The 230686-nt window shown below is 51.5% G+C and carries 239 protein-coding genes and 2 pseudogenes (2 of these 241 only partly in view); 33 read left to right on the forward strand and 208 right to left on the reverse strand.

The genetic code is table 11. From position 1 onward, the window contains the following. The 3 genes from KNP92_RS07095 to KNP92_RS07105 all read right to left on the reverse strand — a co-directional run. Positions 1-6, reverse strand: partial view of an alpha/beta hydrolase gene (locus KNP92_RS07095; protein ID WP_214838956.1) — the 5' end (the start) only. Its footprint begins 909 nt before the window's first position; 6 of the gene's 915 nt are visible here — the first part of the coding sequence; the start codon lies at positions 4-6; its stop codon lies beyond the left edge, outside the window. A 604-nt stretch (positions 7-610) separates the two neighbouring features. After that, positions 611-748, reverse strand: coding sequence for a hypothetical protein (locus KNP92_RS07100; protein ID WP_214838958.1), 138 nt, complete (start codon positions 746-748; stop codon positions 611-613). Positions 749-924: 176 nt separating this feature from the next. Next, a complete protein-coding gene (locus KNP92_RS07105; protein WP_214838960.1) occupies positions 925-2115 on the reverse strand; it encodes a zinc-binding metallopeptidase family protein in 1191 nt (396 codons plus the stop codon). Positions 2116-2373: 258 nt separating this feature from the next. On the opposite strand from KNP92_RS07105, the gene nikA reads away from it, so the two are divergent. From nikA to KNP92_RS07140, 7 genes are all read left to right on the forward strand, one after another. Further along, complete coding sequence (gene nikA, locus KNP92_RS07110) at positions 2374-3873, forward strand: nickel ABC transporter substrate-binding protein (RefSeq protein ID WP_214838962.1); 1500 nt, start codon at positions 2374-2376, stop codon at positions 3871-3873. 1 nt (position 3874) lies between these two features. After that, positions 3875-4816 carry an ABC transporter permease gene (locus tag KNP92_RS07115; protein ID WP_214838964.1) on the forward strand — a complete coding sequence of 314 codons (942 nt, stop codon included), beginning with the start codon at positions 3875-3877 and terminating at the stop codon, positions 4814-4816. Next, complete coding sequence (locus KNP92_RS07120) at positions 4813-5592, forward strand: ABC transporter permease (protein ID WP_214838966.1); 780 nt, start codon at positions 4813-4815, stop codon at positions 5590-5592. Before KNP92_RS07115 ends, KNP92_RS07120 begins: the two co-directional genes overlap by 4 nt. A gap of 18 nt (positions 5593-5610) precedes the next feature. Then, positions 5611-6381, forward strand: a complete 771-nt coding sequence (locus KNP92_RS07125) for an ATP-binding cassette domain-containing protein (protein ID WP_214838968.1) — start codon at positions 5611-5613, stop codon at positions 6379-6381. A gap of 34 nt (positions 6382-6415) precedes the next feature. Continuing rightward, positions 6416-7135 carry an ABC transporter ATP-binding protein gene (locus tag KNP92_RS07130; protein WP_214838970.1) on the forward strand — a complete coding sequence of 240 codons (720 nt, stop codon included), beginning with the start codon at positions 6416-6418 and terminating at the stop codon, positions 7133-7135. Next, positions 7122-8435: an MATE family efflux transporter gene (locus tag KNP92_RS07135; protein WP_214838971.1), complete on the forward strand. Its 1314-nt coding sequence runs from the start codon at positions 7122-7124 to the stop codon at positions 8433-8435. The genes KNP92_RS07130 and KNP92_RS07135 overlap by 14 nt, the downstream gene beginning before the upstream one ends. Positions 8436-8588: 153 nt before the next feature. Beyond that, positions 8589-8789 (forward strand): hypothetical protein, encoded by a 201-nt coding sequence (locus KNP92_RS07140; protein ID WP_214838972.1) that lies wholly within the window; start codon positions 8589-8591, stop codon positions 8787-8789. Between the two features lie 40 nt (positions 8790-8829). On the opposite strand, the gene adhE is transcribed toward KNP92_RS07140, so the two are convergent. Next, the gene (gene adhE, locus KNP92_RS07145; protein WP_214838973.1) at positions 8830-11421 is read right to left on the reverse strand and encodes a bifunctional acetaldehyde-CoA/alcohol dehydrogenase; all 2592 of its coding nucleotides are present in this window, start codon (positions 11419-11421) and stop codon (positions 8830-8832) included. Positions 11422-11809: 388 nt separating this feature from the next. Here adhE and KNP92_RS07150 point away from each other — a divergent pair, with 388 nt between their 5' ends. From KNP92_RS07150 to KNP92_RS07160, 3 genes are all read left to right on the forward strand, one after another. Then, the gene (locus KNP92_RS07150) at positions 11810-12256 is read left to right on the forward strand and encodes a MarR family winged helix-turn-helix transcriptional regulator (protein ID WP_214838974.1); all 447 of its coding nucleotides are present in this window, start codon (positions 11810-11812) and stop codon (positions 12254-12256) included. A 79-nt stretch (positions 12257-12335) separates the two neighbouring features. After that, complete coding sequence (locus tag KNP92_RS07155; protein ID WP_214838975.1) at positions 12336-13046, forward strand: YebC/PmpR family DNA-binding transcriptional regulator; 711 nt, start codon at positions 12336-12338, stop codon at positions 13044-13046. 147 nt (positions 13047-13193) lie between these two features. After that, entirely contained in the window at positions 13194-14513 is a 1320-nt protein-coding gene (locus tag KNP92_RS07160; RefSeq protein ID WP_214838976.1) for a Na+/H+ antiporter family protein, read from the forward strand. A 145-nt stretch (positions 14514-14658) separates the two neighbouring features. On the opposite strand, the gene KNP92_RS07165 is transcribed toward KNP92_RS07160, so the two are convergent. The 6 genes from KNP92_RS07165 to KNP92_RS07190 all read right to left on the reverse strand — a co-directional run bounded on the left by KNP92_RS07165 (position 14659) and on the right by KNP92_RS07190 (position 24212). Further along, the gene (locus tag KNP92_RS07165) at positions 14659-16110 is read right to left on the reverse strand and encodes a glutamate synthase subunit beta (RefSeq protein ID WP_214838977.1); all 1452 of its coding nucleotides are present in this window, start codon (positions 16108-16110) and stop codon (positions 14659-14661) included. Further along, on the reverse strand, positions 16107-20543 hold the full coding sequence (gene gltB / locus KNP92_RS07170; protein ID WP_214838978.1) for a glutamate synthase large subunit: 4437 nt from the start codon (positions 20541-20543) through the stop codon (positions 16107-16109). Before gltB ends, KNP92_RS07165 begins: the two co-directional genes overlap by 4 nt. 253 nt (positions 20544-20796) lie before the next feature. Beyond that, positions 20797-21543, reverse strand: coding sequence for a tryptophan-rich sensory protein (locus KNP92_RS07175; RefSeq protein WP_214838985.1), 747 nt, complete (start codon positions 21541-21543; stop codon positions 20797-20799). A gap of 122 nt (positions 21544-21665) precedes the next feature. Continuing rightward, positions 21666-22478, reverse strand: a complete 813-nt coding sequence (locus tag KNP92_RS07180; RefSeq protein ID WP_214838987.1) for an aldo/keto reductase — start codon at positions 22476-22478, stop codon at positions 21666-21668. A 64-nt stretch (positions 22479-22542) separates the two neighbouring features. Then, positions 22543-23340, reverse strand: coding sequence for an ABC transporter permease subunit (locus KNP92_RS07185; RefSeq protein ID WP_214838989.1), 798 nt, complete (start codon positions 23338-23340; stop codon positions 22543-22545). Further along, positions 23337-24212 (reverse strand): ABC transporter ATP-binding protein, encoded by an 876-nt coding sequence (locus tag KNP92_RS07190; RefSeq protein ID WP_214838990.1) that lies wholly within the window; start codon positions 24210-24212, stop codon positions 23337-23339. The genes KNP92_RS07185 and KNP92_RS07190 overlap by 4 nt, the downstream gene beginning before the upstream one ends. Before the next feature lie 118 nt (positions 24213-24330). Here KNP92_RS07190 and KNP92_RS07195 point away from each other — a divergent pair, with 118 nt between their 5' ends. Further along, the gene (locus tag KNP92_RS07195) at positions 24331-24900 is read left to right on the forward strand and encodes a TetR/AcrR family transcriptional regulator (protein WP_214838991.1); all 570 of its coding nucleotides are present in this window, start codon (positions 24331-24333) and stop codon (positions 24898-24900) included. Between the two features lie 67 nt (positions 24901-24967). Here the strand turns inward: KNP92_RS07195 and KNP92_RS07200 are convergent, their stop codons facing one another. From KNP92_RS07200 to KNP92_RS07220, 5 genes are all read right to left on the reverse strand, one after another. Next, positions 24968-25324, reverse strand: a complete 357-nt coding sequence (locus KNP92_RS07200) for a hypothetical protein (protein WP_214838992.1) — start codon at positions 25322-25324, stop codon at positions 24968-24970. A gap of 18 nt (positions 25325-25342) precedes the next feature. Continuing rightward, positions 25343-26461: an NAD(P)/FAD-dependent oxidoreductase gene (locus KNP92_RS07205; protein WP_214838993.1), complete on the reverse strand. Its 1119-nt coding sequence runs from the start codon at positions 26459-26461 to the stop codon at positions 25343-25345. Between the two features lie 54 nt (positions 26462-26515). Continuing rightward, complete coding sequence (locus KNP92_RS07210; protein ID WP_260564024.1) at positions 26516-27247, reverse strand: Bax inhibitor-1/YccA family protein; 732 nt, start codon at positions 27245-27247, stop codon at positions 26516-26518. 22 nt (positions 27248-27269) lie between these two features. Then, entirely contained in the window at positions 27270-27794 is a 525-nt protein-coding gene (locus tag KNP92_RS07215; protein WP_214838997.1) for a type 1 glutamine amidotransferase domain-containing protein, read from the reverse strand. A gap of 89 nt (positions 27795-27883) precedes the next feature. Then, entirely contained in the window at positions 27884-28822 is a 939-nt protein-coding gene (locus tag KNP92_RS07220) for an NAD(P)-dependent alcohol dehydrogenase (RefSeq protein WP_214839000.1), read from the reverse strand. Between the two features lie 201 nt (positions 28823-29023). On the opposite strand from KNP92_RS07220, the gene KNP92_RS07225 reads away from it, so the two are divergent. Together KNP92_RS07225 and KNP92_RS07230 are read left to right on the forward strand one after the other, a co-directional pair. Further along, positions 29024-29818, forward strand: coding sequence for a thymidylate synthase (locus KNP92_RS07225; protein ID WP_246514186.1), 795 nt, complete (start codon positions 29024-29026; stop codon positions 29816-29818). Continuing rightward, positions 29815-30297: a dihydrofolate reductase gene (locus KNP92_RS07230; RefSeq protein ID WP_214839002.1), complete on the forward strand. Its 483-nt coding sequence runs from the start codon at positions 29815-29817 to the stop codon at positions 30295-30297. Before KNP92_RS07225 ends, KNP92_RS07230 begins: the two co-directional genes overlap by 4 nt. Positions 30298-30311: 14 nt before the next feature. Here the strand turns inward: KNP92_RS07230 and KNP92_RS07235 are convergent, their stop codons facing one another. The 6 genes from KNP92_RS07235 to KNP92_RS07260 form a co-directional block, all read right to left on the reverse strand. Then, complete coding sequence (locus KNP92_RS07235; protein ID WP_214839004.1) at positions 30312-31793, reverse strand: GGDEF domain-containing protein; 1482 nt, start codon at positions 31791-31793, stop codon at positions 30312-30314. 169 nt (positions 31794-31962) lie between these two features. Further along, positions 31963-33363, reverse strand: a complete 1401-nt coding sequence (gene fumC, locus KNP92_RS07240) for a class II fumarate hydratase (RefSeq protein WP_214839006.1) — start codon at positions 33361-33363, stop codon at positions 31963-31965. Positions 33364-33483: 120 nt separating this feature from the next. Next, positions 33484-33870: a reverse transcriptase-like protein gene (locus KNP92_RS07245; protein ID WP_214839008.1), complete on the reverse strand. Its 387-nt coding sequence runs from the start codon at positions 33868-33870 to the stop codon at positions 33484-33486. Beyond that, the gene (locus tag KNP92_RS07250) at positions 33851-34624 is read right to left on the reverse strand and encodes a 5'-3' exonuclease (RefSeq protein ID WP_251136524.1); all 774 of its coding nucleotides are present in this window, start codon (positions 34622-34624) and stop codon (positions 33851-33853) included. The genes KNP92_RS07245 and KNP92_RS07250 overlap by 20 nt, the downstream gene beginning before the upstream one ends. A gap of 5 nt (positions 34625-34629) precedes the next feature. Then, complete coding sequence (locus tag KNP92_RS07255) at positions 34630-35565, reverse strand: CobW family GTP-binding protein (RefSeq protein WP_214839014.1); 936 nt, start codon at positions 35563-35565, stop codon at positions 34630-34632. Between the two features lie 15 nt (positions 35566-35580). Further along, on the reverse strand, positions 35581-36759 hold the full coding sequence (locus KNP92_RS07260) for a DNA-binding protein (protein WP_214839016.1): 1179 nt from the start codon (positions 36757-36759) through the stop codon (positions 35581-35583). 154 nt (positions 36760-36913) lie between these two features. On the opposite strand from KNP92_RS07260, the gene KNP92_RS07265 reads away from it, so the two are divergent. Beyond that, positions 36914-37426, forward strand: coding sequence for a hypothetical protein (locus KNP92_RS07265; RefSeq protein WP_214839018.1), 513 nt, complete (start codon positions 36914-36916; stop codon positions 37424-37426). Between the two features lie 37 nt (positions 37427-37463). On the opposite strand, the gene hfq is transcribed toward KNP92_RS07265, so the two are convergent. From hfq to KNP92_RS07300, 7 genes are all read right to left on the reverse strand, one after another. Continuing rightward, entirely contained in the window at positions 37464-37712 is a 249-nt protein-coding gene (gene hfq, locus KNP92_RS07270; protein ID WP_012726185.1) for an RNA chaperone Hfq, read from the reverse strand. Between the two features lie 12 nt (positions 37713-37724). Then, complete coding sequence (miaA, locus tag KNP92_RS07275; RefSeq protein ID WP_214839020.1) at positions 37725-38675, reverse strand: tRNA (adenosine(37)-N6)-dimethylallyltransferase MiaA; 951 nt, start codon at positions 38673-38675, stop codon at positions 37725-37727. A 233-nt stretch (positions 38676-38908) separates the two neighbouring features. After that, positions 38909-39505: an AmiS/UreI family transporter gene (locus KNP92_RS07280; protein WP_376778108.1), complete on the reverse strand. Its 597-nt coding sequence runs from the start codon at positions 39503-39505 to the stop codon at positions 38909-38911. Positions 39506-39608: 103 nt separating this feature from the next. After that, positions 39609-40472 carry a PPK2 family polyphosphate kinase gene (locus KNP92_RS07285; protein WP_214839024.1) on the reverse strand — a complete coding sequence of 288 codons (864 nt, stop codon included), beginning with the start codon at positions 40470-40472 and terminating at the stop codon, positions 39609-39611. A gap of 268 nt (positions 40473-40740) precedes the next feature. After that, entirely contained in the window at positions 40741-42270 is a 1530-nt protein-coding gene (locus KNP92_RS07290) for a M4 family metallopeptidase (RefSeq protein WP_214839026.1), read from the reverse strand. Between the two features lie 177 nt (positions 42271-42447). Beyond that, positions 42448-43446: an ABC transporter permease gene (locus KNP92_RS07295; RefSeq protein WP_214839028.1), complete on the reverse strand. Its 999-nt coding sequence runs from the start codon at positions 43444-43446 to the stop codon at positions 42448-42450. Beyond that, positions 43439-44359: an ABC transporter ATP-binding protein gene (locus KNP92_RS07300; RefSeq protein ID WP_214839029.1), complete on the reverse strand. Its 921-nt coding sequence runs from the start codon at positions 44357-44359 to the stop codon at positions 43439-43441. Before KNP92_RS07300 ends, KNP92_RS07295 begins: the two co-directional genes overlap by 8 nt. Before the next feature lie 118 nt (positions 44360-44477). On the opposite strand from KNP92_RS07300, the gene KNP92_RS07305 reads away from it, so the two are divergent. Beyond that, positions 44478-45227, forward strand: coding sequence for a GDSL-type esterase/lipase family protein (locus KNP92_RS07305; protein WP_214839030.1), 750 nt, complete (start codon positions 44478-44480; stop codon positions 45225-45227). A gap of 20 nt (positions 45228-45247) precedes the next feature. Here the strand turns inward: KNP92_RS07305 and KNP92_RS07310 are convergent, their stop codons facing one another. Together KNP92_RS07310 and KNP92_RS07315 are read right to left on the reverse strand one after the other, a co-directional pair. Continuing rightward, positions 45248-45925, reverse strand: a complete 678-nt coding sequence (locus tag KNP92_RS07310) for a GNAT family N-acetyltransferase (RefSeq protein ID WP_214839031.1) — start codon at positions 45923-45925, stop codon at positions 45248-45250. Then, entirely contained in the window at positions 45925-47037 is a 1113-nt protein-coding gene (locus KNP92_RS07315) for a mandelate racemase/muconate lactonizing enzyme family protein (protein ID WP_214839032.1), read from the reverse strand. Before KNP92_RS07315 ends, KNP92_RS07310 begins: the two co-directional genes overlap by 1 nt. A gap of 78 nt (positions 47038-47115) precedes the next feature. Between KNP92_RS07315 and KNP92_RS07320 the strand changes: the two genes are divergently transcribed. Next, positions 47116-48300, forward strand: coding sequence for a hypothetical protein (locus KNP92_RS07320; RefSeq protein ID WP_214839033.1), 1185 nt, complete (start codon positions 47116-47118; stop codon positions 48298-48300). Between the two features lie 27 nt (positions 48301-48327). Here KNP92_RS07320 and nhaC read toward each other — a convergent pair whose 3' ends face one another. The 14 genes from nhaC to KNP92_RS07390 all read right to left on the reverse strand — a co-directional run bounded on the left by nhaC (position 48328) and on the right by KNP92_RS07390 (position 64804). Then, a complete protein-coding gene (nhaC, locus tag KNP92_RS07325; protein ID WP_214839035.1) occupies positions 48328-49752 on the reverse strand; it encodes a Na+/H+ antiporter NhaC in 1425 nt (474 codons plus the stop codon). A 121-nt stretch (positions 49753-49873) separates the two neighbouring features. Beyond that, the gene (locus KNP92_RS07330; protein WP_214839036.1) at positions 49874-50971 is read right to left on the reverse strand and encodes an amidohydrolase; all 1098 of its coding nucleotides are present in this window, start codon (positions 50969-50971) and stop codon (positions 49874-49876) included. 17 nt (positions 50972-50988) lie between these two features. Continuing rightward, positions 50989-51333: a DoxX family protein gene (locus KNP92_RS07335; RefSeq protein ID WP_214839038.1), complete on the reverse strand. Its 345-nt coding sequence runs from the start codon at positions 51331-51333 to the stop codon at positions 50989-50991. A gap of 54 nt (positions 51334-51387) precedes the next feature. Continuing rightward, positions 51388-52641: a S1C family serine protease gene (locus KNP92_RS07340; protein WP_214839040.1), complete on the reverse strand. Its 1254-nt coding sequence runs from the start codon at positions 52639-52641 to the stop codon at positions 51388-51390. A 120-nt stretch (positions 52642-52761) separates the two neighbouring features. Then, complete coding sequence (locus tag KNP92_RS07345; protein WP_214839041.1) at positions 52762-53580, reverse strand: fumarylacetoacetate hydrolase family protein; 819 nt, start codon at positions 53578-53580, stop codon at positions 52762-52764. Positions 53581-53633: 53 nt separating this feature from the next. After that, positions 53634-54089: an anaerobic ribonucleoside-triphosphate reductase activating protein gene (nrdG, locus tag KNP92_RS07350; RefSeq protein ID WP_211780952.1), complete on the reverse strand. Its 456-nt coding sequence runs from the start codon at positions 54087-54089 to the stop codon at positions 53634-53636. Continuing rightward, entirely contained in the window at positions 54067-55917 is a 1851-nt protein-coding gene (locus KNP92_RS07355; RefSeq protein WP_214839043.1) for an anaerobic ribonucleoside triphosphate reductase, read from the reverse strand. The genes nrdG and KNP92_RS07355 overlap by 23 nt, the downstream gene beginning before the upstream one ends. A 185-nt stretch (positions 55918-56102) precedes the next feature. Then, complete coding sequence (locus KNP92_RS07360) at positions 56103-56936, reverse strand: formate/nitrite transporter family protein (RefSeq protein ID WP_214840264.1); 834 nt, start codon at positions 56934-56936, stop codon at positions 56103-56105. Between the two features lie 208 nt (positions 56937-57144). Further along, positions 57145-57813 (reverse strand): 50S ribosomal protein L25/general stress protein Ctc, encoded by a 669-nt coding sequence (locus tag KNP92_RS07365; protein WP_214839045.1) that lies wholly within the window; start codon positions 57811-57813, stop codon positions 57145-57147. Positions 57814-57976: 163 nt separating this feature from the next. After that, the gene (gene mutL / locus KNP92_RS07370; RefSeq protein ID WP_214839047.1) at positions 57977-59788 is read right to left on the reverse strand and encodes a DNA mismatch repair endonuclease MutL; all 1812 of its coding nucleotides are present in this window, start codon (positions 59786-59788) and stop codon (positions 57977-57979) included. 4 nt (positions 59789-59792) lie between these two features. After that, positions 59793-62318 carry a DNA mismatch repair protein MutS gene (gene mutS / locus KNP92_RS07375; RefSeq protein ID WP_214839050.1) on the reverse strand — a complete coding sequence of 842 codons (2526 nt, stop codon included), beginning with the start codon at positions 62316-62318 and terminating at the stop codon, positions 59793-59795. 49 nt (positions 62319-62367) lie between these two features. Next, on the reverse strand, positions 62368-62796 hold the full coding sequence (locus tag KNP92_RS07380; RefSeq protein ID WP_034815278.1) for a YlbF/YmcA family competence regulator: 429 nt from the start codon (positions 62794-62796) through the stop codon (positions 62368-62370). A 107-nt stretch (positions 62797-62903) separates the two neighbouring features. Further along, entirely contained in the window at positions 62904-63326 is a 423-nt protein-coding gene (locus KNP92_RS07385; RefSeq protein ID WP_214839052.1) for a GNAT family N-acetyltransferase, read from the reverse strand. A gap of 14 nt (positions 63327-63340) precedes the next feature. After that, a complete protein-coding gene (locus tag KNP92_RS07390; RefSeq protein ID WP_214839054.1) occupies positions 63341-64804 on the reverse strand; it encodes a phytoene desaturase family protein in 1464 nt (487 codons plus the stop codon). A 140-nt stretch (positions 64805-64944) separates the two neighbouring features. Here KNP92_RS07390 and KNP92_RS07395 point away from each other — a divergent pair, with 140 nt between their 5' ends. From KNP92_RS07395 to KNP92_RS07405, 3 genes and pseudogenes are all read left to right on the forward strand, one after another. Next, the gene (locus tag KNP92_RS07395; protein ID WP_214839057.1) at positions 64945-65445 is read left to right on the forward strand and encodes a hypothetical protein; all 501 of its coding nucleotides are present in this window, start codon (positions 64945-64947) and stop codon (positions 65443-65445) included. Positions 65446-65471: 26 nt separating this feature from the next. Then, positions 65472-65598: pseudogene (locus KNP92_RS07400) on the forward strand (topology modulation protein); the annotation flags it as partial. 130 nt (positions 65599-65728) lie between these two features. Further along, a complete protein-coding gene (locus KNP92_RS07405) occupies positions 65729-66079 on the forward strand; it encodes a VOC family protein (RefSeq protein WP_214839062.1) in 351 nt (116 codons plus the stop codon). Between the two features lie 42 nt (positions 66080-66121). Here KNP92_RS07405 and KNP92_RS07410 read toward each other — a convergent pair whose 3' ends face one another. Continuing rightward, positions 66122-66310 (reverse strand): hypothetical protein, encoded by a 189-nt coding sequence (locus KNP92_RS07410; protein ID WP_214839064.1) that lies wholly within the window; start codon positions 66308-66310, stop codon positions 66122-66124. A gap of 47 nt (positions 66311-66357) precedes the next feature. On the opposite strand from KNP92_RS07410, the gene KNP92_RS07415 reads away from it, so the two are divergent. The 5 genes from KNP92_RS07415 to KNP92_RS07435 all read left to right on the forward strand — a co-directional run bounded on the left by KNP92_RS07415 (position 66358) and on the right by KNP92_RS07435 (position 71084). Further along, on the forward strand, positions 66358-67080 hold the full coding sequence (locus tag KNP92_RS07415) for a nucleotidyltransferase domain-containing protein (protein WP_353047938.1): 723 nt from the start codon (positions 66358-66360) through the stop codon (positions 67078-67080). Positions 67081-67089: 9 nt separating this feature from the next. Beyond that, positions 67090-67635 (forward strand): P-loop nucleotide/nucleoside kinase family protein, encoded by a 546-nt coding sequence (locus tag KNP92_RS07420; RefSeq protein WP_214839068.1) that lies wholly within the window; start codon positions 67090-67092, stop codon positions 67633-67635. 108 nt (positions 67636-67743) lie between these two features. Further along, the gene (locus KNP92_RS07425) at positions 67744-68505 is read left to right on the forward strand and encodes a transporter substrate-binding domain-containing protein (RefSeq protein WP_214839074.1); all 762 of its coding nucleotides are present in this window, start codon (positions 67744-67746) and stop codon (positions 68503-68505) included. Next, positions 68502-69506, forward strand: coding sequence for a pyridoxal phosphate-dependent aminotransferase (locus KNP92_RS07430; protein ID WP_214839076.1), 1005 nt, complete (start codon positions 68502-68504; stop codon positions 69504-69506). The genes KNP92_RS07425 and KNP92_RS07430 overlap by 4 nt, the downstream gene beginning before the upstream one ends. Before the next feature lie 219 nt (positions 69507-69725). Next, positions 69726-71084, forward strand: coding sequence for a glycosyltransferase family 2 protein (locus KNP92_RS07435; RefSeq protein ID WP_214839078.1), 1359 nt, complete (start codon positions 69726-69728; stop codon positions 71082-71084). 35 nt (positions 71085-71119) lie between these two features. Here the strand turns inward: KNP92_RS07435 and KNP92_RS07440 are convergent, their stop codons facing one another. Beyond that, the gene (locus KNP92_RS07440; RefSeq protein ID WP_214839080.1) at positions 71120-71689 is read right to left on the reverse strand and encodes a maltose acetyltransferase domain-containing protein; all 570 of its coding nucleotides are present in this window, start codon (positions 71687-71689) and stop codon (positions 71120-71122) included. Between the two features lie 72 nt (positions 71690-71761). Between KNP92_RS07440 and KNP92_RS07445 the strand changes: the two genes are divergently transcribed. Further along, positions 71762-72685, forward strand: a complete 924-nt coding sequence (locus tag KNP92_RS07445; protein WP_214839082.1) for a DUF7916 family protein — start codon at positions 71762-71764, stop codon at positions 72683-72685. 41 nt (positions 72686-72726) lie between these two features. Here KNP92_RS07445 and hisE read toward each other — a convergent pair whose 3' ends face one another. Genes hisE through KNP92_RS07495 form a run of 10 tightly spaced genes read right to left on the reverse strand, consistent with a single transcriptional unit; the run spans position 72727 to position 79674 of the window. Beyond that, positions 72727-73035, reverse strand: a complete 309-nt coding sequence (hisE, locus tag KNP92_RS15935) for a phosphoribosyl-ATP diphosphatase (protein WP_214839084.1) — start codon at positions 73033-73035, stop codon at positions 72727-72729. Next, positions 73032-73364, reverse strand: a complete 333-nt coding sequence (gene hisI / locus KNP92_RS15940; protein ID WP_214839086.1) for a phosphoribosyl-AMP cyclohydrolase — start codon at positions 73362-73364, stop codon at positions 73032-73034. Before hisI ends, hisE begins: the two co-directional genes overlap by 4 nt. Beyond that, a complete protein-coding gene (gene hisF, locus KNP92_RS07460; protein WP_214839100.1) occupies positions 73313-74080 on the reverse strand; it encodes an imidazole glycerol phosphate synthase subunit HisF in 768 nt (255 codons plus the stop codon). The genes hisI and hisF overlap by 52 nt, the downstream gene beginning before the upstream one ends. Continuing rightward, positions 74073-74786, reverse strand: coding sequence for a 1-(5-phosphoribosyl)-5-[(5-phosphoribosylamino)methylideneamino]imidazole-4-carboxamide isomerase (locus KNP92_RS07465; RefSeq protein ID WP_214839101.1), 714 nt, complete (start codon positions 74784-74786; stop codon positions 74073-74075). The genes hisF and KNP92_RS07465 overlap by 8 nt, the downstream gene beginning before the upstream one ends. Continuing rightward, on the reverse strand, positions 74764-75351 hold the full coding sequence (hisH, locus tag KNP92_RS07470) for an imidazole glycerol phosphate synthase subunit HisH (protein WP_214839107.1): 588 nt from the start codon (positions 75349-75351) through the stop codon (positions 74764-74766). Before hisH ends, KNP92_RS07465 begins: the two co-directional genes overlap by 23 nt. Next, the gene (hisB, locus tag KNP92_RS07475) at positions 75348-75935 is read right to left on the reverse strand and encodes an imidazoleglycerol-phosphate dehydratase HisB (RefSeq protein ID WP_214839109.1); all 588 of its coding nucleotides are present in this window, start codon (positions 75933-75935) and stop codon (positions 75348-75350) included. The genes hisH and hisB overlap by 4 nt, the downstream gene beginning before the upstream one ends. Further along, positions 75922-76938, reverse strand: coding sequence for a pyridoxal phosphate-dependent aminotransferase (locus KNP92_RS07480; RefSeq protein ID WP_214839111.1), 1017 nt, complete (start codon positions 76936-76938; stop codon positions 75922-75924). The genes hisB and KNP92_RS07480 overlap by 14 nt, the downstream gene beginning before the upstream one ends. Further along, positions 76935-78149, reverse strand: a complete 1215-nt coding sequence (hisD, locus tag KNP92_RS07485; protein ID WP_214839112.1) for a histidinol dehydrogenase — start codon at positions 78147-78149, stop codon at positions 76935-76937. The genes KNP92_RS07480 and hisD overlap by 4 nt, the downstream gene beginning before the upstream one ends. Then, positions 78146-78754 carry an ATP phosphoribosyltransferase gene (gene hisG / locus KNP92_RS07490; protein ID WP_214839117.1) on the reverse strand — a complete coding sequence of 203 codons (609 nt, stop codon included), beginning with the start codon at positions 78752-78754 and terminating at the stop codon, positions 78146-78148. The genes hisD and hisG overlap by 4 nt, the downstream gene beginning before the upstream one ends. Further along, complete coding sequence (locus tag KNP92_RS07495; protein WP_214839118.1) at positions 78751-79674, reverse strand: ATP phosphoribosyltransferase regulatory subunit; 924 nt, start codon at positions 79672-79674, stop codon at positions 78751-78753. Before KNP92_RS07495 ends, hisG begins: the two co-directional genes overlap by 4 nt. Positions 79675-79784: 110 nt before the next feature. Here KNP92_RS07495 and hisJ point away from each other — a divergent pair, with 110 nt between their 5' ends. Beyond that, positions 79785-80600 carry a histidinol-phosphatase HisJ gene (hisJ, locus tag KNP92_RS07500; protein WP_214839120.1) on the forward strand — a complete coding sequence of 272 codons (816 nt, stop codon included), beginning with the start codon at positions 79785-79787 and terminating at the stop codon, positions 80598-80600. Positions 80601-81313: 713 nt separating this feature from the next. On the opposite strand, the gene KNP92_RS07505 is transcribed toward hisJ, so the two are convergent. From KNP92_RS07505 to KNP92_RS07565, 13 genes and pseudogenes are all read right to left on the reverse strand, one after another. Next, complete coding sequence (locus KNP92_RS07505; RefSeq protein ID WP_214839122.1) at positions 81314-81670, reverse strand: hypothetical protein; 357 nt, start codon at positions 81668-81670, stop codon at positions 81314-81316. 212 nt (positions 81671-81882) lie between these two features. Then, entirely contained in the window at positions 81883-82458 is a 576-nt protein-coding gene (locus tag KNP92_RS07510; protein ID WP_214839124.1) for a deoxycytidylate deaminase, read from the reverse strand. A 51-nt stretch (positions 82459-82509) separates the two neighbouring features. Further along, positions 82510-83739 carry a toxic anion resistance protein gene (locus KNP92_RS07515; protein ID WP_214839126.1) on the reverse strand — a complete coding sequence of 410 codons (1230 nt, stop codon included), beginning with the start codon at positions 83737-83739 and terminating at the stop codon, positions 82510-82512. Continuing rightward, positions 83723-84439 carry a 5-bromo-4-chloroindolyl phosphate hydrolysis family protein gene (locus KNP92_RS07520; RefSeq protein ID WP_214839128.1) on the reverse strand — a complete coding sequence of 239 codons (717 nt, stop codon included), beginning with the start codon at positions 84437-84439 and terminating at the stop codon, positions 83723-83725. Before KNP92_RS07520 ends, KNP92_RS07515 begins: the two co-directional genes overlap by 17 nt. A gap of 144 nt (positions 84440-84583) precedes the next feature. Then, a complete protein-coding gene (locus KNP92_RS07525; protein WP_211779591.1) occupies positions 84584-85936 on the reverse strand; it encodes a sodium-dependent transporter in 1353 nt (450 codons plus the stop codon). A 118-nt stretch (positions 85937-86054) separates the two neighbouring features. After that, on the reverse strand, positions 86055-86936 hold the full coding sequence (locus KNP92_RS07530; protein ID WP_214839130.1) for a diacylglycerol/lipid kinase family protein: 882 nt from the start codon (positions 86934-86936) through the stop codon (positions 86055-86057). Next, entirely contained in the window at positions 86933-88438 is a 1506-nt protein-coding gene (locus tag KNP92_RS07535) for an ABC transporter permease/substrate-binding protein (RefSeq protein WP_214839132.1), read from the reverse strand. The genes KNP92_RS07530 and KNP92_RS07535 overlap by 4 nt, the downstream gene beginning before the upstream one ends. Before the next feature lie 13 nt (positions 88439-88451). Further along, positions 88452-89165, reverse strand: a pseudogene (locus KNP92_RS07540) (ABC transporter ATP-binding protein); the annotation flags it as partial. A gap of 117 nt (positions 89166-89282) precedes the next feature. After that, the gene (locus KNP92_RS07545; protein ID WP_214839135.1) at positions 89283-89990 is read right to left on the reverse strand and encodes a 3D domain-containing protein; all 708 of its coding nucleotides are present in this window, start codon (positions 89988-89990) and stop codon (positions 89283-89285) included. A 226-nt stretch (positions 89991-90216) separates the two neighbouring features. After that, on the reverse strand, positions 90217-90675 hold the full coding sequence (locus KNP92_RS07550) for a GDYXXLXY domain-containing protein (protein ID WP_214839136.1): 459 nt from the start codon (positions 90673-90675) through the stop codon (positions 90217-90219). Then, positions 90672-91847: a DUF2157 domain-containing protein gene (locus tag KNP92_RS07555; protein ID WP_251136425.1), complete on the reverse strand. Its 1176-nt coding sequence runs from the start codon at positions 91845-91847 to the stop codon at positions 90672-90674. Before KNP92_RS07555 ends, KNP92_RS07550 begins: the two co-directional genes overlap by 4 nt. 27 nt (positions 91848-91874) lie before the next feature. Continuing rightward, positions 91875-92039 carry a YkvS family protein gene (locus KNP92_RS07560; protein WP_260563991.1) on the reverse strand — a complete coding sequence of 55 codons (165 nt, stop codon included), beginning with the start codon at positions 92037-92039 and terminating at the stop codon, positions 91875-91877. Between the two features lie 77 nt (positions 92040-92116). Then, a complete protein-coding gene (locus KNP92_RS07565) occupies positions 92117-92743 on the reverse strand; it encodes an NUDIX hydrolase (RefSeq protein WP_214839139.1) in 627 nt (208 codons plus the stop codon). A 96-nt stretch (positions 92744-92839) separates the two neighbouring features. Between KNP92_RS07565 and KNP92_RS07570 the strand changes: the two genes are divergently transcribed. Further along, positions 92840-94381, forward strand: coding sequence for an FAD-dependent monooxygenase (locus KNP92_RS07570; RefSeq protein ID WP_214839140.1), 1542 nt, complete (start codon positions 92840-92842; stop codon positions 94379-94381). Positions 94382-94401: 20 nt separating this feature from the next. Here KNP92_RS07570 and KNP92_RS07575 read toward each other — a convergent pair whose 3' ends face one another. After that, a complete protein-coding gene (locus KNP92_RS07575; RefSeq protein WP_214839142.1) occupies positions 94402-94665 on the reverse strand; it encodes a hypothetical protein in 264 nt (87 codons plus the stop codon). 115 nt (positions 94666-94780) lie between these two features. Between KNP92_RS07575 and KNP92_RS07580 the strand changes: the two genes are divergently transcribed. Beyond that, entirely contained in the window at positions 94781-95068 is a 288-nt protein-coding gene (locus KNP92_RS07580) for a hypothetical protein (protein ID WP_214839144.1), read from the forward strand. Between the two features lie 53 nt (positions 95069-95121). On the opposite strand, the gene KNP92_RS07585 is transcribed toward KNP92_RS07580, so the two are convergent. From KNP92_RS07585 to recU, 8 genes are all read right to left on the reverse strand, one after another. Beyond that, positions 95122-95697, reverse strand: a complete 576-nt coding sequence (locus tag KNP92_RS07585) for an NERD domain-containing protein (protein WP_214839146.1) — start codon at positions 95695-95697, stop codon at positions 95122-95124. A gap of 18 nt (positions 95698-95715) precedes the next feature. Beyond that, the gene (gpsB, locus tag KNP92_RS07590; RefSeq protein WP_251136426.1) at positions 95716-96012 is read right to left on the reverse strand and encodes a cell division regulator GpsB; all 297 of its coding nucleotides are present in this window, start codon (positions 96010-96012) and stop codon (positions 95716-95718) included. 5 nt (positions 96013-96017) lie between these two features. Further along, positions 96018-96563 carry an SLOG family protein gene (locus KNP92_RS07595; protein WP_214839148.1) on the reverse strand — a complete coding sequence of 182 codons (546 nt, stop codon included), beginning with the start codon at positions 96561-96563 and terminating at the stop codon, positions 96018-96020. Beyond that, a complete protein-coding gene (locus KNP92_RS07600; RefSeq protein ID WP_214839150.1) occupies positions 96560-97717 on the reverse strand; it encodes a ribonuclease H-like domain-containing protein in 1158 nt (385 codons plus the stop codon). The genes KNP92_RS07595 and KNP92_RS07600 overlap by 4 nt, the downstream gene beginning before the upstream one ends. Further along, positions 97714-99963, reverse strand: coding sequence for a DEAD/DEAH box helicase (locus tag KNP92_RS07605; RefSeq protein ID WP_214839152.1), 2250 nt, complete (start codon positions 99961-99963; stop codon positions 97714-97716). Before KNP92_RS07605 ends, KNP92_RS07600 begins: the two co-directional genes overlap by 4 nt. Before the next feature lie 17 nt (positions 99964-99980). After that, complete coding sequence (locus tag KNP92_RS07610; protein ID WP_251136427.1) at positions 99981-100541, reverse strand: hypothetical protein; 561 nt, start codon at positions 100539-100541, stop codon at positions 99981-99983. 80 nt (positions 100542-100621) lie between these two features. Continuing rightward, positions 100622-103258 carry a transglycosylase domain-containing protein gene (locus KNP92_RS07615; protein WP_214839154.1) on the reverse strand — a complete coding sequence of 879 codons (2637 nt, stop codon included), beginning with the start codon at positions 103256-103258 and terminating at the stop codon, positions 100622-100624. Between the two features lie 21 nt (positions 103259-103279). Then, entirely contained in the window at positions 103280-103870 is a 591-nt protein-coding gene (gene recU, locus KNP92_RS07620; protein WP_214839156.1) for a Holliday junction resolvase RecU, read from the reverse strand. 320 nt (positions 103871-104190) lie between these two features. On the opposite strand from recU, the gene KNP92_RS07625 reads away from it, so the two are divergent. Then, positions 104191-105042, forward strand: coding sequence for a DUF3800 domain-containing protein (locus KNP92_RS07625; RefSeq protein ID WP_251136428.1), 852 nt, complete (start codon positions 104191-104193; stop codon positions 105040-105042). 32 nt (positions 105043-105074) lie between these two features. Here KNP92_RS07625 and nth read toward each other — a convergent pair whose 3' ends face one another. From nth to bshB1, 14 genes are all read right to left on the reverse strand, one after another. After that, positions 105075-105731: an endonuclease III gene (nth, locus tag KNP92_RS07630; RefSeq protein WP_214839159.1), complete on the reverse strand. Its 657-nt coding sequence runs from the start codon at positions 105729-105731 to the stop codon at positions 105075-105077. Beyond that, the gene (locus KNP92_RS07635) at positions 105731-106318 is read right to left on the reverse strand and encodes a DnaD domain-containing protein (protein WP_214839161.1); all 588 of its coding nucleotides are present in this window, start codon (positions 106316-106318) and stop codon (positions 105731-105733) included. Before KNP92_RS07635 ends, nth begins: the two co-directional genes overlap by 1 nt. A gap of 67 nt (positions 106319-106385) precedes the next feature. After that, the gene (gene asnS, locus KNP92_RS07640) at positions 106386-107687 is read right to left on the reverse strand and encodes an asparagine--tRNA ligase (RefSeq protein WP_376778106.1); all 1302 of its coding nucleotides are present in this window, start codon (positions 107685-107687) and stop codon (positions 106386-106388) included. Between the two features lie 20 nt (positions 107688-107707). After that, a complete protein-coding gene (locus KNP92_RS07645; protein WP_214839165.1) occupies positions 107708-108895 on the reverse strand; it encodes a pyridoxal phosphate-dependent aminotransferase in 1188 nt (395 codons plus the stop codon). A 16-nt stretch (positions 108896-108911) separates the two neighbouring features. Beyond that, positions 108912-109394 carry a hypothetical protein gene (locus tag KNP92_RS07650; RefSeq protein ID WP_214839167.1) on the reverse strand — a complete coding sequence of 161 codons (483 nt, stop codon included), beginning with the start codon at positions 109392-109394 and terminating at the stop codon, positions 108912-108914. Next, positions 109391-109576: a YpmA family protein gene (locus KNP92_RS07655; protein WP_016509977.1), complete on the reverse strand. Its 186-nt coding sequence runs from the start codon at positions 109574-109576 to the stop codon at positions 109391-109393. The genes KNP92_RS07650 and KNP92_RS07655 overlap by 4 nt, the downstream gene beginning before the upstream one ends. A gap of 63 nt (positions 109577-109639) precedes the next feature. Continuing rightward, positions 109640-112450 (reverse strand): ATP-dependent DNA helicase DinG, encoded by a 2811-nt coding sequence (dinG, locus tag KNP92_RS07660; protein WP_214839170.1) that lies wholly within the window; start codon positions 112448-112450, stop codon positions 109640-109642. Between the two features lie 107 nt (positions 112451-112557). After that, positions 112558-112941 carry an aspartate 1-decarboxylase gene (gene panD, locus KNP92_RS07665; RefSeq protein ID WP_214839172.1) on the reverse strand — a complete coding sequence of 128 codons (384 nt, stop codon included), beginning with the start codon at positions 112939-112941 and terminating at the stop codon, positions 112558-112560. Between the two features lie 5 nt (positions 112942-112946). Further along, entirely contained in the window at positions 112947-113777 is an 831-nt protein-coding gene (gene panC, locus KNP92_RS07670) for a pantoate--beta-alanine ligase (protein ID WP_214839174.1), read from the reverse strand. Beyond that, complete coding sequence (gene panB / locus KNP92_RS07675; protein WP_214839176.1) at positions 113774-114610, reverse strand: 3-methyl-2-oxobutanoate hydroxymethyltransferase; 837 nt, start codon at positions 114608-114610, stop codon at positions 113774-113776. Before panB ends, panC begins: the two co-directional genes overlap by 4 nt. Before the next feature lie 211 nt (positions 114611-114821). Beyond that, positions 114822-115784: a biotin--[acetyl-CoA-carboxylase] ligase gene (locus KNP92_RS07680; protein WP_214839178.1), complete on the reverse strand. Its 963-nt coding sequence runs from the start codon at positions 115782-115784 to the stop codon at positions 114822-114824. Beyond that, a complete protein-coding gene (locus KNP92_RS07685) occupies positions 115757-116896 on the reverse strand; it encodes a CCA tRNA nucleotidyltransferase (protein ID WP_214839180.1) in 1140 nt (379 codons plus the stop codon). The genes KNP92_RS07680 and KNP92_RS07685 overlap by 28 nt, the downstream gene beginning before the upstream one ends. Beyond that, the gene (gene bshA / locus KNP92_RS07690) at positions 116893-118014 is read right to left on the reverse strand and encodes an N-acetyl-alpha-D-glucosaminyl L-malate synthase BshA (RefSeq protein WP_214839183.1); all 1122 of its coding nucleotides are present in this window, start codon (positions 118012-118014) and stop codon (positions 116893-116895) included. Before bshA ends, KNP92_RS07685 begins: the two co-directional genes overlap by 4 nt. Beyond that, positions 118011-118694 carry a bacillithiol biosynthesis deacetylase BshB1 gene (gene bshB1 / locus KNP92_RS07695; protein WP_214839185.1) on the reverse strand — a complete coding sequence of 228 codons (684 nt, stop codon included), beginning with the start codon at positions 118692-118694 and terminating at the stop codon, positions 118011-118013. The genes bshA and bshB1 overlap by 4 nt, the downstream gene beginning before the upstream one ends. A gap of 113 nt (positions 118695-118807) precedes the next feature. Here bshB1 and KNP92_RS07700 point away from each other — a divergent pair, with 113 nt between their 5' ends. Further along, positions 118808-119683 carry a YitT family protein gene (locus KNP92_RS07700; protein WP_214839187.1) on the forward strand — a complete coding sequence of 292 codons (876 nt, stop codon included), beginning with the start codon at positions 118808-118810 and terminating at the stop codon, positions 119681-119683. Positions 119684-119804: 121 nt separating this feature from the next. On the opposite strand, the gene KNP92_RS07705 is transcribed toward KNP92_RS07700, so the two are convergent. The 26 genes from KNP92_RS07705 to prsW all read right to left on the reverse strand — a co-directional run bounded on the left by KNP92_RS07705 (position 119805) and on the right by prsW (position 140948). Beyond that, a complete protein-coding gene (locus KNP92_RS07705; protein ID WP_214839189.1) occupies positions 119805-120488 on the reverse strand; it encodes a zinc metallopeptidase in 684 nt (227 codons plus the stop codon). A gap of 38 nt (positions 120489-120526) precedes the next feature. After that, entirely contained in the window at positions 120527-121144 is a 618-nt protein-coding gene (locus KNP92_RS07710; RefSeq protein ID WP_214839192.1) for a DUF1405 domain-containing protein, read from the reverse strand. An 87-nt stretch (positions 121145-121231) separates the two neighbouring features. Beyond that, a complete protein-coding gene (locus KNP92_RS07715; RefSeq protein ID WP_214839194.1) occupies positions 121232-122026 on the reverse strand; it encodes a menaquinol-cytochrome c reductase cytochrome b/c subunit in 795 nt (264 codons plus the stop codon). Positions 122027-122059: 33 nt separating this feature from the next. Next, a complete protein-coding gene (gene qcrB, locus KNP92_RS07720) occupies positions 122060-122731 on the reverse strand; it encodes a menaquinol-cytochrome c reductase cytochrome b subunit (RefSeq protein WP_021067209.1) in 672 nt (223 codons plus the stop codon). A gap of 15 nt (positions 122732-122746) precedes the next feature. Further along, positions 122747-123250, reverse strand: a complete 504-nt coding sequence (locus KNP92_RS07725; protein ID WP_214839196.1) for a QcrA and Rieske domain-containing protein — start codon at positions 123248-123250, stop codon at positions 122747-122749. A gap of 110 nt (positions 123251-123360) precedes the next feature. Further along, on the reverse strand, positions 123361-123801 hold the full coding sequence (locus KNP92_RS07730; protein WP_214839198.1) for a DUF2487 family protein: 441 nt from the start codon (positions 123799-123801) through the stop codon (positions 123361-123363). A gap of 161 nt (positions 123802-123962) precedes the next feature. After that, positions 123963-124496 (reverse strand): ReoY family proteolytic degradation factor, encoded by a 534-nt coding sequence (locus KNP92_RS07735; protein ID WP_034808558.1) that lies wholly within the window; start codon positions 124494-124496, stop codon positions 123963-123965. Positions 124497-124521: 25 nt separating this feature from the next. Next, complete coding sequence (locus tag KNP92_RS07740) at positions 124522-125793, reverse strand: tetratricopeptide repeat protein (RefSeq protein ID WP_214839200.1); 1272 nt, start codon at positions 125791-125793, stop codon at positions 124522-124524. 33 nt (positions 125794-125826) lie between these two features. Further along, positions 125827-127077 (reverse strand): 3-phosphoshikimate 1-carboxyvinyltransferase, encoded by a 1251-nt coding sequence (aroA, locus tag KNP92_RS07745; RefSeq protein ID WP_214839202.1) that lies wholly within the window; start codon positions 127075-127077, stop codon positions 125827-125829. A gap of 1 nt (position 127078) precedes the next feature. Then, positions 127079-128119, reverse strand: coding sequence for a 3-dehydroquinate synthase (gene aroB / locus KNP92_RS07750; RefSeq protein WP_214839204.1), 1041 nt, complete (start codon positions 128117-128119; stop codon positions 127079-127081). Then, complete coding sequence (gene aroC / locus KNP92_RS07755) at positions 128113-129273, reverse strand: chorismate synthase (RefSeq protein ID WP_214839206.1); 1161 nt, start codon at positions 129271-129273, stop codon at positions 128113-128115. The genes aroB and aroC overlap by 7 nt, the downstream gene beginning before the upstream one ends. A gap of 10 nt (positions 129274-129283) precedes the next feature. Next, a complete protein-coding gene (locus KNP92_RS07760) occupies positions 129284-130063 on the reverse strand; it encodes a CheR family methyltransferase (RefSeq protein WP_214840270.1) in 780 nt (259 codons plus the stop codon). Between the two features lie 105 nt (positions 130064-130168). After that, the gene (gene ndk, locus KNP92_RS07765) at positions 130169-130588 is read right to left on the reverse strand and encodes a nucleoside-diphosphate kinase (RefSeq protein WP_214839208.1); all 420 of its coding nucleotides are present in this window, start codon (positions 130586-130588) and stop codon (positions 130169-130171) included. 91 nt (positions 130589-130679) lie between these two features. Continuing rightward, positions 130680-131642: a polyprenyl synthetase family protein gene (locus tag KNP92_RS07770; RefSeq protein ID WP_214839211.1), complete on the reverse strand. Its 963-nt coding sequence runs from the start codon at positions 131640-131642 to the stop codon at positions 130680-130682. Positions 131643-131645: 3 nt separating this feature from the next. After that, positions 131646-132347 (reverse strand): demethylmenaquinone methyltransferase, encoded by a 702-nt coding sequence (locus KNP92_RS07775; protein WP_214839213.1) that lies wholly within the window; start codon positions 132345-132347, stop codon positions 131646-131648. Positions 132348-132367: 20 nt separating this feature from the next. Further along, entirely contained in the window at positions 132368-132940 is a 573-nt protein-coding gene (locus tag KNP92_RS07780; protein WP_214839215.1) for a heptaprenyl diphosphate synthase component 1, read from the reverse strand. Positions 132941-133067: 127 nt separating this feature from the next. Beyond that, positions 133068-133340, reverse strand: coding sequence for an HU family DNA-binding protein (locus tag KNP92_RS07785; protein WP_214839217.1), 273 nt, complete (start codon positions 133338-133340; stop codon positions 133068-133070). A 109-nt stretch (positions 133341-133449) separates the two neighbouring features. After that, complete coding sequence (locus tag KNP92_RS07790; RefSeq protein WP_214840272.1) at positions 133450-134151, reverse strand: hypothetical protein; 702 nt, start codon at positions 134149-134151, stop codon at positions 133450-133452. Positions 134152-134164: 13 nt separating this feature from the next. Beyond that, positions 134165-134344, reverse strand: coding sequence for a DUF2768 family protein (locus KNP92_RS07795; RefSeq protein WP_251136429.1), 180 nt, complete (start codon positions 134342-134344; stop codon positions 134165-134167). Positions 134345-134445: 101 nt separating this feature from the next. After that, positions 134446-135489, reverse strand: coding sequence for an NAD(P)H-dependent glycerol-3-phosphate dehydrogenase (locus KNP92_RS07800; protein ID WP_214839219.1), 1044 nt, complete (start codon positions 135487-135489; stop codon positions 134446-134448). A 17-nt stretch (positions 135490-135506) separates the two neighbouring features. Then, entirely contained in the window at positions 135507-136817 is a 1311-nt protein-coding gene (der, locus tag KNP92_RS07805) for a ribosome biogenesis GTPase Der (RefSeq protein WP_214839220.1), read from the reverse strand. Between the two features lie 130 nt (positions 136818-136947). Beyond that, on the reverse strand, positions 136948-138093 hold the full coding sequence (gene rpsA / locus KNP92_RS07810) for a 30S ribosomal protein S1 (protein WP_214839223.1): 1146 nt from the start codon (positions 138091-138093) through the stop codon (positions 136948-136950). A gap of 141 nt (positions 138094-138234) precedes the next feature. Continuing rightward, complete coding sequence (locus KNP92_RS07815; RefSeq protein ID WP_214839224.1) at positions 138235-138858, reverse strand: lysophospholipid acyltransferase family protein; 624 nt, start codon at positions 138856-138858, stop codon at positions 138235-138237. Further along, a complete protein-coding gene (gene cmk, locus KNP92_RS07820) occupies positions 138855-139532 on the reverse strand; it encodes a (d)CMP kinase (RefSeq protein WP_214839225.1) in 678 nt (225 codons plus the stop codon). Before cmk ends, KNP92_RS07815 begins: the two co-directional genes overlap by 4 nt. Positions 139533-139606: 74 nt before the next feature. Beyond that, on the reverse strand, positions 139607-140272 hold the full coding sequence (locus KNP92_RS07825; RefSeq protein ID WP_214839226.1) for a flagellar brake protein: 666 nt from the start codon (positions 140270-140272) through the stop codon (positions 139607-139609). Positions 140273-140291: 19 nt separating this feature from the next. Next, on the reverse strand, positions 140292-140948 hold the full coding sequence (gene prsW / locus KNP92_RS07830) for a glutamic-type intramembrane protease PrsW (protein ID WP_214839227.1): 657 nt from the start codon (positions 140946-140948) through the stop codon (positions 140292-140294). Positions 140949-141056: 108 nt separating this feature from the next. On the opposite strand from prsW, the gene KNP92_RS07835 reads away from it, so the two are divergent. Together KNP92_RS07835 and KNP92_RS07840 are read left to right on the forward strand one after the other, a co-directional pair. Beyond that, on the forward strand, positions 141057-142028 hold the full coding sequence (locus KNP92_RS07835; RefSeq protein WP_214839228.1) for an asparaginase: 972 nt from the start codon (positions 141057-141059) through the stop codon (positions 142026-142028). Between the two features lie 29 nt (positions 142029-142057). Then, complete coding sequence (locus KNP92_RS07840) at positions 142058-143065, forward strand: YpdA family putative bacillithiol disulfide reductase (protein ID WP_214839230.1); 1008 nt, start codon at positions 142058-142060, stop codon at positions 143063-143065. Between the two features lie 56 nt (positions 143066-143121). Here the strand turns inward: KNP92_RS07840 and KNP92_RS07845 are convergent, their stop codons facing one another. The 7 genes from KNP92_RS07845 to KNP92_RS07875 all read right to left on the reverse strand — a co-directional run bounded on the left by KNP92_RS07845 (position 143122) and on the right by KNP92_RS07875 (position 149908). After that, the gene (locus KNP92_RS07845) at positions 143122-144390 is read right to left on the reverse strand and encodes a Glu/Leu/Phe/Val family dehydrogenase (protein ID WP_214839231.1); all 1269 of its coding nucleotides are present in this window, start codon (positions 144388-144390) and stop codon (positions 143122-143124) included. 148 nt (positions 144391-144538) lie between these two features. Further along, positions 144539-145456, reverse strand: a complete 918-nt coding sequence (locus tag KNP92_RS07850; RefSeq protein WP_214839233.1) for a D-alanine--D-alanine ligase — start codon at positions 145454-145456, stop codon at positions 144539-144541. Between the two features lie 96 nt (positions 145457-145552). Then, positions 145553-146134: an adaptor protein MecA gene (locus KNP92_RS07855; protein ID WP_214839235.1), complete on the reverse strand. Its 582-nt coding sequence runs from the start codon at positions 146132-146134 to the stop codon at positions 145553-145555. Between the two features lie 64 nt (positions 146135-146198). After that, complete coding sequence (locus KNP92_RS07860) at positions 146199-147056, reverse strand: MerR family transcriptional regulator (RefSeq protein WP_214839237.1); 858 nt, start codon at positions 147054-147056, stop codon at positions 146199-146201. 173 nt (positions 147057-147229) lie between these two features. After that, positions 147230-147433, reverse strand: a complete 204-nt coding sequence (locus tag KNP92_RS07865; RefSeq protein WP_214840340.1) for a hypothetical protein — start codon at positions 147431-147433, stop codon at positions 147230-147232. 41 nt (positions 147434-147474) lie between these two features. After that, complete coding sequence (locus tag KNP92_RS07870) at positions 147475-148902, reverse strand: RecQ family ATP-dependent DNA helicase (protein WP_260563995.1); 1428 nt, start codon at positions 148900-148902, stop codon at positions 147475-147477. Next, entirely contained in the window at positions 148886-149908 is a 1023-nt protein-coding gene (locus KNP92_RS07875) for a YpbB family protein (protein WP_251136430.1), read from the reverse strand. The genes KNP92_RS07870 and KNP92_RS07875 overlap by 17 nt, the downstream gene beginning before the upstream one ends. Positions 149909-150052: 144 nt before the next feature. On the opposite strand from KNP92_RS07875, the gene KNP92_RS07880 reads away from it, so the two are divergent. After that, positions 150053-150301: a ferredoxin gene (locus KNP92_RS07880; protein ID WP_021067177.1), complete on the forward strand. Its 249-nt coding sequence runs from the start codon at positions 150053-150055 to the stop codon at positions 150299-150301. A 44-nt stretch (positions 150302-150345) separates the two neighbouring features. Here the strand turns inward: KNP92_RS07880 and KNP92_RS07885 are convergent, their stop codons facing one another. The 83 genes from KNP92_RS07885 to KNP92_RS08295 all read right to left on the reverse strand — a co-directional run. Further along, entirely contained in the window at positions 150346-151152 is an 807-nt protein-coding gene (locus KNP92_RS07885) for a thermonuclease family protein (protein ID WP_214839246.1), read from the reverse strand. An 83-nt stretch (positions 151153-151235) separates the two neighbouring features. Further along, a complete protein-coding gene (locus KNP92_RS07890) occupies positions 151236-152195 on the reverse strand; it encodes an ABC transporter permease (RefSeq protein ID WP_211779620.1) in 960 nt (319 codons plus the stop codon). After that, on the reverse strand, positions 152192-153256 hold the full coding sequence (locus tag KNP92_RS07895; protein WP_214839248.1) for an ABC transporter permease: 1065 nt from the start codon (positions 153254-153256) through the stop codon (positions 152192-152194). The genes KNP92_RS07890 and KNP92_RS07895 overlap by 4 nt, the downstream gene beginning before the upstream one ends. Then, positions 153253-154779, reverse strand: a complete 1527-nt coding sequence (locus KNP92_RS07900; RefSeq protein WP_214839256.1) for an ABC transporter ATP-binding protein — start codon at positions 154777-154779, stop codon at positions 153253-153255. The genes KNP92_RS07895 and KNP92_RS07900 overlap by 4 nt, the downstream gene beginning before the upstream one ends. A 61-nt stretch (positions 154780-154840) precedes the next feature. After that, positions 154841-155932: a BMP family lipoprotein gene (locus KNP92_RS07905; RefSeq protein WP_214839257.1), complete on the reverse strand. Its 1092-nt coding sequence runs from the start codon at positions 155930-155932 to the stop codon at positions 154841-154843. 131 nt (positions 155933-156063) lie between these two features. Continuing rightward, the gene (locus KNP92_RS07910) at positions 156064-156783 is read right to left on the reverse strand and encodes a GntR family transcriptional regulator (protein WP_214839259.1); all 720 of its coding nucleotides are present in this window, start codon (positions 156781-156783) and stop codon (positions 156064-156066) included. A gap of 403 nt (positions 156784-157186) precedes the next feature. Continuing rightward, a complete protein-coding gene (locus tag KNP92_RS07915; RefSeq protein ID WP_260563996.1) occupies positions 157187-159397 on the reverse strand; it encodes a DNA translocase FtsK in 2211 nt (736 codons plus the stop codon). A gap of 56 nt (positions 159398-159453) precedes the next feature. Next, a complete protein-coding gene (locus KNP92_RS07920) occupies positions 159454-161121 on the reverse strand; it encodes a ribonuclease J (protein ID WP_214839261.1) in 1668 nt (555 codons plus the stop codon). A gap of 95 nt (positions 161122-161216) precedes the next feature. Beyond that, entirely contained in the window at positions 161217-161852 is a 636-nt protein-coding gene (locus KNP92_RS07925) for a M15 family metallopeptidase (protein ID WP_260563997.1), read from the reverse strand. Between the two features lie 14 nt (positions 161853-161866). Continuing rightward, on the reverse strand, positions 161867-163120 hold the full coding sequence (locus KNP92_RS07930) for a lipid II:glycine glycyltransferase FemX (RefSeq protein ID WP_214839265.1): 1254 nt from the start codon (positions 163118-163120) through the stop codon (positions 161867-161869). Positions 163121-163126: 6 nt separating this feature from the next. Further along, positions 163127-164617, reverse strand: coding sequence for a UDP-N-acetylmuramoyl-L-alanyl-D-glutamate--2,6-diaminopimelate ligase (locus KNP92_RS07935; RefSeq protein ID WP_251136431.1), 1491 nt, complete (start codon positions 164615-164617; stop codon positions 163127-163129). A gap of 51 nt (positions 164618-164668) precedes the next feature. After that, on the reverse strand, positions 164669-165886 hold the full coding sequence (locus KNP92_RS07940) for a M16 family metallopeptidase (RefSeq protein WP_214839267.1): 1218 nt from the start codon (positions 165884-165886) through the stop codon (positions 164669-164671). 51 nt (positions 165887-165937) lie between these two features. After that, a complete protein-coding gene (pnp, locus tag KNP92_RS07945) occupies positions 165938-168154 on the reverse strand; it encodes a polyribonucleotide nucleotidyltransferase (RefSeq protein ID WP_214839269.1) in 2217 nt (738 codons plus the stop codon). Positions 168155-168285: 131 nt separating this feature from the next. Further along, on the reverse strand, positions 168286-168555 hold the full coding sequence (gene rpsO, locus KNP92_RS07950) for a 30S ribosomal protein S15 (protein ID WP_015881433.1): 270 nt from the start codon (positions 168553-168555) through the stop codon (positions 168286-168288). Positions 168556-168679: 124 nt separating this feature from the next. Next, positions 168680-169606 carry a bifunctional riboflavin kinase/FAD synthetase gene (locus KNP92_RS07955; protein WP_214839271.1) on the reverse strand — a complete coding sequence of 309 codons (927 nt, stop codon included), beginning with the start codon at positions 169604-169606 and terminating at the stop codon, positions 168680-168682. Between the two features lie 15 nt (positions 169607-169621). After that, the gene (gene truB / locus KNP92_RS07960; protein WP_214839273.1) at positions 169622-170530 is read right to left on the reverse strand and encodes a tRNA pseudouridine(55) synthase TruB; all 909 of its coding nucleotides are present in this window, start codon (positions 170528-170530) and stop codon (positions 169622-169624) included. A gap of 46 nt (positions 170531-170576) precedes the next feature. After that, positions 170577-170924 carry a 30S ribosome-binding factor RbfA gene (gene rbfA, locus KNP92_RS07965; RefSeq protein WP_214839275.1) on the reverse strand — a complete coding sequence of 116 codons (348 nt, stop codon included), beginning with the start codon at positions 170922-170924 and terminating at the stop codon, positions 170577-170579. Positions 170925-170942: 18 nt separating this feature from the next. After that, complete coding sequence (gene infB / locus KNP92_RS07970; RefSeq protein WP_214839277.1) at positions 170943-173159, reverse strand: translation initiation factor IF-2; 2217 nt, start codon at positions 173157-173159, stop codon at positions 170943-170945. A gap of 21 nt (positions 173160-173180) precedes the next feature. Continuing rightward, positions 173181-173477 (reverse strand): YlxQ family RNA-binding protein, encoded by a 297-nt coding sequence (locus KNP92_RS07975; protein WP_214839279.1) that lies wholly within the window; start codon positions 173475-173477, stop codon positions 173181-173183. Next, on the reverse strand, positions 173474-173752 hold the full coding sequence (gene rnpM, locus KNP92_RS07980; RefSeq protein ID WP_214839281.1) for an RNase P modulator RnpM: 279 nt from the start codon (positions 173750-173752) through the stop codon (positions 173474-173476). The genes KNP92_RS07975 and rnpM overlap by 4 nt, the downstream gene beginning before the upstream one ends. Next, positions 173749-174915 (reverse strand): transcription termination factor NusA, encoded by a 1167-nt coding sequence (gene nusA / locus KNP92_RS07985; protein WP_214839283.1) that lies wholly within the window; start codon positions 174913-174915, stop codon positions 173749-173751. The genes rnpM and nusA overlap by 4 nt, the downstream gene beginning before the upstream one ends. A 12-nt stretch (positions 174916-174927) precedes the next feature. After that, a complete protein-coding gene (gene rimP, locus KNP92_RS07990) occupies positions 174928-175398 on the reverse strand; it encodes a ribosome maturation factor RimP (protein ID WP_034808833.1) in 471 nt (156 codons plus the stop codon). Positions 175399-175518: 120 nt separating this feature from the next. Next, positions 175519-179793 (reverse strand): PolC-type DNA polymerase III, encoded by a 4275-nt coding sequence (locus tag KNP92_RS07995; RefSeq protein WP_251136432.1) that lies wholly within the window; start codon positions 179791-179793, stop codon positions 175519-175521. A gap of 91 nt (positions 179794-179884) precedes the next feature. Further along, positions 179885-181585, reverse strand: coding sequence for a proline--tRNA ligase (locus KNP92_RS08000; protein ID WP_214839287.1), 1701 nt, complete (start codon positions 181583-181585; stop codon positions 179885-179887). Positions 181586-181616: 31 nt separating this feature from the next. Continuing rightward, positions 181617-182867, reverse strand: coding sequence for an RIP metalloprotease RseP (rseP, locus tag KNP92_RS08005; protein WP_214839289.1), 1251 nt, complete (start codon positions 182865-182867; stop codon positions 181617-181619). A gap of 16 nt (positions 182868-182883) precedes the next feature. Then, complete coding sequence (gene dxr, locus KNP92_RS08010; RefSeq protein ID WP_214839291.1) at positions 182884-184029, reverse strand: 1-deoxy-D-xylulose-5-phosphate reductoisomerase; 1146 nt, start codon at positions 184027-184029, stop codon at positions 182884-182886. Between the two features lie 12 nt (positions 184030-184041). After that, on the reverse strand, positions 184042-184839 hold the full coding sequence (locus KNP92_RS08015) for a phosphatidate cytidylyltransferase (protein WP_214839293.1): 798 nt from the start codon (positions 184837-184839) through the stop codon (positions 184042-184044). A 1-nt stretch (position 184840) separates the two neighbouring features. Beyond that, positions 184841-185578, reverse strand: coding sequence for an undecaprenyl pyrophosphate synthase (locus tag KNP92_RS08020; RefSeq protein ID WP_214839295.1), 738 nt, complete (start codon positions 185576-185578; stop codon positions 184841-184843). An 83-nt stretch (positions 185579-185661) separates the two neighbouring features. Further along, positions 185662-186222 carry a ribosome recycling factor gene (gene frr / locus KNP92_RS08025; protein WP_034808847.1) on the reverse strand — a complete coding sequence of 187 codons (561 nt, stop codon included), beginning with the start codon at positions 186220-186222 and terminating at the stop codon, positions 185662-185664. Next, a complete protein-coding gene (gene pyrH / locus KNP92_RS08030) occupies positions 186219-186944 on the reverse strand; it encodes a UMP kinase (protein WP_214839298.1) in 726 nt (241 codons plus the stop codon). Before pyrH ends, frr begins: the two co-directional genes overlap by 4 nt. Before the next feature lie 106 nt (positions 186945-187050). Beyond that, complete coding sequence (gene tsf / locus KNP92_RS08035; RefSeq protein ID WP_214839300.1) at positions 187051-187932, reverse strand: translation elongation factor Ts; 882 nt, start codon at positions 187930-187932, stop codon at positions 187051-187053. Positions 187933-188049: 117 nt separating this feature from the next. Continuing rightward, a complete protein-coding gene (rpsB, locus tag KNP92_RS08040) occupies positions 188050-188790 on the reverse strand; it encodes a 30S ribosomal protein S2 (protein ID WP_214839301.1) in 741 nt (246 codons plus the stop codon). A 152-nt stretch (positions 188791-188942) separates the two neighbouring features. Further along, positions 188943-189320 carry a hypothetical protein gene (locus tag KNP92_RS08045; RefSeq protein WP_214839303.1) on the reverse strand — a complete coding sequence of 126 codons (378 nt, stop codon included), beginning with the start codon at positions 189318-189320 and terminating at the stop codon, positions 188943-188945. Between the two features lie 11 nt (positions 189321-189331). Beyond that, entirely contained in the window at positions 189332-190102 is a 771-nt protein-coding gene (locus tag KNP92_RS08050; protein WP_214839305.1) for a FliA/WhiG family RNA polymerase sigma factor, read from the reverse strand. A 12-nt stretch (positions 190103-190114) separates the two neighbouring features. Then, positions 190115-190600, reverse strand: a complete 486-nt coding sequence (locus KNP92_RS08055) for a chemotaxis protein CheD (protein ID WP_214839308.1) — start codon at positions 190598-190600, stop codon at positions 190115-190117. Continuing rightward, a complete protein-coding gene (locus KNP92_RS08060) occupies positions 190593-191192 on the reverse strand; it encodes a chemotaxis protein CheC (RefSeq protein ID WP_214839309.1) in 600 nt (199 codons plus the stop codon). Before KNP92_RS08060 ends, KNP92_RS08055 begins: the two co-directional genes overlap by 8 nt. After that, positions 191182-191613 (reverse strand): chemotaxis protein CheW, encoded by a 432-nt coding sequence (locus KNP92_RS08065; RefSeq protein ID WP_214839311.1) that lies wholly within the window; start codon positions 191611-191613, stop codon positions 191182-191184. Before KNP92_RS08065 ends, KNP92_RS08060 begins: the two co-directional genes overlap by 11 nt. Positions 191614-191625: 12 nt before the next feature. Next, the gene (locus tag KNP92_RS08070) at positions 191626-193605 is read right to left on the reverse strand and encodes a chemotaxis protein CheA (RefSeq protein ID WP_214839313.1); all 1980 of its coding nucleotides are present in this window, start codon (positions 193603-193605) and stop codon (positions 191626-191628) included. Positions 193606-193624: 19 nt separating this feature from the next. After that, positions 193625-194464, reverse strand: a complete 840-nt coding sequence (locus KNP92_RS08075) for a MinD/ParA family protein (protein WP_214839315.1) — start codon at positions 194462-194464, stop codon at positions 193625-193627. Further along, entirely contained in the window at positions 194443-195501 is a 1059-nt protein-coding gene (locus tag KNP92_RS08080) for a flagellar biosynthesis protein FlhF (RefSeq protein ID WP_214839317.1), read from the reverse strand. The genes KNP92_RS08075 and KNP92_RS08080 overlap by 22 nt, the downstream gene beginning before the upstream one ends. A 1-nt stretch (position 195502) precedes the next feature. Further along, a complete protein-coding gene (gene flhA, locus KNP92_RS08085; protein ID WP_260564087.1) occupies positions 195503-197521 on the reverse strand; it encodes a flagellar biosynthesis protein FlhA in 2019 nt (672 codons plus the stop codon). Positions 197522-197534: 13 nt separating this feature from the next. Next, entirely contained in the window at positions 197535-198626 is a 1092-nt protein-coding gene (gene flhB / locus KNP92_RS08090; RefSeq protein WP_214839319.1) for a flagellar biosynthesis protein FlhB, read from the reverse strand. Further along, positions 198623-199393, reverse strand: a complete 771-nt coding sequence (gene fliR / locus KNP92_RS08095; protein WP_214839324.1) for a flagellar biosynthetic protein FliR — start codon at positions 199391-199393, stop codon at positions 198623-198625. Before fliR ends, flhB begins: the two co-directional genes overlap by 4 nt. Beyond that, positions 199390-199662 (reverse strand): flagellar biosynthesis protein FliQ, encoded by a 273-nt coding sequence (gene fliQ / locus KNP92_RS08100; protein ID WP_214839325.1) that lies wholly within the window; start codon positions 199660-199662, stop codon positions 199390-199392. The genes fliR and fliQ overlap by 4 nt, the downstream gene beginning before the upstream one ends. A gap of 11 nt (positions 199663-199673) precedes the next feature. Next, on the reverse strand, positions 199674-200339 hold the full coding sequence (gene fliP / locus KNP92_RS08105) for a flagellar type III secretion system pore protein FliP (RefSeq protein ID WP_214839332.1): 666 nt from the start codon (positions 200337-200339) through the stop codon (positions 199674-199676). Next, complete coding sequence (locus KNP92_RS08110; protein ID WP_214839334.1) at positions 200336-200833, reverse strand: flagellar biosynthetic protein FliO; 498 nt, start codon at positions 200831-200833, stop codon at positions 200336-200338. Before KNP92_RS08110 ends, fliP begins: the two co-directional genes overlap by 4 nt. Further along, positions 200830-201195, reverse strand: a complete 366-nt coding sequence (locus tag KNP92_RS08115) for a response regulator (protein ID WP_024370114.1) — start codon at positions 201193-201195, stop codon at positions 200830-200832. Before KNP92_RS08115 ends, KNP92_RS08110 begins: the two co-directional genes overlap by 4 nt. 12 nt (positions 201196-201207) lie before the next feature. Continuing rightward, positions 201208-202323, reverse strand: a complete 1116-nt coding sequence (gene fliY, locus KNP92_RS08120) for a flagellar motor switch phosphatase FliY (protein ID WP_214839335.1) — start codon at positions 202321-202323, stop codon at positions 201208-201210. Continuing rightward, a complete protein-coding gene (fliM, locus tag KNP92_RS08125; RefSeq protein WP_214839337.1) occupies positions 202320-203309 on the reverse strand; it encodes a flagellar motor switch protein FliM in 990 nt (329 codons plus the stop codon). The genes fliY and fliM overlap by 4 nt, the downstream gene beginning before the upstream one ends. Before the next feature lie 9 nt (positions 203310-203318). Then, positions 203319-203768 carry a flagellar basal body-associated FliL family protein gene (locus tag KNP92_RS08130; RefSeq protein WP_214839339.1) on the reverse strand — a complete coding sequence of 150 codons (450 nt, stop codon included), beginning with the start codon at positions 203766-203768 and terminating at the stop codon, positions 203319-203321. Next, a complete protein-coding gene (locus KNP92_RS08135; RefSeq protein ID WP_214839340.1) occupies positions 203761-203979 on the reverse strand; it encodes a flagellar FlbD family protein in 219 nt (72 codons plus the stop codon). The genes KNP92_RS08130 and KNP92_RS08135 overlap by 8 nt, the downstream gene beginning before the upstream one ends. Beyond that, positions 203979-204770 (reverse strand): flagellar basal body rod protein FlgG, encoded by a 792-nt coding sequence (flgG, locus tag KNP92_RS08140; protein WP_214839341.1) that lies wholly within the window; start codon positions 204768-204770, stop codon positions 203979-203981. The genes KNP92_RS08135 and flgG overlap by 1 nt, the downstream gene beginning before the upstream one ends. 11 nt (positions 204771-204781) lie before the next feature. Beyond that, on the reverse strand, positions 204782-205216 hold the full coding sequence (locus KNP92_RS08145) for a flagellar hook capping FlgD N-terminal domain-containing protein (protein ID WP_214839342.1): 435 nt from the start codon (positions 205214-205216) through the stop codon (positions 204782-204784). Continuing rightward, on the reverse strand, positions 205188-206252 hold the full coding sequence (locus tag KNP92_RS08150; protein ID WP_214839343.1) for a flagellar hook-length control protein FliK: 1065 nt from the start codon (positions 206250-206252) through the stop codon (positions 205188-205190). Before KNP92_RS08150 ends, KNP92_RS08145 begins: the two co-directional genes overlap by 29 nt. A gap of 14 nt (positions 206253-206266) precedes the next feature. Then, positions 206267-206815, reverse strand: a complete 549-nt coding sequence (locus KNP92_RS08155; RefSeq protein WP_214839344.1) for a MotE family protein — start codon at positions 206813-206815, stop codon at positions 206267-206269. Between the two features lie 4 nt (positions 206816-206819). Further along, positions 206820-207254, reverse strand: coding sequence for a flagellar FliJ family protein (locus tag KNP92_RS08160; RefSeq protein WP_214839347.1), 435 nt, complete (start codon positions 207252-207254; stop codon positions 206820-206822). Beyond that, the gene (gene fliI / locus KNP92_RS08165; protein WP_214839348.1) at positions 207251-208570 is read right to left on the reverse strand and encodes a flagellar protein export ATPase FliI; all 1320 of its coding nucleotides are present in this window, start codon (positions 208568-208570) and stop codon (positions 207251-207253) included. Before fliI ends, KNP92_RS08160 begins: the two co-directional genes overlap by 4 nt. Next, positions 208557-209279: a FliH/SctL family protein gene (locus KNP92_RS08170; RefSeq protein WP_214839349.1), complete on the reverse strand. Its 723-nt coding sequence runs from the start codon at positions 209277-209279 to the stop codon at positions 208557-208559. The genes fliI and KNP92_RS08170 overlap by 14 nt, the downstream gene beginning before the upstream one ends. Beyond that, the gene (gene fliG, locus KNP92_RS08175; RefSeq protein ID WP_214839350.1) at positions 209263-210270 is read right to left on the reverse strand and encodes a flagellar motor switch protein FliG; all 1008 of its coding nucleotides are present in this window, start codon (positions 210268-210270) and stop codon (positions 209263-209265) included. Before fliG ends, KNP92_RS08170 begins: the two co-directional genes overlap by 17 nt. 5 nt (positions 210271-210275) lie before the next feature. Beyond that, on the reverse strand, positions 210276-211844 hold the full coding sequence (fliF, locus tag KNP92_RS08180) for a flagellar basal-body MS-ring/collar protein FliF (protein ID WP_214839352.1): 1569 nt from the start codon (positions 211842-211844) through the stop codon (positions 210276-210278). 21 nt (positions 211845-211865) lie between these two features. Then, entirely contained in the window at positions 211866-212150 is a 285-nt protein-coding gene (gene fliE, locus KNP92_RS08185) for a flagellar hook-basal body complex protein FliE (RefSeq protein ID WP_214839354.1), read from the reverse strand. 13 nt (positions 212151-212163) lie between these two features. Further along, complete coding sequence (flgC, locus tag KNP92_RS08190; RefSeq protein ID WP_214839355.1) at positions 212164-212595, reverse strand: flagellar basal body rod protein FlgC; 432 nt, start codon at positions 212593-212595, stop codon at positions 212164-212166. 2 nt (positions 212596-212597) lie between these two features. Continuing rightward, positions 212598-212966 carry a flagellar basal body rod protein FlgB gene (gene flgB / locus KNP92_RS08195; protein WP_214839357.1) on the reverse strand — a complete coding sequence of 123 codons (369 nt, stop codon included), beginning with the start codon at positions 212964-212966 and terminating at the stop codon, positions 212598-212600. A 274-nt stretch (positions 212967-213240) separates the two neighbouring features. Beyond that, entirely contained in the window at positions 213241-214020 is a 780-nt protein-coding gene (codY, locus tag KNP92_RS08200) for a GTP-sensing pleiotropic transcriptional regulator CodY (protein WP_214839364.1), read from the reverse strand. Positions 214021-214057: 37 nt separating this feature from the next. Further along, entirely contained in the window at positions 214058-215431 is a 1374-nt protein-coding gene (hslU, locus tag KNP92_RS08205) for an ATP-dependent protease ATPase subunit HslU (protein WP_214839365.1), read from the reverse strand. After that, positions 215428-215976, reverse strand: a complete 549-nt coding sequence (hslV, locus tag KNP92_RS08210; RefSeq protein ID WP_214839366.1) for an ATP-dependent protease subunit HslV — start codon at positions 215974-215976, stop codon at positions 215428-215430. The genes hslU and hslV overlap by 4 nt, the downstream gene beginning before the upstream one ends. An 11-nt stretch (positions 215977-215987) precedes the next feature. Beyond that, on the reverse strand, positions 215988-216869 hold the full coding sequence (locus tag KNP92_RS08215; RefSeq protein ID WP_214839367.1) for a tyrosine recombinase XerC: 882 nt from the start codon (positions 216867-216869) through the stop codon (positions 215988-215990). Between the two features lie 187 nt (positions 216870-217056). Continuing rightward, a complete protein-coding gene (gene trmFO / locus KNP92_RS08220; protein WP_034815086.1) occupies positions 217057-218364 on the reverse strand; it encodes an FADH(2)-oxidizing methylenetetrahydrofolate--tRNA-(uracil(54)-C(5))-methyltransferase TrmFO in 1308 nt (435 codons plus the stop codon). Between the two features lie 2 nt (positions 218365-218366). After that, on the reverse strand, positions 218367-220463 hold the full coding sequence (topA, locus tag KNP92_RS08225; RefSeq protein ID WP_214839368.1) for a type I DNA topoisomerase: 2097 nt from the start codon (positions 220461-220463) through the stop codon (positions 218367-218369). Between the two features lie 65 nt (positions 220464-220528). Then, positions 220529-221317: a DNA-processing protein DprA gene (dprA, locus tag KNP92_RS08230; RefSeq protein ID WP_214839369.1), complete on the reverse strand. Its 789-nt coding sequence runs from the start codon at positions 221315-221317 to the stop codon at positions 220529-220531. 57 nt (positions 221318-221374) lie between these two features. Then, positions 221375-222292, reverse strand: coding sequence for a succinate--CoA ligase subunit alpha (sucD, locus tag KNP92_RS08235; RefSeq protein ID WP_214839370.1), 918 nt, complete (start codon positions 222290-222292; stop codon positions 221375-221377). 12 nt (positions 222293-222304) lie between these two features. Further along, positions 222305-223465: an ADP-forming succinate--CoA ligase subunit beta gene (gene sucC, locus KNP92_RS08240; protein ID WP_214839371.1), complete on the reverse strand. Its 1161-nt coding sequence runs from the start codon at positions 223463-223465 to the stop codon at positions 222305-222307. A gap of 111 nt (positions 223466-223576) precedes the next feature. After that, positions 223577-223846: an EscU/YscU/HrcU family type III secretion system export apparatus switch protein gene (locus KNP92_RS08245; RefSeq protein ID WP_214839373.1), complete on the reverse strand. Its 270-nt coding sequence runs from the start codon at positions 223844-223846 to the stop codon at positions 223577-223579. After that, on the reverse strand, positions 223843-224682 hold the full coding sequence (locus KNP92_RS08250) for a hypothetical protein (protein ID WP_214839374.1): 840 nt from the start codon (positions 224680-224682) through the stop codon (positions 223843-223845). The genes KNP92_RS08245 and KNP92_RS08250 overlap by 4 nt, the downstream gene beginning before the upstream one ends. Positions 224683-224693: 11 nt before the next feature. Then, positions 224694-225446: a ribonuclease HII gene (locus tag KNP92_RS08255; RefSeq protein WP_214839376.1), complete on the reverse strand. Its 753-nt coding sequence runs from the start codon at positions 225444-225446 to the stop codon at positions 224694-224696. 41 nt (positions 225447-225487) lie between these two features. Further along, positions 225488-226348 carry a ribosome biogenesis GTPase YlqF gene (gene ylqF / locus KNP92_RS08260; protein ID WP_214839378.1) on the reverse strand — a complete coding sequence of 287 codons (861 nt, stop codon included), beginning with the start codon at positions 226346-226348 and terminating at the stop codon, positions 225488-225490. 12 nt (positions 226349-226360) lie between these two features. After that, the gene (gene lepB / locus KNP92_RS08265) at positions 226361-226903 is read right to left on the reverse strand and encodes a signal peptidase I (protein WP_214839379.1); all 543 of its coding nucleotides are present in this window, start codon (positions 226901-226903) and stop codon (positions 226361-226363) included. An 82-nt stretch (positions 226904-226985) separates the two neighbouring features. Further along, the gene (rplS, locus tag KNP92_RS08270) at positions 226986-227339 is read right to left on the reverse strand and encodes a 50S ribosomal protein L19 (RefSeq protein WP_024370083.1); all 354 of its coding nucleotides are present in this window, start codon (positions 227337-227339) and stop codon (positions 226986-226988) included. 113 nt (positions 227340-227452) lie between these two features. Further along, positions 227453-228169: a tRNA (guanosine(37)-N1)-methyltransferase TrmD gene (trmD, locus tag KNP92_RS08275; RefSeq protein WP_214839380.1), complete on the reverse strand. Its 717-nt coding sequence runs from the start codon at positions 228167-228169 to the stop codon at positions 227453-227455. Beyond that, on the reverse strand, positions 228159-228674 hold the full coding sequence (gene rimM / locus KNP92_RS08280) for a ribosome maturation factor RimM (RefSeq protein ID WP_034808938.1): 516 nt from the start codon (positions 228672-228674) through the stop codon (positions 228159-228161). The genes trmD and rimM overlap by 11 nt, the downstream gene beginning before the upstream one ends. 52 nt (positions 228675-228726) lie before the next feature. Further along, complete coding sequence (gene rpsP / locus KNP92_RS08285; protein WP_214839381.1) at positions 228727-229002, reverse strand: 30S ribosomal protein S16; 276 nt, start codon at positions 229000-229002, stop codon at positions 228727-228729. 82 nt (positions 229003-229084) lie between these two features. Then, the gene (gene ffh / locus KNP92_RS08290) at positions 229085-230425 is read right to left on the reverse strand and encodes a signal recognition particle protein (protein WP_214839382.1); all 1341 of its coding nucleotides are present in this window, start codon (positions 230423-230425) and stop codon (positions 229085-229087) included. 11 nt (positions 230426-230436) lie between these two features. Beyond that, positions 230437-230686 carry the 3' portion of a putative DNA-binding protein gene (locus KNP92_RS08295; protein ID WP_214839383.1) on the reverse strand. It continues 74 nt past the right edge of the window, so the window shows 250 of its 324 coding nt (coding positions 75-324); its start codon lies off the right edge, out of view; its stop codon occupies positions 230437-230439.

Below are 230686 nucleotides of genomic sequence, written 5' to 3' on the forward strand. Positions count from 1 at the left end.
TTCCATTGTATCGCCTCCTTTTTTATCATACCGAACATCGCGAGGCGTATCGAGCAAAACTCATGCGTGAGCACGTTAGTCTTCTCTACATTGTCGCGATGAATCGCCCGTAAAAAAGGATAATCCTTCCAGAAGCCGAAGTAACTGTGTATCCCCTATGTAAAATCACCGTATAAAGAGCTCAGTATATGTGGTGACCATATTTAAATGAAGAGAGGACTCAGAAAATGCTAAAAAAAATTGTAAGATCCAGTTGGAACGTTCTTTCAGGATTGTTCGTCTTATTTTTTTCGGTTATGTTAACGATTGGTCGATCCGCTTTTGCAGAGACGGATGTGCCAGACTATAGATGGTACTTTCTGTTATGGTTCCTGCTATGGACGATTGGGTTCCTCATGCAGTTCAAGCAACGAACGAAATGGATTGGTTTATTATTCACATTGATTCCGACGCTCTTTTATCTGGTTCTTGTATTAAGAGCGATAGAATTTTTCTAGTGTCCGGTTCGTCAATTTAGGTGACCTGAAATGAAGACTGGCTAACACAAAAGGACTTCCGAATATTCAGAAGTCCTTTCAATCTTGAAATCAGTTTAATTAATAGGATTGAGTTAGGTCAACGCTTGAAGTGCAGAGGAAATCAGAAGTAATGCATTGATCAGATCATCGATATGCCAAGCAATATAGCCGGTGCTGATTGCGATAATCGTGAGCATCGATAATTTGAACATTTGAATTTTATCCACCATTCCTATCATCCTCTTATCAATTAGATATTAAACTACAATCACTACAAACGAGCGTACCATGTTTCCATTATGATGTAGTTAATGTACAGATAAAGCTCTGTTCAGATGTTTATTCATCTTTTTATTTCATATAGAAAAGACTGCCGACCATGTATCGTCTGCAGTCTTTGATCCGTTCATTGTGTCTTCAACCACTCGACTAACCAATCCACATGCTCGAGCATCGCGTCATCCGATAGCCGATCAATCGTGTCATCTTCTGTAAAAACGTCTTGGCTCGCTGTGAGAGAATCGTTCATCGAGATGACATCGATGCCGGCTTGGCGATATTCGTCTAAAATCGACACCCCTAAACTTCTCACTTCGACACCGTCAAACGATGCGCTGTCCAAGAACAGATACGACTTCATGCCGTGTGTTTTGACGAAACGGTCCGTATCTCCTGTCCCGATCAAGTCGAGCAACATGACGGTTCTCAATGTCACGTCGCGCTCCTCTAACATGTCAAGGTAATCTGTACTCGCCTCATACCCTTCCCCGTACCCGTTCAAAAAGACGTAGCGAATCGTAGCTTTCGTCTTGACGTCATCCATCGCTTGAATGACGTGATACAAAATCGAGGCACCACCGAGGCCAGTCAACGCATGGTCCCCGTAGCCGCTGCTATCTAGGCGTGCCATCACGACAACTTCCTCATCGCTCGTCCCCGTCTGAACGAATTCCGTATAAGGCATTACCGACTCGTATGGCTCGATCGTCACGGTTTGGCCATCAGTTAACACTTCAGCCGTATCCATCCCAACGCCGGTTCCGCCAATACCGAGCCAGGCCGATGCATGGACGAATCCAAACTCGTCCGATGCTTCTTTATGCGGGGTAATGATGTAGCCAGCCGCTCCTGCTTCCTTCAATTTCGTCAAGTAACGATTCGCTTTCTCATCGTTAAGTACCTCGCCATAATGGTCAAGATGATACGCGTCATCCCGCGCCTCAAATGACGCATCGGTCATCGGTAAAACGACGATTTTGTCGGTCACGTCAACAATCGGTGCGTCCCATTCGATATGAAGGATGTCGCCTTGAATCGATTTTTCCACCATCATCGACGAGTACCCGTCGTAGATCACGTCTTCGACGATAATGTCCGTATAAAACGTTTGGAACGGCGCCTCATGCATGATACGGTCCATGTTCAAATCAAGATCGATCCCGAGTGATTCAAACAACTCCGCATTTTCCCAACTATCGACATGACGGTCGTACGATGCGAAATATTCGGCCGTACTATATGGAGTGTCGAGCGAGAGAGGGTTCACATATAAAAATGTGACATAAAGCGCATAAATGAAACTAAGTAAAGTGTTCATATTACATATCTCCAATACATATAAATCATTTCGACCAAGAAATTGTAAAGAATGGATAACTTGGCATTTATTATTATAAGTACATTTCTGAAAGAATTAAATTTAATTTTTTGGATTTTTAAATATATTTTCTTCATTTTGAAATTAATTCATTTTTTGATTGATTTGATAATGAATAATAAATGATTGATACATCGTAATGGTTACGTTATGATTTAATTCGTAATCATTACAATTTGAAAGAAGGATGTCACTTATATGAAATATGTACGCTCTCTAATCTGTATACTTTCACTCGTTGTGTTGGCGGCATGTAGCGAACCCGACCAAGACAATCGTCACTTACACTTTGTTTATAATTTCTCGACTCAATCACTAGACCCGCATCGTGACTCAAGTTACGTGCCGCTCCGCGCGGGTGTGACCGAAACGCTCTTCAAATTGAACGATGAGACATTATCTGTCGATCCATGGCTCGCACGCTCGTTCGAGCAAGTGAATGAAACGACATGGCGCATTTACATACGAGAAGACGTCACGTTCCATAATGGAAAACCGCTCGACGCACAAGCAGTCAAACGGTCACTCGATCGCTCTCTTGATGAGAATATAGGGCTCCAAAGCGCATTGCGTATCAAGTCGATTACTGCGGAAGCATCGAATCTGTTAATTGAGACGACCATCCCTTATCCAGAACTCGTCAATGAACTTGTCCATCCGAACACATCTATCATCGATGTCACCGCGGATGCGGCAATCGATCAGCAACCTATCGGGACCGGTCCTTTTCAAGTTGTGTCATTCCAACCCGGATCGAACATTCAACTTGAGCGGCATAACGCCTATTGGGATGGAACACCGAAACTCGATACCGTCATGTTCACATTTAATGAGGACCCAGGATCTCGTACAATGGCGCTTCAATCTGGTGAAGCAGACATCGTTTATCGTCCGGAAATCGAAATGATCGATACGTTGGAGCAGAACGGGCATATCGTCGATAAAGCAGAGACGTTCCGCGTCCATCAATTGACGATGAACCTTGAACGCGGACATATGCAGTCGCTCGCCATGCGTCGAATGATCGACTCGCTCATCAACCGGGAGCAAATCGTGGATGGCATTCTAAACGGCTATGCCACGACTGCAGCCGGTCCATTCTTACCGTCGTTCCCGTTCGCCCCGACATACGAAAATCATGAGGAACAAGACGTCTTATATTTACTTAAACAAGATGGTTATGAGAACGTTCACGGGGTGTTGACAAAAGATGGTGAACCGGTCCGGTTAAAACTACTGACGTACAGCTCCCGACCTGACTTACCGCTTATCGCACAGCTGATTCAATCCGACGCAAAACAAGCCGGGATTACGATTGATATTCAAATGATTGACACACCCGAAGAATACATGGCATCCGAACGAAATTGGGATCTTGCGACGTATAGCAATTTGACCGCGCCCCGTGGTGATGGCGGCTATTATTTGAACGCCACGTTCCATCCGGACGGCGCGTTGAATTTTAGCGGGGTAGAAGATTCGACGTTGACGCAGAAAATCGACCGCTTAAACGAGACGGTCGACCGTACCGAACGTGACCGTATGACTGAAGAGATTGCGCAATATGTCGATGAGCGTGTCATCAACTCCTTTTTAGTCCATCCGTCGACAAATGTCGCGTTGAAAGACAGTGTCCGTGGGTGGGTCACTGAAAAGAGCGAGTATTATATGATCACAAAAGATTTGGATGTGTTGTGAGATGAAGCGGTTTGTGTTGCGAAAGTCGCTTGAGTGGGGACTAGCTTTTCTAGTCTTCACTTTTTTCAGTTTTTTACTGCTTCGACTCGTTCCGGGAGACCCTGTCCTCTATCTACTGAAAGTTGATGAACTGCAAATCGACGTGGCTGAAATTGACCGCCTTCGTGAAGAGCTCGGGTTCACGGAGTCCGTCTGGATTCAATACGCGAACTGGCTCTCTGAAGTCGTTCGCCTGAATTTAGGCGACTCCCTCATTACCGGTCAACCTGTGACCCAACTGTTTAAGGATAACTATGTCGCCACATTCGAGCTTGCGGCAGGTGGTGTCCTTGTAGCGGTTGTGCTCGCCGTCCCGCTCGGTGCGATCAGTGCGTTCCGGCCGAATTCTGCCTTCGCCAAACTCGCTTCAGGGTTATCAATTCTCGGCTCATCGGTTCCAAGTTTTTTGATTGGCTTGACTCTCATGTATGTGTTCGCCGTATCCCTTCAATGGTTACCTGTGATGGGGAGAAACGGATTAACGAGTCTCATCTTGCCATCTTTGACGTTAGGCATCGCCGTAGGCGGCGTCTACATCCGCCTCATCCGTTCAACATTGCTTGAGGTGATGTCGACGGATTATGTCATGATGGCGAAAATACGTGGGATTCGTTCAAGAACGTTATTGACGCGTTATATCGTGCGAGCTGCCTTACCGCCTGTCGTCTCGATGTTCGGAGTGAGTGTGGCAAGTCTTATGGGAGGCGTAGTCGTACTCGAAGTGTTGTTTGCCTATCCGGGGGTGGGAAAACTCATGGTCGATTCGGTATTACGTCGTGACTTCCCGGTCTTACAGGGCTATCTCGTCTTCACTACTTGTTTAGTCGTCAGTATTAATCTGATGACCGGTGTGACGTTACGGGTACTTCAACCTCATCTTTATCGAAAGGATGTGTCAAGATGAATAAATGGCCGATTCGATTCAGCTTGGTCTTCATGTTTGTTGCTGTTTGCTGGATGGTAGTAATGGGAGACCCGTTCACTGCAAACGTGACGAATCGACTTGCCGCCCCGTCTCTAAACCATCTGCTCGGAACCGACCACCTCGGGCGAGATGTGTTATCGCGGCTTCTTCTTGCAGGAGGTATCACGGTCGGGTTAAGTCTCGCCATCGTGATTGTCACAGCGACAATCGGCGTTATACTTGGTCTGATGAGCGGTTTCGTCTATCGAAAATTGGAACCCATCGTGACAAAAGTGACAGATGCGACCATCATCTTTCCCGATACCGTGCTCGCCATCGTACTCGCCGGAGTCATGGGTCCGAGTATTCAAAGTCTCGTTCTCGCCATCAGCTTGATTAAATGGACGTCTTATACTCGACTCGTCCATACGCTCGTCATGCAGGAGAGCACCAAAGGACATATTCTCGCTGCCCGTGTGAACGGACTCTCAAGGCCGAAGATTGCACGTCGGCACATTCTTCCGGCAATCTGTCCGCATATTTTGGTCGTCATGAGTCTCGATCTCGGAAAAGTGATCTTGCTTATCTCCGCATTCTCTTTCATCGGATTAGGTGTTCAGTTGCCTTTACCGGAATGGGGCGGCATGATCAGTGAAGGACGAAACTACCTCTCGACCAATCCGGCACTCGTGTTCTGGCCGGCCGTCTGTATCGTATTGACCATAATCGGGTCGACGAGATTATCGACGAAACTAACACGTCATTTCCAAGTTTAACTATCAGGAGGCCACGACATGCTACGCATTGAGCACCTTTATGTCAAGCAAGGTGAGCGTTCACTTTTACAGGATGTCTCCCTTTTCATCGAACAAAACAAATGGGTCTGTCTTGTCGGTGCGAGCGGGAGCGGGAAATCGCTTCTCGTCAAATCGATTCTGCAGATGCTGCCGAACACCCTTCAACCGAGCGGTACGATTTCGTGGAACGGCGAAGACATTCAAAGAGCCAGTACCACCTGTTCGATCTATGGGTGTGAAATCGGCTATATTCCTCAACAATATACGACGTCGTTCGCTCCATTTTTAACGATGGATGCGCATATTCGCGATTTGTTCGTAAGTCATAAGCAATCATACGACGCAGACCGCATCCGCTCCATTATGGACAAAGTCCATTTATCGGAAGAACTGTTGCATCGCTATCCAGGGGAACTGAGTGGCGGACAATTACAGCGTTTTTCGCTCGTGCTTGCAAGTATCCTTCAACCGACACTTCTTATCGCGGATGAAATTACGAATGCGCTCGACGTGTTGACGGCTCGGCAAGTGACCGAGTGGTTGAAGACGATGGTTGGACGAACATCGAGCCTGTTATGGGTCACCCACGATTTAGCCGAGGCGATGATGTATGCCGACTATATTCTCGTCATGAAAGAAGGACGGATTGTTGACGCGGGAGACCGGGCGCAATTGCTTGACTCACTAAACCCGTACACAAAGTCCTTGCTCAAGGCGGCACCGATTTTAACACGAGAGGATCGACTCGAATATGTTCCTACACGTTAAAGACGTCTCAAAATACTATAATGGAAAGCCAATCTTGCGTGACGTCACATTCACCGTTCAGGCTGGCGAATCGGTCGGGCTGATTGGGACGAGCGGAAGTGGGAAAAGCACGTTGTCACGCTGTATCCTCGGACTTGAGTCGATTGACGATGGAGAGATTCGTTTCAGAGATTTGTCTTGGCATAGCGCTTCACACGAAGAACGAAGGTCGATGAGAAAAAACATCCAAGCGGTGTTTCAAGATAGCTCCGAATCGTTTAACCCGAGATGGACGCTAGCAGATTCGATTTTAGAGCCGCTCCGTCACTTTCAAATGATTGAACCGAGTGAGGAATCGACTAAGTTGGCTCATTTGCTCGATGTCGTTCAACTGCCACACGCATGCATGGCCTCCTATCCACGAGAGTTAAGCGGAGGACAAAAGCAGCGGGCCGCCATCGCCAGGTCGCTAAGCCTCAATCCTCAACTCGTTGTGTTTGACGAAGCGACCACAGCTCTCGACACGCTCACGCAACATCATATCGTCGAGATGCTACAGTCTTATCGTCACGATCAATCGAAGGCGTTCCTATTCATCTCTCATGATTTATCGGTCGTATCAAAATTGTGCGATCGTATCCTTGTCTTATCTGAAGGAACGATTGTTGACGCATTCCGTACCGATGAATTGTTTGGAGATGCGCGACATCCGTACACGACTGCATTGCGTGATGCGTTTGTCGAGAAGGGCCGATTGTTACATGGTCTCGACTAAATCATTTTGGCTCATCGCTTATCCGCTCGTACTCGCTGGTTTTTCGACGCCACTCCTCGGTGTGGTCGATACGATTGTCATTGCGAACACGGGCGATTTGACTGCGATTGGGGCAGTTGCAATCGGGGCGGTCGTATTCAATACCCTCTATTGGCTATTCGGGTTTTTAAAGATCAGCACGAGCGGGTTCACTGCGCAAGCACTCGGACAAAACGATCCAACCCTCGTTCAAATGAGTTTGTTTCGTCCGCTCGTCCTATCTTTTCTTATCGGAATCGGTTTCGTCTTCCTCCTCATACCGATTCGCGAGTCCGCCATCTTTATCCTTGTGACCGATGCCTCTATGGCCGACGCCGTCCGAACGTATATTACGACGCGCCTCTTTGCAGCTCCATTCGCCCTTGGCACATATGTCATACTCGGTTGGTTGATCGGTCACGGCCGAGTTCGGACCGCTTTAGTCATTCAAGTCGGGGGAAACTTGTTGAACATCATCTTAGACGTATGGTTCATACGTCTGTTTGATGATTCAGTTGCCGGCATTGCGCTCGCGACAAGTTTGTCAGAAGCGATGACGTTCGGGTTTGGGTGGCTGTTCATCTATAGTCGTACCTCGTTTTCTACACAAATCAGTCGAGAATTATTGAACGTCGGCGCTTATGTCACCTATTTGACGGTCAATCGTGATCTGTTCATTCGTACCGTTTTTTTGCTACTTATGACCCTTTCGTTCACCTCACTCGGTGCGAGACAAGGCGTCGAGGCGTTGAGTGCGAACGCCATCTTGTTTCAATTGCAATACTTAATCGCCTACTGGTTCGGTGGGATCGGACAAGCTTCAACAGTCTTAATCGGTCGCGCAATCGGGCAGAAATCGCAAGAAGCGTATCGCGTTACCGTTCACATCGGCGCTCGCTTTATTTTTTGGTCGATGATTGGAATCACCGTCTTCCTGTTAGCTGCACAAGATGGCGTCATCCGGATGTTCACTGACGATTTGGCGCTCCGGACGACGATTGAAACGTATTATATTTGGATTTTACTTTATCCGCTCGCAGGCGGTTTCGCCATGTTGTATGAAGGCATTTTTGCTGGCATGGGATTCGCGCGACCCGTTCGTAATTCACTCATTTATGCGTTTCTCGTTTTTACGTTCGTGGTCATCTTGCTTACCCCATTGATTGCGAACCACGGGATTTGGGTGGCTTTCCTTTGCTTCAGCCTCACTCGCTCAGTCTCATTGGTCATAAGTGAACGGAGAAAACGTCTTCACCTTTTTTCTCCGTCTCATTTTTCCTGAAGATGTTATGCTTATCTCCTATATGTCAGTTGAAAATTCGAAATAGTTTATCAGAAGGCGGTCGGTGCTCCTATGAACCTGATTCAGACGAATCCACAAAGAAAAAAAAGACGCTACATGTACGCCTTTATCCTCCTCACCTTACTCAATACAATGCAACATGCATATGACATCGATTCAGATGCGTCTTCTCCATACCGACTCGTCGGAGGTCTCATTTTTTATGCGACCCTGCTCTATTTTGGGTTAAAAGAAAAAATGTGGGCTGAGATTGCGATCAAGTTTGGCGTCTGGTTCAACGTCATCGCTTTATTCGTCATCCTCTTGTTCATGGGACTCTCCCTGCTTGCATGAAAAAAGGCGGCCACTCGTATGAGTGGCCGCCTTTCATTCATTATACGCCTTCGTACGCTGCGTACATGATTTCTTTCAATTCTTCGACGAGCGGCATTTTCGGGTTTGCCGTCGTACATTGGTCTTCGAACGCGTCGACTGCCATCTTGTCGACTTTCGCGTCGAGGTCCGCTTTCTTGATGCCTTGTGCTTTGAACGAGAGCTTGATGTTTAAGCGCTGACCGAGCTCGATGACGGCTTGGATGAGTGACTCGACACCTTCTTCCGTCGTACTTGCTGGAAGTCCGAGGTAGCGTGCGATTTCTGCGTAACGCTCGTCGGCGATGAACGACTCATATTTCGGGAACGCCGCGAGTTTCGATGGGCGTGTCGCGTTGTAGCGGATGACGTGCGGCATGAGAATCGCGTTCGTCCGTCCGTGTGGGACGTGGAACTCGCCACCGATTTTGTGTGCGATCGAGTGGTTAATACCGAGGAACGCGTTCGCGAACGCCATACCTGCCATTGTCGATGCGTTGTGGACTTTCTGACGGGCTTCGGCGTCACTACCGTTCTCATACGCTTTCGGGAGGTAGTCGAAGATCATCTTCATCGAACGGAGTGCAAGTCCATCCGTATAGTCGTTCGCCATGACCGAGACGTACGCTTCGATGGCGTGCGTTAACACGTCCATTCCTGTATCGGCCGTGATCGATGCTGGGACTGTCATGACGAACTCAGGGTCGACGATGGCGACGTCCGGTGTGATTGCGTAGTCGGCAATCGGATACTTCACGTTTTTCTTCTTATCTGTAATGACTGTGAACGGTGTGACTTCAGAACCTGTACCCGATGTTGTCGGAATGGCGACGAACATCGACTTGTTGCCGAGTGTCGGGAACTTGTACGTCCGCTTGCGAATATCCATGAATTTTTGGCGAAGGTTCGAGAACTTCTCTTCTGGGCGTTCGTAGAAGAGCCACATGCCCTTCGCGGCATCCATCGGTGAACCGCCACCGAGTGCGATAATCATGTCCGGTTGGAAGTGGCGCATCGCTTCGGCACCACGCATGACCGTTTCAACGGATGGATCTGGCTCGACTTGGTCGAAGATGCGGTACTCGACGCCAGCCGGCAAGTTTTTGATGACTTTATCGGCAAAACCGAGTTTGACCATCATTTCATCCGTGACGATCATCGCCCGTTTCTTCGATGTGAGCGATTGAAGATACTGGACCGAGTTTTTCTCGAAGTAAATCTTTTCAGGGACTTTAAACCATTGCATGTTCACGCGACGTCTCGCCACCTTTTTCACGTTGAGTAGATGTTTCGCCGTCACGTTCTCTGAGACGGAGTTTTTACCGTATGACCCACAACCGAGCGTGAGCGACGGTGTCATTTCGTTATAGAGGTCACCGATTCCACCGTGTGCCGTTGGCGAGTTGACGATGATGCGGCAAGCTTTCATCCGGAGACCGAACGCGAGGATCGCGTCGTCATCTGTCGAGTGGATCGCTGCCGTATGACCGAGACCGCCGATTTCAAGCATCTTCTCGGCGATGGCAAACCCTTCTTCACGCGATTGGACTTTATACGCACCGAGCACCGGGCTTAATTTTTCGTGTGAGAGAAGTTCAGTCGCACCGACCGTCTCGAGTTCGGCAATCAAGATTTTCGTGTCGGCTGGAACGCTTAGTCCAGCTTTCTCAGCGATCCAAGCTGCTGGCTTCCCGACGATTTCCGGGTTGACCGCACATGAGTCCGTTTTGATGACGAGTGTCTCGAGTTTTGCCTTCTCTTCTGGTGAGCAGAAGTAGCACCCGAGGGCCGTCATTTCTGCTTTCACTTCTTCGTATACTTCTTGGTCGACGATAATCGCTTGTTCAGACGCACAGATCATACCGTTATCAAACGTTTTCGATAAGATGACGTCCGAGATGGCACGTTTCACTTTCGCTGTCTTGTCGATGTAGGCCGGTACGTTACCTGGTCCGACACCGAGGGCCGGTTTACCTGTCGAATACGCCGATTTCACCATTGCCGCTCCGCCTGTAGCAAGGACCATGGCGACGCCCGGGTGGTTCATGAGCGCTTTCGTCGCGTCGAGTGACGGCTTTTCAACCCATTGAATCAAGTGTTCTGGCGCGCCCGCTGCGATGGCTGCGTCGCGAAGGATCCGGGCCGCTTCGCTTGAACAACGTTGCGCCGACGGATGGAATCCAAAGATGATCGGGTTACGCGTCTTGATAGCGATGATTGCTTTGAACATCGTCGTCGATGTCGGGTTTGTCACCGGTGTGACCCCAGCGACGACACCGACCGGCTCGGCGATGTAGGTGATGCCATTTTGTTCGTCGTCTTCAATGACGCCGACCGTTTTCTCGCCACGGAGCGAGTTATAAATATATTCTGTCGCGAAGATGTTTTTGATCATCTTGTCTTCAAATACACCACGACCTGTTTCTTCATATGCATGTTTTGCGAGCGCGACGTGCTGTTCGAGTCCGGCGAGCGCCATCGCTTGAACGATTGTGTCGATTTTCTCTTGATCGAACGTCATCAACGTGTCGAGCGCTTTATGGGCTTGCGTGACGAGCGTGTCGACCATCTGTTCTGCTGACGTTTCTACTGCTGCTTTCTCTTTAACTGCCATGTTAGGTTCCTCCTCATGAATGAGAGCTGATAAGTTAGACTAGATGGAGAGCACGAGACAATCAAGTAGTTCGAGAAGAGTTTGTGCTTTCCTTCACATTCATAGAATACACCCTTTTCTCGTTTTTGTGCGTGACAACAATGTGAACTATTTCACAAGATTTTTTATAAGAATGAGGATAGCCCTTGCATTTTATGTGCTAGATTCGTAAAATCGAATGCGTTTTCATGAAAGATATAACTGAACTTCATGTAAACGCTTTCATGAATTAAGGCGTCTAGATGACGAAGTCGGTGTGTAATTCCTCACATGTCGCGGATTGGTCGTCCAAGCCGTCCCCACTCGTGTATAATGGAATGTAGAACCTGATTAGGAAGTGAATAGACCTATGCCTAGACAAGATGCAGCCGATCAGTTCGTTAAACTGATCCCATTGATTCGTAGAAAATTGCTTCGCCGCTCCGATTTGCCCCAAATCCCGAACTTGAACTTCTCTCACTTCCATCTTCTTATGTTGATTGAAGATGAGGGTGCCGTGACGAACGGCCACATTAGCGAGACGTTGTCGATCGCTCCGCCGAACGTGACGCCGCTCATCACGAAACTTGTCGATGAAGGCTATATCACGCGCGTGCCAGACGAGCGCGACCGCCGCGTCATCTGGAATCAATTGACCGACAAGGGCGAACAGGTCCTCCGTGAACGACGGGATTCGTTCCGCCGCCTGTTCGAAGATCGTCTCGCCTTTTTAAACGATGACGAGACGGAACGATTGATTGATAGTTTGAAGACACTGACGGAAATCGTCGAGAAGATGGACAAGAGCGAGGGATGATTTTTGCTCGTCAACGTCCCAATCTTCTTATATAATCGACAGTGAATCTATCGAACTATGGAAAGAGAGATGACATGTAATGGGTCGTAAATGGAACAACATTAAAGAAAAGAAGGCGTCAAAAGACGCCAACACGAGCCGGATTTATGCGAAGTTCGGTCGGGAGATTTATATCGTCGCCCGCCAAGGTGAGCCAGACCCTGAACTGAACCAAGCGCTCAAGTTCGTCGTCGAGCGTGCGAAGACGTACAACGTCCCGAAAGCGATCATCGATCGTGCCATCGACAAGGCAAAAGGCGGCGACGAAGAGAACTTTGACGAGTTGCGCTATGAAGGATTCGGTCCGAACGGGTCGATGGTGATCGTCGACACGCTCACGAACAACGTCAACCGGACGGCGTCTGAAGTCCGTGCCGCGTTCGGGAAGAACGGCGGCAACATGGGCGTGAGCGGTTCGGTCGCCTACATGTTCGACGCCACGGCCGTCATCGGCGTCTCCGGTATGAGTTCGGATGAAGTGCTCGAACTGATGATGGAGCATGACCTTGACGTACGCGATATTCTTGAAGAAGATGACACGGTGATCGTCTATGCCGAGCCGGAGGCGTTCCATGCTGTACAAACCGCATTCAAATCGTCCGGCATCGAATCGTTCGAAATCGCCGAGTTGACAATGCTTCCTCAAAACGAGATCAGCCTCGATGATGCTTCAAAAGAACAGTTCGAGAAGCTAATCGATGTACTCGAAGACCTTGAAGATGTGCGTCAGGTATACCATAACGTCGAATGATGACGAGCAAGCGATAACTTTTCGGAGTTATCGCTTTTTTTCAACACTTGAATTGACAAGCCCTATTTCATATGTTAAATTTCAAAAGTCTTTATCATATTAAAGTGATAATAAGAGAAAGAGTTTTTGAGAAAGGTGTTGTCTGTTATGAACGCAGTCTTATTAGCTGTCATCGTCTTATTCGCACTCGCCATCAGTCGCGTGCACATTGTCTTATCCCTTATTCTAGCCGCCATCATCGGTGGTCTCGTCGGAGGACTCGGCTTCAACGACACGCTCACCGCATTTAGCGACGGGCTCGGAGGCGGTGCATCGATCGCGCTTAGCTACGCGCTCCTCGGAGCGTTCGCCGTCGGTCTATCAAAGACCGGCCTACCGGACGTCTTGGCCGAACGATTGATCGCGATGTCTGGTCGTGACGTCACTGGAAAGAACGTCTTATTCGTCAAGGCGCTTTTGCTGTCGCTCCTGCTTTTACTTGCGATCAGCTCACAAAACGTCTTGCCGATTCACATCGCATTCATTCCAATCGTCGTACCGCCGTTACTCGTCTTGTTCAACGAGTTGAAACTCGACCGTCGACTCGTGGCGACGATTCTCACATTCGGTCTCGTCACGCCGTATATGCTCTTGCCTGTCGGTTTCGGTGGCATCTACTTGAATGAAATCTTGTTACCGAACGTCGAGACGAACGGTATGACCGTCGGAGACGTCAACATCGTTGGCATCATGGCCATTCCAGCACTCGGGATGGTATTCGGTCTGATTGCGGCCTTTATCCACTATCGGAAGCCGCGCGACTATGAGACGATTTCACTCGGACCGAAAGATTATGAGTTACGTCAATTGAGCCCGGTGAAGATCGGATTGACACTCGCTGTCGTCCTCGTCGTCCTCGTCGTCCAGCTGCAGACCGACTCGATGATCGCCTCGGCCGTTACCGGTCTCGTGCTCTTGAGTGTGCTCCGCTTGATCCCATGGTCTGAAGCCGATGACATCTTCACGAGCGGGATGCGCATGATGGCGTTCATCGGTTTCGTTATGATCGCAGCGAGCGGCTTCGCGGCCGTCATTCGTGAGACGGGCGCCATCGAGCCGCTCGTGAACGGCGCATCTGGACTCATGGGCGATTCGCAGTTTCTCGCCGCACTCGTCATGTTGCTCGTCGGTCTCGTGATCACACTCGGAATCGGCTCGAGTTTCTCCACGATTCCAATCATCGCCGCTATCTTCGTTCCACTGTGCATCCAATACGGCTTCTCGGTCGAAGCGACAATCGCCATCATCGGGACAGCCGGTGCACTCGGTGACGCTGGTAGTCCTGCGAGCGACTCGACACTCGGCCCGACGAGCGGATTGAACGCCGACGGTCAGCACGATCACCTTCGTGAGACGGTATGGCCGACGTTCTTACACTACAACATCCCGCTCATCGTCTTCGGACTCATCGCGGCGATGGTGTTGTAATCACTTCCGATTGCGCCGTGCGTAAATCGTCCCGAGTAAGACGAGCACGAGCAAAAACCAAAATCCTGTATACATGAGGATCTCTGTAATCATCGTTTTCCTCCTGTGCAAAAAGATAAGGAGCGACGCTTAGCGTCGCTCCTTATTATGATGAAGTTTTTAACTCCGTTTGACAAGTTTCCAAGTAGGCGTCGACTTTTTCTGCCACTTCACGCCCTTCACGGATCGCCCACACAATCAAACTTTGACCACGTCGGGCGTCACCGGCGACGAATACGCCGTCTTCGTCCGTCACGTAATCACGTTTTGACTCGACCCCAAGTTTTCTCAATTCCGGCTCTGGTCGTTCGAAGCCGATGGCGACGAGGACGAGATCGGCCGGATACGTCTTTTCAGACCCTTCGACGACGAAGAACGTGGCGTGACCGTCGGGTTTGATGATTTTCTCCATGCGTTCCGTCTCGATCCCGACGACCCGGTCACCTTCGGTCACGATTTGATTCGAACGAATCAAATACGTACGCGGGTCCGTCTCGTATTGTCCGATTGCCTCGGCGTACGCATAATCAGTCGAAAGGGTATCCGGCTGGAGCGGCCATGGCCGTTCTGGCGCCCGGTAGAGCCCTTTCTCCGGGTGTTTCCCGAACTGCGTGACCGAGGCAGCCCCTTGACGAATGGCCGTCGCGACGCAGTCCGCTCCCGTGTCACCGCCTCCGATGACGATGACATGCTTCCCGTTCGCGTCATGGCGGGGGTCCAAGTCTTTTCCGTTCAACTGTTTCGTCGAAGCGGTCAAATAGTCCATCGCCATTTCGATTCCTGAAGCATCATCCCCGTCGATGCCGAGCGTTCGTTGCTTTTGGGCACCGGTTGCTAAGATGACGGCGTCATACTCGCCTCGGAGAGCCTCGACCGTCACGTCCTTCCCGACAGTCACGCCTGTCTTAAATCGAATCCCTTCCGCCTCAAGCAAGTCGACGCGGCGCCGGACGACACCTTTGTCGAGCTTCATGTTTGGGATGCCATAGTACAAGAGACCCCCAATTTGATCGGACTTCTCGAGTACAGTGACCGTGTGGCCGAGCTGATTCAACTGGTCGGCCGCAGCGAGACCGGCCGGACCGCTCCCGATGATAGCGACGTGATACCCGGTACGCACATGCACGTGACGAGGTTTGACCCATCCTTGTTCGAACGCCCGGTCGATAATCGTCCGTTCGATTGACTTGATTGCCACCGGGTCTTCACTGATGCCTAGCGTACACGACCCTTCACAAGGCGCTGGACAAACCCGACCCGTAAATTCCGGGAAGTTGTTCGTTTCCATCAAACGCTCGTAAGCACGGAAGAAATCCTGATTGCTCACGAGTCGGTTCCATTCCGGAATCAAGTTGTGAATCGGGCAACCGATCGTCTCTTGCCCAATCATATCGCCGACATGACAAAACGGTGTGCCGCAGTCCATACACCGCTCGGCTTGTTTGACGATGGGACCATCCTCCATCCGTGACGCATATTCTCCATAATCGTGAATCCGCTCCGTTACACCCCGTTCTGGGAGTGACTCACGCGGAATGCTTAAAAAGTTGTGTCTCATACTCCCCCTCCTTCTGTGACGACTCGAAACAGTTCAAGCGCCCGGTCGGCCTCGCTCAATTCAGGTCGCGTTGCTTCGAGCTGACGCATCACGTCAAGGACGTTCGCATAATCTCTCGGCACGACTTTGACGAAACGACTCAGCTCGTTTTCAAACGAATCAAGAATCAAGCGCGCCTTGACGCTGTCGGTGTGGAACTGATGCAACTCGAGCAGTGAATAGATTTCTTCCGCATCTTTATCCGTCAACGCGTCGACCGCCACGAGTTCAGGATTGACAAGTTTGTCGTAATCTTGATCGCCATATAAATAGGCGACCCCACCCGACATGCCGGCCCCGAAGTTCCGTCCGACCTGACCGAGGACGACGACCGTCCCACCAGTCATGTATTCACAACCGTGGTCGCCGACTCCTTCCGTGACCGCGACGGCACCAGAGTTTCGAACGGCGAAGCGTTCACCGGCATGACCGTTAAAGAACGCCATCCCACTCGTGGCCCCGTACAGGCAAACGTTTCCAGCGATGATTTGTTCACTCTCGTCAAACGGGGCATGCTTCTCGGCGATGAGGGCGAGTTTCCCACCGCTCAACCCTTTGCCGACGTAGTCGTTCGCATCACCGATGACCGAAATGGTAATACCTTTTGGTAAGAATGCACCGAGACTTTGGCCGGCCGATCCGCTCAAGCGAATCGAAATCGTGTCTTCGGCCAGTCCGACGTTTCCGTGCACCCGGGTCAACTCTGAACCGAGCATCGTTCCGACGGCTCGGTCCGTGTTTCGAATCCGACCGACGAAGAACGTCGGTTGTGCCGATTTGATGGAACGCGACACGGCTGGCATCAGTTTCCGGTGGTCATACGACTTGAACGCAGGATGTGGCAGCTCTTCTTTCTCAGGGAGCGGTGTCGGCATGGCGATCATCGGGTGTAAGTCGAGCGAGGACGCTTTCGGATGCGTTTGTTTCCAATCGCTTTCTTCGAGTAAATCCGTCCGCCCGATGATTTCGTCGAGCGTGCGCGCACCGAGTGACGCCAATATCTCGCGAACGTCCTCGGCGAGGAACGTCATCAAATTGACGACATGTTCCGGTTTCCCCATAAACTTCGCACGGAGCGCCGGGTCTTGCGTCGCGACACCGACCGGACACGTGTCCAAGTGACAAGCACGCATCATGATGCAACCGAGGACGACGAGCGGTGCCGTCGCGAACGCATACTCCTCTGCGCCAAAGATGGCAGCGAGGACGATATCGCGACCGGTCATGAGCTTTCCGTCCGTCTCAAGGGTGACGCGACCTCGTAGCCCGTTCAAGGCGAGGGTCTGGTGCGTCTCAAGGAGACCGAGCTCCCACGGGAGACCGGTATGTTTAATCGACGTCCGTGGCGAGGCACCCGTACCACCGTCGTAACCTGAAATGACGATCGTATCGGCGTTCGCCTTGGCGACACCGGCCGCAATTGTGCCGACCCCCGATTTTGAGACGAGCTTGACGCTAATCTTCGCGTTCGGGTTGACGTGCTTCAAGTCGAAGATGAGTTGCGCCAAATCTTCAATCGAGTAGATGTCATGGTGCGGAGGCGGTGAGATGAGGCCGACGCCAGGAACGGAGCCGCGGACCTCGGCCACCCATGGATACACTTTGTTGCCCGGAAGTTGACCGCCTTCGCCGGGCTTGGCACCTTGAGCCATCTTGATTTGAATCTCGTCAGCGTGATAGAGGTATTCGGCGGTCACGCCGAAGCGCCCGCTCGCCACTTGCTTGATGCGGCTGACTCGTTCCGATCCATCCTCGTCAGGGACGAACCGGTTTCGGTCCTCGCCACCTTCACCCGAGTTACTCTTCGCTCCGATTTGGTTCATCGCGATGGCGAGCGTTTCATGTGCCTCTTTCGACAAAGAACCGAACGACATCGCCCCGGTCTTGAACCGGCTGACAATCGAGGCGACCGATTCGACTTCCTCGAGCGGGACGGGTTGTCGCTCCGTGAAGCTGAACAACTGTCTCAAAAATTGCCCGGAAGACTCGTGAAGGCGAACGTATGCATCATAATAACGTCGTTCGTTTTCCCGGCAGGCTCGCTGCAACAAATGGATGGTTTTCGGGTTGAAGGCATGTTCTTCTCCGTCGGCGCGCCACTGGAAGTCAGCTCCTGCCTCGAGTGGGCGGTCGCGGTCATAGGCCAGCTCGTGTTGCGCCCGACCTTCAGCTTCGATTGCTTCAAACCCAATCCCTGATAGTTGTGACGTCGTCCCTCGGAAATGTGTCGCGACGAGATCTCGGTCTAACCCGACTGCTTCAAAGATTTGAGCACCGCGATAACTTTGGACGGTCGAGATTCCCATTTTCGACATGACTTTCACGATCCCGTCAACGGTCGCCGCTTGATAGCGTCGTACTGCCTCATCGAATGAAAAGCTCAGTTGGTTCAAATGAATCGCCTCTTCAATCGTTGCATAGGCGAGATACGGATACACCGCATCCGCACCGTAACCGATCAGTGCAGCCGCTTGATGGACTTCTCGCAGCTCACCGCTCTCGCTGACGAGACTACATGACGCCCGCAAGTTCGAGCGGATGAGGCGCTGGTGGACCGCACTAATGACGAGGAGCGCCGGCATCGGGATTCGTTCCGCGTTCGTTCCCCGGTCCGATAAGATGATGACTTCCGCCCCATCCCGAACTTCGGCCTCGACGCGCTCGAATAACGCTTCCAAAGACGCCTCTAACCCCGTCGTGTACGTCGCATCGACGCGACTCACTTGGAGTTCGTTCTCGATGCCGACGAGGCGGGACCAATCCAAAATCGGATGCTCGAGCCAAACGCGACGCGCATGGCCGCGACCCGTATGGACCGGATTCGACTGTGGTCCGAGCCACGTGAACGTCGCCGTCACGACTTTTTCCCGTAAGGCGTCAATCGGTGGGTTCGTCACTTGGGCGAAGTGTTGTTTGAAATAGTGGAACAAGGAGCGCGGCCGTTCCGATAACACGGCGACAGGCTGATCGTGGCCCATCGACCCGATCGGATCTTTCTTTTCGTTGATGAGTGGCACCATATATTGCTCGATGTCTTCTTTCGTATAACCGAAGGCACGTTGCTTTTGCTGTACGTCCTCGATAATCGGTTCGATGACAGACTCGTCCTCGATCGTCTTCATTTGTTTCAACCATTTTCCGTACGGTTCAGCCCGTGCAATCGTCTGTTTGATTTCCGAGTCTGGGATGAGTCGTTTCGATTCCAAGTCAATCAAGAGTAGTTGACCGGGGCGGAGCCGTTCTTTCTTGACCACGTTCTCGGCTTGAACTGGGATGACGCCGCTCTCGGACGACAAAATCAACTCGCCGTCTGCCGTCTCGATGTAACGCATTGGCCGCAACCCGTTTCGGTCGAGGATGGCGCCGATTTGACGGCCGTCTGTAAAGACGACACCGGTCGGGCCGTCCCATGGTTCCATAATTGAAGAGTGATATTGATAAAAATCTCGTTTATAGCGATCAATCGTCCCTTCGATAAACGGTTCAGGGATGAGCATCATCGCTGTATGTGCAATCGATCGACCTGTCCGTGTAAAGAATTCGAACGCGTTGTCGAGCATCGACGAATCGCTTCCCTCTTCTTGTAAAACCGGGAATAGTCGCTCGACGTTTTCGTACAGGTCAGTCTCCGTCACGCCTTCTCTTGCCCGCATCGCGTCGATGTTACCGCGTAGCGTGTTGATTTCACCGTTATGGACGATCATCCGATTCGGGTGAGCACGTTCCCAAGACGGGAACGTGTTCGTCGAGAAGCGTGAGTGGACGATGCCGAACGTGCTCGTATAAAAAGGCGACTGCAAATCAAGATAAAACCGCTCGATTTGTTCCGGTGTGAGCATCCCTTTATAGACGATCGTCTTCGTCGAAAAGCTCGGCATATATAGGTTCAACGATTCCGTTTTTTCGATACTTCGGCGAAGTTCATAGAGCGTCCGCTCATTCGCCTCATAATCTAGAAACGGACAAGCGACGAACCATTGGTAAATCATCGGCTGGGTCGTTCGCGCATGCTCCCCGATTGCGAGCGGGTCAACGGGCACTTCACGCCAGGTGATCGTCGCGACATCCAGGTCTTCGGCGAGACGTTCCATCTGTCGTTGCTTTTCAATGAGCGCTGACTCTCCCGGTTGGAAGAACACCATCCCAACTGCGTAAAGCCCCGGAGCCGGCAGATTCATCGTCTGCAAAAACAGCTCGTGTGGAATCTCCGTCATGATTCCCGCCCCGTCGCCGGCATCGATGACGCCTTGTCCTCCGCGGTGTTCAAGTCGACAAAGCATAGAAAGCGACCGACTCACAATCTCGTGTTTTTTCTCTCCGTTTAGGTTGACGTATAGGCCGATGCCGCAAGCGTCTTTCTCGAATCGTGAATCGTATAAACTCGTCCGTTTCATCGAATCAACCCCTCTCTCTCGTACTGTTTCGTAAGTTTCATTTTGTTCTAAATATTCTGAAAAATCAAGTGATGTGTATATATTTTTGCATAATACTAATCCTTTGTATAAGTTATGTAAGCGTAATCATCTGTGATATCAAGCTTTTTCCCAAAACAACTTATGATAAATAAAGAATAAATATCCATTATATTTATTAATTGATAGGGTCTTGAGACCATAAAAAAAGAGACGTCATTCGACGTCTCTTACGTTAGACTGTTTTTCGTGTATGATGCAAGAACCCACGTGGTCGCTTCCAAATAATCAACCCGACATAGCCGAGCGCGAGCAAGATGAGTGCGCTGACGAGGACGACGTAGAGCGTCGCATTGTCGACTCGCGCAAAGATGGCGATGTAGGCCCATACGAACACAAGTGGATAAATGAAGTCGCGGTGCCACCACATGAAAACGAGGGCGAGGACGACGCCGATCATGAGCATGAGTGACGTCCAGGCGAGTTCATCAAGACCAAGCACGGTCGTGATGCGTTCCGTCTTCATGACGACAAACACGTTGACGATTGTCGCGACCGAGACCCACCCGATATAGAGCGAGAACGGAAGGCGATCAAACCAGCTCGTCGATGTCCGGAAAGCAACACGGTACAGCCACGCCAGCGTCCCTAAGAACAAGACCATAACGACGAGCGAGGCGATAAACCATTCATTCGTAAATGCGAAGAGCCACAGCCCGTTCAAAATACAAGAGACGAGAAATCCTGCCTTCATCCGATTCGCCTGACGGTTCGCGACCGACCCTTTCTTCAACTGTAAGACGAGCCAGACGGCGAGTGCGAGATAGATGAGCCCCCAAATCGAGAACGCGTACCCGGCCGGTTTAAAGAAGATATCAATCCGGTCCGAGACGGCCGCATTGTCCCCGCTCGCGAAATAATTGATGACGATGGTCGCCAAAAAGGCTAACCAGTTGACCAACGGCCATTTTGATAAGTCCATATGCGCGATCTTCCACAGAAGATCTGCCACCCCCTTTTTCAATATAGTAAGGTATACCCATGTGACTCCGCTCATACACAATCGAACATAAAAAAGAAACCCAGCGAAGGGTCTCAATGTGTTTAAAAGTCAATGTGGTCTGGGTCAGGACCGAGGCGTTCGTGCGTCGCCACCGCATCCAGTTTTGCCAAATCATCTGCATCCAGTTCGAAATCAAAAACGTCAAAATTCTCTCGGATGCGATGCGGGGTAACGGACTTCGGTAGCGCAACGTTACCTGTGTCGAGATGCCAGCGCAACACGACTTGGGCCGGTGTTTTGCCATGCTTCTCAGCAATCTCGGCGAATGCCGGGATGTCGAGGAACTTCCCTTGCATGAGCGGGCTCCACGCCTCGATTTGAATCCCTTCGTCTTGACAGTATTCAACGAGGTCCGGTTGTGGCAGTTGAGGATGCAATTCGACCTGGTTGATGAGCGGCGTCATCAATCCTGCCTCTTTCAACGCCTCGAGATGATGTTCTTTAAAGTTCGAGACACCAATCGCTTTGATTTTCCCGGCTTCTTGTAATTCGACCAAGGCTTCCCATGCCTCGACGAACCCGTCGACCGGCCAGTGGAGCAAACATAAATCCAAATAATCCGTATCGAGACGTTGGAGCGATTCTTCAAATGCCTCTTTTGTCCGATGCATCCGAATATCTTCATTCCAAATTTTAGACGTCAAGAAAATCTCTTTGCGAGCGACGCCTGAAGCCTGAATCCCTTTGGCGACCCCTTCTTCATTCTTATATACAGCAGCCGTATCGATATGACGATATCCGACCTTGAGTGCCTCGGCGACCGCATCCGGTGCCTCTGTCTCATTATCGACTTTCCAGACACCGAATCCGATCATCGGGATTTGAATCCCATTCCGTAACGTTACTAATTGCATACATTCATTCCCCTTTCAACTGTTCGAGCTGATTGTATCATACCCGCGAACTTATTCCGAAAAACTAAATCGACAAATCTTTTCGAGTGAATCGCGCATAACAGGCGACTACCGATAAGGCGAGTAAGCCAATCAAGACGAGGAACGACACCGTCGGGACGTCCCCTTGGAGTTGCGCGTTCGCATCGAACAAAGAAAAGACCGACAGCCGTTCGAGCCAGGAGAACGTTTCGCTGAAGCCAGAGAAAATGTTTGCAATCAAAAACAAGGCGAACAACCCTCCGGTCACCATGTACGAGCGACTGCTATCATCAAAGAGGGAAGCGATGACGAACGCAATCGCACCGAGGACGAGTAACAATAGCCCCGCATTTAGTTGTAACGTCCACATAAGACCATAATCGATCCCAAGGTCAAACATTACATCGGCGAGGGTGAGACTGAGGCCGTTTAACACGACGAACAATACAGTCGCAAGGAGCAACACGATCAGACTCGCGGAGACGTATGCGCCTCGTGAGATAGGAGCCGCCATATATAACATGACCTCGCCTGAATCGACCGGTTTCGCCATAAGCCGCGAGGCAAACGTCAAGGCGAACAAGATAGCGAGCACATAGAAGATGAGGCCATAGTAGTTGCCGGCGAGTAAATTCACGACATTATCCATCGCAAGACTCGGATCGATTTTAAATACGTCGAGTAGTTCTGGCGGCAACGATTCAAGTTTTCCTTCGATGAGCCCCGTCTCTTTGATTGACGGAAAGATAGCAGCTAAAAAGAACAAGTAAAGGCTCGTTCCGAACGCATATCCGAAAATCCAGCTCCGATTCTGTTTGAATAACGAATGGACTAACGTCATGACGTTGCCTCCCCGTAATATTGCATGAACATATGCTCGAGCTCGTCCGCACCACTTGTGAGCGACTCCACCTCAAACCGCGTCAAGGTCGCAATTAACGCGTTCAATTCATCTGATGTTGAAACGGGAACGGTGACAATGCACCCGTCTCTCGTCCCGACTTTCTCTGCCAACGCTTGTGCCTCAGCCTCACTCGTCAGCTTAATTTGGTACACTTTCACGCTTCGCCGTTTCAATTCATCCATATCGGCCTCGATGATGATCCGACCGTCGCGGATGAGTGCTGCCCGGTCACACGTCTTCTCCATTTCTGGAAAGTGGTGTGAACTCATCAAAATCGCCTTCCCAGCTGCCTTCTCAGCAAGCACCCACTCAATCAGCCGTTCTTGCATCAGTGGGTCAAGCCCGCTCGTCGGCTCATCGAGTACGTAAACAGGAGCGTCTTTCATGAAACAAGTGACGATTCCGAGCTTTTGTTTCATCCCTTTCGACATTTTCCGGACTTTTAGTGATGTATCAAATGGGAAAATCGTTCGGAGACGATGTTCTCGTTCTTGACTCGTACGGTGTAACCGACTCGTCAATCGGATGATTTCCTCGCCCGTCATGTCTTGCGGATAGTTGATTTCGCCCGGTAGATAGCCGACCGACGCCTTGACACGTTCACTCTCGCGCCAACAGTCATGCCCCATGACCCTCGCTTGACCCACATCCGCATGCAGTAGCCCCATCAAATGGCGAATCGTCGTCGACTTGCCGGCCCCGTTCGGTCCGATGAAGCCAAAGACCGTGCCCGGTTCCACACGTAGCGTCACATCAAAGATGCCATGGACGGCATCAAACCGTTTCGTCAATCGATCGATTTGAATCATCTCGTCATCTCCTTTTTTGAAATATATCCATCATATGATTACAAAACTAGTGTAACACGTTATTTTTTGAAATGGAAATGGTATATTGATTACAAAACGAATGGACAGGAGGTAGACCATGGATGGTTTCATAAAACGGACGGAGGAGAAGCGAGAAGCCATTCTTTTAGCCGCCCATACGTTGATGCGGCAAAAGCAGTCTCGCTTCACTATAAGTGAACTCGCCCGTGCCGCATCGGTGTCTCCCGTCTCCATCTACAATTATTTCGGATCGAAAGAACAGGTGATCTTACTTGTGCTCACTCGCTTGACCGAGAGCGAGATGGGCTGGATTGAACGACAAATCGAACGCCACGTCCCTTTCGACGTATTACTAATCGATATATTGAAGCGTAAGATTGACACGGCTATCCTATTTGACGACACCGTGTTGGCGACCGTCACGTCGGACCCATCCTGGCATGAACTTGCCGCGCGTGGCTATGCCGCGTTTCGTCAGCTTATCGAATATGGGAAGACGAGTGGTGCCATTGAAGCGACCGTCTCGACCGATGCTTACCTTCGTTATGTACAACTGATGCAGCAGGCAATCTTGTCCGACCCGGCGCTCTCGACAGCACACATGACCGAGACGATGAACGAGTATTATCATTTTTTCCTACACGGTATTATGAAAAAGAACGATTAAAAAAGTCGTCTTGCCTACTTATGCGCATAAGAAAGGCAAGGCGACTTCATCTATTCGTTACGGCTTTTTAAGAACCATCATCTTGAAGTTCAGGTGCGATGTATGAATCAACATCTTTTTCGTCTCCACACATAATAATGAGTTCAGAACTTTCAGGCGTCAAAAACACTCCCATACTTTGACACACCAAACCTTCCTCCATAGGTTCAATATGCATGTGACGTCCGATTTCAAAACGATGGGCCATGCGAATCAACTCTGTGCCGAGTCCAATCATGGCATTTCGACTTAATGAAATCATCACTCTTGGATGTTTATGTGGACTTTCTTCCTCTTGATCTAGTACTTCCACTGTCCCGACGTTATCCGCCAGCTCATAGTAGTCATCATCTTCATCATTTTTTAAGTCGATTTCGTATCGCATTCCTTTCACTTCCTTCGATTAGCTATTTTCCTTCATAAAGATTGACTCAGAAATTGAGTAAAGCGACATGTCGAGCTCGCAGTCCCCTGTCAGGACAAGGTCAGCGAGCACTTTGCCGATGAACGGACCGACCGTCAGTCCCGAAGAGCCGAGTCCGTTCGCGACGACCAACTGTTCCGCTCCTGGGATGCGACCGAGCACCGGAATCGAATTCGGTGTGACGGGGCGCAACCCGACGCGTGTCTCGACGAGTTCTGCTTCAGCGAGTCCTGGGGCCGATTCGAGTCCTTTTGTGAGCACTTCGTGGACTCCGACTGCTGTCGGTCGGACATCAAAACCTTTCTCTTTCTCGTGCGTCGAGCCGATGACGACTTTACCGTCTTCGAATCCGAGCAAGTAACGTCGGCGTGGTGGCATCGCGACCGGCCATTCTGATGTGTCCGTATCCGACAGCCTCACATGGACGATTTGCGCTTTCTCCGGCTTGACGGTTGTCGTATATCCGATCGGTTCGAGCAATTCCTTCAGCCATGCCCCACAGGCGAGAATGATTTCATCCGCTTCGTAACGAACCCCCTCGCATAAGACATGATAGCCGTCGTCTTCGACGAGTTGCGCCGAACCGTGGACGACGTTTACGCCACGCTTGATGGCGACGCGTTCAAGCGCAGATCGGATTCGCTCCCCGTCCACACGCGCCCCACCTTCGACGAGAAGCGCTTCGTAGTCTTCAGATAGTGGGGGAAAGAGGGAACGTGCCTCTTCAACCGACAATCGTGTCATTTCACCGATTTCCGGTGCGTCTTCACGACGGACTTTCGTCCGTTCAAGCATTTCGTTCAGCTTTTTATCTTCATGCAAGGCGAGCGTCCCGACTCGTTTATAGCCGGTGTCCGTCTCACCTGCCTTTATCAACGCATCGACCACTTCCGCGTAGTAGCGTGCCCCGCCTTTTGCTAGGGCGTACCATGCTTTGTTCCGCCGTTGCGCAATCCACGGACAGACGATTCCCGCTGCCGCATCGGTCGCCCGACCGGCGTCTTGTCGATCGATGACCGTCACGTCCGCCTTCCCGGCCAAATGATACGCCGCCGAGATGCCGACGATCCCAGAACCGATAATGAGTATTTTCTTCATCATGAACCTTTCCTTTCTTCCTGAAAAAAATCACCGGCCGGATGGCCGATGATTTTAGTCCCGATTTGCGAGTCGATACAACAAGTCGAGCAATTCGATATAGAGCCAGATGAGCGTCACAATCAACCCAAACGCCGCGACCCACTCGAGCGTCTTCGGTGCCCGCGCTTCTACTTGACGCGCGATAAAATCGAAGTCAAGGACGAGGGCGAGCGAGGCGATGATGACAATCACGAACTGGACGCCAATCGCGAGTGGCGAAGAGCCGGTCATAAATGGAAGTCCTGTCCCGAAGAAGCTCATCCCGATTTGAACGAGATAGAGGAGCATGACTGTAAAGATGGCAGCCATGATGCCGGCACGGAACTTTTGTGTCACTTTGACGAGCCCCGTCGAATAGACGAACCACATCGCGAATGCGACGACGAACGTCGTCATGACGGCGCGACCGACGATTCCTGGCACCATTGCTTCGAAGAAGTACGAGACCGTCCCAACGAACACCCCTTGAATGATACCGTAGAGCGGTGCGACGACCGGCGCCGTGTTTGGTTTAAACGTGATGACGAGCGCCAGAACCAAACCGAGTACGGCCGATCCGATCATGAGTGGGAAGAGCAATCCTTCCCCGACTGACGGGACGACCGTCCAGGTGACGCCTGCCGAAGCGGTGACAAGCAGTAGTAGTGTGAATACTTTTGACCAAGTACCGGCTTTTGTCATCGGTGCGGTCGAGTAAGCAGTGGATTCCATTGATTTGCGAAGAATTGGATTAGATTTAAGCAACGTTCATAAGCTCCTTTGTTTGTTAGCGCTGTGCCATGACATCGACGAAAGCGCGCATGTAATCTGGAAGATCGGGTGGCCGACGACTTGAGACGATATGACCGTCCACGACGACTGGCTCATCATGCCAAATCGCACCGGCGTTCTCCATGTCGTCTTTAATACCTGGTGTGCTTGTCACATTGACGCCTTCTAAAATATTCGCTGAGATCAAGACCCATCCTGCGTGACAAATTTGACCGATTGGACGTTTTTCCTCATGCATGTAGCGGACGAACTCCTTCACCGAGTCAAACCGGCGCAATAAGTCTGGCGACCAGCCTCCTGGCACGAGAATCGCATCAAATGATGTGATATCGACGTCTTCGAACGCCACGTCCGATTTGGCCGGGACACCATATTTACCTGTATACACATGTGCCCCTTTCTCACCAGCGAGGATGACGTTTGCGCCTTCTTCACGTAAGCGATGGACCGGATACCACAACTCCAAGTCTTCGAAGTCGTCACTGAGAATCTGCAAGACGTTCTTACCTTGTAATTTCATCGAATCCCTCCCTTTCATTTCCTTCACAAGTATACCCTAAAAGCTACGCCGGGAAAACAAAACGATTGATTAGATTGACACCAAACCGGTCATTGGGATACGTTCAATTCGGCTGGCTGTACCACGCTCACGATGACATTTCCTGCCTTCCCGCCCGCATCGACGTAACGATGGGCCGCGACAATCTCCTCAATCGGATAGATCGAGTCGATGACCGCTTTTATGTGTCCTTCGTCGAACAGCTCGTTCAAGAAACTCAGGTCCTCTTTTCGTTCGCTCGAGACACCTTGACCGGCGACGGAACGAAACTTCCCACCCTCTTTGACATGCTTCCGGGCCATTCGCTTATCGATTTTTCCGGCCGCATCGAACACGGCATCATACGTGATCAACTCGTTGTCGTATCCTTCCGTTTTATAATCGACCAAAACGTCTGCGCCTAATTGTTTCACGAGTTCGAAGTTTCGCGTTTGACAAACTGCCGTCACGTGAGTCCCGAAGTGTTTGGCGATTTGGACGGCCATCGAACCGACTGCCCCGGAAGCCCCATAAATCAATACGGACTTCGTCTGTTCGATGTTCACTTTCCGTAAAAAGTGGAGGGCGGTCGTTCCACCGAACGGCAGGCTCGCCGCTTCCTCATAGCTTGCATGTCGTGGCATGTGTTCCACACATTTATGCACTTTGATACACGCATATTCCGCATAGCCGCCAAATCGCATCCTGGTCAACGCATAGACGCGGTCCCCTACGTTGAACGCGTCAACACGTGCTCCTGTCTCGACGACCTCTCCTGCCAAGACGACACCTAAAATCGGTTGACGCGGTGCTTTGAGTCCGACGACAAGCCGCATCGGAAGTTTGCCGGTTGCCGGGACGTCGAGCGCCCGGAGCCGACGGTCACCTGAATGAACGGCTGTCGCATGGACTCGAATCAATAGTTCATCGGCTTTCGGAACAGGCTCGTCCACTTCGTGAAGCTCTAGCACATCTGGGGGGCCGTACGCGGTACAGATGACTGCTTTCATCCTATCCCTCCTCATGAATCTGAGTCAGCGAAATCGTCTTTTCCTTTAGTCTTCTTTTTCCGATATTCGCTACATGAAACATTCGGAGAGAAACCGATATTTAGAACGATTTGCCCGTAAACATCCATCGTTTTCCCAATATATTGTGTTATAATGAGTGCGACTTTTTGAATATCTAGAATGAGAAAGGGGATTTCCCACATGAAGCAATACCATGATTTATGCGCCCATATCCTCGAACACGGGGTCGTCAAAGAGGACCGGACCGGTACCGGGACGACGAGCGTCTTCGGTTATCAAATGCGATTCAACCTTCAGGACGGGTTCCCCCTGATCACGACGAAAAAATTACATACCCGTTCCATCATCCACGAACTCCTTTGGTTCATCTCAGGGGAGACGAACGTCAAATATTTGCAAGACAACGGAGTCCGCATCTGGAACGAATGGGCAGATGAGGACGGCAACCTTGGTCCTGTCTACGGTGCCCAGTGGCGCTCCTTCCCGAAACCGGACGGCACGAGTGTCGACCAGCTCGCTCAGGTGATTGAACAGATTAAGACGAATCCAGACTCCCGCCGTCTCATCGTCTCGGCTTGGAACCCCGGTCAACTTGAAGACATGGCGCTACCGCCATGCCACCTGTTGTTCCAATTTTATGTTGCGGACGGCAAGCTATCGTGCCAGCTCTATCAGCGGAGCGCCGACACGTTCCTCGGTGTCCCGTTCAATATCGCGTCCTACGCCCTACTCACACATATGGTCGCGCATGTGACTGGCCTTGAAGTCGGGGACTTCGTCCATACGCTCGGCGACGCCCATATTTATCATAACCATCTCGAGCAAGTGAACTTGCAATTGACTCGTGAGCCACGACCGCTTCCACAACTAAAAATTGTCCGGGACGTCACTTCCATCGAGGACTTTCGGTTCGAGGACTTCGAAATCGTCGATTACGATCCGCACCCGCACATTAAAGGAGCCGTCAGCGTATGATCATACATGTCGTCGCCTATGGCTTAAATCGTGAAATCGGAAAAGATAACGACTTGCTCTGGAAGCTTCCGGATGACTTGAAGCAGTTCAAAGTGATCACGACGGGCGAGACGATCGTGATGGGCCGCAAGACTTACGAGTCAATCGGGCAGGCCCTCCCAAACCGGCGAAACATCGTCGTCACGTCCGACACATCGTTTAAGGCCGACAATATCGAAGTTTGGCATAATCTCGAGCGGCTAAAAGACGAAGCGAAAGAGCATAATTTTTTTGTCATCGGTGGCGCCACGTTGTATGAGCAGACGATGCCGTGGACCGATCGCTTTTTCGTCACGGTGGTCGATGAAACGTTTGAGGCCGATACGTTCTATCCGACGCTACCGGACGTCGTCGTCACATCGGAACAGTTTCATCCGAGCGATGACCGTCACGACTACAGTTTCACCTTTTATCAATACGACAGAAAAGACATCGATTGAATTCGATGTCTTTTTTAGTCTGGCAATTTTTCAAGCCATTGTTCAATTTTCTCAGTGATGGCAGCCTCACTATCAGCCTCAGATACGTCGTCATATAGACCAAGCTTGGCTGCCGTCCGTGAAGTCACAGCTAAGATGTGACTATACTTGCCGCGTTGTTCTTTCACGGCCGAAAATGTTCGTACGTCACTCGATTCGGGTTCATCGAGTACAAACATCTCGACGTGTTCGTTGCATACATAAGCTTCATACGGTCGGTAGATGACTTCATATCGACGATGCTGCTTCGGTAGCTGATCCGCCAAGCGGGCGTATTTTCTCGGACTCATCGTGACGTAGGCAAGCCGCTTCTCTTCCCGAACGGCTGTCGAATAACGAATGATGCGATTGCGTCCGTCCCGCTTCGCCTTATAGAGTGCCTCGTCGGCGTAAGCGCACCACTCGCCAAGTGTCAGACCGGTCTCACAGACACGCGTGTATCCAATCGAGACGGTGACATGATGTTCATAGGCGAACGTCATCTGCTCAATGCGTGTCCGTACACGCTCGAGCACGGTGTCGACGACTTGTCGGTCCGAGACGTTCAAGATGACGAGAAACTCCTCACCCCCGTAACGAATCAATTCATCACTTGAACGGATGGCGAGCCGAATCTCTTCAGCGACCCGATGGAGCACCTCGTCGCCATAGGCATGACCGAACGTATCGTTCAATTGTTTAAAATGATCGATATCTAGTAGTGCAATCGTAAAACTCTCGCCTGAACGCTCGAGCCGAGACATGAATCGACTGAACGTCGGCTTTAAATATTTTCGATTGAACGCCCCGGTCAACTCATCGACGAGTAGCGCTTTTGAGACGAGACGCGCTTTTTCGATATGATGCCCGAGTCGGACGAGACGCTCTTCCATCGGAATCCATGACTCCCAATAGTCATCGAAGCCATACGAATAGGCGGCGAGCCGATAATGCTCGTTCGTTCCGATGACGATGAGCGGGACGTATAATTTTTTCATCTTGCTAACGAACGACTGGATGTCACGCTCACGAAAGTTCGACCATAGCTCGACATCCATCATAATCGCTTTCGGGACATCCTCGTAGTCATACTCGACTGCCTCAGCTAACGTTTGTAAAAACACGGGCCGCGCTCCAAGTTTCTCGACACGCGGTTTATATCGGCTAAACGTCGAAAAACTGGTAGACAAGATGAGGACGAGGTCTTCCTCTTCTTGTTCGATTCCAAGAATCGTGTGTATGTATCGTTTCACCGGAGCGATTAGCGCTGTCGCCTCCGATTGTGTGAGGACAGCGGGCAAATCACGTGCATCCGCCTCAACCCGGCTGAAAATTTCAAGTAAATGCATGAACCGACGCGTCTTCACTTCGGTTTTCATCCAATCCAGTAAATAATCAATCTCTTGTTTTGGCAGTTGTCGCGCTTCTGTCAATTTGAACAAGATCTCGTGTATACGATCTGTAGGTTGATGCAACATTCCCGACCCCCCAGTTTCGTTCTCCCGAATTTCGCTTCTTCTTTCGATTATGAGACTTCATCCACGAAAATACAACTATTTCCTCATTTTATTCCTATTGTTTGACAAAAGGATAGTACTTACGTACTAAATATCGCAATAAAAAAGCGACCTTGCGGCCGCCTCTGTGTTATTTTTCAACCTTTAAGTTTGGAGACGTCATCTCTTCCGGACGAATCCATTTGTCAAATTGTTCCTCGTCAAGGAGACCCGTCTTTAACGCCGCTTCTTTGAGCGATACGCCTTCTTTGTGAGCAAGTTTCGCGATTTTCGCCGCATTTTCGTATCCGATGTGCGGGTTAAGCGCTGTGACGAGCATGAGTGAGCGCTCGACGTTATGGGCAATCACGTCAAAGTCCGGCTCGATGCCGACCGCGCAATGCGTGTCGAACGAATGGAGACTATCCGTCAATAAGCGACACGTCTGTAAGAAGTTGTACATAATGACGGGCTTAAAGACGTTTAACTCGAAGTTCCCTTGGCTTGCCCCGAATCCGATTGTCGCATCGTTTCCGAGCACTTGTGCAGCGACCATCGTGAGCGCTTCACTCTGTGTCGGGTTGACTTTTCCAGGCATGATCGAGCTACCCGGCTCGTTCTCAGGGATTGTGATTTCCCCGATGCCGGCACGTGGTCCTGAGGCGAGCCAACGAACGTCGTTTGCGATTTTCATTGCGTCCATAGCGAGTGCCTTCAACGCGCCGTGGGTGAAGACGAGTTGGTCATGGCTAGTAAGCGCATGGAACTTGTTCACCGCGGTAACGAACTGTTTGCCCGTCTCTTGTGAGATTTTCGCTGCGACGACTTCCCCGAAGCGTGGATGGGCGTTGATGCCTGTACCGACAGCCGTCCCGCCTAGGGCAAGTTCCGTCAACGGTTCGATCGTCCGCTCAATCATCTGTTTCGACAATTCGAGCATTCGGACCCAACCACTGATTTCTTGTCCGAGTGTGACCGGTGTCGCATCTTGAAGATGGGTCCGTCCAATCTTGACGATGTCCATGAACTCGTCAGCCTTACGGGCAAGCGTATCGTGCAGCGCCTCAATCGCTGGGAGGACGTGATCTTCGACCGCTAATATGGCCGCGATATGCATCGCCGTCGGATACGTGTCGTTTGAACTTTGCGATTTGTTGACATCATCGTTTGGGTGAATCTTAAGTGATTGACCGCGCGCCTTTAACAAGTCATTCGCCAAATGAGCAATGACTTCGTTGACGTTCATGTTTGACTGCGTCCCTGAACCGGTCTGCCAGACGACAAGCGGGAACTCGGCATCATGTTTCCCCGCGATGATGTCATCGGCGACTTCACTAATGACGTCAGCTTTAGCTTGTTCGAGTACGCCAAGTTCTGCGTTCGCAAGAGCCGCTCCCTTTTTCAAAATGGCGAAGGCGTAAACGACCTCAAGTGGCATCTTTTCCGTTCCAATCTTAAAGTTCTCTAGACTGCGTTGCGTCTGCGCGCCCCATTTTGCCGAAGCTGGAACATTGATTTCCCCCATCGTGTCCCGTTCAATCCGATAATCCATGAAAATTCCCCCTCTTTTTTTGACTACGCTTCCATTCTAGCGAAACTTATATGAAAAAGAAACGGGCGTCTCGGTAAATGGAAAAAAAGTCGGGCAACGTGGCCCGACTTCATGTTGGAATCACTCGGTCAACGCTTGTTTGGCGACCGAATCTGCTCGATTTTCACTGCGTGGCACCCATTTCAGGAAAGTGACCGGTAAATCATCATAGGCGATGAGCGCCTCGAGAAAGAGCGGCCGGGCCGATGTGTCTTTTAAGAACCGTTGTTCGAGGGCCCGCACAATCGTTTCGGCATCCGAATAAATCATGAACGACGTCTCTCCTTCAAGAAGATGAGCCAGCTCGAGCGCAAAGACGAGCGCGGCAAGCTCAGCGTGCACGCTCGTCAATCCTGACACGCGCTTTCGATGCGTCGACACTGTACCGTCGGAACGACGAATCCAAACCCCGAGCCCGTTCAAACCGGTTTGTTGGTTCGTTGCGGCGTCAAAATAGATGTGAACCAAAGCGATAAGCCTCCCAGCTCGTCTCGATTGGGGCATGGACGTCAATTAGTGACAGTTGTTTTGACAGTTTCGCCACGTCTTCTTGCCCATCGAGCTTCTTCGAGAACTTCCGGTGCGCCTCGAGCAATTGATCATGCTTCAACCGGTCAAACAGCACTTCGACCGTATCGTACGATTGAACGAGAATCGTCGCCGTCTTCGGTCCAATGCCACGGACGCCCGGAATATTGTCCGATGCGTCTCCTTGGAGCGCCTTTACATCGACAAACTGAAGCGGTTTGATGCCGTAAAGCGACTCAAACACTTCACCGTTCATGAGCACTTCTTCCCCTTTTTTCGGGACGATTTGAAAGACCGAGTCCGATAACAGTTGGTGCAGGTCGCGGTCCGACGAATAGAGGTACGACTCGCCTGGGAAGTGTGTCGCCACCGCGCCCATCAAGTCGTCGGCCTCATAACCAGCGAGCTCTGATTGGAAGATGCCGCGTTCCGTCAATGCCGCCCGCAATTTGACGTAGTCGTCGAATAACGGTTCCGGCAGCCCGGTCCGTGTTGCCTTATATTCAGGGAAAATGGCGAATCGATGTGTCGATTCACGCGGCCCGTCCCAAAAGAAAGCGATATGAGAGAAGTCATTCGTCCACCCATCGACTTTTCGGAGCAAGCCTTTCACGGTCACATCAGGGTCGAGTGCCCGACGACGCTCTGTCGCGAAATAGTAGCGCGACAACAAGTTGAACCCATCCACTAACATCAGTTTCACGTCTCATCCACCTCACATGCCTGTAATCCGCGAGCGAGTGCGTCACGGTCAAGTTCTTTTCCAATCCAAACAAACACCGAACGGGCGTCATCGCTCGGCTCGTTCGCGAACGTCGCACCCATCAACTGGTTCGTCGCCTGGACGACGAATTTAGACCGTTCCCCGTCAAGTCGGACGATCGCCTTTAAACGATACAGCTGGTCCTCATAATGCATGAGTACCTCTCGAACGTAGCGCGTTACACGTTCCCTTGAGAGCGGTACGTCTGTCGTCAACGTGACGGCACGAAGCGTGGCGACCGACCCGTGACCTTCTGTCAACGTCGACAGCTGTCTCTCGTCGACACGCGATAACTGAAACGTGTTTTCGAGCAAATCGTAGTCCCCTTCCGTCTGTACCGTCTCGACGACGCGAACGGTTGGGTTGATTGTTCGAATCCGCTCATGCGCCTCCCTGAGCGCGGTCTCGTCCACGAGATCCGTCTTATTCAAAAGAATCACGTCGGCATAAGCGATTTGATGAATTCCTTCTATAAACAGGTCACGATTCATTTGGCTCGCATCGACGACCGTTAATATCGCGGTCAACTTGAAATGAGTTCGTAAGTAGTCATCATAATAAATTGTCTGGATGATGGGGGCTGGATCGGCAACACCTGTCGTCTCGATGACGATCCGGTCGAACGTCTTGTCTTTAGCCGCAAGTTGATAAAACGTCTTACTTAAATCGTTTTGAATCGAGCAACAAATACAGCCGTTTGACAATTCAATTTGTTCTTGGTCCATCTGGACGATCAATTGCTCATCCAAATTGACGGAACCGAGCTCGTTGACGATGAGCAAGATGCGCTCGTTCGTCGCCGCGAGCAGCCGGTTCATATAAGTCGTCTTGCCGGCACCTAAAAAACCGGTCACAAGTTGCACGGGAATCATTACAAAAACCTCACTTTATAGATTATCATGGATGCGCGCCCACTTTTCATAGCGAGCGTCGAGCAAATCGATGAAATGGAGCAACCATCCTTCCGCCGTTACCGGAAGAACGCTCGATCCCCATTCCCGTTTTCCATGATGAGATAAAATCATATGCCAAATGCGATGATGGACGTCTAGCGGCAACGTGACGCCGGATTGACGTTGGCTCTTCTCGAACAAGAGCCCTCCATACGGCATATGACCGATCAGACTGCCCATCGGATTGATGGAGATCCCTGTCGTCTCGCTCGTGCCCGTGACGGCAAACAAATTCTCGAAGCGACGCGGCGAAGACAGGAGATGGCTATATTCGTACAATTTACCGATATCGTGGAACAAAATCCCGAGGGCAAGCTCATCCCACCGGAGCGGTTCTTTCAACTCGGCCATCGCCTCGCATGCCGCATAAAGCGACTCAAACGTCCCTTTGAACGCCTGCTCGACTTTCACACCGTTCATCGTATTCCATACATCTACTTTGTGCAACTGCTCGGCCTCTTTGATGACACGAAACGCCATCGCCAAATAGTCGTCTTGCTCGTAGATTCGATAGCCAAGCCGAAGCATGCACGTCGTGTGCTTCAATAAGCCACCTGCATAGTTATGGTGATGATACAAGGCGGCCGGTGCCAATACGAAATCATCCCATACGTCCTCAAGCAGGGCGTACGCGATCGTTTGGGCATCTGGTGAGAGCGTCGCGAGAATCGCGAACAGTTCCGTTGCGAATGCTTCTAGCTTCTCGTCGTTCGGCAATCCAGGCAAAAGCGAGACGGCCTCGTCACGAGAGATGGCTTGCACTTTGTCGATTGTGATCGACTTCGCCCCGTCCGGTTTCGGATAGACGTCGATTTTTCCTGATACGGCGACGACTCCTGACTCATAGATCGGCAAGAGCTGATCTTCATTCCCACGTAGCCAATGCTTCGCACGAATCAAGCCGCTCGCTGTCGTCAAATTTAACTGAAGCCACTTCGCGCCTGACTTACTCTCTTTCACCTCGACCGTACTGACAAGTGCTTTCGTGTCCACCGGGGTCCCGTCTGTCAAATCGGACAGGCGTACGTCCGAGGGCTCGATGACCGGGATTCGATACACCTTACGGTCAAACTCGTTCCCCGTCACCGGTTCGATTTGTTGATAATAGTTCATAACAGCCCCTCCTTCACATCTGTGCCCATTGTACCGTTTTTCATCCGGCTAGGCGAACATACTTTCGTTATAGGTCGAAAAATATAGTGGAATTCATTGAAAGCGCTTACGAGTATTGATACGATAGAGATAGTTCTAAAAAGGGGGAATCGAGATGATTTCATTAGTAGAAACGTATGAACGGCTCATCGCGACGGGGGAAGCGACACGTTATGCGAGCGAACATCCAACGATTGAACAAATTGTGGCGGCAGCTAACTGTCCGGTGCCTGAAGCCGAGCTCGAGCAAATCGTCTCTGGCCATGCCGGAAATCCATATACGCACGATTCGGTGTTCGAATCGATCATCACACACGAATTGAAAGGGGCGATGGCGACACTGCTCGTCCTTGGTTACCCGATACAGACACCGCTCGCAAAAGCGCTCGTCTTGTCCGCATTCGCCCGGACGAACCGGATGAACATCGATAAACTAAAAGAATTGAGCCATGCTGACCTGCTCGTTCGAATCCAGTCGGCTGAGCGGTCATGGAAGCGCACATTTGCCCACTTGTATCGGTCGAAGCCGTCACAACTATGCGACCAACTCGACTCGATCCTTGGCGGTTGCGCCATCCACCGCGTCCTCGAAGCCATCGGTGACGACAAAAACGTAAAAAGTGCATAAAGAAAGAGCGGTCCCCGGGCCGCTCTTTCTTTATAGCTTATCCTTCTGTCACTTCCACCGCATCCGGTTCGTAAAGTGTGACGTTACGTGCCGGTGAAAATGTAGAAATCGCATGCTTATAAATCAACTGTTGGCGTCCTTCCGACTCAACGATCACCGTGAAGTTGTCAAACGACTTGATGACTCCCCGAATTTGAAACCCGCTTACTAAAAACACGGTCGTCGGTACCATCTCTTTGCGCAACTGATTCAAAAAATGGTCTTGGATGTTATAGCTTGCCTTCATGTTGCATTCCCCCTAGTCTATGTCTCTTTCAAATAATCGGAATTTTCGAAAAAACCCCTCAACTTCATCATAAATATTTTTATACGATAGTTCAAATGATTTTCTTCCCATATCTACCCAAATTCCATCAAATTGATGTCGGAACCACGTCAATTGCCGCTTTGCGAATTGTCTTGTATGTTGTTTTAGCGTCTCTCGCATCCGTTCTTCCGTGACGCGGCCTTCGATGTATGGGACAACTTCCTTATAACCAATGGCACGCATCGCCTGGGTGTCCCCATAACCAGATTCGAGTAGCCGCTCCACTTCCTCGACAAGTCCTGAGGCGAGCATGACGTCCACCCGTTTGTTGATCCGCTCGTACAGCACGTCACGATCGGCGTGCAAGACGAATAGCTTATACGCGTAATGTTCAGACGGAGTGCTGTTCATCGCTTGAGCATCGCCTTGCATCGCGACTTCGAGCGCGCGAATGACACGACGGACGTTGTTCGGATGGATTTGTTCGGCGCGTCTCGGGTCGAGTTCCCGTAAGCGGTCGTGAAGCGTATCGGGGCCAAGACGGCTCGCCTCGTCTTCGAGCGACGCTCGCAGCGTCTCATTCACGGGCCGTTCGACAAACTCGTAATCATATAAAATCGATCGGATGTATAGCCCGGTACCACCGACTATAATCGGCAGTTTACCACGGGCATAGATGTCATCGATCGCGTGACGTGCCAGTTGTTGAAACTTGGCGACACTCATCGGTTCATCAGGGTCACAAAGATCGATCAAGTGGTGTGGAATGCCTTCCGCCTCCTCGACCGTCACTTTTGCCGACCCAATATCCATGCCGCGATACACTTGTACCGAGTCGCCAGATACGATTTCTCCGTTGAACGCTTTCGCCAATTCGATTCCAGTCTTCGTTTTACCGACCGCCGTTGGACCGACAATCACGATGACAGGTGTTTTTTCCATCTCGTTCACTCCTCAAACGAAAGACCGCTCCTAGAAGGAAACGGTCAGTCAAATTCTTCGTTTAATTGTATCATCAAATACGACGGCAAACAGCATCCAACCACATAATAGCAAACCGACTAACAAAATTAAGCCATCACTCATTCGTGTCCGCCTCCTTTGTTTCCCCATTCCCGATTTTCACATTTTAGACACAATTGAATACGCAAAAAAAAGGCCCCCATAGGAGCCCCTTACGATGTCACTTCGACGAGCCGATGTCGCCAAATCGTAAACCCGAAATACATAATCGCCGTCCCGCTTGCAGCCCACCAGATGATCGTGTAAAGCGGTGTCACTAGTCCGGACATTCCGACCATTGCCGGTACGATTAAAGTCAGCCAACTTAAAACGAGCGCGACGCGAGACGTTACCGCATCGACTGGTCGCCCGAGCCCCATACCGAGGAAGAACAGCGCCCAAAGGAACGCCCAAAACGTCCACATCGCGCCGTCCACAAAGTCGGCCCGCCCGAAGCCGATGCCTGCATAAAACAGTGCTGCGACCGCGACGAAGAGTGAGAACCAGCCGACACCGCGACCGTCCAAGTCAAACAAGAACGTAACGCCGACGTATAGATACGTAAACGCGAACAAGTAAATTCCGGCATATCCGAACACTTCAGCCGGTGACGCTTGAACGACGAGCCATGTCGCGATGAACGCTTGCAAGAAGCCCGTGAACAAGCTGAACACACCGGCACTCTTCACGTCGACTTTCCCAAATAAGACGAGGCTATTTAAAAACAACGCCACGCCACCAAATAACAAACTAATATTCCCCACGTGCATTACTCCTTTGTACAGATGTCAGACGTCTTTCGTTATCTCCACTGTACTGTGAATTCGCTTTCAATGCAAGATGGGAAATCCGTGTTCACGAGAACGCCTTGTTTTACTCGTTCTCGAGTGTCTGTATCGCCTCATCGATTTTGTCTTGTTCGGCTTCTGTGAACGTCGGAAAGGCTGGGTCGATTCGTTCTAACACGTCAATCATGACGGATGAGACGATATAACGCGCATACCATTCGTCATCGGCCGGAAGGACGTACCACGGAGCTTGTTCGGTCGCCGTCTTTGATAGCATGTCGGCAAAGATGGCCTGATAGTCGTCCCAATGTTGTCGCTCCTCGACATCACTAAACGAAAACTCCCAATTCTTTTTTGGATCTTTCAATCGCTCAAGCAAGCGGTCGCGTTGAACTTCTTTTGAGACGTTGAAGAAAAACTTGATGATTTCAAACCCGTTCTCATGCAAGTAGCGCTCAAAATCATTGATTTGACGATAACGCATCGACCAAACCGCCTCTTTATCCGTCTCTTCCGGAATCACTTCTTCCCCGAGCAAATCGTGTACTCGGGGGGCAATGACTTCCTCGTAATGGGAGCGATTGAGGATACCGACCTGCCCGCGTTCTGGCATCAAGTCGTGCATGCGCCACAAATAGTCATGTTTCTTTTCTTTTTCGGACGGCTTCTGGAAGGCGTTCGTCTTCAACCCTTGGGCGTTCAAGTTCGAAAAGATGTAGCTGATTGCTTCGTCTTTCCCTCCCGCATCGAGCGCCTGTAAGACGACAATGACCCCTGTCTTTGCCTCGGCATATAGTTTCCAATGCAATTCCTTCAAGCGTTCAATGCTTTCAGGGATGAGCGTCTGTTGTAATTCCTCGTCAGTTGGTCGGTCATCGATTGATGTGTCAAAATCGTTTAATTTCCGCTTTTGTTTCTCATCGATTTTGAATCGGTCGAAATCTGGCATGTTGATCCACCTCACTTTTTTCTCGTAGCAACTTCCTTTACCCAGAAACAGGTGACGTGTGATCATTTATTCGTTGATGAACGCGCAATCGTTTATCAATTTTTGGCTCGTTTCATCTGAAACGAGCCATCGATACGATCTAAAAAATCAAAACATGCACTGGCAATGATGTATTCACCCTGTTCTTCCTATTCCAAGCATTTCACAATTAAGGGTAATCACACAAAAAAGCTGTAGACAAATTGAGATTTGTCTACAGCTTCCTTCATTAGTTGATGCCGACCGCGTCGAAAGATTTTGCCGCCGCGATTGCTTCCGGGCTCGTCGCACCGTACAAGTCTTTCGCTGACTGCACGACCGCCTGACGGAGGCTCGAGAAGTTCGAGGACGGTGTCAAGTAAACCGTGAGCGCACGGTAGTAAATATCACCCATCTTCATGACGCCCACGCCTTGGACCGAGACGCCATAGTGCGTGCCACCGTTACCAAGCAAGTAGGCTGCCTTGTTGACGATTCCTGAGTTGATATGGACACCGCCGTTGTCTTGCGTCCCTGTGTAACGTTTCGAATAGTGATCTGGGTCCCCGTAAGCGGCAGGGTTCGCCATTGAGCGGAGTCCGTCACCGGCAACGCCTGGCGTATAGATGTCTTCCCCAATCAACCAGTCAAAGTTCGAGCCGACACTGTACTCGGCGACCGTCCCGAAAATATCTGAAATGGCTTCGTTGATGGCCCCAGACTCGTTTTGATAGATCAGTCCTGCCGTGTACTCCGTGACGGCGTGAGACAATTCGTGCGCGACGACATCAAGCGCCCCTGAAAGGTACGTGAACGTTTGCCCGTCCCCGTCCCCGTATACCATCTTGCTACCATCCCAGAACGCGTTGTTGTAACTACGGCTGTAATGGACCGTTGAGTTGAGCGCGGCGCCGTTGTTGTCGTAACTGTTCCGTCCGTATGTGTTCTTGAAGAAGTCATACGTCTTCGTCGCGTTGACGTGCGCGCTGACAGCGGCCCGGTCGTACGTCGTGTTCAAGACGTTATCGACGTCGGCCCAAAGAGAACCTGGAAGCGTAGTGCGGTTTTTCGCGTCGTACGTGTAAATGCCTTTGCCACGAGTCGAATCCTGAAGATAGTAATACGACCCACTCTTCGTCGTCTTAAACGTTTGACTCTGTCCGAGAACATCGATGCCTGTTCCCGTATATGTCGTGCCCGTCACGCCGTTTACCGGCTTTGCATGCGCCAATTGGTTGAACTTGTTGACGACTTCTCCACTCGCTGCGTCGATGAAGTACGTCCAACGTGACGGCTCGTCTGCCTCAAGGATCGTTCCCGTTACTTCATACACGTAGACGGCTGAGTCGCCTTGTGGATACACGACAAGTTCCGCTTTCGGTTCAAGCTCATAGGCGCCTTGATGACCGACGAGCTCTTTATAGCGGTTGACTGCTTTTTGTTCGTTCAATTTGATTGACTTATGTAACCCTTTGACTGCTTTCGTATCATCGACGACCGTCTTCAACTGCCCCGCTTCATCGACGACACCGACGACGATGCCACCGAATACCGGTACTCCGTCAACGGTCTGTTGCAACTTGACGACTTGACCGACCTTGTCTTGTTTTGATTCGAGCGTTTTGAATTGTCCTTTCGCCTTCGCATATTCTTTAACGATAGTTGTCGGAGTTTCGTTTGACGGTTTCGTCAACGTCCCTGACTTAAGTTCGCTCGCACCGACGAGTTGTGGTACGAGTAAAACGCCTGCGATGATGGATGTCGATAATACTTTTTTCATTTGTGTGTCCCTCCTTATGTGGTGATTCAAACTTTACATAGTTTCACACAATTATGATATCCAACTATTTAATTATTTTGATAATTTAAAATATTAAGTAAATATGACTATTTATAAATGTCCACAGCGCCTTTCTCACTGTATAAAAAAACGTCACCCGTAACGGGCGACGTCGAATCAATACACATCTTTTTGCGTGAAATGGTAAAACGCGTAAGCGAGTGCCGCCAATGACCAGAGCGTGATCACGACGAGCGAGAACGGTAACGTCATCCCATCGATCGGGGGTGCTTGCCCTTCGAGATAGGTATGAAGACCGAAGTTGACGTTGACGAGATACTTCGAACTGTCCCAGTTCGACCCGAGTGACGTCAAAAGCGGACCTGAAATGAGCACGGCCATCATGATGCCGATCCCGGTCGCCGTATTTTTGACGATGACCGATACCATGAGTGCAATCGTCCCGACCGCCGCGACAACGAACCAGGAGAGCCCGACAGACATGAGCAAATATTGCCACATCGGCAGCGTATGCACGAAATCGGTCGAGAACGTACCGGTCGGGGAGGCTTGGAACCCGGTTAAGATCGGCGCGGTCCACCCGTCCCAGCCGAGTACAATACCGGATATCGCATAACTGACGAGTGCCGTGATAAAGATGAGGAGCGACGTATAAAGAAGCGTCGTCATCCATTTCGCGAGAAGGATCTTAAAACGCCGGACCGGTCGAGATAAGAGCGTCTTGATCGTCCCATCATTATGCTCACCGCTGACGATATCTGCCATCAAGACGATAATGAAGAGCGGCAAGACGAGCGTCGTCCCTTGGGAGAAGAAGACGCGCATGAACGTTGGTGCCCCTGGATAACTCGGATTGATGTCGTTATCTAAGTAATATTGGTTCTGTTGCACCCGAAACTCAAGGATTTGCCGGAACTCGTCTTGCACATTCGCCGAGGCGAGCCTGTTTTGCGTATCGATAATCTCTTGCTGCAAATCGACGCGCCAGTCAATCGTCCCCTGCTCTTCCCGCTGCTTCTCGATTTGACGATAATTCGCATACGTGAACATCGACACGAGCACGACGAGAATCGTCGAGACGACAAGCAAGCGTCGTTTGCGATGAATTTTCAGGACTTCGTTCCGGATCAATCCGATGATTGAAGGATTAGACAATGTGGTCACCCCCGGTTAACGAGATAAACAACTCTTCGAGCGTTTGGACGCGTCGTTCTAACCCAGCGACCGCGACGTTCCGCTCGAGTAAATATCGGTTCAATTGGGCGGTGTCCTCCAAGTTCATCGAGACACGGATTGTTCGCTCGTCGATTACGTCCGCCTGGGTCACTGACTTAAAGCCGCGCACAATCGGAAGCGCCTCAAAGCTGTCCGGCACGTGAACGTCAACGGTCGAGGCGAGCTCGTTAATCAAGTCCCCGACCGTTCCGACCTTCACGATTTTCCCGCGAGACATGATGGCGACACGGTCAGCGAGCAGTTCAATTTCCGCTAAAATATGACTTGAGACGAGCACGCTTAAGCCCGTTTCTTCGACGAGTCGGCGGATGAAGAGACGCAAGTCTCGAATCCCCATTGGATCGAGTCCATTCGTCGGCTCGTCCAAAATCAGGACGCGCGGATTATTGAGGAGCGCCTGGGCAATCCCAAGACGCTGTCGCATCCCCAGTGAGTATGTCTTCACTTTATCATCGATCCGTGCCGTCAAATCAACGAGATCAATCACTTCCTGGATTCTCGCCTCGGTCACGTCCGGCAACATACGAGCGAACACTTCTAAGTTCTCACGGCCGCTTAAAAACTTGTACAATTCCGGATTTTCGACAATTGCTCCGATTTGGTTCATCGCTTGGACGAATTCTCGCTCAACGTTGTAGCCGCAAATCGAGACGGTCCCTTGCGTCGGTTTGATTAAACCAACTATCATTCGAATCGTCGTCGTCTTGCCTGCCCCGTTCGGACCTAAGAAGCCGAACACTTCGCCAGGAAACACGTCGAACGACATATTGTCGATAATCGTCTTTTTCCCAATCACTTTAGTCAGTTGATCAATCTTCAATGTTGGTTGCATCGTCTCACCTCTTTATCATTCTAGCGGAGACGACACCCGTCTGTCCTATTCGAACATTCACATAGGGCAGGTTGAACTTTTTTTGTTATGATGAGGACAACGAAAGCGAGGTCATCAGATGAAAAATCGAAAGTGGTATGCGTTTTTAATCGGCACGATCTTCCTGACGGGAACGGCGCTTTACGGGCTGTGGATCGGCTATCAAGATATCGTCCATCCGCCGGAACGGACGCTTTCTATTGACGAGGATGCCCGTCCTGCACCGGAAGGCGAAGTGTTCGTCGCCCTCGGCGACTCGCTCACACGCGGTGTCGGCTCGACATCGGGCGCCGGATACGTGCAACCGGTCAGCCGGGCATTACAAGAAGACGGAATCCGGTCACAGAACCTAGCCGTCTCGGGAGCTCGTACCGAGGACCTCCTCGCTCAACTCGAGCAGCCCGAAGTTCGACGGACAATCGAAAATGCCCGATACATCACGTTGACGATCGGAGGAAACGATCTGTTCAACCGTGGCGAGAACGTCGATAACTTCAACTCGGTCGACATCAACCAAGTCGTGACAGATGCGAAGACGAACTTAGATACGATTTTTACCGAAATCCGCAGCTTGAACGATTCCGCTCAAATTATTTACATTGCGCTCTATAACCCGTTCCAAGACAACGAGAACGGGGAGGCGTTCAATCAACTCATCCTCGATTGGAACGCCTCGGCCGCACAATTCGCCAATGCGCAACGAATCGACGTCATCGATCCGTTCGCCTACGTCTCTGACGTATCAAGGGATCTTGCGACCGATCAATTCCATCCGAGCGACCGGACGTATGAGAAGTTCGCCGATGATGTGCTCTTCCTACTCGACTAAAACAAGCCTGATCATAACGATCAGGCTTGTTTTTCATAGTCGACGTACCATGTTTCATCTTGTTGACGGATACCTGTCCCGAACCACCCATCTAATAAGAGACGTACTTGTCGCGCTGTATCAGCCATCTCGACGGACGTGACGAATCCGTCACCTTGCCAATCGGTGTGTAGCTCTTTCATAAAGATGTAACGCCATTTGCCCCCGTATTTCGGCTTCAATGCGCCGATGCGTAGTCCGAGGGCGAACTTATCTTTTAAACTCGGGATATTGAACGGAGCGACCGTCGCACAGACGAGGTCGAATCGGACGTCTTGACTGAACGCCTCCATCAAGAGGCGGCCGAGATGCTGTTGCAGGCGATATCCCCGAAACGACGGATGGACGTTCGTCACTTCCTGATAGATGATGCGCTCGAGTGACTGTTCCGGATATCCGATGTCCCTCCCGAGATGTTCTTCATCGATTGGTGGGATGAGGAGCGCACGAAATGCGATCAATTCCTCATCCCGGAATGCACCGATGATGGTTCGGTCTTCCAATAGTGTTTGAAATTCGTCAGTCGTGAGCGCTTGATAGTGAGTCGCCTCGGCCAACTCAGCTATGACCGCTCGTTGGACAGATTCGATGGCCGGCAAGTCTTGCTCCGTTAAATGGCGAACGTGTAACGTAAGACCGCTCCACACCCCTGTCCACATCAGCCCGTCACCTCGTATCGCGCTGTCGTCAACTGTTCGAGGATCGCTTCATCGACTTCGATCCCGAGACCCGGTTGGTCGTTTAATCGGATGAACGGTAAATCGTAATGCAAGTTCCCGACATCTTGTGCGAAGCGGAGCGGGCCGGTCAATTCGACGGAACGTACGATTTTACTTGAAAAGGCGACATGGAAGCCGGCACTCGAGGCGATGGATGATTCGACCATCGACCCGATTTGACATTCGATTCCAGACATTTCTGCAATGTGGGCAAGTTTTTTCGCCGGATAGATGCCACCGCACTTCATCAGTTTAATGTTCACTTTATGTGCCGCCTGCATGAGCGTCAACCGCCGCATCTCCGGCATGCCGCGCACGCCTTCATCGATCATGATCGGGACGACGCTTTTCGCTTTCACTTCGACCATCCCCTCGAAGTCATCGGCTCGAACCGGCTGTTCAATCCAGTCAAGTGCATATGGGACGAGCTGTTGCATTGCCTGTAACGTCTTCCCGGCATTTTCCCAGCCTTGGTTCACGTCGACGCGAATCGGGACATTCGGTCCGACCGCTTGACGAACAGCGGCGACACGCGCGACGTCAGAAGCGACGTCGACTCCGACTTTCATCTTGATGGAGGTGTAACCGGCGGCAAGCTGTTGTGTTGCCTCCTCGGCCATCGCGACAGGGTCTCCGATACTGAGGACATGCGTCACCGGGAAGGCGTCATGATAGCGCCCCCCAATCAGTTCGTATACCGGCAATCCAAACTTCTTGCCGACAAGGTCGTAACACGCGATATCGAGCGCTGCCTTGGCGGCCGGGACGTCCCGGATGGATCGGTCCATTACATCATGAATTCGTTCCATATGCATCGGATTCTCCCCGATTAACTGTGGCCCGAGCAACCGATGAATGATCGTGATCGTGCTCTCGAGCGACTCGCCCGTGACGTGCTCATCGGCCACCGCCTCCCCGTATCCGACGTGACCACAGGCACTCGTCATTTTGACAATGACGGACGGCATATCATCGTAGCGATGATAGCTAACGACGAACGGGACTTTCAATGGAAATCGGACAGCATATACTTCAATCTTTTCAATTCTCATAGTCAAGCTCCTTTACTTCTATCGTCTCGTTAGTTATATTGTCGTTAAATAGTCGCTAAATTGCAAGGAGGAATTTTCATGGCCATCCATCTCGCGCTCGTCGGATCTGACACGTTCGTCTCGACCGTTATGAACGCCGTCTCGTTTGATGACGTCCGGTTCAGTCCATTCCCTTATCAACATCCGAAAGAAGCGGCCAACATTGCGCAACAGCTCGGTTCGTTCGACGCTGTCTTCTTCTCCGGTTCGTTCCCGTACGCCTATGCCCTTCCCCATTTGAAAGGAATACTCGCGCATCACGTCGTTCAAGACGAGACCGTGCTGTTGACGACGCTACTATATGCGAGCCTTACGCAGCACGTCCCGCTCGATCGTTTGACGATGGATGTGAACGATCCAGAACGGTTGACGTCGATTTTAGCGACTTTACCAGGGGTGGTCCAACCCGACGTCATGAAAATTGATCCCGACGTCTCGTTCCCGGACGTCTTCACGTTTCATGCGTCGAAGCAACCCGAAGCTGCCACGCTTGCCGTGACGAGTATTGAGCGTGTACATGACGAACTGATTGAGGCCGGATTCAACAGCCTGCTCATGATCGAACCGACGCGTACCATCGTGCATCATATTGAAAAACTGATTGAACAAGTTCGGCATGCTCAGGCCGAGGCGGCGCAGTTCGCTGTCGTGCACTATAACTCGACGACACGTACGTTACAAAACCATTTGACTTCGTTCCCACACTACGGTCACATCGAAATCCATTCGGACAAGACCACCTTGCTGACAACGAAAGGTGTGATTGAACGGGCGTTAGAAGAAAACGCACTCGGTCCGGTCGATGAGGAGACAATCATCGGAATCGGCTATGGACCCGACTATCAGACGGCCAACGCGCACGCGGTAATCGCGCAATCTGCCTCGACACTTCACCCGATTCGAATCATCGATGCCACGAAACAGCTATCGTTCCCAGGACGAGATGAGACGATTTCGTACCGTGTGACGGGAGACCGTACGTTCGACTTGATGAAACAGCTCGGAATCAGTCCGGCAAACGTGAGCAAAATCATCGGATTCGCCAAACAGACACATGAGTTTACCGCCAAAGAGATGACGGATTTTCTTCACGTGTCACGCCGGACGACAGAGCGGCTAATCAAGAAACTGGTTGATGCCGACTACGTCGAGGTGATCGGGGAAGAGATGAGTTATGCGCAAGGAAGGCCACGGTCCGTCTATAAATTTAAGCTACCAACGTAAAGGACGCGTCAAACGACGCGTCCCTGTTTATTGCGCTTGTTGCTGATCGTCCGGTGGGACGGTCTGTAACACATGGAGCTTCGCAATCGTGAAGCCGGTGAACGCATACACGATTGAGATGACCGGAACGATGAAGTTCAAAACAGCGTAAGGCGCGTACTCGAACGCCCCGACGCCGAGCGTCCCGAGGATGAACACGCCACACGTGTTCCATGGGATAAAGACGGATGTGAGCGTCCCCCCGTCTTCGAGCGCCCGAGACAAGTTCTTCGATTGAAGCCCCATCTTCTCATACGCACCGGCGAACATGCGGGCCGGTACGACAATCGATATGTATTGCTCCGAACAGGTCGCATTCGTCGCGAACCCTGCTAAAATCGTTGACGCAATCATCGAACCCGCCGTCTTCGCAAGCTTCACGATTTGATTCATGATTGACTGAAGCATGCCCGAAGATTCCAATATGCCGCCGAACGTCATTGCGACAATCGTCATTGACACGGTATACATCATCGCATCTAATCCACCGCGACTGAACAAGTTATCGACAAGCTCGTTCCCCGTATCGATGACGTAGCCGCTCTGCAGCGCCCCGACGCTGTCAGCGAGCGTCCCACCTTGAATGACAAATTGAGCAAGAAAACCGAGCGTGATTCCGACGACGAGCGCCGGAATGGCCGGCACTTTTTTCGCAACGAGTACGATGACCGCGAGTGGAATCAATAAAAGCCATGGTGAAACGATGAAGCTGTCTTGCAGGATCGCGAGTGTCTGAGTAATGTCTGATGAATCGGTGCCCGACGCACTAAACCGTCTGCCAAGCCAAAAGTAGACACCAAGTGCGATCAACAATCCCGGAATTGTCGTATAGAGCATGTGCCGGATGTGCTCAAACAAGTTCGTGTGCGTCAAACCGGCAGCCAAGTTCGTCGTATCCGAGAGCGGTGACATTTTATCCCCAAAATAGGCACCAGAAATGACCGCCCCCGCGACCATTGCTGCCGGAATTCCCATGCTGAGTCCAATTCCCATGCCAGCGACACCGATCGTTCCCATCGTCGACCACGAGCTTCCGATTGATAATGCGACAACGGCACAAATCAAACAGATCGTGACGAGGAAATAGGCTGGCGAGATAATCGTCAAACCGTAATAAATCATCGTGGCGACGATGCCTCCCCCAATCCATGCCCCAATCGTTAAACCGACGAGAATGATGATGACGACCGCTGGCAAGGCGAGTCGAATCCCTTTGTACATCATCTCTTCAATCTCTTTCCATTTGAAGCCGTGTTTGTAGGCGACCATCGATGCCACTGCCGTGCCGATGATGAGCGGGATGTGCGGCCCTTGCTCGAGCAATACAATCGCTACGAGCATGACCCCGATCATGACGAGTAGCGGCAAGAGCGCCCATCCGAGTTTCATTTCTTGCTTGTTCCCCTGATTCATCTAATTTCCTCCCCGTTAGCGAATAATCAGAATTGTCGTTATATTGTCGCTAATAGGAATATGATAACGCTTACATTTAACGTTGGCAATATAAAAAAGACGAAAGCGGTTCGCTTCCGTCTCATTTTGTCGTGGCAGCCCGGCGTAACGTATCCGCCAATAAGAGCGCTCCTTCTTCTAAAACAGCGCGTTCAAATGTCATGTGCGGATGATGGAGACCCGGCGTCAAGTTGGCTCCGATGCCAATCATCGTAGCATCGAGTTCCGGTTGTTTCACTGTATAAAAATGAAAGTCGTCGCTCCCCGATGTCACAATCCGTTCAACGAGCGCCTCTTTTCCATACCGAGTCGTGATCGCATCCGTTGCATGACGGCTCGAGCGCTTTCCGACGACGGCCCCGGGTGTGAAGTCTTGCCACTCCCACTCGAGCGTCACCTCGTGAAGCGATTCAATCTGCTCTAACATCGCCTCGACGCGGTCACGTAAGGCGAGCAATTCATCGTTTGATTGGGCCCGCACGTCAATCGAGAACGAGGCGTTTCCAGGAATGATATTCACGTTATCACTACCGGCCTGTACCCCGGTCAACTTCACAGAATGCGGTTCAAACGGTGACAAATAAATATTTTTTAGTTGTTGATGAATCGTGAACATGACGTCAAGCGCATTTTGTCCTTGATGTGGACGCGCCCCGTGCGCATCATCGCCGATGACGTTGCCTCTTAAAAAGATGGCGGCACCATGTTGAATCGTCGCCGCGAACTGTCCGAGTGCGAGCTCCTCGATCGGACGCAGATGGATCCCGTATAGTTCTGTTACATTGACTAAGGCACCTTTCTCAATCATCGCAAGCGACCCGTTGCCTTGCTCTTCTGCCGGTTGGAAGATAAAGCGAATCCGTTTTTGTAACGGCTCGTCTTTCAAGATGTCGAGGGCGCCGAGTACCATGCTCATATTGGCGTCGTGACCACACGAATGATTCGCCTGAAACGTCCCATCGACTTGTTGCCAGAGCGCATCGATATCCGCCCGGACCGCGATGACGTCTTCGCCTTCCCCGATTTCTGCCAAAACACCTGTGACGTCATCGAACGTGTCGTGCGATACGCCGAGCGAGGTCAAGATCGTTGCAATCGTCTTCGTCGTCTCGACTTCTTTCCAACTCACTTCTGGATGTGCGTGAAAGTGGTCGAACCACGTCAATACGTTCGTAGCCATTGTTTTCCCCCTATGTATTAAATCTTCTTCAGTCCTTTAATAAGCACCCATTGCAGTGGCAAACGGATCCACGTCACCCAACGTGGAATCGACTTGCCGGCGATACGTGATGGTTTTAACGCCATATTGATGTTGGCCGGAAAGACGGCAATCAAAAAGGCTGTTCCCGTCCGTTTGACAAAGCGCGTGCCCCGATTCAGCAGCAACAACGTCCCGTACACAATCTCAATCACACCGCTCACCTGAACCATGAGCCGCTTGAACGGCCAAGCCTTCGGAATGATAGACATGAAGGCGCGCTCGTTGACGAAATGCATGACGCCCGCACCTAAAAACAAGATGCCATACAACATACGAATCAAATGAATCCCTCCTTTCCCTAAGCATATCAAAAAAGGCGGGCAAGATGCCCACCTTTACAGTGCTGAACCGTTCGCATTTTGAATCTCGACATCCACCGTCTCGGTTTGACCGTCACGAATGTACTCAATTGACACCGTACCGTCCGTATCGCGAACGAGTTCGCTTCGAAGGTCGATGAACGACGAGACGTCCTGTTCATTGATTTTGACGATGACGTCTCGGGCTTGAAGTCCGGCACGCGCCGCTGAACTGTTCGCCTGCACGTCGATGATAATCGTTCCGCTCGTCACCGACTCAGGTAGATTGATTTGTTCAGTCAAGTATCCCGGCGGAAATTCCGATACGTCGCGGAGTGAGACACCGAGCGACGGATGGTTCACTTCGCCCGTCTGCTCGATTTGGTTGATGAGCGGCAAGGCGATATCGATCGGAATCGAGAAGCCGACCCCTTCTACGGAGTTCGTCGCGATCTTCATCGAATTGATGCCAATCAATTGTCCCGCTTCGTTGATGAGCGCCCCCCCTGAATTACCAGGGTTGATGGCCGCGTCAGTCTGAATGACCTCGGCATTGAAATCCGCTTGTCCGTTCTCGTCGGTGTCGACCGGAACAAGTCGGGACGTCGACGAGACGACACCGCGCGTCACCGAGTTCTCGAACTGGCCGAGCGGGTTTCCGATAGCGATGACCGTCTGCCCTGGCTTCAACTCGCCTGACTTGCCAATATTGATGACGGACGGCACGTCGGCCGCATCGACTTTCAAGACGGCCAAGTCATACGTCGCATCACTGCCCATGAGTGTCGCATCCGCTGTTTTCCCATCATTGAACGTGACCGTCAAACGGTCTGCCCCGTTGACGACGTGATGGTTTGTGACGATATAGGCGGCGTCGCCTTCTTTTTTATAGATGACCCCAGAGCCGACACCAGCTTCGACCGACTGGTTCGAGAAGCCTTGTGTCGCAAAATTGTTCACCGTCACGACTGCGGGTTGCGCGGCAGCCACGGCATCCGTCACCGACGTGTCACCGACGTTTGAGGACGTTTGAAGCGGTGTCCCTTCCGAAGTGACGGCCGTATCGTTCACGTTCGATATAGGTTGGTCGAGAAACGGTAGCGCGACGGCACCCGTCACGAGCGCTCCGATGACACCACCAACAAAGCCTGGGAACAACCGTCCAAGGAACGATGGTCTGGCTGATTGCTCCGTTCGAGGGGGTTCAGGTGGTCGTGTAGACGACCCGATTTCCGTCTCGAGCCAATCATCACGGCGTTTATCTTCAGGTGTATGATCATTTCGTTCCATATTGATTCATCTCCTCAATGATGTTTGTGCTAATCTCTACCCTGATTATAATCGGAACAAATCCGTGCATCGAGAATTGACGGAGCGTTTACAAGATTCTTCACAATTTGCGTCAATGTTTTAGACGATGATATTTCGAAGCGAGCCAATTCCTGAAATGGACACTTCTACCGTGTCGCCCGTCTGTAAATAAACAGGTGGTTTCATCCCGTGACCAACCCCTGCAGGCGTCCCGGTCGCAATGATGTCACCGGCTTCGAGCGTCATTCCGTTCGACAACGTCCGAATCAATTCTTCAATCGGCCGAATCATGTCGGCGGTCGTACCGGCCTGTCGAAGCTCCCCGTTCACCGTCGTTTCAATCGTGAGCGGGAACGAGAGCTCGTCCGGTGTGACGACGTAAGGACCGAGCGGACAGAACGTATCGAACGATTTACCACGGAAAAATTGGACGTGTTGTTTTTGCACGTCCCGTGCGGTGATGTCGTTTAGGATGGTGTAGCCGAAGATGTGCTCCTCCACGTTCTCAATGTCTCGACCCGACTTCCCGATAATGACAGCAAGTTCCCCTTCATAGTCAAGTTGGTCCGTCAGTTCCGGGTGACGTTCGACAATCGCATCTGGTCCGACCACTGCTGTTGGCGCCTTCGTGAAAATGACGAGCTTCCCGGCACCAGCCGTGTCCATCTCTTTTACGTGTTCCTCGTAATTCTTCCCGATACAAATAACATTTTTCAGTGGACGATACGGTGCGAGCAGCTTGATCGAATCGAGCGGATAACGCGGCGCGACGTCTAAGTCGACGTCTGGTTCAAACTCGCGGGCAATCACTTCTAACAACGAGCTCGTATGTAATTGTTTGCTGACGTCATACACATTCTTCCCGTCGACGACACCGATTGAAGCTTCCCCATCCCGTTCATATGTACACCATTTCATGTAAATTCCCCCTTTTGTATCAGTATACAAAAAATCGGGACGAATCGCCCCGATCATACTTTGTTCAAAAAGATGATGCGCTGATTGCTCGAACCTCGAAACCGGAGCGATCTGTCCTTTAGGGACTCGATGAATTTCCCGTCGACGAGCACGTCGGCTTGATTGAGTACGTCCGTCACGTGTTCGTCATTCATCTGTTCAAGTAACTCAAGCGTATACCCGGTATAAACCCAAACGTTTTTTGCCAATCGCTTGCAGCCCCGAACGAGAGCCGCCAACTCTTTCGGTTGCATAAACGGTTCACCGCCTGAAACGGTAACGCCGTCCCACCCAGACACTTGGATCTGTTCTAGAAGTGTCTCAACTGACACCTCTTCCCCGCCGGCTGGATTCCATGACTCCGGGTTGTGACAGCCTCGGCAGTGATGCGGGCAGCCCGCTGTAAAGACGACGGTACGGATTCCCGGCCCATCGACGACCGAATCTTCAATGACGGATAGGACGCGCATCATGTTTCACCCTCGCTCGTTCTTCTTCCCGTTTTGCCGAGTTCCATCGATCCATTGTGCCGACCAAATATCCTGTGATACGGCGAATACGCTCAATTTGCTCGGACTCCCCGCAAGTCGGGCATGCTTCATCAATGATGCCTTCAAGTCCGCAATTCCCACAACGATCGACCGGGTGATTGATCGACCCATAGCCAATGTCATGTTTACGCATCAGTCTAACGATTGCCTCGACGGCTTCCGGATTATGGGCAAGGGAACCATCGACTTCGACATACGTGATATGGCCAGCGTCACAAAGGGCATGGTAAGGCGCCTCAATTCTAATTTTTTCACGAATCGAGACATCTTTGTAGACTGGCACGTGGAACGAGTTCGTGTAGAACGCGCGGTCGGTCACGCCTTCAATCATCCCGAACGCTTCCTGATCTTTCACGACGAACTTGCCGGACAACCCTTCCGCCGGGGTCGCAAGGAGCGAGAAGTTTAGATCATATCGGTCGGCCGCTTCTTTCACCCGCTCGGCTAGATGCGTCACGATCTCTAGGCCAAGTCGTTCAGCTTCTCGCGACTCGGCATGGGTCGACCCCAATAGAACCTGTAACGTCTCGGCCAGCCCGATAAAACCGACCGAGAGTGTACCTTGCTTCAATACGTCGCGGACCTCGTCATCCGGAGCGAGCGTCTCGCCGCCACGCCAAACATGTTGCGCGTAAAGAAAACGGAATTCATCGGCTCGGCGTTTGCACTGGTATTCGAACCGGTCGCGTAATTGCTCGATTGCGATGTCGAAATAGTCGTTGAGCATACGATAGAACGCTTTGATGTCAGAAGAAACGAGGGCCATCTTCACCAAGTTCAGTGTCGAAAATGACAAGTTTCCCCGTCCAATCGACGTCTCAGCGCCGTGCCGATTGCCCATCACGCGTGTCCGGCAACCCATATAGGCGACCTCGGACTCCGGCGTACCGTCATTGTATTGCGCGTTGAACGGGGCGTCGATGAAGGAAAAGTTCGGGAACAGCCGCTTCCCTGTCACTCGACAAGCGAGTTTGAACAAGTCGATGTTTGGGTCTCCCTCATGGAAGTTGACGCCTTCTTTCACTTTAAAAATTTGAATCGGGAAGATCGGTGTCTCGCCATTCCCGAGACCGCGTTCGGTCGCGCGTAACAGTTCCCGAATAAAAATTCGGCCCCATCGTGACGTATCCGTCCCATAGTTGATGGAAACGAACGGAACTTGCCCACCGCCACGGGAATGCATCGAGTTGGCGTTGTGGATGAACGCCTCGCACGCTTGATACGTCGCCGTAATCGTCTCCTCTTCCGCAATCGTACGCATCTCGGTGTCCGTCAACTCGACCGGGAGATGACGGAGTCGTTCGAGGTGACGTTCATACGTCTTCTCCACATAGGGAGCTAAATCAACGTCAAACATTGGGAACGCCTGTCCTCCGTGCTGCATGTTCTGGTTCGCCTGAAGGATAATCGAGGCGAGTGCCATCGCCGACCGGATGTCTTTCGGGGGCCGAATCGTCCCATGTCCGGTGTGAAAGCCGTTCATTAGCAAGTCTCCGAGCGGAATTTGGCAACACGTCGTTGAGCCCGTCACGTAATAGTCTGCATCGTGAATATACAAGAAATTGTCGATGATTGCTCGCCGCGAGCGTTCTGACAACAAGTATGTCGTCGCGAGCTCTTTTGACACTTCCGAGGACAAGCGAGCCAACTTCCCGAGTGGCGACTTGCCATCCACGTTCGCATTTTCCTGGACCAAATCCTGGTCAGGGAGGACACAGACATCTTCATACAATCGAATTAAATTCATCCCGCAACACCTCACTATATATTGAATCGATTAGCTAAAACGACAAACAAATCGTCTATATATAGATTATGTCATGGTTTTGTTTTTAGAGGCTCGACGACTTTGTGACATCTTTTCATGTATATTCATCAAAAAAACAGCTGAATCCTAGGCGTGGACTCGACTGTTATGATTCGTGATATAAGTCATACTTCTTTAGCAGGTTTGACGATCGTTAACTCGACTTCCTCTGACTCTTGAGCTTCGCGTAATCCTTTTGCGTTCAACCACGTATAGATGGCCCCCATGAACAAAGCGCCCCCAATGATGTTCCCGAACGTGGCCGGAATCAAATTGTGGATGGCTCCGGCAAAACTGATTGTCTCTGGATGTGGGACGACGAGGGTGAGTGCGAACAAAACGAAGTTCGCGATGACATGATCGAATCCGGAAGCAAAGAAGACCGCGACGAGAAAAATCATCGAAAAGACTTGTGCAAATTCATTCTTCATTTGTTTCGGCAAGAAAATCGCGAGGCACACCATCCAGTTACAGAAGATGGCACGGAAGAAAATCTCGACCGACGTATGGTGCATCTTGCTCTCGACGACGGCGAACAACCAGTTGTTCATCCCAAGTTCTTGAATGATTCCGGTCGGGGCAAGCAATATGGCGAACAAAATTCCGCCGACTGCATTCCCAACAAAGCACAATAACCAGACGAGCATCGTATCACTGAGCGTCGTATATCCGCGCAACGTCGACGTCGTGAAGTACATCGTATTCCCCGTGAACAGCTCAGCTCCCCCATAAATGATCATGACGAGTGCAATCCCGAACGAAAAGCCGCCAATGAGCGTCGTGAACGGCGAATCAAGCAGATACATGCCGTTGACGACTTTTAGTGTGAAGATGGCGGCGAACCCGATAAAGATCCCGGCGAGCATCGCCCGTAAAAAGTATTCCATTGGCCGATAATGAATCATGTGCGATGACGCCTGAGCTTTTTTCCGCAATGATTCGAGTGCATGGATTTCCATTGATGCCATGTCACAAACCCTTCTTTCTGTAAGAACCTATTTAAATAAGAACAATGTATGTGAAATCATTAACAATATAAGCCCGAATCCAATAAATTGCAATCGACCTCTTCCCCTGTTGACATACTTTTCACATCGTAATCGTTTACATTTGTCAGATTTGTGACGAAAAAAAAACGACCCTCTGCAAAGGGTCGTTTGATCATGCTTATTCTTTGTCTTCAGATTGCTCTTCAGATGCATCAGAGGCTTCGTCAGCTGATTCTTCTTCAGTCGCTTCCGTTTCACCTTCTGGCGTAGTGTCTGTGTCGGCTTCGAGTTCTTCAAGTGAGACCGGCTCATTGACCGATGCGATTTGAAGTTCGCCATCTGACACGACTTCGTAGTCTTTGTTTTCTGGAATGTCCGCTACCGTCACCGAATCACCAATGCCAAGATCTGAGACATCGAGTTCGATGCGTTCTGGAATGTTCGCTGGTGTAGCCGATACCGTGACTTTATAGAGTGTTTGTGCCAAGAAGCCACCTTCTTTAACACCTTTCGCGTCACCGACGAGCGTAACGTCCGCTTCGACTTCAGTCGCCTCGTCCATCTTCACAGCCATGAACTCGACGTGTTTGTACTCGTTCGTGAACGGGTCAACTTCTGTCCCGTGAACGAGCGTGTTTACTTTCTTACCGTCGATGTTGAGTTCGATCAAGGCGTTATCGCCATGCTCACGAAGGATTTTACGAAGTGCCATCTCTTCAAACGCAACAGGTGTACTTTCGACTTTATAGCCGTAAACAACACCGAGCACTTTCCCTTCCTTGCGCAAATTCGCACGGACCGAACGTGGTCGTAATTCTCGTTTCGTTACATTAAGCTTGTCTGCCATAATCTTTTCCCCCTACTGGTTAATGGATCATGTCTACATCTTGAGGGTGAGGCAGTGAAAGAGCCACCTCTCAACCTCGATGCGTTGAGTGACATGTGTATAATGTTCCCACCCGTTGCTGGAGATAAACGTTACAGTCCGTTAAAAAAAGATTACAGCCATGTCACATGACACGTTTGAACAGCTTCTCAAGTTCGTACGTGCTCCATTTGACGAGAATCGGACGACCATGCGGACACGTGTAAGGCGACGCCGTCTCTGACAAGTCCTGAATGAGTTGGCGCATCATCTCGAGGTTCAGCGGATGGTTCGCTTTAATCGAACGTTTGCACGCCATCAAGATGGACGCTTCTTCCCGGTATTTGGCAAGATCGATGGATCGCTCACGAATCGCCATCTCGACCAAATCGCGAACTGTCCCTTCAAGGTCGTGTTGCGGATACCACGTCGGAATCTCGCGGACGAGAAACGTGTTCCCCCCGAATGGCTCAAGTTGAATCCCGGCCTCGTCTAAAAGCGGCAGCACTTCTTCGATGGCGAGCGCCTCTTGTTGAGTGAATTCGAGTGTGAGCGGTAATAACAGGAGTTGATATTCTTTTTCTGGGTTCCCGAGTTGCTCATAAAACAGTTCATATTTGATTCGTTCTTGAGCGGCGTGTTGGTCGATGACGTACATGCCGTCCTCGCCGCCACAGACGATATAGCTCGCATGGAGTTGCCCGATGACATCGAGCTGTGGGAGCCGCTCCGACTTTTGTTTCACTGGGTCGGCCTCCGGCTCAAGTTCAGGTTCAAGCTTCGGCCGGACTTCCTTGTTTAAAGGCGTCGGCGCCCACTGACTCGGTGAGGTAATCGGTTCGCGTGGAATCGGATAGTTCCATGCCGGCTCTTCTTTCACTTCAGGCGAGCGCTCGACGGTAAAGTCGAGCCGTGCTTGCTCCGTCTGGACGCGTTCGACTTTCGGTTTCGGTTGAACCGACGGGATGAGGCGTTGCTCGCGAAGCGTCAGTTGGACCGTGTCTCGAATCAATTGGCATAACTCTTTTTCTTTCGAGAGTCGCACTTCACGCTTCGTCGGATGGACGTTGACATCAATCAACATCGGATCCATGTTCACTTCAAGCACAGCGATTGGGTATCGACCGATTGGGAGCAACGTGTGATACCCCTCAAGGACGCTCTGGGTGAGGGCAAAGTTTTTGATGCTGCGGCCGTTCAGGATGAGCGTCACGTATTGTTTATTCGAGCGGGTCACTTCCGGACGGACGAGATACGCGCTCAAGCTATAGTCGTGCGTCTTACTCGACGCCGTCACGATTTGAGTAGCGACTTGACGCCCATAAATGGCAAGCATTACTTGTTTAATATCACCGTTTCCGTTCGTGCGCAATAATTCCTTGTCTTCATGATAGGCCGTTAGGCGAACTTCTGGATGAGACAAGGCGATGCGGTTCAACGTATCGGTGATGCTCGCAAGCTCGGTCGCCGATGTCTTTAAATACTTCAACCGTGCCGGCGTATTGTAAAACAGCTGGCTGACCGTGATTTCTGTACCGACGTTCGTCGCAGCGGGCTTCGTCTCGGTCAAGGTCCCTCCAACGAGTGACATTTCAAAGCCGACCTCTTCGGCGCGGCGTGACTTGAGCGTGACGTGGCTGACCGAGGCAATGGACGCGAGCGCCTCGCCTCGGAATCCGAGCGTGCGGATGCGGAATAAGTCGTGCTCGTCACGAATCTTACTCGTCGCATGACGAAGAAAGGCGCGCGGGGCATCATCTTCATAAAACCCATGCCCGTTATCTCGGACTTTGATCAGCTGAATCCCTGCCTCGACGAGTTCGACCTCAATTTTCGTCGCACCGGCGTCAATCGCGTTCTCTACGAGTTCTTTGACGACCGAGGCAGGTCGTTCGACGACCTCACCTGCCGCAATCCGGTTCGCTAACTGTTCAGGAAGTTCTTGAATGATTCCCATCGTCTCACCCTTTCTTCGCAGCTTGTTGGAGCGCATACAGCGCCTGCATCGCCTCGATCGGGTTCATCGCGAGCAAGTCGAGGGCGAGCAGTTCGTCTTTTAACGAGTCTGTCGACTCGAACAAAGAGAGTTGGGCTACGTCCGTTTCATTTGACGGTCGCGCTTCAATGGATTCACGCGGCGCTACGTCGGCTTCGAGATGTTCTAAAATCGTTCGAGCCCGGTCGATCAGTTCAGCAGGCAATTCCGCTAACTCGGCGACGTGAATCCCATATGACTTATCCGCCTTCCCTGGGTGGACCTCGTGTAAGAAGACGACACGACCGTCGCGCTCGACTGCTCGGACGTGGACGTTCTCGAGCGTCGCTATCGTTTCATCTAAGACGGTCAATTCATGATAGTGGGTCGAGAAGAGTGTTTTGGCGCCGATCGTGGACGCGATATATTCCACGATCGCCTGGGCGAGTGCCATCCCGTCATACGTCGACGTCCCGCGCCCAATCTCATCGAGCAAGATGAGGCTATGTTCCGTTGCTTCCGTGACGGCTTGCCGCGTCTCGGTCATCTCGACCATGAACGTCGACTGCCCACTGACTAAATCATCGGCGGCTCCGATTCGTGTGAAGATGCGATCAAAGAGTGGAAGTTCGGCCGCTTCGGCTGGGACGAACGAGCCGAGTTGATGCATGATGGCAATGAGTGCGAATTGACGCATATACGTCGACTTACCGGACATGTTCGGTCCTGTGATGAGGAGCATGCGCCGCGTGTCGTCAAGCGTCAAGTCGTTCGCGACATACTCGCCGCGTCCGAGCACCGTCTCGATGACCGGATGACGGCCCCTGTCGATTTGGACATGTTTCGACGTCGTCGGACGAACGTAATCGCGTTTTTCGGCGACGATGGCGAGACTGAGCAAGACGTCGAGTTCACTAAGCGAACGAGCCAACCGCTGTAACGGCTTCGTTTCCCGTTTGACCTCGTCTCGAAGTGTTACGAACAAGTCATACTCGAGCGTGCAACTCTTCTCTTCGGCCCCGAGAATGAGCGCCTCTTTTTCTTTTAATTCCGGTGTGACGTAACGCTCGGCGTTCGTCAGCGTCTGCTTTCGTTCATATCGTCCTTCTTCAAGCAGCTTCGCGTTCGCTTTCGTCACTTCCAGATAATAGCCGAACACACGGTTATAACCGATTTTGAGCGACTTGATTCCGGTCGCGAGACGCTCTTGTTGTTCAAGATTGGCAATCCACGTTTTTCCGTTCGCCTTCGCTTCGAGCAGATCGTCGAGCTCGCTCGAATACCCTTCCCGAATCATACCGCCCTCTTTTGTCGAGATCGGCGGTGCGTCGACGAGCGCCCGGTGAAGCAATTCCGCTAATTCCTCAAACGAATCGAGTTCCGCATCGATTTGACGTAGCCTTGCTGCCGTAACTGATTGTAACAGCGTACGCACGTCCGGGATGCGTGATAGTGTATCGCGCAATTGGACGAGGTCGCGGGCGTTCGCCGTCCCGTAGCCGACTTTCGCGACGAGACGCTCGATATCATACACATGCTTCAATTGGTCTCGCAATTGGTCACGTAACATAAAATCGTCGAGCAGGTTCTCGACAGCATCGAGGCGGGCTTCAATCGCCCCTTCCTTATAGAGCGGTTGTTCGAGCCAGCGCTTTAACAAGCGCCCGCCCATCGCGGTCGTCGTCTCATCTAATAGGGCCAAGAGCGACCCTTTTCGTTCCCCTGAACGTGCCGAGCGGAACAACTCTAAGTTTCGAGCCGTGTTGGCGTCGAGCTGCATATGTTGCTCAATTTCGTAGGCAACGGCAGGTTGCAGGTGGTCGAGGGACCGTTTTTGTGTCCGCGTTAAATACGCGTACAGCAAAGAGAACGCATCTCGTTGCGCCTCGTCTTTTGCGCCCAGCGCCAAGTCACTTTCAATCCGATCGGTTTGAACCGAGAGTGGGATGCCGAGCGGGGCCAACATCTCTTTCAAGCGCTCGTCCGAGACGAGCACTTCGTTTGGGAGTAGCCCTTCCATCTCACGACGTACGGCTTCACGTGTCGGGAGAGTCGTGAGCCAGGATTCCCCTGTCGTCACATCGCCGCGCGCCACACCGTAGCCGAGCGGATGGTTCGTGACCGCGACGAGATAACGGTTCTCCTTGTCCCCGAGGGCGGCCATATACGTCCCAGGTGTAATGACTTGGATGACTTCTCGTTTGACGAGTCCTTTCGTCGCTTTTGGATCTTCCATCTGTTCGCAGATTGCGACGTTAAACCCTTTCTCAATCAATTGCTCAATGTAGATAGCGGCCGAGTGATGAGGAACCCCACACATTGGAATAGGATGTTCCGCGTTCTTCCCGTTCTTCGACGTGAGCGTCAATTCGAGCTCTTTCGCTACGATTTGTGCGTCTTCAAAGAACAGCTCATAAAAATCGCCAAGCCGATAGAACAAAAAGGCGTCTGGATGGTCCGCCTTGATTGAGAAGTATTGTTTCATCATCGGGGTTTGATGTATCGTTTCCATTCGTTTCACCTCTAGAAATTAGAACAGCTGACCAGAGGCCAGCTGTTTGTTAGTATCCGCAACCGCCGCGTGATTTCTCGGCCGCCATGCCACTACCTGTTTTACCAGCGAGCACGTCGCCGTCTGTCGATTCGATGATACGATCGGTCACTGAGTTCGCGAGCGTCACCGTCACGTATTGAAGCAAATCGTTCACCTCAACTTGCGTCTCTTGAAACGCTTGAACGACCGGGATCGCGTCGAGCTCGTCCATCGCCTTGTCAATCTTTTGTTCGACTTTCGCGAGGGCTTCTGTCTTTCCGTAATGCTGACAGTTGACTGCTTCTTTTTGCAAGAACTTGATGCGTTTAATGAGCGTTTGCACGCGTTCGCTTTCGTTCACTTTCGTCTCTGCTTCTTTGAAACGCGCCACTTCTGGCGTCTTCGCTAAAAGCTCAGCCAATTCTTTTGCTTTTTCAATCACTTGTTGGTCAGTCACGTTCGTAAACCCCTTTGCTGTCTATAATGTGATCGCACGAATCGTGCGCGAGTGTTCTCCATCATTCTACCATGAACGAATTCGGAAAGGTACATCATGGATTCGGATCACGCTTGGCTTTTTCGTACCATATCGACATGAGGAATCCCGTCCTCACCGTATTCATCACTCGTCCGTTCAAACCCAAAGCGCGCGTAAAACGATTCGACGTATGTCTGCGCTTGTAAGTAAAGGTCTTCATTCCCGTAATCTTCGACCGCAGCCTGCATCAATTGACGCGAATGCCCGTTGCCACGATACCTCGGGCTCGTCACGACCCGACCGATCGCCACAGGTGTAGCGTGAATCAAAACTCGTAAGGCGGCGACAACTTCGCCTTCCTCCTCCACCCAGTAATGGATAGCATCGAGGTCTTTCCCGTCGACTTCTTGATACGCACATCCCTGCTCGACGACGAACACTTCCGTCCGTAGAGCCAGTAGCGCATACAGTTCACGCGTCGTCAGTTCATCAAATCGTTTTTTCATCATTGTTCATCGACTCCTTATAACGTCACGCCGAGCGCCCGGGCCACATGTAGCCCGCTCGTCATTGCGCCGATCGTCCCTGCACCCGGAAACACCGTATCCCCGCAGACAAACAAATGCGGAAGGTCTGTCCGATAGCTTGCGGCATGAAACAACGCTTGGCCCGGCGTCTGCGCATAACCGCCGACGGCACCGTTCGGTCGTTTCGTATATTTCACCCAAGCACCAGGTCCTCCCGGGAGCACGATATTCGCTTGGCCCGTCCAATCCGGGAATCCTATGCGCACAGCCTCAATCAAACGCTCGGTCCATTCATGCTCCAGTTTCTCATAGACGACGCGCTGTTTCCAATCAATCCATTCCGAAAGGTCGACGTGGGTCGACACCGTCACCGTCCGCTCGGGCTTTTCGGTACGCAACATGTCGTCGCCTGCTGACATCGAAAGAAACGCATGGCCGCTCGGTAGATGTTTTGTATACACTTGTTGGAACAATGGACGGTCTAAACAAACGTGTTCTGGGAGCGTAACATATAGACTAAACGTCCCCCACTGTGAACGACGCAAATGACGCCGATATTGGCGTGTGAACGTTTCGGCATCGTGACCGTCCAGTAATTGACTTGTCGCCTCGAGCGGGATCGCTGATACGACTGTATCGACGATATCGAGGCGGCCGCGTCGATCCGTCAACATCCACCCGTCACTTACTCGTTTGACAGATGTGATGTGACGACCGAGTAACGCCTTTCCCCCATCGCGACGAAGAGCGCGTTCGAGCGCGTGGGCGAGTTGATACAGGCCGCCCTCGACGTAAAATGCGCCTTCGTGGTAAATCGACAAGGCGACCGAAGCGAGCAGATGGCTCGCGTCTTTTGCCCCTGTTTGCAGACTGTCGAGCAAGATTCCATCAATAAACTGTTCGAACACTGTACCGTTCAGATGATGACGAGCAAGCGTCTTTTGCAACGGACGATAGAGCTTCGGCGCGATCGCGACCATATTTGGTCGAAATCCTTCCACCGCGACGAGGACATCTTGTAAAGTGCGAAACGGCAAGGCCAGCAATCGTTCAAATAATGGCCGGAGCGTCTCAAAGTCACGCCACATCTCTTTCATGAACGCGCGGATTTGATTTGCTTCGATTGGGAACTTCGTTTCGAGTTCACGTAGAAATCGGTCGCGGTCCTGATCATAGACGACGGTCCGGTCGAACAAGTGAACCGCCATGACTTCTTGTAACGGTCGAACAGGGACCGTCTCCTCTAAATGGCGCAGCACCCGGTCATGAAGCCCTCCCTGCTCAAACCCCATGCCGAGTGTCGCCCCGGCTGGAAACAAATACTCGCCACGCTCAAACTTTCCGGCGCAGCCCCCCCATTCTCGTGACGCTTCATATACTATCACCTCATGACCGCTCCGTTGTGCGAGCGCGGCAGCAGTCAAACCGGCAATCCCGCCTCCAATGACTCCGATACGCATGTCCATCCCCTCCTATGTCCATCATACATGGCAGACGTTCAATCGTGATGATTCGACGTGTCGTTCGATGTTTTTCAGACAAGAGGCAGGGTTCTTTCGATCGATGGCGAAAAAAATCGATAAAGGACAGGTGAAGGCATATGCGAAGTCGGGTCATCATTTACTTATTGATTCCAATCTTGATCTTTATCGGCATACTGATCACACCCGCATCAGAAGAATCACAAAAAGTCGCCACGATGACCGCAGTCAACGTTCAGGAGATGATTCCGTATGAACGTGAGTACACATCACAAAAAGTGTTACTAGAAAAGACAAACGATGGGCGTGAAGCGATGATTGAAGAATGGCGACTCGAACGAGGGGCCCGTACGACGTATAGCTACGTTCTTAGACTGCAAGGGTTCGAGACGGTCATTCAAGTCGATGCGGGGGCAGCCAATACACGTTCGGACGGTTATTATGCCATGCAGGCGCACAGCCCCGTTTTCGAGGCGGACGAGCCGCTGTCGACCGGTTATCCCATCATCCTATTCGCAACGGAGCAACGGCTCGTATTGAATCAAATGGAAGTGCGGGTCTTATACGAAGAGGACGGTGTCATTGAGAAATGGCGGATCCTAGAATCAGAAGAATCATGATATTCACATGTGAGAGGTAATTTCTAATGCAAAGAATCATTCTCATCGGCTCGGGTGGCTCGGGCAAATCGACGCTCGCCCGCGAGTTAGGCGCCCGTCTTGGCATCGACGTCCACCATCTGGATGCCTTGTTCTGGAAACCGAATTGGACACCCGCCACACGGCAAGAACAACTGGGCATACAGTCAGCATGGATTGAACGCGAGTCGTGGATTAAAGTTATAATCTTTCGTTCACGGGCGGAGGTCCGCCTTTTCGTAGCGAATCAACTGGAGGCGAATACATGAATCCAATTCTTGCAGAAATCGGGACCGTCTTTATTCCCGTCCGAGACGTTGCGACGTCCCGGGATTGGTACTGTCAGCTGTTTGATTTAGCGGCAGATGGAGACATCCTGTTCGGTCACCTCTATGTTATTCCGTTAAACGGACCAAATCTCGTACTCGATAGTAAGATTTGGTCCGAAGCGAACATCATTCAGACGCCACTTTTCCATTTAAATACGCCGGATATCCACCAAGCATACGCGCATATGGTGCAACGACAAATTGACGTTTTAACGCCGATTGAACACGACCATTGGTTTCATTTCAAAGACCCGGATGGAAACGTCCTGATGATGTGCCAATGCTGACGGGAGATATGGAAAGGACAAGGATCAAATTCAGCGCATCAATCAGACGGACGGCTCCGTCACTCCATTGAGTGACTTGTTAATACGAGTCGTCGTGAACAAGACGTTTGGCTTCATACCAAGGAGCATATGGTTCTTCAGATTGAAGAAACCGTCCTCGGTCTCTTCTCCGGCTTCTCCGACGAGGAGGTGAACGTTTATTGGAACCGCGTTTTGTCCCCCGATGTCCATTTGTTGGTTCCTCGTATTCAAGTACAGTTACATGAAAGGAATGCATGATGCCTTTAAAAATTAAACCACTCGAAGCAGCGATTCACTTTATCTCCACACATTTCCCCCATTGTCGGGCCGCACTGCTCGCCGGGAGCGTCGTCCGTGGTGAAGCGACCGCGACGTCGGATTTAGACATCATCATCTTCGACGACACCCTCGTCTCGTCTTATCGGGAATCGTTCATTGAGTCCGGATGGGCTATCGAGCTGTTCGCCCATAACTTGACATCGTATCGCCCGTTCTTTGAACAAGATTGCCGACGTGCCATTCCATCGTTACCGAGGATGGTCACCGAAGGCATCGTCTTGAAGGATACGAACATTGTCGAAGACATCAAACGTGAAGCGAGAACTTTGCTCGACAACGGACCGGAAGCTTGGTCGGACGAGACGATTGAGATGAAGCGATATTTTCTGACCGATACGCTTGATGACTTGATTGGTTACAAAACTCGGGCAGAAGGCTTATTCATCGCGGGTACGCTCGCCACGTTAGTCTGCGAGTTCATCTTACGTACGAATCGACAATGGACGGGATCCTCCAAATGGTCATACCGTGCTCTCGAGCGCTACGATCCACTAGCAGCCCAAGAACTCGTCGCTGTCCTTGAAGAGTATTATCAAATGAATGAAACCGACGCGCTCATCCGTTACGTCGATAAGACGCTCTCTCCATTCGGCGGGCGGTTGTTCGCCGGATTCAGCCTCGGAAAATTAAACGAAACGTGAGGATACCCTATGTTTTTTCTTCAAATGTCCGGCTTTCCCGGGTCAGGCAAATCGACGCTGTCTCGCGAAATCGCCAGACGACTGGATGTGGTCATCGTCGATCACGATGTCACGAAGACGGCACTGCTCGAATCGACTTCGCAACATTCACTAGATGGTGTACTGGCCGGAAAACTTGCTTATGATATCGATTGGGCGCTCGTCGAGTTCCATTTGTCTTTAGGCCGAAACGTTATTTTGGATAGCCCATGTCTATATGACGTGATGATTGAGCGCGGTTTAACGATTGCGTCAAATAGCGGAGCCACGTATCGATACGTCGAGTGTGTCGTCGATGACATCGATGAAATCAATCGCCGGCTACGGGAGCGAGACCGGAAACTTAGTCAAATCAAAAGCGTGTCACCAGAAGATTTTCATCGGACTGTCGCAGGCAGTAAAAAACCAGTGCATATGCATACGCTTACAATCGACACGAACCGCCCGCTTGTGACGTATATTTCTGACGTCACCGCCTATCTTCAAGCGATTGATGGACCACCTGATGCATCTTGAGCCTTCAGACCGGATGCATTTTTTTTAATCTTTTTTGTATTTTTATACTTTACAATTAATAATTATACATATACACTTAGTCTCATATCTTGAAGGAGGAATTATTATATGAAGAAATGGTTTTTAACAGGAGCACTCGTTATGAGTGTCATCGTACTAGGAGCTTGTAGTCAAGAGACGACCGGAGAAGAGAAAAAGACACTCGTCATGGGGACGAGCGCCGATTACTTCCCATATGAATTCGTTGACACGGCCAACGGGGACGCCATCGTCGGATTTGATATCGAGATTGCTGAAACAATCTCGGAACGTCTCGGGTATGAATTGAAAATCGAGGACATGGACTTCGGGAGTCTACTCGGTGCACTTAACGCCGGTCGTGTCGACTTTGTCATGGCAGGCATGACGCCGACCGAAGAGCGGAAACAAAACGCCGCCTTCTCAGACATTTATCTTTCTGCGACAAACTTGATTATGTCAAAAGACGAATCGTTACAATCGATCGAAGCGCTCGCCGGCAAAAAGATTGGCGTCCAAACGGCTTCGATTCAAGAAAATATCGCCAAAGAACAAGCACCTGACGCAGAACTCGTCTCATTGAACAAGATTCCAGAAATCGTACAAGAACTGAACACAGGTCGAATCGATGCGATGGTCATCGAAGACACGGTCGCTCAAAAATACTTGGACCAGGATCAAGGATTTTACACGTTCGCATTGAAAGAAGATGGCGAGAAAGGTTCAGCGGCCGCCTTCAAGTTAGAGGATGACTTGCGTGACCAGTTTAATGACGAATTGAAGAAGATGATGGAGTCAGGTGAAATCGATGAATTGACGAAGAAATGGTTCTCAATGGAGCCAACGGAATGAGACCTGTCTCACTGCCAATCTATCCAATTACCTATCCAACCGGTTTTCGCTTGAATCAAAACGAAAGCCAATTCCCGGTCCCGGACCGCATCAAGCAGCAACTGTCAGCCATTTCGTTTGATGACTTGCACGAGTATCCGGTACAGCCAATCGATGAGCTGTTCACGCGTTACGCCGCCTACGCTGGGGTCGAACCGAATCAGCTCCTCGTCGGATGCGGCAGTGACGAAATGATTCATGTCGTCACGCAGGCGCTCTTGTCACCTGAAGACGTCGTCTTGTCTCCAAATCCGGATTTCGCCCTCTATCCGATTTTTACAACGATTGCGCACGGACGTCACCTTCAAACGAATGATTTGTCGTTCGACGGTCTCGTCGCATCGGTGACGGAACATGAACCAAAGCTACTAATGCTGTCAAACCCGAACAATCCGACCGGAAAACAATGGTCAGTCGCTGAGTTGAGCGACCTCGCTGGACGAGTGCCCTACCTTGTCGTCGATGAGGCCTATATCGATTTCACGCCGGACGCGAGTATGGTTTCACATCTCGATGCTTTTCCGAACGTGATCGTGCTCCGGACGTTATCAAAGGCGTTCGGTCTCGCCAACATCCGTCTCGGTTTCATGGTGACAAACAGCGACTCGGCGAGTTACTTCCGCCAGTTCGTGCCGCCATTTAACGTAAGTGGCTTTAGCGCTAAAATTGCGAATCTGTTTTTAGCGGATGCGTCATACGTGCAAGAGGCCATCACGTGGCATCACCGCCTGCGCGAGCAGTGGCTTGAATTGCTGTCAGAAGTGGGTGACGTCTATCCGTCTGAGGCGAACTTCCTCTATGTGACGGTTAACGAGCCTGAAGCGTTGTGGCAACATCTCGCTTCACATGGGATTCACGTCTCGCGTCAAGCGACTGGGATTCGATTCACACTCGGTAACGTGGATGCACTCGAGGCGACTCGCGAAGCATTGACGACATGGAACGTCACCGCCCATTCTTAAAACATGCCCGAAACCGTCGGAATCCAATCGACGCGTTCGGGTGTTTTTGTTTTAGGTCAATGTTTTGAGAGCATTACATTTCTCTAGTTGACTTTCATCACAAAGGTCGTCAAAATTCTTTTTGTTATGCTGCACTTCGTTGCATTCTGTGCAAATTTACACAATTTTTAAAGCGCAATATGTTCACATTTACAATTCAATAATATGGAGGAATTTTTTATGGTGTCACGAAATGAACCAGTCGAGACAAAATGGGGAAGAAATCGAATCGGCAATCGATGGTACTGGACCATTATGACTCGATTTTGGTTGTCCCACAGCTTCTCACTCGTCTGGCTACTCTTCTCAGTCTACATCTCACTACCTTGGCTCATGGATTTAGCCAAACTGACCAATCTCCCACTCGCACTCTTTATTATCGGAGGTATCGCCTACATACCTGGATATTTGATGGCGTTTCTTCTCGCAAGTCTCGTCCTCGATCGTCAACCTCCGTTCAAGGAAGAACATCCAAATGAAGCTGTAACAGTTATGATTGCAGCATATAATGAGGAGTCTTCTATCTACGAGACAATCCGTTACGTTGCAACGCAAGATTATACAGGTCCCCTTCACTTGCTTGTCATCGATAACAACTCAAATGACAACACGTCATCCGAAGTGTTACGAGCAAAAGAAGACTTTTCACTTCCGATCACATTACTGCATGAACAAAAACCTGGAAAGTTTCAAGCACTCAACTTTGGATTGACCCATGTCACAACACCATATGTCATCACACTTGATGCGGATACGTTGATTCACCCTTCTGCCGTTCGTTTTTTAGTAGCTCGCCTCGTGAGCAGTCCTAAAGATGTCTGTGCCGTAGCAGGAAGTATGCTCGTTCGGAACAGTCGCCGCTCGTTTTGGACACGGCTTCAAGAATGGGATTATTTCTTAGGAATCGCTTCTATAAAACGACTTCAAGGACTTTATCAAGGAACGCTCGTCGCACAAGGCGCGTTTAGTTTATATGAAACAGCGGCCGTTCAAGAAGTCGGTGGCTGGCCTGATGCAATCGGAGAAGACATCGTGTTGACGTGGCGGTTACTTGAAACAAAACGACGCGTATATTTCGAGCCGCTCGCGGTCGCGTTCACGGATGCGCCTGAGTCATTTCAACATTTTGCCCGTCAACGTTCTCGTTGGGCGCGTGGCATGGTTGAAGGGTTGCAGGAAGTGAAACCCTGGCGTCAACCTCAGCTCTATACGAAGTATTTAACAGGTGTCAACTTGATTATGCCGTATTTAGACATCGCCTATACGTTCTTCTGGATCCCAGGTCTAATTTTAGCTTTGTTCGGTCATTACTGGATTGTAGGTCCGATGACATTGCTCGTGTTACCGTTGACTGTTTTGAGTTACGGGTTACTTTACTTCTATCAACGTGATTATGTATTTAAGAACTTGAACTTGCGTGTACGTAAAAACTTATTTGGTTTTATCTTTTTCGTATTGAGCTATCAATTGTTTATGTCACCGATTTCTGTATGGGGCTATGCGCAAGAAACGTTCAAATTGAAGCGAGTTTGGGAATAAACAGTGCCCCGCAATTCTCATTGCGGGGCACTTTCTTATGGAATGAGTTTGAGCACACGTGCCGGGTTACCGCCGACGACCGCTTTAGCCGGAACGTCCTTCGTGACGACCGCGCCAGATGCAATCACGGCATCGTCCCCAATCGTCACTCCCGGATTGAGGATGGCGCCTCCACCAATCCAGACCCGATGCCCAACTGTCACTGGTTTCCCGAATTCGACGCCGGAAATGCGCTCGGTCGGGTCGAGTGGATGGGTCGCCGTATACACATGCACACCCGGTCCGAGCATACAATCATCACCGAAACGTATCGGACAAATATCTAACAAGACGCAATCGAAATTCGCAAAAAAGCGCTCACCGAGATGAATGTTGTAGCCATAGTCACATTTAAACGTCGGTTCGACATAATACGATTCCCCGGTGGATCCGAGCAATTCTTTCAATGCGGCTTTGCGCGTCTCCAATTCGTCAATCCCAGCCGAATTGAAGCGTTCTGTCAGGCGTCTCGCGTGTTTCCGGTCCGCTACGAGTTCTTTGTCGCCTGCAATGTATCGTTCGCCACGAATCATCTTCTCTTTTTCCGTCAATCTGATCTCCCCCATTTCCATTTTAGTATAGAGGATTTTATGGAAAAACGGGGAATAGAGTGATGACGACATAGAGGAGGAAGCGATATGAAACGGATTCTTGATTGCAAAGCCAGTGATTTTTTAACGTTCAACCGTCACGACTTAATTGCCTCGATTCAAAAAGCTGAAGGACGGACCGTCCTCGCAGAGGTCATCCCGACGGTCCAACCGCTCTATCCGGAAGTGACGAACGCGGAACTCGCTCGCGCATTCGGCGCCGACATGATTCTATTAAACATGCTCGACGTGTTCCACCCGTACATTAAAGGACTAGAAAGTCACGCCTTATTCGGGAACGTTCCCGGTGAGTCGATGTCCGACAATCCGATTCTCGAATTGAAACGGCTTGTCGGCCTACCAATCGGTGTCAATTTGGAGCCCGTTGACTTCTCTGAGAAGTCAACGGATATGTATGATGTGAAACAAGGACGGCTCGCGACACGAGAGGCGTTCCAGAAAGCTTCAGAACTCGGGATCGACTTTATCTGTCTGACCGGCAATCCGAACACCGGTGTGACGAACGAAGCGATTGAGCAAGCCATCATCAGTGCCCGGCAAGAGTTCGCTGGCGTTATCATCGCAGGTAAAATGCATCAAGCCGGGGTCGGTCGAGTGCTCGACCGCGAGGCGTACACGCGCTTCGCTGAAGCCGGCGCGGACATCATCCTTATTCCAGCCCCAGGTACCGTCCCTGGTGTTCGCGAGGACGAGTTTTTCGAAGTCACCCGCGACATTCAAGCGCTCCATAAGCTCGTCGTCGCCGCTATCGGGACTTCGCAAGAAGGAGCCGACGAGGCGACGATTCGGGAAATCGCCTTGTCCTCGAAACGTGGCGGGACGGACGTGTTTCATATCGGGGACGCCGGACTTTCTGGCATCGCCACACCGGAAAATATTCAAGCGTTATCGATTGCCATCCGCGGTCGACGTCATACGTACATCCGCATGGCCGCCTCGGTCAATCGCTGAAAAAAGGAACGCAGCCTCACGGCTTCGTTCCTTTTTGTTTTTCACCAGTCTTCAACGTCACGCCGTGGTTTCGCCGGCGTCGTCGTACCGTGCCGCTCCCTGAGGAGCGTCTCGACGTCTTCAAGCGAGACGCCTTTTGCCGCGAGCAAGACGAGCATGTGATAAATCACGTCGGCCGCTTCTTCGACGACGTTCTCATCCTGCAAGGCCGCAATCACGACTTCAAACGATTCTTCGCCGAATTTCTTCGCGATTTTATCGACGCCGGACTCGAACAAATACGTCGTATACGATCCGTCTTTCGGTGTCGTCTTCCGTTCTTGAATCAACTTCTCGAGTTCGTGAATCATCCTTCCACCTCCGTAAAAAAGCAACTGCGATTGCCCGTATGACACGTTGGCCCATTGGCACGGACGCGGATGAGAAGCGCGTCTTGATCGCAGTCGACATGAATGCTCTCGAGTTCGAGCGTATTCCCGCTCGATTCGCCTTTCATCCAAAGTCGGCCTTTCGAGCGCGACCAGAATGTGACCGTGTTCGTCTCAAGCGTCTGTTGAATCGCCTTATCGTTCATATAGCCGAGCATGAGCACGGCGTTATCTTCCGTCGATACGATGATGGCTGGAATCAGTCCGCTATCGTCGTAACGAACCGCATCGGCAAGTTGTGTTCGCTGCATACGTGCTTCACCTCTTCCACTGTCGTTTTTCGGTCATGAAGAATCGAAGCGAGTAGCGCCGCGTCGACACGTTCGAGCGCATCGACGACGTGATTCGCGTTACCTGCCCCACCCGACGCGATAATTGGAATATCGACCGCATCGCGCAGAAGTTCGAGAATCGCTAAATCATAGCCGCTCTGTTTCCCATCTTGGTTCATTGACGTGACGAGCAGCTCTCCCGCCCCGAGTTCGGTGACTCGTCTCGCCCAGTCAATCGCACGGAGTTCTGTCTTTTGTTTCCCACCATACGTGTACACGAAGTACTCGCCATCTTCGAAACGGACGTCAATGGCGACGACGATACATTGTGACCCGAAACGTTCGGCCGCCTGTTTAATCAAATCCGGTGATTCGACGGCGAGGGTATTGAGCGATACTTTGTCCGCCCCTGCTTTTAAAAGTGAAGAGATGTCTTCAAGCGAACGGATGCCGCCACCGACCGTGAGCGGAATAAACACTTTTCGGGCGACGGCGCTGACGACATCGAGCATCGTCTGACGGCGTTCGGTGCTCGCCGTGATATCTAAAAAGACGAGCTCGTCGGCACCAGACGCATCATAATATTTCGCGATTTCGACAGGATCTCCGATGTCGCGTAGCGCGACAAACTCGACGCCTTTGACGACACGGCCTTCTTTTACATCGAGGCATGGAATGATGCGTCGTTTAAGCATAGCGCGCCTCCCACTCAATCAATTGATCGAGGCTGACTTTCCCTGAAAGCAACGCCTTCCCGACGACGGCCTCGTCAATCTGGGCGTCGCTGAGTGCCTCGACGTCCGCCTCTGTCGTCACCCCGCCTGAAGCGATGAGTGTGACGGAGACGGCCTCACGAAGTGCGCGCATCCGTTCGAGGTTCGGCCCGTTCAACTTCCCGTCTGACCCGATATCGGTGTAGAGAATCGTCTTCACACCACGGGCGACCAAATCGTTCGCGGCATCGATATCGCGTAACGTCGTCGCCTCTTGCCAGCCGTTGACGGCAACAATCCCATCATAGGCGTCGAGCGCGACGGCGATGCGGTCGCCGTATTTGGCGAGCGCCGCATCCAAGAAATCGGGATCCGTAAACGCCTTCGTCCCGAGTAGGACCCGGTCGGCCCCAGTCTCCATGACGGCATCGAGTGCTTCGACTGAACGGATGCCCCCGCCCGTCTGGACGAAAAAGCCGCATGCTTTCGCAAAACGAACGACGTCGAGATGTCTCGGTTCCCCCGCTTTTGCCCCTTCGAGATCAATCAAGTGGAGCATCGGGACGCGCCCTTGCCACTCTTTCAACTTTACATACGGATCCCCGTACTGTTCTTCTGTATTAAAATCCCCTTCTGTCAGACGGACGATTTGACCATCGATTAAATCAATTGCCGGTAGTAATCTCACGTTCGACCGACTCCTTCCATTCTTTTAATAAACGTAATCCGAACGTCCCGCTCTTCTCCGGGTGGAACTGCATCCCCGTGACGAGACCGTCATGGACGATGGCAGGGACGCGCTCGCCCATATAATCGGCTGATGCAACGATATGCGCCTCATCCGTCACGACGTGATACGAATGGACGAAATACACGTCCTCATCGCGTAAAATCGAGTTCCATCCGACGTGTGGCAACCGCTTCGCCCGCATCCGTTCGACCCGTCCTTCGATGAGCCCGAGTCCTTCAGTCAACACGCCTTCCGTACTCGAGTTGAACAATAACTGCATCCCGAGGCAAATGCCGAGGAACGGTTTCTCCGTCGCCATCTGTTTCAGCAGTGGCACGAGCCCCGTCGCATGGAGCGATGCCATCGCTTGTGGGAAAGCACCGACACCAGGCAACAAGATGGCATCCGCCGCCTCAATCTCAATTGGATCGTTCGTGATGACGACGTGACAACCGATCGCCTTTAATGCCCGCTCGACGTTGAAGACGTTCCCCATCCCATAATCAATGACCGCGACGTTCATCCTTCAATCCGTCCTTTCGTTGAAGGCAGACGGTTCGATCCATCCTGTCCAATTGCCTCGGCGAGTGAGCGACCGAACGCCTTGAATAATCCTTCGACCATATGGTGCGAATTCGAACCGTAGAGCACCTCAAGATGGAGCGTCAAGCGGGCGTTCATCGCGACAGCGCGGAAGAACTCTTCGGCGAGCTCTGTATCAAAATCGCCAAGCTTTGGATTTTTGATGTCGGCGTTAAATACGAGGAACGGCCGGCCCGAGACGTCGACGACACTGCGTGCGAGCGTCTCGTCCATCGGCAGGTAGCTCGTCCCGTAACGACGAATCCCGACCTTGTCACCGAGCGCCTCCAAAATCATCTGGCCGAGGGCGATCCCAACGTCTTCGACCGTATGGTGGGCATCGACCCACGTATCTCCTTCGACTTGGACCGCTAAATCGATTTGGCTATGGAAGGCGAACAACGTCAGCATGTGATCGAAGAACCCAACACCCGTTTGGATGTCACTTTGTCCCGTCCCGTTCAAATCTAGCTTCAGTTCAATCTTTGTCTCTTTTGTCTCGCGTTTCGTCTCAGCTGTTCTCAAGTGAACTCACCTCTTCTATCGTTTGTTGAATCAATCGATACGCCTCATCCGTCCCCGCACTGACTCGGATGCCGTCGGAAAAGGCCCGGACGTGGACACCGTGTCGGAGGAATCGTTCGGCCCACATCTCACTGTCCGGTGTTTGGACGTATAAGAAGTTGGACCGGCTCGGAAGGATTGTCCCGACCGGTCGTAACAGCTCAGCCAATTTTTCACGTTGCGCGTTATGGAACACGACCGCGTCACGGATGTATGTCGAATCCTCTAACACGACGGCAGCGACGGCGGCACTTAAGCCGCTCACGTTGAACGGGGAACGGAAGCGATCGACGTTCGCGATTAACGTCTCGTCTGCGATCATGAATCCGATCCGTAAGTTCGCCAAGCCGAACGCTTTCGAGAGTGTCCGTAGGATGATGACGTTCGGGTACGCCTCGAGTTTTGACGTGAAGGCATCCGTCATCGTGAAGTCGATATACGCCTCATCGACGACGAGATACGGCACGCGCGAAGCGAGCGTCTCGAGCTCGTCATGCGTCCACATTTTTCCGGTCGGGTTATTCGGGTTCGAGACGAGGACAAGCTTCGGCTCGTTCGCCTCAATCGTCCGAATAAGCGAGTCGAACGACAACCCGTCTTGATCCGGTTGAATGAACTGTCCCCGGGCGATTTGTGTATATATCCCATACATTGAAAAGTCCGGGAGCGGTGCGACGACACGGTCTTCGACGTCGAGCAGTGCTTGGCAAAGGATGGCGAGCAACTCATCACTACCGCTCCCGACCATGAGTTGGTTCGCGTCCACACCCGCATATTTGGCATAATTCTGTTTCAAGCGCGTCAACTCTTCAACCGGATATCGGCTTAAGCCCGTCAAATCGATTGAACGAATCTTGTCTTGAATTCGCTCGGGAAGCTCGTATTGGCTCTCGTTTTGATTTAACGCATGTCCCTTGACCGCATGCGGGACGTAACGCGGAATCGTTTCGTATCGTTGTCTCATACGTCCTCCAATCGGGCCGCCATCGCTCGAGCATGCCCTTCTAACTGTTCTTGTTTGGCGATCCGGATAGCAGCACGCGTCACCGTCTCGTCGAGTTCCGTCATTTGTAGAAATGTCTGGCGCCGATAGAAGTCGTCGACTGAAAGGCCGCTCGAGAATCGGGCCGTCCCGCTCGTCGGCAAGACGTGGTTCGGTCCAGCGATATAGTCACCGAACGCTTCGGCCGCCTCGTGACCAAGGAAGAATGAACCGCCGTGACGAATTTGTTTCATATAATCGTCTGGGTTTTCGACGGCGAGTTGGACGTGTTCAGCCGCCATCTCGTTCGCCTGACGAATCGCCTCATCTTTCGACTTCACGACTACGCCACCGCGTTTAAGCGCCTCAATGGCGATGTCTCGTCGCGGCAGGTCGTCGAGTTGACGCGCGAGTTCTTCGTTGATGGCGCGAGCCATCCGATCCGACGTGACGAGCGCGAGCGCTGTCGCCTCGACGTCATGCTCGGCTTGGGCGAGAAGATCGGCGGCGACCCATTTCGGATTGGCCGTCTCGTCGGCGATGATGAGTACTTCGGAAGGTCCGGCCACCGAATCGATGCCAACGATATGGGAGACGAGCGCCTTCGCTGTGGCGACGTAAGCGTTCCCCGGTCCGACGATTTTATCGACCGGTCGAATCGTTTCCGTGCCGAACGCGAGCGCCGCGACCGCTTGGGCGCCACCGACGAGGTAGCATTCATCGGCCCCGGCAATTTTTGCGGCAATCAATAGAGAGACGTCAATCCCGTCTGATTTAGGTGGCGTCACCATGACGACACGTTTGACACCGGCTACTTTTGCCGGAATGACGTTCATGAGGACGCTAGACGGATAGACGGCCGTCCCTCCAGGAACGTACACACCGACCGAGTCGAGCGGCATGTAACGCCGGCCGAGTCGGAACATCTCGTCTTCGAAGACGTCGTCGTCTCGGCGTTGGCGTTCGTGAAACGCTCGAATCCTTCCTACGGCGAGCGTCAATGCGTCCGTCAACTCCTCGTAAGCTGCCGGTGGAGTGAAAGAAGCCAAATCGACAACTTCGATTCGGTTGACGCCATCAAACTTCACCGTGTATTCGAGGAGCGCTTCGTCTCCTCTCGTCTCGATGGCCTCAAGGATCGGTTTGACCGCTTCGGCCCACGTTTCCCGTCGTGTCCGATTTTCTGAGCTCATGCGCCCTCCTCCTTGCTGAGACGACGAATCCATGCCTTCAATTCGTCCGGATCGTTCGCGAGCGCCGTCTCACTCGTGATGAACTTGGCGTTAATATCAAAAATTGTCTCATATTCTTCGAGGTCGTTTGCCCGAAGCGTCGCGCCCGTCTCGACGATGTCGACGATGCAGTCGGCAAGGCCGGTTAAGGGTGCCAGTTCGACCGACCCGTTCAAGGCGATCACTTCGACGTTTTGCCGTTTCGATGCGAAATGCGAGATGGCGATATTCGGATATTTGCTCGCGACTTTCAACTTCTTCGTCCCGTTCTTTCTCTCTTTCGGGCCACACACCGCCATCCGACAGCGGCCGAATGGCAAGTCGACGACTTCAAGGACACCAGGTGTCTTCTCACGTAAAATATCGCCCCCGACGACACCGACGTCTGCCGCGCCGTGCATGACATATTTATAGACATCATCGCCTTTGACGAAGATGAACTCGTGCCCGTCGACTGCGACCGTCAACTCACGGCCTCGTTTCTCCGGCCAGACGGTCAGTCCGACTTGTTCGAAATAGTCTCGTGCCGCTTTTTCGATGCGACCTTTCGCGATTGCTACTTTCATATAACCACCTCACCTAACTGTTCTAAATCGAGTGATAATCCGAACGCTCGACGCGATTGGCCAAAGTGACCGTAAAGCGAATCATAGCGTCCGCCAGAAAAGACACGGCGACCGTCCATCGTTCCGGTGACGGTCAGTCCCGAATAGTAATCGAAGTCGCCTGTCTGTCCGAAATCGTAGGAAGCGTTCAAGCCGATGGCCCGTAAATGCTCGACAGCACGCTCGACACCTGCAATGTTATCCATCAGACTCGTGTCGGCTGCTTGCTTCAATTCTTCGACGGCCGAATCGCCAATTAAGAATGGCAACTTGGCGATAAGTGGATAGTCGTATGTCACGGCAAGCTCGCGGAGCGACTCGAGGTTGCGGAGCGCCAAATATTGTCTGAGCGTCCGTTCCGGTATACCGGCCGTCTCGGCGATCGTCGCGACGAGTGCCGCCGAACCGACTTGGATACGTAATCCTTGGCGAGGCATGATGTCTTTTGTCATCGACAAGAACGATTCAATCAATTCCGTGTCAGCTGCCTCACCGTCAATCCATTCGAGCCCGAGCTGTTGCCGTTCGTGTGGCTGGCCCGAGTGCTTCGGGGTCCGGCGATATACGGCACCGGCATAGGCGACGCGCATCGGCTCGTTCCCGTCTGCAAGTTTCCGTGCGATTTGAAGCGTATAGTCCGGTCGCATGACGAGCAACTCCCCATCGTTGCCGAACAACCGATAATACGCCGATTCATCGAACAAAGCGAGATCTTGGTAATGTGAATAGTATTCGACAAGCGGCGGCTCGATGACACGATATCCGTTCGTCGTCGCCTGTTCGAGAAAAGAGAGCATCCATCGTTTCGGACGTACGACGTCCGCGTCTTCTAATTCATGCCATCCTTCTGGGATGGAACCTTTCGTATTGAACCAAATCATCTGTATCACCCTTTATCTTATTATCACTTTACCAAACTAAAGTAGTGTGTTAAATTTATCAAACGAAGCCGGTGTTGTCAACCGGTGAAACGGAAAGGAGATGTCACTTGATGATTGACTTTACCCATGATGGCCACATCCATACTCCCTTTTGTCCGCACGGTTCGACGGACGCGTTCGAGGCGTACGTCGCGGCTGCCCGTGCCCGCGGTTTGAAGACGATCACGTTCACAGAGCACGCACCGTTTCCGGCCAGATTCATCGATCCGACGCCAGAGCAAGACTCGGCGATGTCGCTTGAGCTGCTCCCCGATTATCTGGCTCAAGTCGAACGGCTGAAAGATGCTTACGCCAACGTCCTTAACATTCGAGTCGGTCTCGAAATCGACTACCTCCCTGGTTTTGCAGAAGAGACGATCGCCTTGCTCGCACCGTTCGCAAACCGGCTGGACGAGACGATTCTGTCTCAACACTTCCTATTCGATGACGGGAAGTATTTACCGGTCGATTTCTCACTTGAGAAGTTTGACGTGCTCGTGAAACGGTTCGGCTCGTTCGAGGCGGTCGTGCACGCCTATTACGAATCACTCGAGACCGGGCTTAAATTTGAATGGGAACGATTGAACGTGCGGCGAATCGGACATTTGGATTTACCGATCAAGTACGAAAAACAATATGAATGGGAACGTGAACGTGTCAAAGACATGGAGACGCGTCTGTTAAAAACGATTCAAGCCCGCAGTTTCGGTCTTGACTTGAATACGGCTGGCCTTCGAAAAATAGACTGCGGTCGCGTGTACGCGGAAGCCGTCGCCTTAGAAGCAATTGCGCTCGGCATCCCGCTCGTCCTCGGTTCAGACGCCCACGTCGCAATCGATGTCGGTCGTGATTTTGAAGATATACAAAAAAAAGCCACGTTCCGTTGAACGTGGCTTCTTTAACAGCGATCTAGCTATCTAGATCCCCATGTTTGGTTGTCGATAACGATATGGCGTTCCATTTCTTCATCTATTGATAATAGTAACACACTGAATGCGTGTTGCAAGTAAAAAATGAAAAATAATCATTCCTATCGAAAAATGGGGAAATACACTCGTTCTACCTTTGTGCTCGACCTTTTCGATAACGAGAAGTAAACCCTGACTTAGCCTTTATTCATTAAACCAGAAATGAACGAATTTCAGACTGGCCAAACAAGAGATGAAAGCATAGAGGAGAAATATGCCCCAATATACGGATGATCTACGAATACGGGTTATAGCTCACCGTAAAAAAGGTTATGATTATGGATACAAGAGGCGCCCAATAAAATGCGGACAATACAAGATGGGCAACGTCCTCTGTCGGAATCAATAATATTAGCCAAAAGGACAATACGCACCATGTAATCAATGAAAAGAAGATCAACATCAACTCTTTCAAATGGCTCCCCACTTTCAGTTTTTCATTTTAAACGTTGCCTGTTGAAACTTCGTACTCATGCTACTCATTATATCAAGTCGATTTCATGTGAGTCACTTTTTCCATAGGGGGTTTCTGATTCCCGCCCTACCTTCCCTTCATACGGTTAGACATAAAAAACGAATCGAGTCGTCTCATGCGAATCGATTCGTTAATATTCTAAGATAAACCGTGTCTTTTATACACCCATCAAAGCATACAAGTCTTTTAACTCTTCCGTGGCCGCCTCGTCCATTTGTAATGCCACGAGTTCGACGAATTGTAAGGCCGGGTCTGTATCGCCTGACATGCGGACGATTTCGGCTGCCGCATCATCGAGTGCGAGCAAGATGCCCGATACACCGAGTGTCGGGTAGTAACGGAGTAGCGCGCGAACGTGTTTCATTTCTGAAATGTCGTTCCCGTTAATGTTGAGCGCTTTGACTGCCAATTCTTTATGTGTTCCAATCGCGAATTTATCTTCCCACACTTCTTCGAGTGTGATCACCGCTTCGACTTCATAGGCACCGTCTGTGAAACGAACTTGTTTTTCCATGTTCCTTATCCCCTCTCGTTAATCTACTTTCATTATAAAAGAGGAAGAAGCGAATAGTTTGTGAAATATTGAACATTATGTGTAAAGTTTGTCTCACTCGATGGACACAATTGAAGCGAAGACAAAAAAAGGCCCCTCCAAAGAGGGGCGAATAATGGAAGAGTAAAACACCATTGGCAGTACATTAATAATATAACACCGAATGTAAACGTTTACAATGTGTTTTTGAAACTTTTTTCAAGCGGCAGGTGGAGGACTTCGATGCCGCTCTCTCGCATCAAATCAAGCCCATCGCCGTGCTCATACCCAACGGCATAGACGACACGAGCGACACGCGCCGCAATCAGTGCGAGCGAACAGGCGTGGCAAGGCGAGTGTGTGACGTACGCCGTCGCCCCGAACGCATTCGTCGAATCGGCAGCGAGTTTCCCGATCGCATTGATTTCGGCATGAATCTCATGTTGTTTCGACCAGTTATGATGCTCATATGGGTCGTGGCATTTAACAAATGTCACACCGTCATGAACGAGTTGTACCGAGGGATTCATTAAATCGACGGCCTCGTCGCGCACATACTCCGCCCGTTTGTAAAAGCCGTCCTCTCGCTTCAAAAAGATCTCGTTACAGTTCGTATGTCCTGGTGGGGTCCCGTTCAAGCCAATCGAAATCGGCTTCTCCTCTTTCACGATGACACAAGCGACACTTTTAGAAGCGCATTTCGAATGTCTTTCCGCCATCATGTCTGCAAACTGTAACCACGTCTCGTCCCACAATCGTTGCTTCTCCATATGTATCCTCCTTAAGGAAAAGGAAAGTCCGATTGCTCAGACTTTCCCCGGTCAATATCCTGTGTCTTTCGGTAACTCTTTGTTTTTTGCGGCGATTTCGATGACTTTCTCTTTCAATTCATGCTCCATCCGATCGAGTTCACGTTCAGCGTCACGACGCTTCTGCTTCCCTTCTTGCTGAATCCGGAGCGTCTCGTCAAGTGTCGATAAGAGGTTCTCATGAGCCACTTTAAGCGACTCAACGGAGACGATCCCCTTCTCGTTCTCTTGAGCGATTTCAATCGAAGAATCTTTTAGCATCTTCGAGTTCTGCTCGAGCAGTTGGTTCGTCGTTTTCGTCACATCCTGTTGCATTCGGAGTGCCGTCTTCTGACGCGTCAAGCTGAGCGCGAGGACGACTTGGTTCTTCCAGAGCGGGATCGTGTTGACGACGGCCGACTCAATTTTCTCCGCTAAAATCTGGTTGTTTTGTTGAATGACGCGGATTTGCGGCGCCATCTGTAAACTGATCGTACGACTCAGTTTCAAGTCATGCAACTTTTTCTCAAAACGGTCAGATAATTGAATCATATCGTTCAACTGTTGCAACTTCACTTGATCTTTCGATACTTCGACTTCTTGACGGAGCGGCGCAATCTCATACTCACGGACGTGATCGAGCTTTGTCTCCCCGGCTGCGATATAGACGTTCAATTCCTCGAAGTAACGTTTGTTCTTATCATACATTTGATCGAGCATCGTGATATCTTTCATCAAACCGAATTTGGCCCGGTCCAAGTTATGGATGACTTCCTCCAGATAAACATTCATCTTCTCAAATTGCAGTTTATAGTTCTCAGCTTTCTTTTTAGCACGACCGATGAGTGGCAAGTTATCGACAAAGCTCTTTTTCTCAGGTTGAAGCATATCCGGGTCCATCTTGCGTACGTTTTGCATCAAGTCAGACAATAACTTTCCAGCATCGCCACCGTCTTTCATACGAACCTCTGTCAAAATTTGATCTGAAAATTGCGAGAGTTCACGTTGGACGTTCGAACCGAACAACATGACGGAATCCGTCTTCTTTATATCAATCGATTCAGCGAGGCGGGTAATCCGCTCACGGTGCTGATCCGGCACGTCCGGTTTCGCTTGGATGGCAGGTACCTCGTGTTTTGCCGTCATCGCAGACCAATCCATCGATGGGTCAGAAAATGATTCTGTCTCGGTCTTTGTTTTTGTCTCTGACGTGAGTTCTTCTTCTGGCCAAGACTGCCAGTTCGTTTCATTCGATGAAGTCATGCTTTTTTCTCCCTTCAGGTTGATCGGCCAATACGCGTTCCATCATAATCAACTCGCGTTCAAAATCAACGGCGTCATCTTCTAACAGACGGCCTCGTTGTTCTTGGAACTTGTCGACAATCAGACGCATATTCGTGATCAGTTGCTCTCGTGTCTCTTCTTGAATGACGACACGTTTTCCTTCTAGCTCTTTAAACTTTAAGACGACAGACACCAGTGAGTCCAAATAGAACGTGAACAAGTCACGCACATGTTTGGCGTCTTGTGGGTTTTCGAATAGCTCGGCAAACAACTCGTGCGCTTCTTTCGAGACCGCCTTCATTTCACGACGCACCTCAAGGTCTTTTATGTCTGGGAGCACGCGGTCGATTTGTTGCAACTTCTCGTAGCCTTGTTCGATGGTGCGCTGTAAGAACTGTAACTCTAAGTCGTCCGTCGCTTCGAATTGACGGACTGGTGCTGGCTCTTCGATCGGCTTTAAAATACGTGATCCGACGAATGTCTCTTCTTCGTCAAGTAGTAGTTTCTTTTTCGCTCGTTTGGCTATCGGCGCTGGATTTCGGTTCCGTCGCTTATTCGTCGACCATACTTCGTTCAAAACGAGCGCTCCGACAATGATGAATAGCCAAGAAAAATCGAATACACTGATGGCAAAATATAAAACTGCCCCGGTCAGGGCCCATTTCATCCATGTCTTCATTCGTTTCACCTCATCTCGTGATACTTCTATTGTACCTTACGTCACCATTCAAAAAAAGTTTCGTCATCTTTATAAGCTTACCATAATACACTTTTCACCTTCCTCGGTCGCAAGGACGAAAAAAAGCAAGGGAAATCCCCTTGCTTACATGTTAAACCACGTCGACACCATGACGATGGCGACCGTGACTGGAATGACATAACGAATCAAGAAACGCCATACCGGATAGAGTTTTTTGCCTGTGTCTGACGTTTGAATCTCTTCTTGTAAAATGCGTTGGTCGACGATATAACCAACGAAAATGGATGTGAGTAACGCACCTGTTGGCATTAAAATGTAGCTGACAACGTAATCCATCACATCGAAGAACGTCATTCCATCAAAGAATTGCAACTCGCTCATCACACCGAACGAGAGTGCAGACGGAATACCGACGGCGAAGACGCTCGCTGCAGCTAAAAGCGTCACGTTTCGTTTCGAAATAATCTCTTTCTTCTCATTCAGGCGGTCCGTCACCCCTGCGACGACGACTTCGAGCATCGCAATCGACGACGTGATTGAAGCAAACGTGAACAAGAGGAAGAACAAGACCATGAAGAATCCGCCGAGCGGCACTTGATTGAAGACGGCCGGCAAGACGACGAACAACAACGCTGGGCCTTCAGCCGGATCGAGTCCTGATGCGAACACCGCTGGGAAGATTGCAAGACCAGCAAGCAACGAGACCATAATATTCAACAGGACGATCATATTAGCCGAGCGATTAAGTGTGCCTTTCGTCTGGATGTAAGAGGCATACGTCAACATCGCCGCCACACCGAGCGAGAGCGAGAAGAACGCTTGACCGAGGGCAAACAATACCGAATCTCCTGTCAGGGCCGAGAAGTCCGGCTGCAAGAAGAAACGGACCCCTTCCATCGCCCCGTCAAGCGTCAACGAACGGATGACGAGCACGATGAAGCTGACGAAGAGAAGCGGCATCAAAATCTTGCTCATACGCTCGATTCCAGCTTCGACACCTTTTAAGACGATTAACAGCGTGATGAATAAGAATAAAAATTGTCCGAAGACCGCAATGCCTGGTGATGAGACGACGTCCCCGAAGACGGCACCAAACTCGTCAGGCGAACGACCGTTGAGCGTTCCACTTAAGCCGAGACCGACATAAATGAGTACCCAGCCGCCGATGACACTGTAGAATGAGAGCAGTAAGAAACATGCGATGACACCTAAGTACCCAATCAAGGACCAACGGCCGTGACCAAGTTTTTTGAAGGCGAGCAACGCCGTACGTTGTGTCGAGCGTCCGACGATGAATTCGCCGATTAATAGTGGTAGTCCGAGCAAGAGCGTAAATGCCAAAAACATGAGCAAAAAGGCGCCGCCTCCACTTGTGCCGGTTACGTATGGAAATTTCCAAATCGCTCCGAGACCGATTGCCGACCCTGCGGCCGCTAAGATGAATCCAATTTTTGAGGCGAACGAGTTTTGCGCCATTCCTATCCCTACTTCCTGTTTTCATTTCATTTTCATAATAATATTGAAATACTAACATGGTTCCCATATGAGAACAACAAAAAAAAAGAGAAAAGTCTGAATTCTTTTCTCTTTCCGTCTATGCTTCGCCTGCGACAAGAAACGTCAATTCTCTCGGGAGGACAGCGATCTGCAGTTCATTCGCCTCAAAATGTTCCCCATCCACATCGATGATTTGTGTATCCCGTAATCGCACGATCAAGTTATTCATTTGAAGGTGTACCCATTCATCCGATGCCTGTTCGAGACCGAACTGTTGCGCCAATAACTGCCGAATCATCGGAAAACCGATGGCAGAACTATGGACGACCTCGACGAAGCCGTCATTGAACGACTGCGTCTGCAGTTTTGTCGGAACGGTACCGAGATAGGCGCCATTGCCGATGTAGAGAAAACTGACCGGACCCTCATGAACGATCTTCCCATCCTGTTCGATTTGAAGGTCGAACGGGTCGGCTTCTCGAAACTGGCGAATCGTCGCTAAAAAATAACCGATGGACCCGAGCGATTCTTTTTGTAACGGATCGATTTGGCGTGATGCATCTGCAATTAAACCGACGCCGATAAAATTAAGTCCGTACCGGTCATTCACACGCATGACGTCGACAGGTTCGGCGTGACTCATCTTCAAGATACGCGCGGCTTCGACGGGTTCGACCGGTAAATCCAGGGCACGGGCAAAGTCATTGCACGTGCCTCCTGGAATCAATCCGATTTTCGGTCGATCTTCGTAATCGACCTGCATCAAGCCATTGACGACCTCATGGAGCGTCCCGTCGCCACCGATGACGAGCAAGTGGTCGTAACCACCGCTCGCTTTGGCGAAGCGATACGCATCCCCTTCCGAAGCTGTTTTTAAAATCTGAATCTCTGAATAGAGCGACTCCACCGTGGCAATGACTTCGCCGAGCATCGTCTCATGCGTACCGGATGTCGGGTTTGAGATGACGAGCGCATTCATAAGAGCCCCGCTTGTTCTAAGAAATCTTTGGCGACATCATAGGCGCGCTCGTTTCCATAGGCGACGCGTCGGTTAAGTTCAGACATCTCCTCATCCGAAATGAGCCCGGCAAGCTGATTAAGCGCATCCTCGATTTCTGGATGTTCTTCGAGCGTCTCCGCCTTCATAAGAGGTGCCCCTTGATACGGCGGGAAGAACTGTTGATCGTCTTCTAAAACGACGAGGTCGTTCTCCGCGATATCCGGGTCGGTCGCATACGCATCGACTAAATTGACGTCCCCTCGCGAAATCGCCCGGTAACGCAGTTTTTGTTCCATTGATGTGACCGATGGGAAGTCAAGGCCGTACGCTTGTTGTAAACCCGGATAGCCGTCTTCTCGATCCGTGAATTCGAGGGTGAAACCGGCACGGATGTCATTTTGGACGTTACGCAAATCTGAAATCGTATTGATGCTTTCCGACTCTGCATAGTCACGAGGAATCGCGATGGCATACGTATTGTTGAACTGCATCGGTTCGAGTAACACGTACCCGTCATCGGCGAGGGCGTCGCGTGCCTGCTCATACACTTCTTGTGCATCGTTCGAGTTCGGCGTCTCATCGACGAGGCTTGCCAATACCGTACCTGTAAATTCAGGATAAATATCGACATCACCACTCCGAAGCGCGCCCCATACGAACGTCGTCTCGCCAAAGTTTGGACGGACCGAGACGCTGAGGTCCGTCTCTTCTTCGATAAGCAACTTATACATATTCATGAGAATCTCTGGTTCAGGACCTAGTTTACCTGCTACGACGAGGTCGGTTTGTTGCGTGCGTCCGAACGCGAGCGGTGCCGCGATGATGAGGACGAGGACTGTTGAGACGGCAATTAGTTTCGTCCGATTGCGTGTCGCCGTCGCGCCTTCCATTTGTCGTAGCAAGAAATCAAATAAGAGTGCCAAGATGGCGGCCGGAATCGCACCAAGTAAAATCAAATAATTATCATTTCGGTTAATCCCAAGTAAAATGAGCGTTCCAAGACCACCTGCCCCGACCAATGCTGCGAGCGTGGCCGTCCCGACGATCAGGACCATCGCCGTTCGAATACCGGCCATAATGACAGGTAGCGCGAGTGGCAGTTCGACCTTCATTAAACTCTGGTTCGGTTTCATCCCGCAAGCACGTGCTGCCTCGAGGAGCGATTTATCGACTTCATTCAATCCTGTGAAGGTATTGCGAAGAATCGGTAGTAAAGCGTACAACACGAGCGCAATCGTGGCCGGTAACGCCCCGATGCCGACGAGTGGGATCATGAGACCAAGTAATGCCAAGGAAGGAATCGTCTGAATGACGGCTGTGACACCGATCGCCGTCTCGGCGACTTTTTTGCGTCGCGTCAACCAGATGCCGAGCGGCACGGCAATTAAGACCGCAATTAAAAGCGAGACGACTGATAGCTGTAAGTGCTCGACGAGCGCTTCAAGCAACTCTCCGCGTCGATTTTGAAACGTTTCAAGCATCGACCTCACCTCTTCTTCGTTGAGTAAATTCAAGCACGAACGGATCATCACTCGCACGCATCTCAGCAGGCGTACCGACGACGACCAGTTGTCCCTCTCGCATGAGCGCAATCCGGTCACCGAGTTTCATGGCTTCGTCAATGTCATGTGTGACAAATAAAATCGTCTTCCCAAGTTCGTCATTCAATCGTTTGACGTCATTTTGGAGTTGTCCTCGGCTAATCGGATCGAGCGCGGAAAACGGTTCGTCCATTAAAATGACTTCTGGGTCAGCCGCTAGCGCCCGGAGGACACCGACGCGTTGTTGTTGACCTCCGGACAGTTCCGTTGGCTTTTTCTCACGAAGGACAGGATCGAGTCCAGCAATGTTCATCAATTCCGTGACGCGATCTTTCGTTTTTTGTTTCGGCCACTTCAATAAATCTGGAACGACTGAGATGTTTTCTTCAACTGTTAAATGAGGGAATAAAGCAATCTGTTGAAGCACATAGCCAATGTTTCGTCGCAACTCAAAAATATCAAACTGATAAATCTCTTTTCCGTCGATTAAGATTTTACCATCCGTATGATCGATGAGACGATTCACCATCTTCATCGTCGTTGTTTTTCCACACCCTGACGGACCGATCAATACAAATATTTCTCCTTTTTCGACCGTTAAGTCTAAGTCTTTCACGGCCAATGTCCCATCGTCGTAACGCTTGGAAACATTTTGAAATTCTATCAACACAACCCCTCCTCAGCTCATTCCTGTTATGGAAAGTCAAATATTAGTTTGCCCGAATATTGTCTACTTTAAACAACAAAAGGTTCTCCCGTGAAGGAAGAACCTGTTTTTTTAAATTTAGTTGACGGTCACTTGGATATGACGGCGTCCCCACTGAATCGCTTCTTCTTTTGTATCGACGAGCAAGTCCACGATGTTACCTTTGATCCGTCCTCCGGTATCGAGTGCAATCGCATCACCAATCCCTTCAAGGTGCACGATGGTACCGAGCGGGATGACAGAAGGGTCAACTGCGATAATTCGCATACCGTTATAGAGAATCGAGTCCGTCACGTCATGTCCTGTCGCTGTCAAGACACGGCCGCTGTAAGTACCGTTGTCAGCGGCATCGTTCGTATAGGCCGTCGACTCGACTTGGATGACGTGACGACTTGCTTTTGTTGAAACGGGTTGCGCGACAGGCGTCGTCTGTTCCTCTGCCGCTTTTTTTGCTTCAGCTACTCGCGCAGCTTCCGCTTGCTTTGCCGCTTCTTCGAGTCGTTTTGTCTCGAGCTCCGCCTTCTCTTTGGCGACTCGTTTCGCTTCTTCCGCTTCGCGTTTTGCTCGTTCTGCCGCACGACGCTTCTCTTCTGCAAGCCGTGCCTCGCGCTCTTCTTTTTGCTTCGCTTCACGTTCAATCGCTTGTCGTTCAAGTTCTAGCGGATTTTGGACGATTTTTTGTTCCGTACCGATTCCGATTTGAGCAGCCTCTGTAGCCGAAGAAACGGCAAACACGCCAGTCATCGAAATGAACAAGACGAACATATATTTAATCAATGGTTTCATAGTAGTTAACACCTTTCGCGTTATGTAACGAACAGGTGTTAATTTACCATGAGTGAGCGCATGCGTGTGCGGATTGACAGGAAGTGAAATATTTCTGCAATGTATCGATGGAATTCGTTACAGATTGTAACATTTAATAGGAACGGCTCTATAAAGCCATTGCATTAAAAAATTACAGAACCGTTACAAAGAAAGGTGTAACGAATCTGTAATCTGTTTGCAAAACTTATTCGGTTTCAATCGGACGTAAATCATGGGCCCGAACCATGCCCCACGGTGCGATATCCACTTCGACTTCAAACGTTTTCGCACCCCGAATGACTTCGGCCTCTTCATCGGTTACCCGATAAGAACTTAAATCGTCGACATAAACTTGGCGATCAAAATAGTTCGCCCGAATGCCGCCAAAGAAAGGTCTCGAATTGACCCGGTCAACCGTCGCATATCCATCTTCTCCGTCTTTAAACGTCACATAAACGGTACCCGACTCCACGTCCTGCCGCCCTCGAAACGTATCGTACTCGAGGTAAATCGAGTCGCCAAAGAACGGGTCATACGGTTCATACGTGGTCGCCTTGAACGTATACGTCTGCCCGAACCAGGAGACCGCATAGACGAGCAACACGAAGCCGACGGCAATGAGCACTTGAATGATTGGCAACAGCCAAGGTGTCATGCGTTTCATGTCCGTACATCCCCTCTCGTCCGGCTACGCCACCACAAAGCGAGCGACAATCCGAATACGATGAGCGCCCCGATCAAGAAGAAGAGCGAGATGTCGAGACGATCCCATACATAGATGAAGTAAATGGTCATCTGGACGACTAAGAAATAAATGAAAGCGAGTACGATCGGTTTGCGTTGATGATCTTGCCAAACGAGATAACCGAGTGCGACGACTTCGAGGAATATGGCGAGTAAGATGCCTGAGTCGTCATACAACGAGAACGGGATGACAGCGAGTAGGCTCACCCACATCAGCTCCGCGCGTCGATGCAGTAAATACATCGCGACGAGTGCGGCTGATAAGACCGTCGCTTCGATGACGGACGGCGGTCGTTGAGACAACCAACCTTCTGTCGCATTGATAAGGTACCCGATCGAGAGGACAGCCGCTACGAATAAATACAAATAGTTCCATTGTGCTCGTTCGCGGTATATGACAAATAAGACATGCATGATGACGAGTGCCCAAAGTGGCCAGAACCGTCCTTCATAGTTCGCGTATTGCCCGATGATGACGATCAGGCCGTAAAAGCTGAACCAAGCAAAAATACGGTCGAGCTCATTGTCCACAAAATGAAACCAAGCCCACGTGATGATGAGCCCGAGTAAGATAAGTGTCAAACCGATGCCTTGAAAGCTGTTCGTGATTGCCAAAAAGCCTCCGAGTGCGGCAATGAACGTGAAAATCGGATGTTGATAAATTAACTTATGCAAGACGGCGACGCCGAACATGAGCCAAAACAGGAGTGGCACTTGGGAAGTAAGATTATATGTGGTAAAGATGACGATCATCGTAGCGACGAAGAAGACGATACCGAAGACACGAAACAGCGTCACGAAGCGCGGTGCACGCGTTTTTACTTGCTCGGCCGCTACATACATTCCGACCATGAACACGAGAAAAATCGCCACTTTCAGAAGGTCCGGGATGGCCTGCCAATTCGCAGCGACAAAACTGAACAGACTGAGGGCGAGCAAGATGGACCCGATGATCACGAGGATTGGCGGTTTGTGTTCCGATTTCTCACGTAGCGCCAATCGCTCATGCTCATATGCGACAAGTCGTTGCCCTGTCGCGTCATCTAACAACCCAGCCTCTTTCCATTCACGTACTTTGTTATCAATGGACATCGGAATCATCCCTTTCGATTCAAAAGGTCAGCTAGCGCGTTCGATCAATTCCAATTCTGATTTAAGTAAAACTTGTTTTTCAAATTCAAGTCCTAGTTGCTGAAATTCTTCCATGATGGAAACGTCTCCGATGACGGTATTCGTCAATACGGCAGTCACTTCTGCGACCCATCCTTCACGCGTTGATTTCACGATATCACCTACAACGAATTCTATAGACACAACCATTCACTTCCAATCTTAAATTTGTTTCTATCATTATAACGAAATTATATCCGTTTGAATACGTTTTCTTTTATGTGTTTAATGAATTGTGACAATATTTTTCCAGTAAGTCCCCAAATAATGTAGTCGCCGTGTTCATAAAAAGGCTCTTTCATTTTAATTACCCGTTTTTCATACGCTTTAGCATTCGCCATCCGGTCAAACGGAATATTTTGATCCGGATTCATCGTCCATTCCATTTCGCCATGGAACGGGTCGATATACAGCAACGTGTCGACTGGGACAGTGAAAAGATGATCGACTTCATCTGTCAATTTGACGTTCGGCACGATGGGAATGATGCCGACGAACGGATAGATTAATTGTCGGTGCGGCGTCGCTAGTGGCTGCAATCGGCCGATGACTTCGATGTCTGAAAGTGGGAGCGTCAACTCTTCACTCGTTTCTCGGATGGCTGCCTCGAGCGGTGTCTCACCTTGATCTAAACGTCCGCCCGGGAACGCGATTTCACCTGGTTGCCGACGCATCTTATGGGAACGGACTTCGAAGACGACGTGCCACTCGCCATCGATTTCGGTCAATGGAATCAAGACCGCTGCCGTCTGTTCATAATTTTCTTCCATTGAAAAGCTTTCACGCAACTGGTTTTCATTAATTGATGATTCCTTCATGCGGGTCACCTCACTCCTTATGTTTTCTACACTTCCACCCTTCTCTCCTCGTTTAAACGTGTCCAATGTCGGAAATATCATTATTAACGATAGGAGATGGTAGATGTGGATCAACAAGTAGACGTATTGATTGTCGGTGCGGGCCCGACCGGCCTCACTCTCGCCTTGACCCTTGCTCGCTATGGCATCTCGTTTGAGATTATCGACCGGAAGACGACTCCGTCAAATAATTCACGGGCAATCGGCATACAACCGCGCACGATTGAGGTGTTCTCGCGCCTAGACGTCGCCAAAGAAGTCCTTCGTCGCGCGCGAACGATTGAGAAAGGGAACTTATATTTTTCTGGACAGTGGACGGCCAAGCTCGAGTTCTCACGGCTCGTCACGCCTTACCCGTTCGTGACGCTACTTCGTCAAAATGAAACAGAGGCGATTCTCGAGCAGGCGCTCAATCGTCATGGCCATCACGTTCGACGTGGGGAATCACTCATCTCCCTCACACATTATCCGTCCCGCGTGCTCGCTCATCTCGAAGGGGACACGTCACGCACGATTGAAGCCAAATACGTCGTCGCGGCCGATGGTGCGAACAGCTCGATTCGACGGATGCTCGCCTTGCCGTTCAGTGGAAAATCGTTCAAAGAATCTTGGGTGCTCGCAGACATGAAAGCGAAATGGAACATCTCACGTGAAGAAGTGCATATTTTCTTTTCAAATCGCGGAGTACTTGAAGTGTTTCCGTTGACGGATGATACGATTCGGATTACAGGAAATCTAGCCAATGATGCGGCGTTCGATGAATCGAAATTGCGCGAATTGGTTGAACAACGTAGCCATATGCCCGTTGAGATCGAGGAGGTCGAATGGTTCTCATTATTCCGGGTGCATAATCGGATGGTGGACGCGTTCATTCATAACCGGGTTATTTTGATGGGAGATGCGGCGCATATCAACTCACCTGTCGGGGGACAAGGGATGAACACAGGAATCGCCGACTCGTTCAACCTCGGTTGGAAACTATGGCTTCATATAAAAGCGGGCGCTTCTTTCGGTGTCGTTTCGACGTATCGAGACGAACGGGAGCACGTCGCCCGAAATGTCCTTCAAACGACAAACGTCGCGACGGAGGTGCTACAGACGACGTTGCCGATGCTGTTACCGTTTCAGGCGCTCGGCGCGGATGTGTTTACCCGCGTCAACTTGATTAATCAAAAAATCACGGAACGGATTGCCCAACTCCACCTCTCCTATCCGTCCCATTCCCGCGTCCCGTTCCAACGTGTGGCGGAAGGCAAGATTTTTCCTGAGATTGAAATGATTCGGACGGACGATGGGATGCGTCAAAAAATCTCTGAAGTCGCGGACGGCCGGTTTCAAGTGCTTGTCCTCGACGACGAATCACGCGACGCGACAGAACTGTACGACTATTTAAATCAGCATCAAGCCTTTTTCCAAATCATCACGCTGTCGAAAACGAGCCGTCCCTTCTTTGACCAAGGTAACGAGCTCGCCAAGTCGTTCTTCATGCGACGTGGTGTCCTCGTCATACGTCCAGATGGTTACCTTCTCCATAAACAACGTCATTTACGGCTCGCTCCGCTCCAAGAGAAAATGGGCGACTGGCTTCCATTCGAATAACGTAAAAAAACGCTCGACTCTCATTTAGAGTCGAGCGATTCCTTGTTGTAATACAAGACGCCTGGCGCCGACAACGTCAAATCGTAAAACGCTTCAAACGCCTCGATGTCTTCGAGCTTTCGGAAATCGACTTTATTCGTCTCGCTGTTCGGGATGGCGACGATAATCCCTTCGGCGGTCGATTTGATCATGCCGGTCTGACCGTTATGAATTCGGATATAAAGCACTTGCTCTTTCTCGAGCAATTGAACCGCTTCGCGGCGTGATTGAATGGACGTTTTCACAAAATCCCCCTCTTCTTCTTTGAGTATAACGGGGAAAGTCGGTTGCTTTCAAGCGTCGTCCCCGATAAAATATTGTAAAGAAGGAGTGGACGCTTTGGATATGGTTTGGAATGATATGAGGACGTTATTGATTGTTATACTCGGTGCACTGTTTCTAATTCTCGTGACCGTTCGAACGATTCGGAATCTACGTTGGATTCGATTCGGAGAGGCATTCGGGAAGCAAGGCGAGGCACTGCTCGAGGATTACGCATACTTGTCCGAAAAAGGGATCGAGTGCCGAGTTGAACAAGGTTTACCGACGGGACGGTTGTTCCGACCACTCGCAAAAAACCTCGATGATCGAGTCGCCCTGTTTGTCCATCGAAAAGATGCAGCAGCGGCGCGAAAATTACTTCAATAACAACAACACCCTATAACAGCGGGCCCAGGACGTCCGACTGCTATAGGGTGTTGTCATTTATGTACCTGTCGCTCTGAACAGTAATACGCAATTTGTTTGATTGTCGGTTCTGTCAGAAGCTCAAGCTTTGTTCGAGAAATGACATCATCGATGATCTCAAATGAAGACGAACAGTTCGCGCGAAGTCGTTCGACCTTCAAGCGGCTCGTCTCTGGGAAGATTAAAAAGGATGTGACCGGAACGGGTTGCCCACACTGTCTCTTTAATCGTCCACGAATCTGTTTCGTGATTTCATCGAGCTCGTGAATCGGATGTGGGTGGATGGTCTTCCAACCGAGCGATGTTTCGTGACGGCATTCGCGATTCGACATGTGAACAGCTGACGTCGTCCGATTGATTTTAACTAAAAACACGCCTTTTGGCCCAGCGAGAACATAATCAAACAACGTCGCGTCGATTTTGACATGCTCGATCATCATCCAGTCAAAACGGCACGTCTGTCGTAAAACTTCAACGAGCTCCTCGGTATACGATTTAGCCGGTTCAATCACTTCCACTTTCGTGCGAAACAAACCCTTCGTCTGGCGTTTTTCTGGTTCTTTCGGTGCGGCCGTCAACACGTGTAACATCGCATCCACCTCCTCTCCTTATTCGCTCGGTCCGACTTGTTTGCCGAAGACAGCTTTCTCCAAGTTTGAAATACGTCGTAACATATCATAATTGGAGGCGACCGGTTGTGACTGTTTCACCGGTTCAGCCTGCTCGCTCGACCCGCGACGTAATGACTCATTTTCTTGACGCAGGCGCTCGATTTCTTTCGCCATCTTTTCGTAGTCGCGGATGACAACGTCAAGAAATTGATCGACTTCTTCTTGTGAATATCCACGGAGGGCTGTTTTGAATTCTTGTTTATAAATCGCTTCTGCTGTTAATTCCGTTTGCATCGTCTTCACTCCCATTGTTGTTCCCATTGTTTTTCTTCTTCAATGACACGTAAGTCCTCAGGTGTAATCATAAATAACGTCATATCGTGCTTTCGTTTCGCCCCATCGACAAGAAACCGGGGGCTTCCTCCCGTCTCTTCGTCAAACAAGGTGATGAGTCCTGCCGCTTTATCCAAAAAGAATGCGGTTTTTGCGCGAAGTTGGCTCGGATCCTCATATGGACGTTGCGTCAACGGCTCAAAGAAATCCGCTTCGAGTTGTAGCTGCATGAATAGTTCCTGCTCGTATGGCTTGTATCGCTCCTCCATTTCCAAAAATGGAGGGAATACAGCAATTTTGATTGGGTACGTTTCCCTTAACTCTAACAATACTTGTCCGGCCCATAATTCACAACCGTTTGTCCCGCTAAAGATGAACCATTCCCCACCTAGTTCTATCGCCTCTAAGATTTTACGACGATACGCTTCCTGAATGATTTCAATACCCGGATGATCGGCTTTGAAAATCCCGAGCTCATGCGGACGATAGCCGGTAATCGCAACGACTTTCATAAGCGCTTCCTTTCTAACCGGGCGAGCCGGTGTTGTAACTCACGTTGTGCCCGGAATGCCGTCTGCTTCAGAATCGTACATCTCGCTTCGAGAAGTTCGAGCGCGCGTTCCGTATATGCGTAAGCTTGGTCAATGTCTTTTTGCTTATGCTCCGCGTATTTGGCAAGTTCCGTCAACGCTTCGATCGAGTCGACTTGCTCAAATAAAGGGAGCGCTTCTTCCATTCTTCCGGCGCGCTTTAATAACAGCGCTTGACGCATTTTCGCCTGTTTCGATGGATTATCGAGTTGCGCATACGTCTTTAAGGCCGCTTCTTCATTGCCGAGGTCACTCAACCAGTGAGCGCGTTCCTCTCCGAACGTTAAGCTGTCCCCTTCGACGAGATACGTGAGTCGCGTATAGAGCGAGACGAGACTCAAGCAGTCGGCGTGATGGTGTTCGATGACCGGTCGTAAAATATCTGGTTCTCGTTCTTTCACGTATTGGAAATAATGCATTGGTGCCAAGAATCCCGGTAAGTCGTCAACCCGCTCGTGGCCAAAGTGCGCTTCGACCGCTTTTAACGACACGGATTCGAGCGTCGGTTTCAACAACCGTCTCGACGCGTGCAACAAATCAACGTGCCCGACTGCCGGGAGCCCCTTTACTTTCGACTTCACGAACGTGTGGCGGGTCTTGATTTGTGGCCAATCGAATGATTTCCCGTTATACGTAACGAAACGGACCTCGTCGCCGATATCGTTTAAGAAGTGATAATAAAACGCCGTCTCAAACGCCGGATGCGGCAATACGTATTGCACCATCTCGAGATGTCCTTCCTGAATGCGGGCAAACCCAATTAAAAAGATTGACGTCCCCGACCCTCGTAGTCCGGTCGTCTCCGTATCCATGAATAGGACGCGATCGATTGGAACGTCTACCGCGAAAAACGGATGGGTCGCCTGACGGACCGCATGTCTCGCTTCGGCATACGTAAAATCATGATAGATCGCTTCGAGCGGGTAAATTGCTTTCAAGCGGACACACCACTCTTTTTCAAACTTCAAGATTTCACCACCGAGCGCCGTCCATTTCGCTTGTTCGACCTCGTCTGGGGTCTTTGTCTGACGTGTGGGTTCTGTCGTTTTAATCAAACGTGCTAATTTTGCTTTCATATCGTTCCTTTCAAGGCATTCAACTGATTAACAACTTGCTGTTTGAAATCGCCATAACCAATCGTACCGACACAGCTCGGACAACCGCTCACGCAAGGGCAATCCTCGACAGTGCGCACCGCTGCCTGAAGGACAGCGTCGGCGTCACGATAGAGCGCCTCACTCAAGCCGATCCCACCTGGGTAACGGTCGTACAAGAAGACGGTCGGCTTCGACGTATGGGTCGCTTTCATTTGAAGCGTCGTGAACAAGTCGTGACTATCACACATGAGATACAGCGGAGCCAAACGGCGCAACAAATCGCTCACCGCCTCGAGCTGGTCTTCCATATCCGCTTCCGAGTAGGCGTAACGCTCATCGAGCGTGAACCATGTCGCTGTCGTGTGAAGTTCACGTTCCGGTAAGTGAATCGGACCAGAGCCGATATTCTCATGCGTCCCGAACTTGATTTTTTTAAACAATGTTGCCATCGCGATGACCGATACTTCACCGAACGTCTTGACCCCGTCTGACTTGTTCTCTTCTAACACTTTCAACTCAACAGCCAAGTTCGCATCCGTGTAGTAATCGACGTCGACTTGACGCACATACGCCTTCTTCTCTTCGAAATCGAGCTTCTCGACTTGATACTGCTCGGCCCCGTGCAAATAAATCGCCTCGTCATGTAACAACGTCATCGCGCTGAACGTGTCCATCTCACCGATGACGGCGTGTTTAGCCGTCTGGTCGACGATGACGACATTTTCTTGGTCGGACGTGCGGAGCGAGATTTCATGAGCTGGGAACGAGTCCGTCATCCAGTAGTACTTGTCGGCCCGCTCATGTAGTACTTGCGCATCCGTCAAAAAGTCGAGAATGTCTTCCGTCTCGACCGTCCCGAACCGTTCACCTTTATGGAACGGCAACTCGAAAGCTGCACACTTCAAATGGTCGACGAGAATGATTAAATTGTTTGGGTCGAGACGCGCCGCTTCCGGCGAACGATCTAAAATCAGATCAGGTTGCTCGACGACGAGCTGGTCGAGCGAGGAGGAGGAGGCGACGAAGATGACGAGCGCCTCCGAATGTCGACGTCCGGCTCGGCCGGCCTGTTGCCAAAGGGAAGCGACTGTCCCTGGATAACCGTTCAAGACACACGCTTCCAATTGGCCGATATCGACACCGAGTTCGAGCGCGTTCGTCGAAACGACCGCCCGGATCTCCCCGTCTCGGAGCCTTCGTTCGATTTCACGCCGTTCGGATGGCAAGTAGCCACCCCGATAGCCGACAATCGACTTCGGTCCGAGTTCACGCCGTGTCAGTTCTTGTAAATACGTCAATAATACTTCGACGCGAACACGCGAGCGCGCAAACACGATCGTTTGAATGTCGGCCTCGACGAGCTTTGACGCAATCCGTTTCGTCTCGAGCGTGGCGCTTCGACGGATGCCGAGCGCTTCGTTGACGACAGGCGGATTATAAAAGATTAAATGCTTTCTTCCTTGCGGTGCGCCGTTTTGGTCGACGAGGACGACTTCTTCCTCGGTCAGGCGTTCAGCTAGCTCGACCGGGTTCGCAATCGTCGCCGACGTCATGATCCACTTCGGATGGCTCCCGTAATAGGCACAGATTCGTTTCAATCGTCGGAAGACGTTCGCGACGTGACTGCCGAATACACCCCGATACGTGTGCAACTCATCGACGACAATATATTCGAGGTTTTCAAATAGCCGAATCCACTTCGTATGGTGTGGCAAAATACCTGAATGAAGCATATCCGGATTCGTGATGACGATATTTCCGGCATCTCGCACTTTGGTTCGCGCCGCCGGCGACGTGTCCCCATCATACGTGAAGCAGCGCAAGTCGCCTTCGAGCGCCTCGACCATCGACATGAGGTCGGTGTTTTGATCTTGGGCAAGTGCTTTAGTCGGATATAAATAAAGGGCGCGCACGGTCGGTTTCTCAATCATTTTTGAGAGGACGGGCAAATTATAACAGAGGGTCTTCCCGGAAGCGGTCGGGGTGACGACGACCGTCGAATGGCCGCGTGCCGTTTGTGTAATCGCTTCGGCTTGGTGCGTATACAATCGATCGATGCCACGCTCGTTCAAGACGCGGACGAGGTCAGCGGGCACGCTTGCCGGGATCTCGGCGTACTTAGCCGGACGGGCATCAACCGTGTGCCAGTGTGTGACATGGCTCGCGAAAGCCGGGTCGGTTTTTAGCGTGTCAATCATCTCTTCGACGGAACGCTTCTTGCGCATAAAGTCACCTTCTTCTATCAAGATTTCGAAGGTACAAGACGCTCCACGATTTCTTTTACTTGCCCGATCCGTTCATCGTGAACGAGACGGTGGACGGCCGGAAGCCGGAGCACTTCCATCGACTTGAAGGCGGCCGCCACATGTTCGTTCTCTTCTTCGAGCCGCCGAATCGCATCATCAAACATGAGATGGGTCGACCGGCCGAACAAGACGATGGTATGTAGCTTCGTACATTTCGAATGGACCGCCTGTAAATGTTTCGTGTAGCGTTGCACCGCTTTATAGTAATCATCCTGCGCTGAAAGCGTACGACGCCTCCCGCGCAAAAGTTCAGGGTAATAAGGTTCGTCACCGAGAAACATCGTCTCGATGCCGATTTTCTTCAAATGCGAATGGCCCGCTGCAAGTGCAACGTCTCGGTCGTCAAGAAGCCGTCCAAACGGAATGGACTCTTTCAGGACGAGGCGCCCCATCTTCAAACCGTTGACGCCTTGAAGGGGAAGACCTGCGTCATCGTCTTGCAGCCGATCGATTACAAATAACACTTTCATCTTACGTTTAAGAGAGAGCTGTACCATTTGTCACCATCCTATTCGCTTTCTTTTCATTATAACAAACGGAAAAGAAAAACAGGGCGATTGAAATCGCCCTGTACGTATTATTCGTTGTTGCCATTTTCACGGCCACCGTTCCCGTTGCCACGGTTTCCGTTCGACTCAGAGGAATTGGAATCGGATTGACGATCAAGGCTCGTCCCTGACTCATCCTCCGCCGGCGGTTCTTCCTCAGTCGCCGGTTCTTCTGTCGTCTCTCCAGAGTCGTTTTCATTCCCATTGTTATTGCCATTATTACCGGTATTGCCGTTATTGCCGTTGTTATTGTTATTGCCGTTGTTCTCGTTACCGTCGTTCGACTGCTCGTCTTCAGCCGGTTCATCAGTCGGTTGTTCTGTCTCGGGTTCCTCTTCTTCTTCAGCCGGTTCCTGGTTTCGCTCGACCGTATACTGGGTTTGAAGTGGGCTCGACTGTTGCTCGCCGACGAGCGGATTCGTCGCCGTCGCGACAATCGTGAACGTGGTCGTCCCGTTCGTCAGACCTGAAATGTCCACCCGCGTGTCCGACGTTGTGGCGACGACACGTTCACTGCCGTCTGGTCGCTTCTCCGTCACAGTGAAGGAAAGGTTTTGATACCCGTCCGCTTGCACCGCTTCCGTATTATACGACCAAGTCAACGTGCCGCGATCCGCCGGGATGTCGTAATTGATTGATGCGCCCGTCGGTGCCGGAAGCTTGTCCGGCTCGAGATCTTTCGGCTTCGTCCCTTTAACGTACAGCTCGTTTCCGAGTGAGAGCACCGAATCTGGTTGCTGGAACGCTGCCGGACGGCCGTTCGCATTCGTTACTTCTTGCATCATATACTCGAAGTAGTATTGGGCGTAGTTTGGTTTCATAACCGATTCAGTCGTATTGTTTGAACGTCCGGTCCAGACGGAAATCGAGTAATCGGTCGTATAACCGGTGAACCATTTATCCATATCCTTGTTCGTCGTACCGGTTTTCCCGGCGACGTCATACGGGAAGGCACCCGGCTGATACGTTCCATTTGCACCGCTGACGACGTCACGGAGCATGTCGGTCAACATATACGCTGTATAGTCTTCCATCGCCTGCTTCGCTTTCACCGGCGAGTTAATCGTAGAGCCGTCGTTGAACTCGATTTTTTGAATCAAATGTGGCTTCGTGTACATCCCGTTCGTCCCGAGCGCAGCGTAAGCGGCCGCCATTTGCGACGTGCTCGCCTCAGCCGTACCGAGTGCGTTCGAGGCGTCCATCTCGTCGCCTGACATCGACGGCTCGATGCCGACATTTTTCACGAACGACTCAATCGCACCTTGGCCGAACTCATCACGCACCTCATAGAATGCACGAACGGCCGGTGTGTTCGCTGAAATCGTCAAGAAATAACGCATCGTGTTGTTGCCACGGAATCCTTGGTAGTAGTTTCCTGGATTGTATTCGCCTTCTTCAAACGGAGCATCGCGGAGCACTTTCCCCGTCGACCATTGTCCGTTTTCGATTCCCGGACCGTAATCAAAGAACGGTTTCGCCGTTGATCCGATTTGACGTGTCTCACGCGAATAATCGCGATAATTCTTCTCGCCTTGTTCGGCTTGTTGGCTATCAATCAAGGCGATGATTTCACCCGTCTTCGTATTGAGGACGGTCGCCCCCATACGAAGGTCTTCCGGGAAAGCACCGTTCGGGATGTTTACATTATCTGATTTGATGTCGTTATTGAACTTCGTATGCAATTCTTTGTCGATTGACGTATACACTTTGAGACCTGCTCCGTAAATGTCTGCCTGTTCGAGGCCATAGTCTTCCTCGAGTTCGGCTTGGACACGGGCGTAAATTGCACGCGTATACGACTCGCCGTCCGTTTGTGGAGCCGGCGAGATGACGTCCGCGATTTCGACGTTCAGCGCTTGATTGTATTGTTCTTCCGAAATATGACCGTCACGCTTCATCGCAGCGAGCACTTGCTCTTGGCGATAACGCGTCAGTTCTTGGTCCCCACTGATTGGATCATATGCGCTCGGACGTTGCGGCAAACCTGCGAGGATTGCGGCTTCCTGGTAGTTCACTTCCGATACAGGCTTGTTGAAGTACGCTTTTGAAGCCGACTGCACGCCGTACCCGCCTGACCCGTAGTAGTTGATGTTCAAGTACATTTCGAGAATCTGTTCTTTCGAATACTCACGTTCGAGTTTAATCGCGAGCCACTGTTCTTGAATCTTCCGTTTCATACTCTTCTCACTCGTGAGCATTGATTGCTTGATCAGCTGTTGCGTGATCGTCGAGCCACCTTCTGACCCGAACCCCCCCGTCAAGTTAGCGAGGACGGCCCCGCCAATCCGGCGGATGTCAATCCCGTTATGTTCGTAGAAACGACGGTCTTCAATCGAGACGACCGCTTGTTGCATCACTTCAGAGATGTCGTTAATTGAAACGTACTCCCGCACTTGCCCACTCTCGAGTGGTTCCCCGTTCGATGAGATCAATTGAATCGGATACGTCTTCACCAACTTTTCTTCGTCAAGCGGTGGTGCGGTCGCGATTGCATAGGCTGAGTAAGCACCCGCCACGACAACGCCGATCAAGAATAATAGGGTTGCAATTAAAAGAATGCGGCGCCAAAGCGGCTTCTTCGTTTTCGGTTTTTTTGACTGTTTCGTCGTCTGTTTACGTTTATTGGTCGTCGTATCTTGCCGACGTGCCACTCGACTTCGTTCCATTCACGATTCACTCCTTCTATTTCAATCGAGCCATGCTTCCAGTGCCGCCAAATAATCGACGGCCGGCATCGCCCGGGTTGGAACTTCGATTGCGTGTTGTTCGATAAAACTGAGCGGAATCGATTTTCGACCCGTCTCACGCTGTGCCCACCAGTCTAACAGCTGGTCTGCTGACAGCACATATTGCGTATTATAGCGGCTAAAGCGGATGATGACAAAGCAAATTCCTCCATGTTTCATACAATCACGCATATGTGTGATTTGATGGTCATGGAAGTTACCGAGCGGAAACGAAGTTTTGTTGTTCGTCTCTTTCGCTTCGAAATCGATATATTTGCCGCGGTAGACCCCGTTATAGTCGGTCGTCGAGGCTTGTTTGAAATAGGCCTCCGTCACTTTCGCGGCACTCCGTTTCGGATAGTCGACTTTGACGATTTGAAGCGGTGTCGGTTTTTTATGAATGACTGCCTTGCCATGGATTCGATAATATTCGTTCGTCTCATTGAGTAACGTCTCTAAGTTCATGCCTCGATTCGCATACGTTGGACGCTCGGATCGAATCGGTGCCTGACTGTTCGTCGTTGCTTTCTTTCCGTTCGGATAGTGGAACATGTCGTCACCCCTACAACTCATTTTAGCAGGTTGGCCCACTCGTTCCTTCCGTCTAAGGTCTGATTGTCGAGTTCTGTCGCTCGACTGTCTCGTGGATTTTCCGCAATGCATATCGTACCAAACTCTTGTATGTTAAACTAGTATGTAGTGTATTGTGTAGTCAAATTGACACAAGCTTGTTATCATGCTACTAAATACTTTTCTACAATAAGTCTTCTACTAGTTAACCTTTTCATCAATCCGATAAACGCGATTGATGAAACTTTTAAAAAATAGAGGCGCTTGAGATGAAAGAGATAAAGCTGCGTTGGAGGGGTACGATGGATAACGGAAAGAAGTACGTGATGTTCGTCGACGAGACGGGGACACCAAAAGGGAATACGCAATTCAATTTGACAGGCGTCCTGATGGAATACAAGTATGCGATTGACGCCGACGAGGCCGGAATGCCGTGCGAGTTGAAACGTAAACTCCATGCGTTCAAACGGGACGTGTTTAAAACACAAAACATCCCGTTACATTTAAAAGAGATTTTGAAGGCCGAGCATCCATATGGGAAAGAGGATGGAATCACGATCGACATGCTCCGCGACTTCTGGAACAAGTTGCCGGACTTCTTGCGTGATATCGACTGTACAATCGTCAGCGTCGAAGTCGATAAACAGAAGTTACAAGACTTTTACTCGACACCGAAAGATCCTTATGTCGTCGCGTTCGCGCACTTGATGAAGTCGTTTTACGCGTTTTTAGAAGAGACCGAGGCGGTCAGTGCTCGCGTCGTACTCGAATCGCGTGACGATTATCAAAATTTGCTCATTCAAAAGGCATTCTTTGACATTTTTAACTCTGGAACGGTTCACCTGGATGTCGAAAAAAGTCGACAAAAAATCAAAGGGTTCATCTTCTCTGAGAAGCAAAATACGATTTATCAGTCCGGTCTCGAAATCGCAGATCTCGTCTGTCTGCCACTCTCGCGCGTTCGCCGCGGGGTGATCGAGGTCAAACCACGGTTCGTCCATTATGGGGATGAGAACCGCATCTTTAAAGCAATCAAGGACAAGATTTACATCCGTAAAGAAAGTCCGGACCAAGATTTCCGCAACTGGGGCTTCAAAAAAGTCCCGATTACGAAAAAACGCCGCGAATGGAGCGACCATCCGTGGAATCACTAAAAACTGCCTCGTAGCAAGCTACGAGGCAGTTTTTATGTCGCTTTTACCGACTTCATCCGCTTCTTGCCTTCCCGGCACATGTGCAGGAGTGGACACGTCTCACAAGCCGGGCGTTGCGCCTTACAGTGATACCGTCCAAAGAAAATGAATTGATGATGGAGCTGCGACCATTCTTCACGTGGGAATTTTTTCATGAGCGTGTCTTCGACTTGGCGGACGTTGTCTTTCCAACGACAGATGCCAAGCCGTTTCGAGACGCGTTCGACGTGCGTATCGACCGCAAACGCCGGCTCATGAAACGCGACCGATAAAACGACGTTCGCCGTCTTACGACCAACGCCAGGCAACGCCTCGAGCGATGCGCGGTCGTCCGGGACAATCCCGTCGTGTAGTGTCACGATTTGCATCGATAACGCCTTCACGTTCTTCGCTTTGTTCCGATACAATCCAATCCGTTTGATGAGCGACTCGATTTCTGAAACGTCGGCCGCTGCCATCGCTTCGACAGTCGGGAACGCCTCAAAAAGCCCTGGTGTCACTTTGTTGACGAGCGCGTCTGTCGCTTGAGCGGATAACGCGACGGCGACGACAAGCTCGAACGGATTCCGGTGCGTCAGTTCACAGTGTGCATCCGGAAACATGTGTCGCATCGTTTCTGATACTTCGTTTAGTTGGGCCCGGGTCAACATCATTTGTTCCTCCGTTGATACTCGACAACATCCTCAAGCGACTGGACGTTATGGTCTTGCCAGACGCGCAAGATTTTGTCCATATACTTGAAGTTACGTACGTTGCGAAGTTTCGCTTCTCGAAGCGCGGCCAAGACCAACTCTTCGCTAAACCCATCCTCCGTCAACCATCCGACAATCTGCTCGATTTCAAACGGGGTGATCGTCCCGAATTCACGCTCAAACGTATGAATCAAATTCTCATTCAATGCGTGCGGTGTCTTCGCGGTCACGGCCTCTTCCTCGAGCGCTTCAAACAATGGCAACAAACTGTATCGCTCCCCTTCCGCCGAGGCATCAATGGCAATCAATTCTTTTTGCAGCAAGCCGAGCAAAACGGCTCTCGCCTCATGTTCAGCGACGTTCATCCGCTCCCCGAGCTCGCTCGGAAGCGGCATCTCAATCCCTTCCCCGGTCATTTCGAGCAAGTGTACGATGAGACAAAACTCAACCGGACTAAGGTTCAATCGGCGTGCGTCCGTGAACAATTTACGTGGCACGACGACCGGGCTCTGTTCAAACAGTTTGATTAGACTATGTGCATTCATGGCGCACATCCTTTCTAAACACATCAATCGGGGAAGACGTCAAACGTCATCCCCGATTCGGCGATTATTATGGGTGAATGCGGTTCAATAGGCGTGGGAATGGGATGGCTTCACGGATATGTTCGATGCCGCTAATCCAAGCGACTGTCCGCTCGAGACCGAGCCCAAATCCTGAGTGCGGCACTGAACCGTACTTGCGGAGCTCGAGATACCAGTCGTAGGCGTCTGTCTCGTCGAGTCCTTCTTTAATGATTTCTTCTTTCAAGCGGTCGTAATCGTCTTCACGTTCCGAGCCACCGATAATCTCGCCATACCCTTCCGGCGCGATCAAATCGGCACAGAGGACGAGCTCCGGGTTCTCCGGGTCGACTTTCATGTAAAACGGCTTGATTTCTTTTGGCCAGTGGGTGATGAAGACCGGCTTGTCATGCGCATTTGCGATGGCCGTCTCATGCGGCGCACCGAAGTCGTCTCCGTACTCGATGTCGTCAAATCCTTCAGCCTTCAAGAAGGCAATCGCATCCTTATAACGGATTCGCGGGAACGGTGCTTGAACTTTCTCAAGTTTCGACAAGTCACGCCCGAGTAGTTCGAGCTCGACACGGCAGTTATCAAGCGCTGACTTGGCGAGGTAGGCCACGTAACGCTCTTGAAGCTCAAGACTCATGTCATGATCGAAAAATGCCATCTCCGGCTCAATCATCCAAAACTCAATCAAGTGACGACGTGTCTTCGATTTCTCGGCACGGAACGTCGGTCCGAATGAGAAGACTTTTCCGAGCGCCATCGACGCGGCTTCCATATAGAGCTGTCCTGTTTGAGACAAGTAAGCCGGTTGACCGAAGTAGTCCGTCTCGAACAATTCTGTCGTCCCTTCCGGAGCGCTTGACGTGATGATTGGCGGATCGATTTTGACGAATCCTTCTTGGTTGTAGAACTCGTAGGTCGCCCGGATTAATTCGTTACGCACTTTCATGATCGCATGTTGACGACGTGAGCGGAGCCAGAGGTGACGGTTGTCCATCAAAAACTCTGTTCCGTGCTCTTTCGGCGTGATTGGGTAGTCGACCGACTCGGCAATCACTTCCATGTCCGTCACTTCGAGCTCGAAGCCGAGCGGTGTGCGGCCACCATCTGACTTGACCTTCCCGGTTACCCAGACCGACGTTTCTTGCGTCACACCTTTCGCACGTGCGAACAAATCTTCGGCCACATCCGCTTTGACGACGACGGCTTGAGCGAACCCGCTCCCGTCACGCAATTGGAGGAACGCGATTTTCCCGCTCGAGCGTTTGTTGGCAATCCACGCCCCAACGCGGACCGTTTGTCCTTCGTAATCTTTAAATTGGTTGATTGAAATAGTTGTCATTGTCGTTTCCATCCTTTCGCTTACCGAGCGTTCTCTTTAATGAATGTCTCTACTCGATCAAGCGCTTCTAATACTCGCTTTAACTCCGTCGCATAAGAGAGTCGTACGTAGTCCTCTTGACCAAAGCCTGAGCCCGGGACGAGCGCGACGAACGCTTCGCCGAGGACTGCCTCACACCAAGCATCGACTGAGTCGTAGCCGCTCATCAATGCCGCTTCTTTGGCGTTGGCATATAAGTAAAATGCGCCTTGCGGTTTCAAGCAGGTGATTCCTGGGATTTGAATCAATCGGTTATAGACGATGTCGAGTCGTTCCTCGAACGAAACCCGCATCATCTCGACGTCATCTTGCGGTCCGTTATACGCTTCGACCGCCGCCGCTTGCGCGATGGACGTCGGGTTCGACGTCGAATGTGACGCGAGGTTCGTCATCGCTTCAATAATCGTGCGGTCACCGACAGCATAGCCGATCCGCCATCCTGTCATCGCGTGCGACTTCGACACCCCGTTGATGATGATCGTACGATCACGCATACCTGGAAGTGTGGCAATCGAGACGAAACGGTCATCGCCATAGACGAGTTTTTCGTAAATCTCATCGCTGACGACGAGTAAATCGTGACGTTTGACAACGTCCGCCAATTCCGCGAGTTCATGTTCGGTATAAATCATACCGGTCGGGTTGGACGGGCTGTTTAAAATGACGGCTTTCGTCCGATCCGTAATGGCCGCTTCGAGCGATGCCGGCGTCAATTTGAACGACGTCTCTTCCGTCGTCTCGACGTATACGGGTTCTCCGTCCGCGAGTTTCACTTGTTCTGGATAACTGACCCAATATGGGACCGGGATGATGACTTCGTCTCCTTCGTCAAGGATCGCTTGGAACAGCGCATATAAGGCATGCTTCGCCCCTGACGCGACCATGACCTCATTCCGTTCAAAGACGAGATTGCTATCACGCTTCGTCTTGTCGATAATCGCATCTTTAAGCTCAACCGTACCGCCTGAAGGTGTATATTTTGTATCTCCTTCGCGCGCTGCACGGCAAGCCGCGTCGATAATTCGGTCGGGCGTATTGAAATCTGGCTCTCCCGCTCCAAGACCGATGACATCTTGTCCTGATGCTTTTAGTGCCTTCGCTTTCGCCGTGATGGCAAGTGTTGTCGACGGCGTCAATTGTTTAACCCGTTTTGCTAATAGATGTTCCATCGTCATCCCCCTTTGATTATAACGACGCGTCCGTCAATTCGACCCGTCGGATGAATTCGCCTGTTTGAAGCGTGTAATATGAATACGTATAGGACGCGTTCGCTTTCGTCACGACCTCGACTAAAGCCCGCTCATCAAAACCGTATTTGCAACTGACGAGCGTCCCGCCTGTCTCCGCGACAGACGCGTTACAAATTTGATTCAAATCAACGTTCGTTAAGTCCCGAACAACAATAGGTAGGTCTTCGTCGACCGGAACGAATAAGAGGCGATCGTCGTTCTCGAAGACGACGTACGGCTCTGTACCGTTATAAAGTGTCGCTTGATTCACGACTTCACCAGGTTGTTCACTGTCAAGACGTTCCCTCGCCTCAACGATCATAGCTTCTTTCGCGCGTTCCGTGTGCCCAATTGTGAACCAATACATACCAGTAAAGACGATGACGACACCAATCAGTGCCGTCACGAGTGCGACCACTACTTTTGACTTGCGTGTCATTCCGTCCGATAGATGGTGAATACCATCTCTTCTTTCTTCGGATCATTTACTTTTTTCTCTAACGCCAAACCGAACATTAAGTCTTGGCTCTTGAGCGTACGATTTAGCAAGTCGACGATTTTATATACGTCTGCCGTCGGCTCGATTCGCACGGTCGCGAGCGTCTCGATATTTGAATTCATGGTCCATCCTCCTTCAAACACTATACCCATCATTATAAAACGATAATTTCTTCATGCCTAGCGTTATCTGTCATTTCCTAGACTGGTGTTTGCTTTGTCGTCCAAAAAAAGTTCAAGTTCGGCGAGCGCCGTCTCAATCGGACCCTCAATGCGGTCGACGGCAGGCAGACTGTTCAAGAACTGTTTACCGTAACGTGTCGTCTCGACACGTCGATCGAAGACAAAGATCGCACCGTAATCATCTTTTGAACGAATCAGGCGGCCGACGCCTTGTTTGAAGCGAATGACGGCTTGCGGTAGAGACAGTTCAAAAAATGAGGACTTTCCGGTCGCCTCAATCTTCTCGGCCCGGGCTTGCATGACCGGTTGGTCCGGCGGTGCGAACGGGAGTCGGACAATGATGAGACACGTGAGCGCTTCACCTGGAATATCAACGCCCTCCCAAAAGCTCGCTGTTCCAAATAAAATCGATTGGTCGATGCGCTTGAACTGTTTCGTCAAGCGACTTCTTGACCCGCCACTGACACCTTGGGCGAGGAGCGTGTATGCTTCGTCGAGTTGGTCTTTCACCGCCTCATGTGTCAGACGCAACAGCTCGTTAGAGGTGAATAAGACGAGCATGCGCCCTTTCGTGACGTTGGCGATTTTCGCGATGGCGTCCGCCGTCTGTTCGACGAACTGCGGGAGCGGGACCTCATTGATGAGCGGGAGGTCGGACGGGACGAACAGTTTCGCCTGTCGTTTGAAGTCAAACGGTGAAGGCAAGACGATTCGCCGTACGTCTTCGCCGTCTAATCCGAGTCGACGCTCGATAAAACCGAATCGACCCGAGACGGTCATCGTCGCCGACGTCAAAATCGTCGGACGTTTGTTGAACAGGCGCTCATGGAGCAGCGGTCCAATCTCGACCGGTTGCGTGTAAACCGAAGTCAGTTTTCGGTTCGCTAGGTTCAGCTCGACCCAACTGACTGAATCATCATCCCGGGCGAGCATCGTCTCGAACACGACGCTCTCAAGTTCGCGCACATCCCCGATGAATGCCTTAAAATCGGCGATGACGGCCCGTTGCTTGAACGTCATATGTTCTTTGTGTTCGTCGAGGAGACGGTGCATTTGCCGCAACGACATCCGTAGCGTCCGCAGTTTTGATTCAAGTCGTTTCGCGACCTCGCGAATCGGCTGGAACACGATTCCTTCCCGTTCGAAGCGTACCGTTTGGCGCTGCTCTTTCTTCTTGCCAAGTGAATGGAGCGCCGTCAATAAATCATCGAGTTCTGCCTCGACGCCCGCGAGTGCGACGTCCGTGTCGCGGCTGAACGCCTCCGTCTCTTCAGACACCGACGTCAAATCGGCGAGTTGCAACAGGCGGGAATGGAACTTCGCGTCCGCCCCGTATCCGAACCATTTGAAGACGCGGTCGAATTGAAGCGCATCGAACGTCACCCCAAAGTGGTGCGATGCGACTTCTTCTACTTGATGCGCCTCATCGAGGACGAGCGGCGTATCGGTCGGTAAAATTCCAGCCTGGTGTTGCAAGTCAGAAAATAAGAGCGCATGGTTTGTCACGATGATGTCCGCTTCTTTCGAACGCAAGACGGCACGCGTGAAGAAGTCACGGCTATACCATGGATCGAAGCGGCCAAATTCCGAGGCAGCGTCCGCTTGAATGAGGCGCTTAAAGGAGGCGGGCCCTTGCGTGGCCGCTCCAGGAAGAGACAACTCTTCCAAATCCCCTGTTTCCGTTTCCGTCAACCAAACAAGCACCATCGCCTTGCACATGCCCGTGAGAAGTCCATCCGTCTTCTCTTCAAGGATTGCCTCGAATTTCCGTAAATCGATGTAATTGCGGCGACCTTTCAACAGCGTGAACGCCACTTCTGGGAAAATCGCCTGTAAAATCGGCAAGTCCCGCGTGAGTAGTTGTTCTTGCAATTGAATCGTATGTGTACTGACGACGACGGGACGTTTCGTCTCGAGCGCGTGGTGCGCGCTCGGAATCAAATAGGCGAGCGTTTTACCTGTACCGGTTCCTGCCTCGACCAACAGCGTCGCCTCGTCGTCAAGTGCTTTATAAACGTGGCGCATCATCTCGAACTGGCTTTGTCGCGGCTCGAACTGATGGAACAACGCCGGAAGCGTCTCTTCAATCGTTCGATGTAAAAACGGCTCGAACGGTTCACGCTCGACGGCTTCGACGTGCGAATCGATCAGACGGCGAAGCGCGATTTTCCGATGAATGTCATAATTCGTCTCATCCTCCGGTCGGATGCCGACCTCGACAATCAGATCGTCTAATAGCGGTTCGACGTTGCTCGTCCACGATTCCGACAGGCGACGGAGTTGTTTGAGTGTCACGACCGGCAATGCACGGAGCCGCTCCACTTGGCGAATGAATAGCTCCGCCGTCGCCTCGGCGTCACTGAGTGCACGGTGCGCATCTGTGTGGACAAGATCGAACGTCTCGGCGAGCGCCTCGAGGGCGTGGCTCTCTAACGTCGGGTACAGGATGCGAGCCAGCTCGACCGTGTCGATGGCGCGTCCTTCAAAGCGCATATACCCGGCTTGTTCCATGCATTCATTCAAAAAATTCAAATCAAAGGTCACGTTGTGGGCGACAAAAATACGACCGTCCAAACGCTTCCATATTTCAGGGATCACTTCTTCAAATGTCGGGGCATCCGCCACATCATCATCGGTGATCGTCGTCAACTGCGTGATAAAGGGTGGGATTGGACGACTCGGTCGAATCAAGGTACTGTAGCGCTCAATCACTTCACTCCCTTGTACGACTACCGCCGCGAACTCAATCAGTTCGTCGCCCGATTTGACGGAATGACCGGTCGTCTCTAAATCCACTATCACATAAGTGTCCATAACATCCATCCCATCTTCGGCACGCGCGTGCTTGCTATCTGTCTCATCTTACCATAGAACGAAAGACGAAAAAACGGGGACGCCTCTACTAGACACCCCCGTTTGCCTCACAATACTGTATGTGCAATCTCTTCATAGAGTAGCTGGTCAACCTCGTTGCGCTCATTCAAGACGGCTACTTTTGGACGATGCGTTTTCGCTTCTTCCGCTGTCATTTGACCGTACGCCATGATGATGACGACGTCACCGACTTGGAAATGGCGGGCAGCGGCACCGTTCAAACAAATGACACCCGAGCCCCGTTCACCTTTGATGACGTACGTCTCGATGCGGGCGCCATTATGGTTGTTCGTGATGTGGACGTGTTCATTTTCCATGATGCCGACCGCATCCATCAAATCCTCATCGATAGTGATGGAGCCGACGTAATGCAAGTTCGCCTCCGTAACGGTCGCTTTGTGCAATTTCGCGTGCATAAATGTTCGAATCATTCGATTCATCCTCTCTTCCAAATCACGTTATCAATCAGGCGGGCCCGTTCGAACTGCACCGCCACAGCAATCAATAGTTCGGCCGATGCCGAGGTCGCCTCGGTCAACGTCGGATAGTCTTTCACTTCGACGTAGTCGATCGCGCTGTTCGGAATCGTGCGCAATCGGTCTTCAAGGCGTGCTTTCACTAGTTGAATCGTCTGCCCGTTTGCAAGCGCCTCGCGCGCGTCGGTCAAGGCGCGGTTGATTTCGCTCGCATCTGACTTCTCGGCGTCTGAGAGATAGACGTTACGAGACGATTTCGCTAGGCCGGACGGTTCACGAATAATTGGACAGCGTCGAATCTCGACCGGGACGAAATAGTCCCGGACGTAACCTTCAATCAAGGCGACTTGTTGCGCATCTTTCAATCCGAAATAAGCGCGCGTTGGACGGACGAGATTAAACAGTTTCGACACAACGGTCAAGACGCCATCGAAATGACCGGGACGACTCGCGCCGCATAACACATCCGCACCCGTCCGTACCGTCACACGTGCCATGTCGAGCGGATACATCGTCTCCGTGTTCGGGTAGAACAAGACGTCGACACCCGCCTCACGGGCAAGCGCTTCGTCCCGCTTAAAGTCACGCGGGTAACGGTCAAGGTCTTCGTTTGGTCCGAACTGGGTCGGGTTGACGAAGATGCTCATGACGACGAAATCGTTCTCGGCTTTGGCCGCCTCGACGAGACTAAGGTGCCCTTCATGTAAATAACCCATCGTTGGGACAAAACCGATTGTACCGACATCTGTCAACAATGTTTGTAACGCGTTCGGGGTCGTGACAATCTTCATGCTTTGCCCCCATAGAGCGAATCAAGGAGCGTCTCATCCATCGTGAACGTATGGCGCTCGAGCGGGAACGACCCGTCCTTCGTTGACTCGACGTAATGACGGATTGCCGTCGTCGCCACTTCGTTTACATCCGCATACGCTTCGACGAACTTCGGCAGCCGGTCGACTCCGTATTTCAAGATGTCGTGATATACGAGCACTTGCCCGTCCACATCGGCACCGGCACCGATTCCGATGACCGGGATTGTAAGTGCTTCCGCAATCTTCTTCGCGAGCTGGTGCGGCACACATTCCAACACGAGCATCTTCGCACCGACGCGCTCAGCCTCGAGACTATCGGCAATCAATTGCTCGGCATCTTCGAGTGACTTACCCTGTACTTTATAGCCTTCGAGCACGCCGACGGATTGCGGCGTCAAGCCGAGATGGGCAACACACGGCATGCCGACTTTCGTCAGCCGTTCGATCGTCTCGAGTACTTCGCCCGCTCCTTCGAGTTTGACAGCGTCGGCTTGGCCGTCTTGGAACAAGGATGCGGCCGCTTGGAGCGTCCGGTCAAAATCCCCGTGATAAGTCGCAAACGGCATATCGACAACGACGAACGTGTCACGTGCCCCGCGGCGTACCGCCTTGGCGTGATGAATCATGTCTGCCGTCGTTACCGGAATCGTCGAGTCATAGCCGAGCACGACCATCCCGAGTGAATCCCCGACCAAGATGATGTCGACACCAGCGGCCTCGGCGAGTTTTGCCGACGGATAGTCGTAGGCGGTCAACATGACCAATTTCTCTTCTTGTTTCATCTTTTTGAGTAGTGATGTCATCGTGTGCATAAGTTCTCCTCCTAAATGGGAGACAGGAAAGTAAAAGCGCCTTCTTATCGACAAGAAGGCGCACGAAAGCAAACTCAATGATTGAGTGTCCTTCTGTCCCTGTCAAAATGATCAAGGCAGACAATAAAATGTGAGTGACGGTCTGCAGTCCGGTACACTTCGCGAGCGATAGCGTCCGGCACATTCATTATAGACCACGCACCGCTTTCATTCAATCATTCCAAACTGCGATTTCCGCTGAGTAAATCGGTTCGACTCCGGCTTCCGTCTCAAGTAGTAGCGCGCCTTCTGGTGAGATGCCACGCATGACGCCAGTCTTCGTCTTTCCAGCCGTCTTTAAAGAGATGGTCTCGTTGAGATAGGCGGCGTTTTGGAGCCAATGTTCCTGGATTGGACGAAATCCCGTCTCAAGAAACAGCTCGTACTCGGACTCGAGATCTTCTAACAAACGAGCGAGCAATTCGCTCCGACGATGGATGACGCCTGTCTCTCGCTTCAGTGACGTTGCCCGATGAAGCAGTTCCTCTGGAATCGTGTCACCGTTGACGTTGAAGCCGAAGCCGAGGATGACGGCTTGAATCCGGTCGCCCTCCGTCTGCATTTCGGTCAGGATGCCTCCGATTTTTTTCCCGTTCAACAGCAGGTCGTTGGGCCACTTGATCGTCGCGTCGATGCCTTCCCGTTGGAGTGAACGCGCGAACGCGCTCGCTGCCATGAGGGTCAACTTCGACGCGTCACGAATCGGTAATTCCGGGCGCAAGATGATACTCGCTGCGATGTTGACTCGGCTCGGATTGTACCAGTTGCGACCGAGTTGCCCCCGGCCGGCCGTCTGTTCTTCACTGATGACAATCGTTCCTTCCATCGCTCCGCGTTGAGCAAGTTCATGTGCGATCCGTTGCGTCGTGTCGACTTGGTCGTAGGCATGAACGTGTTGCCCGAAGCGTCCCCGTCGAACGGACACGAACGCCGTCTCGTCAAAACGGTCATTTTGTTCAAGTAATTGATACCCTTTTCGTGGAATCGTCTCGATGGCGTAACCGTCTTGTTTTAACGTTTCGATATGCTTCCAAATAGTGGTACGTGAAATATTTAATTGCCGGGCCAATTCTTGCCCGCTCCAGACCGCCCCGTCTTGTAAGAGGCTTAAGACTCTACCTCGTGTCGAAGCCATGCACACGCCTCCTTCCGTAATTTCGTCGCTTCGTTCGGCAGCTCCCCATGAAGCACCGCCCGCTCCAAGTAGGCCAGTAAGTGTTTGATCGTCGCCCCGCTCGCTCCGATGTCGAGGGCGTCACGCCCATTAAAGCGAAGTTCGCTCCGGTGCTGAATCGGAAGTTGTCGTTTCAAATCGCTCGCTTGCTCGGTCCGTCCTACCATCTGTAAGTATGTGTCGAGCGTCGCGACAGGCGTGTCGTAGACGGCAAACGTGTCGAGACCGGTCCTAAGCAGATTGGCCAAACGAGCCGCCTCCCGTTTCGTCGCGTTCGAGCGTTTCCAGGCGATGAGCCAGTTCGCGTCACCGACATGGTGAAGGAAGAGCGCCCAGCCGCCGAGCGCGTTGACCGGTTTCCGGTCGTCGTCGATGACCTGTTGCAGTAAGCCGCGGTCGACGTCCGGCAAGTAATCGTGGATTCCAGTACTCAGGAGTGACTGGAGCGCACGTCTATAGGCCGGACCCGCCATCAGCTTCTCGAACTCGATGGCGATGCGCTCCATGGCGATGTGGCGAAGTTTATGACCGAGCGCCTCGGCGGCTCGAACGAGCTCCTCGTCAAGTGTGAAGTCGAGCTGGGCCATGAACCGGAACGCCCGCATGATGCGGAGCGCGTCCTCGTCGAACCGCTCGTACGGACTCCCGACGGTGCGGATGATTTTCGCCTCGAGGTCGAGCCGCCCGCCGAACAAGTCGACGACGTTGCCGTCGTGAAACGCCATCGCGTTCATCGTGAAATCGCGTCGAAGTAAATCTTCTTCGAGTGAGACACCAAGGGCGACGTGGTCAGGTCGGCGTGAGTCTGAATACGTGCCTTCTGAACGGAACGTCGTCACTTCAAACGGGTGATGGTCTAAGATGACCGTCACCGTACCGTGGTCAATCCCGGTCGGTACCGCCTTCGGGAACAAGGCGAGTACCTCGTCCGGAAAGAGCGACGTCGCGATGTCGATGTCGTCTGGCAAGTGCCCGAGCATATAGTCTCGGACGGCACCGCCGACGATATACGCCTCCCCGCCACGACGGTTAATCGTCTCGATAATTTGTTTTGCGTACTCCCACTCTGTCATGCGCGCACCACCCGTTCATAAAGGGACTCGTAAGCCGAGACGATGTCCGTTGATGCGAACTGCCGGGCCCGCTTCAACCCGTTCTCGCGTAGCTTCGTCTGTAACGTTTTGTCGAGTAAGATGTGCTCGAGCGCTTTTGTCGCCGCTTCGACGTCACCGCGAGCGACGACGAAGCCTTCTTCCCCGTCTGTGATCACTTCCGGCAAGCCGCCGGCATCCGAGACGACCGATGGAATCCCTGTCGCCATCGCTTCGAGCGCGACGAGTCCGAACGCTTCTTTGTCTGAGAGCAGGACGTGCACGTCACTGATTGACAACAGTTCCGCGACTTGTTCTTGTTTTCCGGCGAAGATGACGTCTTGCTCAAGCGCCAACTCACTCACTTGGCGCCGCATCGCACCCATGAGCGGTCCGTCCCCGACGAGGAGCAGTTTTTTGTTCGGCACGTTCATTCGTTCGAACGCTTCGAGGACGAGATCGATTCGTTTCACTTGGCGGAAATTCGAGACGTGGATGACGACGCGATCCGACTCCTTCAAGCCGTAGCGCTCCCGAAGCGACAAATCGTCGAGCGGACGGTACACCGATTCGTCGATGAAGTTGTGGATGACATCGATCGACAAATCGCTTCCGATTCGGTCGAGCGTCTCTTGTCGCAAGCTCGCCGATACGGCCGTGATGGCGTCCGATTGCCGGAGTCCATACAAGATGGCTGGCTTTAGCTCCTCATCTTCCCCGAGCACGGTAATATCGGTCCCGTGTAACGTCGAGACGATCGGGATGTTCGTGCCGGCCATCTCGCGACCGAGCGCGGCACAGACGGCATGTGGCACGGCGTAATGGGCATGGATGACGTCGAGGCCGAACGCCTGGATGACGCTTGCGATTTTCGATGCGAGCGTGATGTCGTACGGCGGATAACGGAACACCGAGTACTGATTGATTTCGACCTGATGGAACGTGATGTTCGGATGATACGCATTCAAGCGGAACGGAATGCTCGATGTAATAAAGTGAACGTCATGCCCACGGTCCGCAAGCTTCATGCCGAGCTCGGTCGCAAGAATGCCCGACCCGCCGACCGATGGATAACAGAGAACACCAATCCGGAGCTTCATGCGAGTCCACCCGCCTTCATGACGGCGTAAGGCTTGACGGTCATCAGGCCTTCGGCGTACGTCGTCCCGATCAAACTGCCGAAGTGACGCTCCCGAGCCCGCACGCGCTCGATGTACGCGTCCGTCAGCGGCGTGCTGACGCCGTCGACGGGCATGAACTGGCTCTCATACGCAGACAAGGCCCGCAGCTTCGTCTCCATCGTCTTACTGATGTCGATGCAGACGTCAGGCGTCTCGAGCGCATTAATCATATATTGATAGACGCTGTCCGGTCGATACGCCGGTACGTCCGGTAAGTATTTACGAATCCCGGCGTTAAAGAGCGCCTCCTCGACGAGCCGGGCACAGGCCCGATGATCAGGATGGCGGTCGACGCCGTACGGATAGAATATATGCGTCGGACGCTCGGTCCGAATCAAGCGGACGAGCGTCTCGATTTGTGTCTCGTCTCCCGTCAACCCACGGTCTGGGAAGCCGAGGTTTAGCCGGCGAACCCCGAGCACGTCGTCGGCACGTCCCGCCTCAACGGCACGTGTGTCGACGTCTCCGTTCGAAGACAACTCGGCACGGGTCAAGTCGACGTAGACGACCTCGATGCCCTCGTGTGTCCATTGGGCCGTCATCCCGGCGATGCCAATTTCGATATCGTCCGGATGGGCTCCAATTGCTACTATTTTCATAATCAATCACCTCTTCTGTGAAAAGTATATCGGACTGACTCAGGAATGTCATATGTAGAGGGTAGTCAATCGAGAGGTTTTTCGAGTACGCTACTAGATGGGAGGTGAACGAAATGACGGTCCAGTTACCGATTCGTTTTCGCAATATTATCTTTATCTTGATTGGTTCATTTATTTTTGCGTTCGGGGTATATCACTTTAACGTGCAAAACAACTTGGCCGAAGGTGGCTTTACGGGAATCACGTTGATTCTTCGTGGTTTGTTCGACTGGTCGCCTTCGATTACGAACTTGGCGCTCAACATTCCGCTCTTTTTCGTCAGTTATAAGCTTCTCGGGCGAACGACGTTCATCTATACGCTCATTGGGACGTTCAGTTTCTCGCTCTGGTACGCGCTCATCGCCAAATACTCGAACCTCGTCATCGATTTGACGGATGACATGGTGCTTGCGAGCCTGTTCGCCGGTCTCTTTATCGGGGTCGGTCTCGGCATCATCTTCAACAACGGCGGGACGACCGGGGGTGTCGACATTATCGCCCGGCTCGTCCAGCGGTATGTCGGATGGTCGATCGGGAAGACGTTCCTCGTCTTCGACTTCTTCGTCATCGTTCTCAGTTTGACGTATCTCGACATCCGTGAGGCGATGTATACGCTTCTTGCCGTGTATGTCGGGGCCCGCGTCATCGATTCAATGCAAGAAGGGACGTATGCCGGTAAGGCCGCGATGATTATTAGTGACCACCGGACGGCCATCGCCGACGGCATTCATGCGACGATGAATCGCGGGACGACGCGTCTCATCGCCAAAGGCGGTTACTCAAACAAAGAGCTCGAAGTGCTCTACGTCGTCGTCGGGCGAAATGAAGTCAACCGTTTAAAGACGATCGTCAAACAGATCGACCCACACGCTTTCGTCACGTTCCATCACGTGTATGAGGTCGGTGGGGAAGGATTCACGTTCGATGAGAATCGTGTTCCACTGAAATAAGTCACGACAAAACAACGCCCTGTTCGGATGAACGGGGCGTTGTTTGTCCATGTTTACTTATCGTTCTCTCGCTTCCATCATCGAACGAAAAAGTCCCGTCACGTGGACGGGACCGTTGTTTCTATTCGTTTCGTGGCATGAAGACGATGAGCGCCAAACGGATCAGTTCCGCTACCGCGACGAGCGTCGCCGCGACATATGTCCAAGCTGCGGCGTTGAGCACTTTACGCGCCCCTGACTCTTCGTTCGCCGTCACGATGCCGTGACTCGTCAATTCGGCCATCGCCCGTTTCGAGGCGTCAAACTCGACCGGGAGGGTCACCAGTTGGAACACGACCGCACCGAGCATCATGATGACACCGAGCTGAGCGAGTCCTAAGGCACCTAATAGGAAACCGCCGATGAGGAGTGGGAACGACAAGTTCGACGTGATGTTGACGACCGGCACGAGACGATGGCGGACATGCATCATCTTATAATCGGTCGCATCTTGAATGACGTGGCCAATCTCATGCGCCGCAATCGCTGCCGACGAGATCGTCGAGCCCTGATACACTTCACGTGACAAGCGGACGACTTTATTGACCGGGTCATAATGGTCACTCATCAACCCGTCTACCATTTCAATCCGAACATTGTGCACACCGTTTTGTTTCATGATGAAGTCTGCAACTTGTGCGCCGGTGACACCGCTTTGAAGGCGTTGCTGAAGAAATTTCTTATACGTGTTTTTCACTCGCATCTGCGCCCATAACGGAATGAGCATAATCAGTGCGAGATAGAAAATGTAACCACCTAATGACATGTTCGATCTCACCTCTGTGTGTATTTGATAAGTCAATTTTACATTCTTATGACCTTATTATCAAGCGAACTGCGCAGCACAAGCACGTATCCCACAAAAAAACATATTCCCGTCAGCCAGAAAGAGCCGTAGCCGATCCACATGATTTGTTCGGCGAGAGCCGGATACCGCGGCCATTGCCCGAGCACGTAATCGACCACGTCATTGTGGACGACCCAGACGAGCGTCAACACGAACGATTGAATCGTCCACGTCATGAACGGGGCATATAAAAGAGCCTGGACGGCCATCGCGCCGTGCGACACCATGAGCATGACGGCCATCAGGACGGTGAACGTGTCGGCGTCGCTCCCGAGCGTCCGCAAAAATAAGACGTTCATGATGACGGCCCAGACGCCATACTTGACGAGGGTGATGAAGGCGAGCGTCTCGAGGAGCGGCGATTTCTTCCCGAAGAACCATAAGCCAAGCACGATTGTAAAAAAGAGCGAGGCGGTCGGGCTATCCGGCACGAACGGCCAGTAGATGAGCGGTGTCTCGCGCAGTTGCGGCTCGTACCAGACGTAGCCGTAAAGGGTGCCCAGTAAGTTGATGACGAACAAGACGCCGAGCACTGCTTTATGTTTTAAGAAAGGATACCAAACGTTATGTAACATGTTTAAACCGTCCTTTTTTAATTATTGTATCCCGAGAGACGGGGAAAAGTAAAAAAAGTGCGGCCCATAAGGACCGCACTCCATCGATTACTCGTTATTTTCGCCGCCTTCACCGTATGAAGCGATGAATTCAGACATGGCTTGGAGGTCTTCATCCGAACCGTCCCATTGGCCGGCTGGCATCGTTCCAATCCCGTTGACAGCGATGTCTGCGATTTCTTCAGCTGTGTAGGCTGTCCCGACAAGTGCCGGTGCGGCAGCGCCGCCTTCAAGGTTTTGACCGTGACAGTTCACACATGACTGGGCCGAATAAATCTCATAGCCCGGTGCAGCCGTGTCAATCTCCGGGCCTTCACCCGGTACGACGAGGATCCCTTGCTCATGAACTTGGTCCCAGTGTGTCGTTTGTACCGACTCCCACGTTAAGTAGACAATCGAGAGGATACCGAGCAACATGAAGCTGATCGCGACCGGGCGTCTAGCCGGTCGACGTTCGAGCCCTTGGTCAAGCCATGGAGCAATTAAAAGTGCGGTAAATGCCACACCTGGCATGATCACCGTACCGAGTAAAATCCAATCGCCTGCTGCGAATTGGTACTTCAGCAATTGATACAAGAACAAGAAATACCAGTCCGGAAGCGGAATGTATGACGTGTTCGTTGGATCGGCGATGTTTTGAAGCGGTGGTGCCTCGACGATCGTCAAGGCGATGAATCCGATCAAGAAGACCGAACCAACCATCCACTCTTTGAGCAAGAAGTTTGGCCAGAACGCTTCCGTGCGTCCTGGGTATTCTGAATAGTCTTTCGCAATGTTTTGTTTCCGATTCGAGATTCCTACCCGAGAGTCGGTTACAAATTTCATCCCTTTACCGCGATGCATATCGTTTCTCCCCCTTTATATCTTCGAATCGGCTTATAGCGGTCCTGAAATCCCTTGTTTACGAATCATCAAGAAGTGAGCTCCGAGGAGTCCGAACAAGGCCGCCGGTAAGAAGAAGACGTGAATGGCGAAGAAGTTCGTGAGCGTCCGGGCGCCGACAATCTCACCACCGGCGAGAAGCGTTTTGGCGATGCCACCGATGACCGGGACACTCTCAGCAATTTGAAGTGTAACTTTCGTCGCGAACAATGCTTTCATGTCCCATGGCAACAAGTAGCCTGTAAGACCGAGCGCCAAGACGACGAAGAAGAGCAAGACGCCGACGACCCAGTTGAGTTCGCGCGGCTTTTTATAAGAACCAGTAAAGAATACGCGGAGCGTATGCAAGAATAGCATGACAATCGCCACCGATGCGCCCCAGTGGTGCATCCCACGGACGATTTGACCGTGTGCGATTTCATTTTGTAAGTAATAAACGGACGCGTGCGCGTTGATGATGTCAGGTACGTAATACATCGTCAAGAACATCCCTGACAAGATTTGAATCACGATTGTAAAGAACGTCAAACCGCCGAAGCAATAGACAAATGCTGAAAAGTGATGGGCAGGGTTGACGTGTTCTGGTACTTCATGGTCAGCGATGTCGCGCCATAATGGCGTGATGTCGACGCGTTCATCGACCCAATCATAAATTTTTTGTAACATCGACTATTCCCCCTCTCACAACTGTGTGACCGGACTGCCCAAGTATAGGAAGCCGTCTTTTTCTTCTTTTTCATAACGGGCAAGCGGTGCAGTCGGAGGCGTACCTGGAATGTTCGTTCCGTCCTTCGTATAGCGTCCGAAGTGACACGGGCAGAAAAATTCTGTCGGACGCGTCGGATCACCACCGTATCCTACTTGACAGCCTAAGTGTGTACAAATCGGAGACAGGGCGATAATCTCTCCGCTCTCGTCTTTGAAGACCCACGCTGAAAGCGTCTCTTCAAACTCATACCACGCATCTTGCGTTTGTTTTTTAAAGTCGACACGTTGCGGCTCAGTCGTGATGTCATCGAGACTCATCACTCGAACTTTGTCACCCGCATCCGATCTTTTAAGTACCGGATCGATTGCAAAGTTGACCATCGGACTGATCAATGTTGCCGCCATAAAGCCACCTACTCCAGTCAGTGTGTACGTTAAGAACTGACGGCGCGTGACTTTTGACCCTTTTTGAGCCATTTCGTTCCCCCCTCATTCGTGTGCATAACCCCATAATTCTTTATGCATTCTTCACAAAAATTTCTCACTCAACAAAATAGTATATCAATAAAACCTCTACGTCAACCGCTTCATGTCGCCATCCAACGGGTAGAAAGCTCTGTGATGACTTGCGTCGCAAAATTTTGAACCATCGTGTGCGACTGCTCGCCTGACATCCCTTTCAACGCTAACGGCGGGACGAAAATGATCGGTAAATCAAACGCTTTGAAGCGGACGTCTGAAGAGATGAACAATACGTGAGAGAAGCCCGACACCGTCGCTTTCTCAAGGACGGTTTCCGCGAGCGTAGCACCGGCTTCTACCTCGACGTAACTAAGCGTCGGACAGAGCATCGTTCGTCCGGACAGCTGTCGTTCTGTCTCGAGCGCCACCGCTTGGATGACCTCGTTCCCTTCAGCTTTACGGACCATCTCCTCGTCAAACGCGAGTTCGACGAGTGGGATGACGAGCGTATCGACGTATTGTCGTTCCGTGAGCGACTTCCGCGCATCAATACTATCGAACCTCATCTTACCCCTCCTCTCTAGACATGATTCATCATGTCTATTGTATCGCACCTCCGTTCATTGCTTGTTCAAAGTTATGAACGAAATGTGAAATTATTGTGTATTCCTACGTCATTAATATACCAAAAAACAAGCGCCACCCATAACGGAAGCGCTTGTTTTTTCTAAAATAATTTTGAGGCTCGAACTTGATGGAGTTTACTCGTCAAATTGCGGAACAACTTTTCATCGCGACGGTCGAGCGCCTCGTCAATTTCGACGAGCAATCGTTCTTCCTCGAACTGGGCGACCGAGGCGCGGATGACGGTCTGCGCCGACGTCGTCACTTCATCTTTCACTTCGGCAACGGGTTCGAACGGATTTGGTTCGACGATATCAATCCAATTCTCGTCAATCATCATGCCTTGAAAATTGAGTTCGACATAAATCGCCCCGTCATGAAGGCGAATGTCGTGATACGCCTTTTCCGGATTGACCGTGACAAGGTCCCCACGACGGTATCGAAACGGTTCCCCGTCAAAGCCGTACGCTGTCATCACGAGGCTTCGCGGGGCGACGGACGCGTTCGTCACAAAATGGACGTTGCCGAGTTTCTCCGGATGCCTAAGCCAGTAATCGATAATCCATTTGGCCTCTCGCTTACGCAGCGTATGATGAGCGAGGAATCGCTTTAAAAAGTTCTTTTTCCGCTCCACCATGTGACCCCATCTCCTTTTTTATCGATTAATCGCGGTCCGCCAACGAGTCGAGCCGTTCTTCAAGCATTTGTCGGTCGTCCACGTCTGCAGTAAGCGCAAGCGTTTGCTCTAGCGTACGCTTCGCCTTATCGCGCTGTCCTTCTTCTACTAACAGTGTAGCCCATTCGGTCGCAAAAGACACGTCCTCTTTATAAACGTCTTCAATCGATTCATATAAAACGACGGCGTCTTCGTACGCCTCAAGTTCATAGGCGGCTTTTGCCTTGTACCACGTCATGAGCGGTGATGTCGAGTGGTCTTCGAGGGCGTCGATCGTCTCGATGACGGCATCCATGTCCCCAGCTTCAAACAAGACGGACAAGAGCAATTCAGTCGCCTCAAGCGATTCGGGGTTCAAGGCGAGCGCTTCACGCAGCTCGTTTACCGCTTCGTCGGTCGCACCTTGACGCAAGAACAGTTTTGCCTTCACTGTCCGCAACTCGTCGTTATAATCGTCTCGTTCAATCCCGTGGCTAATCATCTCGAGCGCCTCATCGATTCGCCCGAGCGCCTCGAGCGCTTCCGTATAGGGAAGATAGAGCGACGTGAAGTCCGGGTCCATCGTCCGCAACTCCTCGAACTGTTTGACCGCGACCTCGTCACGCCCGATGCGGTGGGCCGTCATCGCATGCCCGAACACCGTGTTCAAGTTTCGGTCTGTCGACTTCTCGTATTCCACGAGCGCCTCCTCGAACGACCCAATCATCGTGAGCGCCTCGGCATAATCGGCTTGATAGTCAATCTCTTCCGGCAACGAAAGGTGTGGCAGTCGCGCGTAGAGCGGGACGGCTTGTTCAAATGAACCAATCGACGCGTACAATTCAGCGAGCCCGTAAATAAGGAGCGGCTCATCCGGATTCGCTTCGAGCGCCTCAAGTAGTTTTTTGACAGCGACTTCGTCAAGTCCTTGTGATTGATACAAATCAGCTAATAACACGAGGCTCCGGACGTGCGCCTCGCGATCGTTCGCGTCGACTTTCTCAAGCACCGCGATCGCTTCTTCTTCCCGGTCGCTATCGAGGTACGCCTCGGCGAGCGACAGTGCGACGTGCGGATTCCCTTCATAATCGACGTAAAGCGCGGACAAGACGTTCACCGCCCGATCGGCAAGTCCGAGCTCGAGATAAAGGTCAGCGATGGCCAACCGGTCTTCATCCGACCCCTCTTTCTCGAGCGATTCCAGATGGTGCAGGGCGTGTTCCGTCTCCCCGGCTTCAAGCATCTCGATAATATGGTTCAATTCTGATTCATCTAACATTGCTCTTCCTCCTACCGACAACAACTATTGACGTTATTCTATCTCACGACTGAGCCGTTGTAAATCTTGATGAAACTGTGGATAACTGACGTCCGAGACTTCCATCCCTCGAATGTGGACTGGTTCGTCCGTCAAAAGCGCCGCGATTTGTAGCATCATCGACAGGCGATGGTCGCCAAACGCATCTACTTCTCCACCTCGGACCACACTCGGATGGACGGTGAACCCGTCCGCTGTCTCGTCGATGTCGATGCCGAGCGTCTTCAATTCGGTCACGACCGTACGAATCCGGTCCGTCTCTTTCACGCGCAGTTCTCCTGCGTCTCGCACGGTCGATGGGCTTGTCGCTTGGGACGCGACGAGGGCGAAGAGCGGCAACTCGTCGATTTGATGTGGTATCGACGCCCCGGCCAAGTCAATGCCGTGGAGCGTACTCGACTTGACGGTGACATCGGCGACCGTCTCCTCACCGAGCGGGCGAGCCCGCTCGATTGAGATGGTTGCCCCCATCCGTTCGAGCGTCCGGAGAAAGCCGATGCGCGTCTCGTTCAAACAAACATCGACGGTCGTCACTTCACTATTCGGGACGATGGCCGCTCCGGCCCAAAAGAAAGCAGCCGACGAAGGATCAGCCGGAACGTGCACCGTCGCGCCTGTCAATTCGCCCGGGGTAAGTTGAATCACTCGCACCTCGTCTTCCGTCGTCACATGAATACGTCCGCCGAATAAGGGCAACATCCGCTCCGTATGGTCACGTGACAGCATCGGCTCCCGGACGACCGTCTCCGCATTCGCTCGAAGACCGGCCAATAGGATGGCCGATTTGACTTGTGCGCTCGCGACGGGGAGCGTATACGTCATCCCGTTCAGTTCGTTTCCTCGGATTATTAGCGGGGCGTAATCCCCTTCGATGACGGCTCCACGCGAACGCAACGGTTCCGTGACGCGTGCCATCGGTCGTTTCGATAACGACGCATCCCCCGTCAATTCAAATGCTCCCTCGTAGCCAGCGAGCAGTCCGGTGAGGAGACGCATCGTCGTCCCCGAGTTTCCACAGTCAATCGAGGCAGATGTCAATCGGTCCGTCCCGGTGATCACGAGTTGACCGGCTCGTTCTTCAACCGACGCCCCGAGGCGGCGCATCGCCTCCATCGTCGATCGGCAATCCGCACCGAGGAGCGGGTCATGAATCGTCGTCACACCGTGCGCCACGGCACCGAACATGACGGCGCGATGTGTGATTGATTTGTCACTCGGGACACGAATCCGTCCAGTCAATCCCATGTTACATCCATCCTTTCAGTTGAGTAAAGGCAGCCAGGAGTCGATCGTCTGACACCGGTTCGACCGTGACGGTATCCCCGAGCAGAACGAACCGGACTTCCCCACCGCGATTCTTTTTATCTCGTCCCATGAACGTCCGGTATTCCTCGAATGGTCGCCAAGCGACCGGTGGAATCCCATTCATCTTCATCCAGTCCGCTAACCGGCGGGCTCGGGTTACGTCCCCGCTCAGTAAAAAGGCATATACCATCCCATAGAGAACGGCTTCTCCGTGCGCAAGTCGATACTGTTCGCTCGTCTCGAGCGCATGCCCGAACGTATGGCCGAAATTGAGCCACGCGCGAACGCCATGCTCGCGTTCATCCGCCTCGACGATGCGACGCTTCACTTCAATCCCTCGTGCGAGCCAGTCTGTCCAATCGATGGGACGCGTTAAGGCGTCGAACAATGCGTCTTCAAACGAGGCATCAAGCACATGTTCCGAGAGATACGCATGCTTGATCAGTTCCCCGAGGCCGCTCCGGACGTCACGCTCTGGTAACGTCTCAAGGCGTGTCACATCGTAATGGACGCCCATCGGTTGATGAAACGCCCCGATTGCATTTTTTGCGAGCGGATGATTGACGGCGACTTTCCCACCGACAGCCGAGTCATGCGCAAGAATCGTCGTCGGGACTTGGATATAGCGGACGCCACGCATGTAGACGCTCGCTAAAAAGCCAGCCAAGTCTCCGACCATACCGCCCCCAAGTGCGAGAATGAGCGTATCGCGGTCACATCCGGCGTTCAACCCTTCGCTCACGAGACGTTCGATAACGGACAGCGACTTTGATTCATCGCCTGGAGCAACGACTGACCAGACGAGTGCACCAGGAGTCGCCAGCCGCTCGCGAAACGCACGACCATGGAGTCGATCGACCGTCTCGTCCGTCACGACCCAAATCGTTGAACCAGAAAAAGCTTGAACGCGGTCGAGCCATGCATCACCGCGTTCAATCGTTACATCATATGGGGTCGACGCATCAACGCGAATCGTCACCATGTCCGAATTTCCTCTCGATACGATGCGACTCGAGTTTGAATCCGTTCCACTGTGTCGTGTCCGAATGTCTCGCACAGTTCACGTGCAAGCTCGAACGCGACGACCGCTTCGACGACAAGCGAGGCGGCCGGGACGGCGCACGCGTCACTGCGCTCGATTTGGGCGAGAAACGGTTCTCTCGTCTCGATGTCGACCGACTGAAGCGGTTTGTATAACGTCGGGATCGGTTTCATGACGGCTGTACAGACGATTGGCATCCCCGTCGTCATCCCGCCTTCGAACCCTCCGAGGTGATTCGATAAACGCATATATCCGGTCTCGTCAAGCGCGATCGGGTCCATCACTTCAGATCCTGGTCGATACGCCATATCGAACCCATCACCAAATGCGACGCCCTTAATGGCGTTGACGCTCATGACCGCTTGCGCGATTCGCGCATCGAGCTTTCGGTCGTATTGGACGTATGAACCGAGCCCAGGCATGACACCGTGCACTTCGGTCGTGACGACTCCACCGAGGGAGTCGCCTGCGGCTTTCGCCTCGTCAATCAATCGCATCATCTTGTCTGCCGCCTCCGCGTCATACGTACGGACGGGCGATGCTTCAATCGCTTCGATGAGCGCTTCTCTCGATTCGACGGCCTGAACGGCTTCGACGCCACCAATCACTTTCACGTAGCTAAACAGACTTATCCCAACAGTCGCGAGCACCTGTTTGCTGATGGCACCGACCGCCACACGGGCTGCTGTCTCACGGGCACTTGAACGCTCGAGCACGTCACGAAGGTCGCGATGGTCGTACTTCAACCCGCCGACGAGATCGGCGTGACCCGGGCGTGGCCGGACGACTTGTCGTTTCACTTCGGCATCTTCTGCAAGCGGTTCCGCCTGCATGACGTTTCGCCAGTGCGTATGATCTTTGTTTTCAATCCAAAGTGAGATGGGGGCACCGGTCGTCCGTCCGTGACGAATCCCGGCCCGAACGTCCACACGATCTGATTCGATTTGCATCCGTCGACCACGTCCGTATCCAGACTGTCGCTTTTTCAGCTCTTCGTTCACCAAGTCGATGTCGATGGAGAGACCAGCCGGCACGCCTTCGAGTATAATCGTCAACCCAGGACCGTGTGACTCTCCTGCTGTCAAATAACGCATATCCGTCACCTCAACCTTCGAATTTTTCGTAAAAGAAACTTTGCTTCATCTGATAACCGTATCGTTTCGGTTGGAAAATCTGTTCGGTGCCACCGACGAATAACACGCCCCCCGGCCGCAACGAGCGATGGAATGACTTATACACTTTCTCTTTCGCTTCCTCTGTGAAATAGATTAAAACGTTGCGACAGACAATCAAGTCGAAGTTTCGTTCATAAACGTCTGCTAACAAGTTCTGCTTTTTAAACGTGACGAGTTTCTTTATATCTTCTGCAATGTAGTAGTCGTCGCCCCGTTGTGTGAAATACCGTTGTCGGAACTCGGCCGGCAAATCAACGAGAGCCCGTTCATGATATTTGCCCGCTTTTGCCTTCTCGATGACGATGTCGTCGAGGTCCGTCGCCGTAATGGAGAATTGGGCAGGTGCCAAATGTTTTGATAACAGCATCGCGAGCGAGTATGGCTCTTCTCCTGTCGAACAAGCGGCGCTCCATACACGTAACTTCCCTTGACTGGTTCGGATGAGCCCAGGCAAGATATCTTCCTCGAGTTGTTGCCACCGGATCGGATTCCGGTAGAATTCGCTCACATTGATGGTCATCCGGTCCAAGAACTCTTCATATAGGCCGCGGTCAGCATCCATCGCTTTAAAGTACTCAATGAACGTGGCATATCCTTTTTTCTCGCGAAGGGCAATCATCCTACGTTTCATCTGTGCTTCTTTATATAAGTTCAAATCAATTCCCGACTTTAAGTAAAATTTTTTTACGAAGATGGCATAATCATTCATCAGCAGTTCCAACCTCTATTCTTCCTCTTCTCCTAGATTCGCTTGTCGCGTAAGCGCTTCAACGGCAACAAAAAAAGGGACAGGCGGCCCCGTCCCTCGTTTTCGTCATGAAACGTGCGATGTTTCCGAGACGAACCAAAGCGCCAACTCACGGTCGGCGCTCTCGACGCTGTCCGATCCGTGAATAACGTTTTGTGACATCGTCGCGGCCAAGTCGCCACGAATCGTCCCCGGTTGAGCATCAAGCGGGTTCGTCTTTCCAATCATCATCCGTGAGACAGCGACGATGTTCTCGCCTTCCCATTCCATCGCGACGACCGGACCTGACGTCAAGAAAGCGACGAGTTCACCAAAGAACGGCTTCTCCTTATGTTCCGCATAATGCGCTTCTGCGATTTCTACAGACGGTGTGAGCATTTCGAGACGGTTCAACGTATATCCTTTGTTTTCAAAGCGCGAGATGATTTCCCCAATCAATCCGCGCGCCACGCCGTCAGGCTTCACCATTAAAAATGTCTTTTCCATTCCCCTAGTCCCCCTAAATCAATATGTGTACGATGTACTCTATAAGTGTACACGGTCGCTCTCGTTATTGAAAGGGGTTACAAGACGTAAATTACCATTTTCGTTTCCCGATATATTCCGCAATTTCGATGAGTGATCGTTTGTCCGACACGTCCGGGAGCGGTTCGAGCCGTAAGATGGCTCGGCGGACGTAGCGGTCGATTGTCTGTTGGCTCCGTTCGAGCGTGCCGTTGCGTTGCACCTCGCGGACGAGCGCGGCCGTCAAATCCGGACTCGACGTACCATCGACTTGCGACAAGCGTTCATAAAAACGAACGTCCTCAGCTGAATAGAAGAGCGGAAGCGTCTTATGGCCATGCTTTAAATCCTCACCGACCGGTTTTCCGAGTTGGAAACTCTTCGCGGTAAAATCGAGCAAGTCGTCCGTCATTTGGAACGCCATGCCGATGTCATAACCGAACAGTCGTAACTGTTTGACCACTTCAGGTGACGCCCCCGAGACGATCGCCCCGGCGGCACAACTCGTTTCGATGAGGAGCGCAGTCTTTCGCGCGATGCGGTCCAAGTACCGTTTCGGCGACTGCGCCCAGTCGTATTGATCTTGAATTTGATTGATTTCGCCGATGCAAATCAATTCCATCGTCTCGGCCATCAGTTGCATCACTTCCGGCGAATCGACTTCCGAGACGAGACGAATCGCCTCGCCAAACAACGTGTTCCCGGTATACATGGCGACGCGTTCATCGTACCGCTCCATGACGGTCGGTTTCCCGCGTCTCAAAGTAGCGTCGTCGATGACATCGTCATGGACAAGTGAGGCCATATGGATGAGTTCGAGACTCGCCGCCACTTTCGTCAATCGAATATCATTCTCTTGCCCGAACGCGGCGCTCAATAAAACGAAGGCTGGACGAATCCGTTTGCCACCCGCATCCAACAATTGTCTCGAGGCCGCATCGATGATGGGATGATCAGTATGAACACGTGTCGCTAAAAAACGATCGATTTGATCGATTTCACGATTCATATGACGATATAGTCGTTTTAAAGACATCAGTTACCACTTCTTTCCTAAGTGCATCGCACATGCACCGCCGGAAAACGGTTTGACCTCGATTTGTTCGAACCCTGCCGTTTCGAACATCCGCTTCAGCGTGAGCCGATCGGGGAACGAGTCGGTCGACTCTTGCAACCATTTGTATTGGTCGTATGACCCGGCAAACAGTTTCCCGAAGAGCGGCATGACCGTTCCGAAGTAAAACCGATACAGCTCGCTGAACAGCGGGGCTGTCGGTTGGCTTGTCTCGAGGCAGACGACCGTGCCGCCTGGTTTCAAGACGCGATGCATTTCTTTGAGCACCGTCATATAGTCTGGGACGTTCCGGAGACCGAAACCGATTGTCACAAAGTCAAACGAATCGTCGCCAAACGGCAACGCCATCGCATTCCCGTGGACGAGCTCGACGTTCGGATATGATTTTACTTTTTCATGACCGACCGCAAGCATGTTCTCCGAAAAGTCTAGTCCTTTGACGACTCCCGTGTTCCCTGACGCTTCGGCGAGTTGAATCGTCCAGTCCGCTGTCCCGCAACAGACATCGAGACATTTCGCTCCCGGAAACACTTGCATTCGACGCATCGTCGCTTTGCGCCACCATTTGTGGAGACGGAAGCTGATGATCGAGTTCATCGTATCGTAGCTCGGTGAGATGGATTGAAACACATCATATACTTTTTGCTCTTTTTCTTTCGGTTGCAACACGAAACATCCTTTCCGTTCTAAGCGACAGCATGCGCCAAAAGCGCCGATAGCTGCTCTCGTTGCGCTTTCTGCAATGTCGCCGCTCTTAGTTCAATGATTTGTTTTCCATATGACGTCAAATACGTTTGGCCGATTAATTCAGCGAACGTCTTGACCAAACCAAAGTTCGCTTCCATCCATGTCGTCACAGAAATCTCGTCGTCTAATGCGAGTGTGCATTTCGCCCCGTTGACGAGTTGAACGGCACGGCCGAATCGATTACTAAACTCGGTCGGGAATCGTGCCAATATTTTATAAAATTGAGCCGATGCGAAATCTCCAGCGAGCACGTTGAGTTGTCGCGCCAAAGACCCGTTCGGACAATCCTTCACTTGATCGTGTAACTCGAGCGCCTGATGGGCAAAATAGGCGGCCAGTACGAGCTGTTGTTGTTCGGTTGATTCTTCGTCAATCAATTCGACCATCCAACGAAGCAAAGGCATGTCGACTGCGGGCACAATCTCGTGTCTCGTCAAATACGGATGGGTCATTCGTTCTTCGATTTGACGAGCAAGGTCGGTGACAACGCTTTCGTTTGTCCACTGTTCCATGCTATCCCCCCTCGTCCTCTTCGTTGTCATTCTGACATAGTATAGCACATTTTCGTCACGTTCACGCCATGTGAACTCGTAAACGGACACAAAAAAAGCCGCCTTTCGGCGACTTATGTACTGCCTATTATTTGACCGCGTCTTTGAGCGCTTTACCTGCTTTGAAGGCAGGGACTTTGCTCGCAGGGATTTCGATATCTTCTTTCGTACGTGGGTTGCGACCTTTACGGGCAGCACGCTCACGAACTTCAAAAGTACCAAAACCGATCAATTGAATTTTCTCACCGTTTTGGAGTGCTTCAGTGATTGATTCAAATGTAGCTTCTACCACTGTCGTCGCTTCTTTTTTCGAAACGTTGGCTTTTTCAGCAACTGCTTGGATCAATTCAGTCTTGTTCATCACGATTCACCTCCTCTCACAGAGAGTTTACGGGATTAATCATATCGTACAAACGTTGATATGACAACATTTTTTAAACGATTTGCCCATATTCACGACGCTGTGACAATCAGTTGTTTAAAAATTCGACTTCGCCTTGTTCATTAATCGTATAGCCTTGCGAATAAGCCGGGGCGAAAGGTGAATCATTGTAGAGCAAATACCGAATATCTTCGCCGACTTCTGGCGTCACATCCGTGTTTTCAAGCTTGGTCGCGATATCCTCCCGGTAATCGACGAATAGCTGTCCACTGCCGTCCACGTACACAGGGAGCTCGTTATCTGTGTACGGACTCGGGATGGTCGGTGCTTCAGCGACGAAAATCAGGTCATAGTTGAGGGTAAACTGATTCTTGCCGATTGACCCGTCGAACGGGAACTTCCCTTCTTTTGCTCGGAAGGCGTTAATGTTCGTCTGCAACTGTTGCAACCGCTCGGTCACCCGCAAATCAATCAATTTGACGGCCGGTTCCGTTTCCACGTCGACGAGGACATATAAGAACAGTCCGCCCCCTTCAAAACTATTCGCCGGCGGGTCGGCCATGTAGCCCGGGACGAGACGGCCGAATTCGATCGGGTAGCGTTCCATAAGTGGCGTCTCGGCTGACTTCGTTTTAATCGGCAGTACCCCGGTCGTCTCTTTGAACGATTCGACGGCCGTTTGGACCGAACGAATCTGTTCCTCGTACGGGACGTTATCGACCCGACTCGACTGTGGGAACATACAACCGCTCAGGACGGTCATCGCCACCAAACTAATCATTAGTACCATTCGTTTCAACGGCTTACCCTCCTGTCGGTCCTGAAGCGACCACGTAAATCATAATGAGCGTTCCAAATAAAAAAATGACAAATGCGACGACACGCACGAGCGCCCCGAACCAACCTGATAGCTTTGTGTGGCTCACAGCAACCATGAGCGCCGCGATGGCGAACGCCCCGATGCCTGCAAATGAAATCCACATCTTGATGAGTGACGGTGTCACGTAGATCCCCTCGACTTTCTCTATAATTCTCTCTCCGTACATTAGTGTAGCAAAAAAAAGCAAGGAACTGAACGAAAACGTCAGTCCCTTGCCACTTCGTCACCCTCGAAATGGAACACTTCCTCCATCTCGTGTTTTTGCGGGCGTCGCATCAATTTCTTCACTTCATCGTGCGGGCTCTTATTCTCGAATAAGACATTGTAGAGCGCCTCCGTAATCGGCATCTCGACACCGGCCTCACGGGCGAGTGTGTGGGCCGCCTCACAGGCGCGTACGCCTTCAACGACCATGCCCATCTGTCCGAGTACGTCTTCGAGTTTCTCGCCGCGACCGATGGCGTTACCCGCGCGCCAGTTCCGACTGTGCTGCGAGGTCGCCGTGACAATCAAGTCACCGATGCCGGTCAAGCCGGAGAACGAGGCCGGGTTTGCCCCGAGTTTCACACCGAGACGGGCAATCTCGACAATCCCGCGCGTCATAAGCGCTGCTTTCGCGTTATCCCCGTATCCAAGTCCATCCGTCATCCCGGCAGCCAAAGCGATGATGTTTTTGAGCGCACCACCATACTCGGCGCCGATGACGTCGGAATTCAAATAAACACGGAACTGATCGTTCGTAAGCAATTCTTGAATCTCGTCGGCGACATCTAAATCCTCACATGCGATGGTAATCGTCGTCAATTTACGGACGGCGACTTCTTCCGCGTGAGTTGGACCTGTTAAAACACCGACCGCCCGCCGTTTCGACGGGTCAATCTCTTCCGCGATAATCTCAGACAGACGCTTATGCGTCTTCGGTTCGATCCCTTTTGCGGCATGGACGAGGACAGCCGGTTCCGTGAGGAGCATATTCAACTCCCGGGAAACCGGACGAATCGCCGAACTCGGGACGACGAGGAAAATAATCGAGCGTCCTGCGATCGCTTCTTTCAAATCGGTCGTCGCACGAATCGACTCCGGGAGTGGAGCGTCTTTTAAATAAGTCGAGTTTGTATGTGACGTATTGATCTCGAGGACGTGATCATCTTCCCGACCATAGAGCAAGACGTCGTGACCATTATCAGCGAGGACGAGCGACAACGCCGTTCCCCAACTCCCTGCGCCGATGACAGCTACTTTCGCCATAGGAGGCACCCCCATTACTAGTTTTTCTGACGAGCCACGATGTGGACCGGCGTACCGGTGAAATCAAATGCGCGGCGAATCTGGTTATCTAGATAACGTTTATATGAGAAGTGGAGCAACTCTGGATCGTTGACGAAAAGAACGAACGTCGGCGGCTCGATGGCCACTTGCGTCGCATAGTTGATCTTGAGTCGTTGTCCTTTGTCCGTCGGTGTCGGGTTCATCGCAACGGCATCGACGATGACGTCGTTCAAGACGCTCGTCGAGATACGGCGACGATGCGACTCGGCCACTTGGTTGATGACCGGAAGGAGCGTCTGCAATCGTTTCGATGTGAGCGCCGACAAGAAGACGATCGGGGCATAATCGAGGAACAAGAACTCTTTGCGAATCTTCTCTTCCATCTTCTTCATCGTCTTATCGTCTTTTTCGACGGCATCCCATTTGTTGACGACGATGACAATCGCTTTCCCTGCCTCATGGGCGAGTCCGGCGACGCGTTTGTCTTGCTCGATGATGCCTTCTTCGCCATCGAGGACGACGAGCACGACGTTCGAACGTTCAATCGCCTTTTGGGCGCGCATGACACTGTAGCGTTCCGTCGACTCATACACTTTTCCACGCTTGCGCATCCCGGCTGTATCGATGATGACGTACTCTTGATTGTCACGCGTGAACGGCGTATCAATCGCGTCGCGCGTCGTACCGGCCACGTCTGAGACGATGACACGCTCTTCTCCGAGAATCGCGTTCGTCAAACTCGACTTGCCGACGTTCGGACGACCGATGAGCGAGAAGCGAATGACGTCTTCGTTGTACTCGTACTCATCTTTATCCGGCGCGAGTTCGAACACTTGATCAAGAAGATCACCGAGTCCGAGACCATGTGTTCCCGAAATCGGGAACGGGTCGCCAAATCCGAGCGAGTAAAACTCATACATGAGGTCGCGCATCTCAAAGTTATCGACTTTGTTGACGGCGAGCACAATCGGTTTATTTGAGCGGAAAAGTAAGTTTGCGACTTCTTCGTCCGCTGCCGTGATGCCTTCACGTCCGTTTACCATGAAGATGATGACGTCTGCCTCATCGATGGCGAGCTCGGCTTGATGGCGCATTTGAACGAGAATCGGTTCGTCACCGACCTCGATTCCGCCTGTATCGATTAGATGAAACTTGCGGTTCAACCACTCACCCGTCCCGTAAATACGGTCGCGTGTTACGCCCGGTTTATCATCGACGATCGATACGCGATCTCCGATAATCCGGTTGAAAATCGTGGATTTCCCAATATTCGGGCGGCCGACGATGGCCACTGCTGGAATTCCCATAAAAACACCTCTCTAACTTTCATTCAATAAATAATCGTTTCTAAATGCAACTGTACCATCATATCACAGCCCTATTTCGGTGACCATACAAAAAAGAAGCGGGAGCATGACTCCCGCTTGAACGACCGTCTTATTTAGAATCGTCCGAAGACTCTTCGCCCGTTAATTCTGAGACGGAGAATCCTCCTTGTTCACTGTATTCGTCAAGTAGCGCCTGATCTTCATCACGCGAAGATTCAGCTGACTCTAAGGCGCGCATCGACAACGAGATTTTTTTCTCATCGAGATGAACGTCGAGTACTTTCACTTTGACTTCTTGCCCTTCTGACAATACTTCAGACGGCGTCGCGATGTGACGGTTCGCGATTTGCGAGATGTGAAGCAATCCTTCGACTTGCGGCGCAACTTCAACGAACGCACCGAACGTGACAAGACGTTTCACTTTTCCTTCGATGACGTCACCCGGTTGGATCTGGCCTTCAATCGATTCCCATGGGCCGGGTTGCGTCTCCTTGATCGACAATTTGACTTTTTCATTGTCAAGGTCAAGGCCGAGTACTTTCACTTTCACTTTGTCGCCTTCGGTCACGACATCACTCGGTTTCTCAACGCGACTATGCGCCATTTCTGAGATATGGACGAGACCATCGACGCCACCGATGTCGACGAACGCACCGAAATCGGTGAGACGTTGGACCGTCCCTTCGATGATTTGACCGACTTCAAGCGATTCGAGCGTCTCCGCTTTTTTCGCGCTCATCTCTGCTTCAGCGACTGCTTTATGCGAGAGAATGACACGATTCTTCTCACGGTCAATCTCGACGACTTTAACCGTGATTGGTTTATGCAAGTATGAAGAGAAGTCCTCGACGAAATGACTTTCGACGAGTGAGGCCGGGATGAAGCCGCGGATGCCGATGTCGACGACGAGGCCGCCTTTGACTTTATCCTTGACCATGACTTCGAATACTTCACCTGATTCGTATTTTTCGACGATTTGATCCCAAGCTGCCTCGGCATCCACGTCTTTCTTCGATACGACAACCTCTTCGTCCGTGACTTTCTTCACTTTTACACGGATTTCGTCGTTGACATGGAGTGATTCGTTTAAATCGTCTAAATGCATGCTTGATACTTCGCTGATTGGTAAAATCGCCTCGGTCTTGTAACCGATATCGATTAGCGCTTGCTTATCCTCGATTTTGACGACTGTACCGGTCACGATTTGACCTCGATTAATTTCAAAATCAGGCATATCTTTCATTTCTTCGACCATTCCAACACTACCCCCTCACGATGAGTACAAAAAGGAGCGCCCAAAGGCGCTTAACACCTAGTATAAACTTCTTATAATTCCGAAGATTTGTCAAGGTGTTATCAAATTAGTACCTTTCCTCGCGCCAGATTAAACCTGAATTTACCGAACGTTCCGTGAATGATGAATGTACAGTTCGTTAATGTGGGCCATGATCAAATCTGCTGCTTCTTGAGCGCTCGCCTTTTTCGCTTTCAGCGCGTTCATGTCAAGCGGTTCTCCAATCACGACTTTCAGCTTCTTCCGAAACTTGTATTGACCAATGATGGCGATCGGAAGGACGGCCGCTTCAGAGCGAAGGGCAAAGAAGCCAACTCCAGCTTGGGCCGTCCCGAGCGTCCCGTCTTTTGAACGCGTGCCTTCCGGGAAAATCGAGATGAGTTCATTCTCCTTCAATTTTTGTAAGACGACGCGAAGCGCTTGACGGTCCCCTTCCCCACGTGAAACCGGGATTTGACCGGCTTTATTGAGGATATGTTTCAACACCGGGACGTTGAACAGTTCTTTTTTCGCGAAGAAACGGAGCGGGCGCTGTTTCGGAATCGCGATGGCAAGTAGCACCGGGTCCCAGTTCGATTGGTGGTTCGAACAGACGAGCACCGAGCCGTCTGCCGGGACGTTCTCTCGCCCGATATATTCAACACGGAACATGAGTTTTTGAATGAAGACGACGACGGCACGGGCGACCCGATACATGCCGAACGGTCCGTTATTTAGCGGTTTCATCGATTGATCACCTGCTTCATCAATTGTTCGATCGCTTCGACGACCCCTTCAATCGATAACGTCGTCGTATCCAAGAAATGAGCATCCTCTGCTTGGCGGAGCGGCGCGACAGCTCGCTCGGAATCCCGTTTGTCTCGAAGCGCGATTTCTTGCTTCAACTGCTCAAAATCACTCGGAATACCTTTCCCCACATTCTCTTCGTGACGTCGGCGAGCACGCTCTTCGACGGTAGCGGTCATGAACACTTTCAAATCGGCATCCGGTAAGACGTGGGTCCCGATATCGCGACCGTCCATGACGATGCCGCCATCTCTCGCGAGGTCTCGCTGTAAGTCCATCAATGCATCGCGCACCTCCGGTTGACGGGCGACGAAACTGACGTTGTTCGTCACTTCACTCGAGCGAATCAACTCCGTCACCTCGGTCGTGCCGTCAAAGACGCGCTGCCCCGATTCACTCGGTACGAGCCGTAAGTCCATATCAGCAATCATGGCAGCAAGCGCCGGTCCGTCCTCTAATCCGACGTGTTCCTTTAAGGCGCGATACGTGACGGCCCGATAAATGGCACCTGTATCAATGTAGACATATCCAAGTTTTTTAGCCAACGTTTTGGCGATCGTGCTCTTCCCGGCTCCGGCCGGTCCATCTAATGCGATTTGTAACGGTTTCATCATAAAAATTGGGTATCGGCATAGCCCGATACCCGCCTCCTCTCGGTCATTTGTTCCGAGAACATCATAACAGTTTTTTATCGTGAAGAAAATACAGAGCCGGTCCGTTTTCTCGCCTCGAGCTGGGCACGGAAACAGTAACGTAAAATCGTCTCTTGATCCCGCGGCGACAAGTCCTCAAAACTGAGCGATAATTCCTGTTTGACCTCTTGAGGATGGATTCGGACGAGCCGACTTTTCACGCGGAACGTCTGCGGCGTCCCCCGTTCATCTTCGATTCGGAAGACGACGACGAGCGAGTCATCCACGTCAATCGGCGCCCGATTGGCGACGATGCGCATCCCGCCAGCCGACACGTCAAGGGATGTCGTCTCGAACGTCGGGAACGCCTGACCGTCGACCGCAAGGACCGTGACGTTTATCATCTCCGGAACACGTAAGTATTCTCGGCGCTGCACCCGCTTGATCTTTTTCTCATCCGGAAGCTTAAACGCGTAGCGAAGCGTCAACTGCGCATCGCTCAACCGTTTATAGATGACCGTGTCAAACGCATATAACTGTTCTTCGCCTTTAAAGAAGTAAACGCGTAACGCCTCGTCTTCATGAAGGAAGAACGTTTTCAACGTCGCCGTCTCGCTCGGGGACTCAATCCAGACGATGCCGTCTTGAATAGCGGCGACTTTCGTCTTCCCTTCGTTTCTCCCTTCAACTTCCACTCGTAACTCCTGGCCTACTTTTAACATGAATCCATTCCCCTTTTACCTATTTAAATTGACGACGATTCGACAAATTGGCGGCACGAACGAGCAGTAGCGCGACCATCCATAACACGACGATATAGAGCACGGCCGGCACTTTGTTCGTCGGCTCGATGAGTAGAATATAATCGAACACGCCATGCATGAGCGTGGCGACGGCGATCGCGAGAAACAGCCATAGCCGTTCTTTCGTCGAATGTTTCGCCCGTCCGAGACAAAATCCCATCGCCACGGCGAACAGCGCATGCCCGCTCACCGGTAGGACGGCACGCCAAATGGCAATCTCGAGTGAGTCGTACACCCATAAATATAGAAAATTCTCTAATGTGGCGAAGCCGAGTGAACAAGCGACCGCATAGAGAATCCCGTCGTAATAATCATCAAAGACTTTATGTATGTATATTGTATAATAAATCATGAACCATTTAAAAAACTCTTCTAACAGTGCGGAAGCGATGAACGCTTTCCAGAACGGGCTCGTCAACACGCCTTCTTCTTCGAACGCATATTGGATGAACATAATCGGGAAAACGAGGACGGCTCCGGCGACGAACGAACGAATCACATAGCCGAGCGGTTCCGCTTCCAATTCATGTCGAAGATAGAAATAGGAAAGAAGGGCGAACCCAGGCGCTACCGCAGACAAGGCGATTGCAATCATGACGCATCTCTCCTCTCTACCGTTAAGCATACACTGAAACGGATAAAAGAAAAAGTGGAAAACGCCTAGAAATTGGAAGAATCGAACAAAAAAAGTTGGAGGTCCTTTATGAATCATCTATTACTTATCCACACTGGCGGCACGATCGCCATGTCACAGTCCGGAACCGGACACGTCTCACCGAGTGACATCAATCCAATTGACGCGACATTGCCGAAAGCGACAGATATCGCGCGCATCACGACGAAACACTTCTCGAATATCCCGTCCCCACACATGACGCCGGCGAAAATGCTCGAGCTCGCTCAGTATATCGCACAGGAATTGACCCAAGACACGTATGACGGGGTAGTCATCACCCACGGTACGGACACGTTAGAAGAGACGGCCTACTTTTTACAAATCACGCTTGGCGCCCCCGTCCCAATCGTGTTGACCGGGGCAATGCGCTCGTCGAACGAAATCGGCTCGGACGGTGAGTTCAATTTGATCACGGCGCTACGCGTCGCGCGAAGTGAGGCGGCACGTGGCAAAGGCGTGCTCGTCGTCTTCAACGGCGAGATCCATTCGGCGTTCAACGTCACGAAAACACATACTTCCTCGGTCGACACGTTCAAATCGGTCCATTTCGGAAACGTCGGGATGGTGACGAAAGATCACGTCTTGATTTACAGTCAGCCGATGACGCGACAAGCGAAGATGATTCCTTCGATTACGAAACGGGTCGCCGTCTTAAAAGTCGTCGCCGGCATGGAGCCCGATTTAATCGTAGCGGTCCTCGAGCTCGGCTATGACGGACTCGTGCTCGAAGTGCTCGGTCAAGGGAACGTCCCACCGACCATCATCCCTGCCCTTGCGCATCTCGTCACGCACATACCGGTCGTCATCGTCAGTCGTTGTTTCAATGGCATCGTTCAAGACGTGTACGGCTATGAAGGCGGCGGCAAACAATTGAAAGACATGGGCGTCATCTTCTCGAACGGGTTGAACTCCCAAAAAGCGAGACTCCGGCTTCTCGTCGAACTCGAGTCCGGCTCGTCCCAACCTGTCATGGAGCACAGCTTCAGCTTCCAGCAGTGAACTTGCCAACATCGTCTTGCTTCCATACAATGAGGGATGAGGTGATTTCATTGAAGAAACAGGCGATCATCGTCGGCGCTGGCCCTTGTGGTTTGTCGGCGGCCATCGAACTTGAACGCATCGGCATTTCCTGTACCGTCATCGAACGAGGGAATATCGTGGATGCCATCTATCATTATCCAACCCATCAGACGTTTTTCTCGTCTGCGAACCTACTCGAGATCGGGGATATCCCGTTCATTTGTAAAGACTTGAAACCGAGACGCCAAGACGCGCTCGTCTATTATCGGGAAGTAGTGAGCCGGACGAATCTCAACGTGAAACCGTTCGAGACGGTAACGGCAATCGACAAGGAAGATGGACGTTTTACCGTCACGTCACATCACGAACGCCAAGGCATAACAGTTCGGACCGCCGACTATGTCGTCCTCGCGACAGGCTATTACGGTCGCCCTCGACACCTTAACGTGCCCGGGGAAGAGCTTTCGCACGTATCACATTACTTCAAAGAAGCCCATCCGTTTTACCGACAACACGTGACCGTGATCGGCGGGAAGAACTCAGCTGTCGACGCCGCGATCGAGCTCGAGAAAGCTGGTGCGTTCGTGACGGTGCTCTACCGCGGTGACGGCTATAGCCCTTCGGTCAAACCGTGGGTGCTTCCCGCGTTCGATTCGCTCGTGCGACACGAAAAAGTGCGCTATGAACTTGAGACTGAAATCGTCCGCATCGAGACGGACCGTGTCGTTTATCAGCAACACGGAATCGAGAAAAGCGTCAAAGCCGACCACGTCCTGGCGATGACCGGTTATTTACCTGACCATGGCCTGTTCTCCGAATCCGGCGTCACGATTGACGAAGAGACGGGGGTTCCGTCGTTCGACGAGGGCACGTACGAGACAAACGTCGAAGGACTCTTCATCGCCGGCGTTGTGGCCGCAGGAAACGACGCCAACAAAATCTTTATCGAGAACGGACGGTTCCACGGAAAAGCCATCGCCGAGACGCTTCGGGAACGAAACGGCGTAACCATTTAAACAAGAAAGAGGGAAGACCTGACGAACAGGCCTTCCCTCTTTTCGTATCCATTCGTTCAGACCCAGCCACGGAAGCGCGAGGCTTCCGCCATCTTACGAACACCGACCATATAGGCGGCGAGACGCATGTCGACTTTCCGGGCCGAAGCCGTGTTGTATACCGTGTTAAACGAATGGACGAGCACTTTTTCAAGCTTCTCTTCGACTTCTTCTTCCGTCCAATAATACCCTTGATTGTTTTGTACCCACTCGAAGTAAGACACAGTCACACCACCGCTCGAAGCGAGCACGTCCGGCACGAGCAAGATGCCACGCTCGGTCAAGATGCGTGTCGCTTCATTCGTCGTCGGTCCGTTGGCGGCCTCGACGACGATTGAGGCTTTAATGTTATCTGCGTTCGTCTCCGTGATTTGGTTCTCAATCGCGGCCGGCACGAGAATGTCACAATCGAGTTCAAGCATCTCCTGGTTCGAGATCGTGTTCTTAAAGAGCGTCGAAATCGTCCCGAACGAGTCTCGACGGTCGAGGAGGTATGGGATGTCGAGCCCGTTGTCATCATGGATGGCACCGTAAGCGTCACTGACCGCGATCACTTTCGCGCCGGCGTCATACATGAACTTCGACAAGAAGCTTCCCGCGTTCCCGAACCCTTGGACGACGACACGTGCCCCTTTTAGCTCGATGCCACGACGGAGCGCAGCTTCCCGAATCATGATGGCGACGCCTTTCGCTGTCGCCGTCTCACGGCCATGCGAGCCACCGAGGACGAGTGGTTTACCCGTGATGAACCCTGGTGAGTTGAATTCATCGATTCGACTATATTCATCCATCATCCACGCCATGATTTGCGAGTTCGTGAAGACGTCCGGCGCTGGGATGTCTTTCGTCGGTCCGACGAATTGACTGATGGCGCGCACATAACCACGGCTCAAACGTTCAATTTCTCGGAAACTCATTTCACGCGGGTCACAGACGATGCCACCTTTACCGCCACCGTAAGGAAGGTCGACGATTCCGGCTTTCAAGCTCATCCATACCGACAGCGCCTTCACTTCGACTTCCGTCACACTCGGATGGAACCGGATACCGCCTTTTGTCGGTCCGACCGCATCGTTGTGCTGAGCGCGATAGCCCGTGAAGATTTTTGTCGAGCCGTCATCCATGCGGACCGGGATGCGGACAGTCAACATTCGGAGCGGTTCTTTCAACAGCTCGTACATCTCTTCCGGGTAGCCGAGCTTGTCGAGCGCCTCGTGAATGACCTCTTGTGTCGATTCTAGGATGTTCTTTCGTTTTTGATGACCTTTTTCTTGATCCGTAATCATGAAGGTTTCCTCCCCTAAATTGTCGATTCTCCCCCAAGAACCAACCTCGTATTCGATTAAAAGTATATCCGATACACAACCAATTTGAAAGGGTTTTACAAAAATAATGAAAGCGTTTTCTAAAAGAAAAAAGAAGGGTGGCCCCTTCTTATTTTTCTAATGCCAATGCGATAAATCGTTCGAGCAACTCCCCGTACGAGATTCCGACGGCGCGCGCGCTGTCTGGGAACAAGCTGAGCGGCGTCATGCCAGGGAGTGTGTTCGTCTCAAGAATGTAGGCGAGCCCGTCTTCTGACACTAAGAAATCAGATCGAGAGTACCCGGCGCAACCGAGCGCCTGATGCGCAAGGACGGCCGCACGCTGCACTTCGCCCGTTAACGCATCGGGAAGTTCAGCCGGACAGACGTGCACCGAACCGCCTTCTGTATATTTCGACTCATAGTCGTAAAACTCATTTTTCGGGATAATCTCGATGACCGGTAACGCTTCTTCGTGACCAAAGTTGCCGATGACCGGGACTGTCAGCTCTCTCCCTTTAATGTATTGTTCGACCAATACGGCCGTGTCGCATTCAAACGCTTTGGCGATGCCGTCTCGGAGCATCGTTTCGTCCATCGCGATCGTCAATCCGTTCGAAGACCCTTCTTGCGCCGGCTTGACGACACAAGGGAACTCTCCGCCCCACTCGGCTACTTTCGCATCGACCTGGTCCGGGCTCTCGACAAGGACGTCGCGCGCGACACGAATGCCTGCTGCCGCAAAGATGATTTTCGCCCGTGCTTTATCCATCGCGAGTGCCGATGCCAATACACCTGACCCTGTATAAGGCAAATTCGCCATCTCAAGAAGCGACTGGACCCGCCCGTCTTCTCCATACTTGCCATGGAGCGCGCTCAATACGACATCCGCCTCGAGCGATAATAACTCGTTCGCTCGTTCAGGATGAAAATCAATGGCCACGACTTCGTGCCCTCGTTCTTTCAGCGCCTCAATCATGCCTTTTCCGCTCGTGAGCGAGACTTCACGCTCTCCTGATACTCCTCCATATAACACAGCGACTTTCATCTTATCTCTCCTTCGACATTCAACTGAAAAATTCAAGTTTTATCATACCACGGGTGGCGAAAAAACAATAGAAACAGAACGGTGAAAAAGCCGTACTTACGCGAACGTATCGTACAGCTCTTTCACCGCTTGAACGGATTGAATTGTCTTTCCATACTCGAGCATCATGTACGGGCTCACGGTTGTCGTCTTGCCATACTCGGATAAGATGGCGGCGAGCCGTTCTTCGACCTGCGGGTTCAACACTTCTGCAAAGTGGAGATAGTAATGTCCCTCGTAATAATACAGCGCTCCGCCATGGTCGGTCTCATGAACGTGCGGGAATAGGCTGACCGATGCGTTAATCACGTCTTCGATGTCTTCGAACTGATAAATCAGATGATGAATCACGTCAATCGTCAAGCGAATCTCGACTTGTTCTTGATCCGCTTCCGGTTCGAGCGCGCCAACTTTTTGCACGTCGATGACAATCCCGTCGCGGGGAAACATCGTCACGTTTAGATCGACGGCGCCTTGCGGGCTGAACCCGTATTCGGCTTCCGCCGTCTCGAGCAGTTCACGCCAGAGCTCTTGGCCGCTCTCCCCGACAATCGTGTCAATCGCAATGCCACGAAGCGATAACTCATTCGCCGTCAAGTAGACCCGTAAATGTTCTTTTGTTTGTTTTTCAAATCTCAAACGAAAACCTCCAAACACTAGTCGTTGCTACATATTAATAAGCTACTCTCGTTTGGCCGAACTGTCAAATAGTTGAAAGCCACTCCGTCCACGTCTCAGGTGAATTCCCTAGAAACGCACGCCCAAACCGCTCCGCGTTCTCGCTAACGGCATAGCCTCCGGCACCGATGACGAGGTCCGGATGCTCCGCACGGACGTACGCCATCGCCTCCTCGAGCCCGTCTAGATGCTCGGTCAACGTGCAAGCGAAGATGAGGCATTTCGCGTCGATGTCATGTAGCGCCGTACTCAAATCTTCTTTAGGAATCCCCGAGCCGAGGAAGATGACGTCATAGCCATACTGGCGTAAGTAAAGCGTTACAAACAAGAGACCAATCTCGTGCATCTCGTCAGGCGCACAGACGCAGACGATTCGCGGCAAAAATGGGTTCATCGGCATCTGTAACGACAACGTGGACAGTCGCGCCCGGAGAAATGCCGTCGCAAAATGTTCATGGGCGATGGTGATTGTGCCGTTCTCCCAACGCGTCCCGATATCCATCAGTAACGGCCCGATGATATCTGTCGTCACTTTCTCGAAGCTAAACGTGTTGAACGCCCGGTTAATCAAATCATGGGCTTGTCGCTCATCAAACGTTAACAACGCCTCCATCAAGCCGTCTTTTAACTCTTCGTCGTAGAGGCGGTCCGGTTTTGGTTCAGGCGCTTTATGCAGTTGTTGAATCGCTTGCGAGACGGTCAACCCTTCCCGTTGCTTCTCGACGACCCATTTGATTTTTTCCACATCTTGTTCTGAATATAAACGGTGCCCCGATTCGGTCCGACTCGGGACGATGAATTGGTACCGTCGTTCCCACGCTCGAATCGTAGTCGGGTTCACTCCGGTGAGTGATGCGACCGTCTTAATGGAGTATTTTGGCATCACAGCCCCACCTCTTCTCCTGATCTTCTCTTTTAGTATAGACCGCCTAGCGGCAATTCGCCTGTTTTATTGTGCAATTTCATAAGAAATTGGCGTTCTGCTTCCAAACTTACTTGAAAAGGAATTGAATGGGAGACAAGTCCATAAAAAAATACGGCCATTCCGCCGTATTGTCAAAAGAAGATTGCATGACGTCCTATATATAAAAATGCCAAAATAATAGCAAACATGGAAAGTGTCAGCATCATGGCAAGAGGCCGTTTCAGCCAATTGTCATTAAGTTTTTCTTTACGCTCGTGTTCTTGCCGTTCCGATCGAGACGGCAACGTATCCACCACTTTTTCACGGAGTGAATCCGCCTGGTTCCGATGTCGCAACGCACAACCTCCTTTCCCTTTTTTATCATTTTACTATGATATCAATCAAAGGAAAAGATGCGGCTTAATCGATGTTTCCAATCTGTCACATTTTTAGACACAACTTGCTCATTCTCGGGAAAGGTGATGGGGCCACAGACGTCGCAACACGGTTCCTGATCGACCGGTTGTTCGGAGAAGTAACGTAGCAAGTAATCCCGGCGACACGTCTTGATGAGCGCATAATCAATCATTTGACCGAGCTGACGATAGCGGTCGCGCTTTCTCTCTTTTACCCAATCGATCGCCCCGGTAAGCGTCCGCTCCGAAAGCATCTGTTTCAAGAGCCCGAATACCGGATCTTCCTCGTTCAGACGAAGGAGACGCGGCAATTGGGACAAGCTCGTCCCGTTCTCTCGCTCGAAATAGGCGACGCGGATGTCTTTTTCTTTCGGATACTGCTGGTCAATTAGAAACTGTTGAATCCGCTCATCCCCTTCCGCGTATAACAGCACCGCGAACGCCGGATTGCCGTCACGCCCGGCTCGGCCGATTTCTTGCATGTAGGCCTCGAGCGTCGCGGGCAACTGGAAATGAATCACGCTTCGGACGTTGTCTTTATTGACCCCCATCCCGAACGCGCTCGTGCACACCATGACGGAGACCTCGTCCCGTAAAAACTGTGACTGCACGAGCCGACGATCTTCGGTCGACATGCCCCCGTGATAAAACAACGCATCCTCGAGCGAGAAGGCGAGGGATTCCGCCTCGCGACGCGTCGCTGTATAAACGACAGCCGGTTTCGGGATTTCACGGACGAGTTCGACTAACCGCGGGAGCTTTTGTTCGGTCGTGAGCCGCTCGACGATGAGTCGAATCTCTGGACGGTTCGCTGAATGGACGAATTGGGCCGGGTTGAACAACGCCAGTTTCTCGATGATGTCCTTCTTCACAGCTTCCGGAGCCGTCGCCGTGACAGCCATACACTGCGGACTCCCGAGTTGTTTACGAAGCTCGCCGAGTCGTGCGTATTCCGGTCTGAACTCATGGCCCCATTGCGAGATACAATGCGCTTCATCGACGACGAGCATTTGAATCGGGGTACGCGCGAGCGCCCGCGTCACGTGTGGCACGGCGAGTTGTTCCGGAGACAAATATAAAAAGCGGTATCGTTTCAAATGATTCAAAATGTCTTGTTTCTCTTCAAGCGTCTCCATCGACGTCAAACGCGCCACGCCACGTTCTCCGCGCTCACGGATATGAAGCATTTGATCCTCAATCAAGGACAAGAGCGGGGAGACGATAATCGTCAAACCGGCGTTCTTAATGTAAGACGGCAATTGGAACGTCAACGACTTGCCAGCTCCTGTCGGCATGATCGCGAGCACGTCTTGCCCGTCAGCGACCGCCTCGATGACGTCCCGCTGCCCTTCTCGGAACGAGTCATAACCGAATACCCGTTTCAATGTTTTCTCATACAAACGTCTCACCTCGTTTCAATCTCGCGAACACAAGTCGGATTTGATAATAGCTGATCGTCTCGATTTGGTCGAATACCGGTTTGAGCGCCCAGCTATCCGCTTCCCGCAATTGTTCAACGAGGGCGATTTGCTCGGTCGGCACGAACTGGTCGAGCGGGAACGACTCGAGATACATCGCCATCTCGACGACGTGATCTTCAATCGTCGACGTGCGTAACCGCCGAATCGACTGGACTTGATGGAATGTCCGTCCAGCGGCGAACAGGTCGTAGGATTCTCGGGCTGATAGCGTCATTCGTTCCGTCGTCAGGCCGGACGAGAACCCTCTCAGTTTTGCGTCTTCCGGCAACTGATTCAACAGCGCGCTCCAACCGGCCAAAAAATAGAGCCGTGCAGTCCGGGCATCGACGTCGAGTAACGAAGCGATTTGTTCATACGTGTACCCCGTCTCGAACGCACCGGTGAATCGATAGACGACGGCTGTTGCATACGGGTCGCCGATCGAGTCAAGCGCCGTCTCGAGCTCCTCGTGAAACGATTGAATGAGCGGTCGCCAGTCCCGCTCTGTCCGAACGACTTGCTTCACCCAGCGCTCGGCATGCCGATCGGCTTGGACTGGATAAAACGTACGTGTATGTTCGAGCGACATGAACGTCTGAATGAATAGACTGAGACGCTTCCACGTCATCGTCGCGTAATCACGCTGCTCCCCTCCGAGCCGATCGAACAAGTCACGGACCGCCTCGGGAGATGCTAACATGGCGCCGGCTTCCGTCAAGGTAAAGCTCGATCGGTTAAGCCAACCCCGTTTCTCGAGCGAGGCGAGAAGTTTCTCATAGTCATACTTCGTATACGGGAACAGCCCGAAAATCGGTTCGAGATCGTAAAAAAACGCATCTTGCAGCGTCGTCGCCGATCGTTTACCGTTCAACACATGAAATAAGCTTCGTTCACTGCGCTCCCCTTTTAACCGATCAATCGCTAAGAGCAACACCCCGTCAGCCAAGTGCACCATCGTCCCACCTCCTTCTCAATCATTATCCTTCCAAAGCGATGTTCGTTTCCTCATTGAAATAATCGGGTATGTAGACTACAATTACTCATAGTCAGTAACAAGTCGATTTCCATGGAGAGAGACGAAACGTATGGAGGGTTAAGAATGGCAAAATTTACAATTGTTGATAAAGATACATGCATTGCGTGTGGAGCTTGCGGAGCCGCCGCCCCGGATATCTTTGACTATGATGACGAAGGCCTCGCCTTCAACTTAATGGATGACAACACAGGAACGATCGAAGTTCCAGACGAGTTGTATGAGGACTTGATGGACGCGTTCGAAGGTTGTCCAACCGATTCAATCAAAGTCGCCGACGAGTCATTTGACGGAGACGCACTCAAATACGAATAAGCGGAGAGAGACATGTGTGTCTAAGACATACATGTCTCTCTTTTTTAGCGTGCCGCTTTACGGAAACCGGCTGCCTTCGCTTCTCGTTCCGTGCAAAATAGTACTTCCGGCACCGTCCGTTCGTAACTGGCACCGCCCGGGACATGATAAATTTTCTCTCCGTCCCGATTGATGTTGCCTTTAATGTCACACTCGTCCGTCTCGCGAGTCGATTTAGCCGGATCAGTCGCCTCGTGGTCGAAGCCGTTCCCGGTCACATAATTCTCAAGACTCCAAATGCCGAGCAACTGTTGCCGCGCGACCCGCTCGACGTCTCGGAACGCATCGACGTGTTGCGTGTTCGGCGCATAGACATAAGCGACACGGGCAAGGCCGCGGCGCAACAGCTCTTCGTTCAACATCGTCCCGTCATACCAGACGTAGGCGAGCGTGCGCTGATACCGGTCGTAGCGACCGACATCATATTCGAGCGTGATCGTATCGCCCTCTGGAAGCCAGCGTGAAACGAACGCTTTCGCCGCCTCCCCGAACGGTTGGACCGGAAGCGTCGGATGGCTCGTCTCCGGTGTGTCGACGAGCAAGAGGCGAATCGATTCCGTCGCCCCGTTCTCGAATTCGACTTTAAGCGTATCGCCGTCGACGACACGGTCAAGCGTGACCGTCTCGGTTTTCCCGATCGGGCGCTTCACTTGCTGCGTCACGCTAGCACTCGGATAGTCGGCTTCGAGCTCGGTCAGCGACTCCGGCGGGTCGATTTGCGGACCGAACCAATCATCGGCCGTACACCCGGAAAGGATGAAAGTCAGCACGAGAACGAGCGTCCAGTACCACCATGTTTTCAATTGTCTCACCTCTTTATGAGTATAACAAAAAAGGTTGTTTGACGCTTCCGTCAAACAACCTTTCCTAAAGAGGACAGATGTCCTTTTTTTCGTTATCGTTTCCCTTTAATATACGGGATACCGACAGACTTTGGTGCATCGGCACGACCGACGACACCGGCAAGGGCGAGAATCGTGAGCGCATACGGCGCGATTAAGAGCAACACTTGCGGCACGTTATTGATGACCGGCAAGTTGCTACCGATAATCGAGAGCGCTTGCGCGAATCCGAAGAAGAGACCGGCGCCGAGCGCACCGAGCGGATTCCATTTCCCGAAAATCATCGCCGCGATGGCGAGGAACCCTTGTCCGACAATCGTCGTCGCACTAAAGTTCGTCGTGACCGTTACGGCATAGACCGCACCAGCCAAGCCACCGAACGCACCTGAGAGCATGACGCCCATGAAGCGCATCTTTGTGACGTTGATTCCCATCGTATCCGCCGCCATCGGGTGTTCCCCGACCGAGCGAAGACGAAGGCCAAAAGGCGTCTTGAAGATGACAAACCAGACGACGAACGCGAGCGCGATGGCGATGAACGACGTATATTGAACGTTGACGAAGAACATGCGGAGAACCGGAATGTCCGATAAGAACGGCACGTTCTCTTTTGCGATCCGGTATTGGATAAAGTCGGTCTGCCCTTTATTGTAAAGGACACGGACGACGAAGATCGCAAGTCCGATTGCAAGCATGTTGATCGCGACACCAAGGACGGTCTGGTCTGCCCGCCAAAGGATAGCCGGGACTGCCAAGAAGAGGGAGAACAGTGCCCCGATGACCATCGCCACTAAAAGCGAGATCCATGGGCTCATTCCACCTAGACCCATACTTGTCAGCGTCAACGTCGTGATGATCCCGGTCGCTGCCCCGATGACCATGATTCCTTCAAGTGCGATGTTGACGACACCCGACCGTTCACTGAAGATGCCACCGAGAGCGGCGATGATGAGTGGAGTCGCATAGGCAAGTGCAACCGGTACGACGATATAGAGGACTTCTAAGAAGCTCATTTTTTCTCCACTCCTTTCTTACGATTTCCTTTAAGTTTCTCAATGACATAGTTCAGTGCATAACCAGACGCCACGAAGATAACGATAGCGGCGATAATGACTTTGACGAGCTCAGACGGAATGTTCGCCCCGAGCTGCATCGCGAGTCCACCGATGTTGAGTCCAGCGAACAAGAGTGCCGCCAAGACGACACCGATGGCCGTGTTTGCACCGAGGAGCGCGACCGCGATCCCGTCGAATCCGACGCCCGTGAACGACGCGCTGAGCGTCATGCCATTGAACGTCCCGAGCCCTTCCATCGCACCGGCGAGACCGGCGAACATGCCTGAGATGACGAACGACAAGACGATGTTGCGATTGACGCTCATCCCTGCATATTGTGAGGCGTTTTTGTTGAAACCAACGGCGCGAAGCTCATAGCCGAGCGTCGTGCGTTGCAAAATATAGTAATAGACGATGGCGGCAAGCACAGCGATGAGAATTCCCCAGTGCAAGCGCGAGAACGTTGTCAATTCTTGAAGAAGCGGTGACGAGAGCGACGCCGTCTCCCGAATCGACTCAGTCCGTTCATTCGTCACGCCGATGACGCTACGTAAAATTGAGTTCGTCGTATAGAGCGCAATGTAGTTCATCATAATCGATGTGATAACCTCATGGACGTGGAACTTCGCCTTGAGGAAACCAGGAACGAACGCCCATGCAGCAGCAGCGAGCATCGCGGCGAGCAAGGCGAGCGGCAAGTGGAGGAACATCGGCAATTCGAAGTTGATTCCGACGTACACGGCGGCCACCCAGCCGATCAACACTTGGCCTTCGACCCCGATGTTGAAGAGTCCGGTCCGGAACGCGAACGCCACGGCAAGACCAGAGAAGATGAGCGGTGCCGCAGCACGGAGCGTCTCCCCAATCGCGTACGGGCTGCCGAGCATCCCGTTAAAGAGCGACGTAAATCCGCGAACTGGGTCATAGCCACCGATGAGCATGACGATCGCTCCGACGACGAGTCCCATCAAGATTGATAGTAGTGGGATGAGCAGTCGATTGAGTCCTAGCTTGTTCATACTGTTTCTTCCCCTCTCTTACCGCCGGCCATCAAGAAGCCGAGCTCTTGCTCTGTCGTTTCTTTCGGATCGCGAATCCCGACAATCTTCCCTTCATACAAGACGGCGATCCGGTCCGACACGTGTAAGATTTCTTCAAGCTCAAACGAGATGAGGAGGACGGCGCGTCCTTTCTCCCGCTCTTTGACGAGCTGCTCGTGAATGAACTCGATCGCTCCGACGTCAAGACCACGTGTCGGCTGTGCCGCAATCAACAAGTCTGGCGACCGGTCGACTTCACGGGCGATAATCGCTTTTTGCTGGTTCCCTCCAGAGAGGGCACGAGCCGGCACATCGACTGACGGAGTTCGGACGTCAAACTTCTCAATTAACGCTTTAGCCTTCTCCGCGACGGCTTTATAGTTCATCAAACCGCGTTTCGAGAAGGGTTCTTTGTAGTACGTTTGCAAGACCATGTTGTCTCGAATCGAATAGTCGAGCACGAGACCATGCTTATGTCGGTCTTGTGGGATATGGCCCACGCCCGCTTCCGTCACTTTACGTGGGGTGAACCCGGTCACGTCATTCCCGTTCAAGAAAATCTTGCCGCCCTCAGGCTTTTTCAATCCTGAGATGGCTTCAATCAATTCCGTCTGACCATTGCCATCGATTCCAGCAATTCCAAGAATCTCACCTGAGCGAATCTGTAAATCCAAGCCTTCGACGACTTCAATGCCTCGACTGTCTTTGACGACGAGCTTTTGAATGTCGAGGACGACTTGCTGTGGATCTGCCTTGGAATATTCCGCATCAAAGTTTACTTCACGCCCGACCATCATCTCCGCAAGGCGATCCTCGTTGACAGTCTCGTCGATATCGACCGTCCCGATGTAACGTCCACGTCGGATGACCGTACAGCGATCCGCCACTTGCATGATCTCTTTTAGCTTGTGGGTAATCAAAATGATTGATTTTCCTTCTTCGATGAGACGCTTCATGATTTGAATAAGTTCTTGAATCTCTTGAGGCGTCAACACGGCCGTCGGCTCATCAAAAATTAAAATTTCGGCGCCACGATAGAGCGTCTTTAAAATTTCCACACGCTGTTGCATCCCGACTGAGATGTCTTCGATTTTTGCATCCGGGTCGATTCGAAGCCCGTACTGCTCCGAGATGTCCATTACTTTTTTACGCGCCGTCGCTCGGTCGACCGTCAATCCGCTCTTCGGTTCAGAACCGAGGATGATGTTTTCTGTGACCGTAAACTTCTCGACGAGCATGAAGTGTTGGTGCACCATGCCGATGCCGAGATCGTTGGCGATATTCGGGTTCTCAATGTTCACCTTTTCTCCGCGTACGCGAATCTCTCCGCCTTCAGGCTGATAGAGACCGAATAAGACGTTCATGAGCGTCGATTTCCCGGCGCCATTCTCTCCGAGCAACGCATGAATCTCGCCTTTACGAAGTTGAAGGGTGATATTGTCGTTGGCTACGAACGTACCGAACTCTTTGCGAATATTGAGCATTTCAATAACATATTCCAAGAAAGTCCACTCCTAACTTTAAGGAAAGGGGAACCACATGGGTCCCCCCTTACTCAATGATTTATTCTACTGTTTTCATGAACTCTTCGAACTCAGCGTCTGTCGCAGGTGCAGTAAGTTCGCCGTCAATTAACTGTTGGCGATACTCGTCTACTTGCGAGAGGATGTCAGCCGGAACGTGCTCATCAGATGTTTCAGCAATTCCAACACCGTCATCTTTCAAACCGAACTCGATGATTTCTCCACCTGGGAAGTTCCCTTCCATCGTCTGTTTCGACACTTCATACGTCGCCGTATCTACACGTTTAACCATTGAAGTAAGCGTAACGTCTTCTGGGAGGCCTTCTTCGTATTGGTCACGGTCAACCCCGATTACCCATACTTCTTCGCCGTTCTTCTTACGGTTCTTCGCTTCTGTGAATACCCCTACACCCGTACCACCAGCTGCATGATAGATGATGTCAGAACCTGCGCCATACATACCTGATGCGATCGCTGTTCCTTTTTCAGCCGAGTTGAAGTCTTCCGCGTATTTCACGTCGATTGTCGCGTCTGGGTTGACGGCCATGACGCCCGCTTTAAATCCGTTTTCGAACTTCTTGATCAAGTCAGACTCGACACCACCGATGAAACCGACTTTGTCCGTTTCAGTCATGAGACCCGCGATGACACCGACAAGGAATGATCCTTCTTGCTCTTTGAACGTGATTGACGCGACGTTCGGTGCATCAACGACCATGTCGACGATTGCGAAGTTGTTGTCTGAGAATTGACCAGCGACCGTTTGGATGTCTTCAGCCATCAAGAAGCCGATTCCGTAGATCAAGTTGAAGTTGTCACGTGCCAATTGTTGCAAGTTTGGCTGATAGTCTGCTTGTTTAGAAGATTGAAGGTATTTGAATCCTTCGTTTTCCGTCAAGTTGTTGTCTTCACCGAACTTCGTGAGACCTTCCCAAGCTGATTGGTTGAACGACTTGTCATCTACGCCGCCCGTATCCGTTACCATCGCTACTTTGAAGTCGCCAGCTTCGCTGCCGCCGCCTTCTCCGTTTGAAGCGCCTTCATTGTCGTCCCCGCCGCCACATGCTGCGAGTACTGTCGAGAGCGTAAGACCTGCTGCTAAAGCTGAGAGAATCGTTTTTTTCTTGTTCATCATCGTCGTGTTTCCCCTTTCGGTTCATAACAATTTAGGTTGTCATGTTGTCAGTAGTCATTACACCGGTATAAGAAAGCGCTTTCACGCCATTCCCCAAAAATAACCTCTCCGAATGTCAAATACGTGTTTTAGACGCGTTTGCGGACGACGTGGAAGTCAAAGCGGTCCGCTCGGAAAAAGTTTGCCGAATCGAGCAACGGTAGGTCGCTTTCATCGTAATGCAATTGCTTTAAAGCGAGTAACGGTTGGTCCGTTTGAAGTTGTGTCGAGATTTCTGTGCTCACACTCGGTTCGATGTGCGTAATCGCGTACGCGACCCGACGTCCTACCTCTTGTTCCAGCGCGTCAAATAACGACTTCCCTTCTGTCAATGCTTCAGGATTAGAAACGAGATGTGCGGGGATTTTGTCCACGCAGTATACGACCGGTGTCTCGTCTGCATAGCGAATCCGGACAATCCGATAAATCGGAGAATTCGGTTCGACTTTTAAACGCTCGGCTTCTCTCTCTGTCGCTAACACCTTTTCGGCCACCAATACTTTCGTTCCCGGTGTCATTTTGGCACGCGTGATCATGTCCGTTACGCTGAACAGCTCTTCAATCCCCGATGTGAACGGAGGTTTAGAACTAATGAACGTCCCGACGCCATGTTTACGCACGACAAATTTCTCGTCTTCGAGAATCCGAAGCGCTTCTCGGAGCGTCGCACGACTAACCCCTAGCTGCTTCGATAACTCGAACTCTGAAGGAAGTTTTTCCCCCTCACGATAGACACCCTCATCGATATCCTGCTTGATTTTCTCAATCACGCGGAGATAGAGCAAGCGATGATCGAGCTTGATCGACATGGGCCTCACCACCTTTACCTATTGTTACCAGTGCTCAGACATCTGACGTATGAATGCCCTTGCCAATATTAAGTATAGGGATTCCAGAAAAAGAACGCAATACTTTTTGTTCGGAATCAAGGAAATATTTTGACGTGAAGGAATTCAGTGCGTCCTGTAGTCTATTTTACCTGTTCCTTCAGCCTTTGCAAAGTTTTTGTAAAATGAAAACGATATTAAAAAATGAAAGCGGTTCAACTGTTTTAGTAGTATGTCGTATTAGGTATTTTAGGCTATATATGCTACGTCATTCCCGATGATTGCTTCCATTGTCTGAATTTAGCATACATTTGATTCATTCCAAAATATAAACAAAAAGCGAACAATAATATCTATAAAGATACCATTGTTCGCTTTTTTAAAATTATCCTTCCGACTCATTGACGAGCACTTTCCTTGGTTTCGAACCTTCAGATGGACCGACATATCCCGCTTGCTCAAGCGAATCGATCAATCGTGCGGCACGGTTGTATCCAATTCGGAACCGGCGCTGAATCATCGAAGTGGAGGCCGTTTCCTGGGTCATGATGAACTGGACGACTTCTCCGAACAACGAATCGTCCGAATCAATTGTCGTCACTTCTTCTTCTTTTGGCATCATCGCCTCGACATATTGTGCCCGTTGCTGGGCGATGACATGGTTGACGACCGTCTCGACTTCTTGATCCGACACGAAGGCGCCTTGAACTCGAATCGGCTTGTTCATCCCGTTAGCGAGCATGAGCATGTCCCCTCGACCAAGTAACTTCTCGGCCCCACCCCCATCTAGAATCGTTCGGGAATCCGTCTGGGACGAGACAGCGAACGCGATGCGTGACGGAATATTCGCCTTAATGACGCCTGTAATGACGTCTACGGAAGGACGCTGTGTTGCGAGTACCATATGAATCCCTGCAGCCCGCGCCATCTGTGCGAGGCGCATGATGGCGTCCTCGACATCGTTCGACGCGACCATCATGAGGTCGGCGAGTTCATCGACAATCACGACGATGAACGGAAGACGTTTCGCATCCTCATCTTCCGACTTGTCGACGAGTTCGTTATATCCCTCGATGTTTCGTACACCGTAACGACTAAACAGCTCGTAACGTCGTTCCATCTCGGCAACGACTTGTTTGAGCGCTTGGGCCGCCTTTTTCGGGTCGGTGACGACCGGCGTCAGCAAATGCGGGACGCCGTTATAGACGTTTAACTCGACCATCTTCGGATCGATCATCATCAATCGGACCTCGTCCGGGCGGGTGCGCATTAAAATCGAAACAATCATCCCATTAATGCAAACCGACTTTCCAGAACCCGTCGACCCGGCCACGAGCAAGTGCGGCATTTTATTCAACGCGACAGTCACCGTCTCACCACTGATGCTACGCCCGAGCGCGACAAGTAACGATGACGAATCCCGTTTGACCGGCTCCGCCTCGAGCACTTCTCGCAAGCATACGGGAGCGACTTCTTGGTTCGGCACCTCAATCCCAATCGCCGCTTTGCCTGGAATCGGCGCCTCGATACGGATGTCTTTCGCCGCGAGCGCGAGCGCCAAGTCGTCACTGAGCGATGTGATCCGGCTCACTTTCACACCGATATCCGGTTGGAGCTCATATTTTGTCACGGTCGGTCCGAGATGAATTTTCAACACTTTCACACCGACACCGAACGATTTGAGCGTTTGGACGAGTTTTGTCGCATTCGCTTTCAAACGGGCGTTCTCACCCGACAAATCCGTGACGACCGGTTCGGACAAAATGGTGAACGTCGGGAGCTCATACGTGTCCGAGACGTCTTGCGCTGCCGTCATCATCATATCTTCGGTCGCCATGTCCGCAACTTGATCCGTGCTTTCTGCCGCTTTCGTGCCTTGGTTTTGTTCTTGCTTCTCGGCGACGACTTGTTCACTGAATCCGACGATTGGGATGTCGTGAATCGTCACCGCATCGGTTTCCGGTTCAGGTTCTGACGGTTCGGTCAATGGCTTTGATTCTCGCTGAACGGAAGCCGTCGCTTTTTTCCGAGCCGGAGCCGTCTTTCGTTCCGGGCGCTCCCGTTCTTGCCACTCTTGCTTGATCGCTTGACCGGACTCGAGCAGTCTTTGGCCGGCACTGCGCCAAATCGTCGGGGACAGTAAAGAAATCCCGACGACAAGACAAATGATTCCGAGAAAGATGATACCGAAATCGGATAGTAAGTAATGATTCATGTTATAGAGCGCACCATTGATCGCTCCGCGCTCAGCCCCCCAGACGAGGTCGCCAAACAATAGAAAAGCGAGGAACAGTAAGAAAATCCCCGTCCGCTGGCTCGGCCGCCAATCGCTCAAAAAGATGAGCAACGTGAAGCCGATCGCGAGATAGGTCAATGCTCCCCAGCCTCCAAATAACGTGACAGCGAGCATGGAAGTCCGTGTGCCGACCCAGCCGAATTCAAATAATGAAAAGATGAACGCCGTCACGGCAAGAACGAATGCGCTCCACCCATATGTACGCCACGGAATCGGTTGTTTCTTTCGAGCTTTCGGAGCCGGTCGTTTCCGTTTTGGCGGTGTTTTCCTTGACTTTGGAGCCACCTTTTTTTGTGTCACTTTCGATTCCTCCTATAAAAAGAAGGCAAAAGTCAGATGACTTTTGCCTCAATTCATTATATCTCCATGATGATCGGCAAGATCATCGGACGACGTTTCGTCTGCTCGAACAAGAAGACGCTGAGCCGCTCACGAATATTTGATTTCAATTCGGTCCAATCGCTTCCAGCTTGGAGACTCTTCTCGATTTGCTTTGTGACGATTCGGTTCGCCTCAGAAATCATCTCTTCGGATTCACGCATATAGACGAATCCGCGCGAGATGAGCTCGGGGCCTGAAATCAATTTCTTTTGTTTCCGGTTCAACGTGACGACGCAGAGCACGACGCCGTCTTGCGACAAGAGGCGACGGTCCCGAAGCACGATGTTCCCGACGTCACCGACACCGATTCCGTCAATCAAGACGTTACCGGCCGGAACTTTACGGCTCATCCGGGCCTTACGACCCGTGAACTCGACCACATCGCCTTTTTCGACGATGAAGATGTTATTTGATTTGACGCCGACTTGTTCTGCAAGTTTCGAGTGCGCCATTTGCATCCGGTATTCTCCGTGAATCGGGAGGAAGTACTTCGGCTTGACGAGGTTGAGCATGAGCTTCAACTCTTCAGCCGAACCGTGTCCCGATACGTGAACTTTCCGCTGGTTATAGATGACGTTCGCACCTGAACGGAACAAGAGGTCGATCGTTTTCGAAACCGACTTCTCGTTACCCGGGATCGGCGTCGCGGCGATGACGACCGTATCATTCAAGCGAATATTCACTTGTTTATGAGCGTTGCGTGCCATTCGCGTCAACGCTGCCATCGGCTCTCCTTGCGAACCCGTCGTCAAGATGACGACTTTATTGTCAGGGAGTCGGTTCACTTGTGACAGTTCGACGAGCGTTTTCGGCTTGAAACGAAGATAATTGAGTTTTTGTGCCACTTCGACGATATTGACCATACTGCGGCCGACAACGGCGACTTTGCGGTCGTTCGCTTCCGCCGCGGCGAACACTTGTTGCAAACGGTGGACGTTCGAGGCGAACGAGGCGACGATGACGCGTCCTTCCGCTTGATAGATGACGTCGTTCAATTCGGCACCTACGAGTGACTCCGACCCGGTTTGTCCCGGACGTTCCGCGTTCGTCGAGTCCGATAGCAAGGCGAGGACACCTCGTTGACCAATCGCGGCCAACTTGTTGAAATCAGACTGCTTCCCGTCGACGGGTGTGTAATCGAATTTGAAATCGCCCGTATGAACGATTGCGCCTTGAGACGTTTGGATGCAGACCCCTACACAGTCGGGAATCGAGTGGTTGACGCGGAAGAACGTGATGAAATGATCAGCGATAGTCAATTTCGTTTTGGCGTCAATCAATCGAAGGTCGACTTCTTTAAGTAAGCCTGCCTCTTTCAATTTGAGCTCGATTAAACCGAGCGTCAATTTCGTTCCGTAGACGGGAACGTGTTTCAAATCGCGGAGCACGTAGCTGAGTCCACCGATATGGTCTTCGTGGCCGTGCGTGATGAAGATGGCACGGACGCGATCTTTATTCTCTTTTAAATACGTAATGTCAGGGATGACGATGTCAATCCCGAGCATCTCATCGCCTGGGAACATGAGACCGGCATCGATGACGAAGATGTCGTCGTCTAGTTCCACGACGTACATGTTCTTCCCGATTTCGCCTACGCCTCCAAGCGCAAAGACGCTAATGTTCTCTGTCTTCTTCTTTGACACTAACAAAAACCTCCTAGATGATTCATATTCTGGTTCGTCCACTTATCGCTATTGAATATTGTATCGGAAAACGGCTTCATTGCCAACATTTCCGTTCAATCGACTAGAGGTTTTAAAACATCAGCGAGCGGCATCGTCGCTTGATCTCCCGGGCGCTTGCCTGCGGCGAGCTGTCGAATCGACAACCCGAAGTCCATCTGCAAGTGCGGATAGTCAGGGAAGTTACGCCAATCTCCGCCCCATTCGAACCCGAGTGCCTTGCCAAGTTCACCGAGTTCTTGCCAGTCCGGCACACCGGAACGATTATGGTCAGATGACAAATCGTAGTCAGCCCGGTTGTCATGGATGATGACGAAGTCGACGGCGAGTCCATAGTTATGGTAACTTTGTCCAGCTTTGGCGTTCGTGACGATTTGGCCCGGCTCCGATCGCCCTTGGGCATAGAGTGCGTTTTGTTCTTCCTCTGAGCGATAGCCGGACGTTAAGCGTACCTCGAGCCCGAGGCACGAGTATGCGAGACGGACGAACGATTCGCTTCGCTCCCGGACGTGCGGGTGCAAGTTCGTGAAGGCGCGCTCACTTCGCTCGACGATCGGTTGCTCGGCTTGAGGTGCTCGATTGCACATCCCTGCCTCGAACGACGGTTCATCCACCCATGGCATCGGACCAGGGCGCGAGAACGAGTAAGCCAAGAAAATCCCGACGATGAACGCGACCATCGCGAACGTCACTACACCGGTCCACCTCATCGTCTGAACCGTTTACGGAGTCCTTTGACGAGCGGAAGTCCTTTTTCAAGGACGAGATAGAGCGGACGATTCAAGACGAGGTCGAACTCCCCGACCTTCTCAATCATGTCACTGCCCCATCCCGATTTAAAGGCGTAGAGTCCCGCATATTCATCGTCCGGGTCCGTATTACCAGAGACACCGCCGAAGTCGTAGCGCTCGGCGCCACTCTCTTTTGCGGCTTGCATCATCGTCCATTGCATGAGATGGTTCGGCATGAACTCACGGAACTCGTTTGACGACGCCCCGTACAAGTAGTAGGAGCGGCGGCCAGCGAGCGTCAACAGACCACCTGACAAGACGAGGCCGTCCGGATAACGCTTGTCGAGTTCGACGAGCTCCGGCAACGCCGTCTCAATCTTGTCGATTTGTTCCCGCGTCTGTTTCTCACGGTTCATTAAACTCGTTCGTTTTTTCTCGACGGTCTCTTTCTCGAGTGCCCGTTCGATTTTTACAAGCTCTCGCGTCGCTTTATCGAGCGTCTGTTGTTGCTGTTCGAGGGCTAGGCTCGGTTCAAGTTTCGTCAAGAAGAGACGGGCGTCATTCGGTTGAAGGCAGTCATATAAATTTTCAAAGTAGTCGAGTCCGCGTGTAGAGAAACCGTCCCGTTCCCCCGTCACTTTCATCAACTCAGCGAACGTCTTCAGGCCGTCACGACCGACCTCCGTACAGACGATGCCTTTCTTTTCGGCGAGCCGAACGTTATAGCGGAACTTATGGTGAAACTTCCCGAAAATCTCTTTTTCCGATGGACGCAAATCCGTCTCCATCGTAAAGCGTGGCTGCGCATAATCGAAACCGCCGCCATACCCTTTATGCGTGAAGCCGAGCTCGGTCATCTCTGTCAGTAAACCCGGCACTTCATCGCGGTCGATGTTCGGATCAATCTTGATTGTGATGGCACGTTTTGCTTTAGCGACACGCTTCGCCTCTTCGGTCAATGCGCGAAGCGATGCGGTGTCGTCATAATCGACGACGAAACCGCGCGGTGCGTAGCACAGGGTGAACGGGAGCTTTGGCACTTGTTTGAACAACAAGAGGGCGACCCCTGTAGTCGTTCCGTCCGTGCCGACGGCGATGCGTTCCCCCGACCAGCCATTTTTACGCTTGACGCTTGCCCAACTTGAAAGCTGGAGCAAATCGCCGCGCTCATGTGTTTTAACGAAATCGTCATGCTGTTTCTCTGTCAAACTGATAGGCTGTACTGCCATAAATCGTTATTCCTCCGTCTTCAAGATTGTCGCTCGAACAATTTTCTCTTCATCGAGCGGTATTTTTTCATTGCCGATGATTTGATATTTTTCATGTCCCTTTCCGGCCAAGACGACGATATTGGTCGGTTTCGCAAGACGTGCCGCATAACGGACCGCCTCTTCGCGGTCGCCAATCTCGACGAAGTTGTCGTGCGTCATCCCTGAGGCAATGCCGCTCGTGATTGAATCATACGCTTCAAACCGAGGATCGTCTGTCGTGATGACGACAGTACCTGCATATTTTGAAGCCATTTGACCCATCGTCGGGCGCTTCGTCACGTCGCGATTGCCGCCCGTTCCGATTAAGAAAATAATATCTTCTTTTGGGACACCGACGAGTGATTTCAAACATTGCTCGATGCCGTCTGGTGTATGGGCATAGTCGGCATAGACGTTATAGCCGGGAACGTCGAGCCGTTGCATGCGTCCTTTGGCCGGATGGATCGCTTCGAGCGCCTCAATAATTTTTGCGAGCGAATAGCCCGCTGCGAGCAAGCACCCGGTCGCAAGGAGAATATTGTATACGTTGAACCGTCCAATGAATTGAACCGTCACCGGCAAGCTCTCTCCTTGATAGTGAAGGTGGAAACTCGTGTCCGATAACGTCTGGACGATATTCGTCGCCACGACGTCCGCCGGGGCATCGATTCCGTATGTCATGACGCGCGCACCCGTCATCGTTTCATAGAGCTTACTATATGGATCGTCCGCATTTAAGACCGCGACTTTGCCGCGCGACGCCATTTGGCCGAGCTGGGCGAAGAGCAATCCTTTCGCACGGGCGTAATTATCAAACGTGCCGTGGAAATCGAGATGGTCGTGGGTCAAATTCGTGAACCCGACGATATCAAAATCGGTTCCGATGACACGACCGAGTTCTAGGCCGTGTGACGACACTTCCATCATGACGTCCGTCACGCCTTCGGTCTTCATCTGCGCCAATAATTGTTGAAGTTCCGAACTTTGCGGCGTCGTGTTCTTGCTCGGTACGACTTGGTCGTTAATGCGGACTTCAACCGTTCCAATCAAGCCGGTACTATGCCCAAGCTCTACGAGGACGTCACGTAAGATTGTCGTCGTCGTCGTCTTCCCGTTCGTCCCTGTGATGCCGAACATACGCATCTGTTCCGACGGGTAGTTATAAAAAGCGGAAGCCAACAGTCCGACGGCTCTTGAGCTGTCACGGACAATCAAGTTTGGCACTGGCACGTCGAGCGGGCGTTCGCTGACGATGGCGACGGCACCGCGTTCAATCGCGGTTTTCGCATAATCGTGTCCATCGACCGTATACCCTTTAATCGCTACGAAAAGAGTCCCGGGGACGACTTCGCGCGAGTCGGTCGTCACGTGGGTTACGTTGATGTCAGAGTCTGATAGTTGGTTAATCAATTGAATGTGTTTAGCTAAATCGGTTAAGTTCAAGTCTTTCCCTTCTTTCACCTGTATCCTGTCCAAAGTAAAGAATACCTCTTAATTAGTGTAGAGAACTTACAATTCGGTTTCAAGTCAGTCTTCGGACGGAAGGACATAAGATTTGGCAGGAGCATGGCTGAGCACTTCACGAATGAGGGCGTTCACGTCGCGTGCCTCAATCCGATCCACTTTATCGAGGACGACGTCAATCGGTTCTACTTCATTTAGTAAGACAAGGTTGCGGCCGTTTCGGTTCATCCGAGCGCTCGTGCTCTCGTTCCCGAGCACGAGCGATCCTTTCAGCTGCCGCTTCCCTTTTTCGACTTCTTCTTCACTCAATCCAGTCGCCTTTAATGCTGCGAGTTCACGTACCATAATCGATTCGACTTGATCGAGTGTGTCTTTTGACGTCCCGATGTAAATCGTGAACGTTCCGTGATCATCGAACGTCGTGTAATATGAATAAATCGAATAAGCGAGCCCTTGTTCTTCGCGAATCGACTGAAACAGTCTTGAAGACATCGTCGCCCCAATCGCGTTATTTAACAGCGCGAGGTGCGGCAATCGGTCATCGGTCGCGGCGATTGCTTCGAAGTTCCAACAAAGATGGGCTTGTTCCGTTTCTTTCTCTTTTTTCACGACTTCGGCGTAAAGCGTCGGCACGGTCGATTCTTTCGGAGATTCCCCTGATGGGAGTTCGGCAAACCTCGCTTTGACGGCCTCGATGAGTTCATCCGGCACGTGCCCGGCAATTGAGACGACAACGCGGTTGCCCGTATACCGTGTTTCCATGTAACGAAGCAACTGGTCCCGTGAAAGACCGAGCACGCTCGATTCCGTCCCGAGAATCGGTTCTGCTAGCACATCATCTTGATACACGGCCGTTGCGAGCAGTTCGTGGACGAGGTCTTCTGGTGTGTCTTCATACATTTTGATTTCTTCAAGTACGACGCGTTTTTCTTTCTCAAGTTCAACTTCATCGAAGACGGAGTCAAACACCATGTCCGCGAGCGCGTCGAACGCCATGACGGCGTGCTCATCGAGCGTCTTCACGTAATAACACGTATGGTCTTTCGACGTGAACGCATTGACGCTACCACCGAGTTCATCGAAAAATGAGGCGATTTCTTTCGCCGACCTTGTCGTCGTCCCTTTGAATAACATATGTTCAATCAAATGGCTGATTCCAATTTCGGACTTGTCTTCTGTGCGCGTCCCGGCTTTGATGAACACACCGGTCGACGTGCTCCGGACGTCTGCCATCGGTTCGATGACGATGCGGACGCCATTATCTAATGTGATCCATTCCATTTTATCACTCCTATGAAAAAGGCCATCGCGATAGACGATGGCCAGCATAAATTAGTTTGTCGATCTTGGTGGGCGACGATCTCCGTCACGACGCGGCGGACGGCTGTCACGCGGTGGGCGGCTCTCACGTTGCGCTTTCCGTTTCGCTTCGTAAGCTTCGCGCTCCTCAGGTGACAATCCTTCAAGGATAAGCACTTTGTGTGAAGCGTTGACGCGACCTTTGTCATCAATCTCGGTCACACGGACTTTGATTGTATCGCCAAGTTTCACGACGTCCTCGACGTTCGCGACACGCTCTAAGCTGAACTCTGAGACGTGAACGAGGGCGTCTTTGCCTTTGAACAATTCGACGAACGCGCCAAACTTCTCAATCCGGCGGACGGTCGCGTCGAACTCTTCGCCGACGACAACTTCACGCACGATGTCGCCGATGAGCGCCATCGCCATATCGATGCCTTCTTGGTCGGTCGAGGCGATGAATACTGTCCCGTCCTGTTCGATGTCGATTTTGACACCTGTCTGGTCGATGATGCTGTTGATCATCTTCCCGCCCGGTCCAATCACGTCGCGAATCTTGTCCGGGTTGATCGTCATCGTGACAATCTTCGGTGCATACTTCGACAACTGTGGACGTGGGGCATCGATCGTTTCGAGCATATGGCTCAAGATATGGAGACGGCCGACACGCGCTTGTTCGAGTGCTTCGACCAAGATGTCGCGTGTAATCCCTGCAATCTTGATATCCATCTGAAGTGCTGTAATACCGTCTTTCGTTCCAGCGACTTTAAAGTCCATGTCCCCGAGATGGTCTTCGAGCCCTTGAATATCCGTGAGAACGGTATAGTGTTCGCCTTCCATGATGAGACCCATCGCAATCCCTGCGACTGGCGCTTTAATTGGAACACCAGCGTCCATAAGAGCGAGCGTCGAGCCACAGATTGAAGCCTGTGAACTAGAACCGTTCGACTCAAGTACTTCCGATACGAGACGAATCGTATACGGGAAATCGGCTTCTTTCGGGATGACCGGGAGCATCGCACGCTCACCAAGAGCGCCGTGCCCGATTTCACGACGGCCTGGTGCTCGGACTGGACGCGCTTCACCGACCGAGAATGGCGGGAAGTTGTAATGGTGCATAAAACGTTTGTTCTCTTCGAGGCCGATTCCGTCGATGATTTGCGCATCGCCGATGACACCGAGTGTCGCGACCGACATGACTTGTGTCTGACCACGTGTGAACAAACCGACGCCATGGGCGCGCGGCAACAAGCCGACTTCAGAAGCGAGCGGGCGAATGACGTCAGGACGACGACCGTCAGGACGAACCTTCTCGACTGTAATCAAGCGGCGAACTTCATCTTTAACGAACTTGTTCAAAATACCCGATACTTCTTTCAACTTGGCTGGCTCGTCGGCGAGACGTTCTTCGTAGAGGGCGACGTACTTGGCGATGACATCGTTGATCGCTTCGTCACGTGCATGCTTCTCTTCGACTTGAACGGCCTCGACGATTTCAGGACGAGCGGCTTCAAGCTCTGTTGACAACGTATCGTCAAACTTCGACACCGTGTATTCAAATTTCGGTTTCCCGACCGCTGCGACGATCTCGTTTTGGAACGCGACGAGCTTTTTAATCTCATCGTGACCGAACAAGATCGACTCGAGCATGACGTCTTCTGAAACTTCGTTTGCTCCCGCTTCAACCATGTTGATGGCATCAGCCGTACCAGCGACTTGAAGTTCGAGTTCTGTCTTCTCGAGTTGCGCGGTCGTCGGGTTGACGATGAATTCGCCATCGATTCGGCCAACCGTTGCACCGGCAATCGGTCCGTCAAACGGGACGTCCGAGATGGAGAGTGCGATTGATGTGCCGAGCATACCAGCCATCTCTGCCGAGCAGTCCGGATCGTTTGACATGACGTAAATCATGACTTGGATATCGTGACGGAATCCATCTGGGAAGAGTGGACGAATCGGGCGGTCAATGAGACGTGAAGTCAAAATCGCATTCTCACCAGGACGGCCTTCCCGACGAAGGAAACCTCCTGGGATTTTACCGACTGAATAGAGTTTCTCTTCATAGTTAACCGTTAACGGGAAGAAATCTAAATCTTTTGGTGCTTTCGATGCCGTTACTGTAGCGAGCACGACGGTGTCGCCGTAACGCACGAGCGCCGAGCCGTTCGCTTGCTTCGCAAGTTGGCCCACTTCTACAGAGAGCGGACGTCCGCCCCATTCCGTAGAAAATACTTGTTTCGTACCTAACATGAACATTCTCCTCTCAAACCTTATCTAGTTTATTATGTAGCTCATTCCTACGAATGTCTAATGATTTCCTTTTAAAAAAGAAGAAACGGACTAGGAACAAATGTCCCAGCCCGTCACGTGGTCCAGTCGGATTAGCGACGGAGACCAAGGCGTTGAATCAATTCACGGTAACGTGTAACGTCCTTGTTACGAAGGTACGTAAGCAAGTTACGGCGACGTCCAACCATTTTCAAAAGACCGCGACGTGAGTGGTGGTCTTTCTTGTGTGTACGAAGATGATCGTTTAATGTGTTGATTTGTTCAGTTAAGACTGCAACTTGAACTTCCGGTGAACCAGTGTCACCTTGTTTTGTCGCGTATTCCGCGATGATTTCATTCTTACGTTCTTTTGAGAGTGCCATTTGCCTCTCCACCTCCAATTAAATAAAATTGCCGCGTTGCCGAGCCGGCGTTGGTGAATCGACCAGCCAAGCGAAACGGTGTACTTTGCGTACCAAACAAGAATACAGGAGTCCGTATTCAAAGTCAAGATAGGATTGACCGGGCCGTCATCTCGTCCTGTTTCAACTGCGCGACGAGTGAATCAAGGCCATCAAACGCCCGCTCGTTTCGAATGAATCGAACCCATTCGATTTCAATCAATTGGCCATACAAATCCTCAGAGAAATCAAACAAGTGACTCTCGATTGAGACGTCGCCCGTGTCATAGAATGTCGGGCGCCGCCCCACGTTCGTCATCGCATCGAACGTTCGGCCGTCACGCAACCGGACTCGCGTCGCATAGACGCCGAGCCGTGGCATGACGTATGATGCGTCCATGACGACGTTCGCCGTCGGGTATCCAATCGTGCGTCCACGCGCGTCCCCATGAATGACTTCGCCACAGATCACATACGATGTCCCGAGGAGCGCGGCTGCCGCCTCGACTTCTCCTGCTCCGAGCAGTTTTCGAATCCGTGTCGATGAGACTTTCTCTCCGTCCTCGGTCTGTTCAGCGACGACGGATGTCGTGAAGCGACCCCGCGCATGGAACGGTAACGTTTCCATCGTCCCTTCTCCGAATTTACCGTACGAATAATCAAACCCGGCCGTCACATGAACAGCGCCGGCTCCAATCAAGTAGTCGTCGACAAACTGTTGCGGCGACAGGCTCGCAAGTTCTTTCGTGAACGTCATGACGAGGCAGCGTTCGACTCCGAGCGCCTCAATCCGTTCCAACTTGCGCGAGAGCGGCGTGATGTAACGGACTGCATCCGGTTTATTCGACAACACTTGTTTCGGATGTGGATCGAACGTGACGACCGTGACCGGCACGTTCAGCTGCTCCGCCTGATCTTGCGCATGGCGAATCACGGCCTGATGGCCCGTGTGGACGCCATCGAAGAATCCGAGTACCATGACCGAAGGGACAACGTCCGGCTTCTCGGGATATGTGAGATGTATCGTTTCCATACTTTCGTTTCCCCCTTAGTCGATTGTCAACATGACCTCGACTGTTGCGTCTGTCGTTCCGTCAAGCCGTCGATAGAGGGCGAGCGGAATTCCTTCTTCATTATAGACAGTAAACAGTTCGAATTCGAGCGAGACGTCGTTTAGCTTGCCACCGTTACGAATATAGCGCTCTCGGTTGGCAGGAATCGTCATCGAGGGCCAGCGCTTGATGACTTCTTCGAGCGGGATGACGGACTGCATCCGTTCCTCGACCGTCTCAATCGCCATGAGCGTCTCGAGACGGACCGCGGCCGTTTCGTCGAACGAACCAGACTTCGTTCGACGAAGGTCGCTCATATGGGCCGGAAAACCTAGGCGTTCCCCGATTTGGACGGCGAGGGTCCGAATGAACGTCCCTTTCCCGCAATCGACTTCGATTCGAAAACGACATACGTCGTCACCGAACGTGAGGTCGCTCGTCCGGACGAGTTGATGAATGTCGACCATACGACGCGGACGTTCGACCGTTTGACCTTTCCGGGCATATTCATACAGTTTCTTCCCATTCACTTTGACCGCCGAGTAGTACGGTGGGACTTGTTCGATCGTTCCCGTTAACGTCTCGAGGATCAGGTCGACGTCCGCCGCTGTGAACGCTGCTGACTCGACGACACGTGCCTCGACGACTTCGCTATGGGCATCTTCCGTCATCGTCGCTGTCCCAATCGTCACTTCGGCCACGTAACGCTTCCCTTCGTCCGTCAAAAAACGTGATAATTTCGTCGCCCGACCGAGACAAATCGGCAACACCCCGGTTACTTCCGGGTCGAGCGTACCGGTATGGCCCACTTTCTTCGTTTGAAATAGCTTGCGCAATTTGAAGACACAGTCATGGCTCGTCATGCCCGCATCTTTATCAAGGATGAGTACTCCTGTCGGTTCCATGTTTTTCCCTCCACATGAAAAAGGGAGACGTGAGTCCCCCTTTCCCTTATTCGCCTTTGTTCAAATCGCGAATCAACGAATCGATATGGCTACCATATGCGACTGATGAATCGTATTCAAACGACAATTCTGGTGTTTTCCGAAGACGGATGCGGCTTCCGATTTCACGGCGGATGAATCCGCTCGCCTTATCGAGTCCTGCTTGCGTCTCTGCCTTCACTTCAGCGTCGTCTCCGAGCACTGTGTAATAAGCTGTCGCTTGTTGCAAGTCTCCGGTCACTTCGACGCTTGTGATTGTCGCGTTCTTCGTACGCGGATCGCTCACTTCACGAAGGAGAATGTCTGTTATTTCTTTACGCATCTGTTCAGCGACGCGTTGGGCACGAATGTTCATACGTGTTCCCTCCTTGCTTTATTTACGTTCGACTTCTTTCATGACGAACGCTTCGATGACGTCTTCGACTTTGATGTCATCAAACTTCTCGACTTTAATCCCACACTCATAACCTGTCGCAACTTCTTTGACATCGTCTTTGAAGCGGCGGAGCGTGTCGAGTTTGCCTTCATAGACGACAATCCCGTTACGGATGACGCGAACGCCGGCATCACGTGAGATTTTACCTTCTGTGACGTAACATCCAGCGATGGTTCCGACTTTCGAAACTTTGAAGACGTCACGGACTTCAACTTGTCCTGTGATTTCTTCGACGAATTCTGGATCGAGCATCCCTTTCATCGCGCTCTCAATTTCTTCAATCGCGTTGTAGATGATGCGGTGGAGACGCATTTCCACGTTCTCTTGTTCCGCCATAGAACGAGCATTCCCGTCAGGACGGACGTTGAAACCGATGATGATGGCGTTCGCAGCCGAGGCGAGGATGACGTCACCCTCTGTGATCGCACCGACACCTTGGTGAACGATGTTGACTTTGACACCTTCGACGTCGATTTTACGAAGCGAGCCCGCAAGAGCTTCCGCTGAACCTTGAACGTCTGCTTTAATGATGACGTTCAAGTCTTTCACTTCGCCTTCTTGAATCCGGCTGAACAAGTCGTCAAGGCTGACTTTTGCCGACTCACGACGCTGTGACTCGAGGTAACGTTGGTAACGTTTTTCTCCGATGGCACGTGCCTTCTTCTCATCTTCGAACACGATGAACTGGTCTCCGGCTTGCGGAACGTCGTTCAATCCTGTGATTTCGATCGGTGTTGATGGGCCGACTTCTTTCACGCGACGACCGATATCGTTGACCATCGCCCGGACACGACCGAACGTGCTTCCGACGACGATTGAGTCTCCAATCCGAAGCGTACCGTGTTGAACGAGAAGTGTCGCGACTGGGCCACGGCCTTTGTCGAGTTTCGCTTCGATGACCGTACCACGGGCTGGCATGTCAGGTGTCGATTTGTATTCTTCGACTTCTGAGACGAGAAGGATCATCTCGAGCAACTCGTCGATGCCTTCCCCTTGAAGGGCTGAGATTGGAACGAAAATCGTTTCGCCGCCCCACTCTTCAGGAATCAAACCGAATTCAGTCAATTCTTGTTTGACACGGTCCGGATTTGCGCCTTCTTTATCCATCTTGTTGACTGCGACGATGATTGGAACGTTCGCCGCTTTCGCGTGCGAAATCGCTTCTTCCGTCTGCGGCATGACACCGTCATCCGCTGCGACGACGATAATCGCGATGTCCGTCACTTCCGCTCCACGGGCACGCATCGTCGTGAAGGCGGCGTGACCTGGTGTGTCGAGGAACGTGATTTTCTTGTCGTTGACTTGAACTTGGTACGCACCGATGTGCTGCGTGATTCCACCTGCTTCGCCGGCAACGACTTTCGTGTTGCGAATCGAGTCGAGAAGCGTCGTTTTCCCGTGGTCGACGTGACCCATGATGGTTACGACTGCCGGGCGCTCTTCAAGGTCGTATTCAGAGAAGTCGACTTCGACCGTCTCGAAGTCGATTTCGTCGACAACGACTTCTTTCTCCACTTCGAAACCGAATTCTGAGGCGAGCAATTCAATCGTCTCGTCATCGAGCGTTTGGTTAATGGTCGCCATGACACCAAGACCCATCAACTTCATGATGATCTCGTTTGGCTTTTTGTTCATTTTCGAGGCCAAGTCCGATACACTCAACACGTCCTCATACTTGATGACGTTGCCCATCTCGGCTTCTTGTGCAAGACGCGCGGCTTTCCGTTGGCTCGTTTTCGAGTTTGGATCCGCTTCTTGTGGGATGGCTGCTTTGGCTGGCTTCCCTTTTCCTTTTCCGCGTTTCTTGTTGCGGTTGTCGTTACGGTTGTTCCCACCAAAACGGTTGCTTCCACCGCGGTTTGACTGGTTGCCTTGTGGAGAAGCTTGACGCGTTTTAGGCGCTTCTTTCTTCTCTTGCTTCGGTTGTTCTTTCGGCTGTTCTGTCGGCTGTTCTGTCGCCGCTTTCGGTGCAGCTTTCTGTTCAGCCGCGCGATATTTCTCAGGGTTAAAAATTCGATCCAATTGGTTCACCGATTCCTCATCTAAAACAGCCATATGATTCTTCACCGGCTTGTTCAATTTTTCGAGCTGGGTAATGACTTGTTTACTTGTTACGTTCTGTTCTTTCGCAAATTCATAGACGCGTTTTCCCAAAGCATCCACCTCCGTTAATAGTTACGAGAGAAGTTGCTTAAGCTTGTTCGCAAATCCGGATTCGGTCACGGACACGACGACACGCATGTCTTTCCCCATGGCAGCGCCGATCGTATATCGGTCGCTCACTTCCACGAAAGGAACACCATACGATGTACATTTGTCGGTAACTCGTTTTCTCGTTGACGCTCCTGCGTCTCCGGCAAGGATGACGAGCTTGGCGCGGCCAGCCCGAATATCCTTTAATACAAACTCTTCTCCCATCGTTACTTTCCTCGCTCGTGCAGCAAGGCCTAACAATGATTCCCACTGGCTCATGAGACGTCTCCCTCAACAGCTTGTTTGAGCTGCTCGTAAAGGGTCTCATCGGTCTTCACTTTCAAATGATGGTCGAGCGTCCGCTTTTTCTCAGCTAAGCGGATGACGTCCATCTGTTTCGACAAGTATGCGCCACGTCCGTTCATCTTCCCGGTCAGGTCGATGACGACGTCGCCTTCAGGCGTACGGACGACACGAATCAAGTCTTTCTTTGGTAACATCTCTTGCGTAACCACACATTTGCGCAAAGGAAGTTTCTTTTGCTTCATGATCATTCCTCTTCTTTTACCGTCGTCGATTCAAGCGCTGTGTCTACCTCGTCAGCCTGTTCCATTTCATTGTGAACAATTTCTGGCTCCGATTCAACTTTTTCAGCGTACGTATCGAACAAGTCGAGCGCTTCCGCATCCGTCTCACTCTTAATGTCAATCTTCCAACCTGTCAATTTCGCAGCAAGGCGCGCGTTCTGACCGCGTTTCCCGATAGCGAGCGACAATTGATAGTCTGGGACGACGACCGTCGTCGACTTGGCCGGTTCATTTACGTAAACCGCCACGACTTGGGCCGGGCTCAGTGCGTTTTTCACGAACTCTTTCGGGTCTTCCGACCAGCGAACGATATCGATTTTCTCACCGTTCAACTCATCGACAATCGTTTGGACACGCTGCCCTTTCGGACCGACACACGCGCCGACCGGATCGACGATGTCGGAATGGACGGCGATTTTTGAACGGTCACCCGCTTCACGTGATACCGACATGACGTCGACCGTCCCGTTCGCGATTTCTGGCACTTCGAGCTCGAACAAACGACGGAGGAGCCCCGGATGTGTCCGCGACACTTGAATGGCAGCGCCAGACCCTTTTGTCGTCGAGTCGACTTTCGTCACGTACACTTTGATGCGGTCGTGAATCTGATACGATTCGTTCGGCATCTGTTCGTTCGGCGTGAGCACCGCCTCGATGTTGTTCTCAAGGCCGATATACAAGTTGCGCGGGTCGAATCGTTCAACAATCCCTGTCATGATTTCGTCTTCTTTGTCCGCGAAATGGTTGTAAATCCGCTCACGTTCCGCTTCACGCATCTTTTGCGTGACGACTTGTTTTGCTGTCATCGCTGCGACACGACCAAAGTCGCTCGGCGTCACTTCCTCTTTGTGGAAATCGCCAAGCTCATAGTTCGGGTCGATTTCATGTGCTTCTTCGAGCGAGAGCTGTTGCTCCGGCTGTGTGAGGCGCTCGACGACTTCGAGCAATGCGAACACGCGAATATCGCCTGTCACTTGGTCAAACTCGACTTTAACGTGCTCGTTCGGGTTCGCGACATTTCGGCGATACGCCGAGATGAGCGCTTGCTCGAGTGCATCGATGATGATGTCTTTCTCGATCCCCTTTTCTTTTGCAATCTGTTCGATTGTTGTGAGTAATTGTGGCCCCATCTTTACCTCTCCTTAACTAAACGTGACCGCTAGGCGGGCTTGTGCAATTTTGTCAACTGGTAGCGAGATCGCTTTTTTTCGTGTCTTGATTTTTGTCTCGACGACAGCGGTCTCACCGTCATACGCCGTTAAAATACCTTCGAACTCTTTGGCGCCTTCGATTGGGGCGAACGTCTTAATGTAGACGTTTTTACCAATCGCCCGTTCAAAGTCGACCGGTTTCTTGAGCGGGCGCTCCGCACCGGGACTCGAGACGTCAAGATAATAGGCTTGTTCGATCGGGTCGGTTTCGTTTAGTTTTTCCGAGAGCTGTTCGTTGATATTGACGCAATCATCTAAATCGACGCCCCCCGGCTTGTCGATATAGACACGCAAGAACCAGTCTGGACCTTCTTTCACGAATTCAACATCGACTAATTCCATGTTCGCTTGCTCGACGATCGGCAAAGCGATGGCTTCGACGACCTCTGTTATTTTGGACACTCTCATCCCTCCTTCTTGGCTTTTACATACAAGAAAGGAGTAGGGTTCCCTACTCCTTTCCGTCGTAGTATCCAACTTTGTTCGATACTAATATATCATATTTTCCCGATTTTCTGCAACTTACACCCCAAAATCGAAGAATGACAGCTGGTTCTCATCCGGGAGCCCTTCTAGACATTTCATCGTGTCGAGCGTCTCGATAATCGTTTTCGATAACTTGGCCCGTTTCCGAAGATCTTCTTTTGACAAGAACTGTCCTTCGGCCCGTGCCTCGACGATGGCTTTGGCCGCGTTCGTCCCTAAGCCGTCGACCGCATTGAACGGCGGAATGAGCGTATTGCCTTCAATCAAGAACTCAGTCGCACTCGAACGATACAAATCAATGTTTTGGAACTTCATGCCCCGCTCGAGCATCTCGAGTGCGAGTTCGAGCACGGTATGGAGCCCTTTGTCTTTCGCCGTCGCATCGAATCCTTTTTCACGGATGTCGGACATCGCTTTACGGACGGCTTGCGAGCCTTTGATCATCGCTGACAAGTCAAAGTCTCCGGCCCGGACTGTAAAGTACGTCGCGTAATACAAAATCGGATGATGGACTTTGAAATACGCGATGCGGACGGCCATCAAGACGTAAGCCGTCGCGTGTGCTTTCGGGAACATGTACTTGATTTTTTTACACGAGGCGATATACCACTCCGGTACACCGTTCGCTCGCATCTCGGACTCCATCTCCTCAGTCAAACCTTTCCCTTTTCGGACCGACTCCATGATCTTAAAGGCGAACGACGGTTCAAGTCCGGCGTAAATCAAATAGACCATAATGTCATCTCGACAACCGATGACGTCTTTCAGTTCACACGTGCCGTTATAAATCAATTCGTTCGCGTTCCCGATCCATACGTCCGTCCCGTGGGATAATCCCGAGATTTGAACGAGCTCGGAGAACGTCGACGGTTTTGTCTCTTCGAGCATTTGTCGAACGAACTTTGTACCGAATTCCGGAATTCCAAGCGTTCCCGTCTTAGACTCGATTTGTTCCGGGGTGACCCCGAGCACTTCCGGTGACGAGAAAATCTTCATGACCGTCGGATCGTCGGTCGGGATCGTCAATGGGTCGATGCCCGATAAATCTTGGAGCATCCGAATCGCGGTCGGGTCATCGTGACCGAGAATGTCGAGTTTGAGCAAGTTGTCATGAATCGAGTGGAAGTCAAAGTGTGTCGTCTTCCATTCGGACGTCTTGTCGTCTGCCGGATATTGAATCGGAGAAATCTCCGCGATGTCCATATAGTCCGGGACGACGATGATTCCACCCGGGTGTTGCCCGGTCGTCCGTTTGACACCGGTCACACCAGAGACGAGACGGTCGACTTCGGCGTTCCGGTAAATCTTATCGTTTTCGGTCGCATATCCTTTCACGTACCCATACGCCGTCTTGTCGGCAATCGTACCGATTGTCCCGGCACGATACACGTACTCTTCACCGAACAATACTTTCGTATAGGCGTGGGCGTGCGGCTGATATTCCCCTGAGAAGTTCAAATCGATATCCGGAACTTTGTCTCCTTTGAAACCGAGGAACGTCTCGAACGGAATATCGTGGCCGTCTTTCTTATACCATGCCCCACATTCCGGACATTCTTTATCGGGCAAGTCATATCCTGAACCGACCGACCCGTCATCGAAGAAGTGCGAATGCTTACACTTCGGACAGACGTAATGCGGCGGAAGCGGATTGACCTCGGTGATTTCCGTCATCGTCGCCACGAGACTCGAACCGACCGATCCCCGTGACCCGACGAGATACCCATCGTCGAGCGACTTTTTCACGAGTTTATGCGAAATCAAATAGATGACGGCAAACCCGTGCCCGATAATCGACTTCAGTTCTTTCTCGAGCCGGGCCTCGACGATTTCCGGAAGCTCCTCACCATAAATCGAACGAGCCATGTCGTAACTCATGTTGCGCACTTCATCGTCCGCCCCTTCAATTTTCGGCGTGAACAGTTCATCCGGGATGATTTGAATCGACTCGATTTGGTCGGCGATTGCGTTTGGATTCGTGATGACGATTTCACGGGCCAGTTCGTCGCCGAGGAACTTGAAGTCTTCCATCATTTCCTTCGTCGTCCGGAAATGAGCGTGCGGGAGCTCTTTACGCGTGTTAATGAAGTTCGCCCCGCCTTGCGTCCGAATCAAGATTTCACGGTACGAGCGGTCGGTCCGGTCGAGATAGTGAACGTTTCCGGTCGCACAAACAGGAAGATCTGCTTGCTTTGCGACACGAATGATCCGTTTGATGATGTCTCGGAGCTCGAGTTCGTTCGCGACGATCTCTTTATCGATTAAATGTAAATAAAGCGCCGGTGGATGAATCTCGATGAAGTCATAAAACGCCATCATCTTCTCGAGCTCTTCGTCCGACTTGTTCAGCGCCGCGTCAAAAATCTCACCGTTGTCGCAGGCCGATCCAATCAAAAGGCCCTCCCGACGTTTGATGAGTTCAGAGCGTGGCATCCGAGCCATCCGGAATAAATAGTCGATATGTGAGAGCGAAATCAATTCATACAAGTGACGTAATCCAGGTTTCTTATTCTTCGCATAAATCGTCGCATGGAACGGCCGAATCTTCGAGACGTCACTCCCGACTTTCGCGTTGAGCGAGCGGTGCGTCTGCATCTCGAACATCTGCTTGGCAAGATCGAGCAGCTTCATCAATAGATAAGCCGTCGCCTCGGCATCGTAAATCGCCCGGTGGTGCTGGGTCAATTCGATGTCGAACCGTTTAGCGAGCGTATTGAGTCGATGGTTTTTAAGCGTCGGCAAAATCGTCCGCGCGAGCTCGAGCGTATCGATGACCGGATAGTCGTCCGGTTCATGTCCTCCGCTTCGAAGCGTCGCCTCGAGAAAGCCCATATCGAATGCTGCGTTATGCGCGACGAGGATACTGTCGCCGCACCAGTCGACAAACTGTTTCGTGATCACTTCCGGGTCCGGCTGTCCGTGGACCATGTCGTCGGTGATGCCCGTCAACTCGATTGTCGTCGCCGAGAGCGGATGTTTCGGGTCAGCGAACGCCTCGAAGCGATCGATAATTTCCCCGTCTTTAATCTTCACTCCGGCAAGCTCGATGATTTTATTGTAAACCGCCGACAGACCGGTCGTCTCGACGTCAAAGACGACGTATGTCGCATCGTCGAGCGCGATATCAATCGGATGGTAGGCGACCGGCACCCCGTCATTGACGACGTTCGCCTCGACGCCGAACAACACTTTAATATCGTTTTTCTTGCCAGCGTAATACGCCTCAGGGAACGACTGAACACCGGCGTGGTCTGTGATGGCGATGGCCCGATGCCCCCATTTCGCGGCTCGGGCGACGAGCGCCGACACGTTCGTGACGGCATCCATCTGGCTCATCTGCGTATGGGCGTGGAGCTCGACGCGCTTTTCGCCGTCCCATTCGTCACGGACCGGTTCGACTTTCACTTCTTGGAGCTGCGAGGCCATCATGCACAGTTCGCGCATGAAACTATCGTCTTCGACGCGTCCCGCCGCTTGAATCCACATGCCTTTTTTGACGGCACTGAGCATGCGGTCGTCATCATCGTCACGGGCGAACACTTTGACGATGAGCGAATCGGTATAGTCCGTCATCTTGAACGTGAACAGTTTCTTCCCGCTCTGCAATTCTTTTCGTTCGGCCGAGAAAACGAGACCGCGGATGGCGACACGCCGTTCTTCTTCGATGATTGTTTTTATTTGGACGATTTCATCTTTAATCAATGCACCCATACGCACTTCAGTGACCGGCTCTTCGTTCGACTCGGTCGTCTTGGCAAATTGGGCGGCGAGCGCCATTTTCGCTTGTTCAATGTCTTCTTGAACGACTTGTTCACGAAGCGCTTGATTCGCTTCCGTATCTTCCGAGAACTGTGCTTGGCAAGGCTTCTTCGTGAAGCCATACGCACTGTATAGCGCCTGCACTTCTTGGCACAATTCTTTATCGACATAACTCGCTTCTGGCGCTGAGCGCACTGGAATGAACAGTTTATTTTGCTCAAAGCGTGGTTGGACCGAAGCGAAATACGTGCGCATCGCCCCAGACACTTGACTCAGTTCACTGACGATGCGTGGCCAATAGTCGATATAGTCCGCATCCTTACCGCCCTGTTCCGTTGTGAAGCGGGCGTACACTTCATCTGCGAACGTCGCGTAACGACTTTCAAGTCGACTCATGAACAGTTGATGTACCTCATACGGCAAGACGTGGTGTAACCGAAAATGGAACGTCCACGTCCGCCGCTGTTTGTTGACGACAAGACGCGTCAACTCGGCACCGTCAAATTGATCCGTCTCGGTCGTAATGCCGAGGTCGTTCAAGAGCAATAACATTTTTTGATTGGCTTCCACGGGTCAGTAATCCCCCCTCTTCGTTCAACATGGACAAATGAAGGTGACGGCGAGAACCGTCACCTTCATGTCATCACTGGAGTGCATCTAACTGTGCTGTCAAAACGGCTTGTAAGTCGTCGACCGTTGTTTCGATGACTTCGCCTGTTGCGCGAAGTTTCACTTCGACGACACCGTCACCGGCTTTTTTCCCGACGTTAATTCGAACCGGGAGACCAATCAAGTCCGCATCGGCGAACTTGACGCCGGCCCGTTCTTTCCGGTCATCGTATAACACGTCATACGTAGCTGACAATTCTTTATATAGACGGTCGGCGAGTGCGAGTTGTGCCTCGTCTTTCGCATTGATCGCGATCAAATGGACGTCAAACGGAGCGATGCTCTTCGGCCAGACGATCCCGCGGTCGTCATGATGCTGCTCGACGACGGCTGAAAGCGTCCGTGACACCCCGATTCCATAACAACCCATGATGAGCGGCTCGGCACGTCCCTCTTCGTTCAAGAACGTCGCACCCATCGCTTCCGAGTAGCGCGTTCCGAGCTTGAACACTTGACCGACCTCAATCCCGCGAGCGAAACGGACAGGACCTGACTCGTCAGGTGCTAAATCCCCTTCCACGACGAAGCGGAGATCATGGAACGTCAAGTCGCCCAAATCGCGTGCCGCATTGACGTGCAAGAAGTGTGTATTCGCTTCATTGGCGCCACATACCGCATCGACCAAATATTTGACGGCATAGTCCGCGACGACTTTGACCGGTGAATCGATCGGTCCGAGCGTGCCAGGTTCACAACCGAATAACTCGATAATCTTTGCTTCTTCTTCCATTTGAATATCAAGTCCGCCGAGCGCGTTCTTCACTTTCACGTCGTTCGCTTCGTGGTCGCCGCGAACGATCGCCATGACCGTCTCGCCATCCACGTTGAAGAGAACCGATTTGATTGTCGTCTTGACGTCGACGTCAAGGAAACGTGCCACGTCTTCAATCGTCTTATGTTCTTTCGTATCGACTTTTTCAAGTTCCGCCACCGTTCCGGCTTGCATGTCATACCGGTCGAGCGTCTCAGCCATCTCGATGTTGGCCGCATAATTCGAACTGTCCGTATAGACGATCGTGTCTTCTCCGATTGCGGCGAGCGCTTGGAATTCGTGCGTGTCTTTCCCGCCGATTGCACCGGAATCGGCGACGACTGGGCGGTACTTTAGGCCGACTCGGTCGAAGATACGCGAGTAGGCGTTATACATGTTGTCATACTCCTCGTCTAATCCGGCCTGATCGGCATGGAAGGAGTAGGCATCTTTCATCAAGAATTCACGACCACGGAGCAATCCGAAGCGCGGACGACGTTCGTCGCGATATTTTGCTTGAATCTGGTACAAGTTGACAGGCAACTTTTTATATGAGTTTAACTCGTCGCGAACGATTGACGTGATGAGTTCTTCATGTGTCGCACCGAGGGCGAAACGACGGTCGTGACGGTCCGTCAAGCGCATGAGTTCTGGACCATAAATGCCCCAGCGCCCCGTCTCTTCCCAAAGCTCAGCCGGTTGGATGGCCGGCATAAGCAACTCTTGGGCCCCTGCCCGGTTCATCTCTTCTCGGATGACCGTTTGGATGTTTTGTAGCACTTTATGGCCGAGTGGCAAATACGAATAGATGCCGGCCGCATTTTGACGAATGAACCCACCCCGGACGAGCAGTTGATGGCTGACCGCCTCTGCGTCAGCTGGCACTTCTCGGAGTGTAGGCATAAGCAATCTCGATTGTTTCATAGGTATCAACGTTTCCCTTCTCTAACACGTTCTATTTGAAAAATGATTGGATATCGTTCCATGTGACGATGAGCATTAACAACATCAACAAGGCGAAGCCGATAAAATGCACAAAGCCTTCTTTTTTCGGATCAATCGGTCGGCCACGCACCGCCTCGAACAAGAGGAAGATGAGTCGACCCCCATCGAGTGCCGGGAGTGGCAACAAGTTGAAGATGGCCAAGTTCACAGAAAGAAGAGCTGTCCAGTTAAGAAGCATGATGAGGCCGCTCGCAGCGACTTCATCCGTCATCCGGACGATTCCGACCGGTCCGGCAAGTTGATCGACACCGACTTGACCGGTCACAAGATCACCAACGGCAGAAAAGATGAGCGTTGACATCGTCCACGTCGTCTCAGCACCCGTCGTGAATGCTTTCGTCGGCGAACGCTCAAGGGCGTTCGTTACGCCGAGAATCCCGACTGTCTCCCCGTTTTGTTCGAGCGGTTGCGGCGTGAGAGTGACCGTTTGTTCTGCGCCGTCTCGGACGTACGTGACTTCAGTCGGCATGTCGGCACGACCTGCGAGCGCCTCACGTAAGTCGGCCCAGTTATCAAGTTCCGTTCCTTCGATTGACACGATTTCATCGCCCGCCATAAGACCAGCTTCCGCAGCGGCCGAATCTGGCTGCACTGTTCCGATTTGACCGTCGTCCGTCGGTGTTCCTTGGACGAGCCCGACGATGACGAGCAAGATGAAAGCGAGGACGAAATTCATCGCCGGACCAGCTGCGATAGCGAGCACGCGTTTCCATACGGACTGCGCGCCGAACGTCCGGTCGTACGGTGCGATTTGAATCTCCATGCCTTGGTCGACGAGTAGCGTCTCACGCTCGAGTTCGTACACACGAACTTCCTCATCGACGAGCAATTGGACTTTCAGCTCTCGAATCGAGTCAAACTTATCGACCGTGCCGGCGACGTGGACGTCCGTTGCCTGGTCGGGTTGAAAGTACACACGGTCGACCGTACCGGCCGGTGTCAGACGAAGTCCGACATGTTGTCCGGCTTTGACTTCGATCGGCTCAAAATCTTCCCCTGCCATCTTGACATAGCCGCCGATCGGCAAGAGCCGAATCGTATAGAGCGTCTCGTTTTTTCTGAATGACAGAATTTTCGGCCCGAAGCCGATTGCAAACTCATGACAGAGAATCCCTGCCCGTTTCGCCATGACAAGGTGGCCCCATTCATGTACGGAAATGAGTACCCCAAACATCAAAACGATGGCGATAAAAGTCGTCATTGTCTATTCCCCACCTTCACTTTCCTTGCTGAATCTGTAATCGAACCGCACGGTCCACTTCTAAAATATCCGCGAGCGTCGGCTCCGCAATGATTGTATGGGCGTTCATCGCCTCTTCAACGAGACGTTCGATGTCTAAGAAGCCGATGTCGCCGTTCAAGAACTTTTCTACGGCCGCTTCATTGGCTGCATTGAGCACCGTCGGCATGGACCCACCTGCACGACCTGCCTCGTAGGCGAGTCGAAGGGCCGGATACCGTTCAAAATCGGCTTCGGCGAAATGAAGCGTCCCGATTTCTCTCAAGTTTAACCGCTTGTTCCCTTCGATTTCAAGCCGTTTCGGCGTGGCGAGGGCATATAGGATCGGGCCGCGCATATCCGGATTTCCGAGCTGAGCCATGACGGCCGCGTCTTTATACTCGACCATCGAATGGATAATCGATTCGCGGTGAAGTACGACTTCAATATCATTATAATCGATATCGAACAACCAGTGCGCTTCGATGACTTCAAGACCCTTATTGAACATCGTCGCCGAATCAATCGTGATTTTTGCCCCCATCGACCAGTTCGGATGATTGAGTGCCTCCGCGACGGTCACCTCGGCGAGCTCATCGCGAGTACGGTCTCGGAAACTCCCCCCCGATGCAGTCAAGATAATTTTCGCGACGTCTTCCCGTCGCTCCCCGTTCAAACATTGGTAAATCGCTGAGTGTTCGCTGTCGACCGGCAATAAGTTGACACCGTACTCTTTGACGGCCGCCATGACGAGATGTCCGGCCGTGACGAGCGTTTCTTTGTTCGCGAGTGCGATGTCTTTTCCGGCTGCAATGGCAGCGAGCGTGGGTTCGAGTCCGACGGCACCAACGACTGCCGTGACGACCACGTCAGCCCGTTCCGCCGTCGCACATGCAATCAATCCTTCTAGTCCGATGAAAAAGAGTGGCTCGTATGTAAGTCGGGGCTTCAACTGTTCGAGTACTTCAATCGATTTGGCCGAAACGTATTTCGGACGGAGACGATTGATCCATTCCTCTGCTACTTCGACGTTCGTTCCAAACGCATACGCCTCAAGTTCAAACAAGTCGGGGTGCTGTTCGATGACGTCACAAGTTTGTACGCCGATCGAGCCAGTCGCCCCGAGTAAGCTGATTCGCTTCATCTTGACACTCCTTTATAACAAATTGAAAATCCAAATGACAGTAAAGACGGCAATCATGCTGTCGAAACGATCTAGAATCCCGCCATGTCCCGGTAACAGATGGCCCGAGTCTTTGACCTCGTATTGGCGCTTATAAGCCGACTGGACCAAATCGCCGAGTTGCCCGACGACGGCAACAACGACCGCGAGGATAATCACTTCCAAAAAAGGAAGGATTGGATCGATGAGAATGAACACGATTCCAGTCGCGATGGCCGCAACGATTCCACCGATCGCCCCTTCAATCGTCTTATTCGGACTGATTGATGGCCAAAGTTTCGTCTTCCCAATGGCTTTCCCAGTGAAATATGCACCGGAATCGGTCGCCCAAATGATGAATAAGACGAGTAACACTTTGCTCAGTCCATCATCCGACAGCCGAACGAGCGCGAAACTCGTAAACCCAATGACGAGATAGACGGCCGAGACGAAGTAAAAGCTGGCATCTTCATACGTGAACCGGTTCTTCGTCACGACTGTCCAAAAGAGAAGTAACGTCAAACCGAGAATCATCCACTGGTTGACGGACATCGGCAGTTCGCTCATATCCATCCGACGCTCGAGCAACATCATCACAAAAGGGAACGCAACAAGAAGCGCGGTGACAAGAAACGGGAATGCCGTCAGCTTATGACGTCGCATCAACGTGAATTCACTCAAGCCGATTAAAGCGAGGATGCCCATCAAGATGACGAACGGACTCCCACCTAGAGCGATGAGCGTGACGAAAATCGCACCGGCCCATAGTCCTGTAATAATTCGAGTTTTCATATTAGACACCACCGAATCGACGCGTTCGGGCGTTGTAAGCCGCAATCGCCTCTACAAAGTGGTCGCGCTTAAACTCCGGCCATAACACGTCCGTGAAATGAAGTTCGGCGTACGCCCCTTGCCAGAGCAAAAAGTTTGAGAGCCGTTGCTCTCCACTCGTGCGAATAATCAAATCGACGTCTTGCATGTTCGTCATGAGCCGCTCTCCAATCATCGCGTCATCAATCTCTTCCGGAAGGATTCGACCGGCAGCCACGTCCATGGCAAGCAGACGCATCGCTTGAACGAGTTCATCGCGTCCACCATAATTGAGGGCGAACACGAGATCGAGCCCTGTATTTGTCGCGGTCCGCGTCCGTGCCTCTTCCACTGCCTCTCGTGTGCCCCGTGGTAACTTCGAGACATCACCGGCAACGAGCACGCGCACGTTTTGTTCATCGAGTTCCTTTAAGTCCGTCTCAAGAAACTGTTTTGGCAACTTCATCAGAAAATTGACTTCTTCTTCTGGACGTGTCCAGTTTTCGGTCGAGAACGCATATAGCGTCAATGACTTGATGCCAAGTTCTTGCGCCGTGCGGACGGACTCACGCACCGATTTCATCCCTTCCCGGTGACCCATGATGCGCGGGAGCCCACGTTTCTTCGCCCAACGGCCATTGCCGTCCATGATGATGGCGACGTGTTCGGGAATGCTCAGTTCCGCTTCGGTCTTCGTTTTAGGATTCACCCATTTAAACATACTCTATCCTCCTGATTGTATGAAAGAGGGACCCTCTCAATAAAAGGGTCCCCACACAGCTTTTTGGTATACCACTTCCGTGATTACACTTCCATGATTTCTTTTTCTTTCGTCGCTGCAGACTCATCAATCTTTTTGATGTACGAATCCGTTAACGTTTGGACGTCGTCCGCATAGCCGCGGAGATCATCTTCCGTCATCTCGCCGTCTTTCTCGAGCTTCTTCAAGTTCTCGTTCGCGTCACGACGGACGTTACGGACAGCGACTTTCGCTTCTTCCGCATACTTCTTCGTGATTTTAACGAGTTCTTTGCGTCGCTCTTCCGTCAACGCCGGGATGGCGAGACGAATGACCGTCCCGTCAGATGATGGCGAAAGACCGAGGTCCGCTTTTTGAATCGCTTTTTCGACTTCCGAAACCATCGACTTGTCCCACGGTTGAATCAAAAGAAGGCGGGCTTCTGGTGTGTTAATGTTGGCCACTTGGTTAAGCGGTGTCGGCACGCCGTAGTAATCGACTTGGACCGGGTCCAAAATTGAGGCGCTGGCACGGCCTGTGCGAAGCGTCCCAAAGTCGCGTTTGAGTGCGGCATGGGCTTTCTCCATTTTTTCTTCAGCAGTTTTCAACACTTCATTTACACTCATGAATTGATTCCTCCTACTACCGTCCCGATATGTTCCCCGAGTACGACACGTTTAATGTTTCCTTCTTCAAGCAATGAGAATACAATAAGTGGAATGTGATTGTCCATACAGAGTGATGTGGCCGTCGAGTCCATAACTTGGAGTCCGTCTTTGAGCACGTCTAAGTACGTAAGCGTCTCGTACTTCACCGCTTCTGGGTCAAGTTTCGGGTCGGCTGAATAGACGCCGTCCACGTTGTTTTTCCCCATCAAGATGACGTCTGCTTCGATTTCAGCTGCGCGAAGGGCTGCAGTCGTATCAGTCGAGAAGTATGGGTTCCCCGTACCAGCCGCAAAGATGACGACACGGCCTTTCTCAAGATGACGCATCGCGCGACGACGGATGTACGGTTCTGCGACTTGACGCATTTCAATGGATGTTTGGACGCGCGTTTGGACATCGTGTGATTCAAGGCTGTCTTGAAGGGCGAGCGAGTTGAGGACAGTGGCGAGCATGCCCATATAATCGGCATTGGCCCGGTCCATCCCGAGTTCACTGCCGGTCTTCCCGCGCCAAATGTTTCCGGCACCGACGACGACGGCCACTTCGACGCCCATGGCGACGAGTTCTTTAATTTGTCCAGAAATCGAGTTGACAATCGTTGGATCGATGCCATACCCTTGATCACCTGCGAGCGCTTCTCCACTCAATTTTAACACAATTCTCTTATATTTCGGTTCCATACTTTGCCTCCTCTTGCTTGAAAAAAGGGAACACGCTCCCTTAACGAACTAACTCAAGGTTATACAGACGTGTTCCCAATTTTGAATGCATCACGGGTGATGCAGATTATTTTTTAAGTTGGTTCATTACTTCTTCAGCAAAGTTTTCTTCGCGTTTTTCCATGCCTTCGCCGACTTCGAAACGTACGAACGAGTTAACACGGCCGCCTTTAGACTCTACATATTTCCCAACTTTGAAGTCAGCGTCTTTGACGAATGTTTGGTCAACGAGGCAGATTTCCTCGTAGTACTTGTTCATGCGTCCTGCAATCATCTTCTCGACGATGTTCGCTGGCTTACCTTCGTTGAGGGCTTGCTCAGTCAAGACTTTCTTCTCACGATCTGCTTCTTCAGCTGAAACTTCATCGCGTGTCGCGTAAAGTGGACGTGCTGCAGCTACGTGCATCGCAACGTCTTTGGCAACTGTCTCATCTGTCGTGCCGTCGATGATGACGACCGAACCGATGCGACCACCCATGTGGAGGTACGTGCCGAATACTGCATCGTCTGCTTTTTCAAGCACAGCGATGCGGCGGAGTGAAATTTTCTCTCCGATTGTCGAAGCTTCTTCTTGAATGTGCGTCTCAAGCGTTTTACCAGCGACGAATTCAGATGCGAGCGCTTCTTCAACTGTCGTTGCACCAGAAGTGAGAACAGCCGTCGCAACGTCAGATACGAGCGTTTGGAACTTCTCGTTCTTCGCAACGAAGTCTGTTTCAGAGTTTACTTCGACGAGCGTAGCTTTGTTGCCTTCAACCGCTACTGCTGTCAAACCTTCTGCTGCGATGCGGTCACCTTTAGCTGCCGCTTTCGCGATTCCTTTTTCACGAAGGAAGTCGATTGCTGCTTGCATGTCACCGTTTGTCTCAGTGAGTGCTTTTTTGCAATCGAGCATACCTGCGCCTGTTTTTTCACGAAGTTCTTTTACCATTGCTGCTGTAACTGCCATCGGAAATTCCTCCTTAGTAACCCTACAAATTTTAAGAAGAAGGCACGGTGCCTTCGTATACATGTCCTAAAAAAAGGTGATAAAAGGCTTTCCCTTTATCACCTGTTGTCTAACTGATTACTCAGCTTCTGTAGCTTCTGCTTCAGGTGCTACAGCTTCTTCAGCAACTTCTTCTTCACCTTGCTTCGCTTCGATGATCGCGTCTGCCATCTTAGAAGTGAGCAATTTAACCGCACGAATTGCATCGTCGTTCGCTGGGATAACGTAGTCGATTTCGTCTGGGTCACAGTTTGTGTCGACAATCGCAACGATTGGGATGTTCAATTTGTGAGCTTCTGCAATCGCGATACGCTCTTTGCGTGGGTCAACGATGAAGAGAGCATCTGGAACGCCTGGCATGTCTTTGATTCCGCCGAGGAACTTCTCAAGACGTGTCATTTCTTTTTTCAAGATGATGACTTCTTTCTTAGGAAGTACTTCGAACGTGCCGTCTTCTTCCATTTTCTCAAGTTGTTTCAAGCGGTTGATACGCTTTTTGATTGTTGAGAAGTTTGTGAGTGTTCCACCCAACCAACGCTCATTGATGAAGAACATACCTGAACGGAGTGCTTCCTCTTTGATCGTGTCTTGAGCTTGTTTTTTCGTACCAACGAAGAGGACGTTTCCGCCTTCTGCCGCGAGTTCACGAACGAAGTTGTAAGCTTCGTCTACTTTTTTGACCGTTTTTTGAAGGTCGATGATGTAGATTCCGTTACGCTCCGTGAAGATGTATTTCGCCATTTTTGGGTTCCAACGACGTGTTTGGTGACCGAAGTGTACACCAGCTTCAAGCAATTGCTTCATTGAGATTACTGCCATGATAAATTTCCTCCTTGTGGTTTAAAAAAGTCCTCCGCCTCGTTCATCAATGTATTCCGACCTTTCGGCACCGAGGAATACCATCCCGAGACGTGTGTGATGTGTTTAACACCGAGAATTACTATAGCATATGTCACCGAATCCGGCAACTCTCACTTCCCACGAAATTTTGCATATAACGCCATCTCGCCTTCCCCTTTTCCGAGGAGGCGAGCCGCGTCACGTACGGAGTGACGAAGGAGCGTCTCTTCGACGAGTTGATGGTCTGACTGTTCCGCAACGACTTTCTGGATCGGAGCGGCCTCCGGTTCGTGGGACATGGATTCCGATTCGTGGAAAGTTCGTTCAGACACGTCGTCTTGTTTGACGACGTCATTCATTGATTCCATGAACGACAACAACAACATCTCCGTCTCATGTTTTTCCGCTTCGAGTTGCTCGATTCGACTTTTCAACGTCTTCAGTTGTTTGAAAGCGAGTAAGAGTGCATAGGTGAATCCGATGCCTGCAAGCAATAAAATAATCGTCATCTTCATCCTCCTTATGACGTCTTTTCTTCCAAATACGAGCGTCCGAGCGCAGACTTGAGTGTCTTTAACGCTTTCGAGTGAATTTGCGAGATGCGTGACGTCGATAACTCGAGTACTTCCCCAATCTCTGTTAACGTCAACTCATCGAAATAGAACAAAGAGACGACGAGTCGTTCTTTTTCCGACAATTGTTCAATCTCGGACGTCAATACATCGAGCAGCTCGCGTTGCAATAACGTATCTTCTGGCTTTTCAGAGTCCGGATCGAAATACGTGACGGAGATGACTTTCCCTTCTTCTTGAAGCGTTACCGCCTCGTCAATCGATAACATATTCGCGAAATAGCCTTCCGCCATCGCTTTTTCAATATCTGAAATCGGAACACCACAAGCGGTCGCGAGCTCTTCTTTCGTCGGTGCCCGGTGAAGCTTCTGTTCGAGTTGTTCGGCTACTTGGTCAATCTTTTTGACGCGTTCACGGACAGACCGAGGAAGCCAATCGATTTTACGAAGTCCATCGATAATCGCCCCACGAATCCGAAACGCTGCGTACGTGTCAAACTTATTGTTGTGATCTGGATCATATTTCATGAGGGCATCGTACAATCCCATGTAACCCAAACTTTTCAATTCGTCGCGTTCGACGCTTTTCGGGAGCGTCACGATCATTCGTTGTACGTGATAATGGATTAAAAATTCATAATGAGATAACAGTTCGTTTGCCGTCTCCATATCACGGTCACTGTTCCAACGATCCCACAACTGAGTAAGCTGAGTCGTCATGTCGATCCCCCCTTAAAGTTCTTTCGTGCCAACACTGACCGTCCGAATCGACAACACGGACGTGGTCACATCAAATTCAATCGTTCGACCGTTATGGCCGCCACAATCTTCTGCGATAAGCGGAATGCGATGGGCCTTCAGTGCTTTTCGAATCGCTTCAGCATTTCGTTCACCAATGCGCATCGCCTCGTTCTCATATTTAAACTGAAACATCTGTGCGCCGCCGGCCATCTTCGCCTGTAAACGACCTGCTCCGGCCCGTTTCAACGAATCAACGAGTGCATCGATCGCCGTGTCGGCATATTTTCCTACTTCGAGCGTCTGATGTTTCCGAGCGATATTGGAATCTGGTAACATGACGTGCGCCATCGCCGCCACTTTTATGTGCGTGTCGTATAAAATCACGCCGACACATGAGCCGAGTCCGGCCGTACGGAGTCGATTTGGTGCTGTCGTCTGTTTCCATTCGGCGATGCCGATTTTGAGTACTTCAGCCATGGCCCAGCAACCGCCGCTCGATTTGCTTGAGCGAGCCGTGTGTCGGTAGGAACAACACATGGCCTGCACTCACTTTGTCATCAATCAAAAATGTCGTATCGATATAGAGCGCCGCATCCTCTTCTGGCTGGACCGACGTGACGACGAACTCAACGATGGAGCCGGCCATGTCGATTGCCGTCGCAGGTACTTGAATCAAGATCGGTGTCGTTAACCAGTCACTCAGCGCACGCGCGTAAGCCCCGCTCATAATATTGCCAATCTCTTCCCAAGCCGATTGGCCAAGTTCACTCGCTTCAGCGAACGTGAACGGCATCCCAATTAACGAGGTGACCATCGCTTCGGCGTCATCGACCGGGAATAGGATGAGAATCATACCGCGAATCTCACCACCGAGTTCGAGCAAGACCGAGGCGACATGGCGCTCCGGACCGCCGACTCGATCAGGTAAATACGAGATCGGCTCCATTTCGGCTGAAGAGACCGTGATGTTGACGGGCTTTGCCAACAGCGTCGATAACGCCGTCGCCGCATGACCTGATCCGATGTTTCCGAGTTCTTTCAATAAATCTTGTTCAAATTCACTCAGCATGTTGATCCTCGAATAAGGCATTGGCATCAAGGAGTGAGAACAATTTGTCTTCCCCTTTGGCAATCGCCGTCAAATGCGCCGCGAGCATGTCTTGGCTCGACTCAGGAATCGGTTCAATCCGAACCTCGTCGCTCTCGACGACTTCATTCGCCCGGTCGACGATGAATCCAGCATCGCCTTGATTCAATGAGGCAATCAAGATACGCGTCTCGTCCGTCGCCTCAAGTTCCTCATACCCGAGGCGGAGGCGAAGGTCGATGACCGGTGTGACGACCCCACGTAAGTTAATGACTCCTTTGACGTGAGCCGGCGCGTTCGGGACGCGCGTCACGGGTTGCATACGCTCGATTGAACGGACCGATTGAACGTCGATGCCGTACGTGTTGTCGGCAAGTGAAAAGACTACCCATTTTTGTTCCATCCTGCTTCCTCCTTAGAAGAGATCGTTGCTGTCGACAATTAAGGCGACACGCCCGTCTCCAAGAATTGTGGCGCCTGAGATGGCTGGAATCCCCTCTAAGTAAGAGCCGAGCGGTTTCATGACAATCTCTTGCTGGCCAATCAAATCGTTCACGACGACACCGACGAGTTTGTTCCCTTTTCGTACGACGACGACCGGGAATTGCGACTTCGTCTCAACATCGATGCCGAACATTTCTTTCAAATAAACGAGCGGGACGAGTTGACCTCGGAAGTCAAAGACACGTTCACGATGCGCCGTTAAAATATCGGCTTCATCAAGTAACGTCGTCTCGAGAATCGAGGACAACGGAATCGCATACGTCTCTTCTCCTGCCATGACAAGCATCGCCGAGATGATCGATAACGTGAGTGGAAGGCTGACTTGGAATTTCGTTCCTTGTCCGACTGACGTCTCAAGTGAGACGACCCCACCGAGTGACTCGATTTTGTTTTTGACGACGTCTAAGCCGACACCGCGGCCTGACAAATCGGTGACGACGTCCGCCGTCGAGAACCCTGGCGCGAAGATGAGCATCGCGAGTTCGTTGTCCGTCATATTGGCTGCTTCTTCTACCGTCAATACGCCACGTTCGAACGCTTTTGCCCGAACTTTATCGACATTGATTCCAGCCCCGTCGTCTTCAATCTCGATGAAGACTCGGTTGCCGCCGTGATATGCCCGTAGCGACAAGCGCCCTTGTTCCGGCTTGCCGGACTGGACCCGGACCTCGGGACGTTCGATTCCATGGTCGATAGCGTTACGAATCAAGTGGACGAGCGGGTCGCCGATTTCATCGATGACCGTCCGATCGAGTTCCGTCTCTGCCCCAGAAATATCAAGCTGAACTTTTTTATGGATATCTTTCGCGACAGAACGTACCATCCGTGGGAAACGATTGAACACTTGCTCGATCGGCATCATCCGTAACGTTAAGACGAGTGATTGCAACTCGTTCGTCCCGCGTTTAATCTTTTCAACCGTCTCGTTCAGTTCGGGTTGGCCCACTTCATCGGCAAGGCGCTCAAGGCGACCTCGGTCGATGATGAACTCTTCAAACAAGTTCATGAGGCGATCAATCCGCTCCAAGTTGACGCGAATCGTCTTCGCTTGTGCGACCGGCTGTTCCTTCACTTCTTCCACTTCGTTTTGTGTTGGCACAGCGTTTACGACCGGCGCAATCGGTGCCTCGACACTTGCGGCGACTTCTGGCTCGCCGACAGCTTCAGCTGTAAAGAGATGGACTTCGACTCGGTCGACTTCTGACACTTGTGACACGGCATGTTCGATGACTTCGGCCGTTTCTTGCGACAAGAATAAAACGTCAAATGACAAGTCAAACTGTTCTTGTTCAATCGCTTCCGTATCCGGCACCGTCCGCACGACTTCCCCAAGTTCTTGGAGGCGATCGAACACCATGTAGGCACGCGCCGCTTTCAAGACGACAGCATCCGACAACTTGACGTGAAGCCGGTATGCTTCAAACCCGGTCTGTTTCGCCTGTTCAATCACGGAGTCGGTATACAAGTCGACCGTGAACGGCGAATCTGCTGCTTCAACCGCTTCCGGCTCATCATGACCGATGAAGCTTTGGAACGCCTTCACCGTTGCGCTCACATCGACATTGGCTCCTCTTCCACCACTCTCGATGTCAGCAATCATCTCTTCGATTTGTTCCATCGCCGTGAACATCGTATCGAGCAAGAGCTGGTTACTCGCTTTCTTCCCACCCCGAACGAGGTCGAGGGCGCTCTCCATCTCATGCGTCAAGTTTGCGACACTCTCATAGCCCATCGTCGCCGCCATCCCTTTCAGCGTGTGCGCCGAACGGAAAATCTCTTGAACCGCATCCATGCCACCTGACTGTTCGAGCTTCAACAACTGTGTGTTCACTGACTGGATATGCTCTTGTGCTTCATCTAAAAACAACCCTAAATATTCGTTCACGTCCATCTCTATTGCCTCCCTGTCGTTAAACTCGGTTCCATTGGCGGCGCAAATTGCCCATCAGACGATCCATGAAGTGACGCTGTCGTGGCGGCGTCCCGGTGAGCGTCGTCAAAATCCGCTCGAGCCTCCAACTGATGTCACTCTTTCGATCGAATGTGTAAAACGGGACTTGCGCGATGACCGCTTTCCTGACGGACGGGTCATCCGGTAAATAGCCGAGGAATCGAATTGTTTTCTTTAAAAACTGTCGACATGCGACTTCCATCCGTTCAAAACATTGAAGCGCCTCTTCACCGGATTGGGCTCGATTGACGATAACCCCGAGCGGTAAGTCAGGGTATTGTTGGTGAACGAGCTTCGTATACGCATACCCGTCCATGAGCGATGTCGGCTCCGGTGTCAAAATCAAAAACATCTCGTCACACCCTGCGATAAATTGGAGTGACGTGTCCGTCGCCCCGGCTCCCATGTCAAATAAGACGTAGTCATAATCGGTCAACACTTCAAGTTCTCGCATTAAAAATTGCATGTCGCTATCTGAGAATTGGACTAACGCATCGAGCCCGCTTCCCCCATGTAATATATCGACACCGTGGACATGTTTCTGAACAGCAGTGAGCAGTGGAATCCGTGTCTTCACACAATCGACCATCGTTTGGGAACGTGCGGCATCGAGTAAGATGTGTACGTTCGCCATCCCGAGGTCGAGGTCGACAATTAACACTCGTTTCCCGAGTTCGACGAGCCCGATGGCGGTATTGACACAGACGTTCGTCTTACCGACTCCGCCTTTCCCGCTCGCGAATGCGATTGTCGTCGGATGACGGTCCGTTTTCGCCCTCAGACGCCTTGCTTGGTCCATCGTGTCCACCCTTCTTTCTCTAAAAGCATCTCCGTCAATCGTTCAGGGCTTCCTTGAACAAGGTCGTCCGGTACTTCTTGGCCATCGGTCAACCAGGCGACCGGGAGACCGCTGTCGCGCACAAGTTTGAACATCGCATGGATGTCACTCGTCTCATCCGCCTTCGTGAAGATGAGCGACCGGAGCGGCAGTTGGGCAAATTGGCCATAAATCGTTTCCATGTCCTTTAGCTTCGAAGTCAAGCTGAGGACGAGCGACAAGTTCGTCTCCGAAAAATCATGATGGTGATGGAACTGTTCAATATATGCCTCGTCCCGGAAGTTGCGGCCGGCCGTGTCGATTAAGACGATGTCTTTTCGGGCGAACAGTTGCTTCGCCCGTTTAAAGTCATCAAAGTCATAGGCGACCTCTACCGGAATGTTGAGGATTTCGGCGTACGTCTTCAATTGCTCGATTGCAGCAATCCGATACGTATCGGTCGTGATCAGTCCGACCGTCATCCCTTCCTCGAGCTTGTAGTGGGCAGCGAGTTTCGCAAGGGTCGTCGTTTTTCCGACACCCGTCGGTCCGACGAGCATGACGTAACGCGATGTTTCTGGAACAGATTGAAAGACCCCTTGAATCTCATCACGGACGAAGCGTTCGACCGCCTCGACCGACCGCGTCGTATAGAACAGTTCGTTGATTCGTTCTTCCCAAGCCAACCCGGCGAAGGAATCCGTTGAAAGCAACGCTTCGATTCGTTCTAGTCCGGCCGGCAATCGACGGGGCGTCGCTGGTGTGACGCTGATTGACTGTTGTGGCGGTTTCGGAACCGATTGAGCCGATTTTGTCTTCTCGACGCGCTGTCTCGGCTTCAATTGCACCGGTTCTTTTTCAAGCGCGGCGATGACCTCGACTTGTTTCGAGGCAAACAATCCGAACCATCCGGTCTTGACTTGACGGGAGTTCAAGATGACAGCATCTTCGCCAAGCTCTTGCTTCACTTTCGCCATCGCCTCACCCATCGTCTTGCCTGTATACTTTTTGATTTGCATCTTAAATCACCCCAATGCTTTTCACTTCGACAGAACTGAGTAACTCGTTATAGGCGAGTACCGGGACGTCTGGATAATACCGTTCGAGCAACTGTCTGACGAACAAGCGAATCGTCGGTGAGCAGAGAATGACAGCCGACGCGCCGTAACGTTCAAACATCGATAACTGCTCAGCTGTTCGTTCGATGATTTCACGCGCTTGATCTGGGTCGAGCGCCAAATAGTTGCCAAACTCCGTCTTTTGCACGGCGTCTTGAATCAATTGTTCGGTCTGACCGCCGAGCGTGACGACATAAAGCGGACCGTCCGGCGGACTTACTTGGTCTGTCAATTGACGGGCCAGCCCTTGGCGGCAATACTCGCCAAGAATATCCGCGTCTTTCGTCACTTTTCCGTAGTCGGCCATCGTCTCAAATAAGAGCGGCAAGTTGCGGATGGATACGTGTTCTTTCAACAGGTGACGTAATACTTTTTGAACATCGCCAATCGATAGAACCGATGGCGTGACGTCTTCGACGAGAACAGGATGCGTCTCTTTCAAATGTTCGACGAGCTGCTTCGTCTCTTCGCGGCCGAGTAAATCGGCGGCATGTTTTTTGAGCGTTTCCGTCAAATGCGTGGCCACGACCGACGGCGGGTCAACGACTGTATAACCGCTCATCTCGGCACGAGCACGCGTCTCTTCATCGATCCAGAGTGCCGGCAAGCCAAACGCCGGTTCCGTCGTCTCGATTCCGTATACTTCCGGGTCTTCGATGCCCGGGCTCATCGCCAAATAATGATCGAGCAATAACTCGCCTTCGGCGACGACATTGCCTTTCACTTTGATGCGGTACGCGTTCGGTGACAGTTGTAAATGGTCACGAATCCGCACGGTCGGCAAGATGAAGCCGAGTTCGAGTGCGAGCTGACGTCGAATCATGACGACGCGGTCGAGCAGGTCGCCACCTTGTGATTCGTCGGCGAGTGGAATCAGCCCGTAACCGAACTCGAACTCGATCGCATCGATTTGCAAGAGCGAGACGACCGTCTCGGTCTGAGCCATCGGTTCTTCTTCGGGCAACGGTTCTTCGACGACTCGTTTCATATTGCGTCGCATCGCATACGCCCCGTAAAAGGCGACCCCAGCGATAATCAATGTGACCGGAAGTAGACTCGGCGAGATAATCCCGAGCATGATGACAATTGATCCTGCGATATAAAGGAGCGTCGGATTTTGACCGAGTTGGTCGACGACGTCTTCCCCGAGGTTTCCGTCTGAGACGGCGCGAGTGACGATAATTCCGGTCGCTGTCGAGATGAGAAGCGCCGGAATCTGTCCGACGAGTCCATCCCCGATTGTCATGAGTGAGAACGTTTGGAACGCTTGTCCGACCGGAAGGCCCATTTGAACCGTCCCGATAATAATCCCGAATATTAAGTTGATGACGACGATGATAATTCCAGCGATGGCGTCCCCTTTTACGAATTTCGAGGCACCATCCATCGAACCGTAAAAATCAGCCTCGCTTTGAATCTTCTTGCGACGAACTTGTGCTTGCTTGTCGTCAATCAAGCCGGAGTTTAAGTCGGCATCAATCGCCATCTGCTTCCCAGGCATCGCATCGAGCGTAAAGCGGGCCGAGACTTCCGACACGCGTTCCGCCCCTTTTGTGATGACGACGAATTGAATGATGACGAGGATGAGAAAGACGACGAATCCGACGAGTACATTCCCGCCGACGACGAAGTTCCCGAACGTGGCGATGACTTCTCCACCATATCCGGTCGATAAAATCGAACGCGTCGTCGATACGTTCAAACCGAGTCGAAACAGCGTCACAATCAACAAGAGCGAAGGAAAGACCGAGAAATCAAGCGCTTCCCGAGCGTTCATGGCTACGAGCAAGATGAGTAAGGCAATCAATATATTTACAATAATCAAGAAATCTAACATAAATCCCGGTAATGGGATGACGAGCATGACGACGATCATGAGAACGCCGATCAATACCGCAAAATCTTTAGCTCTTACAGCCAACGCATACTCCTCCTCAAGACGGTTGTTTCAGTTGATACACGAACGCGAGCACTTCGGCGATCGCTTGATAAAATGACTCGTCCACGGCCTCCCCGATGTCCATCTGGGCATAGAGGGCTCGTGCGAGCGGTTTGTTTTCGACGATTGGGATGTCATGTTCTTTTGCCACATCGCGAATATGGAACGCGACGCGGTCGACCCCTTTGGCGACGACGAGTGGTGCGAAATCTTTCGTATCGTCATAACGGATGACGACGGCAAAATGGGTCGGGTTCGTGATGACGACGTCTGCATTCGGAATCTCCTGCATCATACGGCGCATCGCCATCTCCCGCTGTTGTTGTTTAATTTTTGATTTGATTAGCGGGTCGCCTTCACTATTTTTATATTCATCTTTAATGTCTTGCTTCGACATACGAATCGATTTCTCAAAATCAAACCGTTGATAGAAAAAGTCAAAGAGTGCAAGTGCAAGCAACGCGACGCTCACCCAAAGTCCGAGTTCGATTGTAATACTCGTTAACGCGACGACAGATTCACGAACGTGCTCGACGGCCATACGTGACAATTTCTCTTGGTTTTGCCAAAGGACGGTGACGGCGGTCGTCAGGATAATCAATAATTTGAATAAGGACTTTAAAAATTCGACGACGGCCTTCATGCTGACAATCCGTTTAACCCCTTTGATGGGATCGATACGCTCAAGCTTCGGTTGAATCGCTTCTGTCGAGAAAAGCGGACCGATTTGGAAATAGTTGACCAAGACGCCGAAGACGACAGCAACAATGAAAAATGGAGCTAAGATGAGTCCGACCCGGAGCAACAAGTCAAGGAGCATCCCTGACATGCCGTCTGACAAATCGGTCAGTAGATACGTCGGGCCAAGTAAATCCTTTGTCAACGTGAATAACTGTTTTCCAATGTATGGACCGAGGAACGACAACATAAGGAACATGGCGAACAAGGCGAACGCCCCGGTCAGGTCGGCTGATTTCGCGACTTGACCTTTCTTCCGTGAGTCTTGTCGTTTTCGTGGGGTCGCCTTTTCTGTTTTTTCACCTGCAAAAAACTGAAGATCGACCGATAAAGAGTATAGAGGCTTCATGCAATGTCTCCTAAAAGCGTCATAAAATCACGCAACACATCTTGTAACAACGGGATGAATTGGCTGATGCCATTCAGTGTCAAGCCCATCATGACGACCATGACCGAGAAACCGGCGATGAGTTTGAATGAAAAACCGATGGCAAAGATGTTAAACTGCGGCGCCGACTTCGCAAGGAATCCAAGCGCTAAGTCGACTAGGAGTAACGATGCCATCATCGGTAAAGCAAGTTGCAGCGCGACGAGCATCGTCATCGTCACGACCTTGACGGCCATCATGAGTGACGCCTCGGTAAAGTTGATCATCGGTTGACCGGGTGGATAAATTTGAAAGCTATAATAAATCCCATCGATGAGCAGTAAATGCATATTCGTCGACAACATAATGAATAACGTAAAAATGTAGTAAAATCGGCCGATAAGCGGTGACTGACCACCAAACATCGGGTCGTAGGCCGAAGCCATCGCCAAACCGAGTTGTAAGTCGATGACACCCCCAGCGATTTGCGGTGCGAAGAATAAGATGTTGATTAAGATGCCAAGTAAAAGCCCGATCAATACTTCATACAACACTTGGACGATGAACGCCTCGCTCATCACAATCGGCTCTGTTACGGTGAACATCGCGTAATAGGCGAGTAGTGCGCTGAATGCGACGCGATGCATGACCGGCAACTGCCGAGACGAGAAGAGTGGCACACTGACGAAGAAGCCGGAAAGCCGTGCAAACGTCAAACCGTAAAGACTGATGAAGTCGACGGCGTTCATTTCGAGGCGACCTCGACCATCAGTTCAAAAATCATTCGCGTGAATCCTTCAATCTGTTGCAACATCCATGGACCGAAAACGACGAGTCCGATAAAGACCGAGATGATCTTTGGGACGAATGAGAGCGTCTGCTCTTGAATTTGAGTCGTCGCCTGTAAAATCGAAATGACGAGACCGACGACGAGGGAGATGAGTAAGAGCGGCATCGCAATCTTTAACAATGTCCACACACTCTCTGTCGCCAAATAAATGACCATTTCCTGCGTCATAATCGTTCCTCCTACATACTTCTAAGCAATGACTCCACGATCAAATGCCACCCATCGACAAGTACAAACAAAAGCAATTTGAACGGCAAGGCAATCATGACCGGTGGAAGCATCATCATCCCCATCGACATAAGTACACTCGCCACGACCATATCGATAATCAAGAACGGCAAGAAAATCATAAATCCGATTTGAAACGCCGTTTTCAATTCACTAATCGCATAGGCTGGTACCATCGCAAGGAGTGGAACATCTTCAATCGACTCAGGCTGTTCATAGTTACCGTATCGAATGAAGAGCTGTAAATCCTCTTGGCGCGTATATTTAGCCATGAATCGTTTCATCGTATTACTCGCCTCTTCGAACGCCTCATCTTGACTGATTTGATCTTCCATATACGGCGTGAGAGCTTTTTCGTTCAAGTCAGACAAAACCGGTGACATGACGAACAACGTAATAAAGAGCGCCAAACCGATAATGAGCTGGTTTGGTGGCGTCTGTTGCGTCCCGAGCGCAGGTCGGATGAACGACAAGACGACGACGACACGCGTGAAGCAGGTCATCAGAATGAGAAATGACGGCGCGAGCGTCAACAGTGTCAAGACGACTAATAGTTTGATGGACGTCGAGGTACTGTCCGGCGTCTCTAAATTGATTAATTGTTCAATCGTCGTCATTGCTTCTTCCTCGCTTGCTCAATTTGAGCCAATTGTTGTTTAAACGTATCTAAAAATGCGGAACTGTTCGATCCGGCCACGGGCAAACTTTCAGTCACTTCTTCATCAAGTGCGTCTGCCTCGACCCGGTCAATCAATTGAATCGATTCGCCGACACCAAGGACATACACTTGGTCGCCGAGTTTGACGAGTTGCACCGAACGATCTTTCCCGAGCGGTACACCGCCTAAATGTTTCATGTGTTGGGCCGTCTTCACCCCTTGCGTCCGAGCGCTCAACCAGCGCATTAAGACGAGAAAGCCACCGATGACAACGACCAGGCTGAGAATGACTTTAATTAGTGTCCCAATCGTTGAAACGGTAGTCGATTCCGATTTCGGAGTCTCTATCTGCTCTTGCTGTTGCTCGAACTGCTTCTCGACGGTGGCGGCCTCAACCGTGGCCGGCAAAGAAAGACCGACCACGAGAAGAATAATCAACCACCACTTGTTCATTGTGCGACCGTTTTAGAGACTGCTTCGATGACGCGTTCTGCGTTGAACGGCTTCACGATAAAGTCTTTCGCTCCAGCTTGAATCGCATCGATGACCATCGCTTGTTGCCCCATCGCCGAACACATGATGACTTTCGCGTTCGAGTCGAATCCGCGAATCTCTTTCAATGCTGCGAGTCCGTCCATTTCTGGCATCGTTATATCGAGTGTAACGAGATCCGGTGTGAGTTCACGATACTTTGCTACCGCGTCAACCCCGTTCTCCGCCTCTCCGACTACTTCAAACCCGTTCTTCGTTAAAATATCTTTAATCATCATGCGCATGAACGCCGCATCGTCTACCACTAAAATCTTTGCACTCATCTGTCTTCCTCCTTAAACGATTCCAATCCGCTCATGCGGTTGAATGATTTCTGTCACACGTACCCCGAAGTTCTCTTCAATGACGACAACCTCGCCACGGGCAATGCGTTGTTGGTTCACATAAATATCGACCGGTTCCCCTGCCAATTTATCAAGCTCGATGATCGAGCCTTGCGACAACTCGAGCACTTCTCGTACCGACCGTTTCGTCCGGCCAAGTTCGACCGTCACGTTGAGTGGCACATCGTACAAGAGACCGAGATTGGCCGGTAACGCATCATTGGATGTCGGCGCATGAAGTGGCATGAATTCCGCTTGACTGACGGCGACTTCTGGCGCTGATTTCGTTGTCGGGCGCGGTGCCGCTGTTTGTTGAGGTGATGCAGTCTGTTGAGGCCGCGATTCGGCTACCTGTTTGACCGGTTCCGCCTTCGGTGCTGGTGCTGGCGAAGTCGCCGCCATCAATTCGTTCACAAGCTGTTTGCCAAACTGAATCGGCGCGATTTGAACGATTTTCGAATCGATTAACGTACCGACTTTCAAGTTGAACTCGATTAACACCATCGTCTCCCATAGCTCGAGACGATCGATGATCGTCTGTGTCTTCGTCGAGTCAAATACTTCAACGAGCGGGGGCGAGATGTCAATCTTTTTCGAGAAGACGGTCGAAAGTGACGTCGCCGCCGCTCCCATCATCTGGTTCATCGCTTCTTGGACGGCTGATAATCGAATCTCATCGAGCCCTTCTGGGTCGACGCCGACGCCGGTACCACCGAGCATCAAATCTGAGATGATTGCCGCATCTTCACGTGTCAACACGAGGACGTTTTCCCCTTCTAACCCTTCGGTATAACCGACACGTAAAGCGACGTGTGGCGTCGGATAACGCTCACGTAATGCATCGACGGTCACTTCGCTAACGATCGGTGTCGTAATCTCGACTTTTTGTTGGAGAAGCGTCGACAGTGCGGTCGCCGAGTTTCCAAACGAGATATTACCGATTTCACCGAGCGCGTCGCTTTCCATCGAGTCTAGGTGTTCTTCTTGCTTTGTTTCAGTTGATGAGGAACTATCGCTTGTCCCTCGGAGTAACGCGTCGATTTCATCTTGTGACAACATCTCACTCATTGCTCTTCCTCCTTCACCCGGTGTAACACTTGAACCGCCATCCGCTTCCCGCTCACACCGGCTTGCCCTTTAAACACTTTATTTTCCCCTACCATGACCGATAGCGGCTCTTTTACTAATTGGTCGAGCGTCAAACAGTCGCCAATCTCTAAATGCAACAAGTCACCAAACGTGATCGTCGTCTCGCCAAGCAGTGATACGACCTCGACGGACGAATTCATCAGCTGGGCTTTGAGCGGCTCTTTACTGCTACCCGATGCATTGCGGCGGTTCGCCTCTTGCATCCAGTAATGACTCGACAGCTTGGAAAGAATCGGTTCGATCGTCACGAACGGCAAGCAGACGTTAATCGTTCCACTCACTTCCCCAATCGTCACGCCGATGGAGATCAAAACAACCGTCTCATTCGGTGAAACGAGTTGAAGGAACTGAGGGTTTACTTCAACGGCAGCCATTTGAGACTTCACTTCGGCAATCGATTCCCACGCGTCCCCGTAAGAAGAAAACGCTCGTTTATACAATTGCGTCAATATGCGCATCTCGATTTCCGTAAAACTGTCGACTTTCTCGATTTCAACCCCGGGTCCCCCGAGCAAGCGATCAAGCATCGCATACGAGATGTTCGGATTGACCTCGATGATGAAGCGACCGTTTAGCGGGGGGGCCTCAATCAAGTTGATCATCGTCATGCTTGGAATCGAGTGGATGAATTCGTCGTAAGGCAACTGTTCGACCGAATTCACGGTGAACTGGACGTACGTCCGAAGCTGGGCCGAGAAAAACGTCGTCAACATACGCGCAAAGTGTTCGTGAATTCTTGTCAGGCTTCGAATTTGGTCTTTTGAAAAGCGGACGGCCCGTTTAAAGTCGTATTGTCGGACTTTCCGTTCTTCTTCTTGTGCCAAAAACGAATCTGCTTCGACGTCGCCGCTACTTAACGCGGATAATAAGGCATCAATCTCTTGTTGAGATAGTACTTCTCCCATGATGCCACCTCACTGTATGATTTTCTTCGTCATATAGACGCGTTGAACTTCTCCTTCTTCGAGGAGACCGTTCAATTGTTCGCGCAACGACTGTTCAAACTTTTGCATATCTTCTTTCGTCGTCAGTTGCGCTTTTGTCATTCCCGCCAAATCTCCGAGAATGACGTTATGAACTTGGAACTTTCGAAGCTCTAAGCTCTCTTTCGTTTCGACCGCATCCGTGACAATCGTGAACTGGACGTTGATGAATCGCTCGTCTTGAATGTTCGTCGTCATGTCATCGGTCGTGAAGCTACGCTCAGCGAGCTCCTCGGCTGTCACCGGCTTCGTCTTCGCCGTCACGTTGTCGCCGAACAAGTATTTATAAGTCATAAACCCGGCTCCACCCATGACGAGCAAGACGACGAGCATGATCAGTACCATTTTCATGGCGCCGCCTTTTGGTTTCTCTTCACTCATCTTCTTCACCTCTAGTCCCTGTCGTTCCAATCAATCCGACCGTGCGATAAAAGGCAGCTGCGCGGTCGACGACTTCTTGCTTCGATTCTTTGACGATATACGTCTTGCCGTTAAATAGATGGATGATCGTGTCCGGCTCCGCCTTGATCGTCTCGATGAACAAGGCGTTCAACACGAACGCTTCACCCCGAAGTGCTGTAACGTGAATCATTAGCGTTTCAAGTTGACGAGTTCTTGTAAAATCTCGTCCGATGTTGTGATGATGCGGGTGTTGGCTTGGAATCCGCGCTGGGCAACGATCATTTCCGTGAACTCTTCTGACAAGTCGACGTTTGACATTTCAAGTGCGCCAGAGACGAGCTCCCCGCGACCTTGTTGCCCTGGAATCCCCGGGTTTGGAGCACCTGAGTTTTGCGACTGGATAAAGTTGTTCGCCCCGACTTTCGAAAGACCGGCGTTGTTTGCGAACGTCACGATTTGAATTTGACCGACTTGAGTCGAAACACCCGCGTCGTTGACGTAACTTACTTGACCGTCTTTCCCAATCGATAACGACTTCGCACCGGCTGGAATCGTAATCTTTTGTCCAGTCGTGCTGAGTAAGTACGACCCGTCCCCGTTGACGATATCGCCAGCGTTATCCGTATAGAAGTTTCCGGCCCGCGTGTATTGGGTTTGCCCGTTGACGTTTAACGCGAAGAACCCTTCTCCTGAAATACCGACATCGAGTGCGCGACCCGTGTTTTGCATCGCGCCTTGGTTATAGACGTTATCGACGGTCGCCATCGTGCCACCGAGACCGACTTCTTTCGGGTTTGTCCCCCCGCTGACTGCGTTCGCGCCTGTCGCGCTTCCGACTTGCTGGCTGACGAGATCTTTAAACGTGACGCGGCCTTTTTTATAGCCAAACGTGTTGACGTTGGCGATGTTGTTCCCGATGACGTCAAGTTTGGATTGGAAGTTCTTAAGTCCACTGATTCCTGAGTACATTGCTCTTAACATGATAATTCCTCCTATGCTTGTTTAATGGACGTGATGTCATATACGCTGACGGACGTTCCGTCTTCGAGGTCGGCCATGTATCCTGTCTCATCCGTTCTTGAGATAGAGAGGACACGGGCTGACCCACGAATCGTCTCTGTTGCCGTTTCCGTCTTATAGTTAATCGTCTTCCCAATCATGTTACTGAATTCAGAGATGGATGACATATGCCGATCGACGAGCATCGAATCGAGTTGTTTCGAAATCGTCTGCATTTGTTCGAGTGACGAGAACTGCGCCATCTGTGCGATAAATTCACGGTCTTCCATCGGTGACATCGGATCTTGGTTCGCGAGTTGCGCGAGAAGCAGTTTTAAGAACATGTTCTTGTCATATTGATTCGTCGCTTTCGGCGCGGATGAATCAGGCAACGAATAATCACTCGTCTTCGGTTGGATGGTCGTCATCGTCTGATTCTCCTTTCGATTGCGGCTGCCCTTCCTGTTCAGGGTCAGGGTGCTCACTGTTTGAAGTCGGCGTTTTGGCGTCAAGCGCCTGTTGCGTCAAGTTCACCTCAATGCGCACGTTCGGCGTGAGCGGTTGCAACGTCTGATGCAACTGCTGAAGTTGCGATTGTAGCAATTGTTTCGCATCTTGATTACTCGCAAACAACTTGACGACGAGTTCCCCGTTTTGGCGTTCTAATTTGACGACGAGTTCTCCGAGCTGCTCCGGATAAAGACGGACCGTGAACACTTTTGAACCGTCCGCCCCACTTTGGAACGGTGCGCGTTGAAGTGCTGCTTCGATTCGTGCCTTTAGATTTTCAGGCAACGAACTTTTCGAGGCGTACATGACGGTGTCGACATCGATTTGTGGTTTCGTCCACGTCCCGCCTTTTGGCAACAGTTCAAGCGATTCTTTCACGACTGTCGTCAACGTGGTTTCAAGTTGTTTTGGCTGGGGTATAGTGTTTTGAGTCTGGCCAAACGTCCCATTAAATTGCGTTACAATTTGTTTGACGATGCGCACGTTCGCCTCGAACGTACTTTTCGTAGGCACCGATTGCGCTTCCCGTTTCACCTCACGTTCGACCATGGTCGGAATCACGATTGGTGTATTTGCTACCGGCTTCGTTCCGTCTACGACTTGTGAGACATCTTTCACAGGAATCGCGTTAGGCACTTCCTCAGGAAGGGCCACTTCCGCCAACAATCCTGTGTATGCGTCCATGAATTGACGGTAAGCATCTTGTGGTAATCCTTTCAGCCATTCAAGGCTGTCCGTTTGCTGCAACCATCGTTCGAGTTCTGTAGAGAGATCCTCGGTCGGCAACGGTTGCGGCGACTCTACGTCAGCGGAAAACGGTTGTTGCGGTGTATCGGCGAACGACCCGAGCATGGACGAAAGTAATTGTAAAAATTGACCTGTCGGGGAAGCGCTCGCTTCTCCGTTTTTTTGCGTTGTGCCTTGCACGGCTTGTCCAAGTAAAGCGATATTCATGGATTCGACCTCCTCTATTGCAACAACTGAGTGACGACAGCGGCACGCTGTGCATCCATCCGGCCAAGGATGTCCGCCTGTTGTTTCGGTGAAAGTTCTTTTAATAGCTTGGCCACTTGAGGGCTTTCGAGCTCGTTCATGATGGCCGCAGCTTGTTTGGCCGACATTTCCTCATACACGCGGGACACGTCCGACGTCGTCGCTTCGACTTCAGCGGCTGTACTTAGCTCGGCGACGAGGCGATCTCGTTCTTTAATCAGACGGGACACTTCTTCTTGTCTCGCCTTTACTTCATTCGTCAATTCAACATTCTCGTTCCGAAGTTTCTCGATTTCAGCATTAGCTACTTTCAATCGGTTCGTCGCATCCGAATCAATTCCTGTCACGTTCACGCTCTTCTCGGTCGCCGGTTCCTCTTTCACCTCGAGGAACGGAACTGATAAGAGCGGACGATCCATCGCATAATTCATCACGACGATACCTCCGACGAGTAAGAAAATTGCCGGCACGAGGACAAGGGCGACCAACAACTGGATTCCACGTTTACTCTTCTCTTTTTCCATCCGCTTACTTCCCTTTCCCGTGATGAATGACTGCCAATTCGTCGATAAACGACTGCTCCGTCGCCTTAGTGGCGGCAACTTCTTGTTGACTCGCTTTCTCATGAAGCGTCACGTACTTCTTCTCTTCGACGACTTTACCAAGTAGGCGCTCCTGCGCTAAGTGATAGCGATTCCGAGATTGAGTCACGACGAGTTGTTGCGTCTCGATTTGACGCTTCAACAAGTCGCGCGTTTTTTCCCGATACTGTGACATGAGTAAGTCGACGGTCCCGGATTGTTCATCCTGGCTCTTCATGAGCGACTCGTACGTGATGAGGAGACGGTATAACGCTTCCATGTCTGCCTCAAATCGTGCCTTGAAGGATCTCATCTCGGTCGCCGTCTCTTCCTTTTCATGTTCAGCGATCGGCATGATTCGCTCTAGTAATAATCTGTTCATGATTCACCTCTTGCGATTCCGGCCAAGCGATCGAGTGTTTGCTCGAACGACGCCTCTTCTTCAATCGATTGCTTCAAAAATGTGAGCAGTCCAGGATAATGGTCGATGGCCGTGTCAATCGCTGGATTCGTCCCTTTTTTATATGCGCCGATATTGATTAAGTCTTCTGCATCTAAATACGTGGCGAGCCAGCTTCGAAACGTGATTGCATCCTCGCGATGTAACGGTGAGGCAATTTGGTTCATGACTCGACTGATCGACTTCAACACGTGAATGGCTGGAAACTGGCCACGGTTCGCAAGAGCACGATCCATGACGAAGTGACCGTCTAGTATCCCGCGAACAGCATCGGCAATCGGTTCGTTCATATCGTCTCCGTCGACGAGTACGGTGTAAAATGCTGTGATGGAGCCGGTGACAGCCGTCCCGCTTCGCTCAAGTAACTGCGGCAACATGGCAAAGACGGACGGGGTATAACCTTTTGATGTCGGCGGTTCACCAGTGGCGAGCCCGATTTCACGTTGCGCCATTGCGAAACGCGTTACCGAATCCATCATCAAGACGACTTCTTTTCCTTGGTCGCGGAAGTACTCTGCGATTGCGGTTGCCGTGTAGGCCCCCTTCAAACGAACGAGTGGCGGTTGGTCGCTCGTCGCCACGATTACGACCGAGCGCGCCATCCCTTCTGGCCCAAGTTCTTTTTCAATAAACTCTTTCACTTCACGCCCCCGCTCGCCAATCAACGCGATGACGTTAATGTGGGCGGATGAACGCTTGGCAATCATTCCGAGCAGTGTCGACTTCCCGACACCCGAACCGGCAAACAAGCCGACCCGTTGTCCTTTCCCGACGGTCAAAAGTCCATCGATAACGCGGACCCCGGTCGATAAAGAGTCAAGGATGCGAGGTCGTTCGAGCGGGTTCGGAGGCTTCCGCAAGACGTCGTATTGTTTAGTCGGGCGCTTCCCTTCACCAGAGAGCGGACGGCCTAGCCCGTCGAGCACTTGACCGATCAACTCGAATCCGACAGGCACTTGGAGCATCCGGCCGGTCCCTTTGACGATGCAGCCTGGTGCAATTTGTGTCGTTTCGCCGTAAGGCATGAGCAGTACGCGGGCATCATTGAATCCGACGACTTCCGCTTCCACGAATTGACCGTTCGGCAACTCGATGAGGCATCGTTCGCCGATAAATGCGCTCGGTCCGCTCGCTTCGATCATCAACCCGACGACACGACAGACGCGTCCGACTTTTCGCACGTACTCGTCTTCCGGCGACCGGGCCACGGTTTCCGTGACGAGATCAATAAGCCCCATCGGTTAATACCTCCTCGATTGTGGACCGAATCCGTTCCAAACTGTACGACACGTCGCGTTCACTTCCGTGCTCGGGCGTCTCGATTCGGACGCTAACCTCATCTAACGACGCATCCGCCCGATATTTCATCAGCGGCGTCATCTCCGTTTGCCACATCGACTTGAACCGTTGAATCGAAGCGAGGCGTGTCGGATGGACATAAATGGTCAAACTCTCGGCGTCCGGTTCGCGAATGACTTGGGTTCGAATCAAATCGGCAAACAATTGTTCATCTTTTCGAATCAGATCAGTCGTCAATTTGGCCGCGACCTCAACGGCAAGCTCGACGAGTTGGTGTTCGGCGGAGCGCCATTTCTCGTCATATAACTGTTCGAGTTCGACGAGCACCGTGTTTAACCGGGTCGTCAACTCATCGAACGCCGCCTTCCCTTCACGATGCCCTTCGTTAAAGCCCGCAGCATGGCCTTCATTGTATGCTGCTTCAAGCGTCTCGGCTTTCAACTGTTCTAACGCTTGTTGCGAAGCGAGAAATCGTTCGTTGGCCGCTTCTTCCTCTTGTCGAAGTTTCTGATAGCGGGCGGCAATCACGGACTCGTGATCGACTTCGCTTGATTGTTCCGCCACCTCGAACAGCGATTTCGAGTCAATCCGTTGCGGCTCGAACGCTGTCGCACGTCCTCGTTTGATTACATTAGACAACGATGTCATCTCCTCCGCCGCGACTGATTACAATCTCTCCGACGTCTTCTAGGCGACGGATAATCCCAACAATCCGACTTTGTGCCTCTTCGACGTCACGCAATCGAACTGGTCCCATGAATTCCATGTCTTCTTTGAACGTATCGACCATTCGTTGCGACATGTTTTTGAAGATGATTTGTTTGACTTCTTCGGACGACACTTTGAGTGCGAGCAGAAGATCGTCGTTTGACACTTCCCGGATGATGCGTTGAATCGCCCGCGAGTCGAGCGTGACGATATCTTCGAATACGAACATCCGTTTTTTGATTTCTTCGGCAAGTTCCGGGTCTTCAATTTCAAGCGCATCGAGAATCGTGCGTTCGGTCGTCCGGTCGACACCGTTGAGCACTTCGACGACCGCTTCGATTCCACCCGATTGCGCATAATCTTGCATGTCGGTCTGTGACAAGTTCTTCTCGAGAATCTGTTCGACTTCATGGATGACGTCCGGGTTGAGCCGGTCCATCGTCGCAATCCGTTTGGCGACTTCCGATTGAATCTCTGGCGGCAGTTCCGACAAGATTTGACCAGATTTGACAGGCTCAAGATGCGCCAAAATTAACGCGATCGTTTGCGGGTGCTCGTTTTGAATAAAATTGAGCAACTGCTTCGGATCAGCTTTTCGTGCAAACTCGAACGGTCGGACTTGGAGCGTCGAAGTGAGGCGATGGATGAGGGCCATCGCTTTCTCTTCCCCGACCGCTTTCTCGAGCACCGTCTTCGCGAACCCGATGCCACCTTGCGTGATGTAGTTCTGAGCCATCGCGAGTTCATGGAACTCACCCATGATTGTCTCTTTTTGTTCAGTCGATATTTTCTTTAACCCCGAGATTTGAAGCGTCAGTTGCTCCATCTCTTCTTCGGACAAATGCTTGTAGACGTTCGCCGCCACTTCAGGTCCAAGCGAGATCATGAGCATCGCCGCTTTTTCTCGGTTCGATTGTTTTGCATAGTTCACGGTACTCACTCCTCAGACATCCAAGTACGAAGAAGTTTGGCGAACTCTTCTGGGTTGCTCTCTGCCAATTTCTCCAACTGTTTCTTCTTAACGGCGCCTTCGCCTCGTTCTTCAAGATCGAGGTCTGGGACTTCGTCTTCATATGGGACTTCCCACTCGTTCGTCTCCGCGAGCGGTTCTTGCTTACGCTTGCGTAGAGCGAAGAAGACGAGGGCGAGTAGAACGACCGCACCAGCTGCGGCAGCATACATCCACCATGGCGTCCCTTGTTCGGTCGTCGCGACGGCTTCCGCTTCTGCGAACGGACGTGATACGACGACAACTTTTTGTTCCAACTCCGCTTCTGTGAGGGCTTCACCCGTTTTCGCGAGCGATGTCCGGATAATCGAATACATCATCGTCTCAAGGTCACCTTCAAGTTGTGGGTCAATCGTCGTCGCGCCGTTCGGCGGCTCGACGATGAGTTGGACGCCGAGGTCACGAATCGTATACGGCGCGTTTTGAATTTGTTTTGTAATGCGGTTTACTTCGTAGTTGATGATTTCATGATTTTTCTCGCTCTCTTCATTACCCGTACCTGTCGCGGCAGGGAAGTTGACCGTATCGTTCTCGGCCGTCCCGGCAGCTGTCTGCGCGCCGGTCCCGCCTGTATACGCCTCGGCGATTCGTTCCGCCGATGTGACGATGCCTTCCATACTGTCTTCATTGACCGGGGTGACAAGGTTTTGCTCTTCTGCCGTCTGAGTCGTGTCGATATCGGCCGTGACCGATACGAGTACGCTTCGCTCTCCGAGAAGCACCGAGAGCATCTGTTGAATCTGCTGACGCACGTCTTTCTCGACTTGACGCTTCAATGCGAGTGGGTCGGTCGAGCCGCCACCGGCCATCGTCGACTGGTCCAAATCGTAATACGTGAAGTATTGGTCCATGATGGAGATGTTTTCTGGTTTCAGGTTAGGCACACTCTTACTAATCAAATGATAGAGTCCTTTCACCGTCGCCGGTTCAAGTGACGTGCCAGCACCGAGGTTCAAGACGATCGATGCCGTCGGCTCCCCTTGATCCTCTGCTAGGAACACCGATTTTTCTGGCAACGAGATGATGACTTTCGCTTGGTTGATTCCTTCGATTTGAGTAATCAATCGCTCGAGCTCGGTCTGCATCGCGCTCCGTTCGATGACGGCCATCTCCCGATCGGTCGTCCCGAAGCCGGCATTGTCGCTGAAAAAGCTATAATCGATGGCACCGGATTTTGGGATACCGGCTGCAGCCAAACTGACTTTCAACTGGTCGACCCGTTCACTCGGCACGTACACACTCACTCCGTTCGAGGTCGCTTTAATTTCTGATTTCACTCCGTCAGCCGTCAGCTTCTCTGTCACTTCGCCGGCCTCTTGTGCCGACAAGTTCGTATACAAAGGCGCCATGTTCGGTCTCGCGAGCAACAGGGTCAATACCACCGCGACGAGTAATACGCCGGCGATGACGATGCCCCAAAAGATTTTACGGTTCGTCGGCAACGCCTTGAGCGAACCCGTCAGTGAGCTGAATCGTTCTTTTAACTTCTCATTCATCGCAACTCGTCATCCTCTACATTAAACTTGCATTCGCATCATTTCTTGATAGGCTTCGACAGCCTTGTTACGCACCTCTATCGCGAGTTGCATCGCAATCGACGACTCTTCACTTTGAATCATGACTTGATGAAGGTCGGCTTTGCCGACGGCGAGGTCGGCCCGAGCCGCACTCGTCGCCTGTTGCACGTCGTTTAACGAGCGCATCGCCTCATTCAAGTACGATCCAAATTGAGATGGCGTATCTTTCACCGGGTTCACCCCGGTCGCTTGCGTTCCAAGCATTGAAATCGGATTGATTTGCATCGGTCTTCACTCCTTATCCTTTACCAATTTCCATCGCTTTGACGAGCATCGCTTTCGTCGCGTTCATCGCTGCCACGTTGGCCTCGTACGAGCGTGTCGCACCCATCAGGTCAACCATCTCTTTTAACAAGTCCACGTTCGGCAACTGCACGTATCCGCGCTCGTCCGCGTCGGGATGCGTCGGATCATAAGACAATTTGTAAGGCGCCTCATCTTCGACGATTCGTGCCACTTGAACACCGCCCGATACGGCGTTCGACAACTGTTTTCGAAACGGTGCCTCTTGAAGCACCGTCATCTTTCGTGTGTATGGTTGCCACTCGCCATCGACGAGTTTACCGCGGGTCGTCTGAGCGTTCGCGATGTTCGCCGAGACCGTGTCCATGCGTAACCGTTGTGACGTCAACGCCGTCGCTGAGATATGGAAACTATCGAACATACCCATCTTTAACGTCCTCCTCGGATTACCGTCTTCAAGCCGCCGAGTCGACGGTTGAGTTGTTCCATCATCGCCTCATATTGCAGCTGGTTCCGTGCCAGTTCGCTCATTTCAAAGTCGAGGTCGACGCTGTTCCCATCGCTTCGCATCGCACCACCCGGCCGATCGACGATTTGACTCGTCGCCCGTTCGCTCGGGCGTCCACCCGCGAGCTTCAATCGCATCTCGTTCGATAGCGTCTGCTCGAAAACGGCTTGTTTCGCTTTGAAGTTTGGTGTGTCGATATTCGACAAATTATGACTGATTACTTTTTGGTTCAAGACCGAATGATTAATCGCTTGCTTCATCAATTGATAGTCTGTGCCAATCCAATTCATGCGTCTCACTCACTTTCACTAAAAGAATGCATGTATATACCTTATTTGGAAATTCTACTATTACATTGAAACAAATCTGTAACAGTTCTGAAAGATATTTTTGTTAAAACAGGTAAATGCTCTAACTTCTTTTTGTCGAATTTACGACATATCCTGAAAATAATTACTTTTGCACTAAAAAACCCGTTCTTCCATCAGAAAGAACGGGTTTGTAGACCTAAGAATACTTATCCTATAAGCATTGGTAAGCCTTTTAAAGATTTTAAGCTATATTTCAATTCGATTTCAGTTTTTGTAACTCAAACAAGAAATTATCATTCAATATCTTAATATAGGTTCCTTTCATGCCAAGCGAACGTGATTCGATGACGCCGGCACTCTCGAGTTTACGAAGTGCGTTGACGATGACCGATCTTGTAATTCCCACTCTATCGGCAATTTTGGAAGCAACTAACAACCCTTCGTTCCCACCGAGCTCCTCAAAAATATGCTCAATCGCTTCAAGTTCTGAATACGACAGGGAGTTGATCGCCATTTGGACGACAGCTTTTTTACGAGCAGACGCCTCGGCTTCCGCCGCCTTTTCGCGAAGAATCTCCATGCCGACGACCGTCGCGCTGTATTCTGCAAGGACGAGGTCGTCTTGAGTGAACTCGTTGTTCAATCGCCCGAGTACGAGCGTGCCGAGACGTTCGCCGCCGCCGATGATTGGCACAATCGTCGTCTTCGACTCGAGGAACAATTCACGATTTTCTACAGGGAACGCCGTATACTCGCTATCGATCTCAATATTCTCGGTCGTCTCTTTTACGTTGAACAAGTTCGACGCATACGGTTCTGGGAATTGACGGTCGACCAAAAAGGCTTTCATTCGTTCGTTCTCAATCTGTTGTTTGATCGCAAAACCGAGCAGGCGACCGCGACGGCTGACGATAAAGGTGTTCGCCTCAAGCACTTCACGCATCTTATCCGCCATTTCTTTAAAGTCGACGTGTGCGCTCGCCTCTTGTTGAAGCATCGTGTTCAATTGGCGTGTTTTATCTAGTAAGTTCATAGTTCTGATTTTCCTCCCTGTATGTGCATACAGAATCTTATAGTATATATTGGCTTAAGTCTCGATCTTCCGCAATCGAACCGACTTTTTCCTTAACGTAAGCAGGTGTGATTTGTACGTTCGTCTGTGGCATATCGGCTGCCTCGAACGACAAGTCCTCAAGCACTCGCTCCATGATTGTATAGAGGCGACGGGCACCGATATCATCCGTCTCCCGGTTGACGTGCGTCGCGATTCTCGCAATCTCTTCAATCGCCTCATGCGTAAACTCGACCCCGATCTCTTCGGACTCGAGGAGCGCCGTGTACTGTTTGATGAGCGCTTGCGACGGTTCCGTCAAAATCTTTACGAAATCCTCTTCGGTCAAGCTGCTCAACTCGACTCGAATCGGGAAGCGCCCTTGCAGTTCCGGAATCAAATCAGACGGTTTCGCCATATGGAAGGCTCCCGCCGCGATGAAGAGGACGTGATCCGTTTTGACGGGTCCGTATTTCGTCACGACTGTCGATCCTTCCACAATCGGTAAAATATCGCGCTGGACGCCTTCACGTGAGACGCCGGCGTGGTCTTGCGACTTCGTAGCAATCTTGTCGATTTCATCGACGAAGATGATGCCCATCTGTTCGCTGCGTTGAACCGCCTCATCATGAACTTCATTCATATCGAGCAAATTCTCCGCTTCTTCGGCGATGAGAAGTGGTCGCGCCTCGCGGACCGTGATTTTGCGTTTCTTCCGTTTCTTCGGCACGATTTGTCCGAGCATGTCTTGAAGGTTCGAGAGTCCTTCCATTCCTTGACCTTGGAACAAGTCGACCGTCTGCTTTTCTTCCAAATCGACTTCAATCAACCGTTCCTCTAACTCGCCGAGCTCGAGCAAACGACGAAGTTGGGCTCGGTCGCTCGCTTGCGTCGAGTCGGTCGTCGGTTCTGCTTGTTGCGTCTGGCCACCAAATAGTGCCTCAAACGGGTTCGATGCTGTCGGGGCGGCTTTCGCTTTCCCTTGAAGCGCATCGAGAATCCGCTCCGTCGCGACGGCTTCGGCCTGATCTTTGACGCCTTCCTTCTTATCTTCTTTGACGAGACGAACCGACGCCTCGACAAGGTCGCGGACCATCGATTCGACGTCACGGCCGACATATCCGACTTCCGTGAATTTAGTTGCCTCGACCTTGACGAACGGGGCTCCGACGAGTTTCGCTAGACGACGGGCAATCTCGGTTTTCCCGACACCGGTTGGTCCAATCATCAAGATGTTTTTCGGTGTGACTTCGTCTCTCAGGTCTGCACTCAATTTTTGCCGGCGATAGCGGTTACGAAGTGCGATCGCGACTGCCCGTTTCGCATCTTTTTGGCCGATGACGAAGCGGTCTAGTTCCGACACGATTTGGCGTGGTGTCAATTCACGTTTCATTTCGAATCGCCTCCAATTGTTTCGACAATGACTTGGTCGTTCGTATAGACACATAGCTCTCCGGCAATCTCGAGAGCGGCTCGCGCGATCTCTTCTGCCGATTTTTCTGGAGAGTGACGGACGAGGGCCCGGCCTGCTGCGAGGGCGTAATTGCCACCTGAGCCAATGGCGAGGATGCCGTCATCCGGTTCAATCACTTCACCGTTACCTGAGACGAGGAGCAAGTGATCCGCGTCCATGACGATGAGGAGCGCCTCGAGCTGACGGAGCATTTTATCGCCGCGCCATTCTTTCGCAAGTTCGACGGCCGCCCGTGGCAAGTTCCCGTTATACATCTCAAGTTTCGACTCAAATTTTTCGAACAGTGTGAACGCATCCGCGACGCTACCGGCAAATCCGGCGACGACTTTGCCACCATAGAGCCGACGCACTTTTTTCGCTTTGTTCTTCATGATGACCGCATTTCCGAGCGTGACTTGTCCGTCCCCGCTCATTGCGCCTTTGCCTTCGTGTCGGACTGCAAAAATCGTTGTTGCATGGAACATAGTATGACCCCCTACTTTCTCGGATGTGTTGCTTGATAGACTGCCCGTAGCCGTTCGGTCGACACGTGCGTATAACGCCCCGTCGTCGACAGCGATTCGTGACCGAGTAATTCTTGAACGGCACGAAGATCAGCCCCGCGCTCAAGTAAATCGGTCGCAAAGCTGTGGCGGAGCGAGTGCGGCGTCAACGGTTTTTGAAGACCACCGCGTTTTCGCAGCCGCTTCATGACATACCGGACTTGGTCTGTTGTCACTCGATTCCCTTTTTGACTGAGAAATAAAGCCGTTTCCTCGGTGCCAGTATGCGCTCCTCTCACGAGTAGATAGCGGTCGAGCGCTTCCATCGCATATCGCCCGATCGGGATGTATCGTTCCTTCTTCCCTTTCCCGACGACATGGACAAAGCCGAGCACCTTATCGTACGACGCGACATCCATCCCGCACAGTTCCGCCACTCGCATCCCGGTGCCGTACAACATCTCGACGATGGCGACGTCGCGCGCTTGGAGGAACGGGTCCTCTTCGGCTGCCGCTGCCATCAGCAACTGTTCCACCTCGCTCGGTACCGCAAACGCTGGTAACGACTTGCGCCGCTTCGGTGACGTCAATCCATGGAACAGCGGTTCGCCCCCGTTTTCACGGGCGATGAACTTCCCGAACTGTTTCAGGCATGACACTTTTTGTGAGACGGTCGTCGTTTTGGCGTCTGCCTCGTAAAGGGCATATAAATAACGCCGCGCCGACTCCACATCATACGGATCAAGATGTGTCGTTTGGCAATAAACGGCGTACTGGTCGAGTGTCTGCCCATAAGAGCGTTTCGTGTGAGGCGACAGTCGTCGTTCGACTTGGCAATAGCGTAAAAATGATTGTAGATCCTCGCCGAATCCCATTCGCTCGCCCCCTTGTTTTTGGCATAAAAACGCCTGTTCCCGTCAAATCGAAATTAGCATAGCATACAGAATGTAAGGTGACAATAGATAGCCCTTCAATAATCTGAAAATTTTCAAAGTGTTGTACAAATTACACAATTGAAATTTAAATTCAGAAAAAAGGAAGCCAAATAATGGCTCCCTTCCCTTAAATCTCTTTATACTGTTGAATCGTCTCAAGGGCACGATTGGCGTACTTCTCGTAACGTTCTTGTTTCTTCATTTTCTTAGGCGCGTCTTCAAGCGACGGCACAAGTCCAAAGTTGGCGTTCATCGGTTGGAAGTGCTTTCCGTCCGTCGTCGTGATGTAGTGCGCCATCGAACCGAGCATCGTCTCACGTGGGAGCACGACCAATTCTTCCCCTTGAATCAGTTTGGCCGCATTGATCCCGGCGAGGAGTCCTGAAGCGGCTGACTCGACGTAACCTTCGACGCCCGTCATTTGTCCGGCGAAGAAGAGTGTGTCACGCGTACGTGCCTGATATGTCGGCTTGAGCAAGTTCGGCGAGTTGATGAACGTGTTACGGTGCATCACACCGTAACGGACGATCTCAGCGTTCTCAAGTCCCGGGATGAGTTGGATGATTCGTTTCTGCTCGCCCCATTTCAAATGGGTCTGGAACCCGACCAAGTTGAAAAGCGTCCCGGCCGAGTTGTCTTGACGAAGTTGTACGACCGCATGCGGACGCTTATTCGTCTTCGGATCTTCAAGGCCGACCGGTTTCATCGGTCCGAACAGAAGCGTCTTTTTCCCGCGCTGGGCGAGCACCTCGAACGGCATGCAGCCTTCGAAATAAATCTCTTTCTCAAATTCTTTGAGCGGGACGACTTCGGCTTTGACGAGTTCGTCATAGAAGACATCGAACTCTTCTTCTGTCATCGGACAGTTCAAGTACGCCGCCTCGCCTTTGTCGTAACGCGATTTCAAGTAAACTTTGTCTCGATCGATTGTCTCGCCGTCAAGAATCGGAGCCGCCGCGTCGTAGAAGTACAAGTAGTCTTCGCCTGTGAACGCTTTGAGCGAAGCCGACAAGTCAGGTGACGTGAGCGGCCCCGTCGCCACGATGACGATGCCGTCTGGAATCGCTTGAATCTCTTCGTTGTGAACGGTCACGTTCGGATGGTTCTTTAGCGTGTCAGTGACGAAGCCGGCAAAGTCATGCCGATCGACGGCAAGGGCGCCACCGGCAGGGACGCTCGCCGTATCCGCCGCTTTCAAGATGAGTGAGTCGAGCGTGCGCATTTCTTCTTTTAATACGCCGACTGCGTTTTGCAGACCGTTCGCCCGAAGCGAGTTCGAGCAGACGAGCTCTGCGAATTGATCGGTATGGTGGGCCGGTGTCTGACGGACCGGTCTCATTTCATATAAATCGACTTGAATCCCGCGCTTCGCGAGTTGCCAAGCCGCCTCGGAACCGGCAAGCCCGGCCCCGATGACAGTTACACGTTGTGACAATCTTAATCCTCCTCTTGCTGATGTACCTCGGTATGGGTACAGTTCGTACATTGATATTTGACGCCGTCTTTAATTTTCTTCTCGACCATCATGTGATCACATTCCGGACAAGGTTTTGCGACCGGTTTGTCCCAAGAAACGAACTCACAATCCGGATAGTTCGAGCATCCGTAGAACAGACGCCCTTTCTTGCTGCGTCGTTCGACGACTTGACCGTCTTTACAGCTCGGACACGGGACGCCAATCTCGACTTGAACCGGCTTCGTGTTCGTACAGTTTGGGAAACCAGAACAAGCCATGAATTTGCCGTAGCGCCCCATCTTGATGACCATCGGCGAACCGCAAATCTCACAATCGATTCCGGCCGGCTCATCTTTCACTTCAATCTTCTCAATTTCTGACTCGGCCCGTTTCAACCGTTTCTCGAAACTGCGATAAATCGGAGCGACGACATCGGTCCATGCCACTTCCTCGTTCTCGATGGAGTCGAGCAGTGTTTCCATGTCGGCCGTGAACTGGACGGTAATGAAGTCGTTGAAGTATTCGTCAATCATTTCGATGACGAGCTCACCGAGTTCGGTCGGGACGAACTTCTTCTCTTCTAACACGACATAGCCACGTTTTTGAATCGTGTCGAGCGTCGGCGCATACGTCGATGGACGACCGATCCCGAGCTCTTCCATCGCACGAACGAGTCGGGCTTCCGTATAGCGCGGCGGCGGTTGCGTGAAGTGTTGTTTCGGCTCGATCGTTTCGAAGGCGACCGTGTCGTCCACTTCAAGCGGTGGCAATAACCCTTCCTTCTCAGGGTTCACTTCTTCGATATCATCGTCTTTTGACTCGATATACACTTTCATGAAACCAGGGAACTTGACAGTCGATCCGTTCGCACGGAACGTCATCCCGTTCGACTCGACATCGATTTTCACCGTGTCAAGAACAGCCGGTGCCATTTGGCTCGCGATGAGCCGTTCCCAAATGAGTTTATACAACCGGAGTTGGTCTCGTGATAAGTACGGCTTCATCATGGCCGGGTCACGCAACGCCGACGTCGGACGAATCGCTTCGTGCGCGTCCTGAGCGTTCGTCGCTTTCTTCTCTTTTTGCTTTTGAAGCGCGATGTACTCTTCCCCGAACGTCGACTCAATATACTCTTTCGCTTCGGCTTTCGCCAAATCCGAGATTCGCGTCGAATCGGTACGCATGTATGTGATTAAACCGACCGTTCCTTCTTTTTTGCCGAGGTCGATTCCTTCATACAACTGCTGGGCAAGCATCATCGTCTTCTTCGCCCGGAAGTTCAGCTTGCGGGCGGCATCTTGCTGAAGCGAACTCGTTGTGAACGGGAGGGACGGATTTCGTTTCCGCTCTTTCTTCGTGACATCGACGACGTTGAACGTATCCCCGATCGTGTCGAGTACTTCGTTGGCGTCAGCCTCCGTCTTCAACTCAACCTTTTTGCCGTCTTTTCCGAAGAACGACGTCTCGAACGTCTCCCCGTCATGATTGAGATTCAGCTTAATCGTCCAGTACTCTTCCGGATCGAAGGCGTTGATTTCCCGCTCGCGGTCGATAATCATTTTGACAGCGACCGACTGAACACGTCCAGCCGACAATCCCTTTTTCACTTTCTTCCATAATAATGGGCTCATCCCGTATCCAACGAGACGGTCCAAAATGCGTCGTGCCTGTTGGGCATCGACGAGATCATGATTGATTTTACGTGGATGTTTGAACGATTCTTTAATCGCATCTTTCGTGATCTCGTTGAAGACGACACGACATTCCGTCGTCTCATCGACACCGAGGGCACGGGCTAAATGCCAAGCGATGGCTTCCCCTTCGCGATCCGGGTCAGCCGCGAGAAAGATTTTCGTCGCTTTTTTGGCGGCCGTCTTCAATTCTTTTAAAACGGGGCCTTTACCACGAATCGTAATATACTTCGGTTCGAAGTCATGTTCGACGTCGACACCGAGCTGACTCTTCGGTAAGTCGATGACGTGACCCATCGAAGCTTTAACTGTGTAATTTGATCCTAAATACCGTTTAATCGTTTTTGCTTTCGCAGGTGATTCGACGATCACCAAATATTTTGCCATACATCTGCTCCCCTTTTAGAGGTCATTTAAATCCCTACCATAATATTCATGTTCTCGATCATTTGTCAACGTGCAATCATGAGATCGTTTAGAAATTGATCGGGATTCGTCAATGGAATCGCACCTTCTTCAATCAATCGGTTCGGTCCGGCGGCCAGTGCATCGAGCGGGCTTCCCGGGACGGCAAACACCGTCTTTCCTTGCTCGAGCGCATGGCTGACTGTATTCATCGTCCCACTTTGTTCCCTACCTTGAATCACGACGAGACGATCCCCGAGGCCGCTAACGAGACGGTTCCGTTCCAAAAATTGAAATTTTTTAACGGACGTGTCCGGCACGTATTCGCTCAACAATAAACCATTTCGTTCAATCCGGTCAAATAACGGACGGTGAACGGCCGGATAGAGATGGGAAAAGCCTGCCCCGAGCACGGCAACGGTCGGGCGGTTACGGGCGAGGGACGCTTCATGCACGAGCCCGTCGATTCCTTTCGCACCCCCTGAAATCGAGACAGTTTCTTCTATTAAAGGGTGCAAATATTCGACGAGCGGACGACTGATGCGATTCAATTCACGACTTCCGACCAATGCGGTCGTTCTTTCATGTAGTACCTCTAAATCCCCTCGGTAAAACAAACAGTACGGTGGGTTCGGGATCGTGAGGAGTTGCGTCGGGAACGACGGGTCTTCCCACGTAATAAAGTTCTCGTACGTCTCGGTACTCCTCGTCACTCGTTCCATCTTTCTTAACACGGAAGCGGACGCCACATACGCATCGAGCGTACCTGATAAATAATGATGAACGAACTCGACAGGCAACCGTTCGGCTGCGAAACGCGCTATTGTTTGATTCATCACAATCTCCTTTATAAGAAAGAGGGATGAATCCTCATCCCTCAAGCCCGAGTTCACTTATGTCGTCGGTTGACCCGTCACACAAGCATCGTATATCCCTTTGTCTTTCAATACGCGAATAAGCGTTTCGCCGATGACAGCTGGCGTCTCAGCCACTTCAATGCCGTTGGCGTTGAGTGTCTTGATTTTCTCTGCTGCCGTTCCTTTACCACCAGAAATGATCGCGCCGGCGTGACCCATCCGCTTGCCCTCTGGTGCCGTTTGTCCACCGATGAAGCCGATAACTGGCTTCGTCATGTTTGCTTTCACCCACTCGGCCGCTTCTTCTTCCGCAGTCCCACCGATTTCTCCAATCATGATGACCGCTTTCGTATCTTCGTCTTCATTGAACGCTTTAAGCGTATCGATGAAGTTTGTTCCGTTGACCGGGTCGCCCCCGATGCCGACTGCCGTCGATTGCCCGATACCAGCCGTCGTCAACTGATGGACTGCCTCATACGTGAGCGTCCCTGAACGCGACACGATGCCGACGTGTCCTTTTGTATGGATATAGCCTGGCATGATCCCAAGCTTTGCTTCCCCTGGTGTGATAATCCCTGGGCAGTTCGGTCCGATTAAACGAGCCGGCTTGTCCTCAAGGTATCGTTTCACTTGAATCATATCGATGACCGGAATGCCTTCTGTGATACAAATGATGAGTTCGATTCCGCTATCGGCCGCTTCCATGATTGAGTCAGCAGCGAACGCTGGTGGCACGTAAATGATTGACGCGTTCGCACCAGTCGCCTCGACTGCCTCTGATACCGTGTTGAAGACCGGCACGCCATCAAGAACGGTCGTGCCACCTTTACCAGGCGTCACGCCTCCAACTAACTTCGTGTTATAAGCCAACATCTGCTCGCCGTGGAACAGACCTTGTTTCCCTGTGATCCCTTGAATGATCACTTTTGTATCTTGATTCGCCCAAATACTCATGTCGTTTCCCCCTTATCGAACGAGTGCTGCGATTTTTTCTGCACCGTCAGCCATCGAGCTCGCCGAAGTGATCGCAAGTCCAGATTCATCGAGAATGCGACGTCCCGCATCCACGTTTGTTCCCTCTAAACGCACGACGAGTGGTAAATCGAGTCCGATTTCTTTCGTCGCCGCGACGATTCCTTCAGCGATGATGTCACACTTCATGATGCCGCCAAAAATGTTGACGAAGATTCCTTTGACTTGATCATCTGACAAAATCAACTTGAACGCTTCTGTTACTTTTTCTTTCGTCGCACCGCCACCTACATCGAGGAAGTTGGCGGGCTCGGCGCCGTAATGCTTGATGATATCCATCGTCGCCATGGCGAGTCCGGCACCGTTGACGAGGCATCCGATGTTCCCGTCGAGCGCGATGTAGCTTAGGTCGTGTTTCGACGCTTCGACTTCGCGTGGGTCTTCTTCCGTCGTGTCGCGCAAGTCGACGATATCGGTATGACGGTAGAGTGCGTTACTGTCGAAATTGAGTTTTGCATCGAGCGCGATGACGTTTCCGTCTTTCGTCGTCACGAGCGGGTTGATTTCCGCAATCGTGCAATCTGTCTCGACGTAGACTTTATACAATTTCATGACCATGTCACTGAACTTGTTGACGAGTTTAGTCGGTACTTCCATTTTGAAAGCGAGACGACGAGCCTGGAACGGACGGAGTCCGACGACCGGGTCGACGATTTCTTTGTGAATCTTTTCTGGCGTATGTTCTGCGACTTCTTCGATGTCCATGCCGCCTTCAGATGAACCCATGATGACAATTCGGCCGATCGAACGGTCAAGCACAAGTCCTAAGTAAAATTCTTGATCGATTGCCGATCCTTCTTCGATGTAAAGACGTTGGACGACTTTCCCTTCCGGTCCAGTCTGATGCGTGACGAGCGTCTTGCCGAGAATCTCAGACGCGTACTGTTTCACTTCTTCATCCGTCTTCGCAAGTTTGACACCGCCGGCTTTCCCGCGGCCACCTGCATGGATTTGTGCTTTGACAACTTTCAATTCACCGTCTAGCTTAGCGGCGGCTGAAACTGCCTCCTCAACTGTAAACGCCGGATAACCGGTCGGCACAGCGACGCCAAATGCGCGAAGCAGCTCTTTTGCCTGATACTCATGGATATTCATTTGATTTCCCCCTTAGTCCCCTTTAATATCGGCACGTCTATTGTAACGAAAAACTGAAAGCGCTGTCTATCGTTCTTGCTTTAACTTTTCATCTTTTTTTCACAAATAGCGCTAGACATCTATGATTTTATCTTGTTCCATTTGATAAAGAAACACAAAGAGCTCCGCAATGACTTGATATAAGTCGTCTGGAATGTGCTCCTCGATCTGTAAAGCGTCGAGGAGAGATAAAAGGGCGGGGTCTTCATGAATCGGGATCCCGTTCGCCTGCGCGAGGGCGAGCATGCGCTCGGCGACAAGGCCGCCTCCTTTGGCGACGACACGAGGTGACTCCATCGTTTGCTCATACGACAAGGCGATGGCTTGTTTACGTTCAGTCATATTCGACGGTCCACCTTTCCGAGCGGGGCAAACGGTTCTGGCAACGCCTCTACTTTTTGTTCGAACGCGAACCGTGACAGTTCATATCCCGCGTTATGTAGCGCCTCTGACAGCGTTGACTCATAGGCACGGACGTACGGGGCTAAATCGTGATGCTCGTTATACACTTTAATCGTGATTTGCCGCTTATGGACAAGCAAATCAATTCCCGTCTCGCCGAACCGCGGCGTCTCGAGGAGAAGGACGATTCGAGCGTGGTCCGCATCAAGCATGTCGCGCTTTGGTCCTTCGAAGCGGAATTTGACGTTCTCGAACGGCCCCAAATGCGGTATGTGAAATCCGTGGGCCGCGAATGGTGTCGTTTGTAACGCGTTGAACGTCTCTTGGGCACGAACGAACGGTTCAAACTTCGTGTCCTTCGATTTAAACAGTTCACCAATCAGTTGCTTCACGTCACTGCCGGCGCCACTATCGAGCAGTTTTTGCCCTTGTGTTTTTATGGATTGCGGTGTGTCGAGCGGTTGTCGGATGAACTTTGCAAGTTCGGCGGTGAGCAGCGCGAGCGGCGAACGGGGCACTTGCGCTTCGACCGTCTGCGGCACCACTTTTAAGACGAGCTTTGGTTCAAGTTCGGTGACGACCATTTTATACGTGACGTTCTCTTTCACATCGGCGTTCACGCCGACTCGGAACAGGCCTTGTGGCAGCTGCATGACGGCCTCCCCGCCCGGCAATAGCTGCAAGACGCGGCCGACGACCGTGTTGCCGATGAGCAATTGACGCGACGTCTGCTCTGTCACTTTGAACGGCATGACCCCTTGGTGATCGATGCGCATCGTTTCCCCTCCTACATCTGTTTGATTGGTGCGAACGACTTTCTGTGAATCGGGGTGATCCCGTGTTCGGCGAGACCGGTCAAATGGTCTTTCGTCCCATACCCCGCATTGCGTTCGAAGCCGTATCCTGGATAGATGACGGCATAGTCCTCCATCATCTTGTCCCGTACGACTTTCGCGACGACGCTCGCGGCCGCAATCGAGACGCTCCGCGCATCGCCCTTGATCAGTGACGTTTGCGGCAGTTCGAGATTCAGGCGCATCGCATCGATCAGGAGCGCATCGACGCCATCGAGCCGCTCGACCGCTTCCTGCATCGCCAGTTTCGTCGCTTCATAAATATTCACTTCGTCGATGACGTCGGCGGAGACGATGCCGACCCCGACCGTCGCCTCGGCCATAATTTGGTCGAAGGCGCGCTCACGCGCTCGTTTCGACATCTTCTTCGAGTCGTTCAACCCAGGATGATAAAACGAATCAGGTAACACGACCGCGGCCGCGACGACAGGACCTGCGAGCGGACCGCGGCCCACCTCGTCTACCCCCGCGACTCGGCTATGTCCTAAGGCGATCAACTCTCGTTCAAACGCCATCCGACTCGTGTAGTCGTCACGCTCCGCCTGTTCGTTTTGGAACTGTCTGTCTTTTTGTGCAATCAGCTTCAAGACCCCTTTACGCGTGTCAGCATCGAACGATGCACGCACCGCCTCCCACTCCACATATCGGACGGTCTCGAGCCGTCGTTTAATCTCTTCAATCGTCACCGTATCCCTCCTATCCAAAAAAGCCCTGTTTGCACAGGGCTTCACGCCATCTCATGGTCGGCCGGCGTCTCAAGTGAGATTCGACCAATCTTTTCGTGGCGCAACTCGTTCAACAACAGTTCGCTCGCTTTCTCGAAGTCGACGTGTCCGCCGCTCAAGAGACCGCGCTTCCTGCCGATCAATTCGAGTAGTTCGACGCCGTCTTCCGGAAGCTCGTCGAGTTTGAAGCGTTCCTTCAACTGATCCGGATATCGTTCCCGTAGTGCGCGCACCGTGTAGAGGGCGATATCGTCGAGGTTCAAAATCTCATCTTTGATAGCGCCCGTCGCGGCCAACCGATAGCCGACGAGTTGGTCCTCGAACTTCGGCCAGAGAATCCCTGGCGTGTCGAGCAGTTCCATCTCGCCGCCTTTCATCTTGATCCATTGTTGACGCTTCGTCACACCCGGACGGTCGCCGGTGATGGCAATATTGCGTCCGGCGAGGCGGTTGATAAGCGTCGATTTCCCGACGTTTGGAATCCCGATGATGAGTCCGCGAATCGGGCCAGGGTTGCGGCCTTTTTCACGCATCCGGTCATGCTTCTCTTTCATGAGCTTCTCCGAGCCCGCGATAATCTGTTTCAAGCCTTTGCTATGTTTCGCATCGACCGCGACGACTTCGACGTCTTCACGTTTAAATGCGCGAAGCCATGCGTCCGTGACGACCGGGTCGGCCATATCTGCTTTGTTGAGCACGATGAGACGCGGTTTACCGGCAGTGATCTCATCGACCATCGGGTTGCGGCTCGACTGCGGGACACGCGCATCGACGAGTTCGATGACGACGTCAATCAGTTTAATCTTTTCTGTTACTTGCCTTCTTGCTTTGGCCATGTGGCCAGGAAACCATTGAATTGCCAAACAAACACCACCTTATTCTTCTACCGTCCCGAAGTCATCGAGTGGCCAGAACACGAAGTTCGTCTTGCCTACGACATCTTCTTTCGAGACGAAGCCGATTTCACGGCTATCTTTCGAGTTTTGTCGATTATCGCCCATAACGAAGTAAAACTCGTCCGGAACGACCGATTCGCCCGTCACTTGCTCGAGTGTAAAGTTCTCGGTGAGCGGGAAGCCGTTCATTTGGGCACGGAAGTCATCCAAATACGGCTCTTCCATCGCCTCTCCGTTTAAATAGAGCGTATCGTCACGATATTCGAGCGTGTCGCCAGGGACGGCGATGACGCGTTTAATATAATCTTTCGATTCGGTCGCGTGGAAGACGATGATGTCTCCGCGATCGAGCTCTCCGATATAGTTCGAGATTTTACTGACGATCATGCGGTCGGCGTTTTGGAGCGTCGGCATCATCGATTCTCCTTCGACGATGACAGGTACAAAGATGAACGTCCGGATTACGAACGCGATGACGAGCGCTACAACGATCGCCTTAATCCAACTGAACACTTCTTTCAACTTGCCTCACTCCTCTATCCGTTTGAACTTATTGTACTAGAAAAAAAGAAGCTTGTCGCAAGCGACAAGCTTAATCCCCATCTTAACGACGGATTTCTTTAATACGTGCTGCTTTACCGCGAAGGTTGCGGAGGTAGTAAAGTTTCGCACGGCGGACTTTACCGTAACGAACGACTTCGATTTGCGCGACACGTGGTGAGTGAAGCGGGAATGCACGCTCAACACCTACGCCGTAAGAAATCTTACGGACTGTGAATGTTTCGCTGATGCCGCCACCTTTACGCTTGATGACTACGCCTTCGAACATCTGGATACGCTCGCGCGTTCCCTCTACGACTTTAACGTGGACACGTACTGTGTCACCAGGACGGAAAGCAGGTACGTCCGATTTGAATTGTTCTTCTGTGATTTCACGGAACAGTTTTTGTGTGTTCATGAATCTATCTCCTTTTTCTTCAATGTTCATATCTTCATTTGCCCAGGCATCCAATAGCGGAACATCGGTAATCGGTGGGTTTAACCCACATGCTCAAACATAGCATAAATCATTCAATCGCGCAACGACTCGAGGAAGATTTTATCACTTTCGCTCAGTTCGGCCGCTTCGAGCAAATCTGGTCGCCGCGAATACGTCTTCAACAATGACTGTTCACGTCGCCACGCCTCGATTTTCGCATGGTTCCCTGATAACAGGACGTCCGGTACCTTCAAGCCTCGAAAGTCAGCAGGACGGGTATAATGCGGGTATTCGAGGAGGCCCGTCGAGAACGAGTCATCCTCATGGCTCGCCTGCGCGCCTAACACGTCCGGCAACAGTCGGACGGTCGCGTCGATCATGACCATGGCAGCGAGCTCGCCGCCGGTCAAAACGAAATCCCCAATCGATACTTCATCGGTCGCGAGCTCGTCATGGATGCGTTGGTCAAATCCTTCGTAATGCCCGCATAGAAAGACGAGATGGTCTTCCTCCGCCCATTCCTCGGCAATTCGTTGGGTGAACGGTCGGCCGGTCGGCGTCGTGACAATCACACGCGGACGCGAGGCATTAAGCGAGGCGAACGCATCAAAGATCGGTTGCGGCGTCAACAGCATGCCGGCACCGCCCCCGTACGGATAGTCATCAACTTTATGGTGTTTGTTCGTCGAGAAGTCTCGAAAGTTCGTAAAGCCGATGTCGACTTGCCCGAGCCCCTTCGCTCGCCCGACAATCGAATGGTCGAGCGGGGCGAACATTTCGGGGAAGAGCGTCAACACATCAATCTTCATCTTCAATCATTCCCGGAATCGGGGTGATGACGACTCGTTTCGCCTCGACGTCAATTTCACTGACGACCGACTCGATGTACGGAATCAACGCATCAGACTTTCCAGGTCGTTTGATGACCCAGACGTCGTTCGCGCCCGTCTCGAAAATGTCATCGACGACACCGATGACTTCACCGTCGACGACGACGTCGCAACCGATAATCTCATGGTAATAAAACTCGTGCTCTGGGAGCTCGTGCACATGTTCGGCGTGGACGTATAGCTTCATCCCTTTATACTTCTCAACGTGGTTGATGTTCTCGAACCCTTTGAACGTGACGAGATGGAACTGCTTATGTGGACGATACGTCGTGATGGTCATCTCTTGCTTCTTCCCATCGACGTCGAGGAAGAGCGTGTTCCCTTTTTTGAACCGTTCTTCCGGGAAGTCTGTCGCAGCCAAAATCTTCACTTCGCCTTTTAACCCATGGGTGTTGGCGATTTTTCCAACGTACAACCAATCCATTCTATCCCTCCTCATAAAAATAGGCCGACCTCATATAAGGTCGGCCACAGGCTTACTTCGCGTTTTTCGCGTTGTGGAATTTCTCCATGATCCCTGCTTTAGAGAACAAGTTACGAACTGTGTCAGATGGCTTCGCGCCGTCTGCCAACCATTTGAGTGCGAGTTCTTCGTCGATGCGAACGTCTGCCTCTGGTTTTGCAACCGGGTTGTAGTATCCTACTTGCTCGATGAAACGACCGTCACGTGGTGAACGTGAATCAGCGACAACGATCCGGTAGAAAGGTGATTTTTTTGCGCCCATGCGCTTAAGACGAATTTTAACTGCCATGGTAATATACCTCCATCATGTGTTTAAGAATTGACAACTTTAATAGTATACTGCTTTTTTGTCCGACTGACAAAAGGTTTCTTTAGAAGAACGGAAGACCGAGGCCTTTTTTCTTCCCTTTCATTTGTCCCGACATTTGCTTCATCAGCTTCTTCATGTCGTCGAACTGTTTGATGAGACGGTTCACTTCCTGGATGGAGCGACCGCTTCCTTTTGCGATTCGTTTACGACGACTCGCATTGAGCACTTCAGGATGAGCGCGCTCATGCTTTGTCATCGAGCGGATAATCGCTTCGACGTGATCGAGTTGTTTCTCGTCGATTTGGACGTTCTTCAACCCTTTCATCTTACCTGCACCAGGTAACATCGAAAGTAACTCATCAATCGGGCCCATGTTTTTCACTTGACCCAATTGCTCGATAAAATCATCGAACGTGAATGATGCATCGCGCATTTTGCTCTCGAGCTCTTTGGCGGCATCTTGGTCCATCTGCGACTCGGCTTTTTCAATGAGCGTGAGCACGTCACCCATCCCAAGAATCCGTGACGCCATGCGTTCCGGATGGAATGGTTCGAGGGCATCCAACTTTTCACCGAGACCGACGAACTTAATCGGCGCTCCCGTGACTGCCTTAATTGAAAGGGCTGCCCCACCACGCGTATCACCGTCGAGCTTCGTGAGCACGACGCCGGTAATTCCGAGCAAATCATTGAAGCTGTCGGCCACATTGACCGCATCTTGTCCCGTCATCGCATCGACGACGAGGAAGATTTCATTTGGTTTGGCAATCGTTTTCACGTTTTCGAGCTCACCCATGAGCGTCTCGTCAATGTGAAGGCGACCGGCCGTATCTATCAACACGAAGTCGTGATGATTCGTTTTTGCGTACTCAAGCGCTTGCGTCACAATCTCTTCCGGTTTCACTTGATCTCCGAGGGAGAAGACCGGTAAATCGAGTTGCTTGCCGAGCGTCTCAAGTTGCTTGATGGCCGCAGGACGATATATATCGGCCGCGACGAGAAGCGGACTCCGGTTATGCTTTTTGCGAATCAAGTTCGCGAGCTTTCCGGTCGTTGTCGTTTTCCCCGCACCTTGTAATCCGACCATCATGACGACCGTCGGCGGTTTTTGGCTAAAGGTGATTGGGACGACGTCGCTACCCATCAAAGTCGTTAATTCATCGTGAACGATTTTGACGACTTGCTGTCCTGGCGTCAACGATTTCATGACGTCTTGGCCGATGGCCCGTTCTTTCACGTCGTTGACGAACTGTTTGACGACTTTGAAGTTGACATCGGCTTCAAGGAGCGCGAGGCGAACTTCACGCATCATCTCTTTGACGTCTGCCTCCGAGATTTTCCCTTTGCCGCGCATCTTCGCAAGAGACGCCTGCAATCGTTCTGATAATCCTTCAAATGCCATGCTCCAGCCCCCTACTCTAAATTCTCAAGCGCTGAAATCGTCGCTGTCACGTCAGGACTCGTCCCGACTTGACGTTTGAGCGTCTGAAGCAACTGCTGGCGCTGTTCGTATTTCTCGAACAGACCGAGCTTTTCTTCGTACTGCTCGAGCATCGTTTCCGTGCGCTTTATGTTATCGTAGACCGCTTGACGGCTGACTTCGAACTCTTCGGCAATTTCTCCGAGCGAAAAGTCATCTAGGTAATAAAGAGACATATAGTTG

It is taken from the genome of Exiguobacterium sp. s122, from assembly GCF_018618475.1.
GTDB lineage: Bacteria > Bacillota > Bacilli > Exiguobacteriales > Exiguobacteriaceae > Exiguobacterium > Exiguobacterium himgiriensis.

What these genes read in the sequence shown, in the direction of transcription:
- KNP92_RS07225 (WP_246514186.1), top strand. Translation starts at nt 29,024, where the DNA reads ATGAAGCAATACCATGATTTATGCGCCCATATCCTCGAACACGGGGTC.
- KNP92_RS07835 (WP_214839228.1), top strand. Translation starts at nt 141,057, where the DNA reads ATGAATCATCTATTACTTATCCACACTGGCGGCACGATCGCCATGTCA.
- KNP92_RS07220 (WP_214839000.1), bottom strand. Translation starts at nt 28,822, where the DNA reads ATGAAAGCAGTCATCTGTACCGCGTACGGCCCCCCAGATGTGCTAGAG.
- KNP92_RS07265 (WP_214839018.1), top strand. Translation starts at nt 36,914, where the DNA reads ATGATTTCATTAGTAGAAACGTATGAACGGCTCATCGCGACGGGGGAA.
- KNP92_RS07580 (WP_214839144.1), top strand. Translation starts at nt 94,781, where the DNA reads ATGAGGACGTTATTGATTGTTATACTCGGTGCACTGTTTCTAATTCTC.
- KNP92_RS07190 (WP_214838990.1), bottom strand. Translation starts at nt 24,212, where the DNA reads ATGATTCAAATCGATCGATTGACGAAACGGTTTGATGCCGTCCATGGC.
- rnpM (WP_214839281.1), bottom strand. Translation starts at nt 173,752, where the DNA reads ATGATCATGAAGCAAAAGAAACTTCCTTTGCGCAAATGTGTGGTTACG.
- KNP92_RS07615 (WP_214839154.1), bottom strand. Translation starts at nt 103,258, where the DNA reads ATGGAACGAAGTCGAGTGGCACGTCGGCAAGATACGACGACCAATAAA.
- KNP92_RS07290 (WP_214839026.1), bottom strand. Translation starts at nt 42,270, where the DNA reads ATGAAAAAAGTATTATCGACATCCATCATCGCAGGCGTTTTACTCGTA.
- KNP92_RS07730 (WP_214839198.1), bottom strand. Translation starts at nt 123,801, where the DNA reads ATGAGGTTCGATAGTATTGATGCGCGGAAGTCGCTCACGGAACGACAA.
- KNP92_RS07700 (WP_214839187.1), top strand. Translation starts at nt 118,808, where the DNA reads ATGACGGTCCAGTTACCGATTCGTTTTCGCAATATTATCTTTATCTTG.
- flgC (WP_214839355.1), bottom strand. Translation starts at nt 212,595, where the DNA reads ATGGGTATGTTCGATAGTTTCCATATCTCAGCGACGGCGTTGACGTCA.
- nhaC (WP_214839035.1), bottom strand. Translation starts at nt 49,752, where the DNA reads ATGAATCAGGGGAACAAGCAAGAAATGAAACTCGGATGGGCGCTCTTG.
- KNP92_RS07355 (WP_214839043.1), bottom strand. Translation starts at nt 55,917, where the DNA reads ATGAATTTAATTCGATTGTATGAAGATGTCTGTGTCCTCCCTGACCAG.
- KNP92_RS07365 (WP_214839045.1), bottom strand. Translation starts at nt 57,813, where the DNA reads ATGGCAGACAAGCTTAATGTAACGAAACGAGAATTACGACCACGTTCG.
- hisJ (WP_214839120.1), top strand. Translation starts at nt 79,785, where the DNA reads ATGATTGACTTTACCCATGATGGCCACATCCATACTCCCTTTTGTCCG.
- dxr (WP_214839291.1), bottom strand. Translation starts at nt 184,029, where the DNA reads ATGAAGCGAATCAGCTTACTCGGGGCGACTGGCTCGATCGGCGTACAA.
- rseP (WP_214839289.1), bottom strand. Translation starts at nt 182,867, where the DNA reads ATGACGACTTTTATCGCCATCGTTTTGATGTTTGGGGTACTCATTTCC.
- KNP92_RS07280 (WP_376778108.1), bottom strand. Translation starts at nt 39,505, where the DNA reads ATGCACGTGGGGAATATTAGTTTGTTATTTGGTGGCGTGGCGTTGTTT.
- tsf (WP_214839300.1), bottom strand. Translation starts at nt 187,932, where the DNA reads ATGGCAGTTACAGCAGCAATGGTAAAAGAACTTCGTGAAAAAACAGGC.
- panB (WP_214839176.1), bottom strand. Translation starts at nt 114,610, where the DNA reads ATGCACACGATGACATCACTACTCAAAAAGATGAAACAAGAAGAGAAA.
- KNP92_RS07790 (WP_214840272.1), bottom strand. Translation starts at nt 134,151, where the DNA reads ATGGTACTAATGATTAGTTTGGTGGCGATGACCGTCCTGAGCGGTTGT.
- KNP92_RS07595 (WP_214839148.1), bottom strand. Translation starts at nt 96,563, where the DNA reads ATGAAAGTCGTTGCGATTACCGGCTATCGTCCGCATGAGCTCGGGATT.
- KNP92_RS07535 (WP_214839132.1), bottom strand. Translation starts at nt 88,438, where the DNA reads ATGCTTGAAACGTTTCAAAATCGACGCGGAGAGTTGCTTGAAGCGCTC.
- KNP92_RS07520 (WP_214839128.1), bottom strand. Translation starts at nt 84,439, where the DNA reads ATGAAGACATGGATGAAATGGGCCCTGACCGGGGCAGTTTTATATTTT.
- KNP92_RS08070 (WP_214839313.1), bottom strand. Translation starts at nt 193,605, where the DNA reads ATGGACGTGAACGAATATTTAGGGTTGTTTTTAGATGAAGCACAAGAG.
- pnp (WP_214839269.1), bottom strand. Translation starts at nt 168,154, where the DNA reads ATGTTAGGTACGAAACAAGTATTTTCTACGGAATGGGGCGGACGTCCG.
- KNP92_RS07815 (WP_214839224.1), bottom strand. Translation starts at nt 138,858, where the DNA reads ATGAAACCGCTAAATAACGGACCGTTCGGCATGTATCGGGTCGCCCGT.
- KNP92_RS08135 (WP_214839340.1), bottom strand. Translation starts at nt 203,979, where the DNA reads ATGATTCACGTTACAGCACTTCGGGGTGAAGCGTTCGTGTTGAACGCC.
- asnS (WP_376778106.1), bottom strand. Translation starts at nt 107,687, where the DNA reads ATGACAACTATTTCAATCAACCAATTTAAAGATTACGAAGGACAAACG.
- KNP92_RS07105 (WP_214838960.1), bottom strand. Translation starts at nt 2,115, where the DNA reads ATGAACACTTTACTTAGTTTCATTTATGCGCTTTATGTCACATTTTTA.
- dprA (WP_214839369.1), bottom strand. Translation starts at nt 221,317, where the DNA reads ATGAATCAAACAATAGCGCGTTTCGCAGCCGAACGGTTGCCTGTCGAG.
- KNP92_RS07725 (WP_214839196.1), bottom strand. Translation starts at nt 123,250, where the DNA reads ATGGCTCAAAAAGGGTCAAAAGTCACGCGCCGTCAGTTCTTAACGTAC.
- KNP92_RS07200 (WP_214838992.1), bottom strand. Translation starts at nt 25,324, where the DNA reads ATGCGATACGAAATCGACTTAAAAAATGATGAAGATGATGACTACTAT.
- KNP92_RS07415 (WP_353047938.1), top strand. Translation starts at nt 66,358, where the DNA reads ATGCCTTTAAAAATTAAACCACTCGAAGCAGCGATTCACTTTATCTCC.
- cmk (WP_214839225.1), bottom strand. Translation starts at nt 139,532, where the DNA reads ATGATGAAACCGTTACAAATCGCATTAGATGGACCGGCCGGAGCCGGG.
- fumC (WP_214839006.1), bottom strand. Translation starts at nt 33,363, where the DNA reads ATGGATTATCGGATTGAACGGGACACGATGGGGGAAATCAATGTTCCA.
- bshB1 (WP_214839185.1), bottom strand. Translation starts at nt 118,694, where the DNA reads ATGAAAATAGTAGCAATTGGAGCCCATCCGGACGATATCGAAATTGGC.
- KNP92_RS07570 (WP_214839140.1), top strand. Translation starts at nt 92,840, where the DNA reads ATGGTAGATGTGGATCAACAAGTAGACGTATTGATTGTCGGTGCGGGC.
- KNP92_RS07285 (WP_214839024.1), bottom strand. Translation starts at nt 40,472, where the DNA reads ATGCCAGATTTCGACCGATTCAAAATCGATGAGAAACAAAAGCGGAAA.
- nrdG (WP_211780952.1), bottom strand. Translation starts at nt 54,089, where the DNA reads ATGCGCGTCCTATCCGTCATTGAAGATTCGGTCGTCGATGGGCCGGGA.
- KNP92_RS07425 (WP_214839074.1), top strand. Translation starts at nt 67,744, where the DNA reads ATGAAGAAATGGTTTTTAACAGGAGCACTCGTTATGAGTGTCATCGTA.
- KNP92_RS07435 (WP_214839078.1), top strand. Translation starts at nt 69,726, where the DNA reads ATGGTGTCACGAAATGAACCAGTCGAGACAAAATGGGGAAGAAATCGA.
- flgG (WP_214839341.1), bottom strand. Translation starts at nt 204,770, where the DNA reads ATGTTAAGAGCAATGTACTCAGGAATCAGTGGACTTAAGAACTTCCAA.
- KNP92_RS07555 (WP_251136425.1), bottom strand. Translation starts at nt 91,847, where the DNA reads ATGTCCATTGATAACAAAGTACGTGAATGGAAAGAGGCTGGGTTGTTA.
- KNP92_RS07605 (WP_214839152.1), bottom strand. Translation starts at nt 99,963, where the DNA reads ATGCGCAAGAAGCGTTCCGTCGAAGAGATGATTGACACGCTAAAAACC.
- hisE (WP_214839084.1), bottom strand. Translation starts at nt 73,035, where the DNA reads ATGATTCACGAACTCGAGAAGTTGATTCAAGAACGGAAGACGACACCG.
- KNP92_RS07185 (WP_214838989.1), bottom strand. Translation starts at nt 23,340, where the DNA reads ATGACGTTAGTCCATTCGTTATTCAAACAGAATCGGAGCTGGATTTTC.
- fliE (WP_214839354.1), bottom strand. Translation starts at nt 212,150, where the DNA reads ATGCAAATCAATCCGATTTCAATGCTTGGAACGCAAGCGACCGGGGTG.
- KNP92_RS08160 (WP_214839347.1), bottom strand. Translation starts at nt 207,254, where the DNA reads ATGAACAGATTATTACTAGAGCGAATCATGCCGATCGCTGAACATGAA.
- KNP92_RS07895 (WP_214839248.1), bottom strand. Translation starts at nt 153,256, where the DNA reads ATGAACAAGCTAGGACTCAATCGACTGCTCATCCCACTACTATCAATC.
- KNP92_RS07715 (WP_214839194.1), bottom strand. Translation starts at nt 122,026, where the DNA reads ATGCATCGCGGTAAAGGGATGAAATTTGTAACCGACTCTCGGGTAGGA.
- KNP92_RS07845 (WP_214839231.1), bottom strand. Translation starts at nt 144,390, where the DNA reads ATGATTACGGATCAAGAAAAAGGTCATCAAAAACGAAAGAACATCCTA.
- KNP92_RS07795 (WP_251136429.1), bottom strand. Translation starts at nt 134,344, where the DNA reads ATGTGGATTTCATTTGCAGGCATCGGGGCGTTCGCCATCGCGGCGCTC.
- KNP92_RS07250 (WP_251136524.1), bottom strand. Translation starts at nt 34,624, where the DNA reads ATGTTAGTGGATGGGTTCAACTTGTTGTCGCGCTACTATTTCGCGACA.
- KNP92_RS07610 (WP_251136427.1), bottom strand. Translation starts at nt 100,541, where the DNA reads ATGGTACAGCTCTCTCTTAAACGTAAGATGAAAGTGTTATTTGTAATC.
- KNP92_RS08075 (WP_214839315.1), bottom strand. Translation starts at nt 194,464, where the DNA reads ATGGACCAAGCAAGGCGTCTGAGGGCGAAAACGGACCGTCATCCGACG.
- KNP92_RS08065 (WP_214839311.1), bottom strand. Translation starts at nt 191,613, where the DNA reads ATGGAACAAAAATGGGTAGTCTTTTCACTTGCCGACAACACGTACGGC.
- hisH (WP_214839107.1), bottom strand. Translation starts at nt 75,351, where the DNA reads ATGAACGTCGCGGTCATTGATTATGGGATGGGGAACGTCTTCAACGTC.
- KNP92_RS07975 (WP_214839279.1), bottom strand. Translation starts at nt 173,477, where the DNA reads ATGAGCCAGTGGGAATCATTGTTAGGCCTTGCTGCACGAGCGAGGAAA.
- fliP (WP_214839332.1), bottom strand. Translation starts at nt 200,339, where the DNA reads ATGACGACGATTGAACAATTAATCAATTTAGAGACGCCGGACAGTACC.
- nikA (WP_214838962.1), top strand. Translation starts at nt 2,374, where the DNA reads ATGAAATATGTACGCTCTCTAATCTGTATACTTTCACTCGTTGTGTTG.
- panD (WP_214839172.1), bottom strand. Translation starts at nt 112,941, where the DNA reads ATGATTCGAACATTTATGCACGCGAAATTGCACAAAGCGACCGTTACG.
- KNP92_RS07530 (WP_214839130.1), bottom strand. Translation starts at nt 86,936, where the DNA reads ATGAATGCGCTCGTCATCTCAAACCCGACATCCGGTACGCATGAGACG.
- rimM (WP_034808938.1), bottom strand. Translation starts at nt 228,674, where the DNA reads ATGGATTGGTTGTACGTTGGAAAAATCGCCAACACCCATGGGTTAAAA.
- KNP92_RS08145 (WP_214839342.1), bottom strand. Translation starts at nt 205,216, where the DNA reads ATGACGACCATCCAACCGAAGACGAGTGATTATTCGTTGCCTGATTCA.
- hisG (WP_214839117.1), bottom strand. Translation starts at nt 78,754, where the DNA reads ATGAAAGTAGCAATCGCGAAAGGTCGCATCGAAAAAGCGGCACGAGAC.
- qcrB (WP_021067209.1), bottom strand. Translation starts at nt 122,731, where the DNA reads ATGTTACAAAAAATTTATGATTGGGTCGATGAACGCGTCGACATCACG.
- KNP92_RS07890 (WP_211779620.1), bottom strand. Translation starts at nt 152,195, where the DNA reads ATGAGCTTCTTAGAAGTCCTCTATATCGTCGTACCGGTTGCACTTGCC.
- trmD (WP_214839380.1), bottom strand. Translation starts at nt 228,169, where the DNA reads ATGAAGATTGATGTGTTGACGCTCTTCCCCGAAATGTTCGCCCCGCTC.
- mutS (WP_214839050.1), bottom strand. Translation starts at nt 62,318, where the DNA reads ATGGAAACGATACATCAAACCCCGATGATGAAACAATACTTCTCAATC.
- KNP92_RS07505 (WP_214839122.1), bottom strand. Translation starts at nt 81,670, where the DNA reads ATGGAAAAACAAGTTCGTTTCACAGACGGTGCCTATGAAGTCGAAGCG.
- KNP92_RS07770 (WP_214839211.1), bottom strand. Translation starts at nt 131,642, where the DNA reads ATGTCTTTAAAACGACTATATCGTCATATGAATCGTGAAATCGATCAA.
- KNP92_RS08050 (WP_214839305.1), bottom strand. Translation starts at nt 190,102, where the DNA reads ATGACGACTCAGCTTACTCAGTTGTGGGATCGTTGGAACAGTGACCGT.
- rbfA (WP_214839275.1), bottom strand. Translation starts at nt 170,924, where the DNA reads ATGAACATTCGTGCCCAACGCGTCGCTGAACAGATGCGTAAAGAAATA.
- KNP92_RS07175 (WP_214838985.1), bottom strand. Translation starts at nt 21,543, where the DNA reads ATGGACTTATCAAAATGGCCGTTGGTCAACTGGTTAGCCTTTTTGGCG.
- KNP92_RS08055 (WP_214839308.1), bottom strand. Translation starts at nt 190,600, where the DNA reads ATGGCTGAAGTACTCAAAATCGGCATCGCCGAATGGAAACAGACGACA.
- hisI (WP_214839086.1), bottom strand. Translation starts at nt 73,364, where the DNA reads ATGCAGCGAACACAACTTGCCGATGCGGTTCGTTACGACGATAGCGGA.
- KNP92_RS07405 (WP_214839062.1), top strand. Translation starts at nt 65,729, where the DNA reads ATGAATCCAATTCTTGCAGAAATCGGGACCGTCTTTATTCCCGTCCGA.
- KNP92_RS07115 (WP_214838964.1), top strand. Translation starts at nt 3,875, where the DNA reads ATGAAGCGGTTTGTGTTGCGAAAGTCGCTTGAGTGGGGACTAGCTTTT.
- KNP92_RS07905 (WP_214839257.1), bottom strand. Translation starts at nt 155,932, where the DNA reads ATGAACAAGAAAAAAACGATTCTCTCAGCTTTAGCAGCAGGTCTTACG.
- KNP92_RS07645 (WP_214839165.1), bottom strand. Translation starts at nt 108,895, where the DNA reads ATGGAACATCTATTAGCAAAACGGGTTAAACAATTGACGCCGTCGACA.
- fliM (WP_214839337.1), bottom strand. Translation starts at nt 203,309, where the DNA reads ATGGGAGAAGTACTATCTCAACAAGAGATTGATGCCTTATTATCCGCG.
- KNP92_RS07705 (WP_214839189.1), bottom strand. Translation starts at nt 120,488, where the DNA reads ATGTCATTAGGTGGTTACATTTTCTATCTCGCACTGATTATGCTCATT.
- KNP92_RS07215 (WP_214838997.1), bottom strand. Translation starts at nt 27,794, where the DNA reads ATGAAATTACAAGGTAAGAACGTCTTGCAGATTCTCAGTGACGACTTC.
- KNP92_RS07310 (WP_214839031.1), bottom strand. Translation starts at nt 45,925, where the DNA reads ATGTGGACAGGGGTGTGGAGCGGTCTTACGTTACACGTTCGCCATTTA.
- recU (WP_214839156.1), bottom strand. Translation starts at nt 103,870, where the DNA reads ATGTTCCACTATCCGAACGGAAAGAAAGCAACGACGAACAGTCAGGCA.
- KNP92_RS07300 (WP_214839029.1), bottom strand. Translation starts at nt 44,359, where the DNA reads ATGCAACCAACATTGAAGATTGATCAACTGACTAAAGTGATTGGGAAA.
- KNP92_RS07760 (WP_214840270.1), bottom strand. Translation starts at nt 130,063, where the DNA reads ATGAATGATTATGCCATCTTCGTAAAAAAATTTTACTTAAAGTCGGGA.
- pyrH (WP_214839298.1), bottom strand. Translation starts at nt 186,944, where the DNA reads ATGGAACCGAAATATAAGAGAATTGTGTTAAAATTGAGTGGAGAAGCG.
- KNP92_RS07260 (WP_214839016.1), bottom strand. Translation starts at nt 36,759, where the DNA reads ATGAACTATTATCAACAAATCGAACCGGTGACGGGGAACGAGTTTGAC.
- frr (WP_034808847.1), bottom strand. Translation starts at nt 186,222, where the DNA reads ATGAGTGTAAATGAAGTGTTGAAAACTGCTGAAGAAAAAATGGAGAAA.
- KNP92_RS08250 (WP_214839374.1), bottom strand. Translation starts at nt 224,682, where the DNA reads ATGCGCATCGATCACCAAGGGGTCATGCCGTTCAAAGTGACAGAGCAG.
- rpsB (WP_214839301.1), bottom strand. Translation starts at nt 188,790, where the DNA reads ATGGCAGTAATCTCAATGAAGCAATTGCTTGAAGCTGGTGTACACTTC.
- KNP92_RS07685 (WP_214839180.1), bottom strand. Translation starts at nt 116,896, where the DNA reads ATGACAGAGTGGGAGTACGCAAAACAAATTATCGAGACGATTAACCGT.
- KNP92_RS08060 (WP_214839309.1), bottom strand. Translation starts at nt 191,192, where the DNA reads ATGCTGAGTGAATTTGAACAAGATTTATTGAAAGAACTCGGAAACATC.
- hfq (WP_012726185.1), bottom strand. Translation starts at nt 37,712, where the DNA reads ATGAAGGCAAGCTATAACATCCAAGACCATTTTTTGAATCAGTTGCGC.
- panC (WP_214839174.1), bottom strand. Translation starts at nt 113,777, where the DNA reads ATGAAGATTGTCACGACCCCGAACGCGTTACAAACATTGTTGACAGAT.
- KNP92_RS07320 (WP_214839033.1), top strand. Translation starts at nt 47,116, where the DNA reads ATGGCCATCCATCTCGCGCTCGTCGGATCTGACACGTTCGTCTCGACC.
- KNP92_RS08215 (WP_214839367.1), bottom strand. Translation starts at nt 216,869, where the DNA reads ATGGGATTCGGCGAGGATCTACAATCATTTTTACGCTATTGCCAAGTC.
- KNP92_RS07385 (WP_214839052.1), bottom strand. Translation starts at nt 63,326, where the DNA reads ATGATGAAAAAACGATTTGATGAACTGACGACGCGTGAACTGTATGCG.
- KNP92_RS07230 (WP_214839002.1), top strand. Translation starts at nt 29,815, where the DNA reads ATGATCATACATGTCGTCGCCTATGGCTTAAATCGTGAAATCGGAAAA.
- KNP92_RS07390 (WP_214839054.1), bottom strand. Translation starts at nt 64,804, where the DNA reads ATGCGTATCGGAGTCATTGGAGGCGGGATTGCCGGTTTGACTGCTGCC.
- ndk (WP_214839208.1), bottom strand. Translation starts at nt 130,588, where the DNA reads ATGGAAAAGACATTTTTAATGGTGAAGCCTGACGGCGTGGCGCGCGGA.
- hslU (WP_214839365.1), bottom strand. Translation starts at nt 215,431, where the DNA reads ATGAAACGTGAATTGACACCACGCCAAATCGTGTCGGAACTAGACCGC.
- KNP92_RS07650 (WP_214839167.1), bottom strand. Translation starts at nt 109,394, where the DNA reads ATGACACGCAAGTCAAAAGTAGTGGTCGCACTCGTGACGGCACTGATT.
- KNP92_RS08155 (WP_214839344.1), bottom strand. Translation starts at nt 206,815, where the DNA reads ATGGAAAAAGAGAAGAGTAAACGTGGAATCCAGTTGTTGGTCGCCCTT.
- KNP92_RS08080 (WP_214839317.1), bottom strand. Translation starts at nt 195,501, where the DNA reads ATGCAAATCAAAAAGTATACAGGCAAGACGATGGGTGAGGCGATGGCG.
- KNP92_RS07735 (WP_034808558.1), bottom strand. Translation starts at nt 124,496, where the DNA reads ATGGTGGAGCGGAAAAAGAACTTTTTAAAGCGATTCCTCGCTCATCAT.
- sucD (WP_214839370.1), bottom strand. Translation starts at nt 222,292, where the DNA reads ATGAGTATTTGGGCGAATCAAGATACAAAAGTGATCATTCAAGGGATC.
- rpsA (WP_214839223.1), bottom strand. Translation starts at nt 138,093, where the DNA reads ATGGTCGAAGAAATGAAAGATATGCCTGATTTTGAAATTAATCGAGGT.
- aroC (WP_214839206.1), bottom strand. Translation starts at nt 129,273, where the DNA reads ATGCGTTATTTGACAGCAGGAGAGTCACACGGTCCTGGGTTGACGATT.
- topA (WP_214839368.1), bottom strand. Translation starts at nt 220,463, where the DNA reads ATGGCAAAATATTTGGTGATCGTCGAATCACCTGCGAAAGCAAAAACG.
- KNP92_RS07510 (WP_214839124.1), bottom strand. Translation starts at nt 82,458, where the DNA reads ATGGAGAAGCAACGATTGTGGGACGAGACGTGGTTACAGTTTGCAGAC.
- rplS (WP_024370083.1), bottom strand. Translation starts at nt 227,339, where the DNA reads ATGAACACACAAAAACTGTTCCGTGAAATCACAGAAGAACAATTCAAA.
- KNP92_RS07585 (WP_214839146.1), bottom strand. Translation starts at nt 95,697, where the DNA reads ATGTTACACGTGTTGACGGCCGCACCGAAAGAACCAGAAAAACGCCAG.
- der (WP_214839220.1), bottom strand. Translation starts at nt 136,817, where the DNA reads ATGGGAATTCCAGCAGTGGCCATCGTCGGCCGCCCGAATATTGGGAAA.
- flgB (WP_214839357.1), bottom strand. Translation starts at nt 212,966, where the DNA reads ATGAATTGGATTGGCACAGACTATCAATTGATGAAGCAAGCGATTAAT.
- rpsO (WP_015881433.1), bottom strand. Translation starts at nt 168,555, where the DNA reads ATGGCACTCTCAAAAGAACGTAAGAATGAAATCATCGCGGAATACGCG.
- bshA (WP_214839183.1), bottom strand. Translation starts at nt 118,014, where the DNA reads ATGAAGCTCCGGATTGGTGTTCTCTGTTATCCATCGGTCGGCGGGTCG.
- KNP92_RS07120 (WP_214838966.1), top strand. Translation starts at nt 4,813, where the DNA reads ATGAATAAATGGCCGATTCGATTCAGCTTGGTCTTCATGTTTGTTGCT.
- KNP92_RS07545 (WP_214839135.1), bottom strand. Translation starts at nt 89,990, where the DNA reads ATGAAACCATTGATTAAATATATGTTCGTCTTGTTCATTTCGATGACT.
- KNP92_RS07565 (WP_214839139.1), bottom strand. Translation starts at nt 92,743, where the DNA reads ATGAAGGAATCATCAATTAATGAAAACCAGTTGCGTGAAAGCTTTTCA.
- fliQ (WP_214839325.1), bottom strand. Translation starts at nt 199,662, where the DNA reads ATGACGCAGGAAATGGTCATTTATTTGGCGACAGAGAGTGTGTGGACA.
- dinG (WP_214839170.1), bottom strand. Translation starts at nt 112,450, where the DNA reads ATGGACACTTATGTGATAGTGGATTTAGAGACGACCGGTCATTCCGTC.
- KNP92_RS08115 (WP_024370114.1), bottom strand. Translation starts at nt 201,195, where the DNA reads ATGAGTGCAAAGATTTTAGTGGTAGACGATGCGGCGTTCATGCGCATG.
- truB (WP_214839273.1), bottom strand. Translation starts at nt 170,530, where the DNA reads ATGGAACCGACAGGAGTACTCATCCTTGATAAAGATGCGGGCATGACG.
- flhB (WP_214839319.1), bottom strand. Translation starts at nt 198,626, where the DNA reads ATGAAGCCTCTATACTCTTTATCGGTCGATCTTCAGTTTTTTGCAGGT.
- KNP92_RS07430 (WP_214839076.1), top strand. Translation starts at nt 68,502, where the DNA reads ATGAGACCTGTCTCACTGCCAATCTATCCAATTACCTATCCAACCGGT.
- KNP92_RS07345 (WP_214839041.1), bottom strand. Translation starts at nt 53,580, where the DNA reads ATGAAATGGTGTACATATGAACGGGATGGGGAAGCTTCAATCGGTGTC.
- sucC (WP_214839371.1), bottom strand. Translation starts at nt 223,465, where the DNA reads ATGAATATCCATGAGTATCAGGCAAAAGAGCTGCTTCGCGCATTTGGC.
- KNP92_RS07480 (WP_214839111.1), bottom strand. Translation starts at nt 76,938, where the DNA reads ATGAGACAACGATACGAAACGATTCCGCGTTACGTCCCGCATGCGGTC.
- nth (WP_214839159.1), bottom strand. Translation starts at nt 105,731, where the DNA reads ATGTTGACCCGGGCCCAACTAAACGAAGTATCAGAAACGATGCGACAC.
- KNP92_RS07825 (WP_214839226.1), bottom strand. Translation starts at nt 140,272, where the DNA reads ATGTTAAAAGTAGGCCAGGAGTTACGAGTGGAAGTTGAAGGGAGAAAC.
- KNP92_RS08015 (WP_214839293.1), bottom strand. Translation starts at nt 184,839, where the DNA reads ATGAAAACTCGAATTATTACAGGACTATGGGCCGGTGCGATTTTCGTC.
- KNP92_RS08170 (WP_214839349.1), bottom strand. Translation starts at nt 209,279, where the DNA reads ATGACATCGTTGTCTAATGTAATCAAACGAGGACGTGCGACAGCGTTC.
- fliY (WP_214839335.1), bottom strand. Translation starts at nt 202,323, where the DNA reads ATGAGTGAGATGTTGTCACAAGATGAAATCGACGCGTTACTCCGAGGG.
- KNP92_RS07195 (WP_214838991.1), top strand. Translation starts at nt 24,331, where the DNA reads ATGGATGGTTTCATAAAACGGACGGAGGAGAAGCGAGAAGCCATTCTT.
- nusA (WP_214839283.1), bottom strand. Translation starts at nt 174,915, where the DNA reads ATGGGGCCACAATTACTCACAACAATCGAACAGATTGCAAAAGAAAAG.
- KNP92_RS07495 (WP_214839118.1), bottom strand. Translation starts at nt 79,674, where the DNA reads ATGATTTGGTTCAATACGAAAGGTTCCATCCCAGAAGGATGGCATGAA.
- KNP92_RS07875 (WP_251136430.1), bottom strand. Translation starts at nt 149,908, where the DNA reads ATGGTGCACTTGGCTGACGGGGTGTTGCTCTTAGCGATTGATCGGTTA.
- KNP92_RS07135 (WP_214838971.1), top strand. Translation starts at nt 7,122, where the DNA reads ATGGTCTCGACTAAATCATTTTGGCTCATCGCTTATCCGCTCGTACTC.
- KNP92_RS08020 (WP_214839295.1), bottom strand. Translation starts at nt 185,578, where the DNA reads ATGTTTAAATGGGTGAATCCTAAAACGAAGACCGAAGCGGAACTGAGC.
- adhE (WP_214838973.1), bottom strand. Translation starts at nt 11,421, where the DNA reads ATGGCAGTTAAAGAGAAAGCAGCAGTAGAAACGTCAGCAGAACAGATG.
- mutL (WP_214839047.1), bottom strand. Translation starts at nt 59,788, where the DNA reads ATGGGAATCATTCAAGAACTTCCTGAACAGTTAGCGAACCGGATTGCG.
- miaA (WP_214839020.1), bottom strand. Translation starts at nt 38,675, where the DNA reads ATGGAAAAAACACCTGTCATCGTGATTGTCGGTCCAACGGCGGTCGGT.
- KNP92_RS07395 (WP_214839057.1), top strand. Translation starts at nt 64,945, where the DNA reads ATGCGAAGTCGGGTCATCATTTACTTATTGATTCCAATCTTGATCTTT.
- fliF (WP_214839352.1), bottom strand. Translation starts at nt 211,844, where the DNA reads ATGAATGAGAAGTTAAAAGAACGATTCAGCTCACTGACGGGTTCGCTC.
- KNP92_RS07360 (WP_214840264.1), bottom strand. Translation starts at nt 56,936, where the DNA reads ATGGAAATCCATGCACTCGAATCATTGCGGAAAAAAGCTCAGGCGTCA.
- KNP92_RS07850 (WP_214839233.1), bottom strand. Translation starts at nt 145,456, where the DNA reads ATGAAAGTCGCTGTGTTATATGGAGGAGTATCAGGAGAGCGTGAAGTC.
- KNP92_RS07205 (WP_214838993.1), bottom strand. Translation starts at nt 26,461, where the DNA reads ATGAAGAAAATACTCATTATCGGTTCTGGGATCGTCGGCATCTCGGCG.
- prsW (WP_214839227.1), bottom strand. Translation starts at nt 140,948, where the DNA reads ATGATTGCAATCGCCTTGTCTGCGGTAGCGCCTGGGTTCGCCCTTCTT.
- KNP92_RS07150 (WP_214838974.1), top strand. Translation starts at nt 11,810, where the DNA reads ATGCCTAGACAAGATGCAGCCGATCAGTTCGTTAAACTGATCCCATTG.
- codY (WP_214839364.1), bottom strand. Translation starts at nt 214,020, where the DNA reads ATGAACTTACTAGATAAAACACGCCAATTGAACACGATGCTTCAACAA.
- KNP92_RS07860 (WP_214839237.1), bottom strand. Translation starts at nt 147,056, where the DNA reads ATGCCAAAATACTCCATTAAGACGGTCGCATCACTCACCGGAGTGAAC.
- KNP92_RS07155 (WP_214838975.1), top strand. Translation starts at nt 12,336, where the DNA reads ATGGGTCGTAAATGGAACAACATTAAAGAAAAGAAGGCGTCAAAAGAC.
- KNP92_RS07680 (WP_214839178.1), bottom strand. Translation starts at nt 115,784, where the DNA reads ATGGCTTCGACACGAGGTAGAGTCTTAAGCCTCTTACAAGACGGGGCG.
- KNP92_RS07515 (WP_214839126.1), bottom strand. Translation starts at nt 83,739, where the DNA reads ATGACTTCATCGAATGAAACGAACTGGCAGTCTTGGCCAGAAGAAGAA.
- hslV (WP_214839366.1), bottom strand. Translation starts at nt 215,976, where the DNA reads ATGTTCCATGCAACAACGATTTTTGCAGTCCGACACGAAGGCAAAGGC.
- KNP92_RS07740 (WP_214839200.1), bottom strand. Translation starts at nt 125,793, where the DNA reads ATGTTAGATGAATCAGAATTGAACCATATTATCGAGATGCTTGAAGCC.
- KNP92_RS08045 (WP_214839303.1), bottom strand. Translation starts at nt 189,320, where the DNA reads ATGACGATTATTTTATTGCTTGCAGGCATCGGATTCACCTATGCACTC.
- fliR (WP_214839324.1), bottom strand. Translation starts at nt 199,393, where the DNA reads ATGAACGCCGTCGACTTCATCAGTCTTTACGGTTTGACGTTTGCACGG.
- rpsP (WP_214839381.1), bottom strand. Translation starts at nt 229,002, where the DNA reads ATGGCAGTTAAAATTCGTCTTAAGCGCATGGGCGCAAAAAAATCACCT.
- KNP92_RS07930 (WP_214839265.1), bottom strand. Translation starts at nt 163,120, where the DNA reads ATGGCAGTACAGCCTATCAGTTTGACAGAGAAACAGCATGACGATTTC.
- KNP92_RS07910 (WP_214839259.1), bottom strand. Translation starts at nt 156,783, where the DNA reads ATGTCGATCAAGCTCGATCATCGCTTGCTCTATCTCCGCGTGATTGAG.
- KNP92_RS07940 (WP_214839267.1), bottom strand. Translation starts at nt 165,886, where the DNA reads ATGGAATGGATCACATTAGATAATGGCGTCCGCATCGTCATCGAACCG.
- KNP92_RS07550 (WP_214839136.1), bottom strand. Translation starts at nt 90,675, where the DNA reads ATGAAACGCATGACACCTTGGCTGTTGCCAATCATTCAAGTGCTCATT.
- KNP92_RS07525 (WP_211779591.1), bottom strand. Translation starts at nt 85,936, where the DNA reads ATGGCGCAAAACTCGTTCGCCTCAAAAATTGGATTCATCTTAGCGGCC.
- KNP92_RS08130 (WP_214839339.1), bottom strand. Translation starts at nt 203,768, where the DNA reads ATGAGTGAAGAGAAACCAAAAGGCGGCGCCATGAAAATGGTACTGATC.
- gpsB (WP_251136426.1), bottom strand. Translation starts at nt 96,012, where the DNA reads ATGCAAACGGAATTAACAGCAGAAGCGATTTATAAACAAGAATTCAAA.
- KNP92_RS07330 (WP_214839036.1), bottom strand. Translation starts at nt 50,971, where the DNA reads ATGGCTACGAACGTATTGACGTGGTTCGACCACTTTCACGCACATCCA.
- gltB (WP_214838978.1), bottom strand. Translation starts at nt 20,543, where the DNA reads ATGAAACGGACGAGTTTATACGATTCACGATTCGAGAAAGACGCTTGC.
- KNP92_RS07445 (WP_214839082.1), top strand. Translation starts at nt 71,762, where the DNA reads ATGAAACGGATTCTTGATTGCAAAGCCAGTGATTTTTTAACGTTCAAC.
- KNP92_RS07600 (WP_214839150.1), bottom strand. Translation starts at nt 97,717, where the DNA reads ATGAAAGCAAAATTAGCACGTTTGATTAAAACGACAGAACCCACACGT.
- KNP92_RS07315 (WP_214839032.1), bottom strand. Translation starts at nt 47,037, where the DNA reads ATGAGAATTGAAAAGATTGAAGTATATGCTGTCCGATTTCCATTGAAA.
- KNP92_RS07625 (WP_251136428.1), top strand. Translation starts at nt 104,191, where the DNA reads ATGGATAACGGAAAGAAGTACGTGATGTTCGTCGACGAGACGGGGACA.
- KNP92_RS07800 (WP_214839219.1), bottom strand. Translation starts at nt 135,489, where the DNA reads ATGGCGAAAGTAGCTGTCATCGGCGCAGGGAGTTGGGGAACGGCGTTG.
- KNP92_RS07420 (WP_214839068.1), top strand. Translation starts at nt 67,090, where the DNA reads ATGTTTTTTCTTCAAATGTCCGGCTTTCCCGGGTCAGGCAAATCGACG.
- KNP92_RS07305 (WP_214839030.1), top strand. Translation starts at nt 44,478, where the DNA reads ATGAAAAATCGAAAGTGGTATGCGTTTTTAATCGGCACGATCTTCCTG.
- KNP92_RS07785 (WP_214839217.1), bottom strand. Translation starts at nt 133,340, where the DNA reads ATGAACAAGACTGAATTGATCCAAGCAGTTGCTGAAAAAGCCAACGTT.
- KNP92_RS07340 (WP_214839040.1), bottom strand. Translation starts at nt 52,641, where the DNA reads ATGGAACGAAATGATCATACACCTGAAGATAAACGCCGTGATGATTGG.
- KNP92_RS07655 (WP_016509977.1), bottom strand. Translation starts at nt 109,576, where the DNA reads ATGAATTCAAATATCGAGACGCTCGCGACCGTGCGAATCGAGCCGACG.
- KNP92_RS07160 (WP_214838976.1), top strand. Translation starts at nt 13,194, where the DNA reads ATGAACGCAGTCTTATTAGCTGTCATCGTCTTATTCGCACTCGCCATC.
- KNP92_RS08110 (WP_214839334.1), bottom strand. Translation starts at nt 200,833, where the DNA reads ATGAACAAGTGGTGGTTGATTATTCTTCTCGTGGTCGGTCTTTCTTTG.
- KNP92_RS07955 (WP_214839271.1), bottom strand. Translation starts at nt 169,606, where the DNA reads ATGGAAACGATACATCTCACATATCCCGAGAAGCCGGACGTTGTCCCT.
- aroA (WP_214839202.1), bottom strand. Translation starts at nt 127,077, where the DNA reads ATGGGATTGACTGGACGGATTCGTGTCCCGAGTGACAAATCAATCACA.
- fliI (WP_214839348.1), bottom strand. Translation starts at nt 208,570, where the DNA reads ATGGGGCTTATTGATCTCGTCACGGAAACCGTGGCCCGGTCGCCGGAA.
- KNP92_RS07255 (WP_214839014.1), bottom strand. Translation starts at nt 35,565, where the DNA reads ATGATTCCCGTGCAACTTGTGACCGGTTTTTTAGGTGCCGGCAAGACG.
- KNP92_RS07995 (WP_251136432.1), bottom strand. Translation starts at nt 179,793, where the DNA reads ATGTTATTGCTCTTGAACGACCTCGGCATTACGACCGAGACGGATCAA.
- KNP92_RS07125 (WP_214838968.1), top strand. Translation starts at nt 5,611, where the DNA reads ATGCTACGCATTGAGCACCTTTATGTCAAGCAAGGTGAGCGTTCACTT.
- KNP92_RS07140 (WP_214838972.1), top strand. Translation starts at nt 8,589, where the DNA reads ATGCAACATGCATATGACATCGATTCAGATGCGTCTTCTCCATACCGA.
- KNP92_RS08150 (WP_214839343.1), bottom strand. Translation starts at nt 206,252, where the DNA reads ATGAATATCGCTTTACTTGGACAAGCCGTGCAAGGCACAACGCAAAAA.
- KNP92_RS07165 (WP_214838977.1), bottom strand. Translation starts at nt 16,110, where the DNA reads ATGAGACACAACTTTTTAAGCATTCCGCGTGAGTCACTCCCAGAACGG.
- KNP92_RS07440 (WP_214839080.1), bottom strand. Translation starts at nt 71,689, where the DNA reads ATGGGGGAGATCAGATTGACGGAAAAAGAGAAGATGATTCGTGGCGAA.
- aroB (WP_214839204.1), bottom strand. Translation starts at nt 128,119, where the DNA reads ATGGTGACGATTCGCGTTGATGCGTCGACCCCATATGATGTAACGATT.
- ffh (WP_214839382.1), bottom strand. Translation starts at nt 230,425, where the DNA reads ATGGCATTTGAAGGATTATCAGAACGATTGCAGGCGTCTCTTGCGAAG.
- KNP92_RS07410 (WP_214839064.1), bottom strand. Translation starts at nt 66,310, where the DNA reads ATGGACATCGGGGGACAAAACGCGGTTCCAATAAACGTTCACCTCCTC.
- hisF (WP_214839100.1), bottom strand. Translation starts at nt 74,080, where the DNA reads ATGCTTAAACGACGCATCATTCCATGCCTCGATGTAAAAGAAGGCCGT.
- KNP92_RS07840 (WP_214839230.1), top strand. Translation starts at nt 142,058, where the DNA reads ATGAGGGATGAGGTGATTTCATTGAAGAAACAGGCGATCATCGTCGGC.
- KNP92_RS07235 (WP_214839004.1), bottom strand. Translation starts at nt 31,793, where the DNA reads ATGTTGCATCAACCTACAGATCGTATACACGAGATCTTGTTCAAATTG.
- KNP92_RS08245 (WP_214839373.1), bottom strand. Translation starts at nt 223,846, where the DNA reads ATGACTGAACGTAAACAAGCCATCGCCTTGTCGTATGAGCAAACGATG.
- KNP92_RS07710 (WP_214839192.1), bottom strand. Translation starts at nt 121,144, where the DNA reads ATGTTACATAACGTTTGGTATCCTTTCTTAAAACATAAAGCAGTGCTC.
- KNP92_RS07780 (WP_214839215.1), bottom strand. Translation starts at nt 132,940, where the DNA reads ATGGAACAGTGGACAAACGAAAGCGTTGTCACCGACCTTGCTCGTCAA.
- KNP92_RS07100 (WP_214838958.1), bottom strand. Translation starts at nt 748, where the DNA reads ATGGTGGATAAAATTCAAATGTTCAAATTATCGATGCTCACGATTATC.
- KNP92_RS07180 (WP_214838987.1), bottom strand. Translation starts at nt 22,478, where the DNA reads ATGCAATTAGTAACGTTACGGAATGGGATTCAAATCCCGATGATCGGA.
- KNP92_RS07880 (WP_021067177.1), top strand. Translation starts at nt 150,053, where the DNA reads ATGGCAAAATTTACAATTGTTGATAAAGATACATGCATTGCGTGTGGA.
- KNP92_RS07635 (WP_214839161.1), bottom strand. Translation starts at nt 106,318, where the DNA reads ATGAATGCACATAGTCTAATCAAACTGTTTGAACAGAGCCCGGTCGTC.
- hisD (WP_214839112.1), bottom strand. Translation starts at nt 78,149, where the DNA reads ATGAGCTCAGAAAATCGGACACGACGGGAAACGTGGGCCGAAGCGGTC.
- KNP92_RS08000 (WP_214839287.1), bottom strand. Translation starts at nt 181,585, where the DNA reads ATGAAACAATCGAGATTGCTTATGCCTACACTCCGAGAAGTGCCAGCT.